The sequence below is a fragment of the Paenibacillus sp. FSL H8-0260 genome (assembly GCF_045040625.1).
Lineage (GTDB): Bacteria > Bacillota > Bacilli > Paenibacillales > Paenibacillaceae > Paenibacillus_AQ > Paenibacillus_AQ odorifer.
The window spans coordinates 5,478,030-5,708,715 of the sequence record NZ_CP150298.1 but is presented as its reverse complement, the minus strand read 5'-3'; the positions used below and the strand labels follow the sequence as shown (position 1 = coordinate 5,708,715).

General features: G+C 44.6%; 184 protein-coding genes, 2 tRNA genes, 3 rRNA genes, 1 pseudogene and 3 other annotated features (2 of these 193 only partly in view). Of the genes and pseudogenes, 154 read left to right on the top strand and 36 right to left on the bottom strand.

Translation table 11 applies throughout. From position 1 onward, the window contains the following. The 7 genes in view from MHI51_RS25350 to MHI51_RS25320 are tightly spaced (at most 33 nt apart) and all read left to right on the top strand, a layout consistent with a single transcriptional unit that may run on beyond the window. On the top strand, positions 1–537 hold the 3' portion of the coding sequence (locus MHI51_RS25350) for a polysaccharide biosynthesis protein (protein WP_036679704.1). It extends 450 nt beyond the left edge of the window; 537 of the gene's 987 nt are visible here — the last part of the coding sequence; its start codon lies beyond the left edge, outside the window; its stop codon occupies positions 535–537. After that, positions 534–1,373, top strand: coding sequence for an SDR family oxidoreductase (locus MHI51_RS25345; RefSeq protein ID WP_076130430.1), 840 nt, complete (start codon positions 534–536; stop codon positions 1,371–1,373). The genes MHI51_RS25350 and MHI51_RS25345 overlap by 4 nt, the downstream gene beginning before the upstream one ends. Continuing rightward, the gene (locus MHI51_RS25340) at positions 1,370–2,341 is read left to right on the top strand and encodes an NAD(P)-dependent oxidoreductase (RefSeq protein WP_076219319.1); all 972 of its coding nucleotides are present in this window, start codon (positions 1,370–1,372) and stop codon (positions 2,339–2,341) included. The genes MHI51_RS25345 and MHI51_RS25340 overlap by 4 nt, the downstream gene beginning before the upstream one ends. After that, positions 2,338–3,054: a glycosyltransferase gene (locus tag MHI51_RS25335; protein ID WP_076134235.1), complete on the top strand. Its 717-nt coding sequence runs from the start codon at positions 2,338–2,340 to the stop codon at positions 3,052–3,054. The genes MHI51_RS25340 and MHI51_RS25335 overlap by 4 nt, the downstream gene beginning before the upstream one ends. Positions 3,055–3,059: 5 nt before the next feature. After that, positions 3,060–3,635: a class I SAM-dependent methyltransferase gene (locus tag MHI51_RS25330; RefSeq protein WP_076277638.1), complete on the top strand. Its 576-nt coding sequence runs from the start codon at positions 3,060–3,062 to the stop codon at positions 3,633–3,635. A 33-nt stretch (positions 3,636–3,668) separates the two neighbouring features. After that, on the top strand, positions 3,669–4,391 hold the full coding sequence (locus MHI51_RS25325) for a glycosyltransferase (protein ID WP_076141520.1): 723 nt from the start codon (positions 3,669–3,671) through the stop codon (positions 4,389–4,391). Beyond that, positions 4,388–5,425 carry a glycosyltransferase family 4 protein gene (locus tag MHI51_RS25320; protein WP_076141521.1) on the top strand — a complete coding sequence of 346 codons (1,038 nt, stop codon included), beginning with the start codon at positions 4,388–4,390 and terminating at the stop codon, positions 5,423–5,425. Before MHI51_RS25325 ends, MHI51_RS25320 begins: the two co-directional genes overlap by 4 nt. A 76-nt stretch (positions 5,426–5,501) precedes the next feature. Here the strand turns inward: MHI51_RS25320 and MHI51_RS25315 are convergent, their stop codons facing one another. Continuing rightward, on the bottom strand, positions 5,502–6,569 hold the full coding sequence (locus MHI51_RS25315) for a glycosyltransferase family 4 protein (RefSeq protein WP_076219322.1): 1,068 nt from the start codon (positions 6,567–6,569) through the stop codon (positions 5,502–5,504). Between the two features lie 201 nt (positions 6,570–6,770). Between MHI51_RS25315 and MHI51_RS25310 the strand changes: the two genes are divergently transcribed. Beyond that, on the top strand, positions 6,771–7,814 hold the full coding sequence (locus MHI51_RS25310) for a YhcN/YlaJ family sporulation lipoprotein (protein WP_341003764.1): 1,044 nt from the start codon (positions 6,771–6,773) through the stop codon (positions 7,812–7,814). An 81-nt stretch (positions 7,815–7,895) separates the two neighbouring features. Here MHI51_RS25310 and nagA read toward each other — a convergent pair whose 3' ends face one another. From nagA to MHI51_RS25270, 8 genes are all read right to left on the bottom strand, one after another. Continuing rightward, positions 7,896–9,080, bottom strand: a complete 1,185-nt coding sequence (gene nagA / locus MHI51_RS25305) for an N-acetylglucosamine-6-phosphate deacetylase (protein ID WP_341003763.1) — start codon at positions 9,078–9,080, stop codon at positions 7,896–7,898. Beyond that, entirely contained in the window at positions 9,068–9,796 is a 729-nt protein-coding gene (gene nagB, locus MHI51_RS25300) for a glucosamine-6-phosphate deaminase (RefSeq protein ID WP_076130421.1), read from the bottom strand. Before nagB ends, nagA begins: the two co-directional genes overlap by 13 nt. Continuing rightward, positions 9,796–10,674 (bottom strand): MurR/RpiR family transcriptional regulator, encoded by an 879-nt coding sequence (locus MHI51_RS25295; RefSeq protein ID WP_076219325.1) that lies wholly within the window; start codon positions 10,672–10,674, stop codon positions 9,796–9,798. The genes nagB and MHI51_RS25295 overlap by 1 nt, the downstream gene beginning before the upstream one ends. A 229-nt stretch (positions 10,675–10,903) precedes the next feature. Continuing rightward, entirely contained in the window at positions 10,904–11,884 is a 981-nt protein-coding gene (locus MHI51_RS25290; protein ID WP_076130419.1) for a LacI family DNA-binding transcriptional regulator, read from the bottom strand. Positions 11,885–12,081: 197 nt separating this feature from the next. Then, complete coding sequence (locus MHI51_RS25285; protein ID WP_341003762.1) at positions 12,082–13,686, bottom strand: FTR1 family protein; 1,605 nt, start codon at positions 13,684–13,686, stop codon at positions 12,082–12,084. 238 nt (positions 13,687–13,924) lie between these two features. After that, entirely contained in the window at positions 13,925–15,262 is a 1,338-nt protein-coding gene (efeB, locus tag MHI51_RS25280) for an iron uptake transporter deferrochelatase/peroxidase subunit (RefSeq protein ID WP_076219326.1), read from the bottom strand. Positions 15,263–15,267: 5 nt separating this feature from the next. Further along, positions 15,268–16,155 carry an iron uptake system protein EfeO gene (efeO, locus tag MHI51_RS25275; protein ID WP_076219327.1) on the bottom strand — a complete coding sequence of 296 codons (888 nt, stop codon included), beginning with the start codon at positions 16,153–16,155 and terminating at the stop codon, positions 15,268–15,270. Positions 16,156–17,095: 940 nt separating this feature from the next. Continuing rightward, positions 17,096–17,263, bottom strand: coding sequence for a hypothetical protein (locus MHI51_RS25270; RefSeq protein ID WP_169744806.1), 168 nt, complete (start codon positions 17,261–17,263; stop codon positions 17,096–17,098). A gap of 215 nt (positions 17,264–17,478) precedes the next feature. On the opposite strand from MHI51_RS25270, the gene MHI51_RS25265 reads away from it, so the two are divergent. The 9 genes from MHI51_RS25265 (at position 17,479) to MHI51_RS25225 (ending at position 28,325) form a co-directional block, all read left to right on the top strand. Next, on the top strand, positions 17,479–17,703 hold the full coding sequence (locus MHI51_RS25265) for a LuxR C-terminal-related transcriptional regulator (RefSeq protein ID WP_019908812.1): 225 nt from the start codon (positions 17,479–17,481) through the stop codon (positions 17,701–17,703). A 166-nt stretch (positions 17,704–17,869) separates the two neighbouring features. Beyond that, positions 17,870–18,631, top strand: a complete 762-nt coding sequence (locus tag MHI51_RS25260) for a SagB/ThcOx family dehydrogenase (protein ID WP_341003757.1) — start codon at positions 17,870–17,872, stop codon at positions 18,629–18,631. Between the two features lie 200 nt (positions 18,632–18,831). Continuing rightward, positions 18,832–19,851, top strand: coding sequence for a helix-turn-helix transcriptional regulator (locus MHI51_RS25255; RefSeq protein ID WP_179086330.1), 1,020 nt, complete (start codon positions 18,832–18,834; stop codon positions 19,849–19,851). 171 nt (positions 19,852–20,022) lie between these two features. Beyond that, positions 20,023–21,804 (top strand): ABC transporter ATP-binding protein, encoded by a 1,782-nt coding sequence (locus MHI51_RS25250; protein WP_341004314.1) that lies wholly within the window; start codon positions 20,023–20,025, stop codon positions 21,802–21,804. Further along, positions 21,801–23,540: an ABC transporter ATP-binding protein gene (locus MHI51_RS25245; protein ID WP_076194572.1), complete on the top strand. Its 1,740-nt coding sequence runs from the start codon at positions 21,801–21,803 to the stop codon at positions 23,538–23,540. Before MHI51_RS25250 ends, MHI51_RS25245 begins: the two co-directional genes overlap by 4 nt. A gap of 32 nt (positions 23,541–23,572) precedes the next feature. Further along, positions 23,573–23,989 carry a hypothetical protein gene (locus MHI51_RS25240; protein WP_081386447.1) on the top strand — a complete coding sequence of 139 codons (417 nt, stop codon included), beginning with the start codon at positions 23,573–23,575 and terminating at the stop codon, positions 23,987–23,989. 623 nt (positions 23,990–24,612) lie between these two features. Next, positions 24,613–25,512 (top strand): hypothetical protein, encoded by a 900-nt coding sequence (locus MHI51_RS25235; protein ID WP_405173342.1) that lies wholly within the window; start codon positions 24,613–24,615, stop codon positions 25,510–25,512. Between the two features lie 92 nt (positions 25,513–25,604). Further along, positions 25,605–26,069: a phage tail protein gene (locus MHI51_RS25230; protein WP_076194578.1), complete on the top strand. Its 465-nt coding sequence runs from the start codon at positions 25,605–25,607 to the stop codon at positions 26,067–26,069. Positions 26,070–26,675: 606 nt separating this feature from the next. After that, positions 26,676–28,325, top strand: coding sequence for an AraC family transcriptional regulator (locus MHI51_RS25225; RefSeq protein ID WP_405173341.1), 1,650 nt, complete (start codon positions 26,676–26,678; stop codon positions 28,323–28,325). Between the two features lie 236 nt (positions 28,326–28,561). Here the strand turns inward: MHI51_RS25225 and MHI51_RS25220 are convergent, their stop codons facing one another. The 4 genes from MHI51_RS25220 to MHI51_RS25205 all read right to left on the bottom strand — a co-directional run bounded on the left by MHI51_RS25220 (position 28,562) and on the right by MHI51_RS25205 (position 32,337). Continuing rightward, the gene (locus tag MHI51_RS25220; protein ID WP_076277624.1) at positions 28,562–29,731 is read right to left on the bottom strand and encodes a DUF4179 domain-containing protein; all 1,170 of its coding nucleotides are present in this window, start codon (positions 29,729–29,731) and stop codon (positions 28,562–28,564) included. Beyond that, positions 29,718–30,251 (bottom strand): RNA polymerase sigma factor, encoded by a 534-nt coding sequence (locus tag MHI51_RS25215; RefSeq protein WP_076279971.1) that lies wholly within the window; start codon positions 30,249–30,251, stop codon positions 29,718–29,720. Before MHI51_RS25215 ends, MHI51_RS25220 begins: the two co-directional genes overlap by 14 nt. A gap of 238 nt (positions 30,252–30,489) precedes the next feature. Then, positions 30,490–31,038 carry a hypothetical protein gene (locus MHI51_RS25210; protein WP_341003749.1) on the bottom strand — a complete coding sequence of 183 codons (549 nt, stop codon included), beginning with the start codon at positions 31,036–31,038 and terminating at the stop codon, positions 30,490–30,492. An 87-nt stretch (positions 31,039–31,125) separates the two neighbouring features. After that, on the bottom strand, positions 31,126–32,337 hold the full coding sequence (locus MHI51_RS25205) for a sugar efflux transporter (protein ID WP_405173340.1): 1,212 nt from the start codon (positions 32,335–32,337) through the stop codon (positions 31,126–31,128). Between the two features lie 248 nt (positions 32,338–32,585). Here MHI51_RS25205 and MHI51_RS25200 point away from each other — a divergent pair, with 248 nt between their 5' ends. Further along, entirely contained in the window at positions 32,586–33,515 is a 930-nt protein-coding gene (locus tag MHI51_RS25200; protein WP_405174075.1) for an aminoglycoside phosphotransferase family protein, read from the top strand. 200 nt (positions 33,516–33,715) lie between these two features. Here MHI51_RS25200 and MHI51_RS25195 read toward each other — a convergent pair whose 3' ends face one another. After that, positions 33,716–33,901, bottom strand: a complete 186-nt coding sequence (locus MHI51_RS25195) for a hypothetical protein (RefSeq protein ID WP_036679656.1) — start codon at positions 33,899–33,901, stop codon at positions 33,716–33,718. Positions 33,902–34,408: 507 nt separating this feature from the next. Here MHI51_RS25195 and MHI51_RS25190 point away from each other — a divergent pair. From MHI51_RS25190 to MHI51_RS25075, 24 genes are all read left to right on the top strand, one after another. Next, on the top strand, positions 34,409–35,320 hold the full coding sequence (locus MHI51_RS25190; RefSeq protein WP_038573110.1) for a dihydrodipicolinate synthase family protein: 912 nt from the start codon (positions 34,409–34,411) through the stop codon (positions 35,318–35,320). Between the two features lie 5 nt (positions 35,321–35,325). Beyond that, positions 35,326–35,967 carry an SGNH/GDSL hydrolase family protein gene (locus MHI51_RS25185; RefSeq protein ID WP_405173339.1) on the top strand — a complete coding sequence of 214 codons (642 nt, stop codon included), beginning with the start codon at positions 35,326–35,328 and terminating at the stop codon, positions 35,965–35,967. Between the two features lie 148 nt (positions 35,968–36,115). Beyond that, positions 36,116–37,522, top strand: a complete 1,407-nt coding sequence (locus MHI51_RS25180) for an ABC transporter substrate-binding protein (RefSeq protein WP_076218768.1) — start codon at positions 36,116–36,118, stop codon at positions 37,520–37,522. Positions 37,523–37,606: 84 nt separating this feature from the next. Then, a complete protein-coding gene (locus MHI51_RS25175; RefSeq protein ID WP_076129168.1) occupies positions 37,607–38,482 on the top strand; it encodes a carbohydrate ABC transporter permease in 876 nt (291 codons plus the stop codon). Between the two features lie 13 nt (positions 38,483–38,495). Continuing rightward, positions 38,496–39,338 (top strand): carbohydrate ABC transporter permease, encoded by an 843-nt coding sequence (locus MHI51_RS25170; RefSeq protein ID WP_081382492.1) that lies wholly within the window; start codon positions 38,496–38,498, stop codon positions 39,336–39,338. A gap of 24 nt (positions 39,339–39,362) precedes the next feature. Beyond that, positions 39,363–40,052: an N-acetylmannosamine-6-phosphate 2-epimerase gene (locus MHI51_RS25165; protein WP_076218767.1), complete on the top strand. Its 690-nt coding sequence runs from the start codon at positions 39,363–39,365 to the stop codon at positions 40,050–40,052. 23 nt (positions 40,053–40,075) lie between these two features. Then, on the top strand, positions 40,076–40,954 hold the full coding sequence (locus MHI51_RS25160; protein WP_405173338.1) for an ROK family protein: 879 nt from the start codon (positions 40,076–40,078) through the stop codon (positions 40,952–40,954). A gap of 23 nt (positions 40,955–40,977) precedes the next feature. Further along, positions 40,978–41,832 (top strand): MurR/RpiR family transcriptional regulator, encoded by an 855-nt coding sequence (locus tag MHI51_RS25155; protein WP_051491079.1) that lies wholly within the window; start codon positions 40,978–40,980, stop codon positions 41,830–41,832. Between the two features lie 30 nt (positions 41,833–41,862). Further along, positions 41,863–42,336, top strand: coding sequence for a YhcH/YjgK/YiaL family protein (locus tag MHI51_RS25150; protein ID WP_076186392.1), 474 nt, complete (start codon positions 41,863–41,865; stop codon positions 42,334–42,336). 236 nt (positions 42,337–42,572) lie between these two features. Next, entirely contained in the window at positions 42,573–43,565 is a 993-nt protein-coding gene (locus tag MHI51_RS25145) for an ABC transporter substrate-binding protein (protein ID WP_405173337.1), read from the top strand. Then, the gene (locus MHI51_RS25140; RefSeq protein ID WP_341003741.1) at positions 43,546–44,322 is read left to right on the top strand and encodes an ABC transporter ATP-binding protein; all 777 of its coding nucleotides are present in this window, start codon (positions 43,546–43,548) and stop codon (positions 44,320–44,322) included. The genes MHI51_RS25145 and MHI51_RS25140 overlap by 20 nt, the downstream gene beginning before the upstream one ends. Further along, positions 44,316–45,068, top strand: a complete 753-nt coding sequence (locus tag MHI51_RS25135; protein WP_081383954.1) for an ABC transporter permease — start codon at positions 44,316–44,318, stop codon at positions 45,066–45,068. Before MHI51_RS25140 ends, MHI51_RS25135 begins: the two co-directional genes overlap by 7 nt. 470 nt (positions 45,069–45,538) lie before the next feature. Beyond that, positions 45,539–48,112, top strand: a complete 2,574-nt coding sequence (locus tag MHI51_RS25130) for an alpha-L-arabinofuranosidase C-terminal domain-containing protein (RefSeq protein ID WP_405173336.1) — start codon at positions 45,539–45,541, stop codon at positions 48,110–48,112. 75 nt (positions 48,113–48,187) lie between these two features. Next, positions 48,188–49,624, top strand: coding sequence for an ABC transporter substrate-binding protein (locus MHI51_RS25125; protein ID WP_405173335.1), 1,437 nt, complete (start codon positions 48,188–48,190; stop codon positions 49,622–49,624). Positions 49,625–49,791: 167 nt separating this feature from the next. Then, positions 49,792–52,722 (top strand): extracellular solute-binding protein, encoded by a 2,931-nt coding sequence (locus MHI51_RS25120; RefSeq protein WP_405173334.1) that lies wholly within the window; start codon positions 49,792–49,794, stop codon positions 52,720–52,722. Beyond that, entirely contained in the window at positions 52,719–53,684 is a 966-nt protein-coding gene (locus MHI51_RS25115; protein ID WP_076129175.1) for a carbohydrate ABC transporter permease, read from the top strand. The genes MHI51_RS25120 and MHI51_RS25115 overlap by 4 nt, the downstream gene beginning before the upstream one ends. A gap of 1 nt (position 53,685) precedes the next feature. Next, positions 53,686–54,546: a carbohydrate ABC transporter permease gene (locus MHI51_RS25110; RefSeq protein ID WP_036679629.1), complete on the top strand. Its 861-nt coding sequence runs from the start codon at positions 53,686–53,688 to the stop codon at positions 54,544–54,546. Positions 54,547–54,554: 8 nt separating this feature from the next. Beyond that, positions 54,555–56,048: a hypothetical protein gene (locus tag MHI51_RS25105; RefSeq protein ID WP_342410111.1), complete on the top strand. Its 1,494-nt coding sequence runs from the start codon at positions 54,555–54,557 to the stop codon at positions 56,046–56,048. Further along, complete coding sequence (locus tag MHI51_RS25100; protein ID WP_076277616.1) at positions 56,045–56,659, top strand: YIP1 family protein; 615 nt, start codon at positions 56,045–56,047, stop codon at positions 56,657–56,659. Before MHI51_RS25105 ends, MHI51_RS25100 begins: the two co-directional genes overlap by 4 nt. Before the next feature lie 18 nt (positions 56,660–56,677). Then, positions 56,678–59,050 carry a DUF5696 domain-containing protein gene (locus tag MHI51_RS25095; protein WP_076277615.1) on the top strand — a complete coding sequence of 791 codons (2,373 nt, stop codon included), beginning with the start codon at positions 56,678–56,680 and terminating at the stop codon, positions 59,048–59,050. Positions 59,051–59,054: 4 nt separating this feature from the next. Further along, positions 59,055–59,930 (top strand): carbohydrate ABC transporter permease, encoded by an 876-nt coding sequence (locus MHI51_RS25090; protein WP_081382489.1) that lies wholly within the window; start codon positions 59,055–59,057, stop codon positions 59,928–59,930. Between the two features lie 3 nt (positions 59,931–59,933). After that, positions 59,934–60,926: a carbohydrate ABC transporter permease gene (locus tag MHI51_RS25085; RefSeq protein ID WP_081387615.1), complete on the top strand. Its 993-nt coding sequence runs from the start codon at positions 59,934–59,936 to the stop codon at positions 60,924–60,926. A gap of 199 nt (positions 60,927–61,125) precedes the next feature. Further along, positions 61,126–62,214, top strand: coding sequence for a low temperature requirement protein A (locus MHI51_RS25080; protein ID WP_076220415.1), 1,089 nt, complete (start codon positions 61,126–61,128; stop codon positions 62,212–62,214). Between the two features lie 131 nt (positions 62,215–62,345). Further along, the gene (locus tag MHI51_RS25075; protein WP_405173333.1) at positions 62,346–63,122 is read left to right on the top strand and encodes a Cof-type HAD-IIB family hydrolase; all 777 of its coding nucleotides are present in this window, start codon (positions 62,346–62,348) and stop codon (positions 63,120–63,122) included. Positions 63,123–63,270: 148 nt separating this feature from the next. On the opposite strand, the gene MHI51_RS25070 is transcribed toward MHI51_RS25075, so the two are convergent. Then, a complete protein-coding gene (locus MHI51_RS25070) occupies positions 63,271–64,266 on the bottom strand; it encodes a serine hydrolase (RefSeq protein WP_081387614.1) in 996 nt (331 codons plus the stop codon). Between the two features lie 113 nt (positions 64,267–64,379). Between MHI51_RS25070 and MHI51_RS25065 the strand changes: the two genes are divergently transcribed. The 6 genes from MHI51_RS25065 to MHI51_RS25040 all read left to right on the top strand — a co-directional run bounded on the left by MHI51_RS25065 (position 64,380) and on the right by MHI51_RS25040 (position 74,651). After that, positions 64,380–66,752 carry a YcdB/YcdC domain-containing protein gene (locus MHI51_RS25065; protein WP_341003736.1) on the top strand — a complete coding sequence of 791 codons (2,373 nt, stop codon included), beginning with the start codon at positions 64,380–64,382 and terminating at the stop codon, positions 66,750–66,752. A gap of 764 nt (positions 66,753–67,516) precedes the next feature. Further along, positions 67,517–69,169 carry an extracellular solute-binding protein gene (locus MHI51_RS25060; protein WP_076194604.1) on the top strand — a complete coding sequence of 551 codons (1,653 nt, stop codon included), beginning with the start codon at positions 67,517–67,519 and terminating at the stop codon, positions 69,167–69,169. Between the two features lie 183 nt (positions 69,170–69,352). Then, on the top strand, positions 69,353–70,258 hold the full coding sequence (locus tag MHI51_RS25055; protein ID WP_036679607.1) for a sugar ABC transporter permease: 906 nt from the start codon (positions 69,353–69,355) through the stop codon (positions 70,256–70,258). Between the two features lie 19 nt (positions 70,259–70,277). Beyond that, entirely contained in the window at positions 70,278–71,165 is an 888-nt protein-coding gene (locus MHI51_RS25050) for a carbohydrate ABC transporter permease (protein WP_038573097.1), read from the top strand. Positions 71,166–71,248: 83 nt separating this feature from the next. After that, the gene (locus tag MHI51_RS25045; protein ID WP_076218886.1) at positions 71,249–73,012 is read left to right on the top strand and encodes a sensor histidine kinase; all 1,764 of its coding nucleotides are present in this window, start codon (positions 71,249–71,251) and stop codon (positions 73,010–73,012) included. Continuing rightward, a complete protein-coding gene (locus MHI51_RS25040; protein WP_076277612.1) occupies positions 72,990–74,651 on the top strand; it encodes a response regulator in 1,662 nt (553 codons plus the stop codon). The genes MHI51_RS25045 and MHI51_RS25040 overlap by 23 nt, the downstream gene beginning before the upstream one ends. 78 nt (positions 74,652–74,729) lie before the next feature. On the opposite strand, the gene MHI51_RS25035 is transcribed toward MHI51_RS25040, so the two are convergent. After that, positions 74,730–75,557, bottom strand: coding sequence for a TerC family protein (locus tag MHI51_RS25035; protein ID WP_036679597.1), 828 nt, complete (start codon positions 75,555–75,557; stop codon positions 74,730–74,732). A 641-nt stretch (positions 75,558–76,198) separates the two neighbouring features. On the opposite strand from MHI51_RS25035, the gene MHI51_RS25030 reads away from it, so the two are divergent. Then, positions 76,199–77,329 carry a homocysteine methyltransferase gene (locus tag MHI51_RS25030; protein ID WP_076277611.1) on the top strand — a complete coding sequence of 377 codons (1,131 nt, stop codon included), beginning with the start codon at positions 76,199–76,201 and terminating at the stop codon, positions 77,327–77,329. 92 nt (positions 77,330–77,421) lie between these two features. Here the strand turns inward: MHI51_RS25030 and MHI51_RS25025 are convergent, their stop codons facing one another. From MHI51_RS25025 to MHI51_RS25015, 3 genes are all read right to left on the bottom strand, one after another. Beyond that, complete coding sequence (locus MHI51_RS25025; protein WP_036679567.1) at positions 77,422–78,312, bottom strand: carbohydrate ABC transporter permease; 891 nt, start codon at positions 78,310–78,312, stop codon at positions 77,422–77,424. A 27-nt stretch (positions 78,313–78,339) separates the two neighbouring features. Next, positions 78,340–79,224, bottom strand: coding sequence for a carbohydrate ABC transporter permease (locus tag MHI51_RS25020; RefSeq protein ID WP_036679565.1), 885 nt, complete (start codon positions 79,222–79,224; stop codon positions 78,340–78,342). Between the two features lie 207 nt (positions 79,225–79,431). Further along, positions 79,432–80,808 carry an ABC transporter substrate-binding protein gene (locus MHI51_RS25015; protein WP_076129193.1) on the bottom strand — a complete coding sequence of 459 codons (1,377 nt, stop codon included), beginning with the start codon at positions 80,806–80,808 and terminating at the stop codon, positions 79,432–79,434. Positions 80,809–81,046: 238 nt separating this feature from the next. Here MHI51_RS25015 and MHI51_RS25010 point away from each other — a divergent pair, with 238 nt between their 5' ends. The 5 genes from MHI51_RS25010 (at position 81,047) to MHI51_RS24990 (ending at position 88,222) form a co-directional block, all read left to right on the top strand. Next, the gene (locus MHI51_RS25010; protein WP_076186346.1) at positions 81,047–82,867 is read left to right on the top strand and encodes a sensor histidine kinase; all 1,821 of its coding nucleotides are present in this window, start codon (positions 81,047–81,049) and stop codon (positions 82,865–82,867) included. After that, positions 82,868–84,523, top strand: a complete 1,656-nt coding sequence (locus tag MHI51_RS25005; protein WP_341003731.1) for a response regulator — start codon at positions 82,868–82,870, stop codon at positions 84,521–84,523. A 71-nt stretch (positions 84,524–84,594) separates the two neighbouring features. Continuing rightward, on the top strand, positions 84,595–86,286 hold the full coding sequence (locus tag MHI51_RS25000) for an alpha-glucosidase (protein WP_076220455.1): 1,692 nt from the start codon (positions 84,595–84,597) through the stop codon (positions 86,284–86,286). Positions 86,287–86,438: 152 nt separating this feature from the next. Then, positions 86,439–87,173: a class I SAM-dependent methyltransferase gene (locus MHI51_RS24995; protein WP_076220454.1), complete on the top strand. Its 735-nt coding sequence runs from the start codon at positions 86,439–86,441 to the stop codon at positions 87,171–87,173. 38 nt (positions 87,174–87,211) lie between these two features. Next, positions 87,212–88,222, top strand: a complete 1,011-nt coding sequence (locus MHI51_RS24990; RefSeq protein WP_076277640.1) for an MBL fold metallo-hydrolase — start codon at positions 87,212–87,214, stop codon at positions 88,220–88,222. A gap of 1,343 nt (positions 88,223–89,565) precedes the next feature. On the opposite strand, the gene MHI51_RS24985 is transcribed toward MHI51_RS24990, so the two are convergent. Beyond that, a complete protein-coding gene (locus MHI51_RS24985; protein ID WP_076129198.1) occupies positions 89,566–90,174 on the bottom strand; it encodes a phosphatidylglycerophosphatase A in 609 nt (202 codons plus the stop codon). Between the two features lie 268 nt (positions 90,175–90,442). Between MHI51_RS24985 and MHI51_RS24980 the strand changes: the two genes are divergently transcribed. From MHI51_RS24980 to MHI51_RS24970, 3 genes are all read left to right on the top strand, one after another. Beyond that, positions 90,443–91,576: a GerMN domain-containing protein gene (locus MHI51_RS24980; protein WP_179087056.1), complete on the top strand. Its 1,134-nt coding sequence runs from the start codon at positions 90,443–90,445 to the stop codon at positions 91,574–91,576. 163 nt (positions 91,577–91,739) lie between these two features. Further along, entirely contained in the window at positions 91,740–92,498 is a 759-nt protein-coding gene (gene rph / locus MHI51_RS24975) for a ribonuclease PH (RefSeq protein ID WP_036686952.1), read from the top strand. Between the two features lies 1 nt (position 92,499). Continuing rightward, on the top strand, positions 92,500–93,156 hold the full coding sequence (locus MHI51_RS24970; RefSeq protein ID WP_076220464.1) for an XTP/dITP diphosphatase: 657 nt from the start codon (positions 92,500–92,502) through the stop codon (positions 93,154–93,156). A 393-nt stretch (positions 93,157–93,549) separates the two neighbouring features. Here the strand turns inward: MHI51_RS24970 and MHI51_RS24965 are convergent, their stop codons facing one another. Both MHI51_RS24965 and MHI51_RS24960 read right to left on the bottom strand, forming a co-directional pair. Beyond that, complete coding sequence (locus tag MHI51_RS24965; protein WP_405173332.1) at positions 93,550–95,994, bottom strand: glycosyl hydrolase family 18 protein; 2,445 nt, start codon at positions 95,992–95,994, stop codon at positions 93,550–93,552. A 60-nt stretch (positions 95,995–96,054) separates the two neighbouring features. Further along, positions 96,055–98,010 carry a glycosyl hydrolase family 18 protein gene (locus MHI51_RS24960; RefSeq protein ID WP_076278018.1) on the bottom strand — a complete coding sequence of 652 codons (1,956 nt, stop codon included), beginning with the start codon at positions 98,008–98,010 and terminating at the stop codon, positions 96,055–96,057. 601 nt (positions 98,011–98,611) lie between these two features. Here MHI51_RS24960 and MHI51_RS24955 point away from each other — a divergent pair. The 4 genes from MHI51_RS24955 to MHI51_RS24940 all read left to right on the top strand — a co-directional run bounded on the left by MHI51_RS24955 (position 98,612) and on the right by MHI51_RS24940 (position 101,531). Continuing rightward, positions 98,612–99,046 carry an NfeD family protein gene (locus MHI51_RS24955; protein ID WP_405173331.1) on the top strand — a complete coding sequence of 145 codons (435 nt, stop codon included), beginning with the start codon at positions 98,612–98,614 and terminating at the stop codon, positions 99,044–99,046. Next, positions 99,046–99,981, top strand: a complete 936-nt coding sequence (locus tag MHI51_RS24950) for an SPFH domain-containing protein (protein ID WP_076129203.1) — start codon at positions 99,046–99,048, stop codon at positions 99,979–99,981. The genes MHI51_RS24955 and MHI51_RS24950 overlap by 1 nt, the downstream gene beginning before the upstream one ends. A 102-nt stretch (positions 99,982–100,083) precedes the next feature. Next, positions 100,084–100,539 (top strand): cupin domain-containing protein, encoded by a 456-nt coding sequence (locus tag MHI51_RS24945; protein ID WP_036686965.1) that lies wholly within the window; start codon positions 100,084–100,086, stop codon positions 100,537–100,539. Positions 100,540–100,694: 155 nt separating this feature from the next. Further along, positions 100,695–101,531 carry an aldo/keto reductase gene (locus MHI51_RS24940; RefSeq protein WP_076146344.1) on the top strand — a complete coding sequence of 279 codons (837 nt, stop codon included), beginning with the start codon at positions 100,695–100,697 and terminating at the stop codon, positions 101,529–101,531. A 113-nt stretch (positions 101,532–101,644) separates the two neighbouring features. Here the strand turns inward: MHI51_RS24940 and asnB are convergent, their stop codons facing one another. Beyond that, positions 101,645–103,489: an asparagine synthase (glutamine-hydrolyzing) gene (asnB, locus tag MHI51_RS24935; protein ID WP_076129204.1), complete on the bottom strand. Its 1,845-nt coding sequence runs from the start codon at positions 103,487–103,489 to the stop codon at positions 101,645–101,647. Positions 103,490–103,633: 144 nt separating this feature from the next. Between asnB and MHI51_RS24930 the strand changes: the two genes are divergently transcribed. Both MHI51_RS24930 and MHI51_RS24925 read left to right on the top strand, forming a co-directional pair. After that, positions 103,634–103,990, top strand: coding sequence for a hypothetical protein (locus MHI51_RS24930; RefSeq protein WP_036686975.1), 357 nt, complete (start codon positions 103,634–103,636; stop codon positions 103,988–103,990). A gap of 209 nt (positions 103,991–104,199) precedes the next feature. Further along, a tRNA-Arg gene (locus tag MHI51_RS24925) sits at positions 104,200–104,273 on the top strand. A gap of 1,977 nt (positions 104,274–106,250) precedes the next feature. Here the strand turns inward: MHI51_RS24925 and MHI51_RS24920 are convergent. Beyond that, on the bottom strand, positions 106,251–107,159 hold the full coding sequence (locus MHI51_RS24920) for a serine hydrolase (protein WP_076278017.1): 909 nt from the start codon (positions 107,157–107,159) through the stop codon (positions 106,251–106,253). 443 nt (positions 107,160–107,602) lie between these two features. On the opposite strand from MHI51_RS24920, the gene MHI51_RS24915 reads away from it, so the two are divergent. The 7 genes from MHI51_RS24915 to MHI51_RS24885 all read left to right on the top strand — a co-directional run bounded on the left by MHI51_RS24915 (position 107,603) and on the right by MHI51_RS24885 (position 118,624). Next, positions 107,603–108,616 (top strand): LacI family DNA-binding transcriptional regulator, encoded by a 1,014-nt coding sequence (locus tag MHI51_RS24915; RefSeq protein ID WP_076142395.1) that lies wholly within the window; start codon positions 107,603–107,605, stop codon positions 108,614–108,616. A gap of 24 nt (positions 108,617–108,640) precedes the next feature. Then, positions 108,641–109,390 carry an alpha/beta hydrolase family protein gene (locus MHI51_RS24910; RefSeq protein ID WP_076278016.1) on the top strand — a complete coding sequence of 250 codons (750 nt, stop codon included), beginning with the start codon at positions 108,641–108,643 and terminating at the stop codon, positions 109,388–109,390. A 62-nt stretch (positions 109,391–109,452) separates the two neighbouring features. Then, positions 109,453–110,376, top strand: a complete 924-nt coding sequence (locus MHI51_RS24905) for a sugar ABC transporter permease (protein ID WP_036687012.1) — start codon at positions 109,453–109,455, stop codon at positions 110,374–110,376. Between the two features lie 17 nt (positions 110,377–110,393). Next, a complete protein-coding gene (locus tag MHI51_RS24900) occupies positions 110,394–111,293 on the top strand; it encodes a carbohydrate ABC transporter permease (protein ID WP_036686985.1) in 900 nt (299 codons plus the stop codon). 57 nt (positions 111,294–111,350) lie between these two features. Further along, complete coding sequence (locus MHI51_RS24895; protein WP_076129208.1) at positions 111,351–112,955, top strand: extracellular solute-binding protein; 1,605 nt, start codon at positions 111,351–111,353, stop codon at positions 112,953–112,955. A gap of 109 nt (positions 112,956–113,064) precedes the next feature. After that, positions 113,065–115,233, top strand: a complete 2,169-nt coding sequence (gene bglX / locus MHI51_RS24890) for a beta-glucosidase BglX (protein WP_076278015.1) — start codon at positions 113,065–113,067, stop codon at positions 115,231–115,233. Between the two features lie 46 nt (positions 115,234–115,279). Then, entirely contained in the window at positions 115,280–118,624 is a 3,345-nt protein-coding gene (locus MHI51_RS24885) for a GH36-type glycosyl hydrolase domain-containing protein (protein ID WP_076278014.1), read from the top strand. Between the two features lie 59 nt (positions 118,625–118,683). On the opposite strand, the gene MHI51_RS24880 is transcribed toward MHI51_RS24885, so the two are convergent. Then, entirely contained in the window at positions 118,684–120,549 is a 1,866-nt protein-coding gene (locus MHI51_RS24880) for an arginine--tRNA ligase (protein WP_342410106.1), read from the bottom strand. 40 nt (positions 120,550–120,589) lie between these two features. Then, positions 120,590–120,808 (bottom strand) — a binding site (T-box leader). 249 nt (positions 120,809–121,057) lie between these two features. On the opposite strand from MHI51_RS24880, the gene MHI51_RS24875 reads away from it, so the two are divergent. The 3 genes from MHI51_RS24875 to MHI51_RS24865 all read left to right on the top strand — a co-directional run bounded on the left by MHI51_RS24875 (position 121,058) and on the right by MHI51_RS24865 (position 125,411). Next, the gene (locus MHI51_RS24875; protein WP_036687001.1) at positions 121,058–121,417 is read left to right on the top strand and encodes a hypothetical protein; all 360 of its coding nucleotides are present in this window, start codon (positions 121,058–121,060) and stop codon (positions 121,415–121,417) included. Positions 121,418–121,462: 45 nt separating this feature from the next. Continuing rightward, positions 121,463–123,409 (top strand): collagen-like protein, encoded by a 1,947-nt coding sequence (locus MHI51_RS24870; RefSeq protein ID WP_405173330.1) that lies wholly within the window; start codon positions 121,463–121,465, stop codon positions 123,407–123,409. A 427-nt stretch (positions 123,410–123,836) separates the two neighbouring features. After that, positions 123,837–125,411 (top strand): exosporium glycoprotein BclB-related protein, encoded by a 1,575-nt coding sequence (locus tag MHI51_RS24865; RefSeq protein WP_405173329.1) that lies wholly within the window; start codon positions 123,837–123,839, stop codon positions 125,409–125,411. A gap of 73 nt (positions 125,412–125,484) precedes the next feature. Here MHI51_RS24865 and MHI51_RS24860 read toward each other — a convergent pair whose 3' ends face one another. The 6 genes from MHI51_RS24860 to MHI51_RS24835 all read right to left on the bottom strand — a co-directional run bounded on the left by MHI51_RS24860 (position 125,485) and on the right by MHI51_RS24835 (position 132,337). Then, complete coding sequence (locus tag MHI51_RS24860; RefSeq protein ID WP_405173328.1) at positions 125,485–128,829, bottom strand: SNF2 helicase associated domain-containing protein; 3,345 nt, start codon at positions 128,827–128,829, stop codon at positions 125,485–125,487. An 81-nt stretch (positions 128,830–128,910) separates the two neighbouring features. After that, positions 128,911–129,600: a TetR/AcrR family transcriptional regulator gene (locus MHI51_RS24855; protein WP_405173327.1), complete on the bottom strand. Its 690-nt coding sequence runs from the start codon at positions 129,598–129,600 to the stop codon at positions 128,911–128,913. A gap of 57 nt (positions 129,601–129,657) precedes the next feature. Next, the gene (locus MHI51_RS24850; protein ID WP_076277516.1) at positions 129,658–130,707 is read right to left on the bottom strand and encodes an ABC transporter permease; all 1,050 of its coding nucleotides are present in this window, start codon (positions 130,705–130,707) and stop codon (positions 129,658–129,660) included. Further along, complete coding sequence (locus MHI51_RS24845) at positions 130,704–131,435, bottom strand: ABC transporter ATP-binding protein (protein WP_076129437.1); 732 nt, start codon at positions 131,433–131,435, stop codon at positions 130,704–130,706. Before MHI51_RS24845 ends, MHI51_RS24850 begins: the two co-directional genes overlap by 4 nt. A gap of 455 nt (positions 131,436–131,890) precedes the next feature. After that, positions 131,891–132,073: a hypothetical protein gene (locus MHI51_RS24840; protein WP_405173326.1), complete on the bottom strand. Its 183-nt coding sequence runs from the start codon at positions 132,071–132,073 to the stop codon at positions 131,891–131,893. A 72-nt stretch (positions 132,074–132,145) separates the two neighbouring features. Then, positions 132,146–132,337 carry a hypothetical protein gene (locus MHI51_RS24835; protein ID WP_405173325.1) on the bottom strand — a complete coding sequence of 64 codons (192 nt, stop codon included), beginning with the start codon at positions 132,335–132,337 and terminating at the stop codon, positions 132,146–132,148. A gap of 378 nt (positions 132,338–132,715) precedes the next feature. Here MHI51_RS24835 and MHI51_RS24830 point away from each other — a divergent pair, with 378 nt between their 5' ends. The 4 genes from MHI51_RS24830 (at position 132,716) to pstA (ending at position 136,975) form a co-directional block, all read left to right on the top strand. After that, on the top strand, positions 132,716–134,152 hold the full coding sequence (locus MHI51_RS24830) for a stalk domain-containing protein (RefSeq protein ID WP_405173324.1): 1,437 nt from the start codon (positions 132,716–132,718) through the stop codon (positions 134,150–134,152). 54 nt (positions 134,153–134,206) lie between these two features. After that, on the top strand, positions 134,207–135,067 hold the full coding sequence (locus tag MHI51_RS24825; protein ID WP_038573065.1) for a phosphate ABC transporter substrate-binding protein: 861 nt from the start codon (positions 134,207–134,209) through the stop codon (positions 135,065–135,067). An 82-nt stretch (positions 135,068–135,149) separates the two neighbouring features. Then, positions 135,150–136,097, top strand: a complete 948-nt coding sequence (pstC, locus tag MHI51_RS24820) for a phosphate ABC transporter permease subunit PstC (RefSeq protein ID WP_076277514.1) — start codon at positions 135,150–135,152, stop codon at positions 136,095–136,097. Next, positions 136,094–136,975 (top strand): phosphate ABC transporter permease PstA, encoded by an 882-nt coding sequence (gene pstA / locus MHI51_RS24815; protein ID WP_076277513.1) that lies wholly within the window; start codon positions 136,094–136,096, stop codon positions 136,973–136,975. Before pstC ends, pstA begins: the two co-directional genes overlap by 4 nt. A gap of 808 nt (positions 136,976–137,783) precedes the next feature. Here pstA and MHI51_RS24810 read toward each other — a convergent pair. Then, positions 137,784–137,857 (bottom strand) — tRNA-Arg (locus MHI51_RS24810). 279 nt (positions 137,858–138,136) lie between these two features. Between MHI51_RS24810 and MHI51_RS24805 the strand changes: the two genes are divergently transcribed. From MHI51_RS24805 to MHI51_RS24650, 32 genes are all read left to right on the top strand, one after another. Beyond that, the gene (locus MHI51_RS24805; protein ID WP_036685042.1) at positions 138,137–138,982 is read left to right on the top strand and encodes a hypothetical protein; all 846 of its coding nucleotides are present in this window, start codon (positions 138,137–138,139) and stop codon (positions 138,980–138,982) included. A 98-nt stretch (positions 138,983–139,080) separates the two neighbouring features. Continuing rightward, positions 139,081–140,415 carry a trigger factor gene (tig, locus tag MHI51_RS24800; protein WP_036685045.1) on the top strand — a complete coding sequence of 445 codons (1,335 nt, stop codon included), beginning with the start codon at positions 139,081–139,083 and terminating at the stop codon, positions 140,413–140,415. Positions 140,416–140,800: 385 nt separating this feature from the next. Continuing rightward, complete coding sequence (clpP, locus tag MHI51_RS24795; protein ID WP_076129430.1) at positions 140,801–141,391, top strand: ATP-dependent Clp endopeptidase proteolytic subunit ClpP; 591 nt, start codon at positions 140,801–140,803, stop codon at positions 141,389–141,391. A gap of 12 nt (positions 141,392–141,403) precedes the next feature. Further along, the gene (clpX, locus tag MHI51_RS24790; protein WP_405173323.1) at positions 141,404–142,660 is read left to right on the top strand and encodes an ATP-dependent protease ATP-binding subunit ClpX; all 1,257 of its coding nucleotides are present in this window, start codon (positions 141,404–141,406) and stop codon (positions 142,658–142,660) included. 112 nt (positions 142,661–142,772) lie between these two features. Beyond that, on the top strand, positions 142,773–143,900 hold the full coding sequence (gene ispG, locus MHI51_RS24785; protein WP_036685055.1) for a flavodoxin-dependent (E)-4-hydroxy-3-methylbut-2-enyl-diphosphate synthase: 1,128 nt from the start codon (positions 142,773–142,775) through the stop codon (positions 143,898–143,900). 201 nt (positions 143,901–144,101) lie between these two features. Beyond that, entirely contained in the window at positions 144,102–144,806 is a 705-nt protein-coding gene (locus tag MHI51_RS24780; protein ID WP_405173322.1) for a hypothetical protein, read from the top strand. 176 nt (positions 144,807–144,982) lie between these two features. Further along, a complete protein-coding gene (gene lonB / locus MHI51_RS24775; protein ID WP_038573063.1) occupies positions 144,983–146,692 on the top strand; it encodes an ATP-dependent protease LonB in 1,710 nt (569 codons plus the stop codon). 234 nt (positions 146,693–146,926) lie between these two features. Continuing rightward, entirely contained in the window at positions 146,927–149,290 is a 2,364-nt protein-coding gene (gene lon, locus MHI51_RS24770) for an endopeptidase La (protein ID WP_076129428.1), read from the top strand. Between the two features lie 12 nt (positions 149,291–149,302). Beyond that, positions 149,303–149,971, top strand: a complete 669-nt coding sequence (gene yihA, locus MHI51_RS24765; RefSeq protein WP_076277511.1) for a ribosome biogenesis GTP-binding protein YihA/YsxC — start codon at positions 149,303–149,305, stop codon at positions 149,969–149,971. Positions 149,972–150,073: 102 nt separating this feature from the next. After that, on the top strand, positions 150,074–150,856 hold the full coding sequence (locus tag MHI51_RS24760) for a CpsB/CapC family capsule biosynthesis tyrosine phosphatase (RefSeq protein ID WP_342410100.1): 783 nt from the start codon (positions 150,074–150,076) through the stop codon (positions 150,854–150,856). A gap of 135 nt (positions 150,857–150,991) precedes the next feature. Next, a complete protein-coding gene (locus tag MHI51_RS24755; protein ID WP_342410099.1) occupies positions 150,992–152,968 on the top strand; it encodes an S-layer homology domain-containing protein in 1,977 nt (658 codons plus the stop codon). Positions 152,969–153,087: 119 nt separating this feature from the next. After that, entirely contained in the window at positions 153,088–153,867 is a 780-nt protein-coding gene (locus MHI51_RS24750; protein ID WP_076277508.1) for a YveK family protein, read from the top strand. Next, positions 153,848–154,534, top strand: a complete 687-nt coding sequence (locus MHI51_RS24745) for a CpsD/CapB family tyrosine-protein kinase (protein WP_076277507.1) — start codon at positions 153,848–153,850, stop codon at positions 154,532–154,534. Before MHI51_RS24750 ends, MHI51_RS24745 begins: the two co-directional genes overlap by 20 nt. 41 nt (positions 154,535–154,575) lie before the next feature. Continuing rightward, on the top strand, positions 154,576–156,408 hold the full coding sequence (locus MHI51_RS24740) for a nucleoside-diphosphate sugar epimerase/dehydratase (protein WP_076277506.1): 1,833 nt from the start codon (positions 154,576–154,578) through the stop codon (positions 156,406–156,408). Positions 156,409–156,431: 23 nt separating this feature from the next. Further along, complete coding sequence (locus MHI51_RS24735) at positions 156,432–157,154, top strand: hypothetical protein (RefSeq protein WP_342410098.1); 723 nt, start codon at positions 156,432–156,434, stop codon at positions 157,152–157,154. Positions 157,155–157,156: 2 nt separating this feature from the next. After that, positions 157,157–158,182, top strand: a complete 1,026-nt coding sequence (locus MHI51_RS24730; RefSeq protein ID WP_342410097.1) for a copper amine oxidase N-terminal domain-containing protein — start codon at positions 157,157–157,159, stop codon at positions 158,180–158,182. An 86-nt stretch (positions 158,183–158,268) separates the two neighbouring features. Beyond that, a complete protein-coding gene (locus tag MHI51_RS24725; protein ID WP_076277503.1) occupies positions 158,269–158,910 on the top strand; it encodes a sugar transferase in 642 nt (213 codons plus the stop codon). Further along, positions 158,907–159,755: an NAD-dependent epimerase/dehydratase family protein gene (locus MHI51_RS24720; RefSeq protein WP_076277502.1), complete on the top strand. Its 849-nt coding sequence runs from the start codon at positions 158,907–158,909 to the stop codon at positions 159,753–159,755. The genes MHI51_RS24725 and MHI51_RS24720 overlap by 4 nt, the downstream gene beginning before the upstream one ends. Position 159,756: 1 nt before the next feature. Then, entirely contained in the window at positions 159,757–160,536 is a 780-nt protein-coding gene (locus MHI51_RS24715) for a glycosyltransferase family 2 protein (protein WP_081387590.1), read from the top strand. Positions 160,537–160,562: 26 nt separating this feature from the next. After that, positions 160,563–161,465: a glycosyltransferase family 2 protein gene (locus tag MHI51_RS24710; RefSeq protein WP_076277501.1), complete on the top strand. Its 903-nt coding sequence runs from the start codon at positions 160,563–160,565 to the stop codon at positions 161,463–161,465. Then, complete coding sequence (locus MHI51_RS24705; protein ID WP_076277500.1) at positions 161,466–162,236, top strand: glycosyltransferase family 2 protein; 771 nt, start codon at positions 161,466–161,468, stop codon at positions 162,234–162,236. It abuts the gene before it with no gap. Continuing rightward, positions 162,214–163,410 carry a glycosyltransferase family 4 protein gene (locus tag MHI51_RS24700; protein WP_342410096.1) on the top strand — a complete coding sequence of 399 codons (1,197 nt, stop codon included), beginning with the start codon at positions 162,214–162,216 and terminating at the stop codon, positions 163,408–163,410. Before MHI51_RS24705 ends, MHI51_RS24700 begins: the two co-directional genes overlap by 23 nt. A gap of 69 nt (positions 163,411–163,479) precedes the next feature. Then, entirely contained in the window at positions 163,480–164,691 is a 1,212-nt protein-coding gene (locus tag MHI51_RS24695) for an O-antigen polymerase (protein WP_256719066.1), read from the top strand. A gap of 70 nt (positions 164,692–164,761) precedes the next feature. Then, entirely contained in the window at positions 164,762–166,180 is a 1,419-nt protein-coding gene (locus tag MHI51_RS24690) for a hypothetical protein (RefSeq protein ID WP_076277497.1), read from the top strand. 196 nt (positions 166,181–166,376) lie between these two features. After that, positions 166,377–167,255, top strand: coding sequence for a glucose-1-phosphate thymidylyltransferase RfbA (gene rfbA, locus MHI51_RS24685; RefSeq protein WP_076220842.1), 879 nt, complete (start codon positions 166,377–166,379; stop codon positions 167,253–167,255). Between the two features lie 20 nt (positions 167,256–167,275). Beyond that, positions 167,276–167,836 carry a dTDP-4-dehydrorhamnose 3,5-epimerase gene (gene rfbC, locus MHI51_RS24680; RefSeq protein WP_076277496.1) on the top strand — a complete coding sequence of 187 codons (561 nt, stop codon included), beginning with the start codon at positions 167,276–167,278 and terminating at the stop codon, positions 167,834–167,836. 33 nt (positions 167,837–167,869) lie between these two features. Further along, the gene (gene rfbB, locus MHI51_RS24675; RefSeq protein ID WP_076277495.1) at positions 167,870–168,865 is read left to right on the top strand and encodes a dTDP-glucose 4,6-dehydratase; all 996 of its coding nucleotides are present in this window, start codon (positions 167,870–167,872) and stop codon (positions 168,863–168,865) included. Positions 168,866–168,868: 3 nt separating this feature from the next. Beyond that, a complete protein-coding gene (locus MHI51_RS24670; protein ID WP_342410095.1) occupies positions 168,869–169,513 on the top strand; it encodes a YdcF family protein in 645 nt (214 codons plus the stop codon). A gap of 484 nt (positions 169,514–169,997) precedes the next feature. Further along, on the top strand, positions 169,998–171,395 hold the full coding sequence (gene hemA, locus MHI51_RS24665; protein WP_076186087.1) for a glutamyl-tRNA reductase: 1,398 nt from the start codon (positions 169,998–170,000) through the stop codon (positions 171,393–171,395). 5 nt (positions 171,396–171,400) lie between these two features. Further along, positions 171,401–172,228: a cytochrome c biogenesis protein CcsA gene (gene ccsA / locus MHI51_RS24660; RefSeq protein WP_076129405.1), complete on the top strand. Its 828-nt coding sequence runs from the start codon at positions 171,401–171,403 to the stop codon at positions 172,226–172,228. A 5-nt stretch (positions 172,229–172,233) separates the two neighbouring features. After that, positions 172,234–172,881: a bifunctional precorrin-2 dehydrogenase/sirohydrochlorin ferrochelatase gene (locus MHI51_RS24655; protein WP_405173321.1), complete on the top strand. Its 648-nt coding sequence runs from the start codon at positions 172,234–172,236 to the stop codon at positions 172,879–172,881. Positions 172,882–173,002: 121 nt separating this feature from the next. Further along, positions 173,003–173,197 (top strand): hypothetical protein, encoded by a 195-nt coding sequence (locus MHI51_RS24650; protein WP_076220853.1) that lies wholly within the window; start codon positions 173,003–173,005, stop codon positions 173,195–173,197. Positions 173,198–173,232: 35 nt separating this feature from the next. Here MHI51_RS24650 and MHI51_RS24645 read toward each other — a convergent pair. After that, a pseudogene (locus MHI51_RS24645) lies at positions 173,233–173,424 on the bottom strand (DUF1720 domain-containing protein); the annotation flags it as partial. A gap of 211 nt (positions 173,425–173,635) precedes the next feature. On the opposite strand from MHI51_RS24645, the gene hemC reads away from it, so the two are divergent. The 13 genes from hemC to MHI51_RS24580 all read left to right on the top strand — a co-directional run bounded on the left by hemC (position 173,636) and on the right by MHI51_RS24580 (position 196,102). Continuing rightward, positions 173,636–174,589 carry a hydroxymethylbilane synthase gene (hemC, locus tag MHI51_RS24640; RefSeq protein ID WP_076129403.1) on the top strand — a complete coding sequence of 318 codons (954 nt, stop codon included), beginning with the start codon at positions 173,636–173,638 and terminating at the stop codon, positions 174,587–174,589. Between the two features lie 5 nt (positions 174,590–174,594). Continuing rightward, entirely contained in the window at positions 174,595–176,142 is a 1,548-nt protein-coding gene (gene cobA, locus MHI51_RS24635; RefSeq protein WP_076219621.1) for a uroporphyrinogen-III C-methyltransferase, read from the top strand. Positions 176,143–177,017: 875 nt separating this feature from the next. Continuing rightward, on the top strand, positions 177,018–178,016 hold the full coding sequence (gene hemB, locus MHI51_RS24630) for a porphobilinogen synthase (protein WP_076129402.1): 999 nt from the start codon (positions 177,018–177,020) through the stop codon (positions 178,014–178,016). Positions 178,017–178,098: 82 nt separating this feature from the next. After that, entirely contained in the window at positions 178,099–179,400 is a 1,302-nt protein-coding gene (hemL, locus tag MHI51_RS24625) for a glutamate-1-semialdehyde 2,1-aminomutase (RefSeq protein ID WP_370511266.1), read from the top strand. Then, entirely contained in the window at positions 179,397–180,332 is a 936-nt protein-coding gene (locus MHI51_RS24620) for an RluA family pseudouridine synthase (protein WP_256717565.1), read from the top strand. Before hemL ends, MHI51_RS24620 begins: the two co-directional genes overlap by 4 nt. A 331-nt stretch (positions 180,333–180,663) precedes the next feature. After that, complete coding sequence (locus tag MHI51_RS24615) at positions 180,664–182,031, top strand: LysM peptidoglycan-binding domain-containing protein (protein WP_405173320.1); 1,368 nt, start codon at positions 180,664–180,666, stop codon at positions 182,029–182,031. A 194-nt stretch (positions 182,032–182,225) separates the two neighbouring features. Continuing rightward, positions 182,226–182,509, top strand: a binding site (T-box leader). 103 nt (positions 182,510–182,612) lie between these two features. Next, positions 182,613–185,312 carry a valine--tRNA ligase gene (locus MHI51_RS24610; RefSeq protein ID WP_076219617.1) on the top strand — a complete coding sequence of 900 codons (2,700 nt, stop codon included), beginning with the start codon at positions 182,613–182,615 and terminating at the stop codon, positions 185,310–185,312. A gap of 5 nt (positions 185,313–185,317) precedes the next feature. Further along, a complete protein-coding gene (locus MHI51_RS24605; protein WP_076219616.1) occupies positions 185,318–186,694 on the top strand; it encodes a folylpolyglutamate synthase/dihydrofolate synthase family protein in 1,377 nt (458 codons plus the stop codon). Between the two features lie 6 nt (positions 186,695–186,700). After that, positions 186,701–188,077: a UDP-N-acetylmuramate--L-alanine ligase gene (gene murC / locus MHI51_RS24600; RefSeq protein WP_036685137.1), complete on the top strand. Its 1,377-nt coding sequence runs from the start codon at positions 186,701–186,703 to the stop codon at positions 188,075–188,077. A 238-nt stretch (positions 188,078–188,315) separates the two neighbouring features. After that, on the top strand, positions 188,316–192,038 hold the full coding sequence (locus tag MHI51_RS24595; protein ID WP_405173319.1) for an immunoglobulin-like domain-containing protein: 3,723 nt from the start codon (positions 188,316–188,318) through the stop codon (positions 192,036–192,038). Positions 192,039–192,220: 182 nt separating this feature from the next. Next, positions 192,221–193,387: a diguanylate cyclase domain-containing protein gene (locus MHI51_RS24590; protein ID WP_405173318.1), complete on the top strand. Its 1,167-nt coding sequence runs from the start codon at positions 192,221–192,223 to the stop codon at positions 193,385–193,387. Between the two features lie 18 nt (positions 193,388–193,405). Beyond that, on the top strand, positions 193,406–194,578 hold the full coding sequence (locus tag MHI51_RS24585; RefSeq protein WP_143761943.1) for a GGDEF domain-containing protein: 1,173 nt from the start codon (positions 193,406–193,408) through the stop codon (positions 194,576–194,578). Between the two features lie 336 nt (positions 194,579–194,914). After that, on the top strand, positions 194,915–196,102 hold the full coding sequence (locus tag MHI51_RS24580) for a glycosyltransferase (protein ID WP_076218581.1): 1,188 nt from the start codon (positions 194,915–194,917) through the stop codon (positions 196,100–196,102). A gap of 92 nt (positions 196,103–196,194) precedes the next feature. Here the strand turns inward: MHI51_RS24580 and MHI51_RS24575 are convergent, their stop codons facing one another. Then, a complete protein-coding gene (locus tag MHI51_RS24575) occupies positions 196,195–197,181 on the bottom strand; it encodes a diaminopimelate dehydrogenase (RefSeq protein ID WP_076218580.1) in 987 nt (328 codons plus the stop codon). 216 nt (positions 197,182–197,397) lie between these two features. Between MHI51_RS24575 and MHI51_RS24570 the strand changes: the two genes are divergently transcribed. The 9 genes from MHI51_RS24570 (at position 197,398) to minD (ending at position 204,511) form a co-directional block, all read left to right on the top strand. Continuing rightward, a complete protein-coding gene (locus MHI51_RS24570; protein WP_076194477.1) occupies positions 197,398–198,636 on the top strand; it encodes an SPOR domain-containing protein in 1,239 nt (412 codons plus the stop codon). Positions 198,637–198,836: 200 nt separating this feature from the next. Further along, on the top strand, positions 198,837–199,082 hold the full coding sequence (locus MHI51_RS24565; RefSeq protein ID WP_036685144.1) for a DUF4321 domain-containing protein: 246 nt from the start codon (positions 198,837–198,839) through the stop codon (positions 199,080–199,082). A gap of 34 nt (positions 199,083–199,116) precedes the next feature. Further along, a complete protein-coding gene (locus tag MHI51_RS24560; protein WP_405173317.1) occupies positions 199,117–199,713 on the top strand; it encodes a Maf family protein in 597 nt (198 codons plus the stop codon). A gap of 25 nt (positions 199,714–199,738) precedes the next feature. Then, the gene (gene radC / locus MHI51_RS24555; RefSeq protein ID WP_036685147.1) at positions 199,739–200,428 is read left to right on the top strand and encodes a DNA repair protein RadC; all 690 of its coding nucleotides are present in this window, start codon (positions 199,739–199,741) and stop codon (positions 200,426–200,428) included. 38 nt (positions 200,429–200,466) lie between these two features. Then, the gene (locus MHI51_RS24550) at positions 200,467–201,501 is read left to right on the top strand and encodes a rod shape-determining protein (RefSeq protein WP_036685150.1); all 1,035 of its coding nucleotides are present in this window, start codon (positions 200,467–200,469) and stop codon (positions 201,499–201,501) included. A gap of 62 nt (positions 201,502–201,563) precedes the next feature. Next, complete coding sequence (gene mreC / locus MHI51_RS24545; protein WP_076218578.1) at positions 201,564–202,442, top strand: rod shape-determining protein MreC; 879 nt, start codon at positions 201,564–201,566, stop codon at positions 202,440–202,442. Continuing rightward, positions 202,442–202,972 carry a rod shape-determining protein MreD gene (mreD, locus tag MHI51_RS24540; RefSeq protein WP_081386380.1) on the top strand — a complete coding sequence of 177 codons (531 nt, stop codon included), beginning with the start codon at positions 202,442–202,444 and terminating at the stop codon, positions 202,970–202,972. The genes mreC and mreD overlap by 1 nt, the downstream gene beginning before the upstream one ends. A 79-nt stretch (positions 202,973–203,051) precedes the next feature. After that, positions 203,052–203,711, top strand: coding sequence for a septum site-determining protein MinC (minC, locus tag MHI51_RS24535; protein ID WP_036685154.1), 660 nt, complete (start codon positions 203,052–203,054; stop codon positions 203,709–203,711). A 5-nt stretch (positions 203,712–203,716) separates the two neighbouring features. Then, complete coding sequence (minD, locus tag MHI51_RS24530) at positions 203,717–204,511, top strand: septum site-determining protein MinD (RefSeq protein ID WP_076218577.1); 795 nt, start codon at positions 203,717–203,719, stop codon at positions 204,509–204,511. 1,011 nt (positions 204,512–205,522) lie between these two features. On the opposite strand, the gene MHI51_RS24525 is transcribed toward minD, so the two are convergent. Both MHI51_RS24525 and MHI51_RS24520 read right to left on the bottom strand, forming a co-directional pair. Further along, a complete protein-coding gene (locus MHI51_RS24525) occupies positions 205,523–206,047 on the bottom strand; it encodes a hypothetical protein (protein ID WP_076218576.1) in 525 nt (174 codons plus the stop codon). 175 nt (positions 206,048–206,222) lie between these two features. Further along, the gene (locus MHI51_RS24520) at positions 206,223–206,576 is read right to left on the bottom strand and encodes a transposase (protein WP_370511606.1); all 354 of its coding nucleotides are present in this window, start codon (positions 206,574–206,576) and stop codon (positions 206,223–206,225) included. Positions 206,577–206,987: 411 nt separating this feature from the next. Between MHI51_RS24520 and MHI51_RS24515 the strand changes: the two genes are divergently transcribed. From MHI51_RS24515 to MHI51_RS24405, 23 genes are all read left to right on the top strand, one after another. Beyond that, complete coding sequence (locus MHI51_RS24515) at positions 206,988–207,884, top strand: M23 family metallopeptidase (protein ID WP_076218574.1); 897 nt, start codon at positions 206,988–206,990, stop codon at positions 207,882–207,884. Then, entirely contained in the window at positions 207,877–208,719 is an 843-nt protein-coding gene (locus tag MHI51_RS24510; RefSeq protein ID WP_036685160.1) for a M50 family metallopeptidase, read from the top strand. The genes MHI51_RS24515 and MHI51_RS24510 overlap by 8 nt, the downstream gene beginning before the upstream one ends. A gap of 54 nt (positions 208,720–208,773) precedes the next feature. Continuing rightward, positions 208,774–210,015 carry an Rne/Rng family ribonuclease gene (locus MHI51_RS24505; protein ID WP_076129388.1) on the top strand — a complete coding sequence of 414 codons (1,242 nt, stop codon included), beginning with the start codon at positions 208,774–208,776 and terminating at the stop codon, positions 210,013–210,015. After that, the gene (locus MHI51_RS24500; RefSeq protein ID WP_155288184.1) at positions 209,996–210,163 is read left to right on the top strand and encodes a hypothetical protein; all 168 of its coding nucleotides are present in this window, start codon (positions 209,996–209,998) and stop codon (positions 210,161–210,163) included. Before MHI51_RS24505 ends, MHI51_RS24500 begins: the two co-directional genes overlap by 20 nt. Continuing rightward, positions 210,078–210,164, top strand: a sequence feature (ribosomal protein L21 leader region). It overlaps the preceding gene by 86 nt. Positions 210,165–210,178: 14 nt before the next feature. After that, positions 210,179–210,490, top strand: a complete 312-nt coding sequence (gene rplU, locus MHI51_RS24495; protein WP_036685166.1) for a 50S ribosomal protein L21 — start codon at positions 210,179–210,181, stop codon at positions 210,488–210,490. A gap of 12 nt (positions 210,491–210,502) precedes the next feature. Then, positions 210,503–210,838, top strand: coding sequence for a ribosomal-processing cysteine protease Prp (locus MHI51_RS24490; RefSeq protein ID WP_036685168.1), 336 nt, complete (start codon positions 210,503–210,505; stop codon positions 210,836–210,838). A gap of 17 nt (positions 210,839–210,855) precedes the next feature. Further along, positions 210,856–211,167 (top strand): 50S ribosomal protein L27, encoded by a 312-nt coding sequence (gene rpmA, locus MHI51_RS24485; RefSeq protein ID WP_036685171.1) that lies wholly within the window; start codon positions 210,856–210,858, stop codon positions 211,165–211,167. 243 nt (positions 211,168–211,410) lie between these two features. Then, positions 211,411–212,151 carry a Spo0B domain-containing protein gene (locus MHI51_RS24480; RefSeq protein WP_076105522.1) on the top strand — a complete coding sequence of 247 codons (741 nt, stop codon included), beginning with the start codon at positions 211,411–211,413 and terminating at the stop codon, positions 212,149–212,151. A gap of 15 nt (positions 212,152–212,166) precedes the next feature. After that, positions 212,167–213,477 (top strand): GTPase ObgE, encoded by a 1,311-nt coding sequence (gene obgE, locus MHI51_RS24475; RefSeq protein ID WP_036685174.1) that lies wholly within the window; start codon positions 212,167–212,169, stop codon positions 213,475–213,477. Positions 213,478–213,686: 209 nt separating this feature from the next. Continuing rightward, positions 213,687–215,009: an SPFH domain-containing protein gene (locus MHI51_RS24470; protein ID WP_036685175.1), complete on the top strand. Its 1,323-nt coding sequence runs from the start codon at positions 213,687–213,689 to the stop codon at positions 215,007–215,009. 10 nt (positions 215,010–215,019) lie between these two features. Continuing rightward, complete coding sequence (locus MHI51_RS24465) at positions 215,020–215,766, top strand: hypothetical protein (RefSeq protein WP_076129386.1); 747 nt, start codon at positions 215,020–215,022, stop codon at positions 215,764–215,766. 14 nt (positions 215,767–215,780) lie between these two features. Continuing rightward, complete coding sequence (locus MHI51_RS24460) at positions 215,781–216,557, top strand: hypothetical protein (protein WP_076218573.1); 777 nt, start codon at positions 215,781–215,783, stop codon at positions 216,555–216,557. A gap of 66 nt (positions 216,558–216,623) precedes the next feature. Beyond that, positions 216,624–217,985, top strand: coding sequence for a hypothetical protein (locus MHI51_RS24455; protein ID WP_405173316.1), 1,362 nt, complete (start codon positions 216,624–216,626; stop codon positions 217,983–217,985). 159 nt (positions 217,986–218,144) lie between these two features. Next, positions 218,145–218,582 carry an ACT domain-containing protein gene (locus MHI51_RS24450; RefSeq protein ID WP_038573029.1) on the top strand — a complete coding sequence of 146 codons (438 nt, stop codon included), beginning with the start codon at positions 218,145–218,147 and terminating at the stop codon, positions 218,580–218,582. A gap of 33 nt (positions 218,583–218,615) precedes the next feature. Continuing rightward, positions 218,616–219,902, top strand: coding sequence for a homoserine dehydrogenase (locus MHI51_RS24445; protein WP_036685184.1), 1,287 nt, complete (start codon positions 218,616–218,618; stop codon positions 219,900–219,902). A gap of 59 nt (positions 219,903–219,961) precedes the next feature. Beyond that, positions 219,962–220,939, top strand: coding sequence for a homoserine kinase (gene thrB / locus MHI51_RS24440; protein ID WP_038573028.1), 978 nt, complete (start codon positions 219,962–219,964; stop codon positions 220,937–220,939). Next, positions 220,936–221,823: a prephenate dehydratase gene (gene pheA, locus MHI51_RS24435; protein ID WP_405173315.1), complete on the top strand. Its 888-nt coding sequence runs from the start codon at positions 220,936–220,938 to the stop codon at positions 221,821–221,823. Before thrB ends, pheA begins: the two co-directional genes overlap by 4 nt. 4 nt (positions 221,824–221,827) lie before the next feature. Then, positions 221,828–222,709, top strand: a complete 882-nt coding sequence (ilvE, locus tag MHI51_RS24430; RefSeq protein ID WP_036685189.1) for a branched-chain-amino-acid transaminase — start codon at positions 221,828–221,830, stop codon at positions 222,707–222,709. A gap of 304 nt (positions 222,710–223,013) precedes the next feature. Next, on the top strand, positions 223,014–224,702 hold the full coding sequence (locus MHI51_RS24425; RefSeq protein ID WP_076277481.1) for a LysM peptidoglycan-binding domain-containing protein: 1,689 nt from the start codon (positions 223,014–223,016) through the stop codon (positions 224,700–224,702). A 453-nt stretch (positions 224,703–225,155) separates the two neighbouring features. After that, positions 225,156–226,713, top strand: a 16S ribosomal RNA gene (locus tag MHI51_RS24420). A 262-nt stretch (positions 226,714–226,975) separates the two neighbouring features. Further along, positions 226,976–229,902 (top strand): 23S ribosomal RNA (locus tag MHI51_RS24415). A gap of 146 nt (positions 229,903–230,048) precedes the next feature. Then, a 5S ribosomal RNA gene (gene rrf, locus MHI51_RS24410) occupies positions 230,049–230,165 on the top strand. Together the 16S, 23S and 5S rRNA genes form the textbook arrangement of a ribosomal RNA operon. 233 nt (positions 230,166–230,398) lie before the next feature. After that, positions 230,399–230,686, top strand: partial view of a hypothetical protein gene (locus MHI51_RS24405; RefSeq protein WP_076278200.1) — the 5' portion only. 6 nt of this gene lie beyond the right edge of the window; only the first 288 of its 294 coding nucleotides appear in the window; the start codon lies at positions 230,399–230,401; its stop codon lies off the right edge, out of view.

The window sequence follows — 230,686 nt, the reverse complement described above, 5'->3', positions numbered from 1 at the left end:
ATTGGCTCAAACACCCGGTTCGTTACTGTACGCGGAGGTAATGTGCTCGGAACGAACGGCAGCGTAGTGCATTTGTTCATGAAGCAGATTAAGGATAAGGGTCAGGTACGCATTACGGATATGAAAATGACCCGTTTCTTTTTTACCCTACGCGATGCTATTACGTTATTATTTAAAGCTTCTGAGGTTAGCTTGGGTGGAGAAATCTTCGTCATGACTATGCCTACCTGCCGAATTATCGATCTTGCTGAGGTGCTGATTGAAGCTTCCGGAGAGTCCAATGTGAGTATTGTCGAGACCGGGATTCGTCCGGGGGAGAAAATCCACGAGATTTTGATGAGCGATTTCGAAAGCTTAACTACCGTTGTCTACGATGAACAGTATCTAGTAATTCTCCCTACGCTGAACATGCCGGAATTAAAGGCACATTATAGCGCTTATCCTCATGTCTCTTTCAATAGCTTCAGTTCAGAGACGAATCTGATGGATCGGGAAGAGATCAAAAGCATCTTGATCCGGGGAGGGTTCCTGCAATGAAGCTGCTTATCCTAGGTGGAAACGGTATGGCGGGGCATATGCTGGCGGATTATTTTCGCCGCCAGGGCAAGCATCACGTCTTCCATACAACCCGGGATAAGAGCGATCTTGGCGGGCTGTATGTAGATGCGAACGATATAGCCGGAGTTGAGAAGCTGGTCGATATCGTTTCCCCTCATTGCATTATCAATGCAATGGGGGTTCTCAATCAATTCGCGGAGCGTGACAAAATTGGGGCTTACCACGTGAATGGCTTTCTCCCTCATCACTTGTGGCGAAAGGCAGAGGATGTTCAGGCAAGGCTCATCCATATCAGTACCGACTGCGTGTTCGAAGGAACACGCGGAGGGTACACCGAAGAGGATGCTCCTGATGGAACCTCTGTATATGCAATTTCGAAAAGTCTCGGTGAGGTGCAAAAACCCGGGCATCTTACGATTCGCACTTCCATTATTGGTCCCGAAATCCGCTCAGGCGGTATTGGTCTGATGGATTGGTTCCTGGCGCAGAGTGGTAAAGTTTCAGGATACCGGCGGGTGATGTGGAACGGGGTCACAACGCTCCAATTAGCCAAAGCAGTGGATGTAATGCTGGATTCCCCCGTATCGGGGCTGATCCATTTAGCGCATCCAGAGCCGGTAAGTAAATATGAGCTGCTTCAGCATATTCAGGCGGCTTTTCATAAAGAAAATGTGGAGATCATCCCTGAGGATGAACATATTCAGGATCGTACACTAGTGAATACAAGAGCGGATGTCCTCTTGCCGCTGCCTTCATATCCTTTAATGCTGCAGGAACTGGCTGACTGGATGAAACAGTCAGAGATGTATTTATGACAGGTCAAAGACTTCTGATTACCGGAGCCGGTGGATTCACCGGGCAACATGCCGTTCGATTATTTTCGGCAGGAGGGGCTGAGGTTATCGCTGTATTGCGGCCGCAATCAACAGCTGCCTCCACTCTTTTTCCAGAAGGAGTAAAGGTTTATGTTTGTGATTTAAGTGACCGGAAAGCAGTAGCTGAGATGATCAAGCAAACTACACCGGACGCTGTCCTTCATTTGGCTGGGAAGAACTCCGTACCCGAGTCATGGCTTAATCCCTTGCTTTATATGGAGACCAATGTGATGGCCACCTTATATTTACTGGAGGCCATGCGAAGCCTGCCGAGCAGTCGGATTCTAGTGGCTGGCTCCAGACTTAAGTACAAACCGGGTGTGGTGGCTGGGCCACCACACCCGTACAGTCTTAGCAAAACAATAGAAGAGCTGGTGTCCCTCGCTTGGGGCACCTTATTTAAACAGCCGGTTCTGCTGGCTGAGCCCTGTAATCTGATTGGTCCCGGTCCTTCCACCGGCTTCTGCTCTTTATTAGCACAGCACATTGTCCGAAGTGAAGGCCAGCCAGAAGAGGAAATACCTCCATTTAAGCTCTCTTCTCGTTATGCGCTGCGTGATTTTTTAGATGTAAGAGATGCCGTTAGAGCTTATGATTACATTTTGCGTAAAGGTACAAATGGAACCATCTATCGCATCGATTCGGGGAAGCAGCGGGAACTCGGGGAGATCGCGGAGCAGCTGCTCAGTCATTCTGTAGGTCCAGTGCCAATGGACTGGGGACCCGCAGATGCTGAACGGGCTATTTCAGAGATCGCAGCCACTGCAGATAAGCAGGTTCGTTCAGAAGCATCAACCCCTGAGGCTGATGTGACTTCACTGGGCTGGCGTCCGGAAATTGGACTTAGCCAATCGTTAATGGATATTTTGAATTATTACCGAGTTAGCGGGGAGGGGAGGTTGTTATGAGACCGAAGGTTTCGGTAGTGATTCCTTTTTATAATTGTCCTTATATTGAGCATGCTCTGCAAAGTGCGTTCTCCCAGTCTTGGGAACCTTACGAAATCATTATTGTCGATGACGGCTCACATGCTCATAGCAATCTAATTACACCGTATCTTTCCCGAATTCATTATTTGGGCAAAGGCAATGGGGGAACCGCCTCCGCACTGAATCACGGCATATTGAATGCAACGGGGGACTATGTGGTCTGGCTTAGCTCGGATGATTTATTTTATCGGGATAAGATCAACAATCAGGTTCTGTTCATGGAGCAGAACCACTTGTTAATCTCCTATACCAACTTTAATTATATTAACGCTCAATCGCAGCTGGTTCAGCTGAATGCTGCGCCATTGTTTCCTAGTCACCTGGATTACTTACGTTGTTTTTTACACGGTAATCCCATTAATGGCTGTACGGTGATGTTTAAACGAGAGGTGTTTGGAGCCATCGGACTTTTTGATGAATCACTTCCTTACACCCATGATTATGACTTATGGTTCCGCGCCATTCTAAACGGATATCCACCGGTGATGTTGAATCAATCCCTCACAGCTTACCGGACGCATGAGGGCATGGGAACGATCAAATATTTTGATGTAATTATGGCAGAGGCAGCTGCGACCAATGCCCGCTACAAAAATTCGCTGCAGCACTTGATTTCTTCTATGGGGGGCTGAAGGTAATGTACCGGGAAATTGAAGTGAATGACTTTCTGCCAGTCTTACTGGAACAGTTGAAATTCTGCCAGAGTATTCTGGATATCGGCAGCGGCACCGGTACCCTGCTTGAACGATATGAAGCCGCAGTAGTGCTTGGATTAGAAATTCACAGGCCGTACCTGCTGCATCGTCAATATAAGTCACCTCATATTATTCCGGTACATGCAGATGCCAGTCATATGGATAAATTATTCCTCCCCAAAACATTTTCAGCGGTTACCTTTATTGATTCAATAGAGCACTTTAATAAAAATGAAGCGAAGACTCTGCTAGGGATGGCCGAAAGAATCGCCAATAACCGAGTAGTTGTATTTACCCCTCGGGGCTTTTTTCCACAGGAGGGTATGGATCATTATCATTTGCAGGGAGAGCATTATCAAAAGCATCGGAGCGGGTGGGAGCCGGAGGATTTTATTGCACTTGGGTACGAGGTAACGGTACTTAAAGGTTTCCATCATGCCCAAAACCCATCGTTTCGTGAAGCATTCGGGGAGGGCCATGCACCAGTAGATGCCCTGCTTGCTTGTAAAACAGTATAAAAGTTGAGCTCCGGGTGAAGGAGGTGAGCGCGTATGAGTGAAGAACCTAAAGTATCGGTGATCATCCCATTTTATAACTGTTCGTATGTGGATCTCGCCATCCAAAGTGTCTTGGATCAAAGCTATCCGAATATAGAACTTATTGTAGTCGATGACGGTTCTACCCTATGGCTGGAGAAGTTGGCCCCCTTCCGTGACAGAATCATTTATATACAAAAGAGTAATGGAGGGACGGCTTCTGCTTTGAACAAAGGGATAGAAGTGGCTACCGGAACGTATTTTGCCTGGCTCAGTGCAGATGATCAATTTCACCCGGATAAAATCAAAAACCAAATAGAAAAGCTCAAAAGTACGGGTACTTTGTTTAACTATACAGCCTATTATTATATAAATGAGCAGGGAGAACGGATCTCAGATACGGTAAGTATGCTTTTTAGCAGCAGAGCCCATTTTATTGAGACTATGATGTTGGGTTGTCCGGTGAATGGGAGTACAGTTCTTCTTCATATGGATATATTTCGTGCTGTAGGAACGTTCGATGAAATGTTGTTATATACTCAAGACTATGATTTATGGCTGCGTATTTTACCGCATTTTAGCTGGTCTTATATTGAGTATCCGCAGCTTGATTATCGAGTGCATCAAGAGATGGGCTCAGTGATTTATAGTGAGGCGCAGAAAAGAGAGATAGAACAGGTACAAGCAAACCATCATGGGGTTCTATCGCATCTGCTGCTAAAGGAGAGAGGGGAATGAAATTAATATTTCCTGTTCTAACTCTATCTAGGGGCGGAGCACAACGGATGCTGGCAGAACTGGCTAATCGTCTGTCAGAGATCGGTCATGAAATTACGATCCTCTTGCCCAGCGATGGTGTCGTTGAATACGAGATAAATTGTGAATTGCGTTATGCGGCAGATGGTGATTTGTCGGCCAGCGATTTTCCAGTGGGGGACGTGATTGTCTCCAACTTTTATACCACAGTCGAGGTATCGCAGCAGGCAAGTAATGAGGGAAAAGGGATTCATATTCGTTTAGCGCTTTGCTACGAGCCCACTTTTTTACCTGACAATAGCCGTTCTTTTGCATCCTATAGTTTAACCAGCAATCTGCTTGTACTATCCCGTTGGCAGCAAGAAATCGTCCAGATGAATCATGGGATTAAGGGGACAATCGTGCCCATTGGTGTGAATCCTGTTTTTAGAAATTTGAACATTCGTGAACCTGAAAATAAGCTTGTAGTTTCCGCGGTTATGCGAAAGCCAGAGGGTGGATTCTCAGGCCATCGTGAACAAGACTATTTGCTTGAACAGTTAAATCGGGTCAGAAGACTTCATCCAGAAGTTGAACTTTATTTGATTATTCCTCCTGGTGAATTTGCTGAGTCGACTACCCTGCAAACTTTATTAGCGGACGAACGATATCATATAAGGACTCCTGCAAATGATACTGAGCTTTGTTACCATTATAGTGAGAGCGATATTTTTGTAAGCTCAAGTACGTATGATACGGGATCGCTACCAGGCATCGAGGCTATGCGTTGTGGAGCAGCACTCGTTACTGTTTACTCCGGTGGGAATATGGAATATGGCAGGCATGGCCATAACTGCTTAATGTCCTACCGGTTTGAGAATCGGCTCGCGGATGATATCATAACCTTAATTAAAGACCCGGATTTACGCCAGCGGCTGGCTCGTAAGGGGGAGCAGGATTCACAGCATTTCACTTGGGAAAAAAGCACACAATTGTTTCAGAATGCACTGTTTGAGATCGTAGCGAGGAACTCTTAATAATATGTCCTTAAAATATAAAAAACCTTCAATACCACGTGAGAAGTGGCTTGAAGGTTTTTTTGCATGATATCGGTTAGAAGATGGCATAGGAATTCATCATTTCACGAAAAGATTGCGCATACTTCTCGGTTCCGAAGCGTGAGACCATATATCCTCTTCCTTGCTGGCGGAGACCCTCTCGCAGAGGAATATTGTTCATAAGCTCCAGTCCTTCGTTGACGGCAGTTGGAATATTGCCAAGCGGGTAAAATTTACCCGTGACATTATGAACAATAAAGGATCTGACACCATCGGAATCTGTACTAAGTACTGGACAAGTGCAGCAAATCGCTTCGGCAACAGCATATCCAAATCCTTCTGTAATGGAGGTAGCTAACAGGAATCCACCCGAATTAGCGATCGAGGAATAATAAATGGGCATTACATGATTAGGAATATTGGTAAAAGTACTTAGACGATCATTCAGCCCTAGGGCGTGTAGCTCCTCCTGAAAGGATTGTTTCTGATCCTCTGCGGCTAAATTAGGATCATGGAACATCCACAAATGAATATCTGGTTTATAAAGGCGAATTTCATGGGCGATTCTCAAATATTCCCGCCAATTTTTATTGCTCTCTAGCCGGCCTACCCAAGCGATAACCGGATTAGCGGGAGGTTCAGCAGGGATATGCTGAAAGGACTGGACATCAACAATATTCGGAATTACATAACGATGCAGCCAGGGACAGATTTCAATAAAAAGCTCCAATAAATGATCGGTTGGCGGGATTAGTACTGCATTACAATAAGAACGTAAATAAGGGACGGCATCTCTGATCAGAGTTTCCGCATGACTGCGTTTTCCAAGGCCTTGAGATTCGTATATCATAATACCGCGGTAACCGAGTTCACGCAGACGTTTCAGTAATAAATAATCAGATGTAACAATAATGGCATCGTAATTATGGGTCTCCAGCAAATTTTTAATTTCTTCATCTGAAGATGAGACAAATACCGGAAAATTGGTCGTATTCTGGCCTGAACCCGGCATTAGATATAAAACATGGCATTCGATCCCACTTCGCTGGAGACTTTCACATCGCAGCTTATTTAATGTCTCCACCCCGCCACTCGGTACATAAAACGTAAATAGAACTTTCATGCACAAGCCTCCTGACTTTTGCGGAGTAATACCGACTTGTTGAGATATGGCTTACTGTTTATAAGATACGCCGATCTGCACTCGCGGGTGACGGTCAAAGCGGCATAGTTCCAAATCCTTTCAGGATAGCTTGTTCTTCAGAAGGTCATCCTAACGATCGTACACTGCACACATACAACATTAGAGATGGAGGATGAATTCATGTTGCGATCCAAGATCAGTATGTCAGTCTCAGCTGCATTGCTTCTCGGCTTGGTGAGTATTACAGGGTGTGGAACCAATACGGCAGAAAAATCGAATGTGCAAACCAATAGTGTCCGGGGAGTAAATGATGGGCGTATTGGTGTGAATTCCGTACGCGGTGGCACGCATAACATCACTAAGATGGAAGTTAGTCAGGAGCTTGCAGACCGGATTGCTGCAATGCCTGAAGTCCGTTCAGCGAATGTAATGCTTGCAGGAAAAAGCGCGTATGTAGCAGTAACTTTAAATGATGCAACTGCTGGCCTGCGTGCCAAAGGGACTCCATCGTATCGGGCAAAATCCTCAACCACTCCTCACAATTACGGACCGACTGGCGTAATGTCTGGTACAGGAAGAGTGAAAATTGGCCGTGATGGAATGAATGATACTGGAGCCGTAACCAATGGTATGAACGGAGCCTTAAAAGGTACTGTAAATACAGTTCCTGGTACAACAAGTACTGGACCGGCAACTAGAAATGGAATCAATGGCATGGGTAATTTGGGAGCGGGTATGTTGGGGACAGGAACAGGAACAGGTACAGGTACAGGAACAGGTACAGGTACGACAAGAAACCATACTTATAATAATGGTCCTCTGCTGAACAGCAATGGCTCGAAACATGATGTAGATATGGGGATAGGAAAAGGTATGGGAACTGGAATGGGAATGGGCATGCGCAGTACCACTCCTAGTACCCATGATACGAATTACAGAAGTAATTCGACGCATATGTATAACACCAATAGCACGAATAACACAAATAACACCATAAATACAAGAGAAACAGAAACAGTTACCAAAGCAATTAAAGATAAAATTGCTGCAGAAGTTAAAAAACATGATGCGAGAATTAAGGATGTATACGTATCAGCAAATCCTGACTTCGTGGAACGCGCCAATGTTTATGCTGAAGAGGCTCGTGCCGGTCATCCGATAAAAGGATTTGTGGATGAATTCCGCACCATGGTTGAACGAATTTTCCCAACTCGTAATTATTAATGATTTTTGTGATCTAAATAAAAAAGCAACAATCTCACCATCTGGAGAGAATTGTTGCTTTTTTGTTTGGAGCTAATTTTATTAAGTGGTGATTGGACGTCCGCCGATCCATACGCCGCGAATATTAAATTCAGCATCAAGGCGTAGGATATCGCCGCGTTTTCCAGCCTCCAAGGAGCCAATGCTTCGTTCCATTCCAATGGACGCCGCTGGCGTAAGGCTTGCAGCGCGGGAGGCCTCTTCCAAGCTGAGTCCTACCTCTTGGATCAGATAACGGAAGCCGCGAATCATCGTTAGTGTGCTTCCAGCTAGAGCAGCAGGATTATCTTTAAGGGTAGCGATGCCATCTTGAACGAGTACAGGTAAATCACCGATTGTATATTCACCATCACTAAGTCCAGTTGCAGACATGGCATCAGTAATCAGTAATAAATTGTTCTCTTTCTTGAGACGGGTCAATATAGAAATGGCTGCGGGATGAACATGAATCCCGTCGGCTATAATCTCTGCGCGAATGCGCTTATCGAACAAAATAGCTCCAGCCGCTCCAGGCTTACGGTGATGTAGGGGTGTCATCGCATTGAACATATGCACGGCTTGGTTAAGTCCAGCATCTGCTGCGGCAATAACCTCTTCAAAGGAGGCATCCGTATGCCCGAGCGCTGCAGTTATACCGTGCTTGCGCAGCCAGAGAATAGCTTCGAGGGCACCTTCACGTTCCGGAGCAAGCGTGACTTGCCGGATCATTCCTGGATAATCGTTCTCCCATTGTGCTAGCCACTCAATATTGGCAGGAACAATATGCTCTGGATTTTGTGCGCCGGACCATTTCGGGCTGATGAAGGGTCCTTCCAAATGCATGCCTGCGATTTGTGTGTAAGGCATTTCAGCAGCGCGATAAGCGCTGACTTCGGAGAATACTTGGTCAATAGCAGACTTGGAAGCGGTCATGGTTGTAGCCAGCATTGTTGTTGTTCCTTGGGAACTATGGAACTTAGTGATGGCATTCAGCGATTCAGTATCACTGTACATAAAGTCGTGGCCAGCTCCACCATGAACATGTACATCTACAAATCCGGGGATCAGAAGTTCCGTTGCTTGACCACTGGCAGGCCAATGCGCGTAACGCTCTGGAAGCCAAGCCGCATCGCCAGCATAGTGGATCTGCTCTCCAGATACAGCAATCACACCGTGCTCAATTAAACCTTGGGGAGTCAGTACCTTACCGAACAGCAACTGTTCTAGTTCTTTATTTATTTCAGCCATTTGCCTGCTCCTTCATCTACGAGAACGATTACATTTGGATGGCTCTGCAGCAAGGATGCAGGGCATTGGGTTGTAATCGGGCCTTCAACAGCATTGCGGATAGCTTCAGCTTTGCCGGCACCACGAACTAATAAGAGGATTTGGCGTGCTTTTAGGATGCCTCCAATGCCCATTGTGATCGCTTGCCGAGGGACCTCATCCAAACTGTCAAAGAATCTAGCATTTGCTTCCCGGGTATCTTCAAGCAGGTCGACGACATGGGTTTTGCTGCTGAGGTTAGCATCGGGTTCGTTGAATCCAATGTGGCCGTTGCTGCCAATACCGAGAATCTGCAAGTCAACGGGTCCGTTTTCTTCCAGCATTTTATCGTATGCAAGGCATTCTGCTTCCATATCCGCTGCGTTTCCGTTAGGGATATGTGTCTGTCCTGGATCAATATCTATATGGTTAAATAATTGCTCGTTCATGAAACTGCGATAGCTTTGTGGATGGTCGACAGGCAAGCCGATATACTCATCCAGATTAAAGGAAGTTGCTTTAGAGAAACTCACAAGTCCTTTTTGGTGCATTTCAACCAATTTGGCATAAACCCCAACTGGGGAGCTTCCGGTCGCAAGACCGAGCACGGCTTTAGGATTGCTTTGCAACAGGCTGGCAATAAGATTCGCACCCGTTTGTACGAAATCTTCATCACTATGGAACTTTAGAATATTCATTAGGATTGTCCTCCTCGTTTGTTTCGGTATTGTTGGACATTGAGATAAGATTGCTCCAGTCTAGGAATAAAATCCCCAAAACGGGTGCTGACCATTCCAGTGAACAAAATATCAATGATGTGAAGCTGAGCTATGCGTGAGGCCATGTCTCCCCGGCGCATGCCTTTCTCCAAAGATGAGGAGAATAGGGGGATATCCGCCAGAGTAGCCAAGGTGCTGCTGCCATAAGAGGTTAGCGCGATAGTGCTTGCTCCGCTAGCCTTCGCACACATCAAGGCATCAATGGTCTCGGGAGTCTCTCCCGAATAGGATACTGCAAATACGACATCACCTTCGGAGAGTGATGAAGCAGAGGTAATCTGCATATGGGAATCAGCAAAAGCAGTACAATTTACGCCTATGCGGATCAGCTTCTGATAGAAATCCTGAGCGACAATGGAAGAGGTCGCCATCCCGTATAGATCAACGCGGCGTGCTTGGCACAATAAATGAACTGCTGCCTGCAATCGCTCCAGATCTAACAGTGAGGTAGTATCCCGGATGGAGGTCAGATGGTTCGTCTGCATCGCTTCCACAATCACGGAGAGTGGGTTGCCGGCTACAATATCTTGATAAGAAGAGCCACCATCCTGCGGCGCGGCATCACTATGAGCAATTTCTGCTGCCAGCTTCACCTTGAAATCCGGAAAGCCTTTAAAATGAAGCACCTTACAGAAACGAGTGATCGTTGCCGGGCTTATTCCGCATTGTTCTGCTAATTCTGTAATGCCCATATGAACGATTTCGCCTGGTGAGGAGAGAATTCGTTCAGCCAGCTTTCGTTCCATTTGAGAGAGCTTGGCCTTTTCATGCTCGAGTGCATGCAGTATTGGGGACATTCATTCATCCACCTCGTTTCAATGGGGTATTGAAATTATTTTTATGATTATTAACTGAATTCAGAAAATTATTTTCATATTTAGGATAAAACAAATTCCATTCGGAAGCAAGGGATAAAAATGAATACTAAAGGGGAATATGCAAAAATAAAAAACGGTCTACTCGCAGAAGGCTGCAAAGTGGACCGTTAAAATGATGTAATTACTGAGATATAAGATAAAAAGGATACTATACTGTATTGCGTTCTATAATACGGTACTCAAGCTTGCGATGAACGGGTTGTCCATCATTTCGCTGGATCTGATCATAGATAATCCGAAAAGCGGATATGCCCATTTCAGTTAACTGATTATCTACAGTGGTCAGACCTAACGTTCGGCCGATAGGCTGATCATCAAATCCAATGACGGCCAAATCTTCAGGAATGCGGATACCCTTTTTCCAAGCTTCGATGATTAAACCAGCCGCTATATGATCGCCTGCTGAAATAATCAGGGCATCAGGACGATTCTTCATCTGCAGCAGTTGGTGAAGTACGCGGGCACCATCCTCTTCGGTCAGACAGTTATAGATCATCCATTCATCATTGTAAGGCTGATCTGTAGCTTCTAGAAAGTCTCTAAAGGCAATTTGGCGGATAGAGCTGCTGCTGCCGTGTGGTCTTCCTTCACAGTAGCCAATATGGCGGTAACCTTTATCATTCAAATATTGAAGGCCACTGCGAAAAGCAGAATAATGCTCAATATATACAGAAGAAAATTGGCGTTCTCCCCTATCCTGACATACCACAATAGGGCCATAAGCTGTATATTCTTCAATAGCTTCTGAGCTCATTGTTGAAGAGACCATAACTACACCGTCAATTTCTTTGTTCCGCAGCATCTCAAGCACCTTAATTTCTTCTTCCGTACGATAATCGGTTTGGCAGAGAACGAGCCGGTATTGAGCCAGCAGTGCTTCTTGAGCCAAGCCTGCAATAATGACTGAGAAATAAAATAAGTTGGTATACGGAATAATAACAGCTATAGCTTGAGTCCGCCCAGTGATCAGATGCACGGCGTTCATATTACGCGTGTAGTTTAATTTCTCAATAGTATTTAGGACTGCGGTTCGTTTGACTTCACTTACATAAGGGTGATTATTGAGCACCCGCGAGACTGTTGTCACGGAAACACCAGCCATACGGGCAATTTCTTTAATATTAGCCATTAGAGTACAACAGCCTCCCTTTTGTGCTTGTGTATAGTCATTTTATTTTATCATATTGTCCGCAAATTACCTTCCAAATAAAAAGCTTGCTATGGAATCCATTTCATAAATTAGACTGTAAATGCAAGAGATTACCGGACTAAACCGGCGTAACCACAAGGGCGTGACGGACCGGTATATCTATTGTATTAATAAAACTAAGCTGTTCGTGAAGCCTTTGGCGATCTGTTCCGAAACAGCTCCCACACAATAAACAACAGGACAAGCAGCTGTGGAAGCAAGGTTTCCCAAGTGGGATACATGCCAAGCCAGTTGATTGAAGGCAAGCCCTCTTGTGCATGTGCAGGAAGTTTGCCGGCAACCTGAAGCGAGTGAATGCTCTCCCCAAGAAAGCGGAATACTAGGTAATAAATTAGAATTGTAGCTGTACGGAAGAAGGCGGCAATCGGTAATTTTGCACTCAAGGCAATAATTGCATAACCTACAATACCAAGAATAATCAGAGCACATCCAATCCCAAGCAGTAATTGAGACAGCTTGATGGATGGAGCCATGCCCACATAAAAAATTGTAGTTTCTGCACCTTCACGTAAAATAGCAAGCGCTGCAACGGAGGACAGTGACCAAAGGTTTCCTTTGGCCAGCGCGCCATCAACTTGCCTACCCACGTAGTTGTTCCAATTTGCAGTGTTTGATTTGCTATGTAACCAGCGTCCGATTGTGAGCATCATAACTACTGCGACAAGACCAGTAATTCCTTCAATCATCTCCCGTGCTCCCCCGGAAGCTGCCCGAGAAATGGTATAAGTGAGCACAACAGCCAATCCGATACTTGCGATGAGGCCGACAGCTGCACCGGACCAGATCCATTTTTGCGCTTTGGCGTTCCCATCACGTTTCAGGTAAGCAAGAAGAGCTGACAAGACGAGAATAGCCTCAAGCCCTTCGCGCAAGAGAATCAAAGCGGCATCCCAAGCATTATAAGTGGTTTCACCAGCCAAAGGCGTTAGTTCGCTAAGCATATTGTTCATGATGGTTAAAGCTTGATCCAGTTTAGGCGGATTTGAGAGCAGGTAACCTGTGACAGCCGCACTCTCATTTTCGATATTGTTGTAGACTGTTGGTGAGGCGATCTGGACTTGCCCTTCGGCAGAAGGCCAGGCTACGATGAATTGCTCCATGATGTTAGCGGCTTCTGTGCTGTTATTGTCTTTGGCAGCGGAGGATGCTTTGTTCAGGTAGCTGATTAGTCCCTCTATAGAAGCTGGTTCACTGGAAGTATCCCCAGCGTCAATGGTTTTGCCTTCACTGTAATCAGCCAGCAGTTGATACAGAGCTTCTGCTTCCGATTTCGCCGATGCCTCGCGAAGCGGTTCAGCCTGCAGCGCAATCCGCAGCAGGCTTATTCGCGTCTCCAGCAGGCTGTAGACGGCGGAATCGTCCGCCCGGATGTTGCGCTCCGCCGGCTTCCATCCGCTGACGATGTCGCGGTACGCTGCCGCTGCCGCGCTCCAGTCGGCGCTGCGCGCCGCATCCCGCGTGCGTTCCGCCGCGGGCAAAAGCTTCGCCGCCGTCTCGCGTCCGGCGGCTCTGGTGTCACCGCCGACCGTGCCGGAGGCGGCGGTGACGTACGCGTCCACGCTTCTCGCGAGCGTGGACAGTGCGGTTTTGGCGGGCTCGCCGCCGCCCGCCGCAAGGGCTTTCGCCGCGTCTGCAAGCGCGGCGTCAACGGCAGCAGCCGGACCAGCGAGTGCCGGGTCCGGCGTGCCTGTGTTCGCGGTGCGCCACAGCGCAGCGAACACTTCTACATCGGCCGCGGCCGCGTCCCAGCGGCTCTGGCCGGCTTCGACGAGTGCGCTGCCGACCGGCGGCAGGAGCTCGTCGACCGTGCCATCGCCCTCCGCCCCCGCGGGGCTGGAGAGCAAAAGCATACACAAAAAGCCAAACAGAATCAGCAAGGCAACCTTTGGCATTTGCCGTTTAGGATGCGTAAGAGATAACATCGGGATAATCCCCCTTCAATAATGGACAGCCATAAATTTAGCTTAGTAGTGTTTCCCCGATAAAGCCGCCTCTGCGGACACCGGGGAAGCAGGCAAATACAGCGCTGCCGGTGTGAGTCATATATTCGTTCAAAAGATCAGTCTTAGAGAGGCGCTGCTGAATGGCAACGAATTGTTTCATTAAATCACGTTGAAAGCTAATGAATAACAAACCTGCATCAAGCTGGCCCGTGGTGACGTCCAAACCGCTGGAAAAAGAATAGGAGCGGCGCAGCATTTTGACTGTACCGTCACCATGCGCCAATGCGGAATGTGAATTCACCGGAATGACAGGTTTCCCGGAAGCGTCCGCAGCTGAAAGATCCAGATCATCGAATTCATCCTTAGCTCCGAGTGGAGCTCCGGTGTGACGATAACGCCCGAAGGTAGCCTCCTGATCACTTAGCGAAGACCGATCCCAGACTTCAATACGCAGACGCACCCGGCGTACCGCCATATAAGTGCCGCCGCTCATCCAAGAGGGACCGTCACTGCTGCTGTTCCAGACCACTTTGTTCATTTCAGCGTTATCGGTAGTATCGGGATTGCCCGTGCCGTCTTTGAAACCCAAAAGATTGCGTGGCGTAGCCCCCTTGGGATCCGCTGCTCCAGTGCGTTGAAAACCTTCCTGTGTCCAGCGCAGTACAGCAGTCCCCCGGGCGATACGCGCCAGATTGCGGATCGCATGGAATGCGACCTGCAGATCATCCGCACAGGCTTGCACACAAATATCCCCGCCACACCATTTCGGATCAAGATTGTCACCCGCAAATGCCGGAAGATCGGCCAATAGGGCTGGGCGTTTCGAAGCTAAGCCGAATCTTTCATCAAAAAAGGAAGGACCAACACCAAAGGTCAGCGTACACCGTGCAGGGTTTAGCCCGTCCGCTTCCCCGGTGTCTGAGGGTGGAAGATTAGGGTTGTCATTTACGTCACCAATAAGCTCGCCAGTAGTAAGAGCGGCAGCGGCAGTGGTCCATGCTTGCATTAGTTTTTTCACATCGGCCAGTTTGGTTGTGGTGAAATCAAAGGCAGCAAAATAAATAAAGTTCTGTGCAGGTGTCAAAATCCCCGCCTGATGGCTCCCATAAAAAGGAATGGAACTGGAATCACCTTCTGCGGCCTTCGTTGGCTCAGCTACAGCATTACGCGCAGCCATAATTCCACCGACACCTCCGCCCCCTAACAAAAGACCAAGGCCAGTGGCGCCAGTAAGCCGCAGCATATCGCGGCGGCTTAATTTTTTACCAAATATAGGCTCATTCTTCGATTGATCATTAAGAGGGGGACTTTCAGGATTACCTGGTACTCCAGTGAACTTGTTATGTTTATTCATGAGGGTCACACTCCTAGAATAGTTCCCATATTGGACAATGGCTCAGCCAAGGCGTCCAAATTCTGACTCAGTTTACGTACTTCATCTTCTTTCAGCTCTTCATAGGAAACATATCCATCTCCAGATTTGAAAGGGGCAAGCTCAGCTTGCAAGGCAGCGAATCGTTCACCAATGGTTTTTTCAAGATCGGCATCTTTTTTAGCTAGTTCTGGTTTTAACAGCTCGTATATCTTTTGCGCACCCTCAACGTTTGCGACGAAATCATACAGGTCTGTGTGCGAGTAACGTTCTTCCTCTCCGGTTACTTTTGAGGAGGAGACCTCATTTAAAAGCTCAACAGCACCAGTTACGAGCAGATTCGCGTTGATCTCAACGGTCTCAACTTTCGCACGCAGCAGCTGTGCATCTTTCAGCAATTGGTCAGCAACTTCTGTCATGTCTTTAGTTGTATTGTCCTGCCAGAGTGCTTTCTCAAGCTTGTGGAAACCGCGCCATTCTGCCGCATCTACATCATTTTCCCGGGCATCGATATTTGGGTCCAAGTCACCAAGTGCTTCTGCAATAGGCTCAATCCGTTCATAATACATGCGGGCAGGAGCGTATAGCGCCTTAGCCTCATCAATCTTGTCCTCTTTTACAGCGTTGGTGAAACTCTCTGTTTGCTTCACAAATTCATCACATTGCTGGATGACGTATGTGCGATATTGATCTATAGCTGACGTGAAGTCAGCGGTGGCAGTCTCTGGTGTGTTGGTAGCTGCAGCAGTCGTCGGTGCGTTGGTGGCTGTAGTGCTGTTGGCAGCAGTATTTGTAGAGTTGTTGTTATTGGCACATCCAGTGAACAGTATGGAGGCCGCAAGTAGACTTGCAGGCACAGCATAAGTAAATTTCATTAAAAAAACACCCCTTTTTTTATATCTAAATGATAATCGTTATCAATTATGCTGGACTTATCATAAGTCCGTATACAATTACTGTCAATATAAAAATGTGATGTATCTCATTGTAATAATGGCACGACAAAAAACTCCCAGGGTTGGGAGTATAGTTTGTAGCAATGTATCCGATTACAATTGAAAAAGCAGAATAGTAACCGCGCCAGCGAACTTTTGCGCATAAGCAGTAACTAAAGGACCCAGATAACGCTAAATGCAGCATTATTCGATATTTGAGCCGCTATCGGACCGCATAGTCGCTATTGGCTTGAAAAGTACCGAATATGAGCCTGTTTCTAAGGAATAGCGTCACTGGAGTCCGAAACTTCGCTCAAAAGGCGATAAATTTGTTAATAACGCCATCTGGGTCCGAAAGCCTCAGTAGGGGCTGATGAATACACTATTGGAGCGGGCAGCCGACCCGTCGAACCAGCGAACCATTGCGCGCACGCAGCAGTAACCGCCCCAGCAAACTTTTGCGCATAAGCAGTAACTAAAGGACCCAGATGACACTACATGCAGCATTATTCGATATTTGAGTCGCTATCGGACCGCATAGTCGCTATTGGCTTGAAAAGTACCGAATATGAGTCTGTTTCTAAGGAATAGCGTCACTGGAGTCCGAAACTTCGCTTAAAAGGCGATAAATTTGCAAATAACGCCATTTGGGTCCGAAAGCCTCAGTTGGGGCTGGTGAATACACTATTGGAGCGGGCAGCCAACAGCCTACAACATAAAGCAGCGATTCCCATTAATGGCGAATCGCTGCTCTAAGTCGTTTACGATGTTTAAATGAAGGGAACCGTCTCATTTATAGTTAATTAAGCTGTTAATGTGACAGTTCCATTCTTTGAAGGTTTGATCTGCTTAAGAATAAGATCAAAGCGTCATCCGCTTTTTATCGTTCATTATGGGATTCATGATCTGCAGAGGGTTGGTTTTCGAACACTTCTGCAGCTTCCTCTGCAGAAAATTCAGGTTCGAATTTACCTACGAGTGGTAATTTGTTTAATTTCGTTGTTTGTACTTCTGCTTTGGTAGGTTGATTGTTTTTTGAATGGCTCATACATACACCTCCTTTAATAAGGAACAACAAACCGTAGTTTGCCCTGAAAAAAGATGTTCTTATTCATGAAAATTTCAGGCTTTTGCATTTGAATGAACTAAGCCCATTTTATAATTGTGACAGCACCATTAACATCAACACTACATAATATGTTTTGACTGTATCCCTTTACCTTGTTATACCAAACAAACCCAGGGCAAGGAGGGGTGACACCATTGAAGGGGAACGAACACCACAGCAAATTTCTGTTGACTCATCGTGAGCGCGAAGTTTTTGAGCTTCTCGTGCAGGACAAAACGACTCGTGATATCGCTGGCTTATTATTTATCAGCGAAAAAACAGTTCGAAACCACATTTCCAATGTAATGCAAAAACTAAACGTTAAAGGCCGTTCACAAGCGGTTGTCGAGCTGATCAAGCTTGGGGAGCTGAAAATATAGCTGGCCATGTCTTCGGAAGTGACGCGTTTAAGCCTTCTTTTGCCCTTCGGGGCAAAGGGAGGTTTTTTGTTTACTCACCAAAACAACTGAAGAGTGAGTTAGATCACCGTATGATTTTTATGGCATGATAAATTAGAGATATTAAGGTAGTTCAGGAGGATCTGTTATGACCAGATATGAACAACAAAGAAATTTTCTGAAATCCAATTTTCATGAATTCAAACATATCAAAACAGATAAGATCAAGGGAATTGCACAACCGCCAATTGTTAAGCTATTTGATTCAGATGCACTAATTATTGATTTGCCCAAGGTCAGCAAAGACGTTGTGAGTAAAGATAATATTTTTGATTGTATAGATCAAAGAAGAAGTACACGGTTCTATTCTGAGGATACTGTGAGTCTGGAGGAGTTATCCTATTTATTATGGGCTACCCAAGGAATTAGCGGCATGAATAAGAACGGACTTACGCTGCGGACTGTACCCTGCAGTGGGGCGACGCACACCTTTGAAACCTATTTAATGATTATGCGTGTAGAGGGCATTGGGCAAGGGATCTACAGATATCTGCCTGTGGAACATAAGCTCTTATTTATGTTTGAATTAGATCAACTTGAACAAAAGATTGATGCTATTACTTTGGATCAGCCCTTTGTCCCTAACTTTGCCAAAAAGGCTTCTGTATTGTTTGCCTGGAGTACCACACCCTACCGCTCCGAATGGAAGTATGATATTTCTGCTCACAAAAAAATCCTCATCGATGTTGGACATGTCTGCCAGAACCTTTATTTAGCCAGCGAATCCATCGGTGCAGGTGCTTGCGCAATTGGAATCTATGATCAAAAGTTGATAGATGAGATTTTAGAATTAGACGGTGATGAAGAGTTTGTTATCTATCTTGGGGCAGTTGGGAAGAAACGAGAGTAGCTATGAAGGCTAGATGCAGCTTCAGAAGTGAGACATATAAGCCTTTTTCACCCTTCGGGGTGGGGAAGGTTTTTTTGATTATAATCCAGTGTATTTGCCCAACTGCTCAGTCTGAACGAAGAGGAAATCGTAATGTTTAATTGATAATCATTCTCATTGCATATATAATTAACCCAAAGTAAGAGGAAGCAGGGATGTGCATGGAGCGAAGCAATGGACTGAAAGAAGCAGAAACGATTGATGCCCATAAGACGCTTACATGTGAAGGGGTAGATTATAATTATCGTTTTGATGGGGCTCATTTTGAGATTAAACCTCCAGTCGAAATAGGGGAAGGCAGTTGCCGCAGCCTGCTTAGCCATGGGTATATCCAGATGACAGATTTTAATCTCTGTTTTAATCGGGATATCGAAGCGAAGGGCAATTTTAGCACTCCGCGTACAGAGCTGGCATTCTGCATGGGGCATGGCATTGAGTGGGGGACCTCGCTGAAATCGGACTATTTTGTTATAGATACAGGAGAAATTGCGCTGTTTCATGGCGGAGTAAGAAGTGAAAACTGCACATACCTGAGTGGAGCGGGGTACCGATTCATCAGCATAGATATGAGCCCTGCACAATTTGAGCGGATGACCAGTGGTCTGACTGAGGATACACGGCTTCGCATCGGAGCTGGTGCGGGTTTGTTTTTTGGAAAAAATAACATCACACCATCCATCCGCTTCATTCTATCGCAGATTGCGGATTGTTCCTATAGCCATGGCATGCGTGAACTTTATCTGGAGGGCAAAATGCTGGAGCTTATGGCGGTCTATCTCAATGAATCTTTATATGAAGCAGACCGGATTCCACGCTCGGTCAAGCTGTCCAGAGAGGATATGGAGAGCCTGCGGCTCGCTAAGGAGATTTTACAGCGTGATTATTTGCACCCGCCGACGCTTGCAGGCCTTTCTCGCATTATATGCCTCAATGAGTTCAAGCTGAAAAAGGGCTTTAAGGAAATGTTTGGTTATACCGTGCATGCCTACGTTATCGAACAACGGATGCAGAGAGCGCAGCAGCTGCTGGAACAAGGGAGTATGACTGTAAGTGAAGCAGCCTCCAGAGTTGGATACGGTAATGTGAGTCATTTCTCGGCAGCCTTCCGCAAAAAGTTCGGTGTGCGTCCAGGAGAATATCTGATCAGCGGCAGGCAGCGTCTCTTCGGTATTAAGTTGTAAGTCCGTATCCTGCACAGATGCTCCTGATTTGGTTAATTATAATCCCTTAAACGGTAGCAATCGTGAACAACGTTCCTATACACTAGTGCACAGAGAATCATTCTCAGTGCACTTTTTTTGCGCGTAATTACCAAGAGTGGGGGAACGGCTGTGAGTAAAACCAAAACCGGCATGCCAAGGCTGCTGGAGATCGCCGGAGAGAAGCGAGGTTTGCTGCTCTTGTCCGGAATATTGTCATCTGTCAGCGCTGTATTGATGCTGATTCCGTTTTTGTCTGTTTATTTCATTTTGGCAGAGCTGCTGCGCCATGCTTCATCGCCTGGACAGGTCGACGGTGCGTATATGATCCGCTGGGGGTGGATTGCACTTGGAGGGTTAATCGGAGGGCTGGTGACTTCGTATTGTGGTATTATGTGCTCGCATATTGCGGCTTTTCGTATTCAATATAATTTGCGTGTGCGAATGACCGAGCATTTGGGCAGATTGCCGCTCGGTTTCCTGAACGGGACTTCAACAGGCGTGGTCAAGAAGACGCTAGAGCAGAATGTCGACAAGGTGGAAAATTTCGTAGCGCATCAGCTTCCCGATTTAGTCAGCGTGCTGGCTTCTACAGTGCTGATGATCGTGGCGATGTTTTGGCTTAGTCCGCCGTTGGCGGTAGCTTGCCTGCTGCCGATAATTATAGGATTAGGTGTGCAGTCAGCGCTTATGATGAGCAGCAGAGGCAAGGCCAGTGTGAAGCAGTATCATGATTCGTTGGAGCAGATCAATACTTCGGCGGTGCAGTATGTACGGGGGATGCCCGCGGTTAAGGTGTTCGGGCAGACGGTGCATTCTTTCAGAAAGTTCTACAGTGATATGACCAGCTACCGCGATTATTGTCTGGAGTATACGGACCGTTATCAAACAGGTTATATCTTATTCAAAACATTGCTTGCGTCACCGTTTACCTTTATTTTGCCGGTGGGCGTCTTCATGCTAAGCGGTCGGCCGGATTCCATGTCCTTTGCGCTGGTGCTGTTGTTCTTTCTGATTATGGCACCCGGCGTTTCATCTCCGCTCTACAAGCTACTTCTGCTGGCTTCAAGCACTCGGGATATTGGCGAAGGCGTGGAGCGGATGGACCGTCTCTTGGCACAGCAGCCTGTACCGGAAATAGCAGAACCGCTATCTCCGCATACTTTTGACGTTGAATTTGTCGATGTAACCTTCTCCTACAGTGAAGATGCAGGGACTGCAGCGGCGCTCAGCGAAGTCTCATTCCGTGCGGAACAAGGGAAGGTTACAGCACTGGTAGGCCCGTCAGGTTCGGGAAAATCGACGGTGGCCAGCTTGGTGCCGCGGTTCTGGGACCCGCAAGTGGGTGCAATCCGCATCGGTGGAGTCGACATTCGCCATATGGCAATCCATGAATTAATGAATACAGTTGCTTTTGTATTTCAGGAAACCTTCCTGTTCTATGACACTTTGTATGAGAATATTGCTGTCGGCAAACCGGGAGCGACTTTGGAGGAAGTCCAGGCTGCAGCCAGAGCGGCACAATGCGACGAGTTCATTACTCGGCTGCCGCAGGGATACGATACGTTAATTGGTGAAGGCGGTGTCTATCTCTCGGGTGGTGAGGAGCAGCGCATTGCAGTAGCTCGGGCTATTCTCAAAAACGCACCAGTGCTCGTGCTCGACGAAGCGACTGCTTTTGCCGACCCGGAAAATGAGTTTCATATGCAGTTAGCACTTACGGAGCTTATGCGCGGCAAGACGGTTATTGTTATTGCTCACCGACTCTCCTCTATACGTGAAGCTGCACAAATTCTGGTGCTGCGGGATGGAGAAATCGTGGAACGTGGAGAGCATGCAGGTTTGATTGAGGCGGAGGGGCTTTACGCAAAAATGTGGCATGCCTACAGTGACGCCGGAGATTGGCATATGGAAAAAGGAGGGGATCAGCTATGAAGGTATTGCATAATATTACTGCCGGTAAACCGCAGCAGTTGCTGAAGCCTGTACTTTTTTCTTTGCTGGCTAATCTAGTTAGTGTGCTGCCGTTCGCGCTTGTAATTGAGGCGGTGCGGTTGATTTTTGCCCCTTATATTACTGTAGGCGCAGAACTTCAGACAGAACGCCTTTGGTGGATCTGCGCAGGACTTGTCGCCGTCATGGTGCTGATGTTCCTGAGTGAGATTCCCGCCTATCGCACCGCTTACCGCGGGGCATACAATGTTGCTGCACAGGGACGTGCGGAATTAGCAGAACATCTGCGGAAGCTTCCGCTGGGTTACCTGACTCGCCGGGACCCAGGTGATTTAGCCAATATGATGATGGGCGATTTCACGCTCGTTGAGACGGGCATTTCACATCTGCTGCCACAGCTTGCGGGAGCTTTTGTCCTGCCGATATTTGCACTTGCTGGTTTACTGTTTCTGGACTGGCGGATGGCGCTTTCTATGTTCGTAGCGCTGCCGGTTGCTCTCCTGATCATGTATATATCGGGCAAGCTGCGGCGGAGACTCGGAGCGGATCATATGAAGGCCAAGCTGAACGCTGCGAACCGCTTGCAAGAATACTTGAACGGTATACGGGTGATGAAGGCCTATAACCTGACGGGAGAACGATTTGTCCGTCTGGATAACTCTTTTAAAACTTTGATGAAGGAAAGTGTGAAGCTGGAAGGGATGTTCGGTCCGGTTATTCTAACCGCTATGGCTCTTCTTCGTGCGGGACTGACCTTAATGGTATACGTAGGTGTTCATCTATTATTAGGGGGGGAGCTCGGTATTTTGCAGTTGGCAGTATTCCTTATTGTCGGCACACGTATCTATGATCCATTGACCACAGCGCTAGCCAATTATGCCGAATTCCGCTATAACGAACAAGCGGGTGAACGTATAGTAGACCTGCTACGCCAGCCGGTAATGACAGGTAATACGAGTCCTCTTCCTAAAAGCAGCACCATTCGGTTTGACAATGTAACCTTCAGCTATGGAGGAGAGCCTGTTCTTAAAAATTTAAGTCTGGAAATGCCGCAAGGTTCACTAACTGCAATTGTGGGCCCGTCAGGCAGCGGCAAGAGTACAGTGCTGCGCCTGATCTCACGTTTCTATGATCCTGAAGAAGGGAGCGTTCTGCTAGGTGGGCGCAACATCAAGGATATTGATCCAGAACATCTGCTAGGATCTGTATCGGTGGTGTTTCAGGATGTGTACCTATTCCAAGATACCATCGGGAACAACATTGCTTTTGGGCGGCCGGGGGCGTCGCAGCGGGATATTCAGCAGGCAGCGCAAATGGCTCACTGCCATGATTTCATCATGAAATTACCGCTTGGTTATGACACGCCGGTAGGCGAAGGCGGCAGTACGCTGTCCGGAGGGGAGAAGCAGCGAATTTCCATTGCCCGTGCGATTCTCAAGAACGCTCCAATTGTGCTGTTGGATGAAGCTACTGCATCGCTTGACCCGCAGAATGAGGCCGAAATCCAGAAAGGAATTGATGCGTTGATTACAGGCAGAACCGTCATTGTTATCGCCCACCGGTTGAAAACCATACGCGGTGCGGACAACATTATCGTACTGGAAGATGGTCGGCTGGTCGAGCAGGGACGACATGAAGCCTTACTGTTGCGCGGCGGACTGTACGACCGGCTCTGGAAGCTGCAACAGCAATCCGTTGGATTCCGCATCACATCTTAGGCAATGCTCGGCACATTTTAGGAGGGAAACGTATGGCTATAACAAAGGATGAATCCGCTTGGCCGATCATAAGCCTTAGTTTGGGGGAGGCGTTTGATCAGGAGACAGTAGAAGAATATATCGCATATTGGGAAGAACTGCTCGCGCGCCGATCTGCCTTCGGCCTGCTGATGGTGCATTCTGCTGAGAAAAACACACGTCCAGAGCGTGCGGTCACACAGCTGTATATGAACTGGTGCAAGATGAACAAGCGGGAAATCGCCCAATATTGTTCAGGCATCGCGGTCGTAATGCAGAATGCAAAGTTGCTTGCTGTCTACAAGCCAGTTACAGCGTTGTCCACTAAAAGAACCTACGGCTGCCCCGGAGGCGCCTTCTCTGGAGAGGCTGAGGCGATAAGGTGGCTGGAGGAGCAATTGACTAAGACACCCTCAGGTACGAAAACCTAATATAGCTGCCCATATTTTGGGGATACACATTTAAGCTTTCTTCACCCATTTGGGTGGGAAGGCTTTTTTTTGTCTAGAAAGATAAGAATCCGCCAACCGCTCACAACCAACGTGTCAGAGTAAGCTTTTTGAAATATAAATGGGGTGTGTTGGATGAAGATAAATAATAATTATTTGAAAGAACAATTAAACCAAGAAGTTTGTAGAGGAATTAGGTTTTTAAACATTAGAGGACGATCTCTAGCCAATGGTTATTTCAAGTGGTCGAAGAGATGATGGAATTCTTTATTATTGACTTGCTGAAGTTACCTGATGACCTACCAATCCTAATAGATTTAGGAATAATGCCTGAATTTATATTACCGTTTATCCCGGAAGAGAGAATGCACTAAGCTGGGCATCAAAACCATAGAAAGAACACCAAACATGAGCGTAGAAGAACAATTTAGGTTAGTTCGTGAACATTTTAAAAATGTAGGGATGACCGAAAGGTATACCTACTCAAAGAAACCATTTCTTTGTCAGGGATGGTTTCTTCATAACTAGAAAAGTACACAGGTATGCCCGTATAATAAATAGGAGCAAGTAATTGGAAGTAGATTGATGATGAGGGGAGAGAAGACATGTTTTTCTTTAAAAAAAATAAAGGCATCACAAAAGAGGAGCTACAGGCCCTGGTTGAAGGCTTGGAGCAGGCTTATATGGATAAGGATGAAGAAGGTTTGAGCAAAAGATTTCATCCAGATAAGAGGGGAATGTCCTTTTTAAATCACTTTCAATTAATGATGACATTTCAAATCTATAATATAAAATCTGAAATTCTCGAATTTGAATTGCTGTCAATGGATGCCACTAAAGCAGTCTTTACATACACTCGGAAGCACATTCATACCTGTATCAACCCCGCCGATGAACGTGAGGAAAAAAGAAATCAAATTATCAGTTATTACGTTGAGGCTGTGAAGGAGAATGGTTCAATTTGGATTACGAGGTACAGCCCTTATAGCACGATTTATGTAGATAAGAAGGGTGATTTCCTTAGTGGTGTGGATGCGGTCATTCCTCCTGGAGAAGAGATCAATTCAGGCATTGCGCGATTCATCCCGTATTTTCAGCTTGATAGCTATGTACCTGCAACCTTCCATATCTACAGTAACAGTCAATTTATCGGATATTATCCGTTAGGAGAATACCATCGGTACGAACCTTCGCATACGTTCACGATTAATTATTTTGATAAGATAGAGGCATCTTCTGTAGAGAAGCATACAGCGGATTATATCTCCCAAGAAACCTTGTTGACTGCTCAAGTACTGCATCAGACTGTTAATAGCTCTATAGTAGAGACACAGTTGATGAACAATAATGTATTAGAGCATGAACTTGTTACCAGCCTGCTTACGAAGGATGGGTTCTATATGATTAGATTTCTGTATGACAAAGGGGAGCCGATCCCGCCAGAGGAGCGAGAAAAGTGGAAGCGTGAGATGGTCACTTTAATAGAAAAAGAGCACAGCAGTTAACACAGAAACTTGCCGTTACAGACAACACGCGAACCGTATCCTAAGTAACGATAAGTTTTTTTGGTAATAATGAGAGAAAAGGAGAGATGAAAATGTCCTATATCGTTGATTTTAAAAATGTGTCTACGGTTGGGTTAGAATCTTCACCTGTAGTAGATGCACTTGCTGGTCTGCGTGCTAATGAGGCCCGTTACTTTATGAACAAATACAAACATGAGTTTACGGTTGTACGAGCCAGCGAAAGTCAGGAGACCCTTGATTATGTGAACCGAATTTTAAAAGAAGAACGCGATATTGAGTTTGCGGCCAAGCCTTTAGAAACGTCGCGTTTTCAAGTGGAAAATATTAAATTCGCTTATGTCTTTTATGAGGATGGTCTTGCGGTGAACGTTATGTATACGGTGGATGACCCTAAGAAGCGGGCTGTTGGTTTTAAGCTTTCTGAGGGGATGGAGATCCCAAAGGAGCTAGAAGAGAAGTTTAAGTTTGCTAGGCAGAAGTCCAAGCTAGCCGGAACAATTCGGGGTTCGTTTTTTGTAATTAAAGGAGAGTATTAAGGTTAGCAAAATTGCAACTTAATCAATGAGAGGGCCATCCTGTAAAAGGATGGCCCTAAATCTTGCCGATATAGATAATTTGCGTAGGTTATCTATGGGAATGGACTCTCATTCAAGAGGCCGAATTTATTATATAGAGCAACGAAAACTGGAGTTGCGAGCGTACTTCATAATTATTTTGCATGAATAGCTGGGACGGTAGAATGTACGGTATAAATCCCGTAGAAAAGAGCTGAAGTGGCTGAAACGGTAGAATGTACGGTATAAATCCCGCAGATAAGAGCTGAGGTAGCTGAAAAGGTGGAATGTACGGGATAAATCCCGTAGAAAAGAGCTGGAGTGGCTGGGACGGTGAAATGTACGGTATAAATCCCGTAGAAAAGAGCTGAGGTAGCTGAAAAGGTGGAATGTACGGGATAAATCCCGTAGATAAGAGCTGGAGTAGCTGAAACGGTAGAATGTACGGTATAAATCCCGTAGAAAAGAGCTGAAGTGGCTGAAACGGTAGAATGTACGGGATAAATCCCGTAGATAAGAGCTGGAGTAGCTGAAACGGCAGAATGTACGGTATAAATCCCGTAGAAAAGAGCTGAAGTGGCTGGAACGGTGAAATGTACGGTTCAACTGGTGGATATTCGCCAACATGTGATACGTAGACAGAGTAAACAGCAACATATACTCCCAGCTAGTTGTTTTATATTTGTCGTGCGGGGGCAAGGTGCGATCTGGTTGGATGGTAATCGGCATTCCTTAGAACGATTCTTTGTCTTACATGCGGGAAAAGGAAGTAACATCAAGTTCGAGGTTGGACATAAGGATGTCACATACTATTACATTTTATATAGAGGTAGTATTTCTACTAAAGCTAGTAAAACAATATTGAAATCCTATCATATAAATAACCCATTTCATCTGCAATATGCATGTAAACCAAATTCTCCGGTTGTTTTATACCGTCATGCGGAATCGATGTATGAGGAATGGAATCGCAGACCGGCTATGGAACGGTTCCAGGCGAAAATCCAGTTTTATCAGTTTGTATATACACTTGTCCAGCAGTTACAGCTTCAAGGAGTTGCCCCCAAAGAAATAGATTTAGTGGAACAGATCATTCAATACATTCACAAACATTATTATGAACCTATTTCACTTGAATCTATGGCAGAAGTATGGAATTATAGCATTCAATACTTATCGAGGCAGTTCAAACGCCGTACAGGGAGAAGTCCCATTGAATATGTAATTCAGACCAGGATGGCTAAAGCGAAGGAGTTACTGATTCAAACCGATGCCACCGTACAGGAGATTGCTGTAAGCGTAGGTTATAGTGATGTCTTTTATTTTACCCGTCTGTTTAAGAAGCAGGTTGGGACAACGCCAGTTCAATACAAAAATAAGGTGAAGTCAGGTTTGATCGTTTCAGATAGTCCATGGCAAGAGTTCTTATCCTCCATGGGCAAATATTCTTCTGCTTGTTATATTGATGATGATAATCATTATCAATTAAAACTTGAAGGGGATAAACAGATGTTAAAGGGGATCGAAACGAAAAAAGGATTAATGCTAATGCTTGTGCTTACACTGTTACTTACAGCTTGCGGAAATGGGAACACTAGCCGTAATAGCAATGCGGGAGCAGAACCAACACAAAGTAAACCTTCCAATCAGGCCATTGAAAATACGGGTTTACGGAAAATAACAACGGTTATGGGGGATGTTAATGTTCCAGCCAATCCCCAACGTGTTGTAGTTGACTGGGATTTGGGACCAGTCTTAGGAGTTGGGGTAGTACCGGTTGGAGCATCAAATACCCAACTGGAGTATTCTCAGTTTCTCAAGCCTTTCTTAGATGAGACGGTACAAGATATAGGGGCAGAAGGAAGTGTTTCTTTTGAAAAAGTATTAGAGCTAGCGCCAGACGTCATCATAACCTGGAATAAAGATGCTTATAGTAACTATTCTAAGATCGCACCGACCGTATTATTTGATACAAGTAAATACGCAACTATTTCTATCGTAGATTATATCACCGTAGAGAAATTTTCAATGGTCATTGGTAATCAGGGTGAGAGAGGCAGCAGAGCTACTTACGATATTTTGGGTCTGAATCCCGCTTCAAAAGTTCAAAGTGAAATCCTTGATAAGGAAATGAGCCGGGTTGAAGTTTCTTGGGAAACGGTAAATGATTATGTAGGTGACTACGTTATTGTCCTTACCGTAAAGGACAAAGAACCGCCTAAGTTGCCAGCAACATAGAAAATGTTGGATGCGGTCAAAAACAATCGAATGATTGAGATTGATATGGAAAAATATTTTGCAGCAGATTCATACTCCTCCTTATTACAAGCCGAAGATATTGCCGACAAATTATCGAAGCTGGCTTCATCAAAATAACCTTATTGGATTGAACCTACCTGAAGCCATCTAAATATAAAGACGAAGCCTATTATGGCTTCGTCTTTTGTAGTTTTGCATACCCTTTTACAAATGAACTATTGGACCGAAAGTACAGTCTCCAGCTCAGGGATATATTCCTTGACCATATTGTTGTCTTCCCACAGTCCTTTAGTCCCAGCTGGGGCTTGACCTTCGGAAACGACTAAGTACGGTTTGATGGTTACGGTATTGGGTATAGTCTTGAAGGGTTCAAAACGAACATTATAAGATTCGCTTAAGGGGTGAGCACCGATGGGCTTCAGTTGAACGCCACGTTCATCCACAATGTCAAATTGAAGAGCGATGACGCCCCCGTTAGCACCCTTATATTTCGAAGGGATAGAAGCGAGCATTTCTTCTATGCTCTGGCCCGGTTTGGTTTTGTACTCAATGGATACCTGCGTTGTGATTGGGGTGATTTCTACCTTACTGATCTGCAAGTTAATGTTATCGTGATGCTTGGTCTCCTCTGAAGTTAGTGCGGTAACAGGTGTTGATTTGGTAACAGGCAGAACGAATTCGAACGGGACATCGTAACCCTTTAACGTTACATTTACAATCAAGTCAAACTGATCAGGGAACTGGACAGTCTGTGTTGTTGTGCTCGGGTCATGATAAGTGTTCAAAACCTGAACCATTATGCTGGAAGCAGTCTCACCATCCATGTGTTCGTAACTCCAGAGCAGAGGTTGACCTTTATAGAGAACCTCAAACTTATCCACCGCCCCTTTATTGGCATCTGAAGGCGGCGAATTGGGCTCCGAAGCCAGACGGTTTCCAGGAGTGGTTAGGTTCATAAGAATTCGGGTTCCGTCAAATAACAACGTTGGGATATTCATGGTCACCTCGCTATGGGTCACGCTTTGGTTTACGTTTGTGATGAAATCCCCGGCTTGTTGAACACCGGGATCTAAGTTTTTTTCGCCCCATAATGAATAGATTTGTCCCAAAACCGGAATTTGCTTGAGTGCACCAGCCATTGCGGGCGATACAAAGCCGGAAGCGAGGACTGTAACTCCAAGAATTGCAGCGGCTGCAGTGGAAATCAACCACTTATTAAAAGTTCTTGATGCATCCATCTTTCTCTGAATGGGGGAAATGGAATTATCGGTCTCCCTGATGATTTGGTAAGTCTCATTCAGTTTGGAGCGGGCAATATCCGATAACTGAGCGGGAAGTAGGCTTTGGCAGTTCTTTAACTGTTCTTCTAACTTAGTGTTTACCATGTCGCAACTCCATTTCTTGATTGAATTGAGATGAATGCTTTAGCTTTTTGCGGGCGCGATGCAGCCGGGTCTTCACGGCAACCGTAGAAATTTCGAGAATGTCGGAAATTTGACGGATCGGCATGTCCTGTAGGTAATGAAGGTGAATGACAATCCGGAGGTTCTCCTCAAGATGTTGAACGGCATCCCATAATTCGATTTTCTCATAATCCTTGGAAGTGGAAGGGATTTCGGGAAGCTCTCCATAAGGGAGGGATCTTGAGTTGTTTTTGAGCATTTTATTGCATTCATTAATCAGAATCCGGAAGATCCACGTTTTGAAAAAAGCGGGCTCTCTGAGTGTATGGATGTTTTTAAAGGCTTTAAGCATCGTCTCCTGCAGGGCATCTGCACAATCTTCTTCTTTGTTGACGATGGACCTTGCAGTTCTGTATAAAGGTAACTCTATCTCCTGCATCAACTGCACGAATGCTTCAGGGTCTCCAGCTTTGGCTTTGACGACAATAGGATCTATATGCAAAGATCTACCTGCTTTCTTGACTAGAAGTCTTAGGATGTTCGTAACGTTACTTAAATATTAGATCGGGTAGGTAGCTAGAAGGTTACCACAAACATGATTCCATTCTCCGCATCTCGCAATGCTAGCAAGGGGAGAAATTGGTTTTTTTTCACAAAAAAATCGCCGTTCAAATTCCCTGTCAGGAATCGGACGACGATTTTCAAAAGCTAGTCAGTCAGTTAGTCAATCAATCAGTCAATCAATCAATGATATAAATGACCCATTCCCCTTGATCGTTTGGCCGAATAGCGTATAGCATTTTTACATTTTCAACGGTCTTTGCGGCCATATCCAAGCGTTGTCCGATTACCGTTATATTCACCTGATGTTCGTTGGGTAACATGGAATCGATGCTTTCGATGTCTGTGAATTTGTACTGATATTGTTCGTCATAATAAGGTTCCATAGCATCTGCTAGTTTTTTGTTTACGAACCCGGATTGGAAAAGTGTGTGGTCATGCTCAACCAAAGCGGTTAGGTTTTTTTCCAGCACTTCAAGTGCGGGGAGATCATACTCTGTCAATTGATCTGAATATGATTTCAGATTTATTGACAATTCTGCTTTAAAGCTGGTTTCATTTGGCTGCTTGGGTTCTGTGTTTTGCGGCTTCTGCGTATTCATCGCTGGACTTTGGGTTGGCGTATTTGCTCCTGTGTTCGGCTCCTCGATGGGTTTAACGTCCCCTGCACATGCTGCCAGAAAGATTAAAGACATCAACATGAGCATTCTTGCAATAGTTTTTAACATCTAACCCCACCTTTTTAAGGATATGTTAGTTAGTCGCGAGAAAATATGGAGAAGTTTCAAGGGCTGAATGAAGCCCGAAAAAGCGGATTAAATCGCTAGTTTTTGTGGATCATCTACAGAGTAACGTCCGCTTACCGCAAGCATGATTGTAGAAATAATGACGAGTATGAAACAGAGCACAAATGAATACCGGTACCCAACAACACTAGCTAATAACCCGCCAACAAGACTGCCAATCAGTCTGCCGATCGTGGATGAATTAGAGTAGAGCGTGGATGCATACCCAGGCATGTTTGGAAGCAGATCCTGAATGTAGCTAATGCCAATCGCTGAAATAACGGCAACAAAAAAGGCAAGCAAAATTTGGGCTGCAAGCATTTGCCACATCGCGCCTGAAGTAATGACAACGAGATAATAAGCTCCTCCGAAAATGGCTCCGCACATCATCAGGATTCGGTTACTGTATTTCGCACTAAGTAGTCCCAGCATGATCATAAAAGGAATTTCCAGCGCAGCACAAATACTGCTGACTAAACCAACATCGCTTGTTGTTCCCCCTAGATTGTTGGTAATAAAGAGGGCAGTATTGATGCTACTCGTCCAGTGGGCTACATACATGAGTATCATAATCAGAAAAGGAAGCAGAACATTACGGTTCTGACCCAACCGGAAACTTTTTACTTTTACTTCTGCAGTACTGCTTTTCACTTCTGTATTTGATTTCAGGAATAGCGAAATAAGTAAGGCCACCAGCAGGAATACTCCGATGGTGCCCGAGAAAATCCCCTTAAACCCAACAGCAGCAATTAGCAGAGTACCGATTAAAGGACCTGTAATAAAGCCGAGAGAGAAAGCAGAACGCAAGGTAGAATTTGCAAACGCAGTATCCGTAAAATCGCTCTTATTCACTGCTTCTCTAGCTATGGCGAACAATTGAGGCATCCCTGGTGCACCGAGGGCGGTGAACACAAGCATGTAGATGAATAAGATCGTAAAATCCCCAATGAGCAAGTATCCGCTATAAGCCAGAGCATTACAGAGCGTGGAGACAAGGTAAATGTTTCTTCGATTTAAGCCGAGGTCAGAGCGTCTTCCGATTAGTGTACTGATCCATATCCCGGCAATTAACGTGGTGGCCAGAAAAACACCAAACAGCCCGACAGATACTCCAAGCTGTTCCGTAAAATAAATGGATAAAAAGGGTGCGCTGAGTGAAATCCCCATCCCCTGCAGTAACATACATAAAAAGAGTAAGCCATAAGAGGGAATCGAAAATAGTGCAGTTAGTCGTTTGAACATGTTGTGAAAGTACTCCTCTATATTTGTTTAGATATTTCATAAAAAAAAGCCGTTGAAATGAATTCCAACGGCTTTTTGTATGCTTGTTTTTTTCAAGACCTTATTCAACATCATAATTGATCAGAAAGAATAAGTCTATACTTTCGGCTGGATTTTATTTACTATTGTGAAGCCGGCAAAACCTAATAAATGGAGTGTTGTTAATGGACGTTACTTGTCATCTCGATAAGGCTGACTTACAGGATTATATTAGTAGGGTTTTTGGCAGCAGTTATTTCGTTACTCGTGTTTCGCGCATGCATGGCGGCGCACAAAAGGTGGTCTACAAGATTGAGTGCAGTAATGGATTTTCCTGCGTTTTGTATGTGTGGGATCTTTCTATGAATTATTTTAAAGAAGAAAAAGCAAATGAAGATTTAAATGAACAATCCTATGGAAGTCATTTATTCGAATTAAATAACAGGTACTTAACACAACATGGAATTCAGACCCCTGCTCTTTATGATCTGAATAAGGCAAGAGATCGTTACTCTTTCGATTATGCTCTGGTTGAATATATAGATGGAAGAATGGCAGAAACCTATTTTCATCATCCCGAGTTACGTGTTCAAGATAAAGTTTTTCAGCGTGTGGGGGAGATACTTACTGCTATGCATACCCACGAGAGGCATGTTTTTGGGAAAGCAAATGCTAACGAGAGCAGCATGGGGCAATGTCATTTATTACAAATGGACAATGCGAAAGTACAGCTAGCCTATGCCTCCCAACATATTGAGAAGATCAGGTCTAATCAAAGCAAACTGCTCGATAAGTTGTACGAGCTTGAATCAAAAATTCAACCCAGACAGCAATATGGGTTTATTCACGGGGAACTGGGTCCTGACCATGTTATGGTTAATGATAAACTGGAGCCCTTTTTGATCGATATCGAAGGGGCAATGTACTATGATATTGAGCATGAACATAGTTTTTTGCAGATGAGATTTGGGGATTTCTACCGGTACTTAAAGAACGATGCTCTGGATCATGATAGGCTGTTATTTTATCAATTCCACCATCATGTCTCCTTAACTTCAGGTGGATTAAAGCTGCTGCATAGAGGATTTCCTGATCAACAATTCGCCCAAGGCCTAGCTGATTATCAATCGGAACGCGCGCTGAGGTTTATCGAAGGATGAACTAAACAAGACGTTTGGATTGAACACCTACTGCATGTCCTCGAAAGTAACCTATTAGCCTTCTTCACCCTTTAGGGTGGAGGAGGTTTTTTCGTTATACAACTACAAGGCATAATAAAAGACCGCATCCACTGAAATTACTTCCAGAACTGGCGGTCTGATGTCTTCGCTATGAATCAATCTTTATCTGAAAGGGTTAATTAATGAAATTTAACGGTCTTGATGCGAGCCTCTTCTTCATAGCTAAGTGGTTTCGGAGATTGCGGAGTGTGCAGATGGCGCTCCACGGAGTACTCCATTTTCCGGTAGTCCTCATTACCTGTATTCAATGTTGGATTCCAGTTTTCTGTCACCCAATTTTTAAGTTCCTTAAGTCCTGCTAGCATTTCCTCCAGCCTCCTTTGGCGAAGAAACAAAATAGATTTTGTTGTTCTTTGTTTACGCTTTCATTATAATCCTAAACTCCATTTTTTAAAAGGTGTGTCCGTCTGAAAAACACAGATTATTCAGTGAACATTGTGTGTTATTTAGGTTTTGTGCTTCATCTGGAGAGAAGTGTCTCCCTGTAGGAGACATTTTTAACGAAGCTGAAAGGATACTCATTAGTACCACTTTTTTAAATTATTTTACATTCGTATATCCAACAAATACTGCCCTGAAGAAATAAATTTAGGGTGGAGAATTTACAGGATTATTTTCTAATGAATATGGAAAAATAAATGATTATTAGCTGCGAGTTGCACTGAAAACCATTATTTTGCTAATTATAAATAAGATTGGTGGAAATAAATTTTATTTTTCTAAAAATAGAGAAAATAATTTACAAAAGCAAAATATAATGATATTTTGTTTATGTAGAAAAGAAACCGCTCACAACTTAAGGGGGATTAACAATGACACTCACAAAGTTCCACGGAATTATACCTGCCTTTTATGCCTGCTATGACGATCAAGGAAATATTTCGGAATCCCGGACGCATGCTTTATGTGATTACTTATTTGAAAAAGGAGTTCAAGGTGTATATGTGGGAGGCAGCTCAGGAGAATGTATTTACCAGAGTCTCGACGAACGCAAAGCGGTACTAAGCTACGTAGCTAGTAACCTGAAAGGTAAAATGACACTGATTGCCCACGTGGGTGCCCCTTCCACTAGAGATAGTATTGAGTTAGCGAAACATGCTGCAACCTTAGGATACGATGCATTATCCGCAATCCCGCCTATATATTTCAAGTTACCTGATAGTGCAGTCTATAAATATTGGAGCGAAATTATGGAGGCAACCCCTCTAAGCTTCATCATCTACAACATTCCTCAGACTACTGGATATACACTGACTCCGTCCCTATTTGAGAAGCTGCTTGCGAACAAAAAGGTGATTGGTGTGAAGAACTCCTCCATGCCGACTATGGATATTGAAAGATTCAAAAGAGTGGGTGGAAAAGATGTAGTGGTATTTAATGGACCGGATGAACAATATGTTGCGGGAAGAATCATGGGAGCGGATGCGGGAATCGGTGGAACCTATGCGGTTATGCCTGAGCTGTTCCTGCAAGCTAATGAATTTGTTAAGGCTGGTAAGTTCGAAGAAGCTGGACAAATTCAAAGCGATATCAACGATATTATAATCGCCCTTTGTTCGCTCAAAGGTGCCATGTATGCCGGAATAAAAGAGATTCTAAAATTAAGAGGCGTAAACATTGGTAGCGTAAGAGCACCGCTTGAGGCAGTAGCCGCTGAAGATGCTGGTCCGATCGCAGACATTATGAAATTGATTGATCAAGCTATTGAAAGATATTGCGGTTAAGACAAATGAAGAAATCCATCGTATGCTTTGGCGATTCTAATACTTGGGGCTACGACGCAGAGACAGACCGCAGATTTAAGGATGATATTCGTTGGACGGGAATTCTTCATACAGAATTGGGTGACGCCTACCGTATGATCGAAGAAGGGCTTCCCGGCAGAACAAGTGTCAGTGAGGACCCTCTATTCGAAGGACTTTCTGGAATTTCCTATATCTATCCCTGCCTGATGTCACATTCGCCATTAGACTTGGTTGTGATCATGCTTGGGACCAATGATACCAAAGAAAGGTTTGGATTAACTTCTTATAACATCGCACAAGGTATTATTAGACTGGCTCTTAAAGCTAAAGGTAGCGGTGCAGGACCTGAGGGGAAGGCTCCAGAGGTTCTAGTAATCGCGCCCCCTCCGATTGGAGCAGAGTATATTCATACCCCTATCGGCAAACCAATGGGTAGCGGATGTAGTGAGAAGTCTATGGAGCTTGCTGAGCATCTTGCAGCTTTGCTAACGGGAACTGGTATCCACTTTGTAGATTCCAGAGACCATGTATCGATGAATGAAATTGATTATATGCATCTTGATCCGCAAGGACATCGCAGCATGGCCGATTTAGTGCAATACCATGCCAAACGGACTTTAAATTAAAGGTTCTATGCTTTCGAAGCGAGTTTTGTACGAAGAGATTCAGAGAAGATAATGCTCACAAAACTTTAAGCGTATGCTTTCGATGCGAGTTTTGTACGTAGCGATTCAGAGAAGATAATGCTCACAAAACTTTTAGGGAGGTTTATAAATGAAGAAAAAACGTTTACTCTCGGCAATGGTTGCGCTAATGGTGATTATTTCTTTAATTTCAGGTTGCTCAGGTAACAATGCTGCGAGTTCTAATACATCCGATAATTCTTCTGCATCTGGGAAGGAAAAAGTGGCGATCAGAGTATGGCTGACTCCACAGTGGAAGGGTGTTGTGGATGCCACGGAGGCAGGCGCGGACTATGATAGCTTCCTAAAGCACGCCGCTGAGAAATTCAAAGCACAATATGATAAATACGATGCAGATATTCAAATAGAGGTCATTGCTGGAGATCAGCGCGATCAATTGCTTAATGTTAACTTAAGCGGAGGAACACCTCCAGATGTGTTCTTTGAGAGTGTATTCCCGATGGGGGATTACGTTCACCGGGGAGCATTGGTTCCTTTGACCGACATCATTGATGAAGACGCGAAAAGCGATATTGCTCAAAACTACTGGGACGCTGTAACGTTCGGAGAAGATATTTATTTCTATCCATTCCAGCACAACCCAGGCACCTTGGTTTACAACGCGGACATGTTTAAAGCAGCAGGCTTGGAAAAGTTTGTGGGTGAAGAATCCGAAATCAAAACTTGGAACTTGGATGAATATCAACAAATTCTTGAGGGTCTCAAAAACAATCTGCCGAAGGATAAGTATTCCAATGCATATCCAATGGCATTATTCGCTGTAAATAATCAGGGCGATACATGGAACCTTGCCTATATGAGAATGTTCGGCAATAAGTTCTTTGATGATCAAGGCAACATTGTCCTGAATGATGAGAACGGAGTTAAAGCTGCAACTTGGCTGAAAAACCTATATGACGGCGGATATACAAATCCAGGCGCAGAATCTGTTTCTTCTAATGATGCCAATGCTATGTTCCAAAATCAGCAATTAGCGATCAGTTTCACTAACCCGATTCTGTTTAATGGTACGAAAGCTAATATGGCGGATGGTACGGCAGCGAAATTTGATATGAGACTTGCTAATATTCCGTCGGAAAGCGGAGATCCTCTATCCTTTACTTATGTAGTAGGCGCTAGTGTATTCAAGTCCAAAGATGCTAAGAAGACTGAAGTAGCTAAGGATTTCGTGAAGTTCTTCTCAAGCGATCCTGAGTTAGTTAAATCCTCTAAGAATGGTATTCCTGTAAGAAGTTCTGTAGCCGAAGCGCTTAAAGCGGAGAATCCACTGTTTGCAGCTTACGATGCCAACTCTAAATATTTGTTCAACTTCACAGGCAACGTTCCAGGATACAGCCAATTAAGAGAGGTCTTATATCCAGAGCTACAAGCACTTTACATGGGAGCTAAGACACCGGAACAGTTTGTGCAAGATTATCAGGCAAGTGGCAACAAGGTGATTGAGACCAATAAAGCTGGCTCTGTAATTTTCCAATAATCTAAGACCAGATAAACAATACACGATTGACAGCCTTTAGGGTCTGAAGAGACTCTAGGGCTGTTAATTAGAAAGGTAAACGATATGAAACTACGTAGTAATTACCTAAAAGAGAATATTACAGGTTATCTGTTTATTTTACCTCAGATGATAGTATTCTTAGCCTTTCTTGTCTATCCGATCTTAGAAGGGATGCGGCTGAGTCTATACCAGATTAATTATGACAGCGAGAAGTTTGTGGGTTTTGCCAATTACACCACATTGTTTAATGATCCGGTATTTTTTAAGGCTACTATCAACACCGTTGTGTTCGTAATATTTATCGTTCTACTTACAGTGGGGTTTGCATTGTTCGTAGCCTCTGCGGTATTTGATAAGAATGCTAAGTACGTTTCCTTTATTAGAGGAAGTTATTATATCCCGGTAATGGTGTCCATGGTGGTTATGAGTATGGTCTGGAGCTTTTTGCTGAATCCGGCTAACGGACTTATCTCTTATCTATATAAAGACATGGGACTAGGGACGATTAATCTGCTGGGAAATCCAAAGACGGTTCTGCCAGTCGTGATATTTGTAACCTTCGCAACTAACGTGGGCCAGGCAATTATTCTGTATATAGCTGCGATGATTGGTGTCTCGAAAGAGCTTTTTGAAGCAGCAGAAATCGATGGTGCTAGCAGATGGCAAGTGATTACAAAGATCCTGATTCCTTCGGTAGGACCTACAACAACTTATATTACGATTATCAATATTATTGCCGTATTAAAAATCTTTGTAGTTATTCAGTTATTGACCGGTGGCGGACCGAACAATTCCTCCGTAACGCTGATGTACTACCTTTATAATAATGCCTTTAAATATAACCAACTCGGTGTAGCTTCTGCGGTAGGGGTTATCATGTTCGTGATTACATTGATATTGTCTGTGCCACAGCTACGAAGCATGATTAAGGTGAAGTGAGGGGGAATACAACATGTCGAAGATTAAAAACAAGAAAAAGAGAGAGAAGTTTGATGTGATATCGAATGTGATCATTATCCTCTTCGCACTCCTTAATCTTTTTCCACTATATTGGTTATTCACAAGTTCACTCAAGAACAGCTCGGATGTTGTGAAGATGCCTCCAGACTGGTGGCCCAAATCGATTACATTCTCCAACTATGTGGATGTATTTCAGAACCAGCCGGCTTTAAGATGGACGTTTAATAGTATTTATGTATCTGGTATTTCTACTATTTTGGTTATTGTTGTAGGCTCTATGGCCGCCTATGCGTTCTCAAAGATTAATTTTAAAGGTAAAAATATAATCTTCATTATCTTTATATCAAGTTTGATGATTCCTAAAGAAATTATGATTGTACCCTTATTCCGGATCACCCAACAATTTGGAATGGTAAATAGTTATAACGGTATGATTTGGCCGAACGTGGCGGGTGCATTTGGAGTGTTCCTATTAAAGGGATTCTTCGATTTAACCCCTAATGCCTTAAGAGAAGCCGGGAGAATAGATGGTGCAAATGAATGGAGAATCTTCACGCGCATCATGTTGCCTATTGTCAAACCTGGTATTGGAGCCTTATTTATTCTGAATTTCGTGCAAGTCTGGAATGATTATTTGTGGCAGCTGGTTATAGGCCAAGAGAACAAAATGAAAACATTAATGGTTGGTACTGCGACCTTAATGCAGGATTTGAATCCTAATTTCGCTTATAAAATGGCCGGAGCTACCATCGCTGCAATTCCGATGTTGCTAGTGTTCATGTTATTCCAACGGTTCTTCACCAATGGGATTACGGCAGGAGCAGTTAAAGAATAAATAAAAATGTGGAGTGGGTTACTGATGAATACTGAAAATAATGTACTTAAAAAAATAAAACATAAACTAGTCGTCTCCAGTCAAGCCTTACCAGAAGAACCGCTGTATAGCCCGTTTATTATGGGGAGAATGGCTTATGCTGCTTACTTAGGCGGAGCTTCTGGAATTCGGGCAAACAGCGTAGCGGATATTCAAGAAATCAAAAAGCAAGTGAATCTGCCGATCATTGGGATAATCAAAAAGGTGTATGAAGGCTCTGAAGTCTTTATTACACCCACTCAAAAGGAAGTCGATGAGCTGTACCGCGAAGGTGTAGATATCATTGCTATGGATGCTACAGACCGGATTCGCCCGGACGGATCTACTATTTCTGAACTTTTTCCACTTTTAAAAGAGAACTATAAAGATCAACTGTTTATGGCGGATTGTTCTACATTTGCGGAAGCTGCGAAGGCTGTTGAGCTGGGATTTGATCTGATAGGAACTACCTTGAGCGGTTATACAGAGGCTACTAAAGGCCGCAACTTGCCGGATTTTGAATTGGTTCAACAAATCGTCAACAACTTCTCTGTTCCCGTTATAGCTGAAGGTGGGGTTTCCACTCCTGAAGAATTAAAGACCATGTTTGATTTAGGTGTGTATTCAGCAGTGGTTGGCTCTGCGATCACGAGACCGATGGAGATTACGAAACGGTTTGTGAACGCTATTCAGTAGAACGCCAGAGAGGGTAGATGGGAATGAGAATTGTAGCCGTAGATATTGGCGGTACCAATACCAAGATGTGTATATGCGATAAACAGGGGAATGTACATGACTTCAAGGAGTATGCAACAGAAAGCTACTTGGGGGGACCCCATGTAATCTCAAGAATGCTGGTAAAGATTGCAGAATACGATCATTTTGATGCCATTGCCATAAGCACCGCGGGCCAAGTTAATGCAGAAGAAGGATTTATTGTCTATGCTAACGAAAATATACCTAGATATACTGGAATGAAAATTAAGGATATTGTCACCCATCATTTTCATAAACCTGTTATGGTAGAGAACGATGTGAATTCAGCAGCATTAGGCGAAGCTTATTATGGAGCTGCTCAGAGCTTTAACAATTTCTTATGTCTAACCTTTGGCACAGGCATTGGCGGTGCGATCGTCATTAATCGCCAAATCTATAAAGGGGCTAATGGGGTAGCGGCTGAATTTGGCCATATCTTTACTCACCCATTGTCGGCCCCATCCGGAGTAGAAGGACTGCCGTATTATGAGAAATACGCTTCAACTACAGCTTTAGTGAAGATGGCTAAGCTGGCAGATCCCGAATGCACGGACGGAAAAGCTTTATTTGATAAAATACAGAGCGGAAATGAGCAGCTTGAACGTATTTTAGATCTATGGATTACTGAAGTGGCTGTGGGTTTAGCCTCTATCACACATATCTTCAATCCATCCGCGATTATTATTGGTGGCGGCGTAATGGAACAAGAAGATTTGGTTCGAAGGGTAGAAGAGCGCACGAAGTCTTTGATTATGGAAAGCTTTGCGGGAGTGAGAATTGTTAAAGCCTCATTAGGGAATAAGGCAGGTCTGCTGGGAGCTTCCTCCTTATTCGTACATTAATTTATTGAAAAGGAGGGGCTTTTTTGCGGACAATCAGTATTTTTTCTTCAATTCATTCTAAATACAATAATTTGACAAATACGGAGAAGAAGGTAGCGGACTACGTACTGGAGAATACGAGAAGTGTAGTCTACATGTCGATTACTGATCTTGCAGATGCATGTGATGTTGGGGAATCAAGTATATTTCGATTTTGCAAATCTTTAAGTTATAAAGGGTATCAAGAGTTCAAGATCGCATTGGCACATAGCATCACTGTGGAGAATGAGATCCCGCAGCTTACCGATCAAATTCTGATGGATGATACAATTGAAGCTGTTGCTTCTAAAGTGCTGACCACGAATGTAAGTGCACTCAACGAGACCTATAATTTAATTGATATACAGAAGATCAGTGAGGCCATTGAGTATTTGATTAATGCAGAACGTGTATTGTTTTTCGGTGTGGGCTCTTCTCTAGTCACAGCTATGGAAGCCAAGATTAAATTTATGCGCATTACGAACAAAACGGAATGTTTAATGGATTCACATCTGCAGATGATGTCGGCAGCGTTGATGTCTAACCGGGATGTCGCTGTTGTGATTTCTTATTCCGGCTCGACCAAGGATAGCATTGAGGTTGCGAGAAAAGCAAAGGAACGAGGAGCCAAAGTAATATCCATTACCAGGTTTGAAAAGTCACCGTTAACCTCGTACTCCGATCTGACCCTGCTATGTGGTGCTAATGAAGGACCGCTGCAAGGGGGTTCATTATCTGCAAAGATATCGCAGCTCTATCTGCTTGATATTTTATATGTAGAATATTTCAAGAAGACTAGTGAGCAATCCATAATCAATAAAGAAACTACAGCTTCAGCAGTCAGTGAGAAACTGGTCTAGTACATTAAGATGTGAGGGGAATGGGAAGTTATGATCTTAGGTTCTTTGTCATCTTGGGAAGAGCATATCAAGTATGAGAATCCTGTCATTGTTGAGGCTATTGAGGAATTGAAAGTAATCTTACAACATGATCCTGATCTTGGGCGAATCGAAATCCGCGGGAACGAAATGTATGCTTCGATTATGGCTTTGGAGGCAAAATCGCTGGAGGAACAAGTCGCAGAGAAGCATGAGACTTATATTGATGTGCATTATCTGATCGAAGGTGAAGAAACGATTGGCTGGGCACCCCTGCAAGAAGGGATCGAGCCCATTAAGCCTTACGATGCCGAAGGAGAATATGCGCTTTATCCCCCATCAGCAGATGAAATATTGTTATCTTTGAAGCCTGGAATGTTCGCGGTCTTTTTCCCTCATGATGTTCACAGACCGGGTATGGGTCAACCGGGGCAGCAGATTAAAAAAGCTGTCATTAAAATCCATACAAATCTACTAACTCCATAACATAGAGATTGAGGCTGGTAGCGGAACCATTCCGCTGTCAGCTTTTTTTGCGTCGCTTCTATTTACTTATATCTAAATTTATAAATATACAAAATATAAAGATTGGTGGTAAACTTAACATGCCTAAAGCTTTTTTTGTAGAGCTTAAGGATTTTTTTGCATGCACATTTATGAGTGAGCAAAGAATATTACAGAGAATTACACTATAGAAAGAATAATGGAGGCAGGAGAGTTAAATGAAGAATAAAGGTCTAAAGAGAATGTTGTTGTTATCTATTATGGTTGTTGTCATCGCTGCACTTGCAGTCGGTTGTGGTTCGAAAAATAATACAAATACAGAATCGTCAGAGGGAGCTGCTCCAGAGGCTGCAAAAGAAGTTACCTCATTGTCGCTCGGTTTATTACCCTCGATTGATGCTATTCCTTTTATCATCGCACATGAACAAGGTTTCGATAAAAACCACGGTGTGGATCTGGACATCCAGACGTTTAAAAGCGCCAAAGATCGGGATGTAGCTTTTCAAGCAGGCAAGCTGGATGGTCTAAGTGCTGACCTGGTTGCGATCTCCATTTACAATGAGGCTGGACTGGATGTGAAGATCACCAGTACAACTTTTGGGGAATTTGATTTACTGACTGGAAATGAATCGATTCAGGATGTGAAGGATTTGAAGGGAAAAACCGTGATTTTGTCCAAAAATACCTCCACACAATATACAGTGGCCATGATGCTGAAACAAGCAGGTCTGATCGAAGCTGATATTACAGTGACAGAGGTTCCACAGATTCCGACCCGTTTAGAATTGCTTAAGAATAATAAGGCGGATGCGGCAATTTTGCCAGAACCTTTTGTAACGATGGGCAAAACCTCAGGCCTGCGTGTACTGAGCTCAACGCTAACTGCGGGAGTAAATCCGTTCGTATTAGCTTTCCCGCAAACTGCAATTGATGCCAAAGCAGAAGCTATCCGCAGTATGTATGCTGCATATGATGAAGCAGTAGCTTATATGAAATCCCATGAGCAATCTGAATATATCGATCTTGTAATCAAAGAAGTAGGATATCCAGAGACATTAAAAGATGAGATCAAAGTACCGGATTATGTACCAGCTTATCAAGTGGATGTGAAGGAAGTAGAGGCTGCATTTGCTTGGGCACGGGAAAAAGGTTTGCTCAGCAAAAATATCTCGGCTGAAGATGTGATTTCTGATGTCCAATTCAAGAAATAAAGGACTCGCCATAAAGGATCTGAAAGTAGAATATAAGAGCGGACAATTAGCCTTAGGTCAGGTGGATTTATCTTTGCCGGAACATGGGATCTACACCATTATCGGACCCTCCGGCAGCGGGAAATCTACTTTATTACGGGCGATTGCGGGCTTGCTGCCTAGTTATCAGGGACAAATTCTTTTTAATGAGAAATCTGTGCACGAAAAAGAAACGTTAATTGGACTGGTGCCGCAGAACTACGGGCTTCTTCCTTGGAAGACTGTACATGATAATATTCAAATCGCAATGAAGATTACGCATACGGCAAGTTCATCCAAGCATGAACGGGAGACGCAGATTAAGCAGTGGCTTTCGTCGATGGGGATCTCTGATTTAGCAGAACGTTATCCCTTATCCCTCAGTGGAGGCCAGCAGCAAAGAGTAGCGATTGCCAGAGCTTTTGCCATTTTGCCTACTATTCTGTTGCTGGACGAGCCATTCTCTGCACTCGATGCGATAACAAGGGAAACGCTGCAGGTCCTCTTTTTAGAGAACTGGATGGCTAACCCGACGACTACATTATTTGTCACTCATGATGTGGAAGAAGCGATTCTGCTGGGGCAAAAGATTATCGTCATGCCGTCCAACAAAGAAACTACACCTGAAATTATTGATAATCATTTGGTGTTTCATATGAAGCATGAGGATAAGCGGGACAGTGTGGATTTCTTTGAGCAGACTAAGCGGATTAGAAAGGTAATGCAGGAGATATGGTAAACAAACGTCGACTTCATCATCTAGTAAGGCTGCTATTTGTATTTGTCTGTATGAATGTAGTCTGGTATATCGCATTTTTACTTATGAACCATTCGATTTTGCCAAGTCCCTTTGCTGTATATAAGGCGATGTTTCAGTTAGGGGCGCAGGATATTGCTATAAATGTAGGGTATAGCTTGTTCAGAATTTTTGCAGGTGTGGTACTGGCGTTAATTATTGGACTGCTTATAGGTCTTCTAATGGGACGTTCATTGACCTGGAACAAACTGCTGGACCCTGTGGTTTACTTGACGTATCCTGTTCCCAAAATTGCCCTGCTTCCAGTAGTGATGCTGTTCTTCGGGCTTGGGGAGACGTCCAAAATCCTAATGATCATGCTGATTTTATTGTTTCAGATCATCATTTCGGTAAGGGATGGGGTTAAGGCTATTCCGGACAATACCTATGATGTCTTAACTAGTATAGGTGCCAGCGCTGTGCAGAAGTTCTGGCATGTGACACTGCCGGGTGCATTGTCAGTAATTCTGAGTACGATTCGTATTTCGCTTGGAACGGCGATATCTGTACTGTTTTTTACGGAGATCTATGGAACAGAGCACGGTATGGGATTTTTCATCATGGATGCGTGGTTAAGATTAGATTATCCGGAGATGTATGCCGGAATTATGTTGTTCAGCTTGGTCGGTTTTATTCTCTTCTTGCTTGTTGATTTTCTTGATTACAAGTTTATGAAGTGGCGGAACTAAATTTAGTTGGAGATTGAACTATAGCTTTCCTTTGCCTGAGTTTAGGCAAGGGGGAGCTTTTTTTATATGATTTTTTGGGGGCAATACAATTAATTTTAGTTTCATTATTATTTGAATGGAAAAATAAAACAGTAAAATAAATGAAGAAAAAAATGAAAATTAAACTTACTTAGGGCTGTAAACCCCCGTTTATTTTAGAAAAATATAAAGATGGTGAGATGAAAAGAGGGAATTTGTTTTAAAAAAACTAATAAATCTCTTAATTTCTTGCAAAAATATTGGAAATTATATTCATAAAAGTATAAAAAGGTTTAGTTTAATTTATTTACAACCAGATTTTAGTATGGTATTTTATCAATGGAAACGGATTCATTTAGGTTTTGTGAAATGATTTTAAGTTATTACGAATGGAAGGATCTGTTCACTTCATAAAAATGAAAACGCTAATAAAAAGTTGGAGGGAATTATCTTTGAATAAATATGGACGGAAGCTATGGCTTACGGTGCTGATTTTCGTGATTGTGATTGGCGGGCTGACGTATTATTGGGCTTCTAAGGGCGAAAACCCAGCAACACTGTCTCAGGAGTCTGCCAAAGAAGCAACGGGTGAAGCGGGAAAGGAAACTCTTCCAACGGCGACAGCAGCTAACACAAGTAGTGGAACCGCATATACGTTGACTGTGGATACGGGGAATCCGGGAGCTAAGATCAGCCCGATGTTGTACGGAGCCTTTTTCGAAGAGATTAATCATGCGGGAGATGGAGGGCTATATGCAGAGCTGATTTCCAATCGTTCCTTTGAGGATAGTTCGGTCACACTGTTCAATTGGTGGATGGATGAAAAAGAAGGGAGTAAAGGGAAGCTTGCTCTGACCAGCAGTAAGCTTTTGAACGATGCTCAGACCCAGGCAATGGCTTTAACAGTATCATCAGCTGCCGAGGGTGGTTCGGTATCTGCTGTGAATAATGGTTACTGGGGGATTGCTTTGACGAAGGATGCCAGTTACAAGTTGTCTTTCTATGCGCGGCCAGAGCCAGGGGACAATATGCCACTGCGTATAACGTTAGAAAGTCCGGATGGCAAAGAGCTATATGCAGAACAGACCGTTGATAAGTTAAAAGAAGGATGGCATCCATATACATACACACTGACTTCTACAGGTACTGTAGCAAACGCACGAATTGTAATCTCTGCTACCAATGTAGGGACTGTTTATCTCGATACGGTGTCTTTGTTTCCTGAGACTTGGAACAACAGGGAGAATGGGCTTCGCATCGATTTGGCTGAAAAGGTAGCTGCGATGAAACCCGCATTCGTTCGTTTTCCGGGGGGATGTTTTGTGGAAGGGAAAACGCCAACTGATGCTTATCAATGGAAAAACACCATTGGTCCGATTGAAACGCGTCCCGGTCATAAGGGATATTGGGATTACCGCTCCTCAGACGGGCTGGGCTTCCACGAATATCTGCAATGGGCCGAAGATCTGAAAGCGGAACCATTATATGTAGCTTATATCGGGATTTCACATAACGGAGATCCTATAGCCAAGCAGAATACCGTTCCAGTCAGTGAAATTCAGCCATGGATACAAGATGCGCTGGACGCCATTGAATATGCAAACGGACCGGTTACTAGCAAATGGGGGGCACAAAGAGCCGCCAATGGTCATCCGGAGCCTTTTAATATGAAATATGTAGAGATTGGTAACGAAAACAATTTCCAGATGAGTGAATATATTAAGCGTTATGGCTTGTTTTATAAAGCAATTAAAGAGAAGTATCCAGAGATTCATCTCATTGCCAATGCGGCAGTTGAAGGTGAGCCTATCGAGATGGTTGATGAGCATTACTATGAAACCTCTGAATGGTTCCTCAGCAACTCGAACAGATACGATACTTATGACCGGAGTGGTCCTGAGATTTATGTTGGTGAGTATGCGGTAACCAAGGGTGCCGGAGAAGGCAATCTGAACGCTGCAATCGGCGAGGCCGCTTTTATGATGGGCATGGAACGGAATTCTGATATCGTAAAAATGTCCTCTTATGCCCCGTTGTTTGTGAATACGAAGGATCGTACTTGGAACCCGGACGCTATTGTGTTTGATTCATCGACTAGCTACGGAACACCTTCTTATCATGTGCAGCAGATGTTCGGAAGCAATAAGGGGGATGTAGTTCTTCCAACCTCACTTGTGGCTCTAGGTCAAGAAGAAACCTCCGGTAAGCAATCCATTCAAGGTGGAATTGGTTTGGGGACTTGGGCCACCCAGGTAGAGTACAGCGATGTACGAGTAGCGAAAGGTGATGACGTTCTTTTTGAAGATCATTTCAAGAAGGATTCCGGAGCTTGGACTCTAAACAATGGGGACTGGGAACAATCCAAGGGTACTTTTAAGCAGACTTCTAATGATATTGATATTCGTGCAGTTGCCGGTGAGGCTTCATGGAGTGATTATACACTTTCTCTTAAGGCGAAAAAGACTGGCGGAGCAGAAGGTATGCTCATTATGTTCGGCTCTAAAGATGAAGGCAACTTCTATTGGTGGAATCTTGGCGGCTGGGGAAATACGCAGAGCGCGATTGAAAAATCAGTAGGTGGAACAAGAGCAGTCATCGGAAGAACGGTTCCTGTAAGGATTGAGACTGGGAAATTGTACGATATCCGCATTGAATTATCAGGTGCTAATATCCGGCTCTATCTCGACGATGAGCTTATACAAGAGGTGAACGATGAAAGCCCAGCAGGGCCGCTGTTCCAAACTGCGAGCCGTGATCTTGCCACAGGTGAGCTGATCGTTAAAGTCGTTAATGCGGGTGACACTGCTCAGCGCACGGATGTTTCTTTTACCGGACTTGCCACATCAAGCCTGGAAGGAACAGCTACCGTACTTCAGTCGGACGATTTAAATGCTGAGAATAGCTTCGCTGAACCTGACAAGGTGGCACCTGTAACTCAAAAGGTAAGTGTAGACAAAGGTAGTCTGGAGTTTGAATTCCCGAAATATTCCGTGACCGTGTTAAGACTAAAGGAAGGGGGGAAATAGCCGGTCACGGAGGGAGGTTCACTCCTTCACTATAAACAAGCATTTATTTGTTCAATTTAAGAGGGAGGTTAGGTTATGATTTCGCAAAGAAAAACGAGCAGTTTAGTCGTATGTATGGTAATGGTTTTTGTGCTTATTCTGTCAGCCTGTAGCAGCGCTGGAAGCTCAACGACGAATAAAAATGCAGCTAACAACGGGAAAACGAACACTGGAAAAACCAATAATGCTAGTGAGCCAACCAATGCAACAGCTACTGAGGGCACGGAAGCAGCAGATCCTGCCAACGACCTGCCAAGCAAAGATATTCAAGGTGAGGTTACCGTTTGGGCCTTTAATGAAAAAGTGTTCGAGGAAGTCGGCGCTGCATTTATGGCTGAATATCCTGGAATCAAGCTGAAGACGGTAGTTATGCCCTTTGGCGACCTGCATGACAAGCTGCAAACGACAATCGCCGCAGGTAGTGGAGCGCCGGATGTAGCTGAAGTAGAAATGTACCAGTTGAACCGTTATATGGCGGGCAATGTGCTGGAGAATCTTTTGGAAGAGCCTTATAACGCTGGAAAATATAAAGATCTGGTTGCTCCATATAACTGGGAACGTTGGATGACACCGGACAGCTCACAGCTGCTTGGTATGCCTTGGGATATGACACCGGGGGTTTATTACTACCGTGCAGACATTTTTGAAGAGCTTGGATTGCCAAGTGATCCTGCTGAGCTTGGTGAATACATGCAAGATGAAGAGAATCTCTTGAACCTGGCTCAAATTTTGAAAGCTAACGGTAAATATTTCATGGAGTGGAGCGATGGCCCGATCGTATGGGCAGGAGATGAAGTCGGCTACTTTGATAAGGATATGAACTGGACACGTAATACGGACAAAATGGTGAAAGTTCTTGATATTACAAAACGTGGACAACAGCTGGGCTGGGCACCTCATATCGGTTATGGCTCAGACGAAGGTAAACAGCTAGTTCTGAAAGGTGATTTAGTTGGTGTCGTATCGGGTTCATTTGGAGCGCGCGGACTTCAGGAAACATTCCCTGAGCTTGCCGGAAAATGGAAGGTAACCCGTTTGCCAATAGGAATTAACGTGGGAATGGGCGGCTCAAGCTTTGTTATCCCTTCGCAAAGCAAAAATAAAGAAGCGGCATGGGCTTACATTCAGTGGAGCATGAGAAGTGAAAATGCTTGGAAAATTTGGGCAAAACATTCCATTCAGCCGGGTTACAAGGATATTTCCAGTCTTGATTGGTACGCAAACACTAAAAATGAATATCTGGGTGGGCAAGAGGAATTTAAACTATATGAGCAATTAAGCAACGATATTCCAGTCAAACACCTTACACCAGTAGATAACAAGGGCTGGGAAATCTTTATAGCGGCGATCGGTGATGCACTGGCTAAGAACACAGATTCCAAGACGGCTATTCAAAAAATTGGTGATGATGTCTTGAAGCAAGCTTCCAAAGAAATTGCTGCCTTTAAAAAGGCAATAGGAATGCAGCCGTAAGGAAATCTAATAACAGGAGGGGCAGCCTGCAATTGCCAGAGCTGCCCTGCTTGTATTCACTTAAGTCCGAGAGGCCCGTAAAGATGGGAGGAGACCGATGCGTGTTACGCATACTGCGAAAATATAAGATTAGTTTGTTGTTACTGGTACTTTTAGGAGTCTCCCTAATGTGGTGGAATCAATCACGAGGGTTTGATAATTCAGCGATGGAGGGCGTCCCCGTTTATGCGGATGTTGATGAAAGCTCTATTTTAGAAAGCGATAGTGTGAATTCAAAACTCGAAGCCTCTTACTTAAGCTATTACGAGGAAAAACAGCAGGATGGAGCAAAGGACTCATCGGATTTTACGCTTGCTATTCCTTCGGAGGATTATACGGCCATTAGTGCTGAAGGTACAGAGGTAATGACGGATCTTGGTGGAAAACCCGGCAAGGTACTAGCGCTTAAAGCAGAGGATAGCTGGGTGGAATATACATTTACGGTTCCGGCAGATGGGTTATATCAGATGGGGATGGAGTATTATGCCCTTCCTGGTAAACGATCCTCGATCATTCGAAGCGTAAAGATTGATGGGGAGTATTTATTCTCTCAAGTAAAAAAAATGGAATTCCAGCGGATGTGGAAAGAAAGTGCAGAGCCATGGCTGGACAATCAAGGGAATGAGTTTAATCCCAAGCGGGAAGAGGTAACAGGCTGGCAATATCGGGAGTTTAGAGATGCTGAGGCCAGAACTGCGGATCCCTTTCGCTTTTATCTGACCAAAGGGGAGCATACGGTGAAGCTGGAAGCCATCCGGGAACCGGCTGCACTTAGTGAACTGAGAATATTTTCTCCAGAACCGCTCCCGACTTATGCGGAAGTGAAGCAGGAGTATGAGAATAAGGGTTACAAGCCTGTTCAGAATCAAGTGATCAAAATTCAGGCAGAAGAATCCTCCCTTCGTTCAGATCCAACGCTGAAGCGGATCGAGGACCGGGAGCCACTCACCGAACCTTTTAACAAAGATGCTATTGTGCTTAATAGTTTTGGGGGTGTCGGGTGGCGTACGGGTGGACAATGGGCGGAATGGGATTTCGAGATTCCTGAGACAGGGCTCTATAATATCGCAATTCGTTACGGCCAGTGGTTCCTAAACGGGATACCGGTGGAACGCCGGATTATGATTGATGGCGAGGTACCGTTCCAAGAGCTGAATGCCTTGAAATTCCCTTACAAAGCGGAATGGCAAGTAAACAAGCTGGGAAATGAGGACGGAGAATACTTCTTTTATCTCGAACAAGGCAAGCATACGTTGCGGATGGAAGTTCAAGTATCGGGTGTAGGCGGAATGATTGAAGCTGTGCTGAACACTACACATAAAATGTCTCTTTTGGGACGTGAAATCACGCAGGTAACGGGAACGAACCCCGATCCAAACGGGGATTGGCAGCTGGAGCAGAACATTCCTAATCTTGTGCCACGTTTACATTTGATGGCGCGGACGTTGGATGATGCTGTGCAGGATATGTATGCTTTTGGCGTTGCGGATGGAAGCTCTGAGCTGAGTACGCTTTATGAAGCACGTGATCGGTTCCTGGAAATGGCGAAGGATACCTCAAGTATTCCAGGTCGTCTTCAGCAATTTACGGATCTGCAGTCATCGCTTGGCTTATGGGTCAACGGATTAATGAAGCAGAGTATTGTAATGGACTATATTGAAGTGAAGTCGGAAGATCAGCCATGGCCTAAAGACGCGGCTCCTTGGTATACCCGTGTAGGGACGATGACGTATGACTTCTTTAGTTCTTTTACAAAGGATTACAGCGGCATAGGGAATACGTACAAAAATGAAAAGGTGCTGGATGTCTGGATCTCTCGTGGACGTGATTGGGCGGAGATCATTAAGCAAATGGTGGATGAGGACTTTACACCAAACACGGGCATCAAGGTGAACGTCAATATTATTCCTACGCTTGCAGCGGATCAGAAGCAGATTCTGTTATTAGCCAATACTGCCGGACTTGCTCCCGATGTGGCACTGGGGGTTGAGGGTGAAGTGCCGATTGACTTCGCGGTGCGGAATTCACTCGTGAATCTGAATGAATTCTCAGATTATCAAGAGGTTGCTGAACGTTTCAGAGCGGGTGCACTGATTCCTTATAAGTATGATAACGGAGACTTCGCATTGCCGGAGAATCAGAACTTCACGATGCTCTTTTACCGGAAAGATATTATGGCACAGCTGGGCATTAGCGAGAAGGATATTCCGAATACGTGGCAAGAGGTTATGGAACTGATTCCTGTGCTGCAACAAAACGGGATGGACTTCTATTATCCACATGCCCCGAACAATCCGAGTCTAGCCATTAATGAGTTTGCGCCGTTCTTATTCCAGTATGGTGGAGATTTCTATAAGAATAATGGGATGTTGTCTGATCTGGATTCACCAGAAGCACTGACAGCTATGAAAATGTGGACGGGACTCTTTACGAACTACAAGCTGCAGAAACAAGCGGATTTCTATAACCGTTTCCGTTCTGGAGAGATGCCAATCGGCGTTGCTGATTATTCCACATACATTCTGTTATCTACTGCCGCACCTGAATTGACAGGCTGGTGGGGCATGAAACCAATGCCGGGTATTGAACAAGCCGATGGACAGATTAACCGTTCTACAGGCGGGCTTGCACAGACAGGAATTATTTTTAAGGATACGGATATGAAAGAAGAGTCTTGGGAGTTCATGAAATGGTGGACCAGTGCGGATGCACAGGAGAACTTCGGCTCAGAGCTTGAGTCTTTGCTGGGTGTTGAAGCTCGTTGGAATACAGCCAATGTTGAAGCACTCAAACGTCTGCCGTGGCAGCAAGAAGATATCGACGCCATTATGGAACAGTGGGAGTGGTTTAAAGAGCGCGAAGTGGTGCTTGGAGGATATTACACGACCCGGCATATCGCCAACATCTGGAATGAAATTGTGCTCAACGGTAAATTCCCGCGGGAGGCGATGGAGCAAGGTGTGCGTGAAATCAATAAAGAGCTTAGTAAGAAACGCGAAGAGTTCGGAATTGAAACTTCCCAGACTTCAAGCGCTAAAGAGGAAGGAGGTCAGAAATGAGTAGTGAAATAATTACACCGGCACAGAACGAAGCCGTACAGATGCAGCCGACGAAAACTCCCGGGAAATGGGCGCAGCTTTGGTTGGATATCAAGAAAAATAAAGTTTCCTATTATTTCTTGGCCCCTTTCCTGATTCTGTTCACCGTTTTTACTATTGTTCCTATTATCATGTCCGTCGTTTTAAGCTTCAGCTATTACAACATTATTGAGACACCGAGATTCATTGGCTTCTCTAACTATAAGCTGTTGTTTGTAGACGATGATATCTTTCTTAAAGCTGTTGGGATTACGCTGAAATTTGCCATTATTACAGGTCCGATAGGTTATATTATGGCCTTCTTGCTGGCCTGGCTGATTAGCCAGATTCCGCAGAAGTTCCGCTTTTTCTATACCCTATGCTACTATGTGCCATCGATTACAAGTGCAGTAGCAATGTCCGTGGTTTGGTTGTATTTGTTCGCCGGCGACCGCAAGGGGTTGCTCAATCACTGGCTCATTCAGCTGGGGATTATCAATGAACCTTATTTATTTCTACAAAATGTAGATTCGATCGTACCGGTGATCATCATAGTTTCCTTATGGATGAGTATGGGGGTAGGTTTCCTTGCTTTTCTGGCCGGACTTCAAAATGTACCGACAGATTTATATGAAGCTGGCTCAATTGATGGGGTCAAGTACCGCTGGCAGGAGCTATGGTACATTACGATTCCATGCGTCAAACCGCAGCTGTTATTCGGTGCGGTGATGCAGGTGGTCGGTTCGCTTACCGTATTTGACGTCAGTATGCGGCTTGTTGGATTTCCGAGTCCCCTTTATGCAGGCCATACGATTATGGCGCATCTGTTCGACTACGCATTTATCCGCTTTGAGATGGGATATGCGTCAGCGATTGCTGTATTACTGTTCGCTTTGATGCTTGGGCTCAACCGTCTCATCTTCAAAGTGCTGGGGAGGGATTAGGATGCACAAAATAAATTTACGGCGTATTGACTATGGCGGCATCTTTTTATATCTGTTCTTAACGGTGTTTGGCCTAATTATGCTGCTGCCACTTGTCTATATGGCAGTGACTGCTTTAAAACCAACAAGCGAACTATTCCTGTTCCCACCGCGGTTTTTCGTAGTGAATCCGACGTTGGTGAACTTTCGTGATTTGCTGTTAATTACCGGAACTTCGGCGGTGCCGTTCTCACGGTTTATTTTCAATAGCGTGGTCGTTACATCGGGGATTGTGGTCGGGGGTGTCTTAATTTCAGCAATGGCGGCTTATCCGCTTGCCAAGCACAATATGCCATTTAAAAGCGCTATCTTTAGTATGATTGTGGCGGCGCTGATGTTTTCACCCTTAGTATTGCAAATACCGCAATATCTGCTGATTAGCCGCAGCGGATTAATGAATTCGTATTTTGCAATGATCTTACCTTATCTGGCTGCACCGATGGGAATGTTTCTTATGACCCAGTTCCTGCGGCAGCTTCCAGACGCTTTATTAGAGGCGGCCCGCATAGACGGGGCTTCAGAATGGAAGGTATTCTGGGTGGTTGTGATGCCAATGCTTAAACCGGCGATTTCGACTTTTGCTTTATTTAGCTTCATTTCTGCTTGGAATGATCCGTATCCTTCAATGGTCTATACGACTGTTCAGGAAATGAAGACATTGCCGCTTGCCATCCAAACCATCAGTGGTGGAGCCGGAGTCGTTGCTAGGGTAGGTACTTTGGCGGCAGCAAGCTTCTTGATGATTCTCCCGACTATTCTTGTCTTTATATTAACGCAGCGGATGGTGCTTCAGACAATGGCCCATTCGGGGCTGAAGGAATAGGGGGAGTCATGATGATAAGACGTAATATGAAAAAAATGCTGCTAACAGGGCTACTGGTGACGCTGACACTGCCAGTGCTGCTGCTTCCAGGGCAGGCGCTAGCTGGCGAAGCCCCGTATGAGGGGTATACGTGGAATCAGTCCGGCAATGAGGTCCGCTCGATTAATGGTTATCTCTACGATTCTTCTATCGATCCAACAGGAACAGATACGGGGTCCTTCAAAAATCCGGAATCTCTCTTTATTAGTGATGACGATTCACTCTACGTAGTAGACACGGGCAATAGCCGTATTGTTCATATGGATAAGGACGGTCGTCTGCTAAATCTGATCGGTGATGCGGAAGGCAGCGGCAAGCTGCAGGAGCCGAAGGGTGTATTCGTGAAAGAGGATGGAACGGTATATGTAGCAGATACAAAAAACGCGCGTATTGCTATTTTTGATAAAAATGGCAAGTTCGTAAAAGAGTTTCTAAAACCGGATAGCCCATTACTGGGTGCTAATTTCTCTTATTCTCCTTCTAAATTAGTTGTAGATAAGCGTGATTATATGTATGTGGTGAGCGATGGTAACACGCAGGGGTTGCTGCAAATTGACTCGGGCGGTAAGTTCAAGGGGTTCTATGGAGCGAACCATGTAGGCTTCTCCTGGACACGACTCTTAATTAAGCTGGTGGCCACCAAAGAGCAGCAGAACCAGCTGGCGACCGTTAAACCTTCTGAGTTCTCCAACGTGGATCTGGATGAAGAAGGATTTATCTACAGCACAACCCTGGGCGAAGAGTATAACCAGATCAAACGGTTATCTCCGGTAGGCGTAGATACGCTGAACATTGGTAAACACTGGTATGGCGATTATTACTCCGAGGGTCCATTCAGTATGGCTTCCTTTATGGGGATCAGTATTGATAAGAACGGATTTATAACCGCGCTGGATTTGCAGTCCAGTAAAGTCTTTCAATATGACAAGCTGGGGAATTTGTTATTCAGCTTCGGCGGGATTGGGGATCAGAATGGACTCTTCGTGACTCCTTCCGCCGTAGATCAAACCGCTGATGGTTTGATCTATGTAGTGGATAAAGGACGGGGCAGAATCGATCGCTTCCGGACCACGCCGTTTGCGGATTTGGTTCATCAGGCATCTTTGCTATATGTAGATGGCAGCTATGACGAAGCGCAATCCTTATGGCAAGAGGTGCTGCGATTGAACGCCAATTATGATATGGCTTATCAGGCTATTGGCAAAGCGCTTTATAAAGCAGAGCAATATAAGGAATCTATGAGCTATTTCAAGCTTTCAAATTCCAAAGCTGACTATTCATCCGCTTTCCGCGAATATCGTAAATTGTATATCCGGGAGCACTTTACTTATTTCTTCGCCGGTGGAATTGGACTGTTCTTAGTACTGTTCTGGAGTGCGCCGAGATTATACCGGAGATTCCATGCCTGGCTGTATAGAGGAAACAAGGCAGTTTTGGACCCGGCAAAGGGGGAGATTGGATGAACACTTTGCGAATGATTCATCAGGTTGTAGTTCATCCTTATCAGTTCTATAACGATATTCAAGGAAAGCAGCGTATCCGCTGGATACAGGGGATTGCCATCGTTCTACTGACCTTTGTGGCACGAATGATCTCGATTCTGATTACAGGGTATGCTTTTCAAACTAGAGAGCCGCATGAAATCTCTATGTTTCATGAGTTTATTTGGCTTATCGTTCCTTGGTTGACCTGGTGTATTTCGAACTGGGGTGTCAGTACGATTATGGATGGTGAGGGGAAATTTAAAGAGATTTTTGTGGGTAGTGCCTTTGCGCTTGTTCCATACATGCTCTTTATCATCCCAGTCACACTGCTAACGTTGGTCCTTTCGCTGGATGAGGCTTCAACCTTCAATCTGCTGCACAAGTTTGTGATTCTATGGGTGGCTTGGTTGATTTTAATGAAGGTGAAGATCCTGCATGATTTTGAGATTCGCAAGGTTATTTTTATCACCATAATCAGTGTAATAGGGATCGCCATTATCTGGTTTGTAGGCATTTTGCTGTTTGGTATTTCCAATCAATTTGTTTCATTTATTGTCGATCTGCTCAAAGAGTTGAGATTGCGCGCGTAAGGAGGGAAAGGTAACACGATGAGAAAAAAAGTTAAAGTGCGGGGCATTCTCTGTATTGTTGTGATGATGCTGTTCGCAGTGATAAATGTTCAACCCCTACACAGTTCCGCCGATCCGTCTACCGCTGCGCAGTCTGTTCAGACTGAAGAAAGCAAAGAGGTTGGGCAAGAGGAAACATCGGTGGTGACTGAACCAGCTGAAGGGCAGGCCACTGCTGTGCAAGAAAAGGAGACCACGGCTCCGGCAGAAGAGCAGGCTCCAGCAGCTGTAGCAGCACTTGTTCAGAAGGTTGAGCTGCAGCCGGTCACGCCTGGAACAAAAGCACTGGAGAACGAACGCTATATTTTATATGTAGATGAGAAATCGGGGAATCTTCGCATCACAGACAAAATCACAAACAAGGAGTGGCTTGGATCTCCACAGCTGGAGCGAACAGCCATGCCAAATATTAAGAAATACACGACCGCGCCGATTTATGCCAGATACACACAGGGGGCTGATATTACACAGGTCTACCCACTTAAAGATGAAGACTCCACGGTTACCGTAACGATTGAGCAAGATGTCGTCCGCGCGGAGTTTGCTTTTATTAGCCTGAAGCTTTCTTTTGCTCTGGAGTACAGACTGACTGCTAATGGATTTGAGGCTTCCATTCCACAGGAGTATTTGAAGGAAGAGGGGAATGCGAAATTCACGAGTCTGGAGGTGCTGCCATTTTTTCATGCGGCTAGAGAAGATGCAGAGGGGGCAATGATGCTTCCAGATGGTTCAGGGGCATTGCTGGAGTTTCGGAAAGATCATCCCGCTTATTTGAAAGGTTATTCTGAATACATTTACGGCGGGGACGAAACCTTCGTGAAACAAAATCATGAAATTACGGATAACTCTTGGCAAAAGGCGGCACCTCTTAAAAAAGCTATCGCTTTGCCAGTGTTTGGAATCTATCAGGGAGACACAGGATATTTAGCAATTGTTACTAAGGGAGATACCGACGCTAAAATCAACGGTGTTCCATCAGGCATTCGCGCTATTTCGCTTTATAGAGCATCAAGTGAATTTACCCTGCGCAAGGATGATGTTATTTTTGTCGGCAATTCCGGCCAAATTCCTTATTATCAGGGTGAGATGATCAAAACCGATCGTAGCGTACGTTATGTTCTGCTCCAAGGTGAGGAAGCCAACTACGTTGGGATGGCGAAGGAATACCGTAATTACTTAATGGAAGAGAAAAAGGTCAAGGAAGTAGTTCTTGAGAACACGCCATTGTATCTTCAAGTGCTCGGTGGGATTTCACGTGATGAAGTCATCGGTTCAACTTTTATAGAAGCAGCTACGTTTAAACAAATCAAGGACATGATTGATCAATATCAGGCAGAGGGTGTTACTCAGCTAGAGATTACGATCGAGGGATGGTCCAAAAATGGTTTATACGGAAACCAGCCAGAACAATTCCCTGTTGAGAAGAAGCTGGGAGGCAAAAAGGGACTTAAAGAGCTTCAGGAATATGCCGCAGGCAAGGGCGTAAATCTTTATTTGAAAGCTAACTACGTGAAACCTTTCCAAGATAGCAACGGCGTGAAGGCAAGCAGAGATGCTGTGCGCGGTATTAATCGTGAAGTCTTGAAGCAGTACGTCTATTATCTCTCTACCCGGTGGAATACGGATGATTATTTCTATTTAATGAAACCTAGTGTTATCGCAAAACGCAGTAATGCTGAGTTAAGCAAGTTTCAGGATCTGGGTGTGAAGGGTGTACAGTTTGAACACTTTGGAAGCTTGCTATACTCCGATGAGGATAATAAATCCAATACGGACCGCCAGCTTACAGAAGATACTTATGTTAATGCATTGGATAACTTCCGTAAGGGTGAGCTTAACACGGCAGTAGATTATGGTTTTGCCTATACATTAGGACATGTGAACCGGATTGATCAGGTGCCGCTCGACTCCAGTCAATTTGTCTATACAGATCGGGCGATTCCTTTTTATCAACTAGTGTTACACGGCTTAGTGCCTTATACAGCAAGCCCGGTTAATCTGTACGATGATTCCCGTAACCAAACCTTACGGGCGCTGGAATATGGAGCCCTTCCAAGTTATGAATTAACCTATGCTCCGACTAGCGATCTTCAGAGAACCATGGCAGACCGGCTGTTCAGCTCTAGTCTTGAGAACTGGCTGGCACCTTCTGTGCAGAATTATCTCGCATTGAAAGAGGTCTATGACAGCATTAGCAACCAGCAAATGACGAATCATGAGCAGCTGCAAAGTAAGGTCTTTCGGACGACTTATGCAAACGGTGTGAGCATTATAGTCAACTATAATGAGCAGTCCGTTGACGTGTCTGGTCAGACCGTCGAGGCATTCAGCTATGCGGTAACAGGAGGATGATGAAGTGAAAAAATCAAAGCTATCGATGCGAGCGCGTTATTTCGTTGAAGGATATTCCTTCATCGGCCTGTGGCTGGTCGGATTTCTGGTGTTTATGGCTGTTCCGCTGGGCCGTTCCTTGTATTATTCCTTTCAGGATCTCCAAGTGAGCAAAGGCGGCTTACTGGCCACTTTTGTTGGGATGGAGCATTATCGCGCCGCTTTTACTACAGATGTTAATTTCTTGCCTCTGCTCAAATCGACGATGGTGTCGACGGTGACTCAGGTTCCGTTAATTCTTATCTTTTCGCTCTTTTGTGCGATTCTGCTAAATCGCGGACTCGTAGGAAAAACCTTTTTCCGTGGCGTATTCTTTTTGCCGGTCATCATTGCTTCAGGGGCGATTCTGGGCAAATTGATGGATCAGGGTGCCGCAAATTTACCAATTTTTTATAATCAGGATTTATATGATAAGCTCCATAACTTTATCCCCGGCGACATTTTGAAGTCATTGCTGAAATATGCAGAATCTTTAACGCTGGTGATGTGGGATTCTGGCGTGCAAATTCTGATTTTTCTAGCGGGGTTACAGACGATTTCTGTTTCACTGTATGAAGCGGCCAAATGTGATGGAGCAACCGCGTGGGAGAGCTTTTGGAAAATCACCTTCCCGATGATTATGCCGATGATGCTCGTAAACACATTGTTTAGTATCGTCAGCTCATTCACGAAGGCAGATAATCAAATCATGAGTCATATTTTGAATGTCGTCTTTAAGAATAATGATTTTGGATATGGCTCAGCGATGGGCTGGATTTATTTTGTATTTATTTTCTTGGTTCTGGGTTTGGTCTTCCTGTTATTCAGCAAGTCGCTCGGTGCCACCGAAGGGAGGAAGTAGAAGATGTTGAAGGAATCCGTAAAGCAGGTTCGGACAACGAACATGGAACATCTGACAACTCGTCTAAAAGCAAGCGGCAGGCTGGACAGGGTCGTGAAACGTTCGCTTCAGGTGCTGAATATCGCTTTTTATTACTTGGTTATTCTCAGCTTAACGTTCGTATTCCTATATCCCTTGTTATACATGGTATCCAAATCCATGATGCAAGTAACAGACGTGGCCGATGCCACAGTGCAATGGCTTCCGAAAAAGATTAGTTTTGGCAACTATTTTCTGGCATGGGATTCGCTTAAATTCTGGGCCGGGTTCGCAAATAGTGCGATTATTTCCTTCGGGAGTGCGGTTCTGCAAATCTTAAGCTGTTCCTTAATCGGTTATGGTTTTGCCAGATACCGTTTTCCAGGCTACGCAGTGTGTTTCGTTCTGCTGCTGTTTACTTTTCTAGTTCCACCGCAGACGATTGTTGTGCCACTGTATTTGTTCTTTAGTGACTTGGGGTGGATTAATACACATTTGCCGTTTGTGGTTCCTTCTATGTTTGGGCACGGGTTGAAGGGGGCATTATTCGTACTGATCTTTATTCAGTTCTATCGCGGCATGCCTAAAGTGTTGGAGGAAGCAGCACGTATCGACGGTGCAGGCGCATTCAGAACGTACTGGAAAATCATGTTTCCTATCGCCAAGCCGGCAATGCTGATCGTATTCTTGTTCTCTGTGGTATGGCACTGGAATGACAGCTTTGAACCGAATACGTATTTAACAACACCGGATTTCTATAATCTGTCGCAGCGATTAGCGATGTTTTATGGTTCCAATAATCAGGCAGCGGAGACGATGTCGCAAATGACTTCGGGTTCTATTGGGATGGCCCCAACTGGACTGAATCAGGTTATGGCAGCGTGTATTCTAACCATTCTGCCAATTCTGATTCTGTATTTGTTCGTACAGCGTCATTTTGTAGAAAGTGTGGAACGCTCCGGTATTGCCGGGGAATAACTTTATTTACTAAAAACCAGCAAGCTCCCTGTGTGGAGGCTTGCTGGTTTTATTTTTAGGTAAAGGGTCTTCAAATTAGTATATCAATTCGGTTAAGATGGATAAGTATTCGATAAACTGTATTAGAAATACACATCCAAACCAAGGGAGTCAGACGATGAATAAACGCACATCGGGATTTGAGCACAGCACAGTATCCATTGCTGAGAAGAAAGTTACTTGGCTGGAGCTATTTTATGATCTGCTTTTTGTAGCAGCAGTTTCAAAAGCGAGCCATGTCCTATTGCATGTAGAGGCGGGTACAATTCCACTTGAATACTTATCCAAATTTATCTTAATATTTATTCCGATCTGGTGGGCTTGGGTAGGGCAATCGCTTTTTGTGAATCGGTTTGGGCAAGATATCTTTTCACATCGGATATTCTTGATTCTACAATTATTTTTTGTATTAATAATGACGGCGAGCTTATCGGTTAACTTTGATCAATATTATATGCCATTCTTAATAGGTTATGTTGGTTTAAGAGCTATGACAGCCATTCAATATCTTACGATAAATAAGAATGAAGCGGCTGATAGAAAGGGCACTGCCCGGTATTTGGGAAGCAGATTTTGGATTGGATTAGTGATCTCTTCTTTATCACTTTTCTTTGACTCTTGGATGCGTTATGTAGTTTTGTATGCGGGAATTACTGTAGACATTCTGCTTCCATTAGTAGGCCGGAAATACTTGGTAAAAAGTCCGATCAATACTCATCATTTATTGGAACGCTTCTCGTTGTTTACACTTATTCTGCTTGGGGAATCAGTGGTCAGTATCCTTGCGGTTTTACAGTCTAGCCACTGGACGTGGCAATCTATTGTATTTGCATTATTAACTTTTCTATTAATTATAGCTATGTGGTGGCAATATTTTGATAATGTTGAAAAGAAAGTGGATAAGACTATAGAGACTGCCGGGCAAACCATAATTTACGGGCATTTATTTATTTATGTATCCTTGAGTATGATTGCAGCTTCGATCCAACTGTTATTTTTAGATCAATTAAATTATATATTTATGGTGTGTTTTGTTTTTGGATCGGTCCTGCTCTACTTCTTTTCTACCTCACTGGTCTTCCATAAATATAGACGTATACAGCAACGGTTAGGGATATTCCATTTGGCGTTGTTATTAGGTTTACTTGGTGTTTTTTTCGCAGTAGATTTGTTGTTCCTTATACCTAATTACCTGATCATTGGTGAAATGATGTTATTTTTTGTGGTATATGCAAAATTAACGACGTAAGCTTGTTGTGCCGAAGCTGAATAAGAAAACAAGAAGGAAGCTGATCCGTGTGATCGGCTTACTTCTTGTTTTAGATCCCATGAAATATAATCTATCTAGTTACGATCGAACGGGGAGGCTTATTTCATAATATGTATAAGATTGTATTTTTTGATGTGGACGGTACTCTAAAGAGTGAAATTGATAGAAGTATCCCACTTAGCACGATAGAAGCAATTGAGAAGTTGATAGAGAGAGGAATTAAAGTCGTAGTTGCAACAGGGAGACCGCATAACTTATGTGAAGAGTTCAAGTCTATGGGCATTGATACCTTTATTTCTGCTAACGGTGCGCTTATCAAATGTAAGGATAACGTTATCTATAAATCAACGCTTTCAACAGAAACCGTGCGGGAACTCTCGGCTTTTGCTGAGTTGAACGGACATGGCATGTCCTATTTCACCGAATTTTTAACTATGAACGGAATAGGTTCCGAGGATGAGCGCGTTATGAAGGCATTAAAGGAGACTTTGAGTCTTACACAATATCCCGAAAAATTGAGCGCTCTGCCAGAGGAGGTTTACTGTATATGCTTGTATGCGGACGAAAATGAAGCGCAAAAATTCCAAGATAGATTTCCTGAATTACGGTTCGAACGTTTTCACGGATACGTTATGAATGTGCTTGAAAAAACAAAAGTTTCTAAATCAACGGCGATTAAACAAGTGCTGGATTATCTGAGTATTAGCAAGTCAGAGGCTATCGCGTTTGGTGACGGTGGGAATGATATCGACATGTTGGAGTATGTGGGGTTGGGAATTGCGATGGGAAACGGAGCGGAACAGTTAAAACAAAAAGCCGATTTTGTTACAAAAAAAGCAAGTGAAGACGGGATAGCCTACGCATTAAAGAAATTTGGTGTCATTTAAGCTTGCAGCAAACGAGTTGAAGAAAAATTAATAGCGATCATTTGTACAAATCTAACAGCGACAGCCCAAGACTTTATCAGTCTATGGCTGCGGCTGCTTTATGGATTGTGTGGTATCCACACATAGAACTGCATGTGATTCCTGGTTCTTACTGCCCTAGAAGAGCCGGCACAATAAATCGGCCGAAAACATTTGCAGGAGAGCCTTTTTTGTACTTATCCGCGGTGATAACGGCAACCAGCTCGTAAGCAGGAACTACAATGATATGCTGCCCTTTAAAGCCGAGTGCAAAATAATAAGGGATCTCGTTGGGCTGTTGCTCTGAACCTGCATTGAATTGGGATACCCACCAATGCCAGCCGTAGAATCCTTTTTGCGGATGATTGGCTTCAACGTAAGGGCGGGTAGATTGCTGAATTGTATCTGAAAAAAGGATCTGCTGATCCTTCCAGCGTCCCTCTTGCAAATAAAGTAAGCCGAATTTCAGCATATCCTCCGGCTTCAGATGAAGTCCGAACCCACCGGTATGTATGCCTTGCGGATCGCTCTCCCAGTGATAGCTTTGAATGCCAAGTGGTTGAAACAGCTGATCTTCGGCAAATTCTGCAACCGCCTGTCCAGCACAATCACGCAGGATTGCGGACAAGAGCTGAGAGGAGCCTGAGTTATAAGTCATCACGGTTCCTGGTGTATGAGCTAATGGCTGTGCAAGCACAAATTTTATCCAGTCTGCGGTTTTAGTCATGGCCGGAAAAGAATTCTGCCCACCAAACTCTGTCCAGTTAAAGCCTCCGGTCATCGTTAATAAGTGTTCGATAGTGATCTCTCTTTTACGTGGGTCACGATCTTCTTTTAATGAAGGAAAAAATAAAGAAATAGGTGTGTCTGGAGGTGGAATCATTTGTTTATCTATGGCTATGCAAACTAAGGCGGAGAGTACGCTTTTGGTGCACGAGTTGATTTTGCCAAGCTCTTCAGCGATTTGTGGATCGCGGTAATGCTCCAGTATGGGTTCTCCATGTTGAATGATCAAACAACTGCGAATGTCTAGGTTAGTAATACCGTCAATAAGCGGCTGAAGGTTCCAGTCAGTAATGTCGGTGACCCCCTTTCTAGATGAATTATAGCTGCAACTGTTTACCATTATAGCTCACATCACAAAAATGTCGTAATTTCCTGTCGTTAAATAATTATGGAAAATACAAGAAAATATCTGTATAATAATATGAATCACGTGTTAGAGGAGGATGAATTCTTTTGAAAAGCAATAGTACTCTTTTTGTTCATCAAACAGCTAAAACGGTATTAATCACTTCCGTTGCACTCGCGTTACTCTTACCCCCTGGCTTAGCCGCAGCCGATTCTATATCTGTTAGCAGCAACACTTCCGTAACGCAGGTTAGTACGCAATCAGCGGCTCCAGCTACGACTACGAAATCTGAGGCTGATCCTGCAAAAGTGAAATTCACGCAGGAGCAAGCCATTGCAAAGTTAAAAGAACTATTCCCATCTCTAAAAGATGCAACTGTAAACAATGTTCAACTGGGATCTAACCAAAGCTACCCAGCTCCAGCAAATCAAATGATCTGGCATATTCAGTGGCAGGTTCAAGAAGGGAATATGGGATATGGTTTTAGCAGTGAGGTAGACGCCATTAATGGTGATATCATCAACACCTATCTCTCATTCTCCCAGGAGAAGAACGAATCCTATTATCCACCGAAAGTATCGCAGACTCAGGCATTGGAGATCGCCAAGACTTTTGTGGCTAAGGCAGCCTCATCGGTTAAGAGCAGTGAGCTGCAATTAAATGAGAATGTTGGTTATAGTTATTTTTCGGAATCATTATTCGGTCCTGTTCAATATGGATATAACTTCAGTATTCTGAAAAATGGTATTCCTTCTGGATCGGACAGCATTAACATAGTTGTGGATGGTAACGGAACTGTAACGCAATTCTCTAAGTCTTCTCAAGGGCTTGAGTACCCGTCTGCACAGCCCAAGATTACCTTGGAGCAAGCACAGAAGCAATTTGCGGAACAGTTTGATGTGGGCCTATTTTACATTCCTATTTATAAGAACGGAAAACCTAACAACTGGATCCTAGGCTGGCGTCCAATAGATCAGTCTCTATATCCTATCGATGCATTAACGGGCAAGCGGATAGATTATGAAGGAAAAGAATCCGTATCCACCTCAGTCGTGTATTCAGAAGTAGCGAAGAGCAAGGATGTTTTTCAGGCAAGAAGTTCTAGTACAGAGCTTTCTGCAAAAGAAGCAGCACAGCTTGTAGAGAAGGTTGCTTATATCCCGGCAGATCGTAAATTGATCTCGCAAACCTTGAGAAATGACTATCAGGATTCAGATCGGAAAATCTGGCAGCTATACTGGGGCAGTAATGGAAATGATCGTTACATTGGTGCTGGCTTTCCAGAACAATCCTCTGCCGAGATCGATGCAAAGACCGGTGAAGTATTGCAGTACCAGGTTCAAGCTTATGGTGCTATTCAGGATAAGAAGAAGGAAGAGCCGGCACCTGCTGGAGGTAAGAAGCTTAGTGAGGCTGAAGCGAAGGTGAAAGCGCTTAGTATAATTAATAGTCTATATCCTCAGGCGAGCCAGAAGCTAAAGCTGGTAGAATACGGGGATAATTCGAGTTTGACTTCAGACGGATCAGGATATGGATACCAGTTTATTAGATATCATCAAGGAATTCCTGTGAGTGACAGCACCATTACGGTAAGCTTGGATCTTTACGGCAGACTGACTTCTTACATGGGGAATCGGATAAGCGGTATCGATGGAATCACATTATCGCCTGATGCAACAATTTCCAAGAAAGAAGCGCTCGAAAGTTATAAACCTAAATATCAGACTAAACTGAAGTATACTCAGGTTGGCGGATACAATACTTATAGTAACTATGTCGCACCGAAGGTGAAGCTGGTATATGATACAACCTTTGATGAATCTAATGGATTGAATCAGGTTTTGGATGCAGCCACTGGAAAATGGGTTGCGGTGTATGATTACCTCGGTCAGCAAGATGCTCAACTATCTGCAACGGATATCAAAGGTCATGCAGCAGAGCGGGAATTATCAGAATTGGTAAACCACCATGTGATTACACCGGATGCCGAAGGCAAAGTGAACCCGGATCAAGAAATAACTGTCGGTGATTGGTTATCCTATCTTGCCAAAGCTTCTAGTCCAAATTTCACCAATTATTATAATAATAATGAACGAAAAACTGTGGCAGGCGTGAAGCCAGAGAATTCATATTATGATGCAGTTATTTTTGCAGCAGATCGTAAATGGATCAATAAGGATGAAAGCCTGCAAGTAGAGAGTAAGTTAACCCGGGAACAGCTTGCTGTTCATCTGGCTAATTTCTTGAAATACAATAAACTCACAGCTTATCTTGATAAAGATGTGACTGTAAGTCAGTTTAGTGATAGCTCAGCTATAAACAATAAAGGGGCCGTGGCTCTTGTTGTGAAATTGGGACTCTTAAAGGATGACAACGGCAAGTTTAATCCGCAGCAGAATGTAACAAAAGCGCTGGCGGCTTCGGTGATCATGAAGCTAGTGGAGCTGCAAGGAAAGACCGATCAGATCATTGGTCAATAAGTGTTAAAAAGACAGCCAGGCAGCGATTCTCCGACGATTGGAGAATCGCTGTTTGGTTTTTTAGTTTGCAGCGCGGCGGATTGACTAAAGCATCTCTATCTGGCAGATGCAGTTTCCAGTATTCTCTCAGCATTTTTTGTGCGCCGATTCTTGCTGGAATCCGCAAAATAACTGCATTCTATACAGCTATTTCTTATGCAAAAGGTGAATGTGTATCTTTAATTGCATTCTCTGCAACTAAAAACTAGAGAATTCACCTACTGGCGAGAAAAGCAAGAATATAAGTGTACGGAATACACTTATATCCTTTGGCCGAGTGATTTGATGCATTATAAGTGTACTAAATACAATTAAACGCGTAATGCCGCGTAATGCCGCGTAATGCCGCGTAATTCAATGCGTAATTCAACGCTTAATTTATCCTCAGGGCAATCCTCCGCGTAATCCTCAGCGTAATCCTCAGCGCAATCCTCAGTCCAATCCGCCTACACTATGCACCGCCGGCTCACTAAATAGGTAATCTTGATGGCTAAGATTCTTAAGGGATAGCATAAGGATCAGCCTCTTTTTTGTGTAATTAATTACCAATACATAGACACTTACAAACTCACAGTATTATGATAATCAGAGTGACCCTAAAGCGGAGCTTTGTTAGGCGAACATGAATAGGTAAAGAAAAGATACCGAATGTAAACGGTTCACACTCGCTGTGTTAACGCTTTCTTCTTACAATTAGGATATAGAAAATAAGGGAGGTTCAATAGATGAAAAGAAAGATTAAAGGCTTGCCTTTAATGGCATCGGCCATTGTTTTATCATTAGTTTTCAGTGGTTGCTCCAGCAATAATAGTGGAAACAGTAGTAGTACCGCAGAGGGAAACACTAGTGCGCAAACGGAAATGGAAGGCGGCCCTTTAACCAAATATGATCCGCCGATCAAACTTCGCTCCACGATGAACGAAACAGGCAAAGAGACGTTGGCGCAGGGCGATACACATTCCAATAACATCTGGACCAGAGGATACGAGGAAGAGCTTGGGATTAAAGTGTCCTATGACTGGATTGTGGCTGATGCCAACTATAACGATAAAATGAACGTTACCTTGGCGAGCGGGGATTTGCCTGATTTGTTAAAGGTGTCCACGGTGCAATTTGAGCAGCTTTATGAAGCTGGCATGTTGGAGGATTTGACCGGGGTATTTGATAAATATGCTTCGGATCTTGTCAAAGAATATTACGCAGAAGAGGACGGAGCAGGGCTAAAGCCGGTTACGAAAGATGGAAAACTGATGGCGATGGTAAGCTTCCCGGGTTCGCTGGATTCCTCTGATATGATATGGATTCGAAAAGACTGGATGGACAAGCTGAATCTGGCAGAGCCAACATCCATGCAGGATATTATTAAGATTGCAGAAGACTTTACATTTAAAGATCCAGACGGAAATGGCAAACAGGATACTTACGGCATTTCGTTGAACAAGGACTTGCCAATCAATGCGTTTCTACTCGGGTACCATGCTTACCTGGAAACTTGGATCAAAAACGCCGATGGCGAGGTTGTGAATGGTACGATTCAACCGGAGGTAAAGGCTGGACTTGCGGAGCTGCAAAGATTGTATAAAGAAGGAGTCATTGATCCAGAGTTTGGGGTAAAAGACTTTGCCAAAGCGATGGAGGATGTGAATGCTGGTAAATCCGGTATGTTATTTTTGCCGCAATGGGCCCCTTTCCAAGTAAAGGACATGATTAAAAAGGATCAAAATGTTAACTGGGTGCCTTATCCAGTACAATCTATTGATGACCAACCTGCCAAAACCCAAAACCATCTTACAATTGGTGGCGTATTCGCGGTCCGTAAGGGCTACGAACATCCGGAGGCATTGATCAAGCTGCTTAACTTCCAAGCAGAGAAAATGTTTGGGGAGTCCGCTAAAACAGAACGGGCAAAATATTTGAACGGGGACACAGGTCTGGGCTTCCAAAACGCGGTTGTATCCAACCTGCCACCGAACAAAAATGTAAAGGCACAGGATGAAGTGGAAAAAGCCCTTGAATCGGGAGATACCTCAAACATGGGCCTTGAAGCTAAATTATTCTATGATGATATTCAAAGCTACCGCGGTGGAGATCTTGATAAATGGCATATGGAACGGATCTTTGGGCCGCTTAGCTCACAATCGGTTATCAAACACTACCGCGACAACGACTTGGTGTTGATGAATGAGTTCATTTATGCCCCAACTAAAACGATGAACAGCAAAGCGGCTACCTTGGATAAACTGCGTGCAGAGACCTTTGTCAAAATCATTTACGGAAGTCTTCCTATCGATGAATTCGACAAATTCGTAGCCAACTGGAAAAAGCTCGGTGGAGATCAAATAACGAAAGAAGTAAATGATATCGTAAAAGCAAACTAGTAAAAACGACGCAGAAGAGGACTGCCCCTAGTCATGATAATGACAAACGGGCAGTTCTTTTTTTGGCTGAACAGCTATTCGGTTCGATAACCAGGTCAACAAAAGATACTTAAAGTCAATACGCTACACTATTAAGGCAATTTGGGGCTGCTCTATAATTGAGATACAAGGAGGAGAAAGCATATGCACTTTAATACTAAGCAATTTCTACGTAATATTCCGCTCCATTTAATGATTTTACCTGCCTTAATAGTGATCATTATTTTTAGTTATATTCCGATGGCTGGCCTTGTAATTGCCTTCCAGAATTTTTCCCCGATCTCAGGGTTTAAGAATATGAACTGGACAGGGCTCGAAAACTTTCGTTATTTGTTTGAGCTTCCCGGTTTTGGTCAGGTCGTATGGAATACTGTATTTATCTCCGTCATGAAAATTATTGCTGGCCTGACCGTGCCAGTTATAGCGGCTTTATTGCTTAATGAGGTTCGTGTAAACGGCTTCAAACGTTCGATTCAGACGATTATTTATATGCCGCACTTTTTCTCATGGGTTATCTTGGGCGGGATTATCGTAGATGTACTGTCTCCGAGCAGCGGGATTGTCAACATGCTTTTAAAAGCACTAGGCATGCAGCCTATTCAATTTCTAGCGGACAATAGCTGGTTCCCATACGTACTAGTGATCACAGATCAATGGAAGGAGTTTGGATTCGGGACGATTATTTATTTGGCGGCTTTAACCAGCATTGACTCCTCCCTTTATGAAGCTGCTGTAATCGATGGTGCCGGAAGATGGAAGCAGACGTGGCATATTACGCTTCCGGGCATTCGCCCGATTATGATCCTGATGCTTACACTCAGCCTTGGCAACGTCCTGAACGGGGGATTTGACCAAGTGTTCAACCTGTACAATCCGCTAGTGTATGAATCAGGTGATATTTTGGACACGATGATTTACCGAATTGGTCTACAGGATGCTCAGTACTCTGTATCGACCGCACTAGGATTGATAAAATCGGTAGTTTCCTTCGTATTTATCGGGCTGGGTTATTATCTGGCGTATCGTTTTGCTAAATATCGGATTTTTTAGAGAGAAAGGAGTGGACTAAATGCACCATACTTCAACTGCTTATCGTTGGTTTCTCCGCTGCAATTATGTATTTCTGACTTTGCTCGCGGTGCTTTGTCTTTTTCCAATCGTGAATATTCTGGCGATCTCCTTCAGCTCCAGCGCAGCTGTTAACGCGGGTAGCGTAACCTTCTGGCCTGTGGATTTCACACTTTCTTCCTATAAATATATCCTTCAGAACAACCAGTTCATTCACTCCTTCGGAACTAGTCTGCTCCGGGTAGTGCTTGGGGTATCCGTTAACTTGTTGTTTACGATTCTAGTAGCTTATCCGCTGTCTAAAGAGGCAAAGTCCTTCCGCTCACGGACCGTGTATGCCTGGATTTTTGTGTTCACGATGCTCTTCAGCGGGGGTCTGATTCCTGGCTATTTAATTGTAAAAGAAATGGGGCTGCTGGATAGCATCTGGTCGCTTGTTATACCGGGCGCGGTGCCGATCTTTAATGTTCTGCTTATGCTCAATTTCTTCAGAGGTTTGCCCAAAGAATTGGAGGAAGCCGCATGGATGGATGGTGCGGGACACTTACGCACGTTATGGAGTGTGTATCTGCCGGTATCTATGCCAAGTATTGCGACCATTACGTTGTTCGCTTTGGTGGGTCACTGGAATGCATGGTTCGATGGTATGATTTATATGAGAAGCCCGGAACATTATCCGCTGGCCACCTATTTACAATCCATACTTCAGCAGGTATCGATCCAGACTGAAAATATTACTTTTGAACAAGCTGCGTTATTAAACCAAATCTCAGACCGTACAACGCAAGCCTCCCAGATCTTCTTGTCTATCATTCCGATCCTGGCGATTTATCCGTTCCTGCAAAGATATTTTGTGCATGGACTAGTCGTGGGTAGTGTAAAGGGTTAAACTGGACTGGACCTAAATATAAGAAGGAGCCTGAACACGGCTCCTTCTTTATTATTATTCGATAGAAGAGGGAGAACATTCCAATGAAATCATTCTCCATCGGGTGGAACCCCGATTCCATTGTGATCAAGCTGATCGGAGCTTTCCTATTGGTCATGCTTCCACTCTGCGCGCTGAGTATATCTATTACCTACTATAGCTCCAACCAAATGCAAGCTGAAGTGGAGAGGGCGAACGAATCGAAGGTTCATTTTTACTACAGCCATCTTGAATTTGAGCTGCAACGGATAACGGGCTTAGTCACGGAGTACTCTCAGGATGAAACGCTGGCTACTTTCAGTACCCGTATTCCAATTATGAGCCGGTACGAAGTGGATTCTAATCTGAACAATATATACACCAAGCTAAAACAAATCAAAGAAACCAGTCCTTATATTAGTGATGTTGTGTATTATGTACCGGAAATTAATAAGCGGGTTAGCGCTGCGGTGGGGGTTAGGGATGTCACCAACGAGGAATGGCAAAGTCTGCTGGCCACTATGGGTAATCTGAAGGGTGCTTTATCTAAATACGAAGACGAGTTATATTTACTGCGCAGTAATCCCTATAATCTGGATCGTAATCTTTCACCTAATTTTTTGCTGGGAGTGAAGCTTTCCTCACCTGAGCTTGAGTTGCGTTTGAAAGAATTTGCGGTATCAGGGGGGAGCGATATTACGTTAGCCTTCGGCAATAACGATTATGTGATATCAACTTCTGACCAGAAGCCTAGGTTGTTCCCCATAGAGAAACCTCTAAATAGTGAAGAGACTGTAAGTGTGCAGCGGTATCGTTTTGATAATTCTTTTTACTATTCGCTCTACGATCACAGCAATAACTTTAGGCTGACCGCAAATATTCCCAATACGGTGCTCATGAAGCCGATTCATGTCTACTCATTGTTGCTATGGTTGTTGTTCGTTGTCTCGATAGTGATCATTATCTTGTTCTCTTTATGGACGTACAGGATGATTCATCGCCCGATGTCTATTCTTATCAGAGGGTTTAAGAAAGCGGAGCAGGGGCAGACGGGGATCTTTATTACTCACTCCCGCAGGGATGAGTTTGGGTATCTATATTCTCGTTTCAATGAGATGCTTAAGCATCTGAATACGTTAATCGATGAGAACTACGTGCAGCGTATCCGGACAGGGGAAGCGGAGCTTAAACATTTACAATCGCAGATCACCCCTCATTTTCTCTACAACAGTCTATTTAGCATAAAACAGATGGCTGAGGTGGAAAATGTAGAGCTGATCAAGGAGTTCTCTGATTATTTAGGGCAATATTTTCGGTACATGACCCGGGATTCCGCCCAGGAGGTTACTTTGCAGCAAGAGCAGGAGCATGCTTTGGTCTATCTGGCTATACAGCGGATTCGTTTTGGAGCGAGAATTAGAGCTGAGGTAGATGAGATTGCAGCGGATTGCCGGGACATCAAAGTCCCACGGGTTCTCCTACAGCCCATTATTGAAAATGTATTCGAGCATGGGCTTAAGCAAAAAAGCAGCAATGGCCTATTAAAAATGAGTTATGAAAAAGTTGAGCATACGCTGACTATTATAATAGAAGATAACGGTGACTCACTTAGTGAGGACAAGTTAAATCTCTTGCAGCGCCAGTTCTCCGAGCAGAATGCCATTCAGGGGGAAATCACGGGTTTATTAAATGTGAATCAGAGATTGAGGATCAAATTTGGTTCCCCTTATGGCTTGATGGCAGAGAGAAGTTGTTTGGGCGGACTTTGTGTAAGAGTCAATTTACCGCTTAAAGGGGACGTGCAGGATGCAACGAATGATGATAGTTGATGATGAGCCTAATATTTTGGATGGGCTGTACGAATTTTTTGTAAAGGCAGATTTTAAAGATTTGGAGATCATAAAGGTTCATTCAGCGGATCATGCCATAGACTGGCTTAATACCGTAAAAATAGATATTGTGCTTAGTGACATCTGTATGCCGGGTATGGATGGAATGGCGTTAATTCAGGAAATTGTCGACCGCTGGCCACGTTGTAAAGTAATTCTGCTGACAGGACATAATGAATTCGATTTTGCCCATCAGGCGATCCGAAATCCATGTGTAGTTGACTATTTATTGAAGACAGAGGGGATGGATAAAATTCGTGCCGCTGTGGAGCTGACTTTGGAGAAAATATCTTCAGAAGAGGATTATTTCTATAAAAGCCAGTGGCTTCGCGACAAGCTCCCGCGCGCGCTGCCCCAGTTACAGCAGCAATTATTACACGATATTCTAAGACGCACCGAACGGATAGACCGGCAGAGCTTGCAGGTTGAATTCGACGCCATTCAGCTCCCGTTCAACGCGGATGGACCCGTCCTGCCTATTATTCTGCGAATGGAGGCTTGGCGAAATTATGAAACGGCTTCTGACCGGAGCTTAATTCGTTATGCGGTAGCCAATATTGCGGAGGAGCTGCTCAGCGACAAGGTTGAAGTTAAGGCTGTGGATCTGGATCCGGGGACGATAGCTTGTTTTGTTCAGCCTAAAAGTGAAAGTGTATCCTCAATCAAGGAAGAAGAGCTCTGGTTAAAAACGCTCCGCTTCGTCCACGGAACAATGGAATCCGTTCAGCAAGCCTGTGGCAAATGTCTGCAACTATCTGTGTCTATTATCGCTAGTGATCAGGAAGTGCATTGGCATGAGCTGAACTATGCCTTGAACCGTTTACGATTAGCCATTTTTGATAGCCCCGGACTTGGGATGGAAAAGCTGCTGAGGATAAATACCAAGGAAGTGAGCCCAAGTCCAGGTTCTATGCATAATCGAAATGCAACAGCGGAACTACTGCTCGACTATTTAAAACAACGGCTGCTTGAAGGTGATCTCGATTGGGGCACATCTTTTCGCAAATGGGTGGAGCTCTCGGGGGAAGGTGGGCCGGAGGATCCTTTTTTGAGATTAAGATTACTGTCTGGGATCAGCAACACCCTGCTGCAGACTTTACAAGAGTTAGGTTTAACGGAAAAAGCACATAGCGGTATGAATTTATCACGCATGTTATATTTTAATATCAATACACACTGGTCGGATGTCATCTCTTTTTATCACACGTTTTTTGAATGGATTATCTCGAACAGAAGCGCTACCTATAAACATGATGAATCGAATATCCTGTCCATGATCCACCAATATATTAAATCCCATCTGGCCGATGATTTATCCTTAACCCGGATTGCGCAGGAAGTCTCACTTAATCCGTCCTATCTGTCACGCTGGTATAAAAGAACGACAGGGAAGGGGATTTCTGATTATATTCTGGAGAAAAAAGTGGAGCTGAGTAAGGAGCTGCTGCTTGGAACTGCTCTAAAAATGCACGAGATCTCCGGCCAGCTCGGGTTTAGTGATCAGCACTATTTTTTTCGATTCTTCAAAAAAACCGTTGGCTGTACGCCGCAGGAATATCGAGAGCAAAAACGAGGATAAATAGCAATACCCCGAAAGACGGACACCTGTTCAGAAGGTGCATCTTTCGGGGTATGGTTTGTGGCTGTATTTTAACGATTACTTACCGAGTTGTTTGTCTACTTCTCGAACCGGATTCTCGCCAACATTCTCTTCAACCTTGTGGCTACTCATAAACCAGCCGATTACAGCGATGAGTACGAGCACAACGTAGAAGGTGGCTTTCCACCAGGTACTATGAGCGAAATCTTCGGACAGAACACCAAGTGAAGGGTGCGCCAATGTAATGACTGAGAGCTTAACACCCACCCAACCTACGATAAAGAAGGCTGCAATTTCAAGTCCTGGACGGGAATGCAGCAACTTAACGAAGAAGGAAGCTGCGAAACGCATAATGACCAGACCGATAAATCCACCGGCAAAGATGACGAGGAATTGTCCGCCATCAAGGCCTCCGATTTTTGGAAGACCACTTGCAGGAAGAGCAACCGCGAGTGCAACTGCGGCTAGGATGGAATCGACCGCGAAGGCGATGTCAGCAACTTCTACCTTCAGAACAGTAAACCAAAAGCTGGATTTCTTTTTATTGACCGCACCGTCAGTGCCGCTTTCAGCAGCTTCATCTGTGACAGGTTTCTTAAACAACAGTTTTCGGAAAATATGATTACCCGCGATAAATAATAAATAAATCGCGCCGATGGCTTGTACTTGCCAGATATCGACCAGATAGGAGATGACAAATAGCGAACCGAATCGGAACACGAAGGCCCCCGCTAATCCGTAAAACAACGCTTTTTTTCTTTCCTCATCAGGAAGGTGCTTAACCATAATTGCCAATACCAATGCGTTATCTGCGGCGAGTAGTCCCTCTAGTGCTACCAGAACAAGCAATACCCAACCGTACTCTAATAATAATCCCCAATCCATTACTGTTGTCCTCCCTTTTTGAATGCAAATATCTACCAAAAGATATCTACCCTACCATTTTAACCAAATTTATATAAAAAAGACCTTTACCAAACAGATTAGCCTTTGGAATAAAGGTCTAACCTGATTGGTAAAGGTCTCGCTAACAATGTGAATTGCCAATAAAGCCGGAGAATATCCTCATATTCTCGTATTGACGACTTTATTTAACAGCTACTCCCCTTTACGGGATATATTAAATTTTTAAGATTATTCAATGTGTTCTTGCCTAAAGAGATCATATACGAGATGAAAGTCATTGTCAATAAAAGTTGCAGAAATAAATGGGATTATATCTATTTATAATCTAGAATTTGGCCTAGAAACATGACATAGTGCTCAGAATTAAGTGTAAATAAACAAAGTGAAAACGGAATTAGAGCTGAACAGGTTATATAACCTTACATAGAAATCTTAATTGTAATGTAAACCTCCGGAATTGCGGGTTGTCTGGCTGCGTTGGAAGCCGTAAAATGGGTTACAAGGGTAGGGACGACTTATGCGGGCGTAATGCATCGCTTCAATTCACTCGACTTCGCCTGTTACAGCGTCCATATTACCCGTAATCCGAATTGCACTTGCTGCGGAGAGGAAGGTAAACCGTGAAAAGTCTCAGGCTATGCGATACGACACTTAGGGATGGTGAACAGGCGGCTGGAGTTTCATTCACGAGGGAAGAAAAGCTGGAAATCGCAAGGTTGCTGTCGGAATGCGGAGTGGAGCAAGCAGAGGTAGGAATTCCTGCCATGGGCAAGCAAGAGCAAGAAGATATTGCGGCTATCGCTGATTTAGGTCTACCTATGAAGATGATGACTTGGAATCGGGCTTTGGAAAGTGATATCGACAAAGCTTGGGCGACGGGTGTGAACTGGAGTCATGTATCGATCCCTGTCTCGGAAATTCAATTACAAGGTAAGCTAGGTTTAACACCTGCCAAAGGTCTGACAAGATTACTGCATGCGACGGAATATGGTCAACGGCTAGGAATGACTGTGTCGGTGGGGATGGAGGACTCTTCAAGGGCAAGTATGGAGTACTTGGTTGAACTGGTAAATACATTATATAGAGAAGGCATTCGTTGGTTCCGTTATGCAGATACGGTATCTGCTCATCATCCGGGTCAAATGGCAGAGCGGGTAAGCACATTACTTAGTGCTGTTCCTGTAGATGTAGAGCTTGAGGTACACTGCCACAATGATTTTGGTCTTGCGGCTGCAAACACACTTAGCGGTATTGCCGCGGGTGCGGTCTGGGCAAGCACTACGGTAGCAGGGATTGGTGAACGTACCGGGAATGCAGCAATGGAAGAAGTAGTGATGGCTTGGCGTTATCTTTATGGCGGGGAGAGCAGCGTACGTCCGGAGTGTTTGAAAGGGCTGGCGGATAGGGTGATCACAGCCTCGGGCCGAAGTGTCGGCGATGCCAAACCAATCGTCGGATCACTCGCCTTCACACATGAATCTGGGATACATGTTGACGGTTTGTTGAAAGAAACAGCCACCTACCAGACCTTTGATCCCACAGAGGTGGGGAGAGCACATCATTTTGTGTTAGGTAAACATTCCGGAAGTGGTGGAATCATACATGTACTGAACGCACATGGTTTAGAGGTTAGTGCTGGAACCGCGGGACGTTTGCTTGAACGGGTGAGAGACTATGCCGAAGTTAATAAAGTGAATGTGCCAGAGCTCCTCTTGGTTGAATGGCTGAGGGAGGATTGGCAACGACCGTAAGAGATATTAGTAAGAATGAATAAAGGCTGACAAGACGGGTATGAAACCTGTCTTGTCAGCCTTTTAATGTTGTTAGGATTAAGTTTATTGTGTTAGCCCTTAACCGCTCCAGCGGTAATTCCCTTGGTCATCTGTTCTGTGAAGAGCAGGTAGATCAGGATGGTTGGGATAGCGATGATCGTCATAACCGCGAACTGTGCACCATAGTTGGATGAATACTCACCAGTGAATTTCATAATGGAGAAGGGAATCGTCTTAAGATCTTCCGAGGTGAGGAAGGTATTCGCCATAATGAATTCATTCCAAGTGCTGATGAAGTTGAGCACACAGATGGTTGCCAGCGCGGGTTTGGTGATGGGCAGGATGATACGGAAGATTAACCCGTAAATGCCACTGCCATCAATAACGGCGGACTCTTCAATAGCCCGTGGGATGGTCTCCAGGAACCCGGTCATAATCAGGACACTCATGGGGATGACAATGGCTGAGTAAGGCAAAATCAATGTATACATATTGTTCAGCATCCCAAGCTTGTTAAACAGAATGAAGTTTGGCAGCAATGTGGCGTGAATCGGGATGATCATGCCTAACATGATTAGAGAGAGGACAATGCCACTTAGCTTCCATTTCATCCGGGTAAACGCATATCCCATCATCAGGGACACCAGCGCAGAGAGCATAACAGTTATCACTGTAATGATAAGACTGTTGGCAAAATAACGTGGCACACGCCCGTAGGTAAAAGCGTTTCGATAGTTCTCCCACTGGGGTGGAGAGGGCCATTTCAGAAATGAGCTTCCGAAGAACTCACCGCTCTTGAGCAGGGAATAATCGATCAACCAAATAAGCGGAAATAACTGAATCAACGCGATGATACACAGGAACACCATCATTAGGATTTTGCCGGTTGTAGGCTTTCTGCGTTCTTGTTTGTGAAGGTTTAGCTTAGGGGGTGAAGCGGCAGGCGATAAGGAATTATTCATAGGATATCCTCCGGTTACAGGGTTTCTTTAAAATTCTCCGATATCTTTCTTTAAAATCTTGTTGAGGATAACGGTTAGGATCAGGCAGAACACAATAAACAGAATCGAAATGGCATTACCATAGCCGTATAGCGATGATGAGAAGGCGGTTTTGTACAGATAGTTCCCTAGGAACTGTGTGCTATTTGCAGGGCCACCGTTGGTCATTAAGAATACGGTTTCCATTTGCTTAAGACAGGTGGTGACGGCAATGATGATGGCAACCCGCATCATCGGCGAAAGCAGCGGAATGATGATACGCGTGTAGAGGGTAAAGTTGTTGGCGCCATCGATTCTTGCGGCTTCGCTTAAATCTTCCGGAATGCCTTGCAGACCTGAATAATACAGCAGCAGTGCATAACCAAAGCCTTGCCACATAACAACAATGATGATGCACCAGATGGCTGTCTTCGGATCACCGAGCCAATCATGCGTAAGTGCGTCCAATCCAACTCCGCTTAGCAGCTTGTTAAGCAGTCCGTAGTTCGGATGGAAAATTCCGGTCCACAGCTTGGCTGTGACGACGACGGAAATTACAGCGGGGATAAAAAAGATCGTCCGGAATATTTTTTCGTATTTGCCGGAATTGGTTAGGAATATCCCCATGAGAATGGCAAAGGGATGTTGTAAAAATACAGTGGCAGCGGTCAGGAGCAGGGCATTGACCAGCGATCTCCAGAACACTTTGTCATGAAATAGAATTTCGCGGTAGTTATCAAAGCCGATGAAATTGTATTTGCCGATTCCGCCCCAATCCGTAGAACCGTAATAAGCGCTCATGAAGATAGGGATGCAGATCATAAAAGCAAATAGGAACAGTCCAGGTGCGATGAGTAAGAATATCGCTTTTTTGTCGCTTAACACTCTGTGCATGGAAATCTCCGTCCTTTTAAAGAGTAATCTATCTATTACCATCGTAACGGGAAGCCAGGCACCGGAACATGCCGTAAATTTCAGATCGGTGTATACATTTTTTCGAAAACAAAACCCCGGCCTCTGGGGGAAGCCGGGGTTTGCGCACTGCCATCTATAAGCTTACTTCAGGAGCGCTAAGGTTCATGTTTTTTGTAGTTCTCTGGTTTATTTACCAGCGAATTTATCGGATGCAGCATCCAGTGCTTTGGCGAATTCTTCAGGGGTAATCGCATCAGATAGCAGGCTTTGATGCGCCTCCATTACCTTTTGCTTGAACTCATCGTCACCCACATCCTGCAGTGGAGTACCGCTGGAAGAGGTCATGGAGCTGAACACTTCAATCAATTCTTTTTGCAGCTGGGTTTCGTTACCCGTTAGGAATTGATCGAATTGCTGCGCAGGTGTACCCGCGCCAGCTTGCCATAGCATTTTAGACCAATGCTCTGGAGCGAAGAAATATTTCAAGAAATCAACAGCGGCTTCAGCATGTTTGGAGTTTTTGCTGACTGCATATCCACCACCATACCAAGCGGCATCATCGGTTGCTTTACCTTTAGCTGAAGCTGGGAATGCGAAAGCACCTACGTTATTGCGGAATTCTTCAGAGAAGTTCTCGTCTGTTGCCAGACCGGACTCCCAAGCGCCCATAAAGAACATGGCAGCTTGCCCTTGTCCGAACAAGTTGCGTGCAGCACCGTAATCGGCAGTCAGCCAGCCATCGGCAAAACCTTTAGCATCGGCGAATTGCTGCATTTCAGTTGCAGCTGCAACCAGACTAGGATCTGTAAAGGATATTTTACGTGCAACAGCTTCATCCATTGTATTGAAATCGCCAGTCTGACGTTGGGCTACAAATTCATACCAGATAGGCAGTGTCCAAGCGTCCATACCATTCATAGCGATCGGGTTAATTTTCTTGGCACGAAGTGTTTTGACGGCGGCAAGCAAATCATCTGTTGTTTTTGGAACCTCGATGCCGTTGTCAGCAAATATTTTTTTGTTATAGTACATCACCATGTAGTCGGCACCACGCGGCAAGCCGTAAAGCTTACCGTCTTTACTGAAGCCGTCCATGGATCCGGACACAAACTGATTACCTTCGAAGTCAGCACTGTTCAGTTCAAGCAGTAGATCGTTATCCAGCAGCGGACTCAGGAAGGAGGGCTGACCCCAGGCTTGAATGATATCGGGAAGCTGATTGCTGGAGGCATACACTTTGATTTTTGATTTGTAAGGCTCATCTTGAAGCGCTTCCACTTCAATCTTGACGTTAGGGTTCTCTTTCATGTAAGCATCGATAATGTCTTGCTCTACCTTACCTGAACCATTGGCCCGATCCGCGAGCGCGGTGAAGAACTTCAGTGTGATTTTTTCGGCGGGTGTGTTTTCCCCTGCACTAGCTGTTGCTTCGGCAGTAGCTTCGGCCTTGTCATTTGTAGGTGCATTGGTAGCTTTCGCATTGTTATTTCCGCCACCGCAGCCTGCCAGCAGAGCTGGTAGCATTAGACTCATAAGTGCTAGCTTTATTCCTTTACCTTTCATCAAAAACCCACCTTTTTTATGAGATATATTTCCACGAGAACGGCTGTCATCAAACGAGGACGACAATGTCGTTTCTTCTTGCATCCCCATCTTAAGAGTTTATGACCAATAGAAACATGGTCCATATTTAAGAACTATGTAGGCATTTTTCAGTGATTGTAAAAAGCTGGTTCAGGGTTTAATGATTTCAGTTATACTTGGTTTACACATTTATTGATTATACATGAAGGTGGTTCTCATGAATCGAAACATCCGCTTATTAAGCCGTTATCGCCATCTTCCGCTCCAGTTTAAGCTGTTATTATGGTTTGTGCCGCTGCTTCTCGTGACTATATTTGCTATGGGGTGGAACTCCTATCAGATCTCTTCGCAGCAGGTGGTGGAGAAAATGAAGCAGTCACAGGATCACCTGACCCGAAAAACAGCAGAGCAGATTGATGAGATGGTGAGGGGAATGATTTCTTTTTCCAATACACTCTTTCTGGATGAAAGTGTGCAGCGGCTCTTAGTGTCATCAGAAGCACAAAAAGAACGTAATTCCGTATTTAAAACGGTCACCAACCTGATGGTCGCTGGCAATTCGATTCAATCCCTGATTCTATACTCTTTGGAAGACCAGAATAACGGGGCGGAGCCTTTTGCTGCGAACCAAGCCGGATTGACGACTGGCATGAAGTTCTCTAACTTTGTCCAAACCTCGTACTACAAGGAAGCCGTTGAAGCCGCAGGCAGTCCAACCTTTGGATTGTCCAGACCCACGGATGGCATATTTGTTGGTGATCATTATCATAAGATTGTACTTTCCAGAATTATCAAGAATGTATATACTTTAAAACCGGCAGGGCTAGCGGTGATCGGGGTCGATGCTGGTAAGATTGGAAGCCAATATCTAGACAACTCTGAAGATGATGTAGATATGTTTGTGGTAGATCGAGACGGGCTCATCATTACGGCTTCTAACCGGAGCTGGATCGGCAAAAGAGACCTTGATCTTCCGTATTTCGCGGACAGCGATCCTAAGTTGAACCTAGAGCAGAGACTGGAGTCTACAGCGGATCACAAACAGTGGATTGTCTCGCATCTGCAGTCAGAAACGACGGGTTGGTATGTAGTGGTGGTGCATTCCAAACGGCAGCTTGTCAAAGAGCTGGGGCAGATTTCACAGGTCACGGTGACGATCGCTTTTCTGTGCTTAGCAGTTAGCTTAATGGTTACCTGGCTCGCCGCTGCCTCAATAACGAAACCGCTGAAAAAGCTTTCCCGCTCCATGCGCAGATTCCAGACAGGGGATTTCACGCAGCGCGTATTTTTTGAAGGAAATGATGAGATTGGTCTCTTGGGCCATGGTTATAATCTAATGGTTCAGCGGATCAAATCGCTCATCAATGATGTATATGCCTCCAAACTGAAGCAGCAGGAAGCAGAATTGAAAACGCTTCAGGCACAGATCAGGCCGCACTTTTTATATAACACGCTGAATACGATTTGTTGGGAAGCTGAGAAGAAGGGCGACAAAGAAATAGCGGATATGGTCTATTCGCTTTCTCAAGTATTCCGGCTGAGCTTAAATGATGGGCGGGATACGTTTACATTGGAACAGGAAGTAGAGCTTGTAAAGAATTATTTGTTCCTGCAAAAAAATCGGTTTAGAGAACGTTTTGAGTTCGAAATTACCTTGGATGAGAGTATCAAGGATTTTACAGTTCCGAAGCTGCTGCTCCAGCCACTGGCGGAAAATGCAGTGATTCATGGGATCGAGCCACTGGCTGGAAGCGGACTAATCTCGATTCGCGCCTTCCGCAAAGATAGGACTATTGTGCTCGAAGTTCAAGATAACGGGGTGGGAATCACGCCGGAAAGACTTCAGGAGCTACATCAGCGTTTAGCGAGAGGAAGCTCTATCTCGGAGGAAGAGGAGAATGCTGGACGTTCGGGGTTTGCGCTCTCGAATGTACAGGAACGTTTAGCTTTGTTTTTTGCCGGAGCCTCATTGCAAGTAGAGAGTGTAGAAGGAGCAGGCACACGTATTATCATTCATATCACTGTGGAGGGTCCCTAAATGATGAAGCTGAAGCTGCTGATTGCTGAAGACGAAGACACCATCCGTGAGGGTATCGTCAATATGATTGACTGGAATTCGCATCAGATTGAGGTAATGGGCGAAGCGGGGAACGGAAGTGAAGCGCTGGCTCTGATGGAGTCTGAACAGCCGGATTTATTGTTAACGGATATCCGCATGCCGCAGATGAATGGTCTGGAGCTAATCGAAGCTGGACGGCGTCGCGGTTACGACTTTCGCTCGATTATTTTATCTGGATACAATGAGTTCTCTTATGCGAAACAAGCGATTGCGCTGGGGGTTGTCGATTATGTGCTGAAGCCGTGCCGGCCGGAGGAAATTCTGAAGACGGTACTCAAGGCTAAGGAGCTAATTGAAAAGCAGCGTTGTCAGGAGAATGAGCAGCTAAAAAGAGATCGTTCCTGGCATAAAAATGCACCGCTTGTCAAAAGCCAAGTGCTGTCCCAATGGATTCATCATCCTCCGGTTCCGCTGGAGCGGCGGCAGGAGCTGATCGGTGAGTTAGCTATGGCTATTAGTCACGAAGGTCCGCAGATTGGGCTGGTCAGCTTTGATTTTGATCCTCCCTCTGCCGGTGGGTCTGGACAGGATTTTGTACTTTTACGTTACGCGGCCCTAAATATTATTAGTGAGACCTTGTCTCCTATCTATAAAGGAAAAATCGAGACCTTCCATGATGGCAATCTCCTGCTCTGGATCGGCAGTGGTTTAGCTGGAACGGATTCCCGCAAGTCTTACCGAACCCCCATCTATTTAAAAGAGCAGATTGGGATGCTGCAAAGCAATCTGGAGAAATACCTCAAGCTGTCAATCAGTATTGCTGTAGGCTCCTGTCGTGCGGATATTTCGGAAGCTCATCTGTCTTATAAAGAAGCGCTTCAGGCCATGGAATCCCGCTTTCTGAACGGGAAAGGCGGCGTTTATTTTTTTACAGAAGGTTCAGGAGTTATTGGGGGTGGCGCACAGGAGATCGGGATTTTAGATGATCCTGAATTAAATGTGCTGGAGGATGAGATGCTTGTGGCAGTCGGTGCAGGAAGTAATGAGCTTGCCCTCGATCTGCTGGAGCAGTGGCTGGAACGTTTTCGCGGAAACCCCGGATGCCTCAAGCAGGAGGTGAATATTCGGGCAACAGCTTTTGTCGTTCGCCTTAAGAGGCTTGCGCAGGAAAAACAAGTAGCTGGATTTGAATGGAAGCAGCATTTGGTCAATTGGATGGAGCAGGCACCACAGATCGAGACGCTGGAGGAATTATCTACGATCCTGAATAAGATCATGCAGAATGTGGTGGAAGCTTTTTCTAAACATCGCCCTCTGCATCGAACAGTAGTTACAGCGCTTGAGATCATCCGTAACAAATATAATACCAATCTGTCTCTGGAATATGTTGCGAAGGAAGCTTATGTATCTAATACTTATTTAAGTTCACTGTTCCGCCAGGAGCTGGGTGTGAATTTTCTCGATTATTTGCATCAGTACCGGGTAGAAGAGGCAAAAAAGCTGCTCCGCCAAAACTTAAAAATGTACGCTGTTGCAAAGTTAGTAGGCTACGGGGAAGAACGCCACTTCAGTGCTACTTTTAAGAAATGGACCGGACTTACGCCCTCACAATATCAAAAGGGACTAGGGAAGTAGGAGTAAATTGTTATCTACTAGGCTTTGTGTGGTTAAACTCTACATATAGCTAAATAGGAGGTAACCGAGAAATGAACCCGAAATGGTGGAAAGAGAGTGTCGTGTACCAAATTTATCCGATTAGCTTCATGGATAGTAACGGAGATGGGATTGGAGACTTGCAAGGAATCATATCCAGACTGGATTATCTGCAGGATTTAGGTGTAGACGTGATTTGGGTCTGCCCTATTTATAAATCACCAAACCATGATAACGGTTATGATATCAGTGATTACTGTGACATTATGAAGGAATTTGGCACGATGGATGATTTTGACCGTTTGCTGAGGGAGATGCACGCACGTGGGATGAAGCTGATGATGGATTTGGTTCTGAACCATACGTCACATGAGCACCCATGGTTTGTTGAATCCAGATCGTCGAAGGACAATCCGAAACGGGACTACTATATTTGGCGAAAAGGAAAAAATGGAGGTCCCCCGAATAACTGGGAGTCTTATTTCAGTGGCTCGGTGTGGGAACATGATCCACGGACCGATGAATATTACCTTCACCTCTATTCCAAATATCAGCCTGATCTGAACTGGGAGAATCCGGTGGTCATTGATAAGCTGCATGAGATGGTGGAATGGTGGCTGAAGAAGGGTGTGGACGGATTCCGCTTTGATGCCATTGCACATATCGTGAAGACGAAAGGTTACCCGGATGCGGATAATCCAGGTGGAACACGTACCGTAAGGGCTTATGGAATGTTCTCCAATCTGGCAGATGTGCATACCCTGCTACAGAATTTATATGATAAAGTGCTTTATTTCTACGATATTATGACGGTAGGAGAGACCTCAGGACTTGGACCGGAGCAGGCGCTAGATTATGTAGGTGATGGTCGCCGGGAGCTGAATATGACTTTTCAATTTGAGCATATGTTTCTGGATGCCGCTTCGGCAGGTAGTGGGAAATGGGATGTCGTCCCGTGGAGTCTACTGGAGCTGAAAAAGATTATGAGTAATTGGCAGACGGTTCTGCATGACAAAGGCTGGAATGCGAATTATCTCTGCAACCATGACCAGCCGCGCGCAGTGTCCCGGTTTGGGAACGACCTTTTTTACCGGATTCCTTCGGCTAAAATGCTGGCGACCTTCATTCACATGCTGGAAGGCACACCTTATATTTATCAAGGCGAAGAAATTGGAATGACGAATGTCTGTTTCGAATCCATTGATGAGTACCGGGATGTAGAGACGCTTAATTATTATGAAGAAAAGCGAAAAAACGGCATTCCAGAAGAGCAGATTATGTCTGCCATTCATTATAAAAGCCGGGATAATGCCCGCACCCCGATGCAGTGGGACGATGGTCACGCAGGTGGTTTTACGACGGGCACTCCTTGGATTGAAGTAAATTCCAACTATATGGAGATCAACGCTGGCAATGCGATTAAAGATCCCGATTCCATCTACAACTACTATAAACAGCTGATTGCCCTGAGAAAAAAACACAAAGTCATCGTTTATGGAGCCTACGGGCTGCTGCTCGCAGAGCATACAGAGATATATGCGTATACTCGGACATTAGAAGATCAGCGGCTGCTGGTTATTCTGAATTTTTATGATGGAGAGCCTGTATTCGAATGGCCAGCGGAGTTCCAACCAGACAATATTGAGCTGTTAATTTCTAATTATTCCGTGGAAAAAGATGAGCAGATCCAACCGCTTAAACTTCGTCCTTATGAAGCACGAGTATATTTGCAGCAGCTTGTGTAAGGGAAGCTACAGGAATGAGTTGTCATGAAGGGGCTGAGCGCTCCACTGTGACAACTCTTCTTTGAGTTTGTGAGTAAAAGACTGTACAATGGCGATACATTAACATACATAGAGTGGAGTTACAGGAAGACGCCTGTGGGAGGAGAGACAACATGACTGAATGGTATGAAAAGAGCTTCGGAGAGGATTATCTGGTCGTATACAAACATCGAGACTTTGGTGGAGCTCGTAAAGAAGTTGAACGAATGATCTCGTGGCTGGGACTACCGCCAGGCTCCAAAGTGCTGGATTTATGTTGTGGGATGGGACGTCATTCACTGGCGCTTGCGGAAGCAGGGTACGAGGTAACTGGAGTAGATTTATCAGAGGTATTGCTGCGTGAGGCAAGATCTCAAAAAGGAGCGGAGCAGGTAACTTGGCTGCGTTCTGACATGCGGGACCTACCGTTAACTGGAGGTTTCGATGCTGTGGTTAATCTGTTCACTTCCTTTGGTTATTTTGAAGAGGATGAGGAGCAGGTAAAGGTTTTGCGTGAAATCTATCGGATGTTGAAGCCGGGTGGCAAGTTTGTTATTGATTATCTGAACCCTGCGTATGTGATTCGTCATCTGGTGCCGCATTCTACCCGTGAGGATGGAAAGAATCTGATTGATGAGTCGCGGCGGATCGAGGATGGGTATGTGAAGAAGGACATCATTTTAACCTCTAAGAATGATTCTACACCTCGTCAATATCATGAACGTGTGAAGCTGTATTCTTTGGAGAAATTCAGCGGAATGATCGAGGAAGCGGGTTTACAGCTCGAAGCTGTGCATGGCAGCTATGAAGATGAGGTTTATAATGCAGAAAGCTCCACGCGGATGATTTTTAGTGGAATTCGATCGTAATGGTATCAGGAAAAAGATTCAAAGGCGGTGATCGCACCATGTCTAAGGCGGATATCACTTCATGGGACGAGAACATTCTTCAGGTCTCGGTGCCCATGGACTCGCCGCTTCGTCAAGTGAACAGTTATATTCTGCCCGATGAGGATGGCAGAATTACTATTATCGATCCCGGTCCGCGTAGCCCGGAGACAGAAAAATGCTGGCGGGCGATCCTGCAGGAACTGGGATTGTCGTGGAAGGACGTGCGGGATATCGTCGTAACGCATCATCATCCCGATCATTATGGATTGGCGGGATGGTTGCAGTCGCAGACCGGATGTAAAGTATGGGTGACTGAACGTGCTTATGCCGAAGCGATGTTGATGTGGGGCAGTAACACGGATATCAATGAAGTTTTGCCGTTATATTTCATCAGACACGGAATGTCGGAGGAATGGTCGAGTGGAATTAAAGCGCATTTGGAGAGCTTTGACGCTCAAGTAGAGCCACAGCCGGTTGTAACTTATCTGAATGAGGTAGAGCCTTTCGGGATGGGTGGCCGTGAATGGAAATTGATTGTTACTGGCGGACATGCACCGGGACATGTGAGTTTCTATCATGCGGGCAGCGGGCAAATGATCTGCGGCGATGCTGTGCTGCCGCAGATTTCGCCCAATGTCAGCCTGCTTCCAGGCAGCGATCCACAGCCGCTGCAGACGTTTCTTCAGGGGCTGCGGGAGCTGGGGAGCTACCCGGTCAGCATGGCGTTCCCGGGTCATCGGGAACCGTTCACGGGCTTCGCGCACCGGGTCAGCAGCCTGCTCGCTCATCATGAGGAGCGGCTGGATGCCGCTGCAGCCTTGCTCGCAAACGGTCCGCTGAGCGGCTTCGCCGTCTGCGAAATTCTGTTTCGCAGCCGGGTAACCACCGTTCACCAGATGCGCTTTGCGATGAGTGAGACACTGGCGCATCTGGCGGAGCTGATGCGCCGGGAGCGGGCAGTGATGATAGAGGCGGACGGTGCTATATTGTTTGCAGCATCTGAAAGTGCTGGTGACCATGTTAGTTAGAGTTTCTAGCGCGATCGAAGAGTGATGAAATGAATGATGAGCGATGATGATGAGTGATGAATGATGAATGATGAAATGAATTTAGATGTGAAGGTTATGATCTAGTAGAGGTATAGAGCAGTCCTGTGTTATTGGGACTGCTCTTTTTTGGGTTTTGGTTTTAGTGACTAGGTAGAGAGTATAATTCGGTGCTATTTATATAAATATTGAGCTCCTTAGTCCGATCGAATACCCAACTAACATTTGATATATACTCATGCGTCACGCTGATCATTTGGACTAAAATTTGATTACTTTGCTTATGTGTCCCGCTGAACATTTGACTAACATTTGATTACTTTACTCGTGCGTCATGCTGATCATTCGGACTAACATTTGATTACTTTGCTTATGCGTCATGCTGATCATTCGGACTAACATTTTGATTACTTTACTCATGTGTTACACAGATCATTCGGACTAACCTATGAGTACTTTACTCATGCGTCACATAGATCATTCGGACTCAGATGCCGCTATTCGTGGGTTTTGGGACTTTTGAGGTGAGTATCGGACCGGAGAGGCGTTATTGCTAGTGTAGAGGGTTGTTATTGGTCACTTTTGAGTGTATAGCGACTCTGGAGTCCGAAAGTGACTAAATCAAGGGTATTTTATGGAGATAGGGTCATCTGAGTCCGATTACATAACCAAACTAACATTTGATTACTTTACTCATGCGTCACACAGATCATTCGGACTCAGATGCCACTATTCGTGGGTTTTAGGACTTTTGAGATTAGTATCGGACCGGAGAGGCGTTATTGCTAGTGTAGAGGGTTGTTATTGGTCACTTTTGAGTGAATAGCGACTCTGGAGTCCGAAAGTGTCCGAATCAGGGGTGTTTTATGGAAATAGGGTCACCTGAGTCCGATTACATAACCAAACTAACATTTGATTACTTTACTTATGCGTCACATAGATCATTCGGACTCAGATGCCGCTATTCGTGGGTAGAAACACATCTTGCCGAGTAACTAAGTGTTGGTATTGACTAATTAGGGAATTTATCCCTTTTTTTTGAGGTTTGTTGAGGTGTAGAGCTGATATTAGGGAATTCCCCCCTAATAATCTACGAATGTAGCTATAAATTAAGGTTTTGGTAGAGTTATTAGGGAAGAATTCCCTAATAACTTAGGTTTTGAACAATTTTCGGTATTTTTTAGGGAGTTTTTCCCTAAAACGGTCCCAACCCAACCCAACCCAACCCAACCCAACCCAACCTTAAAAAAAAGCGATTGCCTCATAACCCGCAAGGGCTACGAAACAATCGCTTTTTAATTCTCAGAGTGTACCCAAAACACCGGTTACTCTGGTTGTTTTTCATGTTCTGCAAGTTTCCTTGCAGCTTCTTCGCGATCCTCAGGCGAATGCGGAAGTTCGAGGTCTATCTCACGCTCCGCTTGCTTACGGTGTGCGATTCGGCTACTAGCTGCAGCGGCTACCGCGCCGACGATATCGTCGAGAAAGGTGTGGATCTGCCCGGTGTTTTTGTCGTTCAACCGTTCAAGAACGCCTGGCTTAAGCTTGTCCACATAACCATAGTTGGTGAAGCCAATGCTGCCATATACATTTACGATAGAGAAAGCCAGAATCTCATCCACTCCGTATAATCCCTCATCATTTTCGATCATATCCTGAAGCGGCGGAAACAACTTCCCCTCCTCCGCGAGCATGTCCAATTGAATGCCCGTAAGTACCGCATTTTGCACTTCTCGTTTGCTGAGTACCATCTCAACGTTATGGACACATTCTTCCATCGTTAAGTTTGGATAATATTTTTTTTGCAGAAACATAACGAGCTCTGCGATTTCCTGCAGGTTCACTCCACGCTTATTCAACCACATTTTGGTCGCATCTGCGACTGCCTTGCTGTTCAGACTGTAAGGTATTTTTGCGATTGGTTCATCAGCCATGATTAGTCACCTCGTAAGTTAAGTCTTTGCATTACAACGTTCGTTAGCATGATGTTAAGCGCTGGTGTTATCTCAGATTGTACGTTTAGAAAAAGTATTTGTCCAGAAAACGGAGTCTATGTGAATTAAAATCTAGATCCAACCTAACCTGAAAATAAAGCGCACAGGCTTTTCCAACAATTTAGGATAAGCAGTTGTTATTTTTTGGACAAAGGTCTCGTATACATAGCAGTACAAATGTATCTAACCTTGAAAGGGGTAATAAATGATGAAAACAATGCAACAAATCCGCGGGATTTCCGCAGTCTGCCTACTCGCAGTTCCGCTGGCACTGTCCGGTTGCGGCTTGTTCGGTTCGGAATCAGCATCGATTGATGCTCCGCCACCTGAGGTTGAAGCCCAGATGTTACAGACAGAGGGAAATAATACTTTGGATTCAGGTGTATTTGGTCCAGTGGCTCAGGATGATGCACAAGCAGTTGTGAAGGACAGCACCAAAACCGCTAAAGCAACGGATAAAGCAACGGCTTCCGGTGACCGGACGACCGTATATTTGGAAGATGGAAATGGCTTACTCGCTCCAGTGTCGCTAAATCTGCCAAAAAGCAAAGACTCCGGCACGCTCAAGAACTCTTTAATGGCATTAGTGAATAAGGGAGAATATGCGTCCTCATTGCCAGAAGGTTTCCAAGGCATTCTACCAGCTGGAACTGAGGTGCAAAGCATTACGGTAGACAAGTCGAATCTGGCAGTTGTTGAGTTCAATTCGGAATTTAACAACTATGATGCTGCGGATGAACGCAAAATCCTTGAAGCGATCACTTGGACACTTACCGGTCAAGATGACATTAAAGGTGTACAGTTCTGGGTAGATGGTAAAAAGCTTACGGAAATGCCGCTTCAAGGTACTCCGCTGGATCGCCCGCTGTCCCGCACAATGGGCATTAACCTGCCAAAACAAGGTCCATCTTTGATGAACTCTAGTGCGGTTACTGTTTATTTTTCCACAACATCTCCTGAGGGTATCCAATATTATGTTCCGGTTACGCGCTTTGTACCCGCAGGGCAAGAACAGCTGACTGCTGCTATCAATGAACTGATTGCGGGACCTGAATCCGGAGACGGTCTGGAAATGGTTATGACACAGGGCACATCACTTGATTCGGTTGAAGCCGGACAAAACGGTGTTGTTACTGTATCCTTGACTGACGATATGTTCGCAGATGGGAAGGAAGTTCCTGCCGAATTGCTGGAATCGGTTGTTCTAACTGTTGCGCAAAATACGGAAGATGCTCTGGTTCAAATTCGTTTGAACGGCAAACAATCGATTACCGACACTGACAATGTGGACTATAGCAAACCTGTTTCTGCACCTGAATTTTTGAACGAGCTCCCGTTATAGAATGACCTTCTAAGGTTTAAAAGATGCTTTTGTGCCTCCTCTTTGGTAGAATAAAAGTTGCTCAAAAAGACGTAACGTCCCGAACGGTGAACTGCCGCAATGAACAACAGGGAAACGGGACTCACACTAAACTATTAGCTATACGATGTAGGAGGCAGAAAAGATGAGATCAAACGGGCGAACGGACGACCAATTACGGCCGCTGACAATAACGACCCAAACGAATAAATATGCTGAGGGCTCCGTGATCATTGAGATGGGAGACACCAAAGTTATTTGTACGGCTACTGTAGAGGAAAAAGTGCCTCCGTTTCTTAAAGGACAAGGAAAAGGCTGGGTAACTGCCGAATATTCGATGCTTCCTCGGGCCACCCAGTCCCGTAATCAACGTGAAGCTGCACGCGGTAAACTTACCGGACGTACAATGGAGATCCAGCGGCTGATCGGCCGTGCGCTTCGCTCTGTGGTGAATTTACAAGCGTTAGGTGAACGTAGTATTACGCTGGATTGTGATGTGATTCAGGCGGATGGGGGAACTCGGACGGCTTCGATAACAGGCGCTTTTGTTGCCATGGCATTTGCTATTAATAAAATTGCACTACAGCACAAGCTGGCTGTTTTTCCTATAACAGACTTTTTGGGAGCTATTAGTGTAGGTGTTGTAGGGGATAAAACATTGCTCGATTTGAATTATGAAGAGGATTCCAAAGCCAAAGTGGATATGAATGTAGTCATGACCGGCGGCGGTGCTTTTGTTGAGGTACAAGGGACTGGCGAAGAAAGACCATTCTCGCGTCAAGAGCTGGACCTATTATTAGGTCTAGGTGAGAAGGGAATTTATGAACTGATTGCGGCGCAAAAAGAAGCGCTCGGAGCGATTGCTCTGAAAATCCCTTCCGGCCAGCCGGGCCAAGAGGTGTAACATGAATTCCAAGGGCAATATTCTCATTGTCGCAACGAAGAATAAGGGGAAGGTGCGCGAATTCGAGCACGCTTTTGCCCCGCTGGGCCTGACAGTTAAGAGTATGTATGACTATCCGCATCTGCCCGATGTGGTGGAAGACGGGGCTACTTTTGCAGAGAATGCGTTTAAAAAATCCAAAGCCGTAGGTGATGCACTTGGAATTCCGGTACTCGCTGATGATTCGGGTCTTTGTGTAGATGCTTTGGATGGCAGACCGGGTGTGTACTCTGCACGTTTTGCCGGTGAAGACGCTACGGATGGGGAAAATAACCTGAAGCTGCTTAGCGAGCTAGAGAGATTGAAACAGGGGGAAGACACAGATCAGCCTTTGCTGAGCACGGCTAGGTTCGTCTGTACTTTATCGCTGTACGATCCAGTTTCCAAGCAGGAGCTAACCGCAGAAGGTGCGGTCGAAGGTTGGATTACTTCAGAACCATCAGGTGCTGGCGGTTTCGGTTACGACCCGCTATTTTATCTGTCGGAACATGAAAAAACTATGGCCGAGCTTACGCTGGAAGAGAAGCAGCAGATTAGCCATCGAGGAACTGCACTGCGACTGCTGACGGCAAAGCTGGAGAAAAAACTGGCAGCCGAAGGCGGCCTATCGCAGGAATAGATTTTTATATAAAAGTGGGGGTGTCCAAAAGCCGCGAAATGGCTGCTGGGCACCCCCGTTTTTTATTCCTTCCCCTTAAACAAAGCATCAAACTTCGTTCGATTCTAGCACATTCAACTGTATGAAGCGGCTACCCGGACACAGCTGACCTTAAACGCAGCTTTATCCGATATTTGAGATTCGAACGGACCCCAAAGTCGCTATGGGCACGAAAAACACCCCGAAAGAAGCATTTTATAGGGAATAGCAGCACTTGAGTCCGATACACAGCTCCAAAGGCTTGAAATTTGTAAATAACGTCAACTGGGTCCGTAACGTAAGCCCCAAAGGATGAGAATGCCTCTGCACTAATAATGGGATGTTCTCCTTGTTGGAATCAAGGAGAGTACCGGATTATATCAGCTTCCAAAGAGCAGGTGTGGAAGCTGGCTCCCACCCCTGAAGTGAAGTGTGAGGCTGCAAGCAGGAATACGTTTTTCCACTGTAGGCGACGACATCACCTACTTTATAAGCAACTCCTGTTACCCAGCTAGACCCTCCCGAAGTAGGAGTAGCAGTCGGTAATGGAGTTTGCGTCGGTGTTACGGTTGCGGTGGGCGTCGGTGCCACCGTAGGCGCTGGAGTAACGGTTGCAGTAGGCGTCGGTGCCACCGTTGGTGTCAAAGTCGGTGTTACTGTTGGAGCTACAGTTGCCGTTGGTGTAGAAGTTGCTGTTCCACACACGCTGATGTATTTCCAGACACCGTCCGGTCCGCTAAGATCGGGACGGTCTCCCTGTGTCCACCACTTGGCTTCATAGAGTGAGCCGCTGTAGGAAACGCGTTGTCCGCCAGTATATGCGGTTGCCGCATTCCAGGTCGCTGCCGAACATTGTCCCGGCGTAGGAGTAGGTGTTGGCGCTACAGTTGGCGTTGGCGTCACGGTTGCCGTCGGAGTCGGTGTTGTTGTAGGTGTTGCCGTTGGTGTTGCTGTTGGTGTAGTCGTCGGAGTCGGTGTTGCTGTCGGTGATGCAGACGGTGTTGGTGTTGGCGTAATGCCTCCGTACAGTTTATCGTATTCCTGTTGGGACGAGTTTCCGTTCAGGGTGATTCGCTGTGGACCACCTGAAAAATTCAGCTTCATCATACCCGGAATTTCAAGTGAAGCTCCATTCGCAATAGTTTGAGTAGCTGTACCTGTAATACGGTAGCGGTTGAAATCCCAGGCCGTGGAGATTTGCTCAACGCTACCGGCTCCCCATGCCGAGGTTAGGGTTGTAGTTGTTGGCAGGTCGAACTCCAGCTTCCAGCCACCGGAAATATCTGTGCCGGTATTGTTCGTTATTTTTAATGAATAGGTATAGTTCGGATGATCATAGGCGCCGCTGAAGCTGAGGTTGAAGTTTTTAGGTTCAGGCAACTGCGGCTTAGGAGCTCCGCCCGGCGGCGAGGCTGTCTTCAGCTGATCATAGGCAAAATCGGTCAGAGAATTGCCATACGTATAAGTGCCATCGCTCTGCTCAGAGTAATCGCCCGTTAGTTCCCAGAACATCATACCTCCCAAGCCTTTTTGCTTGATGTAATCCAGCTTGTAGCCAAGCGATTCCTTATCTTCATACGTAAGAAAAACCTTCTTGTCTGCGTTGAACAAGTACGGTGTTTTGGTAACAGGATCGAAGTAACGTTTATTCGCTGGATCTTTGAGCAGATTTAGCACATGCCAGATCGGATTTGCACCAGCAGGCTGCTCTGGTGCGGGATCATTCCAGATCCCGTATTGGCCATCTGCTCCCCCACCGGTTGTCGGAGCTGTGCCGTAAAGGCCGGTATTGTTGATGCCTCCATTCACATTTTTCCAGCCTCGTGAATAATAAGGAACTCCGATCACGATTTTTTCCGGAGGAAGCGTTCCAAGATAGTATCGGACCGCCCAGTCGGTATTCAGAACCGGAGTACCCAGCGCAGCAGTTTCAGTATCGCGGGAATCCGGGTACAGTGCAGAATGCGGCCCAACATATCCATTCCAAGCCCCATGGAAATCATAGGTCATAAGGTTCGCCCAGTCTAAATACTGATTGGCTTCCCCAAGCTTCATGCCCCCAAGAATCCAGGAAGAGGCGGTGGCCGCAATAGTCAGGTCATATTTCTGATTGTCTTGTGAACCTGCCAGATCGAGCTTTTCGCGGAGTTTTTTCATAAGAAGAACATAGTTGTTGTAATTTACGGTACGCAGCGGTTCTGCCACGGCAAAATCGTTAGGATTACCGGACTGCCCAGTGCCAGAAGGGTACTCCCAATCGATGTCTACTCCGTTGAACTGATAGGTACGCAGAAAATCCACAACACTATTGGCAAAAGCTTCTCGCCCGGCTTCTGAATTCGCCATGTTGAAGAACCCTCCGGAACCCGACCAGCCGCCAACAGAAATCAGGGTGCGGACATCAGGATAGAGCTGTTTGTACTTAACCAGTTGGTTAAAATGCCCCTTAAAAGGCAGGGTGGTCAGCTGACCGGGATAGTCTTTTTCGATTGCAGCTGTACGGTCCATGAGATCAATCTTGTTCGTTTGAGGATTTACCTTGGCGAAGGCGTAGTTAATATGGGTAATTTTATCCCACGGAATCTTGTCTACGGTGTAAAATCCTTTGTTCTCCTGATCGCCCCACTCTGGGAAGTAAGCAACGATTTTGCGAGGGTGATCAGCTGCTGGAGCGGGAGCGGAAGGTGTTGTTTCCGCGGCATGGGCCACTGGTAAGGATGCACCTGTCCCGGTGTAAAGTGGAACCAGAACGATTAGGCTCATTAGCGCAGCAAGGTAACTTATGGATATTTTGCGCTTAGCACGTGCTTTTGCAATCATATTTAATATACCTCCAAAGGGGGATAATGTTATTTCAGGAACGATGCTTCCTGCAAGTCTTTAATTGAGCTTCCATAGCGCAGGTGTGGTGGCTGGCTCCCAGCCCTGAAGTGAAGTGTGGGGCTGCAAGCAGGTATATGTTTTTCCGTTATAAGCGACGACATCACCTGTTTTGTACGCAACGCCTGTTCCCCAGCTAGACCCTTCCGAAGTAGGCGTAGCGGTAGGTAAAGGAGTTTGTGTAGGTGCAACGGTTGCAGTTGGTGTTGGCGCTAAAGTAGGCGTAGGTGCAACGGTTGCGGTAGGCGTTGGTGCTACCGTTGGTGCTACCGTAGGTGTTAAAGTTGGGGCCACAGTTGCAGTTGGTGTTGGTGTCGCTGTTCCGCATACGCTGATGAATTTCCAGACCCCATCAGTTCCGCTAAGATCAGGACGATCCCCTTGCGTCCACCACTTGGCTTCATAGACTGAGCCATTGTAGGAGACACGCTGTCCGCCAGTGTATACGGTTGTTGCACCCCAGGTCGCTGCCGAACATTGTCCCGGTGTAGGCGTTGGGGTTGGCGTCACGGTTGCAGTTGGCGTTGGTGTTGCAGTAGGTGTAGCGGTTGCAGTTGGTGTAGGTGTTGGTGATGTGGATGGTGTCGGTGTCGGCTGCACCACTCCGCCACCAAGATCGGCGTTTAGTTTATTGGTTAGTGTTTTGTTCCGGTCACCACTTGTTTCCCAGAACATAGCACCTGCAAGACCCTTGGACTTCAGGTAGCTGATCTTGTGGCCAAAGGATTCTACGTCGTCATAACTGATAAAGGTTTGATTTGTTGGATTATAGAGATAAGGCACTTTGGATGTATCATTCCAATAGCGGGTATAACCGTTTTTGTTGATATAATTGGCTTCGAGATCATAGAAATCATAGCTGCCTTTTTCCCATGTACCCGTTGGTGAGATGCCAGCGGACACCTGATATTGGCCGTTTCCTGAAGCAGGAGCTCCGCCCCAACCACGACCGTAAAAAGCCATGCCAAGTACAAGCTTGTTCGCAGGTACACCATTCGCAAGATAGGAGGTTACCGCTTTATCGATGTTAAAATTTTGCGGTTCGGTTAAGCCCGAAGCGGAAGCTGCGGGATCATAGTACAACGGAGCATTATGTCCGGTGGTGGTGTTCCAGCTCCCATTAAAGTCATAGGTCATAATATTGATCCAGTCGACAACGGAAGCAATGCCAGCCAGATTATTATTGTTGATGTACGTTGGGCCTGCCCCGGAAGCAATGGTCAGCAGATAGGTTTTTCCATCCGCCGCGCCGGCTGTATTCAGCTTTTCGCGAACTTTTTGCAGCAGCAGTACATAGTTTTCTTTATCTTCAGGACGGTAGCTATTGCCTGCAAGTCCACCACTTACTGGATATTCCCAATCGAGATCCACGCCGTCCATCTTGTATTTTCGAATAAAATCAACCGCGGAATTGGCAAAAACCTCACGGGTCGCAGCTGTCGCAGCTACATCCGAGAAACGGTTCGACCAGGTCCAGCCCCCAACGGAGATTAGGGTCTTCAGGTTCGGGTTCTTTTCCTTCAGCTTCCATAGCTGCTTCAGGTTACCTTTGATGGGATCATCCCATTTGTCATCCCCGAAGCTTTTTCCAGTGTCAATCCACGGGTCACCAAGAACAATCGTACCGTTCGGAACGCTGATGGCTTGGCCTTGCTCATTCTGGCAAGACCAGGTCACCGGATTAGGTCCAGTGGGGTCGGGATTGCCATGGATGCCATTCCAACAAATATCCGCAAAAGCGTAGTTAATGACATTCATTTTGGTAGGATCGATATCAGTTACATTGTAAGCACGCCCGTAAGCGGCCCATGAAGCGTAATAACCAACCAGTTTGTAATCCTGTGCGGCGTTGGCTGTTTTGGGACTGCCGCCCAGGGTGGAAAAGAGTGTCAGAACAAGCGCGGCGATCATCGCAATTGCAAAGGTTTTGCGTGAAGCTTTTTTCGTGAAGATCATTGAATTTCTACCTCCTAGATTCAAAGTGTAGTTCGAAATTCTTTTCGGCAAGATGTCCTGACCTTCACCTCCCGTCGGTTGTAGTGCACCATCACCCTTGGCGTCCCTATCATTCTATTGAAGTTCAATTCGTAGATTCAGCAGCAAAAAAGCAGCGGTCCAAATCAAGCCTACCCAATCAGTAAGCGCTTTCTTTTATGCTTTTTGTGTGCTGCTGTTTCTTGGATTTTAAAAGATGTAACATGCTGTGTATGGTTTGAATGAATAGAGGAGGTTGTTTGGAAGTTGGATAATTAGGATGAATTAGATATAAATGGGTGATGGTAACTCTTATTCTCAAGCATAGCTTGCAATTGCGCTAGGGATAAAATCAGGTGATACAGGGGGAGAATTTTCTAATTTATAGCGACTCTTCAAAAAGTGAACCCTTTTGGATTTGTATACTCGCCTTTTATCAAGAAACTCATGAAGAAACACATAACCACCGATGTAATGAATATAAATCATATACATGCCTGAAATATTTATTTATGGAACTATGCAACGCATCGATGTTTCTTTTCGTTATAGTAGTATCATACGGAAGGTGGTGGGCTCACCGATGGTTGTGTGGGTGTTTTGGCTGATCGCAGCCGGTGTCCTGTTTGTTGTTGAGATGATGACGCTTACTTTTTATTTATTGTGGCTTAGTATTGGTGCTTTGGCCGCAGGTTTGGTGTCGCTGATTGTTCCCGAAGCCATTTTGTTTCAGGTGGTCCTTGGATCACTGGTCGCACTTGGTCTGACTATATTCTCGAAACCACTGGTTTCAAGATTTCGCCATTCACGTGGGTTCAAGGATACAGGTACAGAAATCATTGGTAGGCAAGGAGTAGTTGTTAAGCCGATAGAGCAGGGACGTTACGGGCAAGTGAAGGTAGGCGGAGATACGTGGAGCGCGAGCTCTGATCAGAATCTGGGCAAGGATGAGGTTGTAAGAGTAGTGAAAAGAGGCACGACGATTATCGAAGTAGAACGATGGGGGGAAATGAACTAATGCAATGGGCAATTATCGCAATTATTATTGTAGTGGTCGTAGTTTTTGTGGCATTAACAGTCAAAATCGTACCACAGCAACGGGTAGGCGTAGTGGAAAGGCTCGGTAAATTTAATCGTCTGCTGACACCGGGGTTGAACATTCTGATTCCTGTAATTGATCAGGTGCGCACGTACCATGATTTACGGATTCAACAAGCGAATGTACCTCCACAAACGGTAATTACAAAGGATAACGTGCAGGTGCAGATTGATACGATTATTTTCTACCAGGTGGTTGGACCAGAGGAAGCTACTTATGGTATTTCTGATTATGTGTATGGGGTAAGAAACATTTCGACGGCAACAATGCGGCAAATCATCGGTAAGCTGGAATTGGATGAGACCTTGTCTGGACGGGAAAAGATTTCGACGGACATCCGTCTTGCTCTCGATGAAGCTACTGAGAAGTGGGGCGTACGGATCGAGCGTGTGGAAGTTATCGATATCAAACCGCCATTGGATATTCAGGAAGCGATGGATAAGCAGATGAAAGCAGAGCGGAGCAAACGTGCCATTGTTTTGGAGGCGGAAGCTGCCAAGCAGGATATGATCCTACGCGCTGAAGGGGATAAACAAAGTAAGATTCTAAAAGCAGAAGGCGATAAAGAAGCGCGTATCCGTCAAGCAGAGGGTTCTCGCCAGGCGCAAGAGCTGGAAGCACACGGTGAGGCTAAAGCGATTCAAGCCGTGGCAGAAGCAGAAAAATCACGCATTGAGCTGATTCGTTCGGCAGGTCTGGATGAGCATGTTCTGGCTTATCGTTCCTTCGAGGCTCTGGCTGAGATTGCCAAAGGTCCTGCTAATAAAGTGTTCTTACCAACAAGCGCTGTTGAAACGCTGGGAAGTCTTGGAGCGATTGCAGAAGTCTTCAAAGCGAGCAAGGACAGTAAATAGATTTTACAATTCGAGCTTATTCCGTTAAAGTAAAAAGCAAAAACAACCTTATGCATACGAAGCTATTGTTGTTCATGCTAACTTTGAAGGAGAGAAGCTACTGTGACGCAAAAAGAAATTTCACCGCTAGTTGAACTGCTTGGATTACAGCCTCACGTTGAGGGTGGTTGGTACAAAAGACTTTGGAATTCGGAATTTGAAATTTCGCAGGAAGTGTTAGGCGATAGCTATTCTGGATCACGTCATTCGGCATCTTCAATTTATTTTTTACTTCACGAAGGCGAACAATCTGATTGGCATACTGTATTGTCCGATGAAGTTTGGTTGTGGCATTCCGGTAGTCCAATCGTGCTAAGTCTCGGAGGTAATGGAGATAAGCCTGAGGATGTGCAGGAAGTTATTCTGGGTCTCGATATTGCTGCAGGCCAGCAGCCACAAGTGGTTGTTCCAGCGGGAGTATGGCAGGCCGCGCGCTCGTTAGGCAAAGAGCCGACGCTGGTATCCTGTATTGTTTCTCCTGAATTCCATTTTGATGATTTCAAACTAATTGAGAAATAAAGAAGAGCGGGGGCGCTTACGCCTCCGTTTTTTTGTAAGGATTTGGGGAATGATGAAGCCATCTGCTATACTTTTTATGGTAGCGTTTGCTTCTTAAGTGGATAAATAGGTTAAGTATGTTTAACGAAATAACAATAAGCTTGGAGGGTTAAGCGATGAGTGAATTGAATGCACCGTTCTCGGGTGGTCCTACTTTAAATGACGGGGTGACCATGCCGTGGCTGGGTCTTGGCGTGTATAAGACTAAAGATGGCGAAGAGGTTATTCATGCGGTCAAAACCGCAGTGGAATTAGGATATCGCAGTATTGATACGGCAGCCGGATACAATAACGAAGAAGGCGTAGGACAAGCTATTCGTGATTGTGGAGTGGCCCGGGATGAGTTGTTTATTACAACTAAAGTACGGAATCCTGATCAAGGTTATGAATCTACGCTAAAAGCGTTCGAGGATAGCCGGCGCAAGCTGGGTCTGGACTATCTAGATCTGTATCTCATACACTGGCCGGTGGCAGGGAAATATCGTGAGACATGGAAGGCCTTAATTCATCTGCAAAAAGAAGGCCTCATCAAATCTATCGGTGTGAGCAATTTTCAGGTTCATCATCTGAAAGATATCATCGAGGATACCGGAGTGGTGCCTGTGGTGAATCAGGTGGAATTCCATCCGCTGTTGACTCAGCGCGAGCTGCTGAAATATGCCAATGAACAGGGCATTCAGCTTGAAGCATGGAGTCCATTAATGCAGGGGAATCTTGATCTACCACTCTTAAACGAGTTGGCTGAGAAGTATGGCAAGACCCCTGCTCAAATTGTACTTCGCTGGGATTTGCAGCAAGGTGTCATTACGATTCCTAAATCCGTACATGCGGATCGAATCAAGGAGAATGCGGGATTCTTTGACTTTACGCTTAGTGATGAGGATGTCAAAGCTATCGAGGGCTTGAACAAAGACCATCGATTTGGCCCGGACCCGGACAACTTTAATTTTTAAAGATCGTTCAGACAAGATCGTAGAGTAATTATTGCAAATACAAGCCAAACAGCAAGCCACCGGATACGGGGACTTGCTGTTTGGCTTGTCGGTTACCTCAGTTCTCTACGTGCTTATTGGATGGAGACGTTATATTTACGCAGCCAGAGATCCACTTGGGCGAGGTAAGCAAACAGCTGAGGACCGGACATGAGTTGGCCGAACCAAGGCAGATTGGTTGAGGATTCCGGGGAAGCGGCGATCTCACGGATTTTGGCAGCATCAATTAGCGGAAGTAGGGGGGAAGTGGAGTCATCCAGAATGTTTAATACCTGAGTTCGTACCGCATTTAAATAGGCAGGATTATGAGTTTTGGGGTAAGGGCTTTTTTTGCGGTAGAGCACATCGTCTGGAAGAATGCCTTCAAGAGATTTACGTAAAATCCCTTTTTCACGGCCCCCCAGATTCTTGATTTCCCACGGAATATTAAATACATATTGAACGAGTCGGTGATCACAATAAGGAACACGTACCTCTAGCCCTGCGCCCATGCTCATTCGGTCTTTACGGTCTAGCAGAGTAGGCATGAAGCGGGTGATATTCAGATAGGACATTACGCGCATTTGTGCTTGTTTTCCTGTTTCTCCATCCAACTTCGGAACTTCAGCCACCGCATCACTATATCTGTCACCCAAATATTCCAGTGGACGAATCCACTCGTTAATTTCTGGGGAAAGTAGACTTGCACGCATTTTCGGAGCAACTGACCAAGGAAAAGTGCCTGAGGAGAGCATTTCCTCACGGTGGAACCAAGGGTATCCCCCAAAAATCTCATCCGCCGCTTCACCGGAAATAGCTACTGTCGCGTTCTTTTTAATCTCCCGGCAAAATAAGTACAACGAAGAGTCCACATCGGTCATCCCTGGTAAATCCCTAGTGTACAAAGCATTATCCAGCGCTTCTACAAGCTCCGGTGTATCGAACGAGATGTAGTGGTGGTTTGTATTCAATTCATCGACCATTCGTTTAATCCACGGCCCATCTGCTCCCGGCTGGAAAGTATGACTTTTGAAATGTTTGTCGTTATCTACATAGTCTACGGAATAAGTATCCACTTGTCCCTGACCATTCCGGTTGTAGTAATCCACTGCAAGTGCCGTCAGCGCACTGGAATCCAGCCCTCCCGACAAAAGAGAGCAAACAGGGACGTCCGAGACCAGTTGGCGTTCGAGTGTATCTTGGAGCAGTTCACGCACCTTAGCGGCTGTCTCTGCTTCATTGTCTGTATGCTTTGCGCTCTCCAGCTTCCAATAGGCATAACTGCGCAGACCTTCACGGCTATAGATCATAGCATGACCTGGACGAAGCTCTTGCATATCCTTATAAACACCATGACCCGGTGTACGCGCTGGACCGATGATGAAGATTTCTGCGAGACCTTCAGGACCGACGATTGGTTGTACCTTGGGATGCTGCAGTAACGCTTTAGGTTCTGAGCCAAAAACCAGGACATCATCAACCTTGCTGTAGAACAGGGGTTTCACACCTAAACGGTCACGTGCAAAAAAGACTTGGTCCCGAAGACCGTCCCATACTGCAAAAGCAAAGATTCCATTGAGCTTCTCTGCGCAATCCGGCCCCCATTCGATATAGGAATGCAGCAGCACTTCTGTATCGCACTGGGTGCGGAATTGATGCCCTCGCTGCTTAAGTTCCTGTTTGAGTTCGAGGGCGTTATATAATTCGCCGTTGTAAACAATCGCGTATACCTGTTCCTCATGGCGGGTGATCATGGGCTGGGCACCGTTCTCCGGATCGATAACGCTAAGTCTGCGGTGACCGAAAGCACAGGGGCCTGAGATCCAGGTTCCGGCTGCATCGGGGCCGCGGTTTGCTAAAGTTTCAGTCATTTTGACCAGCAGCTGCGAGTGCTGAGTGAGATCTCCGCGCCACTGGATAAATCCGGTTATTCCGCACATGATGGTTCATCCTCTCTTTTGTGCGATTGTTGTCCTTACTTTTTTGCCAAGTAATACAGATATATGCCGAAGGAAGGCATAAAATGTATGTCCTTATCCGAACACTAGGGGAGAGGGGAATTTGCCAGGAGGGAAGGATGACAGGTGTATTATATTAAAGACGCCAAAATTCGCAGAATGATGGAGTACGATGGTGCGCCTTGTGCAGAAGTGGGTGTTTTGCCGGGTGCTGTTAGTGATCCTGCGCTTTTGGTGTATATCGTTGAGGATCGGCGTGAAGAAGGATATGAGATTGTCCGTATTCTGACTAATGATGCTGATACCTCCACCGATTGGTTTGATAACAATATGCATGACGCTTTTCAAGATGTGACCTCGAGTGCATTTACAGGCAGCAACTTCATGTCGCCAGAAGATGAGCATTCCAAATTTCAACGAGAATTACTCACTTTTGGGGATTTAAAAAAGCAGCTGGAGAAGCGTTTTCGAAAGCTGGAGTAAATATCGAAGGTTTGTAAAATGCACACTGGAATCGCAGAAAAGGACGGCAGAAATGCCGTTTTTTTCATTTCCTGTGGTTACGCTGACGTGTGAAAAAGCTGCACCGGAAACACTTTTATTATTTTTCTAAGTTGTTTTGACTTGAAAAATCCGCTGAATAAGGTATAATAAATATCGTTGCGTCAATACATAGTATTTATTTCTTATATGTCCCGGTAGCTCAGCTGGATAGAGCATGCGCCTTCTAAGCGCACGGTCAGGGGTTCGAATCCCTTCCGGGACGTCAATTAACAGCCTTCCTTCGGGAGGGCTGTTTTTGCGTGCGCAAGTTTTAGTTCGAGGTCACACACGGGGTGCTTTGTCTTCCTTCTTGATCTAAACGTCGAAATTCGATTCACCGTTGAACATCAAACTTCCAGCATCTAGCCCACATTTGTACATACGCAGCAACTATCGGACCCAGATGACCTTAAATGCTGAGAAATGCAGAATTTGCGATGTTATCGGACTTCATCGTCACTATTGATGCCAAACGTGCCCCAAATGAGCTACTTTCTCAGGAATAGCTGCACTGTAGTCCGAAACGTTGCTCAAAAGGCGATAAAAGAGTAAATAACGTCATCTGAGTCCGCAAGCTTCCTCGGTCTGAGTAATGCTGGTTACTTGGTGTTGTACATCTATTGGTGTTGACTGCATGGCATGTTTGGCGGTGGGGACTTACGGTTTGAGTACTTCTTGGTGTGAACGCTTGGGCGTGTTGAGCTACTAACCATCATTGAACATCAAGCTTCCAGCATCTTAGCCCACATTTGTACATACGCAGCAGCTATCGGACCCAGAGGACCTTAAATGCTGAAAAGTGCCACATTTGCGATGTCTTCGGACTCCATCGTCACTATTGATGCCAAACGTGCCCCAAATGAGCTACTTTCTCAGCAATAGCTGCACTGGAGTCCGAAACGTTGTTCAAAAGGCGATAAAAGAGTAAATAACGTCATCTGAGTCCGCGAGCTTCCTCAGTCTCAGGAAATACTGGTTACTTGGTGTGATGAGTTACTTATTTTGTACATACGCAGCAGCTATCGGACCCAGAGGACCTTAAATGCTGAAAAGTGCCACATTTGCGATGTCATCGGACTCCCTCGTCACTATTGATGCCAAACGTGCCCCAAATGAGCTACTTTCTCAGGAATAGCTGCACTGTAGTCCGAAACGTTGCTCAAAAGGCGATAAAAGAGTAAATAACGTCATCTGAGTCCGCGAGCTTCCTCAGCCTCAGGAAATACTGGTTACTTGGTGTGATGAGTTACTTATTTTGTACATACGCAGCAGCTATCGGACCCAGAGGACCTTAAATGCTGAAAAGTGCCACAATTGCGATGTCATCGGACTCCATCGTCACTATTGATGCCAAACGTGCCCCAAATGAGCTACTTTCTCAGCAATAGCTGCACTGGAGTCCGAAACGTTGCTCAAAAGGCGATAAAAGAGTAAATAACGTCATCTGAGTCCGCGAGCTTCCTCAGTCTCAGGAAATACTGGTTACTTGGTGTGATGAGTTACTTATTTTGTACATACGCAGCAACTATCGGACCCAGATGACCTTAAATACTGAAAAGTGATACATTTGTGATGTCATCGAACTCCATCGTCACTATTGATGCCAAACGTGCCCCAAAAGAGCTACTTTCTCAGGAATAGCTGCACTGGAGTCCGAAACGTTGCTCGTAAGGCGATAAAAGAGTAAATAACGTCACCTGAGTCCGCGAGCTTCCTCAGTCTAAGTAATGCTGGTTACTTGGTGTTGTGCATCTATTGGTGTTGACTGCATGGCGTGTTTGGCGTCGCGGGCTTATGGTTTGAGCACTTCTTGGTGTGAACGCTTGGGCGTGTTGAGCTACTAACCATCATTGAACATCAAGCTTCCAGCATCTTAGCCCACATTTGCACCTACGCAGCAGCTATCGGACCCAGATGACCTTAAATACTGAAAAGTGATACATTTGTGATGTCATCGAACTCCATCGTCACTATTGATGCCAAACGTGCCCCAAATGAGCTACTTTCTCAGGAATAGCTGCACTATAGTCCGAAACGTTGCTCGTAAGGCGATAAAAGAGTAAATAACGTCATCATAGTCCGCAAGCTTCCTCAGCCTCAAACAGTGCTGGTTACTTGGCGGTGTTATGTACTAATCGCCGAAGAATGTAAATTACCCATTATGCGCACGCTAACCTCAAGCCATAAACAAAGACCGCTCCTAAAGAAGCGGCCAGATTTCCTCCCAGACGGTATCCAGGATTCCCTGCATGTTATCTTCCATGCTGTTAATTGCAATGACTGCTTGAGCGTCCGGCACCACAAGACAGAATTGTCCATGAGCGCCATCGGCACGGTAAGCGTCGTGGGAGCAGAGCCAGAATTGGCAGCCGTATCCTTCTCCCCAGTCGCCGTTTCCATCATTGTCGATCTGTTTTTGTGTAACAAAATCGATCCATGCTGCGGGAATTAGTTGCTGGCCCTGCCACTTTCCTTGCTGTAAAAGCAGCTGTCCAAACCGGCTTAACTCTTCCGTGCTAATCTGAAGTCCGGCACAGCCAAGGGTTACCCCTTGAGGTGTTGTTTCCCAATCGACATTGTTTATGCCCAGAGGTGCAAACAAACGAGGTACCAGATAATCCTTTACGGTTTGCCCGACGCGGGCTTGCACCATTGCAGAGATCATAATGGTATCTCCGCTGCTGTATGTAAATTTCTCTCCTGGAGCTCTGTCTAAAGTCAGAGCCAAATAATGCTGCACCCAATTTTTATCCTTCAAGGCTAATCTCTCTTCAGCCCAAAATGGAGGGGAGTCGTGCCCTGTACTCATTCGCAGCAAATCGAACAAAGTTATATCTCCGGGCTGCATGGATGGAGGTGTTGGTTTAAGAGGAGAGGCATACTCCGGAAAAACATCTTTAAGCGTTGTTTCCAGTGTCAGCTTCCCTTCATCAATGGCAAGACCTACTGCCATACAAGTAAAAGACTTGCTGACGGAATGCTGCAAGCGCCGAATATCCTCCGTGAGATCCAGTTTTCCCACAAGGTTTCCGTTTTGAAGCACACGAACATTGAAAATATTCAGGTTTCGTTCACGAGCCTTAGCTGCGAATGGAGCCATGTTCAACATAAAAAGAGTCCTTCTTTCTCTTGATATTCCTAGCTAGGATAGCGAAGTGACAAAAAGAAAAACTAGAAAAATGAGTGGAAACGTTTTCTGTTATTGCGATGAAAATCACTAAATTGATGGTATTCCATTCTTATTTTAAAGTCAATAAAACAAGGAAAACTATTGTTTGATATATAAATACCAATTATTACTAATTTGTAGATTGAATAACTATAGACTTATTGTAATTTTAACCAAATAAAAAGTGATGAATCACAATTTTTTTGCCTTTTTAGTTGACTTATAAAAATTACCTGTTCATAATGGACGAAGTAAGCGGAAAAAACGCGCTAAGGACTCAAAATGATGTCGTGGGAAACGTTTCCCATCATTTCATGCGTTTCCACAACCTGATTTTCATCGGGTGAAGGGGGGACTCATCATAGGAGTGGAGCAAGGTAAATATGAATATCAAAGATATTGCAAGGCTATCAGGCGTGGGTATCGCCACAGTCTCCAGAGTAATCAATAATAGCGGTGTTGTAAGCGATACAACTAGAGCTAAAGTGATGGCGGTTGTTAGAGAACATAACTATATTCCAAACGGTAATGCGAGCAACTTGAAAAAAACGCGATCCAATACCATAGCGCTAATGGTAAAAGGGATCTCAAACCCGTTTTTTGCCGACATGATCAAAGAAGTTGAACGCCAGGTGAATCTGCGGGGATGTCCGCTAATGATCCAGCATGTAGAAGATGGAGTAGACGAGATCGATATCGCTCTACAGCTTGTAAAAGAAAAAAATCTATATGGCGTAATTTTTATGGGCGGAACGTATGATCATTCCGAAGATAAATTCAAACAATTAAAAATTCCATTTGTTCTGACTACCATCACGACTACAAAAGAAGTCGATCCTGCTGTTTTTTCAAGCGTGATCATTGATGATCTTCAGGAATCTTATAAAGCTGTCAGCTATTTAATCTCATTAGGACATCGCAATATCTGTTTTTTGGCCAGATTTCCTCTGGTGCAAAATACAACAGGTAACCGGCGGCTTATGGGATATATCAAGGCGCTTGAGGAGCATGGAATTGAGTACGACCCTTCAATGGTAGAGGACTGTGAATATAGTCCAAGCTCTGGCTTTACAGCTACCAAACGTCTGCTCAATAAGAAAAAAGATATCACTGCTGTTTTTGCTGCATCAGATACGATTGCCATTGGGGCGGCTAAGGCGTTATTGTCCTTGGGCTTATCAATTCCAAATGATGTTTCGATTATCGGATTCGACGGGATTGAAATGGCAGAATATTATCATCCATCTCTGGATACGATCAGCCAACCCGGAGTGGATATGGCGAAGGCCAGTGTTGAAATTTTGTTTGACCTGATCACAGGTGATTCGCAAAACAAACATATGGTATTCGAATCTGTACTGGTTAAGCGGGGATCTTGCAAGAAAATAAACAAATGAATAAGAACGAAAAGGAGATAACTCATGGCATTATTAACAGTTGAGACAGGTTCTCCTACCTTGAGAATGACAACGACCATCAGTATTATCTCCCCCGTCGATTCAGGCAACATGTCTGGAGGAACGCTCTACCTGCTGCATGGTGCTGGTGATAACGCCAGTACTTGGCACAGGATGACTACTATTGAGCAGTATGCAAGTCAATATGGTTGTACAGTCATAATGCCCCAAGTAAACAGGAGCTATTATACAGACATGGAGTACGGACTGGATTACTTCCACTATGTGACCCATGAGCTTCCCGAGCTTTGTGGCCGAATGATGAGGTTGGATGATAATCCGCAGAAGACGTATATCGCTGGTCTATCGATGGGCGGGTATGGTGCTCTGAAATGTGGACTTACCTATCCCGAGCGTTACAGCAAAGTGGTTTCGTTATCAGGAGTTACCGATCTCCAGAAACGATTAAACGATCCGCAAATGTCCAAGGACATGGCGAGGGAGATGGCGGGTACTTTTGGAAAACGCTTACAAATTAAGCCGGATCAGGATCTGTACGCTTTAGCTGCTAAATTGGTCGACGATAAACGTAACCTGCCTTCGATTCTGGCTTGCTGTGGTTCGGAAGATCCGTTTGTGGAGATGAATCGGGAATTCGCAGCTTACCTGGAGACGACCCCTTATGAATTTCAGTATGTTGAGACCTCTGGAACTCATGAATGGCGATTCTGGGAGGAACATCTGAAGACAACCTTTGATTTCTTGTACAACTAAAAGACATAAGCAGAGTGAGGAGATGCAAATTGAAATCCGAAGTTGCAATACCGGCTAAAAAAATGAACGACAGCAGATTCCAACTGTTCCTAAGGGAAGTCTGGAAGAACAGAATGGTCTATACTCTGGTGCTTCCTGGACTAGTGTGGCTTTTCCTATTCGCTTATCTGCCGATGGGTGGTCTATCTCTGGCTTTTAAAGATTTTAAAGCGAATTTAGGAATTTGGGGCAGCCCATGGAGCGGATTCGAGAATTTCACCTATGTGTTCCGTGACCCGGCTTTTATTGACGCCGTATGGAGAACGTTAACCATTAACATCGGTAAGCTGATTATTCAGTTCCCTTTTCCAATCATATTGGCATTGCTGCTGAATGAACTGCGCATGAATCGTTACAAAAAAGCTTTACAGACGGTGTTCACATTTCCGAACTTCCTGTCATGGATCGTAGTATCCGGGGTTGTTATCAATGTGCTTTCCTATGATGGTCTGGTTAACAGCCTCATTCAAATGTTTGGCGGGACAGGCATTAACTTCCTGGGTTCTGAAAAAATGTTCGTTCCGATGTTGTATCTTACGGATATCTGGAAATCAGCAGGTTGGGGCGCCATTATCTTTATGGCCGCTATCTCTGGTATTGATACAGACCAATATGAATCCGCACAGATTGATGGTGCTACACGCTTGCAGCAAATGTTCCGCATTACCCTGCCTAACATTCTTCCGACGATTACGATTATGTTTATCCTTTCTGTCGGTGGCCTGATGTCATCTGGATTTGACCAAATCTTTAACTTGAGCAACGCTGCAACGAAAAACGTCTCGGAAGTACTAGATGTGTATATCTACCGGATCACGTTCCAGTCTTCAACAGACTTTTCATTCTCCACTGCAGTCAGTTTGTTCCGTTCACTTGTTAATATGATTCTGCTGATTTTGGCAGACAGAGCTGCCAAACTTATGGGCGGAGACGGTTTATTCCGGTAAGAAAGGAGTGCAAATGTATGAGTAAAAAAAAGCTGACCATTATGCAAGACCATAAAAAAATGACCGCTATGGATTATGTGATTTTCGTAATTCTGAGTGTGGGCGCTTTGGCCATTCTTATTCCATTCTGGAATGTCATTATGATTTCTTTTTCTACGCAAAAAGAATACGCTGATAACCCTATGATGTTATTTCCGAAGAACCCAACACTGGAATCCTATCGGGCACTCTTTGCTGATGGGCGGATCGGGACTGGGTATTGGAATACCTTTAAGATCTTAATCTTAGGACTCCCGCTTAGCTTGTTCTTAACGACAAGTATGGCTTACGGCCTTAGCCGCAATAAATTCCCGGGTAAAAAGCTGATTTTTATGCTTGTCTTGTTCACAATGATTTTTAATGGCGGGATTGTACCTTTGTACCTGGTGATGAAGGATCTGCATCTGACAGGCAACCTTTGGTCAGTTATTCTGGCTGGAAGCTTCAGTGCGTTTAACCTGATTCTGATGTCGAACTATTTTAGCAGTCTGCCTGAGTCCCTGATGGAATCTGCGCGACTTGATGGTGCTGGGGAATGGAGAATCCTGTTCTCTGTAGTCCTGCCATTATCTGCTCCAATCGTAGCTACCATCACATTGTTCTACGGAGTAGCCTTCTGGAATGGATGGTATGACGCCATGATCTTCCTGCGGAAAGCGGATCAGATGCCACTGCAGAACGTGTTGCGATCTATCATTATGGAAGCCCAAGTGAATGCATCGAATGCCACAAGTGTTGACGCAGTGGGTAAACAATCATTCTCCATGGGTATGAAAATGGCGGCAGTATTCGTTACCATGGTTCCTATTATGTGTTTCTTCCCAATGCTCCAAAAGCACTTTGCCAAAGGGGTACTTACAGGGGCTATCAAGACCTAGTGGTTTATGATTTATCCATATAAAAGAGGGTCAGTCACACAATTTAAGGAGGACAAAATGAATATTTTAAAAAGAAAATCTGTAAAGTCAATCCTTGCCGGTGTTTTATGTCTTACTCCAATCATGTTGGCAGCATGCTCAAGCTCAGACAACAATGCTAATAGCGGAAATTCAGGCAATCCAACAGATGGATATAAAGATGAGTTGAAGATTTCGTTAGCCAGTACCATTAAGACAACAGAATCTGATTTTGATAACGTGTATCATAAATATTTTACGGATAAGTTCAATATTAAATGGGATTACAACTATATTGAATGGGATTCATGGGCTGAGAAGCTTCGCCTATGGATTAACTCTGGTGATCTTCCTGACGTAGCAAGCTGGAACTATGTTCACGGTGATGCGCTTAATTACATTGATCAAGGGCTGCTGTACAAGCTGCCAGATGACTGGAAAGAACGCTGGCCGAATGTGGCAGCCGCTTATAAGCTGACAGGACTTGGCGATGAATTGGAGAAAGCGGTAGGTGGCACTTATGTTCTGCCAAGACCGGTATACTTTGAGAACAAGCCGGCAGATCCGCTCATTAACCAAATCGGAGTAATTGCTTTGCGTTCTGACTGGGCTAAAGCTGTTGGTTTTGAATTGAAGGATGCCTACACTACTACAGAACTGATGGAATTTGCTAGATTGCTTAAAGAGAAAGACCCTGGCAAGGTAGGAGATAAACTCATTCCTATTTCTTATGACATCAACGATGCTTTGACTAATATTGTAATGGCTAATAGCGTGCATTCCAGAGTAGAGTCAGCATTCTATAAAGATGCAGATGGCAAATACCAATGGGGTCCAGCCAACGATGAAACGTTAGCGGCACTGAAAGAACTTCAAACTACTTATAAAGAAGGATTACTGCACCCTGAGTTTTATACTTGGAAAAATGGTGAATCTGGCCAAAAGTTCACAGTTAACGGTGTTTCCGGTATTACGAGTCTAGGTGGTTTGGCTTCTTACAGAAAAGACATGGACGTTAAAATGAAAGATAACCTAGGTGTAAATAGTGATGACCTAGTACACACAGCTATTGTACTTGGCGATGACGGTAAATATCGTAACCTCGATCAAGTTAACTTCTGGTCTGCTGTAATCTTCTCGCCAGATATTAGCAAAGAGAAATTTGAACGGATTATGGACTTCATGGAATATACAACAAGTAAAGAAGGTCAATTGACTGTTAACTTGGGCTTTGAAGGAACAGATTGGAAAAAAGGCGAAAATGGCGAATTAATCAGCCTGCTCCCTGAAGGAACAACATTGGATAAGAAATATCCGAACCGTTTTGAAGGACTGTATGTCTTGGCGGATGACTTTAGTGTCGTGAACCCTGCGATCAAAAAAGAATATCGCGATCGTTCTGTAGAACTGTTCAAGGAAAAAGCTGAGCTTGCGTTAAAAGACAAAGCAACGGCTGAATATGACTGGGACTACCAGTTGTATGATTCCAAGGCTAAAAATCAGGCTTCCTTTGACTATGCTACAGAATACACTAACCTGATTTTGAAACCAGGCGATCTAGAGGCGAACTGGAAAGAATGGGTTAAGAGCAAACAATCCCTCGTTCAGCCGGTTCTAGATGAACTAAACAATCTAAAAAAATAGCTTTCGCCCTATGCATGTAGGAATGAACCTACAGGACCCGCGTGCAATTCTTGCACACGGGTTTTTCCATTCATAGGCATCGGCAGAATTGAACAATGGAGGATTTGAAATGAATGAGCAGCAACTGACTACCTTGTTGAACCAGATGACGCTTGAAGAAAAGATTGCACAATTGCAGCAGCTAGCCGCTAATTTCTATGAAGGGGCAGAGGATGGAGGACAAATCACTGGCCCTATGGCATCCATGGGAATTACGGACCACATGATCGAGAGCAGCGGCTCTGTACTTGGTCTATCAGGTGCAGCGCAAGTCATTGCGGTTCAGGAAGCCCATTTACGCAAAAATAGATTGGGCATTCCCTTGCTGATGATGGCGGATATTGTGCATGGCTTCAAGACGATTTTTCCGGTCCCGCTGGCAATTGGCTGCTCTTGGGATATGGATCGCGCAGAGCTGAGCGCCGAGATTGCGGCTAAAGAAGCGGCAGTCTCCGGTGTGCACGTTACTTATGCGCCAATGGCGGATCTTGTACGGGACCCACGTTGGGGAAGAGTAATGGAATCTACAGGAGAAGATCCATATTTGAATGGTAGGTTTGCCCGTGCGTTTGTGCGCGGATTTCAAGGAAGCGACTTGACTGGTGATGTAGATCGTCTGGCGGCTTGTATTAAGCACTTTGCTGCCTATGGTCTATCCGAAGGCGGTCGTGATTATAATACGGTGGATTTATCGGAACGGCAGCTGCGTGAATATTATCTGCCGGCCTATCGTGCAGCACTGGATGAAGGTGCAGAAATGGTTATGACTTCATTTAATACGATTGATGGGATTCCGATAAGCGGCAACGTCAAGCTGCTTCGCCAGCTGCTTCGTGAAGAATGGGGATTTGATGGCGTATTGATTTCGGATTGGGGTGCAGTGAAGGAACTGATCCCACATGGTGTCGCCGAGGATGAGGCTGAGGCAGCACTTAAAGCCATCAAAGCTGGTGTAGACATCGAGATGATGACGGCTTGTTATGTTCATCAGCTTCCGGCGCTTGTTGCAGATGGACAAGTAGATGAGAAGATTATTGATGAAGCTGTGCTTCGTATTTTGAAATTGAAGCAAAGATTGGGATTGTTCGAGCATCCGTTCCGCGGAGCTGACGTCGAGAAAGAGCGTGAGGTAATCTTCTGTGAAGATCATCGAAATGCGGCGCGTGAGTTGGCGGCTAAATCCTGCGTACTGCTCAAGAATGATCAGGTTCTGCCGCTTACTGCAGAGCAACGGATTGCGCTAATTGGACCGTTTGCTACTAGCGGAGATATTCTTGGACCGTGGTCGTGGTTGGGTTCAACGGAAGAGGCAAGCCGTCTTGCACCAGCACTTCAAGCTCGCGCAGGTGCGGGTAAGATTACTGTTGCAGAAGGTTCTGGAGTCGATAGCTTTACAGAGGAACAGTGGCTGGAGGCGGAAGCGGCTGCTAAGCAAGCTGATGTGATTGTACTGGCGCTTGGTGAACATTCAGAGATGAGTGGAGAAGCGGGCAGCCGTTCAGATATCCGTTTGCCGGAAGCGCAGCTTGAGCTTTTACAACGTCTGAAACAGCTGAATAAGCCTATCGTGGTGGTGTTGTTTAATGGACGTCCACTAGACTTGGCCGGTGTGTACGAGCATGCGGATGCTATTTTGGAAGCTTGGTTCCCGGGCAGTGAAGGCGGAGCGGCAATTGCCAGTCTACTTTATGGAGATGAGAATCCTTCAGGAAGATTAACGATGTCTTTCCCGGTATCCGTTGGGCAGATTCCAGTCTATTACAATCATTTCAACACTGGACGCCCACTTCATGCTCCGGGTGCCGACAAACGTTATGTCTCGCAATATCTGGACATTCCTAATGAACCGCTTTTGCCATTTGGTTTTGGACTGAGCTATACGACATTTAGCTATAGTGAACCAATTCTGTCCGGTGAAATTATGACTGAAAATCAGCCTATTGAAATAAAAGTTACGGTGACCAATACTGGAGAAGTAGATGGGGAAGAGGTAGTGCAGCTGTATATCCGAGACATTTCCGGAGAGGTCGTCAGACCAATGAAGGAACTGAAGGATTTTGCCAAAATCAACCTCTCACCAGGGGAAAGTCGTGAAGTGACCTTTACACTTACCGAACAGCAGCTTCGTTACTATCATAGCGATCTAAGCTTTAGCAGCGATCCGGGACGATTTAAATTATTCGTCGGTTCGAACAGCAATGAGGTTAAAGAACGGGATTTTTGCTTAACATTAGCATAAGTAGAATATATACGGCAGTAACGCCGTAATGGAGGAAGTGTATAATATGACTACTAATTTGAATACTAACATCCGTTTAAACGCCGGGGATCTATCCTTCACTTTTACAAACAGCGGGGACTTGTTCCAAGTCCTCTACGAACGGACAATGATCAATCAATTGCTGCCAAGCATTGTGGATGGTTCATTATCCAATCTATATTTGCGAGTGCACAATGATGGAAACATTCAAGCCATTCCTTTGCTGGGCATTCATTCTTCAAGCACTGTACGTAAGGCTGGAAACCGTTTGGTTTGGGAAGGTACTGCGGAAAATATTGAATATCAAGTTATTTTCACCCCTACTGCAGGAGGAGCTTGGTTCTGGGATGTGAAGCTTACTGGACAAAATGCAGAGGTAGATCTCGTGTACGGACAGGATGTAGGGATTGCTGATATCGCCGCTGTCCGCAGTAATGAAGCTTACCTGTCACAGTATATCGATCATGCGGTATTTGAGGATCAATCCAACGGGTACGTTGTTTGCTCTAGACAGAATCAGCCGCAGGGCGGGAAATTCCCATATCTGCAACAGGGTTCACTTACCAAGGCAACAAGCTTCTCAACAGACGGTTTTCAATTCTTTGGACTGTCCTATAAAGAAACCAACCAACCAGAGAGCTTGGGTCTTGAGCAATTAAGTAATGAGATCTATCAATATGAATTCGCATATACTGCGCTGCAATCGGAACGGGTGAAGCTGAGCGGGGAAACACGGTTTGTGTTCTACGGATTGTTTAAGCAAGATCATCCAGAAGCGATCACTGCGCTAGAATTTGCTAATGATATTGCTGCGGCTTGGGATGCTGTTAAAGATTTACCTTTAGAAGCTGAAGCAGCACTTGAACGTTCTTTCTTCTCGAAGGAGCTGGGAGCACCGCTGGCTGCAGATTCGCTGACAGAGAAAGAGATCGGGGTCTTGTTTCCGGTTCGTTATCAGGAGGAGAGAGAAGGAGACACACTACTTTCCTTTTTCACGGAGAATTATGAGCACGTAGTATTAAAAGAGAAAGAAATGCGCGTAGAACGGCCACACGGCCATATCCTGATGAGTGGGGATAACGCTCGACTTAATGATAAGGTCATCACAACAACTTCTTATATGTACGGGATCTTTAACTCCCAAGTGGTAATTGGAAATACCAATTTCAACAAGCTAATGTCCAATCCAAGAAATGCGCTTAACATTCCAAAAGCTTCAGGACAACGCATTTATGTAGAGTGGAACGGTGAATATCGTTTGCTGACCATGCCTTCTCTATTTGAGGTTGGTTTCAACTATGCTCGTTGGTATTACAGAACAGATGGTGAATGCTTCATTATTACGAACTACACCACCGAAGATTCGCCAGAGATATTCCTGAATGTGCGTTCGGAAAGCGGACGAGCTTATCGTTATTTAGTCACTAATCAAATCACTATGAACGTTAATGAATACGAGCTTCCATATCAATCTAAGCAAGAAGGTGGAGCAGTAATCTTCTCCGCTGACAGAAGCGCACTAAGTGCTGGTGAATATCCTGACTTACAGTATAAATTACAGGTACAGGGTGCGGAGTTAACTCTGCAGGATGAAGGTAGACTTGTCTCTCCTGTTCAACCAACTGAAGCGCCGTTAGCAGTTCTGGAGCTGTCTGCCAGCAGTGAATGGACCTTGAATATTCAAGGGCTTCTGGATGGTAAGTCACTTGCTCCAAGAAATCGTTCAGCTGAGGAAGAAATTTCTGCTTATCGCGCGTTTTATGCTGGTGTGATGAATGGCTTCCGCCTGACGCTTGGGGACGGAACAGAAGGTGAACTGTTTAAGGTTAACGCTCTGACTTGGTGGTACACACATAACATGCTGGTTCACTATTCGGTTCCACATGGTTTAGAGCAATATGGTGGCGCTGCTTGGGGAACCCGGGATGTATGTCAGGGACCTGTGGAATATTTCATGGCTACGCAAAAATACGAACAGGTTCGTGAAATTTTGCTGACGCTGTACAGTCATCAATATGAAGATGATGGCAACTGGCCACAGTGGTTCATGTTTGATAAATATACGAAGATACAACAGGAAGAAAGTCATGGAGATATTATTGTATGGCCGCTTAAGGTGCTTGGAGACTACTTGGCAGTAACTCAGGATTACAGCATCTTGGGAGCAACAGTACCGTATACCCGTAAGCACAGCTTTGACTTTACAGAAGAAAAGGCGACGTTGCTGGATCACGCACGGAAGGAAATTGCTTATATTAAGGATCATTTCCTGCATGACACACATCTGTCTTCTTACGGTGATGGAGACTGGGATGATACGCTCCAGCCTGCAAATCCACAGCTGAAGCAGTATATGGTCAGCAGCTGGACAGTGGCACTTACCTATCAGACACTTAATCAGTTCTCAGAGGTGCTTCGTTCAGTTGATCAAGCTGAGGCAGAGGAACTGAAGACGATGGTGGAAGGAATCCGTAAGGATTTCCATACTCATATGCTTCAATCCGAAGTGATTCCTGGCTTCCTGTATATGGAGGACCCTGAGCAGATTAAGCTTATGGTGCACCCAAGTGACACAGAAACAGGTATTCAGTACCGTCTGCTGCCAATGACGCGCAGTATGATCAGTGAGCTGCTTACTCCGGAACAGGCCGAAGCACACTATGATGTCATTCAGGATAAACTATTCTGTCCTGACGGTGTACGTCTGATGAATCGTCCAGCTCAATATGTTGGCGGGGTCAGCACCCATTTCAAACGTGCGGAGCAAGCGGCTAACTTTGGCCGGGAAATTGGACTACAATATGTGCATGCACATATCCGTTATGTAGAGGCTATGGCTAAGCTCGGTAAAACCGATCAGGTCTGGAAGGGTCTGGCAGCGATTAATCCGATCGGAATCCGCGATGTGGTGCCAAACGCTGAACTACGTCAAGCTAACTCCTATTTCAGTAGCTCGGATGGTAAATTTAACACCCGTTATGAGGCACAGGAGAATTTCGATAAACTGCGCAATGGTGACGTAGCTGTTAAAGGTGGCTGGAGAATCTATTCCAGCGGTCCTGGGATCTATATGAACCAGTTAATCTCGAATGCACTGGGGATCCGTACGGAAGGTGGAGACTTAATTGTTGACCCGATTCTGCCGGAATCGCTGGATGGAATGCACTTCAGCTTTGAATATGCAGGCACTAAGGTAGACTTTATCTATCACCTTACAGGTCGTGAGATTAGTCAAATTACTATCAACGGTACGGAAGTGCAAACAGAAGGTACACCTAACCGCTATCGTAGTGGTGGTGTTCGCATCAAACGTGCGGACTTTGATCGTCTCAGCACGGAAGTTGGAAATGTGATAGAGATTTATAAGTAACATTATATATAGAAGGGCAATCTCCGCGTTAAGCGCGGAAATTGCCTTTTTTGTGTTTTTTACATTCGGCTCGGTGTCGGTAACCCAAGCACTTCGAGCACATCTCCCAAGATGTCCTTGAATCTTGAAGTGAGCCAGAGGCGGAATTCGATCGTAGCTGGATCTCCTTTTAGAATCGGACATGCAGAATAGAAGTTGTTGAACAGTGTAGCTAAGGTATGTGCGTAAGTGCAGAGCGTATTTGGCGTTAACTCTATACTTGCTGAATGTAATATCTCCGGCCAGAGACTTAGCTGTCTTAGCAGGGCAAGCTCTGCTTTTTCCAATTCGGAAGGGAACTGAAGCTGTGCGGCAGCTGTAAGGATTGGGATCGTAGCTTTACTCAAAACGCTTGTCGCACGCGCAAAAGTATACATCAGATAAACTCCGGTATTGCCGGATATTTCGGTAGCCTGTTTGAAATCAAACACGATTTCCGTTCCTAAATTAAACCGTAGCAGATAGTAGCGAATCGCAGCAGTGGCAATCAATCGGCTGGAGAGGCCGTCTTTATCGGAACGTGTGTGCTCAATGTTCTGTTCCATAAGCTCCACCAGATCGCTTACCTTAATCCCGATTCCCTGACGTCCGGACATAGCATAAGAAGATTTGCCTTCTGAAATATCTATACCCAGCTCGGCCGCCGAAGCGGGACTAAGAGATACAACACCATAGCTCACATGATGGAGTTTGTCTGCTTGCTCGTTATAACCTAGTGCCCCTAAGGCTTGCTTAACCATCTGTTGTGGATATTCCTGTCTGTAATCGATCACATTGATGACTCTGTCCGCCTGCCCATAAGATTCTTGGGTTCCAGTTAATCCAGTTGTCCATAAACCGGACGAGAATTCGCTATAGGAGAAATCTTTGGTCAAAAGACCAAATTTCCAGAGATGATAGGCAATATCTTTGGCTGTATACGTTAAAATCCCATTCGAACGCACCAGCACCTTATCGAGCTGATGCTCCTCTGAATCCGCTCCAATGTTAGCCTCTGTTCCTTGCTTCAGCACCCAGCAGCCTGCGAGTTTACCTTCAGTCTCTTGTACAAAAACGGCTGTCTGCTTCAGTAGCTCAGCTGCGGCTGCCCAAAATCCCTCTTTTAAAATACTGCTCTCCCATACCAGCAAATCATAATAAATTCCAAAATGTTTCATTTCCTCTACATGCTCTCTAACGATGCGTTCAGCTACAAGGTTGCCCAGCCAGGCTTCGTTACCGCCCCCTTGTTCAAGGGAGTGCAGTATATCTGTGCGCTTATGTGTCATCTCAGAGTTCAGCGCATATTCTTTGTTCACTTTGGCATAAAGATCCCAGCAAAAATCACCGAAACGTTGGTGTTCCCCTTCTAAAGATATATTTAATAATCCAACAACTGTATCCGCCAGCTGATTGCCGAGATCATCAATGTAGTTATGGACCTCTACGTTATACCCAGTTCTTTTCATAATTCTGACTAGAGTATCGCCGATACAGGCGTTTCTTAGATGACCTACGTGGGCGGCTTTGTTGGGGTTGATAGAAGTGTGCTCGATGATGACTTTTTCCCCAGTGCTGGCAGGCAGTTCAAAGGAATGTTCAGCCCAGCTTTGCCAATTCATATACAAATTGATAAATCCGGGAGCAGCGACTTCAACTTTTTGTAAAAGACCGGCGAGGCGCCCTTGGAATTGAAGCTCTGCTTTCACTAATTCTGCTATGACCATTGGGGATTTACGTAGAGTTTTGGCTAGCTGCATAGCGATATTGCATGAATAATCACCATGCTCTAGATTAGCTGGCTGTTCGATCAGAATGGCAATGTCCTCTGGATAGTCAGCTCCTAAGGTATTGAATACACGTTGTACACTGTGCTCGATTCCGTCTTTGATGATTTGATTTAACATGGTATACCCTCCTTTGAAAATACAAAAAAGCCCTCGTCTCAAAAGAGACGAGGGCTTTAGCGCTCGCGGTACCACTCTCGTTGCTGAACAAGTTGTTCAGCCACCTTACGGGATAACGGCCTTCAGCCGGGACTTCCTACTAAGGTTCAGAAGTCCATCTCACGGGTGCGCTTCATTAAAGGGATCTGTACCGGCTTACACTCTCCCGGCTCGCTGAGGACTAGATCTCGTTAATTACTCTCCCGCTCATCGATGCTTAATTAATTTTTACCAGTATACCTAATATTTCATAAAAAGCAATAGTGGTTAGCTTCTTAACAATCTTGGTTGCTCTTTGTTGTTAGATTATCAGATTAGTAGATTATAAATCTGGAAAAAGAAGGCTGTCTTGTTATAGGACTAGCTGTTCCTTTGCACAACAGTCCACACGCTAACTCAAGCCAAGGAATATTACTATACGGAGCCACTAATCTTTCAATTTGTAGTGGAAGGGAGGAGTGAATAAAACATGGCTATCTTTTCTACTGGACCTATAGATAACAGCCCAATCCTAGGGGTCAGACCGTCGCAACTGGTAACCGTAAAAGTAGTTAATCGGGATTCTCTTAATCCTTATAATCTAGTTATTCAAGGTTTCCTTCTTAACGGATCAAGAACGATGTATGTGAATGAAACAGTAAATCTAGCACCTAATCAAGTTTTAACTAAGAACTATTTTGCCGACTTGGACGCATTTGAATTTGTGTTTACAACAGTAGAAGCAGTTGAAGCAGAGGTTGGGATTTCAGTCTGGGGAAAACAGAACTCAGGGGCATTGGTAGATCCTCATCGCATAGTTGCGTGGGAGAAGCAGGCAGTATTAATTTAATAATTATTTTTGTGACACAGTTAACGTTAAAGGAGTGATGAGAAATTGAGTTATTTATCTACCGGACCGATAGACAATAGTATGGTAGGGGGTGTAAGACCTACTCAGCATGTTACTGTCAAAATTGATAACCGAAGTGACATTGATTCATCAATGGCTCTTGTTCAAGGATACTATATGGATGGGACAAGAACTTTATATGTCAGCGAGCTGATAAATGTAGCACCTAATGAAGTTATAACACGTGATTATTATGCCGATTTTGATGCGTTTGAATTTATTTTTACAACTACAAGTCTGGTAGATGATCCGATTCAAATCTCAGTATGGGGAAAAAATAGCGTTGGCCAGATTGTGACTGCCCATCGACTTGTACATGCAGAATTGCTTGGTGTAACGCAAGGGATAACTGGCGCGACCGGTGCGACTGGTGCAACAGGAGCGACCGGAGCCGATGGAGCAACGGGTGCTACCGGAGCAGGAGAGACTGGGGCGACAGGTGTAACAGGGGCAGATGGAGTGACTGGTGCAACCGGGGTGACTGGAGCGGATGGAGCCACTGGAGCGACCGGAGCAGGAGAGACTGGGGCAACAGGTGCCGATGGAGCTACAGGTGCAACGGGTGCAACGGGAGCAGAGGGAGCAACCGGGGCGACCGGAGCAGGAGAGACTGGGGCAACAGGTGCCGATGGAGCTACAGGTGCAACGGGTGCAACGGGAGCAGACGGAGCAACGGGTGCAACAGGAGCGACCGGAGCAGGAGAGACTGGAGCTACAGGAGCAGACGGAGTAACTGGGGCGACTGGTGCAACGGGAGCTGACGGAGCAACAGGTGCTACAGGAGCGACCGGGGCAACAGGTGCAGATGGAGCTACAGGTGCAACAGGAGCAACGGGAGCCGATGGAGCAACGGGTGCCACAGGAGCGACCGGAGCAGGAGAGACAGGGGCAACAGGAGCAGATGGAGCTACAGGTGCAACAGGAGCAACGGGAGCAGATGGAGTGACTGGTGCGACTGGAGTAGGAGAGACAGGTGCAACGGGAGCAACTGGAGCGGATGGAGCAACGGGTGCTACCGGAGCGACCGGAGCAGGAGAGACTGGTGCAACTGGAGCGACCGGAGCAACGGGTGAAACAGGAGTAACCGGAGCGACTGGCGTAGCAGGAGCAACGGGAGCAACAGGAGTAGCTGGTGTAACCGGAGCAACGGGTGAAGCTGGTGTAACGGGAGCAACAGGAGTAGCTGGTGTAACCGGAGCAACGGGTGAAGCTGGTGTAACGGGAGCAACAGGAGTAGCTGGAGCAACGGGAGCAACAGGAGCAACTGGAGCAACAGGAGCAACAGGAGCAACAGGAGTAGCTGGTGTAACCGGAGCAACGGGTGAAACAGGAGTAACCGGAGCGACTGGAGTAGCAGGAGCAACAGGAGCAACAGGAGTAGCTGGTGTAACCGGAGCTACCGGAGTAACTGGAGTAACTGGAGTAACTGGAGCTACAGGTCCGAACATTCAACAAGAAGGGTTTTCTGCTTTCAAACCCTCATTGGCAATTTCCACATCTACACAATTAACTGGCTGGACTGTGACAACACCTTTTTATGATAGCCCGTCTTTCGACGAAGTTGGGGGAAATTATACCATTCCGACAACTGGTAGATATTCGATTGAAGCGACTATCAATTATTCCACAACTGCCTCACTTTCTATCAGTCTTGGTGCTGGAGTTAATCCGGCTTTCGTAGTTCAGAGAACTTCTCCTACTGCAACAAATCTGGTAAGTGGGTTGTTCCCAGTACTTGATGTGAATGTAGCGCTTATATTAGATTTGAGAGCAATTTTGGGAAGTGGTACTGTGACGCTAGCTGGAGAATTTGCATTAACCGCAGGTGATGTGATTGGCTTGTTCTATGTGGCAAATGGTTTGACGGTTCCTTTGAATTTGGGTGGAGCGAACTCAGCAGGTATCGTCTGGTCTGTTCATGAATTAACTTAAGCTTATTTATCTTCAAGTTCAGTGTTTATAACAGGGGTAATTCGGTAGCCGTTAGTGTGGCTCTCGGGTTACCCTCTGTTTTGTTGGCATATGTTATAAGTCGACTGGAACGTTGCTTATTAGATTCTTATTCTATTAAACCATTACAGATTTTTAGCTTATTTTAATAAATCAAATATGTGTAATAGTAGTTTTTAAATGGATGTCCACACCTTAATTCAAAATAAGAATAATACTATAAAGAGCCAAAAAATATGAACTGATTTGTAGGCTCATAGATTATCAACTTAGAGCAGGGGGAGGAATGATTATAGATAAAACCCTAGTTTATACGTAACTCTTGAGGATAGTTTTGTTCAGGTGAGTTGATTTTCGAAATTCAAATAATACGAGTATTATAATTTCATAAAAAATGAGGTGTTGAAAATTGAGTCAACTATCTACTGGTCCCATAGAAAATAATCTGGTAGGCGGTGTAAGACCTACTCAGCTTGTTACTCTTAAAATTGTCAATCAGAGTGATGATACTCCGTCAACGGTTCAAGTCGAAGGCTATTATATGAATGGGACAAGAACTTTATATGTAAGTGAACAGGTTAATTTAGCTCCTAATCAAGTGGTTAATAGGGATTATTATGCAAACTTTGATTCATTTGAATTTCTATTCACAACACCTATTACGATTGATGATCCCATTCAAATTTCAATTTGGGGGAAGAGTAGCACAGGTCAATTAGTGACTGCTCATCGCCTTGTCTACTCTGAATTATATGGAGAAAATATAGGAATTACAGGTGCTACTGGAGCTACAGGAAGCGTTGGTGCAACGGGAGCGACAGGTGCTGGCGTAACCGGAGCCACAGGTGCTGGAGCCACGGGAGCGACAGGAAGTGCAGGGGCAACGGGGGCGACAGGAAGTACTGGCGTAACCGGAGCCACAGGTGCTGGAGCTACTGGAGCGACAGGAAGCGTCGGAGCAACGGGAACGACAGGAAGTACTGGAGCAACGGGAGCAACAGGTGCTGGTGTAACTGGAGCGACAGGAACTGCTGGAGCAACGGGAGCAACAGGAACTGCTGGAGCAACGGGAGCCACAGGTGCTGGCGTAACGGGAGCGACAGGAAGTGTTGGAGCAACGGGAGCGACAGGAACTGCTGGAGCAACGGGAGCGACAGGAAGTGCTGGAGTAACGGGAGCGACGGGTAGCGCTGGAGTAACGGGAGCGACAGGAACTGCTGGAGCAACGGGAGCGACAGGAAGTGCTGGAGTAACGGGAGCGACAGGAAGTGCTGGAGCAACGGGAGCGACAGGAAGTGCTGGAGCAACGGGAGCGACAGGTAGTGCTGGTGTAACTGGAGCGACAGGAAGTGCTGGAGCAACGGGAGCGACAGGAAGTGCTGGAGTAACGGGAGCGACAGGTGCTGGCGTAACTGGAGCAACAGGAACTGCTGGTGTAACTGGAGCAACAGGTGCTACTGGTTCAGGTGCAATTATTCCATATTCTTCTGGTCTTCCAGTAGCAATGACCACTGTATTAGGGGGGCTTTTGAATACTTCAAGTGCAGTTGGTTTTGGTAGCAGTGCAACTAATATCAGTATTACAGGCGGTACTATAGATCTTACCGGAGCGGCTGGAACCTTGCTGAACTTTGCGTTCTCGGTTCCTAGAACTGGAACGATTACGTCTATGGCAGCCTATTTCAGTGCGACAGCTTCCGTTAGTTTAGTGGGGTCTACGGTAACAATCACGGCTCAATTATACAGATCTACTACACCTAACAATACCTTCACAGCAGTACCTGGGGCTTTAGTTACGTTAAGTCCTCCGCTTACAGGATTAATTGCTCTTGGAACTATTAGCAGTGGTAATACCACAGGTTTGAGCATCCCTGTAACTGTGGGAGAACGCTTGTTGTTGGTCTTCACTTCGACGGTCACGGCTGGCATTGACGTTGCAACAACTGTTGCTGGCTATGCTAGTGCAGGAGTTACAATCGCATAATCTGAAGAAAAAGGGATATCCCGATAGCCCTATGGGCTGCAGGATATCCTGATTTTTTCTCCAACGTTGTTATTTAGATCATTAGAATCTCCCGGATGTCTTGCTCTGTGAGGGTAGACAAGCTTTCTTGACCTGGCTGGATGACCTCATCGATCAAGTTCTTTTTCTTCTGCTGCAGCTCATACATCTTGTCCTCTACGGTGCCTTGGGTGACGAGACGAATTACTTGCACTACATTTTTCTGCCCGATACGGTGAGCCCGATCCGCAGCTTGCTGCTCAACGGCAGGGTTCCACCAAAGATCGTAAAGGATTACAGTGTCTGCCCCAGTTAAGTTGAGCCCGGTCCCGCCGGCCTTTAAGGAGATTAAGAAAATATCACGCTCTCCTTCATTAAATTTATTACATAAATCTACTCGTTGAGAAACAGGCGTTTGACCATCTAAATAAAAGTATGGAATGCCCTGATATCCTAGTTCACGTCCAATCAGGCCGAGCATCTCTGTGAATTGTGAGAATACTAACATACGTTTACCCGAACTGCGACATTCTTCTATAATTTCGAGCAGCTGCTCGAATTTAGCAGAGCTTCCTTCATATCCATCGACAAAAAGAGCAGGGTGGCAGCACAACTGGCGCAGACGAGTTAGTCCCGCCAGAACTTTGATCCGATTATTATTGCCGAAGCTATCTTGGGTCAAATGCTTAAGCGCCTCTTTTTTCAAACGGGCGAGATAAGCTACATATAACTTTTTTTGCTCCGGCAGCAGTTCACATGCTTGTACGGATTCGATTTTGTCCGGAAGTTCCTTTAACACATCACTCTTTAAGCGCCGCAGCAAAAAGGGACGCGCCCGCTTCGCAACCGTTTCTCTTGGTAAATCATGAAAAGCTTTTTTGCCTGGAAACAACCCAGGGAACACGGTGCCGAAAATGGACCATAAATCTTCCAACGCATTCTCCACGGGAGTACCCGTAAGTGCAAAACGGTGCCGGGCTTGAAGCGCCATTACAGCTTGGGCTGTCTGTGTAGTATGGTTTTTTATAGTTTGTGCTTCATCGAGAATCAGGGTATGAAAAGACTTTTTAGCATACAGCTGAACATCTCTGCGAAGCAACGGATAAGAAGTGATGATTACATCAGCTTTTGCTGTATTTTTTAAAATCCGCCCGCGCTCAATTAGACTACCGTCTGCAATGACAGCTTTGATCTCTGGCGTGAATTTTTTAAGCTCATTAAGCCAGTTATAAGTGAGAGACGCAGGAGCGACAATTAGGGCAGGCAGTCCATTCTGGCGGATCTCTGGAAGTTCTGACAGGAGAAAAGCGATACTTTGCAGCGTTTTGCCTAACCCCATATCATCCGCCAAAATACCACCAAAACGGTAATGGGCCAACGTCTTCAACCACTGAAATCCATATTGTTGATAATCCCTTAGCACAGGAACCAGACTGTCAGGTATAGGAAAATCAAGATTCTCAGGATTCCGCATGTTCGCAAGTAACCTTTTAAAGGATCTGCCCAGCTTAATGGAGTCACTCTTAGCATCCGTGGAGGTCAAATGTAGCCCGCGAACAACGGGCAGAGAAAATTCCACCCCTTTGATCTCACCTTCCCGGATGCCTATATCATTCATAAAGGTAATGATTTCTTGAAGCTCCTCGCTCTCCAGCGGTAGCAGGGCCCCATCAGGCAAGCGGTAGTATTTGCGTTTTTCCTGCAGGGATTTCAGAACCATAACAATCTCAGCTTCTGGAATCCCGCCCATATCGAATTTAAAATCAAGCCAGTCCGTCTTTTCATTCCAACTAATGCTCACCTTTGGGGGTGTAGTGCTCGTGAACAGTCTTGCTTTGACTGCGGAGGTCGCATAGACCGAAAGCAGCGGTTCCAGCAGCGGAATGGTATGGTACAAAAAATCGTACTCGCCCTCTTCGTCTGTCATAATGTATCCGCCCTCGGTTTTAGCGAAGGATTCGTGCTCCATCAGCTCCAGAATGCGGGCTTCTCCCTCCCCGTCTCGCAAAAGAATCAAATTCGTCCCGCGAACATGGGCTTTTTCATCTAAGGGATTGATCACAATGTCACCATATTGGAACTCTAGTCCGGCGAGCAGCCGATCTCTCACACGGTCCAGATAAAGTCTCGCGATAAGCCTATGTTGGACAATCCGATCCGCGATGGAATCGGCGATATGGACGTTGCCTAGCTTTTTCAGACCAGGAATAACCTTGTCCATAAAAGACTCCATTTGCTCGGGGGCAATATCGATACCATTTCGGCGGGAGGAATCCAGCATTTTTTTCATTTCAGCAAGGCGTATGCATTCTTGAGGGGATAGCTTCAGCAACTTACCTTCCGACAGTACTATCCCGTAATCTTCTAAGACCGAAATCTGCTCAAGTCCTTGAATATCCAGATGATATCCATCCTCTTCTGCCTGTTCAAATTCAAAGCTGAGTGGAGGCGCCTCATTGGACACGTGGATGCCTTCGTACAGCACCTCTTCTTGTTGCAAAAATACCGACGAGACCTCTGAAAGCGCAGGCTGAAGCGACTCCCAGAAAAAAGGAGGGACGGCCAGCAACCGATCTCCCCCAATACTCCCCCCATAAGGTGAGTAAGGAGTGACGTTATCGCGGTACATTTTTTCATTTAATACAATATCAATCAGCTTCTGTAGAACAACATTATCTTCCTTCCGGAAGCTGTAAATGGCAGGATTATAGATAAAATGTTTCGTGAACTCAAAGGATTCTCCGCGGTGTACACTTTCTAGAAATCCCCTTATTTTCTGAACAATATATAGACGTTTTGGACCGACTTTCATTTCTATACCCAGCATGGTGTGGCTGTAACTATAAGTGAACGGCTTGCATGTAAACTCTATATTTAGAGGAAGTCTGTTATCTACAAAAGCCCCCGTACCGCTAGGACGCGGTATATGGTTGCCGAACATCCCCAGTAGGCTGCTCACGAGCTGTTGATCTCTGGACTTTCCCCCGTTGTCTCGCACAGTATCTGTAAAAATACGTGGGGTTAGAATCTCAGTATCTTCTATAGAAGACAGGTGCGAAGCTCCGGTAGGCTCTGAATGATCTCGGCCAGTTTTAAGGGCGTCAACGTTGATCAGCACAGCCGCGATATGTTTACAGAATGGCCCCCCATGGGAGTAGGCTGGACAATTACACTCTGCCTGGACATCCCCATCAATATCAATGACCACCATAGCTTCATAGTCGATCGCCCCCTGAACAATGGCTTCATATCGAGAGCGGGGCAAATCTGGAATGGAGTCATTGTATTCTTCAACTTCAATTATATCGACACTTTCAGTTTGGTAATAAGCTAATCCTTTTTCAAAAATAGACTTGCCGCACAGCAGTTTGATTACCCGTTCTGATACACTAAAGCCCATAACATAATTCCTTCCTCATAACTTGATCTCGAAAAGTCCGAATTTAATATAGTACTTATGATAACAGAACGGGCGTGCGCATCAAATAGGGGGTGTTGTTTTACTTATTCCATGCATGATAAAAGCGATCGTCAGGTTGATTTCTTCCTCGTCGTTCCAGTCCTTATCTGGCTGCAGCAGCAATCGATTCATCAAATAACCTACGACAGACGAGAGTGTGAAGCGTATAAGTGTGGGTGTAGGCACCTCGATGATTTCACCCTTTTCCTTAAAATGTTCAACAATATCAATCACGCGCTCAAGTATTTTGCTAAGAATATTCTCTACAAACTGCGCTCTAACTGTTGGCTGAAAAGGAATCTCCTGAATAAGAATCTTAAGAATTTTAAAATTCTTGCGGGCGAAATCCAGCCGATTGATCATAAATGCCCGCAGGAACTCCTCGAAGCTGTCGTAGGGCATATCAAGCACGCCGTTGAAATTCCGCAGCACAAAAGGCGCAAGCATGCGACTCATGGTAGGACCTACTATGGCAAGCAGCAGATCATTTTTAGTCTTGTAATAGCGAAAAATCGTTCCCTCCGCCACGCCCGCCTTCTGAGAAATTTCACTCGTGGATGTCGCAGAGTATCCTTTTTCGGAAAACACCTCAATCGCCGCTTGTAGAATAGAAATCTGCTTCGATGTCAGTTTCTCGTCTTTGCCAAGGGTCAGCAGCTCTTCTATCCACTGCTCTTCTATATTTTGTTCCGTAGAAACTTCCTCTTTCATTACAATAACCCTCCATGCTTGATTCATTTTGTTTCAATGATAATAGCTTTTGTGAAGTTACATTTTGCGATGCTTGCGCAGTGCCAATACATTCAGCAGCATAAATAGCAGCGAAAATCCTATAAGTACATAGACATCCATTGCAATTGCGCTCCATCCTTTGCCACGGACCATAATGTTCATCAGAGCTTCTGATCCGTAATAGATCGGTGTAGCGAGGCCAACGCGCTGGAGCCACAGTGGGAGGGTATCGAGCGGGAATAATCCACTGAGGAAGATTTGTGGCACTATAATGAGTGGAATGAACTGAATCATCTGCAACTCATTGGCTGCAAAAGCCGACAGCAGTGTGCCCAACGTCAGCGCTGTCATCGATAGGAGTAATGTTATCAGCAACACGTAACCAAAGCTGCCTGTCATCATAATGCCAAGAATCTGTATGGAATACCATGAGATCAATAGCGCCTGAAAAACGGTAAATATGCCGAAACCACATACATACCCGAGCACAATCTCCCATCTTTTTAATGGAGTCGAAAGTAGGCGTTCAAGCGTGCCTGTGGTTCGTTCCCTTAAGAAGGATACACCTGCAATCAAGAATACGAAAAAGAAAACAAATACGCCAATCATAATGGGACCGAAACGGTCGATCGTCTTCATATTCTCAGAACCGTAAAGATAGCTGATCTGCGGCTGTAATTGTTCCTTTGTACTTGGAAGAAGTTTTTGGGAGATTTGTTGCAGCGTCATGATTACTGCCTTATTGGCTGTAGGGTTGCTACCTTCTAACAGCACTTGAGGCGTTACTTGCGAATCTCCGGCGGTTCCGTTCAAAGTGATCAAAGCGTCAATTTTTCCTTCTACTAAAGCGCCTTTTCCCAGCTCTGCGCTGGCATATTCTTTGATGATGGCATTTTGTTCTTTTAACGCAGCTGACATATTTAGAGGTACACCGGACACACCGATTTTGGGTTCATAGGCGTCACCGTTGAAGACCAAGCTCATTAAGCTTAGAACGAGGAGTGGTGCAATGAACATTAATGCCATCGTTCTTTTATCATGAATGAATTGCCGCAAAATCCTTAAGGTGATCGCTCGGATTCTCATGAACGCACACCTCCATAATATAAAAAGGCTTCTTCAATAGAAGCTGAACCGGTGGCTTGCAGCAGTCCGGCAGGCGTGTCGGCAGCAAGCAGCTTGCCATCACGGATCATTCCGAGCCGGTCACATTTTTCAGCCTCATCCATGACATGCGTGGTCAGCACAATGGTGGTGCCTTTCTGGTTCAGCGCTTTTAGTTCCTTCCAGATGGATAGCCGCAGCACCGGGTCTATGCCAACTGTAGGCTCATCAAGAATAAGCAACGGCGGTTCATGCAGCAGCGCGATCGCCAATGATAAGCGGCGTTTCATCCCGCCGGAGTATTGGTCTACTCTTTTTCGCAAATGATCTTGTAAATTAACGATCTCCATTACGGCTGTGATGCGTTTGGAGCGTTGCTCCCCCTTTAGTCCATATAGCGCTGCAAAAAACTCCAGATTCTCCTTCGCGCTAAGCTCCGTGTACAAGGCATCAGACTGGGCCATATACCCAATCTGTTGCAGCATAGTCAGCTTCGGCATCGTCACGCCAAGTATTTTCACCTCGCCGGAGGTTACCTCATCGATACCTGTAAGCAGCTTCACTAATGTTGTTTTTCCTGAGCCCGATGGCCCTAGTATGCCAAAGGTTTCCGCACGTTCCACTTGAAGCGAAATATCCTCGAGCACCTGTTTCTCTCCAAAGGCTTTCCCGACATGGCTCACTGAAATAACTGGAACCTCTGAACCCATGTTTATCTCCTCGATTCTGAATGTTCTGGGATACTTACTTGAGTTGAAGGTGTAGAAGGTGATGGTGATGGTGATGAACTGCATTGCGTTAAACACTCTAATTATATAATGAGTGAGTACTCACTCATTACTGTGCATCAAAAGTTAGGAATTGTAAACCATATATTTTATACAAAGGTATCCCACAGTATTAGCTTAATCCCGATTGAGGTTTGTTAATTCAACATGTCCTTTTACTATGTATATAGAGATGATTTGAATGAAAGGCAAAAGTGCCACTAAATAGTGTCAGTCCGCCTAAACTAGGTAATAGAAAGGCATAAATGCCCTTAAATGGCGTCGATCCACTTAAATCAGCTAAAAGAGAGGCATATATGCCTCAAAATAGCACGGGCTTACCTAAACCAGACTAAAGAAGGGCATAAATGCCACTAAATAGGCATGATTTAGATAAATCAAGCAAAAGAACGGTATAAATCCCGTACAGTGAGCTCATTCTTGCTGAAGTCAGCTAAAGAACGGTATAAATCCCGTACAATGTACCCAATCCCGCTAAATTTAGCAAAAGAACGGTATAAATCCCGTACAGTGAGCTCATTCTTGCTGAAGTCAGCTAAAGAACGGTATAAATCCCGCACAATGTACCCAATCCCGCTAAAGTTAGCAAAAGAACGGTATAAATCCCGTACAATCAGCCGAATCTCCTAACCTTATGCAGAAACCGTCCCAACAGACCAGTTAGTTTTTAAATCGTAAGCAGCAGCCACATAATTGATAGCAGACTCTCGCCAGCAACAAGCTTCCCCCACGCGCCAAGCGAACTCTGCAATATACTCACCGTGCCCAGCGACCTCCTCAACAAGCTTCCCCACGCGCCCAAGCGAACTCCACATATACTCCACGTGCCCAGCGACCTCCTCAACAAGCTTCCCCACGCGCCCAAGCGAACTCCACATATACTCACCGTGCCCATCGACCTCAGCAACAAGCTTCCCCCACCCGCCTGCAATCTCAAACTAGTCCCTGCATCACACTAAATCCCAAACAATTCTCCAACTAAATAAGGTAGCCACACCAAGCACCTTTTTACGAAAAGAGGCTGTTTTTGCTCTTTAGTTCATTTGGTTTAGAGCAAGAAAATTGTTAAATGAGCTAATATACCTGATTTTTTTAAAAAAAGAATACTAGTTAATATTTCCATTACATTCCTCTGCAACAGAATTGACAATTGTAGACGAAAATGACATTAGCAGTTACCTATACGAAAAGGGTGAATCTAATTGAAAAACAGTAAATGGATTAGCGCAACGTTGGCTTCAGCACTTCTTGCAACAGTAGGCGTTGGAAGTGTATCTGCAGCTAGCACCGGCAGTAATGTAAAATCTGTAGCTACCAATCAAGTCGCTGCTGTTACAGCAGTTAAAGAAGGTACAACTACTTGGAATGTAAACGGAACGCCGATTGTGTTTAACACCATTAACAGCAGTGGTTACAAGCTTTACTCGCTGACTCAGGTAGCTGGTGAAATTGGGGCTAAGGTAGTACTGGGAACAAGCGGGTTTGAACTTAACGACAGCAAAGGACTACATAATGTGCAACTCAAAACAGGCTCAAAGAGCTATCAAGTAGATGGTAATTCCGAATCGTTCACAGTGGCTCCAGTGTTTTATAACGGTAAAACCTATGTAGAGCTGACTAAGTTAGTTATTGCATTAGGTGGAGAGCTGGACGCTGATGCTAGCACGATTTTGAGCTTTGCACGTCCGGAAGGATTGTTTGATACTTTGCACTGGACGGCAGCTGGTAACCTGATTGCGAACAAAAGTGATGCTGAAACTACTCAGCTTATCAAATTCAGTACAGAACCAGGTAACTATGAAGTGTTTTCGTCAAATGACAGTGCGGTGGACTTTGCAGTATCGCCGGATCAACAGTGGGGAGCTTTTAATGATGAGAAAGGTTTGCTGAATCTGATTAACTTGTCTAGCGGAGCTGTTAAAACACTAGGCACCGACAATAGCGTGAAGACAGATCTGGTTTGGTCCAAAGATGGGAAAAGCATTTATTTCATCCAAGGAGACAAGCAAGAAAAAATCGCTAAAATCTCAGTAGAGACTGGTGATGTTAAATCCGTATTGGCTGACAAGGTTGAGAATAAATCTGAACTGCGCATTTCTGCTGACGAAAAAAGTGCCGTTTATATTGTTAATTTGACGGGTGTTGCTAAAAATGATGCAGACAGCACAGAAGATTCTCTTACGGTAGACTTCAGCTCGGCAGGAGAGCAGCTTTATAAGCTTGATCTGGCTACAAAAGATGCTAAACCAGCTGCATTAACAACCACAGCAGATAACAAGCTTTATCCAGAGATTTTGGCTGATGGAAATGTGGCATACCTGAGCGCAGATGCAGACGGCAATGAGAAGAATACCCTAAAGCTTGTAAAAGCGGACGCAACCAGCACTAATATTGCACTTGATATCGAAGTGAATTGGTCCACTGGCGTTAGCAATGGTTTGGTAGTGGCAGGTACTACGGCAGACGGAAGCACAGTGATCTATTCTATCGATGGTAGTGGTGCAAAGACCGAACTGTTCCGTACGGCTGAAGATGTATCTGAAGTATCTGTATCTAAAGACGGAAGCAAGCTTGCGATTGTGAGCGGCGACAGCGTATGGGTTATCCAAGGCGGTAAAGGGCTGCAACTGACTAAATAATGATTATCCCAAACATATTTTAACGGCCTAGAGCCGAGAGGAGAAAATAGTACAATGAAAATCTTCAAGAAATTAACAGTAACGGCTTTAACAGCCGTAATCGCGGTAACCGCATCTTTTGCAGGGATTGCAGCAGCAGCAGATTCACTTAGTGGCAAAATCACCGTTAACGGTTCAACCGCACTTCTTCCATTGACCTTGCAAGCGGCAAAAGAATTCCAAAAGCTGCACCCTAAAGTAAAAATCGCAGCATCTGGTAAAGGTTCTGTAACTGGACCACAAGCTGTGAAAAAAGGCATCGCTGATATCGGCGCATGCGACTGGGATGCTAGCATCGACGTACCAGGCTTCAAAGCTTTTGACGGACAGGTAGCGAACAAAGTAGCTGTCATTCCTTTTGCAACGATTGTAAACAAAAATGTGGGTGTAGATAACCTCACAACAGAACAACTTAAAGGCATTTTCGCTGGCAAAATCACCAACTGGAAAGAAGTAGGCGGCGCAGATGCAGATATCGTTGTCATCACTCGCTCTTTCGGTTCTGGTACCCGCGTTAACTATCAAGCTAAAGCCTTGGATGGCGGAGATATCGTTAAAAAAGCTAAGAACTACAAAGAAACAGGTTCATCCGGCGACATGAAAACAGCAGTAGGAACTACTCCTAACTCCATCGGTTATATCGACCTTGTTTATGTAAGTGGCGACGTAAAAGCAGTGAAACACAACGGTATCGCAGCTACTACAGACAACGTAATTAACGGTTCTTATAAGATTTGGGCTTATGGTTACTACATGACTAAAGGTCAACCTACTGGCGCAACTAAAGAATTTATCGAATACGTACAAAGCAAAAAGTTCCAACAAGGATCTCTGAAAAAGCTTAAATTCATTCCGATCGCAGCAATGAAGGGTTAATAACATCTGAAGATCATATTGAACGGTAACAGCGGCCAGCCCCGATTTTGATACGGGGTTGGCCGCTTACAGGAGGGAAAGTATGGGGGCACCAGTCCACAACCTGGCAACTAAGGTTAAGGAGGGCGTTACAGAAGTTAGCGCCAACTCCAAACGTCACAGTAGACATATGTTTAGCAACCGATTATTCCGCTTTTATTTCTTATTCAGCATTCTTGCACTTTGCTTCGTGCTTGGACTTGTAACTCTATTTATCGGCAAAACGGCGCTGCTTCTGTTTGGTCATCTCTCGCCTGCGGACTTTTTCTTTTCTTTTAACTGGACGCCTGAAGAGGACTCCTTTGGGGCTGCTGCCTTCATTGTAAATACACTTTCACTGACGGCTTTGACCCTGCTGATCGCAGTACCTATTTCTGTGGGTATGGCCGTGCTCTGTGCGGAGATTGCTCCGAAGTGGATGAAGACCTTCATTCGCCCGGTGCTCGATTTGCTCGTTGGTATTCCTTCTATAGTATATGGTTATTTAGGCTTAACGGTATTACTTCCATTTCTTCGTAGAGTTAGTGGGGAGAGCTTGGGCGATGGATTACTGGCTGCGGCCCTCGTGCTCGCATTAATGGTCCTGCCAACAATTTGCCGAATCAGTGATGATGCAATTGTCGCTGTTCCTCGCAAATATCGGGATGCTGCGTACGCTCTTGGATCTACCCGTCTGCAAGTTATTATGCGTGTTGTTTTGCCTGCGGCTAGCAGAGGAATTATCTCCGCGGTCATTCTCGGGATGACTCGTGCTGTGGGGGAGACAATGGCTGTAGTTATGGTTATCGGAAACACACCACAGTTGGCAAAAACCTTATTTACACCTGCCTCGGTCTTGACTAGTAACATCGTTATGCAAATCTCGAATGTAGAGTTTGAGTCAACCTGGAATTATGCCCTACATATGATGGCCTTTCTTCTGCTGGTGATTTCCTTTGTACTGATTCTGATCATCCGCGTGCTGGGTAGAAAAAGGAGGGATGCAGCGTGAACGGATTCGCAAGTACAAAGCATACAGCGCGTGCTCAGAGAAGCAATAAGATGGCGACTATAGGGTTTTATACGCTTGGGGCTTTAGTTATGCTGCTAATCTTCTGGCTGCTCTTCACGATTCTTAGTAAAGGTCTGCCAGCACTGCGGCCTGACTTCCTGATTAAACAGCCTGAAGAGATTGACGTAGGTGGCGGGATCGGTCCTGTACTTTTCAACTCTTTTTATATTTTGTTCATCTCGCTGCTTATTTCCGTCCCTATCGGTTTAGGTGCGGGGATTTATATGGCGGAGTATGCTCCGGATAATGCTTTTACAGGCGGCCTGCGTATATGTGTAGAAGCTCTCTCTTCGGTTCCTTCAATTGTATTTGGTATGCTTGGACTTGCGATATTTGCTGAATATTTTGGAATCGGCCTGACGATTCTTGGCGGTGGGGTAAGCTTGGCGCTTTTGAATCTGCCTATGCTTGCACGTGTGACGGAGGAAGCGGTTCGTGCTGTTCCTAGGGAGATGCGTGAAGCTGGATATGCACTGGGCATGACTAAATTCCATGTGATCCGCACAGTAGTTCTACCCGTTGCAATGTCAGCCATTGTTACTGGGATTTGTCTCGTTGCTGGACGCGCCTTCGGGGAGTCTGCGGTTATTATCCTTACCGCTGGCCTCAGTACCTCGGGCGAAATGTGGGACTTTAATCTGTTCTCGCCGGGAGAAACCCTGGCAGTGCATCTATGGTATGTACAATCCGAAGCAATTGTAGAAGATGCGCGGCAAATCGCTGACAAATCAGCGGCAGTACTCGTATTTGTAGTTCTGTTTATTAACTTTGCCTTCCGTTTTCCGCTCTGGCTCGGAAATCGCCGCAAAGGGCGCTGATTCCGCTAATATAGGAAGACATGCATAAAAAACTGTCTCTCGGCGAGAAATCGCCGTGAACAGTTTTTTTATTCCCGATTAAATAAGCAAAGGTACTCTCATCCTTCGATAAAATTGCTAATGCGCGTGTCTTTTGAGTAATTAGATTGGCCACGCTTAGCTTATAGAAAACTGAAAAAATTCCCATATTTAAAAATCAGAAATGGGAATGTGAAGAGTAATAGTCGATGAGTAGTGAGCGATGAGTAATGAGTAGAGAGTGATGAGTGGTGAGTGGTGAGTGGTGAGTGGTGAGTGATGAGTGGTGAGTGGTGAGTGATGAGTGGTGAGTGGTGAGTGATGAGTGGTGAGTGGTGAGTGGTGAGTGGTGAGTGGTGAGTGGTGAGTGGTGAGTGGTGAGTGATGAGTGATGAGTGAGTAATGGTGATAAGAGTGGTTTTTAATTGCACTTTATACACTTATTTTTGATGGGGATAGGTTTGTTTGGGTTTAATTGTACTTTGTGCAGTTAAAAATGGTGAAAAGGCCATTCTAGGCGTAAATCTGAGAATATAAGTGTATGAAATGCAATTAAAGCGAGTTTTGGAGGTAAAAGGGTACTTTTAGTTGCAGAAAATGCAATTAGATAGCATGTAGCGGCGTTTCTCCGGAAAATTAGCCGTAATGTTCTAATGCGGCGAGGGATGATGTGGAACTGACTCATAAAAACTGATCAACGATTGCTAAGCTTCACATAACCCTGAGCTCCACCCAACCCCTCCCCTGAACACAGAAACAGCCTTCCCGAAGGAAGGCTGTTTCTATATGACGTCCCGGAAGGGATTCGAACCCCCGACCGTGCGCTTAGAAGGCGCATGCTCTATCCAGCTGAGCTACCGGGACATGGTTGCTGGCAGAAAAGCAAGCAGGAGTTATCATATCATATGGGGTGTTTTTTTTCAAGCTGTTTTTTAAAAAGAGTACGGGGTATGCTATAATCTACAATTATTAAGTTTCGGAAGAAGCTTAAGGTATTAATAACTTTTATAATGGTTAGGATTCCATTCACATAAGTAGACATAAGGAGGTGCCCTCATTAAACATTCGGATTCCCCCGCCACCAAAGAGAATATCGTCCTTTTCCCCAAGACACTGGACTATTATCAAATCCAGCTGACGGTGATGCTGGAAAGTGAACGCTACGGGGAAGCGATGGAGCTGCTTCGTTTTTTGCTGCAGTGTCAAGGACAGGAAGAGCGAAATTACGAGGAATGGCGGTCCCTGCTGGAATGGCTCGAAACGGCATTTCCTTACGCGTCCCAGAATGGAGATGCGGAGGGAGCTGTTCACCCCGAAGACGAAGATTTAAGGGAAGAGGATATGGCCCGCTTTTTGGCCAAATCTAAAATGAACGAGGATACGGGGTATCCCAAAAAGCTGCTGCAGCGGGTGATGAACGAGCCTCTGTCTGAGGCGACAATACTTGCACTAGAGCAGCTATCCTATCTGGAAGGTGGCGGCGTTGACGAGGAGCTGACCACTTGGCTACAGGGGGATAATGTTCATCCACTGCTGCAATTTCGGACCTTGCAGACGCTTAAGCGGCGTGGGATGCAGGGAACAGTGAAGCTGATTCGCGGACATGAAAAGGTACTTGTAGAGATCGAGAGCGTGCCACTGCAGACGGAGGATTTTCCTCCGCAGGTGAGTCATGTGCTGGAGCGGGTAGCCGGGCAGGCTGAGGTGCATGAGCCTACGCTGTATTATTTTGCACAAGAGCTCTGGGGCCAGTTCATCATGTCGATTTATGGGTCGGATGAATATCGGAAATTGCTGGAAGGCGAAGACGTTTTGCTGGATATTTGGGCAGGAGCGTTGCACCAATTTGTTTCTGAGAGTTTAAACGGCTCCCGACAAGAGGAAGAGACACGTGGAATGTATGGCATCACAGACGGCATGCGCTTTCAATTTGAGGGAGCTTATCGTGCTCTCAAGGGTTTTGTAAAGACTTCTCTACTTGATAAATAAAGTAATGTTGTATATAATATAATGGTTATTCTGTGCGTGGATTGTATCATTATTTGAAGTAAACTTGTGAACCTATATTTTGGAGGGAAAAGTATAATATGAAAGCAACATGGGAAAAAATAGAGAAGAACCTTGGAGTTCTTGAAGTAGAAGTAGACGCAGAACGCGTAACAGCAGCACTTGATAAAGCTTTTAACAAAGTCGTTAAAAAAGCTAACGTACCAGGCTTCCGTAAAGGTAAAGTACCTCGGCCGATCTTTGAATCCCGTTTTGGTGTAGAAAGCTTGTACCAAGATGCAATCGACATTCTTCTTCCTGAAGCTTACGGTGAAGCAGTTGAACAAACTGACATCTTCCCTGTAGACCGTCCTGAAGTTGATATTGAGCAATTTGCTAAAGGCCAATCCTTTATCTTCAAAGCGAAGATCACAGTTAAACCTGAAGTGAAGCTCGGCGATTACAAAGGTCTGGAAGTTCCAGTACAAAAAGCTGAAGTGACTGAAGAAGAGTTGAGTGCTGAACTTGCTCGTCTGCAAGAACGTCATGCTGAGCTTGTAGTAGTTGAAGAAGAAGCAGCAGCTAACGGCGACATCGCTGTAATCGATTTTGACGGATATGTTGATGATGTACCGTTTGAAGGCGGAAAAGCTGAACGTCACTCTCTTGAGCTTGGCAGCAACTCCTTCATTCCAGGATTCGAAGAGCAAGTGGTAGGAATGGCTACTGGAGATTTCAAAGATGTTGAAGTTACTTTCCCTGATGAATACCATGCAGAGAACCTTGCGGGTAAAAAAGCAGTATTCAAAGTGAAGCTGCACGAAATCAAACGCAAACAACTTCCTGCATTGGATGATGAATTCGCTAAAGATGTAAGTGAATTCGAAACTTTGGATGAGTACAAAGCAGATTTGAAGGCTCAGCTCGAATCCCGTAAAGAGGAAGAACTGAAAGGCCTTCGTGAGAATGCAGTTGTTGATAAAGCAGCAGCTAACGCTGAAGTTGAAATCCCTGAAGCTATGATCAACAGTGAAGTTGAGAATATGGTTCGTGACTTCGACACTCGTCTTCGTCAACAAGGTATGAACATGGATATGTTCCTTAGCTTCTCCGGCCAAACTCGTGAAGACTTGCAGAACCAAATGAAAGGCGATGCTGAAAAACGCGTTCGCAACAACCTGGTATTGGAAGTTATCGCAAAACAAGAGAACATTGAAGTTTCCGAAGAAGAAGTTAACGAAGAGTTGGCTACTATGGCTGAAGCTTACAAACGTACTCCAGAAGAAATCCGCAGTATCTTGGCAGCTAACGGTTCACTGGGCAGCTTGAGCGAAGAGCTTTCGTTGCGTAAAACCATTGATTTCCTTGTTAGCAATAGTGTAGAAGTTGAAGCAGTAGAAGAAGCACCAGCTGCTGAAGACACTAAAGCTGAGTAGGATATTTTAAAATTATAAGAAGGTATAAGTTTCACTTTATACTTTATTCTTATAATTCTCGCATAAACGCTTACCGTCCTTAAAAGGACGCCAAAGGCGTTTTAGCTTGACACTACCTAGAACGGCCAGTTACACGGCCTCCATACAGATATGATAAGGCACGTAAGTTTCGTTACGTGCCTTATTTTTATCCTCGGCCGCAAATATATGTGACTACATAGGTATCCGTATGAACGTATGGCAATAAGGTAATAGGGGCGGTAACGTCACAATTCACAAGCAGCGGACTGTTCACTGTGGTGAAAAAATGACATCGCGCCGTGAACGTGTTAAAATATTTCTGAAACGATAAGACTAATCTGTACAGAGAAAAGAGGTTGGTGGCATGAGTCTGGTACCAATGGTTGTGGAATCAACAAGTCGTGGAGAACGTTCGTACGATATCTATTCCAGATTGCTCAAGGATCGCATCATTTTCTTAAGCAGTGCGATTGACGATGATGTCGCCAATCTGGTTATTGCTCAATTGCTGTTTTTGGCAGCAGATGATCCCGAGAAGGACATTCACTTGTACCTCAACTCACCCGGTGGTTCAGTAACAGCCGGCATGGGTATATACGATACGATGCAATATATCAAACCGGATGTTTCAACCATTTGTGTAGGGATGGCAGCAAGCATGGGATCGCTCCTTCTAACAGCTGGGGCGCCGGGCAAAAGATATGCGCTGACCAACAGCGAAGTTATGATTCATCAACCGCTCGGCGGTGTTCAAGGTCAAGCGTCTGATATTTGGATTCACACTGACTGGATCCTCAAGACGAGACAGAAGCTGAATCAAATTTATGTAGATCGCACAGGTCAGCCCCTTGAAAAAATCGAACGGGACACAGACCGCGATAACTTCATGAGCGCGGAAGAAGCCAAGGAATATGGGCTTATTGACCAGGTTCTTTCTTCACCGATGAAATCTTAAAGGGGTGGTTAGATGTTTAAATTTAATGATGAAAAAGGGCAATTGAAATGTTCTTTTTGCGGTAAATCACAAGAGCAGGTTCGTAAGCTTGTAGCAGGACCGGGCGTTTATATATGTGACGAATGTATCGAGCTTTGCACGGAAATTGTGGAAGAAGAGCTCGGTCATGAGGAAGAGCTTGATCTGAAGGACATTCCAAAACCAAAGGAAATTCGCGATATTTTGGATCAATATGTAATCGGTCAAGAGCAAGCGAAGAAATCTCTTTCTGTAGCGGTTTATAACCACTACAAGCGTGTGAACAGCCAAAGCAAGATCGAAGATGTTGAGCTGACGAAGAGTAATATCCTTTTGCTCGGTCCAACAGGTTCTGGTAAAACCTTGTTAGCACAAACGATGGCGAAGATTATCAACGTTCCTTTTGCTATTGCAGACGCTACTTCCTTAACGGAAGCTGGTTATGTCGGCGAGGATGTTGAGAACATTCTGCTCAAACTCATTCAAGCTGCAGATTACGATGTGGAGAAAGCCGAACGCGGCATTATCTATATTGATGAAATTGATAAAGTAGCACGTAAATCCGAGAATCCGTCCATTACTCGTGACGTTTCCGGCGAAGGTGTACAGCAAGCGCTTCTGAAGATTCTGGAAGGAACTGTTGCTTCTGTGCCTCCGCAGGGCGGACGTAAGCATCCTCATCAGGAGTTTATTCAGATCGATACGACGAACATCCTGTTCATCGTTGGCGGTGCCTTTGACGGTCTGGAGCAAATGATTAAACGCCGTATCGGTAAAAAAATCATTGGCTTCAACGCAGCAGTTGAAGGACAAAAGGATCTTAAGTCTGGCGAATATTTGTCGATGGTATTGCCTGAAGATTTGCTCAAATTCGGTCTTATTCCTGAATTTGTAGGCCGTCTGCCAGTCATCTCGACTTTGGAGCCGCTTGATGAGAATACGCTTGTACGTATCCTTTCCGAGCCTAAAAATGCACTCACTAAACAATATATCAAGCTGCTGGAAATGGACAACGTAGCGTTGAAGTTCGAACCATTGGCACTCGAAGCAATTGCCAAGGAAGCGATCAAACGTAATACGGGAGCCCGTGGACTGCGCGCGATTATTGAGAGCATCATGCTCGATGTGATGTATGAAGTTCCTTCACGCGATGATATTAAGGATTGTGTGATCACGGAACAGGTCGTTCAGGAGAAAGCTTTGCCTGAGCTCAACCTTAAGAAAGACAAGAAGAAAGAGGAAAGCGCGTAAGCCGCTTTTCCTTAACAATACATGTCACAGTCTCCACCTTTCTTCCGCTTATCCCGCTTCACATTAGCGGGAGCGAAGGGGTGGAGCTTTGGCGTTATGGGGGAGAAAAATCATGTTCTTGAGACACCAAACCCGTCCTGTCAATGTTGGCGGGCTCATTATTGGGGGAAACAACGAGGTTGCGATTCAAAGCATGTGTACAACCAAAACCGCTGATGTGGAGGCTACTGTAGCTGAAATATTGCGGCTTGAGGAAGCAGGCTGCCAGCTAGTACGCGTAACTGTCAACAATGAAGAGGCGGCTGCCGCAATCAAGGAGATCAAGAAACAGATTCATATCCCACTCGTAGCGGATATTCATTTCAACTATAAGCTAGCGTTGATGGCTATTGAGAACGGCATCGATAAGGTACGGATTAATCCGGGGAACATTGGTCGTCGCGAAAAGGTAGAAGCGGTAGTTAAAGCATGTAAAGAAAAAGGAATTCCGATTCGGATTGGTGTAAACGCCGGTTCTTTGGAGAATCACCTTTTGGAGAAATACGGATACCCAACCCCAGAAGCTATGGTAGAAAGTGCGTTATACCATATTGGGATTCTGGAGGAACTGGATTTCCACGACATTATCGTTTCTCTAAAAGCATCCGATGTGCCAATGGCCATCGAAGCTTACCGTCAGGCTGCGGAAGTCATCCCTTATCCGCTGCACTTGGGCATTACAGAATCTGGCACATTATTTGCTGGTACAGTGAAGAGTTCCGCAGGTATTGGTGCATTGCTCTCTATGGGCATCGGCAGCACACTGCGTATCTCGCTTAGTGCCGATCCGGTTGAAGAGGTTAAGGTGGCGCGTGAGCTGCTGAAGACGTTTGGTCTGATCTCTAACGCGGCGACGCTGATCTCTTGTCCGACTTGCGGACGGCTGGATATCGATCTTTTCTCCATCGCTAATGAGGTGGAAGAATACATTTCGAAGCTTAAGGTGCCTATTAAAGTTTCCGTCCTTGGCTGTGCTGTTAACGGTCCTGGTGAAGCACGTGAAGCAGATATCGGTATTGCTGGCGCTCGTGGGGAAGGTTTGCTTTTCCGCTACGGACAAATGATCCGTAAAGTGCCTGAAGCTGAACTCGTAAACGAGCTGAAGAAGGAAATTGATGCGATTGTGGTGGCTTACGAGGCAACGGGCGAAATCCCGGGCCGCGCCCACGCTAACCTTGCACCTCCGGTGCAGTCGAAGTAACTTGGTCTGAATGGTATTTATAAGAATTTTCAATCTCATAATATTATAAACACTTCTTAGCATCGTATAGTAATTTTGGGCGACGTTAGGTAAGTAGTGATCTAAGTGGCGAAGAACGTCCTGTGCAGTTCCGGTATATCCGGGGCTCATGGGGCGTTTTTTTTGCGTTTATTTCCATTTTGGAGGAAGGGATGAGTAAACATGAACTATGAACAAGCCCATGAAAAATTTATTTCGCATCATCTTGCAAGCAGAACGGGCGAACGTCGGGGGAGGCTGGAGAGAGGTCATGGCCACGCCGAGAAATTATTTTTGCAGAATGTCTGGTGGCCGCTTTGTGGTGAATTCAATGATCTTCATCCGGAGTATGAGGTGCTGGATTTACAAAGACGAGCTTATTTTGCTGATTTTGCTTTTTTGCCGGGGCCGATCAAGCTTTTGTTTGAGATCAAAGGGTATGTAGCTCATGTAAGAGACATGGATAGGCTGAAGTCTTGTAATGAGCTAAATCGTGAAACTTTTCTGTACGGAATGGGTTATCAAGTATTTTCATTTGCCTATGATGATGTTGAACAGCGCCCTGAGTTATGTGTTACACTGCTGCGTTTGGCGCTAAGCTGCTACCAAATTGTAGATGCACCGCGTGGCAGACTGCTAATCGCTGAGAAGGAAATCATGCGTTTAGTGATGCGTCAAGCTGGGGTGATACGCCCTAAAGAAGTCGCTGATTATTTCACGCTAGATCCCAAAGCAGTACGCATGATGCTAAAGAATCTCTGTGAAAAAGGCTGGCTTACTCTTGTGAAGAGGGGAATCGGCGTCAAAAATGTTGAGTATAACTCCTCACTCCTCCTTATTCCTTCCTCTCCAACCTCCTCAACAATCTCCTTTTTAAAATTTACCTAAGCTACATTCGTACTCCCCACACTCATTAATGCCCTTATAGTTAATTACCGGAGTTTATCCTACTGCAACAATTCAACAAATCCTTAAATTCGCGTTTACTAATTACCGAAACGGCTATACTACCTAATAGTAGCCAAGGGTGGAAAGGTAGACTGAACGAAACAGGAGGATGACCTATGGAATTAAGTATAGTTGTGATGATCGTGCAGCTCTTTTTCGCGCTGGTTATCGGCGTATACTTTTGGAATCTGCTGCGGGGTCAGAAGACAAATAAGACAGCGGTAGAACGAGAGTCGCGCAAGGAACTGGACAAGTTACGGAAAATGCGGATGATTACATTAACTAAACCATTGTCGGAGAAAACACGTCCGGCTTCTATTGGAGATATTGTCGGGCAAAAAGATGGGCTGCGCGCCCTGAAAGCCGCACTTTGCAGCGCTAATCCGCAGCATGTGATTATTTATGGTCCGCCGGGAGTGGGCAAGACTGCGGCAGCGCGTGTTGTCATGGAAGAGGCGAAAAAGAATGTGCTTTCTCCTTTTAAAAGTGATGCCAAATTCACAGAGATTGACGCCACTACCGCTCGTTTTGATGAGCGTGGTATTGCTGACCCGTTGATCGGCTCTGTGCATGATCCTATTTATCAAGGTGCAGGGGCCATGGGTGTGGCGGGTGTGCCACAGCCGAAACCGGGCGCGGTCACTAAGGCGCATGGCGGGATTCTTTTTCTGGATGAGATAGGAGAGCTTCACCCTATTCAGATGAATAAGCTGCTTAAAGTGCTTGAAGACCGGAAGGTCCTGCTAGAGAGCGCTTATTATAATTCGGAGGATAATAATACTCCGGCTTATATTCATGATATTTTTCAAAATGGATTGCCTGCTGATTTCCGGCTAGTTGGCGCTACTACGCGCTCTCCGGATGAGATTTCACCTGCGCTGCGTTCGCGCTGCATGGAGATTTATTTCCGCCCGCTGCTGCCGGATGAGATTGCCGTCATCGCGCGTGACGCGATACAGAAAATTGGGCTTAAACCAAGTCCGGAAGCAGTCACTGTGGTGCAACAGTATGCAACCAACGGCCGGGAAGCAGTTAATATGATTCAACTGGCTGCTGGGTTAGCCTTAACAGAGCAGAGAGATACACTAAATGCTGCTGATGTAGAATGGGTAGCAGGTAGTAGCCAGCTTCCGCTGCGTACGGAACGCAAGATTCCTTCGGCACCGCAGATTGGATTAGTCAATGGTCTTGCCGTGTATGGGCCGGGGATGGGGACTCTGCTCGAAATCGAAGTTTCCGCAGCGCCTGCTGTGAACGGCCAAGGCAGACTGAACGTAACCGGTGTGGTGGATGAAGAAGAGATCGGTGGAGGCTCCCGCACGATTCGGCGAAAAAGTATGGCAAAGGGTTCGGTTGAGAATGTATTGACTGTACTACGTACGATGAATCTGGAGCCCGATCGTTATGATCTACATGTGAATTTCCCAGGGGGTACACCGATTGACGGACCTTCTGCTGGAGTTGCGATGGCAGTAGCAATTGTCTCCGCTATTCGTGGACTTCCCGTGGATAACACGGTAGCGATCACAGGTGAGATAGGCATCCATGGTCGAGTTAAGCCAGTGGGCGGTGTAATTGCCAAAGTAGAAGCTGCTTTTCAAGCTGGTGCCACTACAGTGCTTATTCCAAAAGAAAACTGGCAGTCTCTCTTCGCTGACCTCGCGCCATTACGCGTTATTCCAATGGAAACAGTAGAAGAGGTGTTCCGTCATCTGTTTGGTGCCGATACAGCAGATGTAAGGTTGCCTGCAGTTGCTGGAGAGCTGTTCTCCGCTGCACCTTCACTCCTGAAGGCCGATGCGGCTGGTGAATCTGCAAAGGGTTAAACTAAATTGATCCCTAATTCGAAGAATAAGGTGAGATTTGTCGCTGTAAAATAAAGGAGGCTGCAGGCAATTCTGCTGCTTCCTTTTTAAATGCTACAAGAAAGGTTGTCTCTATTTAAGGAAAAGCAAGTCGGTTCTTCTTGAAATCTAAGGACTCTGTTGGTGTTTTGGGGCTGCTTTTGTTAGAATGAATGCATATGAGATTAATTGAGAGCCATGGGAGGTGCGAAAGCGATGATGACAAATAAAACAAAAGGTCGTCGTTTTCCTTTATTGCCGCTAAGAGGGCTTCTTGTGTACCCAAGCATGGTTCTTCACTTGGATGTGGGCCGTGAGAAGTCAGTTCGGGCGTTAGAGAAAGCTATGGTTGAAGATAATTTGATTCTTCTTTGTTCCCAGTCGGAAGTGAATATTGAAGAGCCAGGTCAGGACGATATTTTTCGGGTCGGTACTGTTGCCAATGTGCGGCAAATGCTGAAGCTTCCAAACGGTACGATACGTGTACTGGTTGAAGGTGTAGAACGGGCCGAAATTATTAATTATATCGATAATGATGAGTACTATGAGGTTATGGCGCGTGAGCTGCCGGAAGATGAAGATAGCGATCAAGAATGTGACGCGCTGATGCGTACAGTACTCAATCAGTTCGAACACTATATTACGTTATCCAAAAAAGTGACCCCAGAGACCCTCGCTGCTGTATCCGATATAGAAGAGCCTGGTCGACTTGCGGATGTCATTACGAGTCATTTATCGCTAAAAATTAAGGATAAGCAAGAAATTCTCGAGACAATTGATGTCAGTAAACGGCTGGAGAAGCTTCTTGATATTCTTAATAATGAGCGTGAAGTGCTGGAGCTTGAACGTAAGATCAATCAACGTGTCAAAAAGCAGATGGAAAAGACGCAGAAGGAATATTATTTGCGTGAGCAAATGAAAGCGATCCAGAAAGAACTCGGTGAGAAGGAAGGCCGGGTAGGAGAAGCGGAAGAGCTGCGGACGCTAATGGAAGAGAAAAATGTTCCGGAACGCGTGAAAGAAAAGATGGAGAAAGAAATCGACCGTCTGGAAAAAATGCCAGTCAGCTCTGCGGAAGGCGGCGTTATTCGCAACTATGTAGATTGGCTGCTCAGTCTCCCTTGGAGTGAACAGACAGAGGATGATCTTGACATCAAAAAGGCCGAGCAGGTACTTGATGAGGATCACTACGGTTTGGAAAAACCGAAGGAACGGGTATTGGAATATTTGGCCGTTCAGCAGTTGGTTAAGAAGCTTAAGGGTCCGATTTTATGTCTTGTAGGTCCTCCAGGGGTGGGAAAAACCTCACTGGCTCGTTCCATCGCCCGCTCGCTCAACCGCAAGTTCGTCCGTATCTCGCTAGGCGGTGTACGTGATGAGGCGGAGATTCGAGGTCATCGACGGACTTATGTAGGTGCGATGCCGGGCCGGATTATCCAAGGCATGAAGACGGCGGGTACGATTAATCCGGTTATCCTATTGGATGAAATCGATAAGATGGCTGCGGATTTCCGTGGAGATCCATCTTCAGCGCTGCTTGAGGTGTTGGATCCAGAACAAAACAACACGTTTAGTGATCATTTTGTAGAGCTGCCGTTCGACTTGTCGAACGTAATGTTTGTAACAACAGCCAACGTAGTGCATAATATTCCGCGTCCTTTGCTGGATCGAATGGAAATGTTGTTCATTCCGGGATATACGGAACTGGAGAAACTGCAAATCGGCAGCCGTTATCTATTGCCTAAGCAGAAGAAAAACCACGGTCTTGCAGAAGATCAACTGATTATCGAAGACGATAGTTTATTACGCATTGTCCGCGAATATACCCGTGAATCCGGTGTTCGTAATTTGGAACAGCAGATTGCAGCATTATGCCGCAAAGCTGCGAAACAAATCGTGTCTGAGGAAAAAGAGAAAGTGGTCATTCTTCCTGACGACATCAAGGATTATCTTGGGGCTTCCAAATATCGTTACGGTATGGCCGAGCTTGAAGATCAGATCGGTACGGTCACTGGGCTGGCTTGGACTGAGGTTGGCGGTGATACATTGCTGATCGAAGTTACGGTTGTGCAGGGAACAGGTAAACTAACCCTTACCGGACAGCTTGGCGACGTAATGAAAGAGTCGGCACAGGCCGCATTCAGCTATACTCGTTCGAAGGCGGAGGAGCTGGGCCTCCAGCCCGATTTTTATGAGAAGATTGATATTCATATCCATATTCCGGAAGGTGCAATTCCGAAGGATGGTCCGTCTGCAGGGATTACGATTGCAACCGCATTGATCTCCGCGCTCACGAAACGTTATGTTTCGAAGGATGTGGCGATGACAGGTGAAATCACCTTGCGGGGACGTGTACTGCCAATTGGTGGATTGAAAGAGAAATCCCTTGCGGCTCACCGAGCTGGATATAAAAAGATCCTTCTTCCCAAAGACAATGAACGGGATTTGAAAGATATTCCTGAGAGCGTACGTAATGATGTTGAGTTCGTACCAGTATCTAATATGGATCAGGTCTTGCATCATGCGTTAGTTGAGCATCATAATGAAATTAGCAGTGAGCCACCGAGTAGTGTGCATTAGAAAGGAAGTCCTATGAAAGTTAATATTGCCGAATTTATTATCAGTGCCGTTGGCCCTGATCAGTACCCTGATGATTCCTTGCCAGAGGTTGCTCTGGCAGGGCGTTCCAATGTGGGGAAGTCTTCCCTCATTAACCGAATGATTAACCGTAAGAATCTGGCTCGGACAAGCTCCACGCCTGGTAAGACACAACACATGAACTATTACCGTATCAATGAAGACAGCATGTATTTTGTTGACTTTCCAGGTTACGGGTATGCCAAGGTTTCCAAGACGCAACGCGCGGTATGGGGTAAAATGGTTGAGAAATACCTCTCTGAGCGCGATACGTTGAAGCTTGTTCTGCTTATTGTGGACCTGCGGCATTCACCTACCAGCAATGATAAGATGATGTTCGACTGGTTGAAGCATTACGATCTTCCAATGTGTGTTGTAGCGACCAAAGCGGATAAAATTCCGAAGACGCGCTGGCAAAAGCATATCAAGACCATGAAGCAGGAGCTGGGCGTGCTGCCAGGGGATAATTTTATTCCATTTTCCTCGGAAATTGGTCTCGGCAAAGACGAGCTTTGGGGCTTAATCGATGGGTATATTCGCCCTTCTGAGAATGAATCTCCGGATTCAGAGGATGCTGAAATGATAGCAAATGAATCTCAGCAAGAGGATTCAACCGAAGCGTAAGATAAGAACTCATTTACAATCAAGCAACCATTCCTAGTACGAATGGTTGTATTTTTTTGTTTAAAACTAAAATTTCTATGGAAAAGGACCGATAGATAACATATGATAGATATTCATTGCCACATCTTACCCTTTTTGGATGACGGAGCCTCTGATTGGGAAGCCGCTCTTGCCATGGCGCAAGACGCCCACAGAGAAGGGATTACTTCAGTCATCGCCACGCCACATCACGCCAACGGTCAATATATGAATAACGCCCCCAAGATTAGAGAAGCTGTGGAGCTGATGAACGAAAGACTTCGTCAGGCTGGTAATCCACTGCTTGTTCTTCCAGGTCAAGAGATCCGTATCTACGGTGATCTGCTGAATGATCTGGAGCGGGGGGAATTGCTGAGTCTTGCAGATTCGCGGTATATTTTACTGGAAATGCCTTCTTCACGAGTACCACGTAACATGGAAGAAATCTGCCACGAGCTGATCATTCAAGGTTTCGTTCCGGTCATCGCCCATCCGGAACGCAATGCTGAAATAGCTGCTGATCCTTCTAAACTAGAGAGATTGATAGAGCTAGGATCACTAGGGCAGGTAACCGCACAGAGTCTTGCAGGCGTTTTCGGGAATAAGCTTCAGAAGCTGTCACTGGAGCTATGCCGTAGAAATGCAGTACATGTATTGGCCTCTGATGCACATGACAGTGTTCATCGTCCATTTGGATTAAACACTGCTTATGTGGTTATGGAGAAAGAACTAGGCCCTGAGCTGCGCGACTATGTTTGCGGCAATGCTCAGCAAATTATGACCAATGGCGAGGTTATTCATGGAAAACACGTACAAACAAGGAGAAACCGACAAAAATTGTTTGGATTTTTTTTCCGAAAGGGCTGACTAATCTACCTAATAGTGGTAGAATGGGTTTTATTGGGTGATTTAATGCTAAACGCAATAGTGTAGCATTTGGGCGAATGGTTCTAGGTCTATGGTAGTACAATATTTTATTACATAAGAAGAGGTGGATATTTAGTGACTTTGAAAAAGAAACTAGTAGTATCAACATTAGCAGCAAGTATGGTAGCAGCATCCGTAGCGGGTCTTCCGCTGGGTAGCCTTGGTGCGGTAGGTACAGCATCTGCGGCTACAGTTAGTAGCAGTACCGCAGTTAAGGAAAAAGTTCTTGCTGTTTACAAACAATTGTCCGCAACAGATGCAGTTTATCTCTACAATTTGAAGACTGAGGTTGCAGCGCTGGATGAGGCGACTTTCGAAAAGATTTTTGCTCCAATTCTGGATAAGCTTGCTTTGGAGCCAGAAGAAAAGACAACATCTCTTAAATTGTTCCAAAGCGTTACTAGTGTAGTCTACGACGTCTATGGCAATGACTTCTCTGGAATCCAAGTTATCCGTAACGATGACAAAAACATTGCTTTGGTTAGCAAAATTGCAACTAAAGCGGGTGTGTCTGGACTTACTGTTGATAGTGTTGCTGAATTCTTGAGCAGTATTGAAACAGAACTTCGTACACTGGTAGGCAGCAAGTCATCGGCAGATTTGTTGGCAATTCTTACTTCTGAATCTGGTTACGATACTTTGTTGGATGAAGCTATTGCAAAAGTATTGAGCCACACAACAGGAACAGGAGCACTTACAGTAAGCCAAGCGTTGGACAAGCTTGGAGTTAGTGCTAATGATGTGAAGCAAACACTGAAAAACCTGAACAATACGATTAAATCCGCGAAACCTGCGGCAAAATCACTTGCTGTTGCTTACGTTAAAGCCTATGGATTTAGCGATGGTAACGGTAATGGTAACAGTGGAAGCGGAAATGGAAGTGGAAGTGTTACAACGCCTGTAGCTCCTGTTCAAACTCCAGGAATCTATGATGTATCCAAACTTGTAAGTATTGTTGATGGTAAAGCAACTGTGAAATTGGTTGATGCTGATGTAATTAAAGAATTTGATAAGCTGGTTGCAGCGAACCCTGGTAAAACTGGTCTTACTTTGACCCTGAATCTGGGAACAGTAAACGCTACTACAGTTGAAGTTCCACTTTCCCAAGCTATTATTGAAGCTGCGAAAGCTAGAGGTATTGCAAATATCGCAATTACTTTCAACGGTGTAACTGTAACGATTCCTGTAAGCCAATTCAGCACAGCGATTTCATTGACAGTAACTACTGCTAAACCAGAAGTTGTAACTTCCGTTACCAAGCTGAAATTGGCTTCGGATGTGTATGAATTCGCACTAAGTGTAAACGGTGTAGCACAAAGCACATTCAAACAACCAATAACTATTAAATTGCCACTTAAGAATACTGATGGTCTTGATAAAGAATTGCTTTCCGTTGGTAAACTTGTATACGGCAACCTGCAGTTCCAAGGTGGAGTTCTTGATGGAGATTTCATCGTAGAACCACGTGATACATTCTCTTCTTACGCAGTACTTGAGAATAAAGTCTCCTTTAATGATATTGCTGCTGTACAAGCATGGGCTGGCAGACAAATTCAAGTCGTAGCTGCTAAAGGCGCGATTGAAGGAGTAGGAGCAGGTAAATTTGCACCGAAGAGCAATGTAACTCGTGCTGAGTTCTCTAAAATGCTGATTCGTGCGCTTAACCTGGAAAACAACTCTGCAGTACAAAGCTTTAGCGATGTAAGTTCAACTGCTTGGTATGCACCATATGTAGCAGTTGCAGCAGAAAAAGGGATTATTACTGGACGCAGTGCGGCCAAATTTGATCCTAACGCAACTATTACACGTGCAGAAATGGCAACAATGATCTCCCGTGCGTTGAAATCTATCAATCCTGATGCAAAGACTGATTCTACTGCAATCAGCAAATTCTCCGATGCTGCTAAGATCAGCGCATCCCTAAGAGATGGCGTAGCGTTTGCAGCAAGCCACAACCTGGTTATCGGAAATGCTGGCAAGTTCAACCCGAACGATACAGCTACCCGCGCTGAAGCAGCAGTAATTATCTACCGTACTATTAACTTCAAGTAAATAAAACTTATAGTAGACAGCCTCCTCTCATGTAGGTGAGAGGAGGCGCTTTTTTTGCAAATAGGGAAGATTTGAACAGGCATCGAAATATTTCAGAAATAGCTTGGGGGTAATTTCACTTGTCATCACAAGAATTGGATCTTCGCGATTATTTTCAGATCGTCAGGAAGAGACTATGGCTGATTTTCAGCATAGTTGTATTGGTGTGTGGTATTGCTGGTGTATATAGTCTGTATATTAAAAACCCAGTATATGAGGCATCTACGAAAATTATCGTTAACCAAACACCGACGCAGTCAGCGGCGGGGCAGCTTGACTTAAACCAGATTAATACCAATATTCAATTAATTAATACGTATAAGGAAATTATTAAGACTCCGGCCATCCTTGATATTGTTACAAAGGATTATCCGCAATTCAATATTACTGCGGAAGAGCTATTGAAAAAGGTTAATGTGAGTTCCGTAAATAATACGCAGGTGATGACACTTGTCGTTCGAGATAATTCTTATCAGCGGGCTGCTGAAATCGTGAATGCCATTTCACTTGTGTTCAAGGAAGAAATTCCAAGTCTATTTAATGTGGAAAATGTATCGATTCTGAATGAAGCTAAAGTGAATCCAACTGTTGAGCCAGGGCCGGTAGAACCGAATGTTTTACTGAACATGGCTATTGCTTTTATCGTTTCTTTAATGATTGGATTAGGGATTGCCTTCCTACTGGAATATATGGATGACACCCTAAAGACAGAAGCTGATATTGAAAAGTATCTTGGATTGCCTACCATAGCTATGATTACAAGATTGGGGCAAGACGAAAGCAAACAAGGTGCCGCACAAACACAGAAACAATCATCCAGAAAGGCGGGGGACCTCGAACATGTCACAGCTTCCAAATAAACAACGCCATCTGATCACCGTTACGAACCCACGCTCTCCTGTCTCTGAAGCGTTTCGCGCATTGCGCACGAATATTGATTTTTCTTCCATAGATCAGACTATTCAAGTGATTATGGTCACTTCATCCGGACCGGAAGAAGGTAAATCTACGGTATCTGCTAACCTGGCGGCAGCATATGCACAAGCAGATAAAAGAGTGTTGTTGATTGACGCCGATTTGCGGAAGCCGACGGCACATAAGACTTTTACACTAAGTAACCGTTTTGGTTTATCCTCCCTACTGTCTCAACAAGCAGTTCTCGAGGACACTGTCCAAGAGTCCGGCGTTAATAATCTTTCAATCATGACCTCAGGACCAATCCCGCCAAATCCGGCGGAAATGATGGCATCTAATCGGATGAGCACTCTTTTACAGGACTTGCGTCAGCGGTATGATGTCATTCTTATTGATACTCCACCATTATTAGCGGTTACGGATGCACAAATTGTGGCCTCGAAGAGTGATGGCGTTATTATGGTTGTCAGCTATGGTAAGGTGAAACGCGATATCGCAGTAAAAGCTAAAGCTAATCTAGATCGTGTAGGTGCAAAAATGCTCGGCGTTGTTCTCAATAATGTAAAACGTAAAGCTAGTGAAGGGTACTATTACTACTACTATGGAAATTGATTTATTCATAATTAAAAATGTTATTTTTGGAGGCACTGAAAATGACAGCGAAATCTAGAGTGGTTCTTTTATTCTTCATTGATCTTGCGATCATTTGGTTCAGTATTGTGACATCTTATATGTTCCGATTCTATGATAACTTTCCCCAAGAGTATGTAATTCAAATGTTGCAATTTGGATTGATTTCAACGGTTTCATTTGGGGGGAGTCTGATTTATTTCGGTTTGTACCGGAGAATGTGGCAATATGCCAGTATTGGCGAGATTATTTCCATTCTTAAAGCTAGCATAGTAGGTGGGGGGATTGCTTACGCTCTGGCTTTCTTTATCCTACCTGCACGTGTACCACTTGGGGTGGAGGTGCAAGCCATGGAGGCGACCCTTGTCCTAGTGGGCGGAGTTCGCTTTTTGTGGAGAGTATTTCGTAATGATCGGATCAATTACAAGGACACGCAGACCCAGACGCTTATTGTCGGGGCAGGGGATTGTGGAATATTGATTGCCAGAGAAATGATGGGACCCTCTTTTGCCCATACCAAGTTAGTAGGCTTTATTGATGACAGCATGAACAAATTTCATATGACAATAATGGGTATTCCAGTGTTGGGTAACCGTTACGCAATTCCTGCTATCGTGAAAGAACGCGGAATCCATGAGATTATAATTGCGATGCCTTCCGTTTCACGTACTGAGATTTCTGAGATCATTAATCTTGCGAAGAAGACAGGAGCTAAACTTAAGATTATTCCAGCACTAAATGATCTGATTGCTGGAAAAATATCTGTAAAGAAGCTGCGGGATGTCAGTGTGGAGGATTTACTGGGGCGTGAACCTGTCGTAGCTGATCTAAACGGTATTCTTAGTTATGTGCATAATAGAACTGTATTAGTTACAGGAGCTGGTGGATCTATCGGCTCGGAGTTATGTCGTCAAATCTCACCTTTCGCACCGGAGAAGTTATTGCTTCTTGGACACGGAGAGAACAGTATCTACACGATCGAAATGGAGCTGCGTAAAAAATTCCCTGATTTAAATATAGTTACGGTGATAGCAGATGTGCAAGACCGTAATCGCATGATGGACGTTTTCCGTAGCCATAGACCGCATGTTGTCTTTCACGCAGCAGCACATAAACACGTTCCCTTAATGGAGCGGAATCCTTCGGAAGCCATTAAAAATAATGTTTTTGGTACAAAAAATGTTGCGGATTGTGCAGATAAATACGGAGCTGAAAGATTTGTAATGATCTCTTCAGACAAAGCGGTTAATCCAACTAGTGTAATGGGTGCGACTAAAAGAATTGCTGAGATGTATGTTCAGAGTTTGGATACAACGAGTGAGACTAAGTTCTCAGCGGTGCGTTTTGGAAATGTACTTGGTAGTAGAGGAAGCGTAATACCAGCATTTAAGAAGCAAATTGAAGCTGGTGGACCGGTCACGGTTACCCATCCTGAGATGGTACGTTACTTTATGACAATACCAGAAGCTGTACAGTTAGTAATCCAATCGGGTTCCTTTGCTAAAGGTGGCGAAGTCTTCATATTAGATATGGGAGAACCTGTAAAGATTCTGACACTGGCAGAGGATTTAATTACTTTGTCTGGATATGAGCCATATGCGGACATTGACATTCAGTTCTCAGGCATTCGGGAAGGTGAGAAGTTATATGAAGAATTGCTCACCGATGAAGAGAATCTAGATTCTACACATCACGGTCGGATCTTTATTGGCAGACCTAATGTGATCAGTCAGAATCAGATGGAACTGGAATTTAAACGTTTGGAACGTGTGCTAGCGGAGGATGCGGAAGTAATACGAGAGGTCATTGATCAGATTGTACCCATGCAACCAGTTGCTCAAGCTGCAATTAGCTAATTAATTCAAATGGGGGATACCCAATGTTCAATAAAAGATGGAAGAAGATATTAATTTGGACACTATCAGTCCTTGTTGTACTGGGTGTAGGTGGATTATTCGCTGCTAATTATGCTGTGGATAAGCTGATGAACTCCATGGCGGAGGGATTAGACTTAGAATCGGAAGATACAGTTACCGATGTTCGAGTTGAAGAGGTAGTGGACTCAACACCGACAGCTACTCCTGTTAGTACTTTTAGTGAACCTGTTGAGACTCCAATGCCTGTGGTAGAGCCTCTAAACGGATCTACCGAAGTTGGGGCAACTAATCCTCCTATAGCTAGCCAAAAAAAGGGGAACAACAAAACTCAAGCAACTCCAACTATAACAATACAACCATCTATCGAACCTTCCAAAGAAGTTTCTAACAGTACTGACGAAGGCTATACAGCTCAGATTTCTGCGGATAAGGCGAAGAAAATTCAAGATAATGTCACTGTGAAAGAGAAAGCAGATGTGGCCTCTATTGTATTAGGACAACTAAGTGTAGCAGATATAAAGAGGCTCAAGGAATTGGCATCTGGCGGGTTGACCCTTGATGAGAAACGGGAAGCGCGAAGTATTATTCTCGATAAAGTATCGGAAGAACAGTACAATGAGCTTTCACAGATTGCTAAGAAGTATGGAGTAAGTCAAGGGAAAACACGTGACCAAATCATTGCCGAAGAAGAACAATTAAAAGCGATAGAAAAGGGAAGTGAATAAGCATGTCTAAAGTAACACTACCAGTAGTAGCTTTATCATTAATTGCTTCAATTGGTTTAGCGCCATTAACAGCATCCGCACCTATATCAGTATCGGCAGCTGCGGTGGTGCCAAATGCAACGACTAAGACTGCAACTACTACGATTAAAGTGCAAAGTATGAATGTGAATTTGATTTTTGACGGCGTGAGTATTCAGCCACCCACAGGTCAGTATGTATTCATGTACAACAATACTACTTATATTCCATTACGCTTTATGTCATATGCCTTGCAGAAAAGTGTTGCTTGGGATGCTAAAAACGTTAAAGTTACCGTAGCAGAGCCTAGCAGTTCAGAACTAGTTGTGATTAAAGAATACCTAATGAATGCAACGAACGGGAATAGTACTTCAGTAGCATCGAAGAATATTGTCCTCAATCAAGTTAAGGCAAGTTATGTATTTAACGGTTCAACCAAGGCTTTGCCTGCAGGTCAATCCAGCTTCATCCTGAATGGGTCCTTATATGTGCCCCTTCGTTTTTTATCGGAATCTGTAGGTCATAACATTAGCTGGGATCAGAAGACGAAGACCATTACTGCTGCTTCCAAGGCTTATCAAGAGCAATCCAATAATGGTTCAACAGGTAACAATGGTAAGGATTTATCTCCAGTAGCAACACCAGCACCAACGGATACAACTGACGCAGCGGGTGGGGGTTCTGCGGAAACTGGAAAGGTTTCATATGAAACTATCACCAGTGACACAGAAGCTAAGCTTACGGCGCTTAAAAATCAAAGCCAATCGACATTAATGAATATTGCGTTTGAGTATATAGGAGCAACAGATGAAGCGAGTAAGAAAAGTATTAAAGCTAAAGGGGTACAACAACTAGCCTCATTTACTGCTAGCTTTAATAGTATAGTCACTGATGCTGAACAAAAACTGAACAGTAATGGCTACAGTACAGAAATTATTGGTAAATATAAAAGTGAATTTGAATCGCAGCTGCAGTTGGGGAAAGATCTGGCTGCAGGAATGTCTAAATAATTTAATTTCGAGAGTAAAATATCATCTCTCTGTTTAAGCATAGAGATGATATACATTGAATAAATACCTGAGAAAGGATTTGAATTATGAGTTCATATTTTTATGTGAAGAAAACTATTGATACTTTTTTGGCTCTAATTGGAATTCTCCTGCTATGGCCTTTTTTTTTGATTATAGCAATTATAATAAAATTGAATTCAAAAGGTCCTATTCTATTTAAACAAAAGAGATTGAGTAAGAATAAAAAAGAGTTTTATATTCTTAAGTTTAGGACTATGCGAATTGATACACCCAAAGATATGCCAACTCATCTGTTAGAAGATCCTAATTTTTTTATAACTAAAGTAGGTAAATTTCTTAGAAAAACAAGCTTGGACGAATTGCCTCAAATTATCAATATTCTGAGAGGTGAGATGAGTATTGTTGGGCCAAGACCAGCTTTATGGAATCAATATGATCTTATAGAGGAAAGAGATAAATATGGTGCAAATGATGTACTGCCGGGTCTCACAGGATGGGCACAAATTAATGGGAGAGATGAACTCTCAATCGATATTAAAGCTAAATTGGATGGAGAGTACATTGAAAAAATGGGTATCCGTATGGATAGTAAATGTTTTGTTAGGACGATTACTGGAGTTATTAAAAGTGAAGGTGTTGTAGAGGGTAGGACTGGAAAAATTAATAAAAATGATTCTTTAAGCACTGAGGAGATAATAACAGGATGAAGAAAATACTTGTTACAGGTGCTAATAGTTACGTGGGTACAAGTTTTAAAAAATGGATTGAAAAGTATTCGAATATTTATATCATTGAGTCAATAAATTTAAGAAGTGATTCCTGGAAGGGAAGAGATTTTTCAAAATATGATGTTATATTTCATACTGCTGGTATTGCCCATATTAAGGAAACGAAAAAAAACAAAGAATTATTTTTTAAAGTGAATCGTGATTTAGCATATGAAGTTGCTTACAAAGCAAAAAGGGAGGGAGTTAAGCACTTTATATTTTTGAGTTCTATGAGCGTTTATGGGATTGATAATGGTTTAATTCTTTCAGATTCGACTTTAAATCCTAAGAGTAGTTATGGCCGTTCTAAATTAGAAGCTGAGAAATTGATAAATACGCTAGAAAATGATTCATTTAAAGTTGCGGTCGTTAGACCACCAATGATATATGGTAAAAATTGTAGAGGTAATTATCCGAAATTGGTTAAAATGGCACTTAGGTTCCCCTTTTTTCCTAGTATTGAAAATAAACGAAGTATGATTTATATAGATAATTTTTGTGAATTTGTAAGATTGTTGATTGATGATTGTGCCGAGGGAACGTACTTTCCACAGAATGAAGAATATGTTTGTACTTCTCATCTGGTTAAGCTTGTGGCAAAAGTTCATGGTAAAAAAATAAATATGTTAAATTCATTTAATCCTTTACTTAGGTTTATAAAATCAAGAACACTAAATAAAGTATTTGGTAATTTAGTTTATGATAAAAAACTCTCTGAATATAAGAAAAAATATTGTATTAATGACTTTAATGAATCGATCATTTTATCCGAAACGAGGCTTTGAAATGAGTAAGATAGCACAGGATGAAAAATTAGTCAGTATTATTATGCCTGCTTATAACTGTGAAAAATATATAAGGGATTCTATTAATTCTGTCCTTAATCAGACATATCAATATTGGGAACTTATTATTATCGATGATGGTTCGGTTGATCAAACCGTGAACATTGTTAAAAATTTAACCGAAAATGAAGATCGTGTACATTTGTATGAAAATCACCACAATCAAGGTGTTTCGGCTACAAGAAATAAAGGTATATTCCTGGCAAAAGGTGAGTGGATTGCTTTTTTGGATAGTGATGATATCTGGGATATATCTAAACTTCAAAAACAAATGAATTATCTGAGCCCTACAACTGCTGAGTTTTTATTTACAGGTTCCTCGTATATAAATGAGGAAGGGGTTTCCTATAAAGGGGTTTTTGAAGTACCAGAATTAGTAGATTATAAAAAATTAAGAAAGCATAATGTGATTTCATGTTCTTCTGTTCTTCTAAAAAAGCATTTCTTTAACAACATAAAGATGGAGAAAGACGATATGCATGAAGATTATGCGGTGTGGTTGAAAATCCTGAAAACAGGTATATGTGCATATGGTATTAACGAACCTCTTCTGGTATACAGGATCTCACGAAATTCTAAATCAGGTAATAAATTAAAAACAATTAGAATGACTTATAAAGTATTTAGATTTATAGGTATGAATCCTCTGGGTTCAGCTTATTTTATGTGTAGACATATTATAGGCTCAGTTTTAAAGTATAAGAAAATAATGGAAACTTAAATGAAGCAAATCAAGGTGGGGATTGAATGGAAAAGGGGAAAGTCTCAATAATAATAGTTAATTGGAATGGTGGATTGGTGTTATTTAATTGTATAAAGTCTATTAGAGAGTATTGCACAAATGATAATTATGAAATTATTATTGTTGATAATGATTCTTCCGATGATAGCATTAAGTTAATAGAAATGAATTTTAATAATATAAAAGTAGTGAGGAATAGCTCTAATGAAGGATTTGCGAAAGCAAATAATATAGGCTTATTGTACGCTGATGGTGAATATGTCCTATTATTAAATAGTGATACTATATTTTTAAATGATAATATTACACTAGCCAAAGAATTTATGAATAATCATAGAGAGATCAGTATGTTAGGTATTAAATTGCTAAATAGCGATTTATCATTACAAGAGAATTGCTACAAGTTGCCTACTTTAAAGTCATATTTCTGTGAATACATTTTTCGATACCGATATTCTCAAAAATATAATTATGAAGTAGAGCACCATGTTGAATGTATTAGTGGAGCATATATGTTTATTAGAAGAGAAACTATTGAGAAATTTGGGCTTTTCGATGAGCAATATTATTTTTATCAAGAAGATACTGACTTATGTAAAAGATTTTGGGACAATGGTGAGATTATGTATTATATACCTTATGCTCAAATAATACATATTGGAGGTTCTAGTACTAAAAGTGTTAAAGGGAGAATGTTATATCAGATGCACAAAAATAGATATATTTATATCGAAAAGTATTTTTCATCCCATCAAAAATCCCTATTTAATATGATTACTAAATTAGGGCTGATATCTGATTTTTTAGCATCATCTATAAAGCTTCTTTCTTATAGAATAAATTCGAAAGATTATATTGATAGATTAAGGGTTTATAAAAGAATATTTTTATTAAATAGGAGCAACTAAATGAATAAAATATCTGCAGTGATAATAACAAAAAATGAAGAGAAGAATATAAAAGAGTGTTTAGATACTTTAAATTGGGTAGATGAAATCGTAGTAATTGATTCGTATAGTGATGATAATACTATAGAAGTTGCGAAAAAATACACTAATAAGGTCTATCAAAATGAATGGAAAGGATATTCAAATCAAAGAAATTATGGTGCAAATCTTGCATCAAATAGCTGGATAATAAGTATCGATGCAGATGAAAGAATAAGTAGCGAGTTAGCAAATGAGATACAAAATACATTGAAGGATCCAAAACATGCTGCCTATAATATACCAATGCAGAATTTTGTCTTTAATAGGTGGATGAAGCATTCAGGGCTTGATAATCAATATCATATTAGATTGTATAATAAAAATTTTTGCAAATGGAATTCGGTTATACACGAAGATATAGAAACTAATGGTGGTACTATTACCAAGTTAGAAAATAAGATGTTGCACATTGCATATAAAAATGTTTCACAACTAATTGCGAAAATTGATAGATACACAGATTTAGAATCAGAAAAATTATTTGAATCTGGTAAGAAACCGAATCCAATCTCATTTATAATGTATCCACCAATAATTTTCTTGTATAAATACTTTTTTCAATTAGGTTTTCTCGATGGAATAGCAGGATTTACTTGGGCTACTTCGCTAGCTTTTTACCATCATGTGAAATTTGTGAAATATTACTTGAAAAAGGGTGAAGTGCAAAATGAAAATACAAATATTCACTAGAAACTTTTTGGGGAAAATATCAAATTTTGATGTGGGAAATTTATCTGCTATTGGTGGGGCTGAAGTTTATTTAATGCAATTAATAGAAGCTATTCACCAAAAATATTCGGATGCTGAGATAACTGTATATCAATTAGGTGATGATAATAAAGAGTTTTACACTGAACTATTTACACTTAAACATATTAAGCTAAACAAAATAGAAAAAATATTTTTCCCAATTACTTTATCACTTAAATTCAAAAAAATTATTGAGAAAGATTCACTTAAAATTTTTAACTATCCAAATTATGCTGCATTTGTAGGAGTTCAAAAAAATAGTATAGGTATATTTCATGGAGTTGAATGGGACACGGATTTATTCAGTTATGTGTTTAGAGAAGTGAAATATAGATATAGAAATATTTTTGGAGTACTTACTGCACTTTTAAAATACATATACTTTAGATTAGTAGTACCGACTTTAGTGAAAAAAGGTATTAATAACATTGACTGCCTAGTATCAGTTGACAATAATATATTCAATTATGTTAAAAAAGAGAAACATAAAGGAAAAATAAATGTGATTTACAATTGTGTAGACTTGGATTTTTTTACCGGTAATCCAAAAATCGATAATACTGCTGAATCGACAATAATATTAGTTCCAAGAAATTTGAATGTAGCACGAGGTGTTTTCTTATTACCAGATATAGTAACAAGATTACTAAAAAAAACAGATAAATTTGTTGTGCAAGTTGTTGGTACTGGACCGTTGAAAGGTTATATTGAAAAAAAAATTCAAAGTGAAAATATACAAAATCATATAAAACTATTGGGGCACGTCAATGATAGAGGGAAGATGGTAGAATTATTTCGTTCAGCAAACATTGTACTGATACCAACTGTTTTTTCAGAAGGAACTTCCTTATCAGCATTAGAAGCTATGGCTTGTAATAAACCGGTGATAATGACTAAAATAGGTGGGTTAAGTGAAATTGGAATAGATGGAGTAGATAAGCTCTCCTCTAATGCAAATGCCGAAGAGATTGCTGATAAAATATACTCTTTAATGTGTAACGAAGAATTAATGGATGAATTGAAAGTTAATTCGAGAAAATGCGTTGAAAACCATCACAATTATAAGGACTGGTCAAATAATTGGTTGGAAATTATAAATAAATTCTATATTTAAATTATATATATTTGCAAGGAGAGTGAATTAATCATAATTATTGGATATTTAGTATTTAATGTATTGTTAGTGTTGTTTGGTAATAATATATATAAAAAAAAGATTAACCCTGTGAGCATTTATTGTTATGTGTGGAGTTCTGTTGTTTTTTTGTATGAGCTAAAATTAATAAAGTACTACCCACTAACACTTACTACATGGGGAGTTGTATTTATTATGCAACTTTTATATGTAATGGGATGCTATATAGCAAAAAAAATATATCATGAAGAATTAAAGGCAACTGTCGATTTTGAAATATCATCTACTCATTCAATAAAATCCCAAAAGGTTATTCTTAATATTATAATAATTATCACTTTAATATCGGGTTGCGTCATACTTCTAAATGTATTTCAATTTTTCAGAATGTTTGGTTTTAATTTACTTGGACAAACAAATGAACTTTATTTATTTCGACTTACTGGTAGTGAAGGAATTAAGACAATACCTTATCTAGGGGTTTTGGTATATGTTTCCTTAATTTTTTCAGCGGTATATACAGTACAATACGGTTTTAAAAAAATATTTATCATCCCAATGGCTTTAATAGCCCTAGAAGAACTTACTAGTGGTGGAAGAGCCTCTCTTGTTCTTGCTCCTCTTATGTTTGTGGGAGTATTATTAGCTAGTGATGTGAAAAGTAAGTTTTCGAAAATGCAAGTTGGATTTGTATTAACACTAGTCGGAATACTCTTTATAGTTATTAGTTCGAATAGAACAGCTGGTATCGATAACGTGTATTCGAGTGAATTTCTTTACAATATAACAAATGGAAATCCTACAGTATATAAATTAATTGAATATATTACCTCTCCTTTAGGAACTTTAAATGCATTCTTGAAGGATCCTACCTTTTCTTTTGGGAAAAATACATTTTTAACAATATATAATCTGCTAAATAAAATTGGTTACAATATAAATATATCTTTGTACCAAGATGATTTTTATGTTCCGATGAGAGTGAATGTTGGTACAATGTTGCGTGAATTAATAGAAGATTTTACGATTGGAGGTTGTGCACTAATAATCTTCTTCATTGGCTTCTGTTTTAGTAGTAGTTATCTTAAATTCAGAAATACTCTTTCGTATCTTTATGCAATTTGGGTAGCCGTTTTTTTTCAGATTATTAGTTTCTCATTCTTTGATTGGCGATTAAGATCTTCTGCGGAATGGATAATTTTGGTTTGTGGTTCTGTTATTGGAGTATATTTGGATAGAAAGCTTAGATCATATAAATGAATAATAGGTTTACAGGCCACTAGTAAATTGTCTTCCAAGTTATTACAGTAAAGATGATGAGGGATGAATATTGAATAAAAAATCCATTGCTTTCATGAAAAATTTCTCATATACCTTATCGTCGAATCTGGTATCAATGATCATTTCAACAATTGTTATTTTAGTTGTACCAAAGTTAATAGGTATAGAAGATTATGGATATTGGCAATTATACCTATTTTATTCATCATATGTTGGTTTCTTGCACTTTGGTTGGAATGATGGAATCTATCTTCGATATGGAGGAAAGGAATATAAAGAGCTAGATAAAGATTTGTTCTTCTCACAATTTTGGATGTTATTTATTTTTCAAGTATTAATTGGTGTAGTGATAATTAGTTTTTCAACTATTATATTTGAAAATGTTAGTAGGCTATTTATAATTAATATGACAACATTATGTATGCTTATAATTAATGTAAGACTCATGTTAATCTATATATTACAATGTACTAATAGAATTAAGGAATATGCACAGATAACAATAATGGAAAAAGTTTTGTATTGTTGTATGATTTTAGTGTTATTAATAGCGGGTATTAGAAAATATGAAGTATTAATCATTGCTGATATAATTGGGAAACTTATTACTTTATTTTATTCAGCTTATTGCTGTAGAGAAATAGTATTTAATAAAATCTCAGCTTTTCATTTAAATGTTAGAGAGATCATTCAGAATTTTAGTGTAGGGATAAAACTTATGTTTGCAAACATCGCGAGTATGTTTATCATTGGAATCGTTCGATTTGGTATTGAAAGAACGTGGGATGTTACAACATTTGGTAAAGTTTCGCTCACACTAAGTATTTCTAGTCTAATGATGATATTTATCAATGCTGTCGGTGTAATTATCTTTCCAGTATTAAAAAGGGCAAATAAAGATAAACTAGCATTTATATATTCAACTATACGAACTTTTTTAATGATCCCTATGCTTGGATTACTTGCGGCATACTACCCAATAAAGGTAATCTTATCAGCATGGTTACCACAATATAATGAGAGCGTAATGTTTATGGCGCTTCTCTTCCCAATGTGTGTCTATGAAGGGAAAATGTCATTATTAATTAATACTTATTTAAAAACATTGAGGAAAGAAAAGCTAATGCTTACTATTAATGTGGTATCTGTGTTATTGAGCATCATTATTACAATATTGTTTACTATAGTATTTGAAAATCTCTCGTTAATTATTGTATCGATTGTGGGCCTGCTAGCTTTTCGCTGTGGTTTGGCAGAGATGCTTTTATCAAAGATACTCAATGTTTCTGTATATAAAGATATATTTCTTGAAATGATTATTTCTCTGATCTTCATATTAACTAGTTGGTTTATTGATTCATGGATCGGAGTGGCTTTATATTTAATTACGTATGGAGTGTATTTGTTCTATAAGAGAAAGGATATTAAAGGCGCAATGATAAATCTAAAACAACTAGTAAAAGTATAGTTAAATCTAATTCTAATTTAGATTCTATGCTTCCTTATTTTGTTACAGTATTTCTGAAGTTTTCAGTTTTATTATGACCTTATTGAGGTATTGATGACTTTTATCTTGATTAATAAAGACGTTTAATTCTTAATTCTATTAGTAATAGGAGAATATTAAATAGTATTAATTCTATATTATTTGGGAGAGTGAATTAATGAAAGGCATTATCCTAGCAGGCGGCAGCGGTACGCGCCTATATCCATTAACAATGGTGACAAGTAAGCAGCTTTTACCTATTTACGACAAACCAATGATTTACTATCCGCTATCCACATTAATGTTAGCGGGCATTAAAGAAATTCTTATTATTTCAACTCCAGAGGACACGCCTAGATTTGAAAGCTTATTAGGTGACGGTTCTCAATTTGGTATCTCATTACAATACAAAGTGCAACCAAGTCCTGATGGTTTAGCTCAGGCTTTTATTTTGGGTGAATCTTTTATAGGTGATGATTCTGTTGCCATGATCCTTGGAGATAATATCTACTATGGCAATGGAATGCGGAAGATGTTGCAACGTGCTTCTACTAAACAACAAGGAGCAACGGTGTTCGGATATCATGTGCAAGATCCAGAGCGATTCGGTGTTGTCGAATTTAATGAAGAGGGCAAAGTGTTGAGCGTGGAGGAAAAACCAACTCAGCCAAAATCTAACTATGCAATTACTGGTTTATATTTTTATGATAACAGAGTTATTGAGATTGCTAAGAATGTTGAGGTCTCTTCAAGGGGGGAATTGGAGATTACCTCCATTAATGAAGCTTACTTAAACCTTGGTGAGCTCGATGTGGAACTTCTAGGGCGGGGATTCACGTGGTTAGATACAGGAACTCATCAAAGTCTTGTCGACGCAACTAACTTTGTACGGACTATTGAAGATCATCAGGGTATCAAGATCGCCGCTCCTGAGGAAATTGCATATATTAATGGATGGATTGACAAAAAACATTTGTGGAATTGTGGGGAGAAGTTGAGTAAGACGGGGTATGGTCAGTATTTGATGAAAGTAGCTACAGGTAAAATACAATATTAATAACTGAAAGTGTGGTAACCATGAAAATTAAAGAAACCTTACTGCAAGGTGTATTAGTCGTAGAACCAGCTGTTTTTGGGGACCACCGAGGTTGGTTTATGGAGACGTATAGCGGAGCTAAGTTTAAAGAGCATGGAATTGACATGGATTTTGTACAAGATAACCAATCCTACTCTGCAACTAAAGGAACATTACGTGGTTTGCATTATCAATTGCATCCCAAAGCACAGACGAAGCTGGTTCGGTGTACACGCGGTGCTATTTTTGATGTAGCCGTAGATATCAGAAAAGGCAGTCCTACCTATAGTAAATGGTTCGGCATTGAACTAAGTGCTGAGAATAAGAAGCAACTGCTGATCCCAAAAGGATTCGCTCATGGATTCATGACACTAACAGAAGACGTAGAGGTTCAGTATAAGTGCGATGAGCTTTATGCCCCGGAATGTGATGGGGGTATTTTGTGGAATGATCCTTCTATTGGTATCGAATGGCCTATTCATGTTACACCAGTGCTGTCTGCCAAAGATGAGAAGGCGCCTTTATTAAAAGAGGCAAATTTGAATTTTTTTTATGAAAACTAATATTAAAGATAATAGATCGGGAGTGTGCGTTCATTGAGTAAGCAAAAGATGCTGGTTACGGGTGGTGCCGGATTTATTGGAGGCAACTTCGTACAGTATATGGTAGATAAATATCCGCATTATGATATTGTGAATTTAGATTTGCTAACTTATGCGGGTGATCTAACGAAACATAAGGATATTGAGTCTAAATCGAATTATCGGTTTGTTAAAGCTGATATTGCTGACCGGGAGGCAATATTGTCTCTTTTTGAGTTGGAAAAATTCGATTATGTTGTTCATTTCGCTGCGGAGAGTCATGTGGATCGCTCAATTACTGATCCTGCGATATTTGTTCGTACGAATGTTATGGGTACACAGGTACTACTGGATGCAGCTAAAAAATTCGGCATTACTAAATTCCTCCATGTCTCTACGGATGAAGTGTATGGCGAACTTGATTTTGATCCTACTGTATTTTTTACCGAAGAAACACCTTTGCAGCCTAACAGTCCTTATAGTGCTAGTAAAACAGCGTCTGATTTGCTAGTCCGTGCTTATTATGAGACCTTTGGGTTACCAATGAACATAACACGCTGCTCGAACAATTACGGCCCCTATCATTTTCCTGAAAAACTGATTCCACTAACCATCTCAAGAGTATTAAACGAAGAGAAGGTTCCTGTATACGGGGATGGAAAAAATATTCGCGACTGGCTCCATGTCTGGGATCACTGCGCGGCCATTGACCTTGTCGTGCACCAAGGAGTAAGCGGTGAAGTTTATAATGTAGGTGGTCATAATGAGAGAACTAATCTTGAAGTAGTTAAGACGATTATCAGTACCTTGGGGAAATCTGATGATTTGATTGAATTCGTAACAGATAGATTAGGACATGATAAACGTTACGCCATTGATCCAACGAAACTTGAGAATTTAGGTTGGAAGCCAACTTATACTTTTGAGACAGGTATTGCGCAGACGATCCAATGGTATATTGATAATGCTGAATGGTGGCAACAAATCCTTAGTAACGAATCGCATAAGTGATTTATGCACGACTTAACGGTTAAGAAAAGAAAAGGTAATTTAATTAATAAAAGATGGGTCCTTGTCGTATGTTTACTATTGTTAATTACTAGTTTTTTCATTGCAGGCCGCTTCCTAGCTCTAACTGAATCTCCCAAGCAAGCCGATGTCATCATCGTCCTAAGCGGAGACCAAGGGCGTGTGGAAAAGGCAGCAGAGTTATATAAAGCAGGTTATGCTCCTTATATAATTCTTTCCAATGCCAAAGAGTCAACGAGTAAATCGGGTGACATGGTCCAAACCGCTCTAGCCTTAGGCATACCCCAGGATGTTATTTATACCGAGAACGCGGCGGATAGCACTTATCAGAATGCCGAGTACACCCTTCCTATTATGAAGGAGTACGGTTTTAAATCTGCGATGGTTGTTTCCTCTGACTTTCACATGCGGAGAGTAAAATTTCTTTTTGGTCGTGTATATAAAAAATCGGAGATTGAGCTGACGTATCTGGGTTCTGCATCAGGATATAACGCTAAACGCTGGTGGAGTGACCGAAGGAGTAGAGAAACAACGTTCAACGAGTATGTAAAAATGATCGGCAACACCTTTGGTTACAATGGTCCGGAGGCAAAAAGTACTCTTGATCAGATTAAGAACTGGTTTCGCTAATATTTTCGTCCAACTTCCGAGGTGATCTCATGAGTCAAGACCATTTAGTTTGTAAATCATCTGGGAATACTACATTCGTTAAAGGAGAAATGAGCAACCGATAGGCTAACGTCATGCTTATTGGAAAAACCTTCTGTTTTGGCTGAGAAGTTTTAAGTCACTGAGCAGTGGCTTATTTTTTTGGAGAACGGACTTTTTGACAATTTTAAGAACTAGTAGGCGATAATATTTCATTCTCACTTCCATAACCTTATAAATTAGCTAAAAATAACTCATCCTAACCGTAGCGAACCTACGGTTTTTTATTTATAATAATTATTATCTGGATTTCATAAAGCGTTCAAAAAATCTGTAAAAAGTCTTATTTTCGTGTGATATACTTAACACAGTGTTTTGAGATGTTGTGAAAGTGAACGGTATGTAAGGTATTAATTTATATAATTGGATTTCAGCAACTTATAGAGACTAGGATGGTGAACTATCGATGCACATCGTCGTCGTTGGCCTGAATTATCGTACGGCTCCCGTGGAGGTACGGGAACAGTTTGCTTTTGCGGAAAGTGATCTTCCGGCAGCGCTCCATCAACTGATGAAGACGAAGGGTGTGCTAGAAGGGGTCTTAGTAGCTACCTGCAACCGTACGGAAATTTATGTGGTGATGGACCGCCTTCATATGGCTGGTTATTTCATCCGCGGCTTTATGGAGCAATGGTTTGGTGTGAAAAGCGAGCAATTTGCTCAGCATATGTATATTTATGAAGACGAGCAGGCGATTGCGCATTTGTTCCGCGTGACCTGCGGTCTGGATTCCATGGTGATTGGGGAGACGCAGATCCTGGGACAGGTGCGGAGTTCTTTTCTCACAGCTCAGGCTGAGGGTGTAACTGGAACTTGGTTCAATCGGTTGTTCAAGCAAGCGGTGACGCTCGGCAAAAGAGCACATAGTGAAACGTCAATCGGCGAGAGCGCAGTATCGGTCAGTTATGCGGCTGTGGAGCTGGGCAAGCGGATTTTTGGCATGTTCACTGGGAAAAAAGTGCTGATTCTCGGCGCCGGCAAAATGAGCGAGCTTACCGTGAAGCATCTATACAGTAGTGGTGCGGCAGAAGTGATTGTCGCTAACCGTACGCTGTCGCGTGCGATTGAATTGGCGGAGAAGTTCTCGGGTAAGCCGAGCACGATTGAAGATGCGTTAACAACTCTAAATGAAGTAGATATCGTGATCAGCTCGACAGGAGCAGACGGGTACGTGCTTACGGCTGATAAGGTAGCGCATGCTATGAAACGCCGCCCTTCGCGGCCGCTTTTTATGATAGATATTGCTGTACCACGTGATATTGATCCTGCGGCGGCAAATGTGCCGGATGTTTTTTTGTATGATATTGACGATCTGGAGGGCATTGTGGAGAACAATCTGGAAATGCGCCGAAGTGAAGCTGCGAAGATTGAAGTGATGATCAGTGAGGAAATGGATGAGTTCCAGCTGTGGCTCAAGACGCTTGGTGTAAGACCTGTAATCCGGGCGCTCCAGGATAAATCGAATACGATTCATGAAGAAACGATGGAAAGTCTGTTCAATAAGCTGCCCGAGCTGGACGAGCATCAGCGGAAAGTGATCCGCCGTCTGACTAAAAGTATTGTGAACCAGATGATGCATGATCCGATCAATGTAATTAAAGAGCTGTCCGGCGGTAAGCAGGGAAATGAAGCTCTTGATTATTTTTCCAAAATCTTTGCGTTGCAGGAACAGCTCAAATCCGATTCAGATGATGGAGATATTGCCTCAGTGAAGCAGTCTAGTTCTGGAGAACGTACGGCTGGCAGCGCTGATTTCTCTGTGCCTAAAACGGCGCTTGCTCCGGCAGGCTTGCTGGGTGGGTGAATAATATGCAACTGCTGAACGGAATATATGACGCCGCTCTGCTGGTCTATGCCCTGAGCCTGCTGTTTGTTTTCTCGGATTGCCTTAAAAGGAGTCCGGGTGGGAAGCGGTTAGGCACGGGGCTTCTTGTTGTTGTGGGTCTTTTGCAAGTTGCAGGACTTGGAATTCGTTTCTCTCAGGAGAAAGGCCTGCCTATTTTTACACCTTATGATTTCTTGTTTTGGTTTGCGTTTAGTATTGTGCTGACTTCGCTTGCGGTGGCTTTTACACGTGGTGGCGAGTTTACGATTTTGCTGCTCAGTATGGCCGGGTTTAGTGTTTTTCTGCTTAATCGGGTGTGGCTGACGGCGGGTGGACATACGCTTGAGACTTGGAGTGCGGTGTATGGCTGGCTGACGATGCATGTGATTTTGGCAAATTTGAGTTTTGCAGCACTGACGTTAGGGACGGTTTTTGCAATATTGTACTTGTTCCTGCACACCAGACTCAAAAGCAAGAAATGGAGCGACCGGATCCGTCGTTTGCCGAACCTGGAGACTACAGATAAATACTCTTACACCGCTATTTTGGTGGGCACTCCTTTGCTGGGAATATCGCTGGTGGTGGCGGGTTTATCTATAGTATCTGAGGGACGGACGCTTTTATTGAAGGATTTAAAAGTATTAACGACTCTTATCGGTCTTGGGATTTACATATTTTATATTATCTTTAAGAAGTCCGGGCGGAAAAGTGGAGTAAGTATGGCTCGCTGGGCGATTTTAGGATATGCTTTTATTATCTTAAATTTTCTGTTGAATTCTTGGTCTGATTTTCACGGTTGGAGCGGGGAGTGAAGGGCATGACGCGTTATTTACCCATAATGCTGGATTGTGAAGGGCAGCACTGTGTGGTTATTGGCGGTGGTGTCGTGGCTGAACGTAAGGTGAGCGGGCTGTTGGAAGCTGGAGCGGCGGTTAAGGTGATTAGTCCTTCTTTGACAGATCCGCTTGATTCTCTAGCTGAAAAAGGTCTTCTGATCTGGATGGACCGTACTTATGCTCCCGGAGATCTCCGTGGGGCCTTTCTCGTATATGCAGCCACTAACGATAGGGCGGTTAATGAAGAGGTTGCGCGGGAGTCTAGACGGCTTGGAATTCATGTGAATGTGGCCAGCCATGCGGAAGCGGGAAACTTTATCACGCCCGGAGTGGTTCGGAGGGGACGTTTGACGGTAGCTGTATCTACTTCAGGTGCTGGCCCGCTTGCGGCAACGAAGATCAAAAATGTGCTTGAAAAAGCGCTGGATGCGGCGTATGAGCCATATTTGGATTTTGTGCATGCCATGCGAACCCGGATTAAGGAAAAAGAACCTTCTGCTGAAGTTCGTGGAAGGCTTTTGAGGAAGCTAGGCGCGCTGGATGTGTTGAACGAGATGAGTAAGGGTACCTTCATAGCGTGGAGCCCGGAGGATATGGACGCTTGGATTGCTCAGCAACGGGTGGAGTAAAAGTGCGCGTGGACACTGTAAAGATTAGAAAATTGGGTTAGATTAAGATATGAAGTGGATGAGCGGTTTTGAGTAACTATAATGAATGGCTGAGTTGGCTCGTAGTGGCTGAGATGGTGGAATGTACGGTATAGATACTGTTGAATTGGGCTTAAGTGGCTGGGATGGCGGAATGTACGGTATAAATACTGTTGAATTGGGATGGAATAGCTTAGATGGCGGAATGTACGGTATAAATGCTGTTGAATTGGTTCGTAGTGGCAGGAATGGCGAAATGAGCGGTATAAATACTGTTGAATTGGGCTTAAGTAGCTGAGATGGGGGAATGTACGGTATAAATACTGTTGAATTGGGCTTAAGTAGCTGAGATGGCGGAATGTACGGTATAAATCCCGTTGAATTGGGCTTAAGTAGCTGAGATGGCGGAATGTACGGTATAAATCCCGTTGAATTGGGTTGAAGTAGCTTAGAGGGTGGAATGTACGGTATAAATGCTGTTGAATTGGACTTAAGTAGCTGAGATGGCGGAATGTACGGTAACAATGCCCTTAAAATAAGCAACAGTCGCCGAATGAGCTAAAAGAAAGGCAAAAATGCCTCAAATTCGGCGGGGATTATCCGAAGTAGCGAATTCAAAGGCAATAATGCCTTTTTTAGAGTGAGAGTAGTTAATTGGTTAGTTTGGGTTTGGATTTCTAGTGCAAGGTTCTGCGGTGAAGAGTAAGAGGCGAACGTTACCAGGAGGAATGGACAAATGCGTAAGGTTATAGTGGGGAGTAGACAAAGCGCGCTTGCGTTGACGCAAACGGGACATGTGATTGCTGATCTGGAGCGACTTAGCGAGGAGCATGGTTTTGGTTTTACTTTTGAAGTGAAAAAGATCGTCACCAAAGGTGACCGCATTCTTGACGTTACTTTATCCAAGGTAGGCGGCAAAGGGTTGTTCGTGAAAGAAATCGAGCAAGCGATGCTGGAAAAAGAAATCGACATGGCGGTGCACAGCATGAAGGATATGCCATCCGAGTTACCGGATGGGTTGATCAATGGTGCTGTGCCGAAGCGTGTCGATCCGCGTGATGTTTTGATCTCTAACGGAGGCGTCTCGCTAGACGAGCTGCCTCAGGGTGCACGCGTAGGCACAAGCAGCTTACGCCGATCCAGCCAGCTCGCTGCGCTGCGGCCTGATCTGGTCATTGAGCCCGTGCGCGGCAACATTGACTCGCGGCTGCGCAAGCTGGAGAGCGGCGAATACGACGCAATCCTGCTGGCAGCGGCGGGGCTGTCGCGCATGGGCTGGCAGGATCGCGTGAGCGCCTACCTGCCGCCGGAGGTTTGCCTGCCCGCTGTAGGGCAGGGCGCACTCGGCATCGAGTGCCGCGCAGATGACGCTGACCTGCGGAAGCTGCTGGCATTATACAACGACGCCGATACGGCATTGACGGTAGCGGCGGAGCGCACGTTCCTTGGCGTGCTGAATGGCGGCTGCCAAGTGCCGATTGGTGCTCATGCGGTGCTTGACACAGCCGCCAAAGCTGCTACCGCTGAGCACAAAGTAATCTCGTTAACGGGGATGGTGGGAACACCGGACGGTTCAACGATTTTGAAAGAAACTTGCACGGGGATTGACCCGGTACAGCTCGGCGAAGAAGTCGCTAAAAAGCTGATTGCAAGAGGAGCGGAGAAGATACTGTCAGACGTTAGGGGATGAGTGGATTGACGGGGAAGGTTTATTTGGTAGGTGCAGGTCCCGGGGACGCAAAGCTGATTACTGTGAAAGGCCTCGAGTGTATCCAAAAAAGCGACGTACTGGTGTATGATCGCTTGGCAAGTCCTAGATTGCTGAAATGCATGAAACCCGGCGGGGAGAAGATTTATGTAGGCAAGCTGCCGGATCGCCACACGATGAAGCAGGAAGAGATTAATCAATTGTTAGTTGATTTGGCTTTACAGGGGAAAACAGTGGTGCGGCTTAAGGGTGGGGACCCTACGATTTTTGGCCGGGTGGGTGAAGAAGCGGAGCTGCTGCGCAAAAATGGGATCTATTACGAAATCGTACCGGGCATCACGTCAGCGATCAGTGTACCTGCCTATGCGGGTATACCTGTTACGCACCGCGATCATGCCTCTTCCCTGTCGATTATCACCGGGCATGAGAGTCCGGATAAACTGGATCATTCCATACATTGGGATAAAGTAACGAACGCCACGGGAACGTTAGTGTTTCTGATGGGCGTAGCTAAAATAGGTTATATCAGCGCTCAGCTGATCAAGCACGGACGGCCGCCAGAAACACCAGTGGCACTTGTGCGCTGGGGCACCCGCGCGGATCAGGAGACGCTGACGGGAACCCTCGCCGATATTGAGGCGAAGGTGAAGGCGGCGGATTTTCAGCCGCCGGCAGTCATCGTCGTCGGCGACGTGGTGCTGCAGCGTGAGCAGCTGAAGTGGGTCGAGGCGATGCCGTTATTCGGCAAACGCATCGTGGTGACACGGGCTCGCAGCCAAGCAAGCGAGCTGGTGGATAGAATTGAAGAACTCGGCGGGGAACCCTACGAGTTCCCGGTGATCGAGACGATCATGCCGGAAGGGGCAGAGAAGAAGGCGAAGATTGCTGCGGCGTTTGGCGCGCTGGAATCGTACGACTGGGTATTCTTCACTAGCCCGAACGGCGTGGAGTTTTTTTGGCGCCACTTGGCGGAGCTGGGGGCGGACATTCGCGGGCTACACCGCGCGCGTATTGCAGCGGTGGGGCCAGGCACAGCCGCCGCGCTGGCGCAGCGCGGGGTGATTGCTGAGGAACTTCCGGCGAAGTTTCAGGCGGAAGGTCTGATTGAGACGTTCGGTCCCCAGCTGCTGCCGGGACAGAACGTGCTATTGCCGCGCGGCGATCTGGCGCGGGACTGGCTGCCGGACAAGCTGAGAGAGCTTGGCCTTCAGGTGACAGACGTGGATACTTATGAAACGGTTGTCACGGGTGAGGATGACGTCGAGCTGCTGAAGCTGCTAGAGGAAGGTCGCGTTCACGCGGTAACCTTCACCAGCTCGTCAACCGTGCGTAATTTCTTACACATCCTGAAACGGTTGGGGCTTGAAGATCCGCTCCCGCTGCTTGCAAATGTGAAAATCGCCTGCATCGGTCCGTTAACGGAGCAGACTGCGGTAGACGCGGGACTGACACCGGGTCTCTTGTCTGAAGAGGCAACCATAGATGGTTTGGTGCAGGAGCTCTGCCGCTGGAATGCGGAGACTCAGCTGCAGTAGCGGTCGGATCGAGGATAGAACAAAGCAATAGTTTACTGGTGAGTTTAGCATACTTAGCTTACTTTCTGGTGGGAAGGTAGAAGCTGATTACTCCGCGGGGAGATGTTCTACGGAGAAAGGCAGTGCCTGCTTAGAAATATAGCGCTCAGCTTATATTTAGTTAGATTACAGGCTAGAGTTTGTTCATAGTTACTAAATAGTTCGTGGTTACACGTGAGTTGGTAGTTATTAAATAGTTCGTAGTTACATGTGAGTTCGTGGTTACTAAATAGTTGGGGTTACATGTGAGTTTAGAGTTTGTTCGTAGTTACTAAATAGTTCGTGGTTACACGTGAGTTGGTAGTTATTAATGAGTTCGCGGTTACTTTTACTAACTAACATTTGTTGGTTTACTCGCCGTTATATCTACGCTCAAAAGTGCCACATCGCTACCTTCAAGTAACATATAAATTGAACTCCGAACGTAGTGACTTATGGAGTTCGGAGGATAATATTTGGTTGTAAACTAACAGGTATGTAGAGAATATGCAGTAGGTTAATGTGAGCAGATCTGCTTGAGGTTTAGGTTTAGTTGTACTTCATACAATTAAATTTTCTATATATCAGCTAAAGTCGAGTTTAGTTGTAGTATGTGCAATTAAATATCCGCTAAATGAGGAATCTTCGCACTTTTGTAATAAATAACTGTAGAGAATGCAACTAAAGCTTACAATTAGGACAAAACATCGAGATAGTTGCACAAACTACAACTATACGTAGTTAGCCTGTGGTCGGCGGTTTGGTTGCGGCTAATTTAGACTTGGCTGTGGCTAGTTGTAGTTTGCTGCCAGACACATAATTTGGTTTTATATTTTATTTTTCAGGAGGATGAACAAATGAGCTTTCCAATTACACGTCACCGTCGTTTGCGCGGTTCTGCTGGAATTCGTGGCATGGTTCGGGAGACGATACTGAATGTGCTGGATATGGTACAGCCTATTTTTGTGACTTATGGAACAGGTGTGAAGAATGAGATTAGCTCGATGCCGGGTGTGTATCATTTTTCGCTGGATACGTTAAAAGCAGAAGTGGACGAGATTGCCGCACTAGGCATCCCGGCAGTATTGTTGTTCGGGATTCCTGAGACGAAGGATGCTATCGGTTCTTCCGGTTTTGCAGAGGATGGAATTGTGCAAGAGGCTACTCGCTTGATCAAGCAGTGGTACCCAGAGCTGTTGGTCGTTGCAGATACCTGCCTTTGTGAATTTACGGATCACGGACATTGTGGAATGGTGCATACGCATACGGTGAATGGTGTGGTCCATGGCGATGTTATCAACGATGCCTCGCTGGAGCTTTTGACTCGTACGGCGGTATCCCAAGCAAAAGCTGGAGCAGATATTATCGCCCCTTCCAACATGATGGATGGATTTGTTCACGCAATTCGTGCGGGACTTGATGAGAACGGCTTTGAGCATGTGCCGATTATGTCGTATTCGGTCAAATATGCTTCGGCGTTTTATGGCCCTTTCCGCGAAGCAGCGGATTCAGCACCACAGTTCGGGAATCGCAAAACATATCAAATGGACCCTGCCAATCTGCGCGAAGCACTCCGTGAAGCAGAATCCGATGTGCTGGAAGGCGCGGATATGTTAATGGTGAAGCCAGCTCTGGCTTACCTAGATGTGATTCGTACGATTCGTGATCAGTTTGATCTTCCTTTGGTGGCTTATAATGTGAGTGGAGAATATTCCATGGTAAAAGCAGCGGCACTGCAAGGCTGGATCGACGAGCAAGCCGTTGTGCTGGAAATGCTGACGGGCATGAAACGTGCTGGTGCGGACATTATTATTACTTATTTTGCAAAAGATGCAGCCCGCTGGCTGCGCGGCTAATCTTCATCACACCGACATCGCGGCAGCTAATAAATGTTTGTACAAGCTTGTGTAACCAAGAAGAGAATAGGAGTGAAGATACATGAGTAATGTGCCAATGGCGCGTAAAGAGGAAGCGTCCCGGAAGGCTTTTGATGAAGCAAAACAATATATTCCCGGCGGGGTGAACAGCCCTGTACGGGCGTTTAAATCCGTAGGTCTGACTCCGATTTATGTGGATCATGGGATAGGTTCGCGTATTTTTGATATCGACGGCAACAGCTTTATCGACTATGTGCTCTCATGGGGTCCACTGATTATGGGTCATGCGCATCCTGAGGTTGTGAAGGCATTGCAGGAGACAGCGGTAAAAGGGACAAGCTTTGGCGCTCCAACGCTACTGGAAACGGAAATGGCAAAAACCGTTGTTGAACGAGTGGCATCTGTAGATATCGTACGCATGGTTAACTCTGGAACGGAAGCTACGATGAGCGCGATTCGTTTGGCACGTGGTTACACTGGGCGCAGCAAAATCTTGAAGTTCGAAGGCTCCTACCACGGTCACGCCGATAGTCTGCTTATTAAGGCTGGCTCTGGTGTAGCTACATTGGGCTTGCCGGATAGCCCGGGTGTCCCAGAAGGCGTTGCAATGAATACCATTACGGTTCCTTACAATGATTTGGAGTCCACTCAGATTGCTTTCGAACGTTTTGGCAATGAGATTGCCGCAGTGATCGTAGAGCCGATTGCCGGCAACATGGGCGTGGTTCCACCGCTTCCAGGCTTCCTGGAAGGGCTTCGTAAATTAACTTCTGACAATGGTTCGCTGCTTATTTTTGATGAGGTTATGACAGGCTTCCGTGTTAATCGTGGCTGTGCTCAAGGCTTGTTCGGGATTACTCCGGATATTACTTGTTTTGGCAAAGTTATCGGCGGCGGACTTCCAGTGGGTGCTTATGGCGGCAAAAGAGAGATCATGGAGCAAATCGCTCCTACTGGACCGATTTATCAGGCGGGCACACTTAGTGGTAATCCATTGGCGATGGCAGCCGGATATACTACGCTCAAGCTGTTGACCCCGGAAGTATATGATCGTCTGGAACAATTGGGTGCACGTCTGGAAGCGGGTTTGAAAAAGAATTCAATTGAGACTGGCATTCCGCTCACTATCAACCGGGTGGGATCGATGGTTTGCCCATTCTTTACTGAAGGACCTGTAATCAATTTTGAAACGGCTAAGTCCAGTGACACGGATCTTTTCCGTCGTTATTTTGGTCATATGGTAAACCAAGGCATCAGTGTGCCACCTTCACAGTTTGAGGGGATGTTCATATCGGCTGCACATAGTGAACAAGATATTGATGATACCATTGAGGGCCATTATAATGCCCTGAAGGCCCTTTGAGCATCGGAGCCGGAGAAAGAACCGGTGGTGGCGCTTGGACCCGGCGTGGAGAGTGGCTGGAGGTAACACCCGGCAAAATCATTACTGGAGCCGAGGATACGCAGGCAACGATTGACAAGTGGCTGTTAGAAACTGTAGGCATGCCCGAGAAACTTCATCTGCGGTTACGCCGCGAGGGAGGCATTCAGTGGAAAGGCGACCGGCTTCGGCTGGCGCTTTTTCCCGATCGTGAAGCGGGGCTTGAACCGATATGGGAAGAGCTTGAGGTGCTGTATGAGGATGATTTTTGCCTGGTAGCTCATAAACCAGCTGGGCTGGCGGTACATCCCGATGGCAGTGGAACAGGTGTAACTCTGGATCACCTCGTAGCTGCGCATTATATCACTTCCGGCGAAAATGTGGCTGTGCGCCATATTCACCGCTTGGACAAAGATACAACGGGTCCGGTGATGTATGCGAAAAATGAGTTCGCACAGTTAGTCCTGGACGAGAATATGCGTGAAAAAAGCATCTCGCGGCACTACGCCGCGATCGTTGAAGGCATCGTGCCGCCTGCGCTTAAGGTGATCGATGCCCCGATTGGGCGCGATCGGCATCACGCTGCGCGCAGACGGGTCTCGCCCGGCGGACAATCTGCCGTGACGCGAATCATCGAGCGCGAGGCACTGCATGGCGGAAGCCTGGTGCATGTGCAGCTGGAGACTGGACGGACGCATCAGATTCGCGTTCATCTCAGCCATATGGGTCATCCCTTGTATGGGGATGAACTATATGGCGGTCCGGTTTGGGCTTCCAGCGCTGCCGGCCGCCATGCCCTGCATGGCGAGGCATTGTCCTTCCGCCATCCTTGGAGCGGAGAACAGCTGGAAGTCAGCGATCCGTGGCCGGAGGATATGCTGCAGCTGCGAGAGCTGCTGTCTGAAGCACCCTGACAGATACGTAAGTGGCTAAGGAACAGTAGAATCAGCAAAAGCTGGTTCTGCTGTTCTTTTTCTATTTTTTCAGAAAAAAAACATCTATCCATGTCTTATTAATAAAAGCAGCATATAATACTTTGTTCTTACGAAGTAGTGCATCTATCAGCAGGCTGAAGGTTTGGTGAGCTCTTAAATTCATGAAATTTATTAGCATCCTGTCCGGTTAGTACTACCAAAGTTGTCATGCCTCTCTGTTTGAAGCATATACATGTGGGGAGTAACATTTTGGGCTTATGCTCTGGGCCTGTCTCAGGGTTAGATTATGCCAAGAAGGAGGACATATCCCGTGTTTGATCAGTCCCACGGCTTGCGGTTTGATATTTACGAACGCATTCACCTTTCGGAAGAGCTTCCGGGAATAGCTGAGCTGGAGGAGGTTGAACTACTTCCGGAAATTCAGGTGATTCAGCGGGAGGATCGTGCCGAGTTATATGGTCAGCTGTTGCTTACCGGGCTTTACCGGAGTGAAGATGACCGAACACAACGTCTGGAGCATGCCATTCCCGTGGAAATCACTGTTCCGCTTACACGCGTCAGCTCGATTGAAGATATTGGGGTAGAGATTGAGAATTTTGATATCGATCTGCTCACGATGCGCACTGTGAATATAACAGGCGTATTATCGCTGCGGGGGATCGGTGGTGCGGACCCTCAACCTCAACCAGCCTGGCAGCAAGAGGAGTATACAGTCGCCTATTCTCCTGTGAATGATGACAGGGTAGAAGCTACTACGGAGCTACAAGAACAGGAAAATGATGCACTTTATGAAAATTCTCAGTGGACCTTTGGTGAGGATGCCTCACAGGTTGCTGTAGAAGAACATGAGCATGCCGAAGCGAATGAACAGGAAGCAGAAGAATCATTAGTCTCAAGTGGAGCCGCTCATACGTCCCCTGTAGTCAATTTCTCATCCGGTCAGGAGAAGGACAAGGGAGCTAAAGCACGGACACATAGTCTGGAGTCCCAAGTTGAGGATGCTAAAGCGGGTTTATCCGATTACTGGTTTAAAGCCGAGGCCCAGAACAAAGAGGTTGAGGTGTCTCAGCTGAATCAAGCAAGCTATGTGAGCGAAGAGAACCAACAGTCGGCAGAGGAATATTTTACTCCTAGAGAGACCGCTGTTCCAGCCGTTAGTGCAGATGCAATTCAGGATATCCCTGTGTTCGCTTCTGAAAATGAGGCTAATAATGCGCTTCCTAAGCAAGAAGAGAATACTGCGCCGATTAATGAGAATGCGAACGAAGTTTTTGTTTCACAAGAGAGTGTGGCTTCTCATGAGGAGAAACAAGATCTTAAGATCGCCTTGGGCAGCAAAAAAGAAGCAGAAATTCCGGAAAAAGAACATCTCACCTTCTCCTCTTTACTAAGCTCCAGTCGTGTCCGTAAAGAGCAGGAAGCTCTGCAGTTGGATGCAAACACATCTGCAGCAGTGGACGTTCCAGAGGTTGGCAATAATACGGAATGGAAGAGCAGATTCATTGCCAGCGCGGATGGAGCTAACATGTTCCGCAAAGTTCGGCTGTGTATTGTGCAGCGTGAAGAAACACTGGATACCATAGCAGAGAAGTATCAGCTAAGTGCGCGGGAGCTGGTAATGTATAATCGCTTATCCGGGCAGAGTGTAGAGGAAGGTCAAGTGTTGTACATCCCGTAATCGAATCGTGATGCGTACACACATGAATAGGTGAATCCCGATCAGGTATTAGGATCGGGATTTTTGCTGTTTCTTTGTTGGAAGGGATGCTTCAGAAGAAATAAGTCGAAATTCAGCCTAAAGTCCCGCTGCAAAGGCGTATCCAGGTTGACTAGGGGGGGCTCAAAATGTATTATGGAGTAAGCAATATCTAAGTAAAGACTGGGAACGGGAAGAGTAGGCGGTCAGCCCTTCAGAGAGCGGAATTGCAAGTGCTGTGACATTCCGTAGGAAACAGCCCCCGAAGTCGCCCCGGAGTCGCCCTTCTGAGCTTATCTTCATATTTGTGAAGGATAAGTTAGGTTGTGGCCGGTAGCAGCCGTTATCTGTACGAGTGTCGCGCTAAGCTTCTGAATCCGTAGGGTAAGAAGTGTAGTTTTATTTTTCATTGGCGCGAAACAAAGGTGGTACCGCGAAAGAATGACCTTTCGTCCTTTGAGACGAGGGGTCTTTTTGTTTTTTTCAGAGACCTGTGCGCTCTATACAGCAACTTTATTAACAACTATAAGCAACTACAAGTAAACTAGTGGAGGTATCAGAGAATGGCTGACCAAAACCATCTAACAGCGGCAGATGCTGCCGCTACGAATGAATCTAAAAACGAGATGCCAACAACGTATGATCCGAAGGCAGCAGAACAGAAATGGTATTCCTACTGGACAGAGGGCGGATATTTCCGCGCAGGCCAGCGTCCGGATGCTAAAGCCTATAGTATTGTGATCCCGCCGCCAAACGTAACGGGAATGCTGCACATCGGGCATGCGCTCGATTTCACATTACAGGATATCCTGATTCGTACTAAACGGATGCAGGGCTTCGATACGCTTTGGTTGCCAGGTACGGACCACGCAGGTATTGCAACACAAACGAAGGTAGAGCAGAAGCTGCGCGAGCAGGGGATTTCCAGACATGACCTCGGACGTGAGAAGTTCCTGGAGCAGGTGTGGGATTGGAAAGACAAATACGCGAACACCATTCATGAGCAGTGGGCAAAAATGGGACTTTCCCTTGACTACTCCCGCGAGCGTTTTACCCTCGATGAGGGTTTGTCTAAGGGAGTTCGCGAGGTATTTGTTAAGCTTTATAATAAAGGCTTGATCTATCGCGGTAAACGTATCATCAACTGGGACCCGGCGGCTCGTACGGCGTTGTCGGATATCGAGGTTGAATATAAGGAAGTTAACGGTCATCTGTACCACCTGCGTTACCCCCTTAAAGATGGCAGTGGACATATCACTGTAGCGACCACACGTCCGGAGACGATGTTGGGTGATACGGCAGTTGCTGTTCATCCTGAGGATGATCGTTATAAAGATCTGATTGGTAAAACGCTGATCCTGCCGATTATCGGCCGGGAGATTCCAATTATCGCTGACGAGTATGTAGATAAAGAGTTTGGTAGCGGTGCGGTTAAGATCACGCCAGCTCATGATCCAAATGACTTCGAGGTAGGTCAACGGCACAATTTGCCGCAGATCAACGTAATGGATGAGAGCGGTACGATGAACGAAGAAGCAGGACCTTACAAAGGTCAAGACCGGAGTGAATGCCGTAAGGCCATCACGGCGGATCTGAAGGAGCAAGGCGTTCTGATCTCTATTGAAGATCATGTGCATCAAGTTGGACACAGTGAACGTTCAGGAGCGGTTGTTGAGCCTTACCTGTCCACACAATGGTTCGTGAAGATGCAGCCCCTCGCCGAAGCTGCCATCAATGCACAGAAGGATGGTAATGGGGTTAACTTTGTACCTGAACGGTTCGAGAGAACCTACCTGAACTGGATTGAAAACGTACGCGACTGGTGTATTTCCCGTCAGCTTTGGTGGGGGCATCGTATTCCGGCTTGGTATTCTGAATCTACCGGTGAGCTGGTTGTGGCGAATGACGAGGAAGAAGCGCGCCGGATCAGCGGCTTAACCGACCTGAAACAGGACGAGGATGTTCTGGATACTTGGTTTAGCTCCAACCTCTGGCCGTTTGCAACCCTAGGCTGGCCGAATGAAGACAGTGCAGATTTCAAACGTTACTATCCGAACGATGTGCTCGTAACGGGCTACGATATTATTTATTTCTGGGTAGCGCGGATGATCTTCTCGGCACTGGAATTCACCGGAGAGAAACCATTCTCGGACGTATTGATGCATGGTTTGGTACGGGATGCTGAAGGACAAAAAATGTCCAAATCACTCGGAAACGGTGTAGATCCGCTTGAGGTTATCGAGAAGTATGGCGCAGATGCTATGCGTTATATGATTTCTACCGGCAGCACAGCGGGTCAGGATTTACGCTTCCGCTGGGAAAAGGTAGAGCAGGCGCGTAATTTCGCTAATAAGATCTGGAATGCGTCACGCTTCGCCCTCATGAATCTTGAAGGAGTTAGCTTCGAGAATATTGACATTACTGGTGAGCTAACTACGGCTGACCGTTGGATTTTACACCGCCTGAACGAAACTTCTCGTGAAATTACGCGTCTAATTGACTCGTACGAGTTCGGCGAGACCGGCCGCCAGCTGTACAACTTCATTTGGGACGATTTGTGTGACTGGTATATTGAGTTCGCGAAGCTGTCGCTTTACGGAACGGATGCCGCAGCCAAAGCGAAGACACAGTCCGTACTTGCTTATGTACTCGACCGCACCATGCGCTTGATCCATCCGTTTATGCCGTTTATTTCGGAGGAAATCTGGCAGCATCTGCCGCATGAAGGAGAGACAATTACTTTGGCTGCTTGGCCTGAGTATGATGCTGCTCTGGAGAACCCGCAAGCGGTAGCGGAAATGAACCTGCTGATGGATGTAATCCGGGCAGTTCGTAATATCCGTGCTGAAGTAAATGTACCGATGAGCAAAAAGGTTGATTTGATTATTAAAGCGAGCAATGAGGAAACGCTGAGCATCATTACTCGTAACGACAACTACATCGGACGTTTCTGCAATACCTCTTCTTTCGAAGCTGGCCTGAATCCGGAAACGCCAGACAAGGTAATGTCCGCTGTAGTAACGGGAGCGGAACTGCTTCTGCCTTTGTCGGGGCTGATTGATATTGAACAAGAAATCGCTCGTCTGGAAAAAGAAGTGCAGACGCTGAACAGCGAAGTAGAACGCGTAGAGAAAAAGTTGAGCAATCAGGGCTTCGTGGCCAAAGCTCCCGCAAAAGTTATCGAAGAGGAGCAGGCGAAGCAGGCAGATTATTCTGCCAAACGTGAGAAAGTACTTGCCCGCATAGCAGAGCTGAGAGGATAAGAGACATGGATGACCTAAATCGGGGCGGGAGCACCGCCCCTCTTGCGACATATACCGAAGCGGTTAACTGGATCAAGGGCCTGATTCCTTTTGGAATCCGGCCAGGTTTAGACAGAATTGAGATGTTGATGGACAAGCTGGGAAACCCGCACCGTCGGCTGAAATTTATTCATGTGGCGGGTACCAACGGCAAAGGCTCCACCTGTGCTTTTTTGACAAGCGCACTTTTGCAAAGCGGCTATTCTGTCGGCACCTTCACGTCTCCGTATATTACGAAGTTCACGAACAGGTTCCAATATAATAATACGGACATTCCTGAAGAAACTCTTCTTGAGCTAGTGAATACCCTTCGTCCTTTGGTAGATGAGATTGCAGAAACGGAATTTGGCTCACCAACGATGTTTGAGGTAACTACAGCTGTGGCCATTCTATTTTTTGCGGGTGTTTCTTGTCCGGATGTTGTCGTATGGGAGACTGGGCTTGGGGGAAGGCTGGATGTAACGAACATCGTTACTCCGATCGTGTCGGTGATTACAAATGTCGGCCATGACCATATGGATATTCTGGGAGATACACTTGAGAAGGTTGCAATGGAGAAAGCCGGAATTATCAAACCCGGTGTACCTGTTGTTAGCTGCGTAAATCAACCGGAAGTCGTGGCTGTACTCAAGGAGAAAGCGGCGGCTTGCCGCTCTACTCTTTATCTTGCCGGAGAAGATTTTAGCTATGAAGCTACTGGAATCCATGGGGATGTGCAGACCTTTAACTTTAAGGGTCCCTTCCGTTCGCTTGAACTTGGGATTGTGATGAAAGGCGAACACCAGATTAGCAATGCGGCGGGAGCCATGATGGTTCTTGAAGTTTTGCGCCAGTATATGGCGTTCATGTTAGAGGATGAAGATGTTCTGGAAGGATTGCGTCATGCATTTTGGGCTGGAAGGCTGGAAGAGGTAAGTAAATCTCCGAGGATCGTACTGGATGGAGCACATAATCCGGAAGGCGCGGAGAGCCTTGCCAAAAGCCTGCCACAGCTCTATAAATACGGTAAATTAAATTTACTTATGGGAATGATGGCAAATAAGCATCATGAATCCTACTTTAAGCATATACTGCCTATAGTGGATACGCTCATCCTGACCGAACCGGATTTCCAGAACAAAATGGACGCGGAGAATCTGCAGGTTATCGCAGAAAGTCTGCGGGATAAATATGCCAAGGAAAACTTGGTAATCATAGTAGAACATAATTGGGGAAAAGCGCTGCAACAACTGAAGTCGATTACAGCGGAGGATGACCTTGCCGTCGTATCTGGTACGCTGTATTTGATTTCTGACGTGCGCGGTACACTTTTGCAGCAACCCGATACTGAAAAAGGCTGGTGACGACTGTTGGATACTACTGAACGTGTGCATTTTATAGGGATCGGCGGCTACGGTATGAGCGCGATTGCCCGAGTAATGCTAGAAATGGGATATACGGTTACGGGCTCCGATGTGGCTGCCCAAGAATTGACGGATAAATTGATTGCTAAAGGTGCCAAGATTTATATTGGGCATACAGCAGAACAAGTAAAAGGTGCGGATCTGGTCGTGTACTCAACGGCTTTGTCCAGCGATAATGTGGAATGGGTAGAAGCAGAGCGTCTTAAGATTCCAATTCTGCACCGCTCACAAATGTTAGCCCGTTTATTGAACGAACGTAAAGGGGTAGCCGTTGCCGGAGCGCATGGTAAAACAACTACATCCTCTATGATCGCACTTGTAATGGAAGAGTGTGAAGTTGATCCTACGTATATTATCGGCGGAGAGATTATGAACGTCGGTACGAATGCAAAGGCAGGACAAGGCGATTATGTAGTGGCGGAAGCGGATGAGAGTGATGGCTCTTTCTTGCACTATCACCCTTGGCTTGGAATTGTCACGAATGTGGAAGCAGATCACTTGGAGAATTACGGCGGAGATTTTAACCGTCTCAAGGCTGCTTATGTACAGTTTATGAACCAGACCCGTGAAGACGGCACTGCGATTGTGTGTGCAGATGACGAGAACGTGATTTCTTTATTGCCTGAAGTGTCAGGTAAGGTGATTACTTACGGCATCAAGTCGAAGACTGCAGATTATATTGCCACAGACATCGTTCTTGGCGACCGTCAGGTTTCGTATACGATGAACCATAATGGCGTAGTATTGGGACAAATTGAACTATCCGTGCCAGGCCAGTACAATCTGTATAATTCAATGGCTGCGGTTATCGCTTGTTTGAAGTCAGGAATCTCTTTTGAAAAAATCGCTGAAGCGATCGTGAAATTCCATGGTGCGAAGCGCCGTTTTCAAGTGCTCGGAGAAGTCGATGACATTCTGGTCATCGATGATTATGCGCATCACCCAACTGAAATTCAGGCGACAATCAGTGCTGCTAAGGCAACGGGGAAACGGATTATTGCCGTATTCCAGCCTCAGCGGTATACACGTACGTTCTTCCTGCTAGATGCCTTCAGCCGTGCCTTTAGCGAAGCAGATGAGGTGATCATCACCGACATCTACTCTCCGGCAGGTGAGAAGCAGATTGAGGGGGTTACATCTGCGAAGCTGGTTGAGCTTATTGTGCAGAACAGTAACGCTGGTGCAAGACATCTGCCAACCAAAGAAGATGTGCTTGCTGATCTGAAACCTCGTATTGCCCCAGGTGACCTAGTGATTACGATGGGCGCAGGCGATATCTGGAAGGTTGGATACGCATTGGCGGACGGCTTGAAGAAGCGTTAATACAAACACAGGCCTACACGAGAATATTCATATTCTCTTGACCATAGCACTTCCCCCGAGGTTCCATCAGATAATCTACATGTTTATCTGGATAGGGCTTTTGGGGGGGTGCTTTTTTACTTATATTTATATGTATGAAAAGAATATGTACTTATTTAATATGGTAAAAAAAACCTATAGTATATACCAATAGTCTTGTATAGTAATAGTAATGATATAAGGAAAAGGAGAATACAGAATGATAGCCCCAAAGAAACACAAATATTTTATAGGTATGCTTTGTTTATTACTTATTTTTACGTATTCAATGCCAGCATTAGCAAAAAACACTGTTGAAAGACAACACTGGGCAGCTCAAACCATCGCCACATGGAATGAAAAGGGATTGCTAGATATTAATGAGAATATCTCGATTTCACCTGATCAGCGAGTCACACGTGGAGAATTAATTGCATTGATAAACAATGTTTTTGGTTATGAAGATACAACATCTACTGAATTTGTGGACATCCCTATTAATGCGTGGTATCAAAAGGATGTTGAGAAAGCTGTTAATGCTGGATATTTAAAAGGCATTATGAATTCAAAAGGTCAGTTAGAGGCTGGAGCGGAACAAAAAGTAACACGTCAAGAAGCGATGACATTAATCAGTAAAGCGTTTGATTTTCAGTATAGTGAAGCAGATCAGAATTCGCTTAAAAAATTTGTGGATTATAAAAAAATTGCTCCCTATGCCTATGACAATCTTACATATGCTGTAAATAAAGGATTTCTCTCTGGTTTTCCTGATAAAACCTTAAGACCAGGTGACCAAGTTACCTTTGCAGAGGCACTGACGATATTAAATAATATATCCGGAGAAATAATTACAAAAGAAGGAACTTATAGCACGATGTACAAAAATAACGTAGTGGTGAATACCCCTAACGTTACATTTAGTAATACGACAATTCAGGGTGATCTGTATCTTGTTGAAGGAATTGGTGCAGGTGATGTTACTTTGGATCACGTAACTATTAAAGGGGATATATATGTACGGGGCGGTGGAGAAAACAGCATTAAGCTCAATGATTCTACTGTAGAGGGTAAACTGTCGGTTGCAAAACAAAACGGTAAGGTTAGAGTTTTGACTACAGGGAGTACACATATCCCTAGTGGAGAGCTTTACAGTGGGGCAATTATACAGTCCGATAATGGAAACATTGATAATATCAAGGTTGTAAACAATGCAGCAGATCATTTAATCAAGTTGGCTGGAAATTATAAAAAGGTCGAGCTAGCTTCAGTTAATACGAGAGTGAATTTTACTAACGGAAATATAGATCATTTAGAAGTTATTAATCCCTTAAGCTCTCCTAATAAACTTCCTTATATTCTTATTCTTGATAAAGGTACTACAATTTCGAAGATGCTTATCAAAGCAGGAATTAATTTATCTGGTGAAGGCGAGATAGATTATGCGAAGGTCGAAGTTAATAATGTATCATTTGAGTTTACACCGAAGAAACTGGAATTGCTAGAGGGTATAACCCCAACCCTGAAAAATACGCAACTTAATACTGGCGCTGTAGTGGGCGGAGCCAGTGGTGGTGGTAGCGATAGTGGTAGTGGTAGTGGTAGTGGTAGTGGTAGTGGTAGTGGAGGAGGGTCAGAAAGTATTGTTGATCCAGATGAAGAGGATGTTTTACAAGCTAAATCAGCATTGTTACTTGAAATTGACTCAGAAAATGTCATGAGCAATTTAGTATTACCCTCTAAAGGCTTAAATGAAACTACTATATCGTGGAATTCTTCTAATCCTGAAGTTTTACAAGCTAACGGTACTATCAGTCGTCCTGGGTTAGGAGAACCTGATGTTAGCGTTTTATTAACGGCTACGATAGTCAAAGGGGGATTTTCAGTTAACAAGCAGTTTGAAGTGATTATTAAAGCTAAACAACAAGTAGAAGTGGATGAAGATGATCGTCTTGCCTTACAGGAGGCAAAGCTGGTATTCACCTTAGGAGATACTAGTCAGGTTACGCAGAATTTGATTTTGCCAACTATGACCCAGGATGGTATTAGTATTGTCTGGACCTCTCAAAATCCAGAGATTGTTAGCGAGAGTGGTCATATTTACAGGTTAGAATCAGTGGATAGGGATGTTGTCTTGAACGCGACGCTTACAAAAGGTAACATTCAAGTCACAAAAGATTTTGTGATTATCGTAAAATCCATTCGGTTTGACACTATTTCAAGTGATCTTCTTGCCGCTAAAGAAGCCTTGGATTTAGGAGATACAAGTTCAGTAACCGGAGATGTTTATTTACCTACAAAAGGATTAAATAATACTTTGATTATTTGGCACTCAGATAATACTAATGTGATCTCTGCCAAGGGTAAAGTGACAAGACCAGAGTTTGGAGAACCTGACGCAACGGTTACATTAACCGCTACGATAACCAAAGAAGAGGTTTTGACATCTAAAGTTTTCAACGTCACTGTAAAAGCAAAACTTGAGGGTTCCCTGAAGAGTTTTGTATACAATGGATATAAAGCTTCTATTGACAACTCCAAGGGGCAGGTTAATTTGCTTGTACCAAGGTCAACAAAGCTTGAAGATGGGATTATTAACTTCGTTACTACGAACGGAACCTTAGCTATTGATGGGATACCAATAACTGAAGGTCAAGCAGTTAAACTCCAATCTAAACAGGAGATAACTGTTACTGAAGAAGGAAAAGAAGTAAATAGCTATCTGCTCATTGTGGAAGTATTAGAGTCGGGATTGCCAGCAGTAATTATTACCACGGAGGCTAACCAGGCAATTCTTGATAAAGAAAATAAAATTGACGCAGCTATGAAGATCGTTGATGGAAGCACTCAAACCTATGGAGTAGGATTGTACGATGGCGCTATCACGATTAAGGGCAGAGGAAACAGTTCTTGGAATATGCCTAAAAAATCATATGCAGTTTCTATAACGAATTCAGCTCCCGTCCTAAATATGCCAAAAGATGAAGATTGGGTACTTATTGCTAATTATGCGGATAAGACACTCTTGCGAAATTATACGGCATATAATCTTGGCGAAATGATAGGTATGAAGTATAGCCCAAGAATGAGGTATGTAGATCTATTCCTAAATGGAGAATACCTAGGGAATTATCTCATAGGGGAAAAAATAGATATATCAAAATCACGTTTAAATATTAATAAACTGAGTGCAAATGATACATCTGAAGAGTCGATAACTGGTGGATATTTGATTGAGAAAGACTGGTTAAATAGATTGGATGTAGATGATAACTATTTTCAGACAACACGAATCGCTGGTGAAAATGTTTTTGCCATAAAAAAGCCAAAATCAAATAAGATTAATTCACAACAATTAAGTTATATCAGTACTTATTTTGAGGAAGCTGAAAAAGCATTGTACAGTGATCATTTTACGGATATATCAACGGGATATAATAAGTATTTTGATGTTGATTCTGTCATCGATTGGTACTTAATCAATGAGATTTTTAAGAATGCAGATGCTGCTTTTGGAACTAGTGTTTATTTCTACAAAGACAAAGGCGGAAAACTATCAATGGGGCCGCTCTGGGATTTTGACATTGGTGGGGGAAATATAAACTATGCTGATTGTGACGACCCTGAACAATTTTATATTAAAAATGCAGAGTGGATATCCAGATTTTTCGAAGATCCGAAATTTGTTCAACGTGTAAAAGAACGATGGACAGAGATCAAAGGTAATCAACTACCTGCTATGTTTAGTTTAATTAATCAAACTAGCTCAACACTAGAACTTTCTCAGAGATATAATTTTGAGAAATGGCCAGTTCTGGGAATGGACATATGGCCTAACCCCGATGGTTGGCAAGATCGGATTACGTATGATTCAGAGGTGGATTATTTTATAAATTGGTTAACCAAACGTATTCAATGGTTAGATGACGCATTTTTAAAAATGTAAATTGAAATAGAGATACAAAAGCACTTCCCCCGAGCTCCGTGCAGGGGGAAGTGCTTTTTTGTATACTTAAGCGGTGTATGTACATTCTAAAAAATGAAATAAATAGGGTATTTGCTGAACTAGCCATTGAGTGCTATAGTGCTGTCAGTAGAGGATCAATTTTTCCGTGTAGGTGGTGACTCATGGACTCCCAGCTTGATATCAAAACGTTAGTGTATTTATTTATTTTTGGAAATCTATTTATATTGCTGCTGATAACCAATTACCGGAGGAGCGCTCCTAAAGACAGGGCATCCACCTTATTCATACGCTCAAAGGCTGTGCAGCTGCTCTTCTGGTGTTCATTATTATTATGGGGTCATATCCCCCGCGCTTTATCCATTCCACTTAGCAACGCTTTGATTCTTTTAGGCTGCTGTCTGGAGATTATTGCTTTATTGCTGATGATGGGAATCCTTGGTCAGCGGATAAAGTTGTATTACATAACGCTTTCCATACTTAGTTCGATTACTTTTAGTATTGTAGCGATCTTCTTTCATCATTCCAGCTGGCGCATAGCCTGTACCTCATTATGGTCGATACTGTTTATTGTCTATCCAGCTTACCACCTCACGGCGAACCCCAAAGGCACCCCTCTTCAGAAGATACTCGGAATATTGTTTTACGCTTTTGCAGGGATTATGCTGCTCCGCGCGATTGTTGCATTGATCTGGGAGCCAGAGATGAACGTGTTCACAACTAATCTTTCGCAGTATTTATATTACCTGGGGATGTATTTATTGTTGATTGTGGGAGCCGCAGGCTTTATTCTACTTTCTAACGAGCATTCCTTTGTAAAACTGAAACGAATCGCTAGCTACGATGATCTGACTGGAATCCTTAACCGTGGAGCATTTCTTGAGGAAGCTGAGGTACGGCTTGAGAAGGCAGTTGCTGAGCAAGAGTACTTTTCGTTTATGCTGCTGGATTTGGATCATTTCAAAGAAATCAATGATACATACGGCCATGATACCGGCGATGTGGTTCTGGAAGAATTCGCATTGACGATTAAGGACAACCTCGAAAACAGCGATTTATTCGGCAGGCTTGGCGGCGAGGAATTTGCAGTTATCCTTTGCGGGCTGGATGAAGCTAGCTGTGACCGGAAAGCTGAAGTGTTACGAAAGGCAGTAATGAAGACACCTCCACAAAAACTCTTACAAGGCTATACAGTTAGTATAGGTGTAATTACAATCATGCCGGATCAGGAGATCTGGATAAATAAGTTGTACAAGCTGAGTGATAAAGCGTTATACCAAGCCAAACAAGAAGGAAGAAACCGAGTGGTCAGATACAATTATATTTATTGAGCTTGGAGAATACAGGGGGTGAAATTCACTAACATGCATCTGGATCTCAAGACACTGCTGGTCTGCCTCTTTATGTGGCAATCCTTTACGGTATTGCTTATTGTCGTCTATCGTTTGCGTTACGCGCAGGAACGGACTTCTACCTTCTTTGTCACGGCAAAATATTTGCAGCTGGCAGCTTTAATTCTCCTTTTGCTGAATGATTTCACAGACTCACGACTTCCCATTCCTATCAGTATGCTGCTTGCTCTAGCTGGAGGTACGCTGGAAAGCTTAGCGCTTCTGATGCTTCTCAGAGTTTTTGGGAGTAGGATTGAACGATATTATACGATCCTGTTCGGAGTATCCATTGTCATCATAGTGCTACTGCATTTAATTATGCCAGATGAGCGGTTCGTTATGGCTGCAACTTGTCTATTTGGGATTATGATCATAGCTTTGCCTGCTTACATATTAGCTGTGAAGATTAGAGAAACCTCTCTCCAGCGAACCATAGGATTGTTGTACTTTGTTGTAATTTTAGCGCTGGTTAGCAAGGGACTTGAACCGTTTTATTTGATGTTAGGATGGAATGCTCAGACCTCTCACTGGCTGCAGATATTTTTTTATCTGGGGATTTATTTGCTTATGTTCTTAGGAACTGCAGGCATCATGCTGCTTTATAGGGAGGATTCCTTTACAGAATTGGAACGGGTGGCCACTTATGATGTGTTGACAGGTATTTTGAATCGCAGATCCTTTGTACAGCGCGCCCGGCCTTTAATAGCTGCCTCAGCAATGAAGAAGCTGCCGTATTCTTTTTTACTGCTGGATGTGGATCACTTTAAACGCATAAACGATACCTACGGCCACAATACCGGCGACCACGTTCTAAAGGATCTGGCTCATAAAATAAAACAGCAGCTTGGCAATGGTGATCTGTTCGGAAGATTCGGTGGTGAGGAGTTCACTGTGCTGCTGCATAGAGCCGATGAACAAAACAGTGATATGATTGCAGAGCGGATGCGCACAGCCGTTACAGGGGCGGTCATTCATGGTGTACCCTTGCATTACACGATAAGTGTTGGCATCATCACGGTGGATTCAGGTGAACGATACTCATTGAACACTCTTTACAAACTTAGTGACACTGCATTGTATCAGGCTAAGAAAAAGGGCCGGAACTGTGTAGTTAGAAGCTACGACATCTAAAGTGTCTTCCATTCGACAATAAGCGAGGGAGACGCTTTTTTTGTATGCAAAGAGGCGTAGTACATATTACCTAACGTTTCAAACTCTATAAATTGAGCAATTCATGATTATGTATGCCGTGAAAAAGGGGTTTTGAGTCTATTTTTCAGAAAAGGCGGCGTTTTATAAGGGGAAATCGTGATGGATTTCTGGAAACTCAGAAAAAAACTTAAAAAATTTTAGACTTCTCCTATAAATCGACAAAACTTTTAAGTGAAATGAGTTACTATTGAACTGCATCTAAAGTTTCAGTTAGTAGATGGGGGTTTTTATTACAAAATACAAGGAGCCAGAGTCATGCGAGAAAGAATGCTGTTCCTATCAGCCCAGAATCAAACCGCAGAGGATCTAGAAGGAGAAATGAGAACAGGGAGTATTCTCGAGATTTTGCTTGGGAAATTTGATATAGATTTGCTGACGTACGGTAGTGCCAATCAAACCGTGTCTATAAAGGAGCGGACGGCACTTACGGTTCATAACATTAATGAAGATTATACGACCTGGAGGCCAATGCTGCGCCCCTTACATAAATTGCGGAATTTCTCAAATTTAAGTCATATAGATAAAGATATGAAAAACACTATTTTGGAGCTTTGCCGTTCAAATAATTATAAGCATGTATTTATATCGCATGTCCTACTGGGAAAATGTATTGATATGGTGCGGAACCTGCTTCCAGAAGCCAGTGTGATCACAGATACCTATAGTTTTGCAAACGGAAGCGGAGGATCTGCCGGAGAGACTGGGAAGTTAAGCAGGAATAATCCGTATAATAAACTCAATGCTGCATGGGATCGTAGGAATAAACGGCGATTAATGAATAAAACGGGTCTACTTTTAGCAACCTCGGAATGGGATGCACTAGCGTTCAAATCTCTATCATTTGCTGATGCCCGTAAGGTTCATGTTGTCCCTCACTTCATCAAGATGAATGAGTATGAGACTTTTGCAGAGCCTGTGACTAAAGAAAATTTAATTGTGCTGCACTGGAATATGAATATGAGACTGGGAATAGATGCAGCCCGAGTATTCTTTAAAAAAACCTATCCCATGATTAAGGAGCAAGTGCCCGATATCAAAAGTTATATTATCAGCTCAGAGGTTCACCCGGAGGTCATGACTTTGATTAAGGAAGATGAATCGGTCATAGTCACTGGACCAGTTAATTCCTCCGCTGAATACATACGACGTTCTAAAGCTGTTTTGGTGCCTATCCTTGAAGGCTGCGAAGTTTCTAGAAATATACTGGAATCCTGGGCGCTCAAAACGCCGGTGGTTACTAGCTCTATCATGTGTGAGAAGCTGAATTGTGAGCATAACCGAAATATTTTGTTGGCTAATACCTCGGTTGAGATTGTTGGAAGTGTATTGAATTTACTGAAAAATCCTGAGCTTGGCGCCATTATTGCGGATCGTGCGCATGAGACTTTGTTGAAAAATTACGAAATGAATCATGTTAAGAGTAAGATTCTTAGTCTTGTATAGAGGGTTGTCAGACATGAGGCTTGCTGCTCTGGACAACAAATAACCCGCGAGGACCATTAAAAGTCCTACGCGGGTTATTTGTTGACAGGATTTTAGAGCAAGTTGCGGCGCAGTTCTTCTGGTGATTTTGGAGACAACATCCCAAGTGGAATATCGAAAACAGTACGCGCTCCGTTTTGACCTTCTTGACTCATACGCTGAGCAGCTCTGGCATAAGCCACAAGCACACTAGCTGTAAATTCAGGATTGCTTTCCAGCTTCAGGCCGAATTCAACAATTTGTTTCGTGCCTTCTCCTGTTACCCCACTGCGAATAACAAACCCGCCGTGCGGAATACCGCTATGCTGAGCTGCCAGTTCTTCTTCAGTGATGAAAGTAACCGTAGTATCATAATCTGCAAAATAGTTCGGCATATTCACAATTTCTTCGCAAATGCGCTCTTGATCTGCACCTGCCTCAGCTACTACAAAACACTCTCTAAGATGTTTTTCACGAGTAGTAAGTTCTGGTGTTTCACCCGCACGGATGGCCTCGATAACCTCTTGTACTGGAACAGTATACTGTACGCCGCCTTTAACGCCTTCTACTCTGCGAATGGCATCAGAGTGACCTTGGCTGACGCCTTTACCCCAGAAAGTATATTCTTTACCTTGTGGAAGAATAGCTTCAGCTAGCAGACGGTTCATGGAGAACAGGCCTGGATCCCAGCCCGTAGAAATTACGCTGAGTGTTCCGCCTTGTTTAGCTGCGGCATCAACGGTCGCAAAGAACTCAGGGATTTTGGCATGAGTGTCAAAGCTGTCCACGGTATTAAACATCCGGGCAATAGCTGGTGTCTGTTCTGGCAGATCGGTAGCCGATCCTCCGCACAGAATCATAACATCTACTTTTCCCTTATATTGTTCGACGGCAGAGATATGCTCGAATTTCACACCGGTTTCACCGGCTTCCAGTTGTCCAGGCTCTCTGCGCGTAAAGATCGCAACCAGCTCGATATCTTCACTTTGGTTAATAGCCTTACGTACACCTTTTCCTAAATTACCGTAGCCCACAATTGCTGCTTGAATTTTTTGTTTCAGAAAAAGCCCTCCTAAACTGTAATGAACTAAAATCCTATTTCTAGCTTAACTAGTATAGTGCACACTTTTAGCTCTTTTTATATAGTATATAAAAGTTACATGTAATGTAAACTGAATCCGTATAACTTTCATTATTCATTTGGCTATAAAAATAGCATATCTCTCTATTGTCTATCATATATTTCCATATAGATTAGATGAGGTGAGGTGTTACTGTTGAATAACGGAAGAATGACATTCCGATTTGACGTGAATAAGGACGAGCCTAAGCCAAAACCGCAGGTAGTGGAGCGCTGGTCCAGTGGCGGACTGGGTACAGCTGAAGAATATGCAGAGGAGCTGCGCAAGGAGGTCGGTCCAGCACAGCAGCATACTTGGGTGCAAGAACCTGATCTACGCTCTACGCGTGAGGCACCACCGGAGGATGCTTACGACTATTACTCAGGAACTGTAGATCCACGCCAGCAAGAATGGGACGAACAGGATAGAGATTTCAGAAATACGCAGCAATCGTATCTGCTCTCAGATTTGGTACTGGATGACAGAGATAAATCAGCAGAGGTTTATACGGGAGGTTATGGGGGCTCATATCATACTCGTCGCCCATCGTATTGGTGGAAATTATCCCTGTCTGTGGTGGGGGCCATCGGCACAGGTCTACTGCTTGGGTATGCGGCGCTTTCCTTTTTTTATGGAGGAAACATGGACAGTAGTTCAGGAACCGGGATAACAGATACATTGGCTACTTCAGGGCAGACTTCCGGAGCTAATGATCCAGCAGGTGTAGGAACCTCGGGATTGCCGGTTACGGGCACAGATGATGCCGGCAAAAACAGTATTCCTGTTCAAGTGGCTGCGCAAAGCTACTACCTGCTGCAGTATGGCGTATTCAGTACGCCGGCAGGCGCGGAACAAGCTAGACAAGAGCTGTTGGACGCTGGCTTGGCTGCGGGCTTGGACCCTGCTGACGGAAATCGTGTATATGCCGGAATGTCCTCTGACCGTGAACAAGCTAAGCTGCTCAGCAGTGGACTGAAGAATCAAGGGATTGAGCTTTATGTAAGAGAGGTGGATCTTCCCGGAGTGGAACGATTAGGATTTGCCGGAAATGCGGAGGCTGTGAATAGTTATTTTGCGGTGAGTGGACAGTTGCTCAGTGAACTAAGCAGTCAATCCGCTTCTTTACTCAGTGGCGGACAAACGGATGCGGCAGCTAATACCTCAGCTGTGAGTGATCTTCATCTCCAATGGAGTGAAGCTGTTAAAGCTCTGGAGCAAGGCATAACGCCTGAAGCCAAAAGCATTTGCGCAGCGCTAGAAAAATCTATGAGCCAAGGAATTTCAGCACTGAGTGAATATAACAAGAACAAGGCGCAAGCCCTGCTTTGGGAAGTGCAGGAATCCATGCTGAGCTTCTTGACCAGCCAAAAACAGCTGCTGTCTGCTATGAATTGAATGCTTGGATTTGCGGATTCAAAATAACAGCAAGTCTCCGGGGAGTTGGGGGCTTGTTGTTTTTTTCGGAGAGGGGTATCGTTCCGCAACTTTTAGGGCAAAAGGTGGTAAACATTACCGTAGGGGATTTTACGTTTGTATTGATCACCGTTTCACCGTATAATAATTAGGGTGTCAAAAAATGGCGAGGGAAGACTGAGATGAAGAAGAAAAATGTAGGAACACTGCTGTTATTTCTAATTCTAGGCTGGCTGGCTGGAGCCTGGATCGCCAAGCTGCTGCAGCCCGTAAAGGCTCTGTCTTTTCTAACAACATCGACTGTGCTCAAATGGTCTCCGCGAGCCGATTTAGACATCATAACCTATGACATCACTATTCATTTGAAATTGTGCATGCTTAGTCTCGCCGGTATTATTACAGCTGTATGGCTGTACCGCAGACTGTAACTCTCGTTACTGAGCAAGAAGGGACGTTTACAACGTGGACAACTCACCACTCATTATTCTAGCCTCAGGTTCACCGCGTCGACGTGAGCTGTTATCCTTACTGGGTTTGCCCTTTGAGGTCATTACCAGCGAAGCTGATGAGAGCACACCGCCGGATTGGACGCCGGAGAGAATCGTGCGCAGTCTAGCTTTGCGAAAAGCAGAAGCCGTAGTAGCTACAGCCGGAGAGCGTCACGCAGTCATTATAGGAAGCGACACAATTGTTGTACTAGATAATACTGTGCTAGGCAAACCGGTGGACAAGCTGGACAGCAAAGCGATGCTTACCAGACTTCAGGGCCGAACTCATAAGGTATACACGGGTGTAGCCTGCCTCGGATTCCCGAATGGGAAGACTATAGTGGAGCACCGTGTTACTTCCGTAACGATGAGGGCAATGACTGAAGAGGAAATTGCTGCTTATATAGCTACGGGAGAGCCTGCTGATAAGGCTGGCTCTTATGCGATACAAGGGCTTGGGTCCATTTTGGTGGAACGAATTGAAGGCTGTTATTTCAATGTAGTCGGATTGCCTTTGTCGCTTCTTGGCGAAATGCTATCCGAGTTCGGTATAACTGTATTGAGCCGGTAGGAAGCCTGGGGAAAGAGGGATAGGGATGGAGTCGCAACCAATTATGCTGCGGGACCTCCCCCATGAAGAACGACCTAGAGAGCGCATGATGCATTATGGGGCGGAATCATTAAGTCAAGCGGAGTTGTTAGCCATTCTGCTGCGTACGGGAACACGCCGCGAGTCGGCTATTCATATTGCACAGCAGATGCTGGGGAAGATCGGTGGCCTGCGTGGGCTAGTTGACCTTAGCATCGAAGAACTGACCAAAATCAACGGTATCGGTCCTGCCAAGGCCGTACAACTAAAAGCAGGCATCGAACTGGGAAGGCGCCTTGCGAATTCCAGGTTCAATATGCCGGTCATTATCCGCTGTCCTGGGGACGCTGCTGAGATTCTGACTGAGCAATTGCGTTATTTGCAAAAGGAGCATTTTGTCTGTCTGTTTCTGAACACGAAGAATCATGTGATTGGACAAGAAACATTGTCCATGGGCAGCCTGAATGCTTCGATCGTTCATCCTCGTGAGGTATTCAGAGCAGCTATAAAATGCAGTAGCGCCTCTATTATATGCGCGCACAATCATCCTAGTGGTGATCCAACACCTAGTCCAGAAGATATTTCCCTAACTGCTAGATTGCTTCAGGCAGGTGAGATTATCGGAATAGATGTGCTGGACCATCTAATTATCGGAGATAGCAGTTTCGTAAGCTTGAAAGAAAAAGGACATATGTAATATAAATGTAGATTTACTTAGGAAAAGGAGAAATTAGCATGTTGGGTGGTTTCACAAAAGATTTAGGAATTGACTTGGGGACAGCGAATACGCTTGTCTACGTACGCGGTAAGGGTGTTGTTGTAAGAGAGCCTTCCGTTGTAGCCATTAACACTGATACTAAGACGATTGAAGCTGTGGGTGAATCCGCCAAAAAAATGATCGGTCGTACACCTGGAAATATCCGTGCGATCCGTCCGATGAAAGATGGCGTTATCGCTGATTTTGATACAACGGCTACGATGATTAAATATTTTATTCGTCAAGCACAGAAACAGCGTTCTATGTTCCAGCGTCACCCTAATGTAATGGTCTGCGTGCCATCTGGCATTACTGCTGTAGAGCAACGTGCGGTAGAAGATGCTACCAAACAAGCTGGCGCTCGTGAAGCTTACATTATCGAAGAGCCTTTTGCTGCTGCTATCGGCGCGGATCTGCCAGTATGGGAGCCTACAGGTAGTATGGTTGTAGATATCGGTGGAGGTACAACTGAAGTTGCTGTAATCTCGCTCGGCGGTATTGTTACTAGCCGTTCAGTGCGTGTTGCAGGTGATGAAGCGGATGAGTCCATCATTCAATACATCAAACGTCAATACAATCTGATGATCGGTGAACGTACTTCGGAACAGCTCAAAATGGATGTTGGCTCTGCCCTTCCTCTTGAAAAGGCTGAAACCATGGAAATTCGCGGCCGTGATCTCGTAACAGGTCTGCCAAAAACACTTACAATTACTTCTGATGAAATCTGTGAAGCTTTGTCTGACACAGTGAATGCTATTATTGAAGCTGTTAAAGTAACGTTGGAAAAATGTCCGCCAGAGCTTGCAGCAGATATTATGGATCGTGGAATTGTTTTGACAGGTGGGGGAGCTTTGCTTCGCAACTTGGATAAGCTGCTTGCACGTGAGACGGGAATGCCGGTTATTGTTGCTGAGAATCCACTGGACTGTGTAGCTATTGGAACCGGTAAGGCACTTGAGAACATTCATTTGTTCAAGAGCCGCAGCGGATCCAGTCTTCGTTCGAAGAGATAAGATGATGTTCTACCACTTGTGTAAGTCAACCCCTGTTATGGGAGAAATACTGTTGTTAGAGGGTGTTGAAACTGTTTAAACTCTTAAGCAATAAACGTCTGTTTATTCTGTTGATTACACTGGTGCTGTTCATTGTGGTAATGGGCTTCAGCTTGGCAACAAGGAAAGGCTTGTCCTGGCCGGAGAACTTTCTCAGAGATTCGACTGGTTTCGTGCAAAAAATGTTCTACAAGCCCGCTGGATATGTAGCGGGCTTGTTTGAAGATATTGGAAATCTGAGTGATCTTGCTAAAGAAAATGAACAGCTTAAAATTATGGCTGCCCAGTATGCACGTGATAAAGCCCAGTATAATTTTATTAAAGCACAGAATGAAGACTTGGAAAAAAAATGGCAATTCACTAAAGAACAGAAGAATTTGTATAAGTATGAATATCGTATTGCGCAAGTAATTAGCCAGACTACAGAACCAAGCAACAGCACCATTGTAATTGATTTAGGCTCCAAAGATGGTGTCAGACCTAATATGTCTGTTATTTCAACCGATGGTCTGGTAGGTGTTATCAGTCAAGTTAGCAATTTCACTTCTACTGTGAAACTGATGACCATGATGGACACTAATGATCCTAATTCCCAGCCGCCTATTGCGGCAACTGCCTTTAATAAAGAGGGTAAGTCCTTTGGGATGATTGAGAGTTATAATCCAGAGACGAACAGACTGCTGATGACCAAGATTCCACCGGGTGATCCTATTGCAGTGGAGGATACTATTCTGTCTTCCGGTATTGGAGGCTTGTATCCAAGGGGGTTGACAATAGGCACAGTTGAAAGCGTCGATGTTGGTGAATTTGGATTAACCTCCACAGCAGTGATAAAGCCTTCAGCAGAATTTCAGGACTGGAAGCATTTGATTGTTGTGTTTACGGAGGAGCGTGCTGAATAGTGAATATGCGCAGATCAGTTCTTATTCTGATACTGTTCCTCTTATTTATTGTGGAGGGAACCATCTTACCTTGGCTGATTCCAGATGTGTGGCAGATGCGAATCATTCCGAATTTGGTTTTTGTAGTGTTATTGTTCGTGACTATATATCATCATCGGCATACAGCACTTATATTGGGATTATGTTTTGGAATGCTGCATGATGTCGTTTTTTACGGCAGAATTCTTGGAGCACACTCTTTTGCGATGGGATTGTCGGCTTATTTAATCGGCCTTTTATTTCAGATTCCACGTGCTCCGCTGCCCCTTATGATGACTGTGGTTCTGCTTGGAAGTCTACTTGGGGATAGTATACTATTTGGTATCTATAGTGTATTTAATCTTAATCAAGAACCTTATAGCTGGGCGATTTTGAATCACATGCTGCCGACGATGCTTTTTCATTTTGCCATCGGGCTACTCTTCTACATACCGGTTCGGCGCCAGCTTGAGCTAATCAAGAAAGAAACGAATAAGGAAGAAGCGGCTTAAAGAGCTTCTATTTTCTTTCTATACAAAGCAGGAATTTAAGGGGCCCGGCACGAATGAATGAGGATAGGGGGCCAGGCATATGACAGTAAAATCCAAGCATGTAAGGATTAAGGGCATCAAGGATGGCCTGATATTCCTGCTAGACGACAAATGTCCCTTTGAAGATCTTCTGAGCGAGCTTCGCTATAAGCTGGAGCACAGCCATCAAAATATTTTAACTGGACCGATTGTACATGTGGACATAAAGCTGGGCAATCGTACCGTAACTGAGGAAGACAAGGAAGCTGTGCTGGAGATTCTTAAGGGACAGGGAAATCTGTTGATTCGATCTATAGAGGCGCTTCCAGCGCCCGGCAGTGAGGATAATGACGCATTGTTTCTGATGAGCGGAATTCTACGTTCCGGTCAGGTGCTGCACCATAACGGAAATCTTCTATATCTGGGGGATGTGAACCCTGGGGGGACCATAACCTGTTCAGGCGATATTTATATACTAGGTTCGCTAAGAGGGATGGCGCATGCTGGAGTAGACGGGAATGAGGAAGCAATTATAGCTGCTTCTTTAATGTCTCCAACGCAGCTGCGAATTGCCGATATTATTAGTCGTCCGCCCGATGAATGGGAAACCCGAGAAAGCAGTATGGAATTTGCATATTTAACAAACGGAGCTATGCAGATCGATAAGATTCATAATTTGGTCAAATTACGTCAGGATTTAAATGTGTTTAAAGGGGTGTAGCCTCCATGGGAGAAGCGATAGTCGTAACCTCGGGCAAAGGCGGAGTTGGCAAAACAACCACAACAGCCAACATTGGAACCGCACTTGCACTGCAGGGCAAAAAAGTATGTCTCGTCGATACCGACATTGGACTGCGTAATCTGGATGTAGTTATGGGGCTTGAGAATCGTATTATTTATGATCTTGTGGATGTAGCGGAAGGACGTTGCCGCCTTAATCAAGCGCTCGTTAAAGACAAGCGCTTTGATGAATTGTATATGCTGCCTGCAGCTCAAACAAAGGATAAAACGGCTGTCTCTCCTGAACAAGTAAGAGATATCATTCTTGAACTAAAGAAGGAATATGAGTATGTTCTGATCGATTGTCCGGCAGGAATCGAGCACGGCTTCCGCAATGCGATTGCCGGTGCGGATAAAGCGATTGTGGTTACCACACCAGAGCATGCCGCTGTACGGGATGCCGATCGTATAATCGGACTATTAGAACAGTCGAGTGTGGAATCGCCGAAATTGGTGGTAAACCGTATTCGCCCAGGTCTTGTGAAGTCTGGGGATATGCTTGATATTGAGGATATATTACAGGTGCTGAACATTGATCTTATCGGAATTGTTCCGGATGATGAATTAGTCATTAAAGCCGCAAATAACGGAGAACCTACAGTTATGAATCCCGATTCTTCAGCTGCTATTGCCTATCGCAATATTGCACGCCGAATTCTAGGTGATGCTGTACCCCTGATGCAGCTTGACCGGAAACCGGGAGCATTTAAGAAACTTAAGAAATTTTTCGGCATGTCCTAGTCTTAAGTCTAGCGATTTTACTATAAAAACATAATTGATCCCATCCATAGAGAAATCTACGGATGGGATTTTTTGTATTATAATAAGCAATGATACAATGCAAAGAATTGTGGCTCATGGTACATAAACAAATTCGGATGACCTTCCCTATGGAAAAATGAAAGAAGAAAAGTTACTGTGAACAGATGATAGAGAGTTACTGGGCAGACCCGATATGCTGTCCATGCTGTAAGCACCGAATGTTGCTTGTGGTCATTTGGCACACAGAATATGGACGGATTTATTATTATGACGAGAAGTGAGAATATAAAAATCAAAAGAAATGAGTAATACTAAGGAATGAAAAAAGAGGAAGGTCAAAAGAGGCAATAGGATAAGGAAAGGGAACAGTCCCTATGGAGTCCATAGGAGGAAGATATGAAGCCTGAAGAATGGGTGGATTATGTCTGTGTGGAATGAGGGATGGTAGATCCTGTACCCGAATTTATAGTGACAAAGTGCTCATATGAGCTGGAAGCCGGAGAATTTCTAGAGTTTTTCTGTCCAGCTTGTAACGGAACCTTTGTGAATAAGCTTACTAGCCAGCAGACAATGACCGCTGGCTAGTAAGCTTATTCACCCGTAGGGTGGTTTTGTTCTGTGATTGCGTCAATATCATCACCTATCTTTATCCAGCCTTAATCCTCTTCGAGTTGAAATTTAATTTACCTCAACTGTCGGCCCACCTTAAGCACCATGCCTCACACCTTAACATCCTACACTGGATCAAACAGTACAAGCGTTACCTGCTTCCGCTCCTACAGCGAGTACTGTCAGTAGAAAAATAAAGGGTTAGACTCGATGCTATGTTCCACGCGAGTATCCCAATTGTCATACTTTATAAAATATGTTTTTTACTTCCCCTAGCAAATTAAACAGCGACAGCAAAGGACGAGAAAATAAAGTCCAAGACTGTCGCTGTTTAATTGGATTTCGGTAAATGCCCCAAAATAAAATTATTACATTTAGTGATTATTGGTAGTTTCTAATATATCCTTTTGCTGTATGAGTCTCCGCAAATACGTAAACTTTATATTGCCAACCTAAATTCATGTAGAAAGTAAGTGAGTCTGAGCCTTGGCCTGCATCTAATAAAATAAAACTGGTTCCTGGATCATGAATATTCATCGAGGTCCATACTCCATTACCTGTATTGTAGTAAACATATAATGAAGCTTTTCCAGCTGATTCAAGTGTAATTTTTCCGTACTGGCCAGCTCCATTAATGGGATTTGAGAATTGATAGGTAACAGGAGCTACAACAACACTCGTAGATTCTCCCGCTACAAAAGGTGCAATAGAGTCAATCGAAGAAGGGCTTGTGTTAGCACTAGATTCATTCGCAGGAAACGTAGCTTCCCCCGCTACAAAAGGTGCAATAGAGTCAAACGAAGGTGGGCTTGCGTTAGTACTAGATTCATTCGCAGCAAACGTTGGAACTGCACTTACTAAAGAAATAGCAGCCGTTAAAAGAAATAAACTAGAGATTTTTTTCATAAGATGTTTTTCCTCCAAATATATATTTTTTGTACTTAATTACCATATCAAATACCGATATAGAAGTGAATGGTTAATAAGTAAAATGATCCCTTTTTCCTACAGGATATTTATCCAAAAGAAATAATGTCGATTTTTGTCTTGTTTTTCAATCATGATAGTTCAGTTCGCCACATTATGGGATGGCAGATATTCCGGAATTCCATTTATTCCAGAGCAGGCCAAGCTGAACCTGCCGCTCCAGTGGAAGATTAAACATGCGGAAATACTGCACAGATTCCCAAAAGGTCAGTTGAGTAAAGATAGGCATGTTGGGATGAATTTCATCAAAAATGTATTTCTGGAGCACATAGACGGCAAGGACCACAAATAATTGACTATATACCGCATTTTCTGTCGTTCCAAATAGATAAGGCACATTCAGATGCTGTTTAATCCACCGGAAAAAGACTTCAATTTGCCAGCGTGTCTTATAATTCTTAGCGATAACGTGAGGGGAAGCTTTTCTCACATCGGTCACAACCCGCACGATTTCACTCCGGTTATTTTCAAATTCAACGACCCGATGCCGATGTCGCTTTGCGATCGATTCCGCCACGTTCAGAGGTATAGCTGGTCATGAGACAAGGTGCCATGCAACTTAATGCCCTCTGAATTTTTTGTATGGGGCCCAAGGCACTCGGGAGTTTGCCGCTGTGACCGTAGTCGAGTCAATCAGTAGAAGATCTCTGGGGAGATTCAGATGACGACAGGTTTGACGGTTACATATTTTTCCTTAACAATGTGAGCTTAAGGAACAGTCTTATATTTCTCGCTTAAAAGCTTAGCTCATTCTAGTACTTTCCGGTATTTATATGGCCTACCTTGGAGGGGCTTGTTCTAAAGAGACTTCCGTGCTTCATAAAATGGAAGTAAAACAAGCCCGTCCGGAGGGATAAATATGGATCAGAAATCAGATATCAAGAATCGCCGCAAGGAGCGTATTCGTAGTTTATTGGAGGAACTCCCGGAAGTCTCAGCAGTCTCAGGAGTTTCGGAAGTCCCGGAACTAGAAATAGCGGAGGCTCCCCCTTTATTTATTATGCCGGATAAGAGTACGAGCTTTAAGGAATGGGGAACAGGATTTAAGAATGCCGATCAATCCTCTGTAGAGCCCGATCCAGAGGTGATGTGGAAAAAGAGTCGTGGAGGCTGGGAGGATAACGGCGGTGGAGGCTCAAATTTTACTGCCGGTTTTATTCGGCGCTTTGTTGCTAGTGTTCTTGTGTTTGGAGCAGTGTGGGGGATTTTTGCGGTACATCAGCCATGGTCCTATAAGATGCAAGCTTTTATTAGTGATGCGTTAAGCAATGACATGGATTTCACGGCTGTGAGAGTCTGGTATGAGGAGAACTTTAACGGAGCTCCAGCGTTCATTCCGATATTTGGGGATAAAGATGAGCCTGCTCAAAAAGTGGCCGCTCATCATCAACTCACTGCTCCGATAGCTGGGAGCATTGTCCAGCCTTTTGCATCTACGCTAAAAGGGGTGGAAATTATGCCTCAAATCGATTCAACCTTAAATGTGACGGTGAAAAGTATAGACATGGGACGTATTCTCTCCATCTCTAAAGAGCTGGAAGGGGGCATTCGAATTGCTGTTCAGCATTCAGGCGGTGTCACTGCAGAATACGGACATTTGAGCGGCACCAAGCTGGAGGTTGATGACTGGGTGCAGAGCGGGGATTCACTCGGTTGGATGATGGAGAAGGACGTATCCTCAGCTTCAACACTATTTTTCGCAGTGATGAAAGACAAGACTTATATTGATCCTACAGAAGTGGTATCGTTTGATTAGGATCTTTGGTATCGAACTGTCACTACATCCACTGTTCGTGATCATTATGTTATTCTCCGTGGTCACGGGACAATTTCTAGAGCTGCTCACCTTATTTACGATTGTCTTCATTCATGAAATGGGACATGTCGTTGCGGCTCTTTTGGCTGGTGTTACAGTTAAGTCGGTTCAGCTTCTTCCGTTTGGCGGAGTGGCTGTTATTGAAGATCATGGGCGGCTTACAGCCAGTCGTGAGATCGGAATAGCCCTTGCCGGTCCACTGCAAAATGGAATTATGATCGTTATTGCTTTTGGACTTCAACAAGCCGGTTATGGCAATCAGGAATTTCTGACCTATTTTATTCATGCCAATGCCATTATTGGGCTTTTTAATCTAGTGCCAGTGCTGCCGCTTGACGGAGGTAAAGTGCTTCAGGCCACTATTAGTTTAGTACTTCCTTATTACTACACTTTGTTATGGACTGGACGGGTGAGTGTAGCCGCAAGTGTCCTTGTGATTATATATGCGCTGCTGCCTCTTGGAGCGGGTGGAGGCCTTAGGCTGAATATGGTCATGATCGGAGCTTTTCTGCTGTATTCGAATTTCACCGACCATCGTAATTTACCGTACCGGTTTGTTGCTTTTTTGATGAATCGGGAGGCTGTTTATGAGTATCATTTGCGAACAGGAAGCGTAGCTCGTCCAATAGTTGCATTATCTGCGAAACCTTTAGATGATATATTGCGTCTATTTAAACGTAATCAATATCATTTTATCTATGTGTTAAACGGTAAAGGAAATGTTGTTGCTGTTGTGCCGGAACAGCGCTTAATATCAACCTACTTCGGAATATAGTGTATTTATGCAGAGAATGTGAAGGAATGAACGAACGAAACCAGAGGTGAAGCCATGAAACAGATGATCGTTCACTGCACGCAGCACATTACCCGAATGGCTCTTCTGGAAAACGGAAGGCTGGTGGAGTACGCGGCTGAACGCGATCAGCAGCAAGGGTTGGTCGGCAGTTATTACAAGGGCCGTGTGATTAACGTACTTCCAGGTATGCAGGCTGCTTTTGTTGATATCGGACAGAAGAAGAATGCTTTTTTATATGTTGATGATGTATTGCATCCTAATTTGGATAAACAGCCTGATGTGAAGCCCTCTATCGAGACGCTTTTGCAGCCGGGACAGGATATTGTTGTTCAAGTGCGGAAAGAGCCGAGCGGCGGAAAAGGCGCGCGTGTAACGACTCATTATACGTTGCCCGGGCGCTGGATGGTGTACATGCCCTTTGCAGAATACGTCGGTGTCTCCAAAAAAATAAGCCGGGATGCAGAGCGCAGTCGTCTCAAAGGAATCGGAGAACGTCTGCGAATGAAAGAAGAAGGGCTTATTATGCGGACGGTTTCTCAGGACGAGCCACATGAAGCTGTGGAGGGTGATCTTTCTTTTTTGCGTGCCCAATGGGAGAATATTACACGTAAGGCACAAACGGTAGAGGCTCCCGCTTTACTACATCGTGATCTTAGTATTGTCCAACGCTTTATAAGAGATGCCTTTAATCCGCAACGGGATCAGTTGATTATTGATTCATCTGCCGCAGCTAGAGAAGCAACAGCCTTTCTGGACGACATGGCTCCTGAAGGGTACAAGCCAGTCTGTCTTTATAATGGAGCGGAGTCTATTTTCGCTGCTTATGGTATTCAGGATCAATTGCTCAAGAGCTTCAGCCGCAAAATCACGCTGGAGGGCGGAGCAACAATGATCTGGGATGAGACAGAGGCGTTAACCGTAATTGATGTCAACACCGCTCAATACATTGGCGGAGCATCGCTTGAAGAAACGGTTACTAATACGAATTTGCTCGCAGCTGAGGAGATCGGTCGTTTGATCCGGTTACGCGATACTGGTGGAATCATTATTGTCGATTTTATTGATATGGAACAAGAGCTTCACCGCAAGATGGTCACAGAGCGATTAGAGAAAGTGATCTGCAAGGATCGCACCAAAACACATATTTTGGGGTGGACAAGACTCGGGCTGCTCGAGATGACCAGAAAGAAGGCAAGGCATGATTCAGCCAGCTTTGCGCCTGTGATTTGCCAGTGCTGCGGGGGAACCGGAAAAGTTGGAGAATGGCTGGAATGAGTTGACGATAAGTCATAAGTATGATACTATCTTCAAGTATGTGTTTGATGCAGTTGATCCTGCACATGCTGTAACCGCTCCGATCGGGTACATAAGCGCAGTTCCTACGGGAATTCTGCCACCTAGACTAGGCGAGTCTGAGACATGAGGAGGTGCAAGTAAAATGTATGCAATTATCGAAACTGGTGGTAAACAATACAAAGTCCAAGAGGGCGACGTTTTGTTCATTGAAAAGTTGGAAGCTGAAGACGGCGCAAGTGTAACTTTTGACCGTGTATTGGCTGTTTCTAACGATGGTGGTCTGACTGCAGGAACTCCGCTAGTAAGCGGCGCGTCTGTAACAGCTAAAGTCGAGAAACATGGTAAAGGCGCTAAGGTTGTAGTTTACAAATACAAACCTAAGAAGAACTACCACAAGAAACAAGGTCATCGTCAACCGTACACGAAAGTAACTATCGAGAAGATTCAAGCGTAAGAAGGTGCGTTAATGATTAGCGTGCGGATTACACGATTATCGGATCTAGGAACTATCGTTGGCTTTGAGGTTAAGGGGCATGCGGGTTATGCGAAGCGTGGCGAAGATATCGTATGTGCCGGGGTATCCGCTGTAACAGTTGGAACCGTCAATTCGATTGAGACCTTGACCGGAATCTCCATGGACACGTCCATGAAGAACGGATTCTTAAGTGGAACATTAAGTTCTGTTGAAGATTTCGATACTTCCGCGAAGGTACAATTGCTGCTTGAATCCATGGTCGTGATGCTGAATGATATCGCAGAATCATACGGGAAGTATATTCAAATACAGCAAGTAAATATTTAAAGAAGGAGGTTGACAACATGTTGAAATTGAATCTTCAATTGTTCGCATCGAAAAAAGGTGTAGGTTCCACAAAAAACGGACGGGATTCCCATTCCAAACGTCTTGGCGTGAAACGTGCTGACGGTCAAGCAGTAACCGGCGGTAACATCTTGGTTCGTCAACGCGGAACAAAAATTCACCCAGGAACTAACGTAGGCATCGGTAAAGATGATACTTTGTTCGCAATGGTGGATGGCGTAGTGAAGTTCGAACGTTGGGGCCGCGATCGCAAAAAAGTGAGCGTGTACCCAGTTGATGTCGCTCCGGTAGCAGCGGCACTGGAAGCGTAAGCTTACGGACCATATGAGCAAGTAGAAGCCTCCGGCATGAGTGCCGGAGGCTTTTTTGTAGAATATTCATAATTATTTGTGTTGCAAAGTTGGAATGGTTAGATAGATGTGAAAATCTCGTTATTATCTCTGGTGAACTACAGTGAACGCGTGTGTTATACTAGGAAATGGTAAATGATACTAACAAAACAAATTATCTAAACGAAGTCATGAATTTTGCGAACTGAGGGACGGGGAGAAAGAATGAAATCCTGGAAAAGTGCAATCTGGGCAGTCATGTTATCCGTAATGCTTCCTTTAGGTCTTTTGTATTGGCATACTTCTCTTCTGACGTGTCTATTACTCGGAGTCTGGGTAGTGGCAATCGTTGCTTTCAGTTTTATCTGGAGCCAGCGTCATTATGAACGGGAGCTGCGTATACAAGAGAACACTCTGCAACAGGCGGCGATTCGGACACTGAATCATCATCGACATGATTGGATGAACGATTTGCAGATTCTATACGGATATATTCAGCTTGGAAAGCCTAATAAATCCGTGGAGTGTGTGGAAAGAATAAAGGAACGCATAGCACTTGATAGTCGTATCGCTAAGTTGGGCATTCCTTCATTGGTTTTCTATATCCAATCCTTCCGAACTAACAGGTCTAGTCTGGAATTGGAAGTTCAGGTGGAGGAAGGGTTGCAGCTAGAGGACAAGCTAAATCCAGAAGCAGGAGATGAGCTGACTTCAGTGATTATGCAGACCATACGGGCTTATCAGTACAACGGGCTGGCTCCTCAGGGGGAGACGCGCAAGCTGCGCCTTGGCTTTTTTCAGGATGGAGGAGACATTCTTATCTCCTTCGAAGGCGAGGGGGAGCATGGCAATCCCGAGCTGCTCAAAGGGCAAATTTATAATATAGTACAAGGAAAAATCATGAAAGCAGAGCAGTTTAAGCCTAGCAGGGCTTATGTAGAGCTGCGATTACCGCTTGAAATGTGAGGAAGGTGAACATTTATGTTCGTAGATAAAGCTAAGATTTATGTTAAAGGCGGTGACGGCGGGGATGGTCTCGTTGCGTTTCGCCGGGAGAAATATGTACCGGAGGGTGGTCCTGCCGGTGGTGACGGAGGCCGTGGAGGCGACGTTATTTTCCGTGTAGATGAGGGACTGCGCACGTTGATGGACTTCCGTTATCAGCGCCACTTCAAAGCTGACAAAGGGATTAAAGGACGGAACAAAAGCCAACATGGAGCGAATGCGGATCATATGATCGTTCGTATTCCGCCAGGAACCATTCTGATTGACGATGATACGCAAGAGATCATTGCCGATATGACGCGTCATGGACAACAGGTTGTAGTTGCACGTGGAGGCCGTGGAGGCCGGGGTAACACCCGTTTTGCCACAGCTAATAATACTGCACCAGAGCTTGCGGAGAACGGTGAAGAAGGCCAAGAGCGTTATGTTGTTATGGAACTTAAGGTAATGGCTGATGTAGGGCTTGTAGGCTTCCCGAGTGTGGGTAAATCTACGTTGCTGTCGGTTGTGTCCGCAGCCCAGCCCAAAATCGGAGCTTACCATTTCACAACAATTACACCGAATTTAGGGGTAGTGGATGTTGGGGATGGCCGAAGCTTTGTGATGGCGGATCTGCCTGGATTAATCGAGGGAGCTAGTGAAGGCATAGGTCTGGGTCACGAATTCCTGCGTCACGTTGAACGCACGCGTATCATCATTCATGTAGTTGATATGTCTGGCTCTGAGGGCCGTGATCCCTTCGAGGATTGGGTTCTAATTAATGATGAGCTGAAGCAGTACAATGCTAGTCTAATCGATCGTCCGCAGATTGTGGCGGCGAATAAGATGGATATGCCTGAATCAGAAGAGAATCTTATTTCTTTCCGCGAACGCGTAGCTGAGGTGCGGCCGGATTTAGAAATCATGCCAATTTCATCCCTTACCCGTCAGGGTGTTCAGGAGCTCCTATATCGTGCAACGGATATTCTCGACAGCATTCCGGTTGCGCCGGTGGTTGAGGAAGTTGCTGAAACTACTGAACGTAAGGTGTATAAGCTGGAAGCAGAAGAGGATAATTCCTTTACTATTACACGGGATAACGAGGCGTTTGTGGTCACAAGCCCACGTATCGAACGTATGCTGAAGCGCATGCAGCTTAGCACACATGATGCGATTCTCAAGCTGGCACGGACTTTGCGTCATATGGGTGTAGATGCAGAGCTTCGTAAACGCGGTGCTGTAGAAGGAACGATTGTCCGTATCGCTGATTTCGAATTCGAATTCGTTGAGAACAGCAGCTACTATTAATATTTAGCTGACTATGAAGCGCCAACTATGGTTTTCCTGTAAAGGGATAGCATAGATGGCGCTTTTTTTGTGAGGAGATCAGTAATTTTTTCAATAAAAGAACCCAAAACACGATATATATCGTATACAATAAATATCGAAATACACTAATTCCCATTTGGGAGCGTACACGTTATTTATATATAAGATAATGAAAGAAGGAATAGCAGATGGCAATTATAGAAGTGGTGAAGTATGACGGTCCTCCAGGTATATTTGCATGGAAATATCCTAACCAGGAGCTGGGGACATGGACACAACTAATCGTTAATGAATCCCAGGAAGCGATTCTATTCAAGGGCGGACAAGCGCTTGATTCTTTTACAGCTGGGCGGCACACGCTAAGTACCGCTAATATACCTATTTTATCCAATATCGTTAATCTTCCTTTTGGTGGAAAATCACCATTTACGGCTGAAGTATGGTATGTGAATAAGACGAATTCGATGAATGTCAAATGGGGAACGAGCTCACCTTTACAGCTTCAGGATCCCAAATACAAAATTATGATTTCTGTTCGTTCTTTTGGGCAGTTTGGTGTAAAAATCGATGATCCGCGAAAATTCTTGCTGAAGCTCGTAGGGACGCTCCCGCAGTTTGATCATGAAACGCTTATCAGTTATTTCCGCGGACTGCTGATGTCGAATATAAATGAACTTATTTCTTCTTACCTTGTGCACAAGCAAATCAGCATACTGGAGATTAATGCTTATGTTGCAGAGATTTCCAAACATATTCAGGGCCGACTAGCCTCGGCTTTCTTGGATAATGGCATTGAGCTGAATAATTTCTATATTGATTCGATCAATATTCCAGAGGATGATCCGGCAACGATTCGTTTGAAGGAAGCTTTGGCTAAAAAAGCGGAAATGGATATCATCGGCTTCACCTATCAGCAGGAGCGTGGTTTTGACACGATGGAAGAAGCGGCAGGGAATCCCGGCAATCTTGGAGTGGGCATGATGAACACCGGGATGGGGCTTGGACTTGGAATGGGATTTGCTGGACCCGCTATGGATATGGTGAACCGTATGACTAGAGGGATGAACTTGGATTCAGGGACTACAGTTATACGTCAAGAGCAGCGTTCCTGCTCTAAGTGTGGAGTTATGAATCCAGTAGAGGGACGGTTCTGCAGCGGTTGTGGGCAGGCGCTTGGAGGCAACCCGCAAGGTTCTCCCTCTGCGAACAAGATCAAATGTTTTGAATGCGGGCATGAACTAAATGCGGGAGCTAAGTTCTGTCCAGGTTGCGGGAATCCTTATCGTGCTTGCCCATCCTGTAAAGCAGATAATCCTGAGGGAGCGGCTTCTTGTGTCTCCTGTGGAAAAGAAATGCCTAAAGCTTGCGGTAAATGTGGGACTATGGTAGCGCCAGGGGTGAAATTCTGTCCTCATTGTGGAGACAGCATGGTGATTAAATGCAGCGGCTGTGGACATGAGCTGAAAGCTGGACAAAAATTCTGTGCAGAGTGCGGAACAAAAGCAGGCTAAGGAGGACCTAATGAACAAAAGCAGGAGATATATATACATTATTACCATCATTTATGCGGTAGCTATAGTACTGACAGTGTTCTCGTTTATTGGATTAGGTTTCTCCGACTCACTGTTTCGGTTCATAATTTCTTTATCCGCGGTTCTGTTAGCAGAAAGTGTAATCTATGGCTATTGTATTTTTTGGCTCCGAACTGCAAGTAGCATTCAGCAGACTCCGCCTGTTCTTATCAGCGGCGCAATCATTACGGGAATCTATGCAGCCATCGTATTTGTATCGGCCTTACTCTTCGATTGGCTGCTGGAGTTACCCGCCTTGTGGTACGCAGCCGAACAATTGCTGATTCTTGTGTTAGGAGCGATCACTTTGGCCGCGATAGGGCTTTACGGGTGGAATGCTGGGGCAGGGGAACAGCAAGCCAAAAGGTCTTTACAAAAGTTTCGGCGGTATCAGAACGAATTAACTGAAATGAGTGAGCTGGCTAGTAGCTGGAAGAATTCCGAATCCGAGCAGCTAGTGAACGTGTTAGATATGTTGGAGGAAAAATTTAAGTACAGTGATCCGATATCAGAACCGTCTTTATATGCTACAGAGGATATTCTGCAGCAGCAGATTTCTCTGTTACATGATCACGTGAAGCTACTGCTGGCGACCCAAGAGCCACATGAGGGCTGGCAGGTAGAAGTAAATGAGATGTCAGAGAGTATAAAGTCTACACTTCAGCGGCGTAACCGTGAATTAGCGGCACTTAAATAGGAGGAGTTTACTACATGAACAGTTTGAACCTACAAGAGCCGTCACCGCTCCCGGGAGGAAATGCAGCCGTTCCCCGGCTTAAATACGAACGTACCGGGTTTGATTATGTTATTCTCGCGGCTGCTTATCTGCTGATGCCCGTTGGACTTGTGCTTGCCTTGTTACGTTTGATGACAACGCATTACAAAAATTACCGCAGACCGACTAACCTCAATCTGCTGATGCATGTATTTATTGGTGGGTTTGTTGAACTTTCTATTGCCATGTTTTCTAGTGCGCTCAATGGGGAATTTGGAACTTCTGAATTAGTATCAACGCTTATTTTAATTGCAATCATGTTTTTGACTCCAGCTTTTATACTGGCCAGTGTGACAGCGAAAGCTAAATATACCCTTTCTAAGCTTAACACTTCTTATATAGAGCTGATTCAAAATAAGAATATCCGGCATATTGGCAGTATATCTGAACGAATAGGCCAAAGTGAAAGTGATGTACGGAGAGATGTCCACTATCTGAAGGATAAAGGACTGCTTGATATTGATATCGCATTATCCGAAGGGCGCCAGACGCCAGAACCATCAGCAGCTAATCAAGGTTACCCTGAAAGTACTTCGGGTTTTGGAGGAACGGGGAGAACCCAAGCATCGGGGCAGCAGATACCTGCGCAGCCTCAGTCTCCGCCGCAACTGCCTAAGTCTATCCGTTGTCCGGGGTGCGGAGCCCAGAATACTGTGCTCCCAAGCCAATCTAAAAGCTGTGATTACTGTGGAACGAAGATCCCGTACAATTAATGCCGTCAACCAACAGATTAGCTGCATCGCATATAGGATTACATAAATAAGGGGATTAAAGACAAAATGAGTGCATTGGATATACGCAGACAGCCGCCGGTATCGGGAAAACCCGTGTACAAGCATGAATATGAGCGGACGGCGTTTGATTATACGACTATTGTGTTTGCGTATGTATTTGCTCCGTTTGGCTTTATATTGGCTGCCATTCGGTTATTATCTACACATTCCAAGAGACAGCGCAAAGCAAGCAATATTAACCTGTTTTATCATGCGTGTATGGGTGCCTTTGTAGAATTGGCGATCTATTTCATTATTAGCAAGCTGCTCGGTCAAATCGGTTATGTCGCACTCTTGATCAGGCTGGTGATTATCTACGCATTGTTTAGGATTCCCGCCATCAAATTATCCGTTAGGGCCGTAGGATGGAGAGAGGGATTCACCTATCTTTGCAATGACTATATCGCATTGGTTCTTGTGGACGGCATAAGGCATATCGGCAGCCTATCCGATATCCGCGGATTCAGTGAAGAGAATGTCCGCGAGGTTTTGGAATATTTAAAAGATCAGGGAGTGCTTTCTCCAGATATTGTTTATTATGAAGGACGTGTAGACAATCCATTTGTGAAATTGCCGCCGAAGCTTATTTATTCCAAACGGGCACAAGCACTGGTGCGTGCGCCTGAGAATAACCTTCGCTACCGTAACAAACGAGACCAGACAGTGTTTGATCGAATCATCATGGCGATTGCCTATTTGTTTGCTCCGCTTGGGTTTGTACTTGCGATGCTTCGTTTTGTAAGCACTCATTATAAGAATGAGCGGAAATCATTTAACTACAAATTGCTCTATCATGTATGTATGGGAGCTTTTATGGAACTTGCTGTCCTCTTCGCCGTGGGGACCTACAAAGGGGATTTTAAGTGGTACACTTTATTGATCATTCTGGTGGTCCTCTACGTGATCTTTATAATTCCGGCGGACAGCTTTGCAGGGAGGGCTACCTTCGCAACAGAAGACTTTGATTTTTTGTGCAAGAAGTATCTCATGCTGATCGTAGTGGATGATGTTAGGCATATTGGTAATTTAGCTGATATCACGAAACAAAGTGAAGATGATGTACGTAGAGACCTACGGTATTTGGTGAGATGGGGGTTACTTGCTTCTGATCTTGTCTATTATGAAGGACGTGTTAAGCTCTTAGATAAACAACCGCCCAATCTTGTACATCCTGACCGGGCACAGCCCTCCGCGGCATCAGAGAACCAGCCATCATCTGGGCGGCAGTCATTGCCGGAGAATAGGCCTAAGCCACCTGTCCAACTGCCGAAATCCATCGTTTGTCCGAGTTGCGGTGCTAAGAGTAGAGTACTTCCAGGGCAGGATAAAATCTGTGACTATTGCGGGACGACGATTCCATACAGTTAGTGTACATACGATTGCCTTCTGCCCCCGGGAATCCGGGGGTTTTACTACACCTAACTCCCCAGGCCTTGGAGCATCCAGATAAAGTTATTGCATTTTACAAGCCTTTTCCGATATAATGTCCACTAAGAAAACACAAAAGTCTTTGAGGTGAGGACGTTCGTGAGAGAACGCTATTATTTGGTCCGGGAGGACATATTGCCTGATGCTGTACTTAAGACTATGCAGGTTAAACAATTGCTTGAGGCCGGGGATGCGAAGACCGTAAATGAAGGTGTAGAGCAGGTGGGATTAAGCCGAAGCGCTTTTTATAAATACAAGGATGGAATTCACTTGATCCATCAGCTCGAACGAGAGCGGATCGTTACGATTTCCATGGATTTGGAGCACGAATCTGGAATGCTTTCCAAGGTACTAGGCTCTGTAGCGGGACATGGGGCTAATGTGTTGACGATTCACCAGAGTATTCCGCTGCAAGGGCGGGCGAATGTGGTGATCTCCGTAGAAATTTCACACTTAAATGAGGAACTTGGAGAGATGCTGGATAGTCTGAAAGAGATTCCAGGAGTGAAGCGTGCTTTAATCGTTGGACAGGGATAGGAACTATATTCGTAAACTTTTAGGAGGAGACAGATGAAGCCGGTTAAAGTGGGGTTGCTGGGCCTGGGAACAGTAGGCACAGGTGTAGTTCGTATCGTGGAAGGGAATCAAGAGGATTTAAGCAGCCAGGTAGGCTCTTCAATTGTCATTGAACGTATAGCTGTGAATAATTCTAATAAACCACGCGAAATCGAGGTTGATCCTGCTAAAATAACGACAGATCCATGGGATGTGATTCGTGATCCTGAAATTGATGTCATCGTTGAAGTTATGGGGGGAATCGCGGGAACCAAAGAATATATTCTTGAAGCTTTGGAACGCGGTAAACATGTCGTAACTGCGAACAAGGATTTGATGGCGCTGCACGGCTCGGAGATTCTTGCTAAGGCGCAGGAGAAGCAATGTGATGTCTTTTATGAGGCTAGCGTAGCAGGAGGCATTCCGATTATCCGCACACTTATCGAGGGCTTTTCTTCAGATAAGATTATGAAGATTATAGGTATCGTGAATGGAACGACTAATTACATACTAACCAAAATGAGCCAAGAAGGCGCATCCTATAATGATGTGTTAAAAGAAGCGCAGGATCTGGGATACGCAGAGTCTGATCCAACCTCGGATGTGGAAGGCCTGGACGCTGCCCGCAAAATGGCGATTCTCGGAACCTTAGGTTTCCGTACTAATGTGGAGCTGCATGATGTAAGTGTGAGTGGGATTTCTCAGGTGAGTAAGGCGGATATCGCCTTTGCGAAACGTCTCGGATATGAAATTAAGCTGTTAGGCATCGCTGAACGTCAGGATGAAGAATTCAGCATCAGTGTTCAGCCAACCTTGATTCGGGCTAGTCATCCCTTGGCTTCCGTCAATGGCGTGTTCAACGCAGTTTACGTATACGGGGAAGCAGTGGGAGAGACCATGTTCTACGGTGCGGGTGCGGGCGCAATGCCAACTGCAACCTCAGTGGTAGCCGATTTGGTAGCTGTCATTAAGAACCTTAAACTAGGTGTGAATGGATTGAAGCAAAAAGTACCTTACAAGCAGAAAAAGCTTAAGAGTGATGAAGCTATTTTTTATAAAAACTTTTTGCTTCTGCATGTTGATGATAAAGCAGGGGTATTGGCTAAGATTACTCAAGTGTTTGCCGAATATGATGTAAGTTTGGATTCAGTAGTTCAGCAAGCCAATCCCAATAATCCTGATGCGGAGATCATTATTGTCACTCATAACGCTAGTAAAGCAAGCATGAACAAAGTGCTGCGCCATTTCGAGGAGCTGAAAGTCATCCGCCGGATTAAGAGCCATTATCGTGTGGAAGGTTAACCAAGCCACTGAACTAATACTTTCATATTTCAAAACATAGTAAGGAGATTGTACCTGTTATGAGTATTTACGGAAGAGCTAGGGTTAAAGTGCCTGCTAGTACTGCCAATCTTGGTCCGGGCTTCGATACTCTGGGTATGGCTTTGCCGCTATATGCCTGGATTGAGATGGAGGAAGCAGAGGAGACTGTTTTTCATCTATATGGTGATGAGATGAATGGAGTGGCTCAGGATAAGAGCAATTTACTCTATAAGGTCGCTCAAATGGTATTTGCAGAAGCAGGCGTTACGGTGCCTGAATTATCGATATCCATGTACTCGGAAATTCCGCTTACGCGTGGACTCGGCAGCAGTGCCTCAGCTATTATTGGCGGAATGGCCGCAGCGAACACAATGATTGGCTCTCCGCTGGATAATGCTAAGCTGTTTGATATGGCTACCCAGCTTGAGAAACATCCCGATAATGTGGGTGCCTCCTTGTTTGGCGGCATTATTACTGCCGTGTGGGATGGTGAACATGCGGATTATGTTCGGCTGGAACCACCACAAAATCTTGAGGTGCTGGTGGTTATTCCTGAATTCGAACTGGAAACCACAAAAGCGCGGGGATTGCTTCCAACAGAAATCTCAGTTAGTGATGCTGTGTACAACATTAGCAGAACCTCTCTATTGACGGCTTCGCTGGCATCAGGCCGGCTTGACCTGCTTAGCAGAGCGATGCAGGATCGCCTGCATCAGCCGTATCGTGCACCGCTTATACCGGGCATGGAGAAGCTGCTCGCAGAAGCTCCTGAACACGGTGCTTTAGGGATCGCACTTAGCGGTGCTGGACCGACTCTGCTATGTTTAGTGGATCGCCAAGAGACCCGCAAGAGTGAGCTTGAGGCCTTCTTGAAGAATACGATGCAGGAACATGGCATTTCCGCTCGGACCTGCTGGTTAACACCTTGTGCTTCTGGAGTTACTACAGAGCTGCTCGAAATAAACGAGATGCAAAACGTATCATTTTTGGATATGATAAAAGGAGTACGGTCATGAAATCAATAGCGGTATTGCCGCAGGGCTCGGTATCTCACGAAGCGCTGCTGCATTTGTTTAACGGTGAACCTGTAAAGCTTGTGCATCACAAGTTAATTTCCGATGTATTTCTCTCTACGGAGAATGGTACCACCGATTACAGCGTGATTCCGATTGAAAATACCATTGAAGGCTCAGTTAGTCTTCACATCGATTGGCTCATCAATGAAGTGGATCTGCCAATGCAGACGGAATGGATTTTTCCATCGATACAGAATCTTATCGGTAACCCAAGGGAATTCACAGAGACAGACGGCAACAAGGATTTCACCAAGATGGTGAAAATCCTTTCGCATCCCGTAGCAATGGCACAATGTATGCAATTTGTTCGTAAGCATGCCCCTTGGGCTGAACTGGAGTCGGTCGGAAGTACCTCTGAAGCTGTGGAAATCGTCAAAAACAATCCCGGCAAGGGCTGGGCTGCTATCGGTACCGCTCTTGGCGCCGCTACTCATGGGCTGGAGATTGTAGATCGGCAAATTACAGATCACAACAACAATTACACACGGTTTGTCCTGGTTGGTCCACAGAAGATAGATCTTCCGCGGAGCAGCACAGGAGTAAAGACGAGTGTTCTAGTAACGCTGCCAGAGGATTTTCCAGGTGCCTTGCATCAGGTGCTTGCTGCTTTTTCCTGGCGGAAACTGAATTTATCGCGTATTGAATCACGACCAACGAAGAAGAAGCTGGGTACTTATTATTTTTATATTGATGTGCTGGAACCGATAGAATCTGTTCTGCTGCCAGGGGCTATTGAAGAAATTAGTGCTTTAGGCTGTCAGGTAAGGATTCTGGGCTCGTATCCCACATACACCTATGAGGAAGAGAAAGCGGAGGTGCAGTAAATTCATGGCTGAGCAATGGATCTATTTGGATGGACAACACGTAACGAAGGAAAATGCAAAGGTATCCGTTTTTGATCACGGTTTTTTGTATGGAGACGGTATTTTTGAAGGTATCCGTATCTATAACGGCAATATTTTTAAATGTAAAGAGCATTTGGACAGACTGTATGATTCGGCAAAATCGATCATGCTGGACATTCCGCTAACGTATGATGAGATGCTGGAAGCTATGGCTGAAACGATTCGTCTTAACGACATGCGTAACGGCTATATTCGACTGATCGTCTCCCGGGGACCAGGGAACTTAGGTCTTGATCCACGCCGTTGTCCAAAAGCTAGTGTAATTATTATCGTTGAGCAACTGGCTATTTACCCAGAACAAGCGTATTTGAACGGACTTCGTGCAGTTTCTGTGTCCCAACGCCGTAATATTCCGGATGCACTCAATCCAAAGATCAAATCACTTAATTACCTAAACAATATCCTAGTAAAAATCCAATCCAACTTGGCAGAAGCCGACGAAGCCATCATGATGAACGCTCAAGGTTATGTTACTGAGGGATCGGGCGATAATATTTTCATTATCAAAAATGGTGTAGTTTTCACTCCTCCATGTTACTTGGGAGCCCTTGAAGGAATTACCCGTCTGGCGATCATTGAGCTCTGCGAGAAATTAGGTATTAAACTGAAAGAAGAACCGTTCACAATGCATGATGTTTATATAGCGGACGAGGTGTTCTTCACTGGCACAGCTGCTGAAGTTATTGCTGCACGTGAAATTGACGGCCGGATCATTGGTGAAGGACAAGCGGGTCCAATCACTTTGAAGCTGCTCGAAGAGTTCCGTAATGTGGTTGATAAAGATGGCTATAAGGTTTGGGAATAAAGACTAATCATACAACGTAAATAGCATTGAATACGCATCAGAAGTCCTTTTATGCATACATGCAGAAGAAAACGGGAGTCTCCGGTTAATCTTTTCATGGATCATGAAAGGATTTTTTTTATTTCGGGGATGTCATTCGCCCATGGGCTGCATAAGATGTAGTAACGAAGGAGGCGGCTGTACCGCATATAACTTTGTAAGAGAGCAATGTTCCATGAAAAGGGTGTTTGCTTTCGAAGTCAGTTTTGCTGTGTAGCTGTAAAGAAAGCAATACTCCACAAAACTTTTAGGAGGTTAATGCTACGTGAAAATACACATTGTCAAACAAGGCGATAGTTTGTATGCCTTATCGCAAAAGTACGGAGTGCCGTTACAAAAAATTATTGAAGCAAACCCGCAGATCAGTAATCCGAATGTGTTAGGGATTGGAGACAAAGTAAAAATACCTACGGCCCCTGTATCCGTACCGGAGAACAGTGAAGTTTACTACAAGCACACCGTTAAACAAGGAGATACCTTGTGGAAATTATCTAAAGCCTGGGGAATTCCTTTGAAGGATATGGTTGAGGCCAATCCCCAACTAAAGAATCCAAATGTACTTATGTTAGGGGAAGTAGTTAATATTCCTAAAAAAGTATCCAATACCTCACCGACACAGCCTGGGTATACACCTTCTAACGCCTCAGAGAAAACGCAGGTGGGTGGCAAGGAATATACAGGCCCCAAAGAACAGCCTGCTGCTGAGGTAGTGCCTACACCTAAACCGGAAACTAAACCAGAGACCAAACCAGAAATAAAGCCAGAAGCTAAACCAGCACCTAAACCAGTGACAAATATCTCACCTGAATCTAATTCTGCACCACACCCATCGCTAAATATCGCCCCTATTAATACACAAAACATTGCACCCAATCCTGCGCCTAATATGCAAATGGAAGTTGCTCCTGTGCAAGAAATTGAAATGCAGAGTTTATTTGTTCAGATTACGGTTCCAAATCAAGAGCCGGTTGCTCAACAAGAAGCACCTAAAGCTGAGAAAAAAGCAGACAATGATTGCTCATGGGATAATTCCAACGGATACCCGGGACTGGGAGGAAATCCTTATCTCTATGATTCATATCAAAATAGCCCTAATATGAACATGAACTGGGCACCAAGTTATGTTCAGCCAATGGCTTATGCACCAGAATGTATTTCACCATGTTATTTTTCGGGCAATATGTATTCTAATATGAGCCCAGAACAATGGAATCCAAATGCCGCGCCAAACATAAGCCCAGAACAATGGAATCCCAATGCCGCTCCAAACATAAGCCCGGAACAGTGGAATCCAAATGCCGCGCCAAACATAAGCCCAGAGCAATGGAATCCCAATGCTGCCCCTAATATGAGTCCAGGACAGTGGAATCCGATGGAGGCTAATGTTGCTGGCATGAATGTTGGCGGGGATTTCTCGCCGTATGCTGTTCCTCAATATGGAGGACAGACGCCGAACCTTCCTTGGCCAACTTGTGGGTGCGGAGGCGTGCATATTCAACCAGTGCAAACTTATTCATATGACATGCCTGTATATAACACCTATCCTGAATATGGGAATCCAAACGCTTTTTCCGCATATGGAGCAGGAATGCCTAATCAGGGAATGGTACCTACTTCTACGCTTGGAGCATTTGGTGGACCGGATAACTCTAATATTCCATCCAATCCGCAGTATCCAGGGATAGGTAATTATTCGCAGCATAATCGGGTGCCGGAAATTCAAGAACCTGAAGCGTTCGTGCAGGAATCTCCCGAAACGGCTAGAACAGAGACTGATGAGTCAACTTCTAACGCTTCTCTCAAGAATAAGGGGAATGTAGCAAAGGAAACAGTAACAGGCAAAAAAGCAAAGACCTCAGGTCAACCTAGTAGCAAGAAAAGCAAAACTGCTACGAAATCTCAAGGTTCAGCAGCGAGTACTAAAAAACGTAGAAATCCTTGGATTTCAAACTAATAAATTTATATATTAAGCCGTTGTTTGACTTACGTGTAGATTCTGTATCCTTAGAATCTACACGTTTTTTTATAGGTAAATAGGGATAAAAGATGTTAAATAAAGTGGGGCAAAAGCACTTATTTATAAAATATAAATTTTTAAGTATTGTTTTTATATAGGGATATATGGTACATTATAAATCCAGTCGCAAAGAGGAACTATAAAGCTTTCGGTTGGTGAATGTTAATCTGAATTAGATTGCAAAGAACTTTGAAAAAAAGAGTTGCAATAAATCAGAAAGCATGATATATTATAAGAGTTGCTGCTGAGACATTAAACGGCGCCAACGAGAACTTGATCTTTGAAAACTGAACAACGAGTGAGTAGGAAATCACGTAAGTGAAATCCAAAATTAGAGAATTAATTTTCTCGTCAGATGTTTCAAAATGAGCATATCGCTCTTTTCAATACTAATTGGAGAGTTTGATCCTGGCTCAGGACGAACGCTGGCGGCGTGCCTAATACATGCAAGTCGAGCGGAGTCATTTTGAAAGCTTGCTTTCAAAATGACTTAGCGGCGGACGGGTGAGTAACACGTAGGCAACCTGCCCTTCAGACTGGGATAACTACCGGAAACGGTAGCTAATACCGGATAATTTCTTTTTTCTCCTGAGAGAAGAATGAAAGACGGAGCAATCTGTCACTGAGGGATGGGCCTGCGGCGCATTAGCTAGTTGGTGGGGTAACGGCCCACCAAGGCGACGATGCGTAGCCGACCTGAGAGGGTGAACGGCCACACTGGGACTGAGACACGGCCCAGACTCCTACGGGAGGCAGCAGTAGGGAATCTTCCGCAATGGGCGAAAGCCTGACGGAGCAACGCCGCGTGAGTGATGAAGGTTTTCGGATCGTAAAGCTCTGTTGCCAGGGAAGAACGTCCGGTAGAGTAACTGCTACCGGAGTGACGGTACCTGAGAAGAAAGCCCCGGCTAACTACGTGCCAGCAGCCGCGGTAATACGTAGGGGGCAAGCGTTGTCCGGAATTATTGGGCGTAAAGCGCGCGCAGGCGGCTATTTAAGTCTGGTGTTTAAACCTTGGGCTCAACCTGAGGTCGCACTGGAAACTGGGTGGCTTGAGTACAGAAGAGGAAAGTGGAATTCCACGTGTAGCGGTGAAATGCGTAGATATGTGGAGGAACACCAGTGGCGAAGGCGACTTTCTGGGCTGTAACTGACGCTGAGGCGCGAAAGCGTGGGGAGCAAACAGGATTAGATACCCTGGTAGTCCACGCCGTAAACGATGAGTGCTAGGTGTTAGGGGTTTCGATACCCTTGGTGCCGAAGTTAACACAGTAAGCACTCCGCCTGGGGAGTACGGTCGCAAGACTGAAACTCAAAGGAATTGACGGGGACCCGCACAAGCAGTGGAGTATGTGGTTTAATTCGAAGCAACGCGAAGAACCTTACCAGGTCTTGACATCCCTCTGAATCTGCTAGAGATAGCAGCGGCCTTCGGGACAGAGGAGACAGGTGGTGCATGGTTGTCGTCAGCTCGTGTCGTGAGATGTTGGGTTAAGTCCCGCAACGAGCGCAACCCTTAACTTTAGTTGCCAGCAGGTAATGCTGGGCACTCTAGAGTGACTGCCGGTGACAAACCGGAGGAAGGTGGGGATGACGTCAAATCATCATGCCCCTTATGACCTGGGCTACACACGTACTACAATGGCCGGTACAACGGGAAGCGAAGCCGCGAGGTGGAGCCAATCCCATCAAAGCCGGTCTCAGTTCGGATTGCAGGCTGCAACTCGCCTGCATGAAGTCGGAATTGCTAGTAATCGCGGATCAGCATGCCGCGGTGAATACGTTCCCGGGTCTTGTACACACCGCCCGTCACACCACGAGAGTTTACAACACCCGAAGTCGGTGGGGTAACCCGCAAGGGAGCCAGCCGCCGAAGGTGGGGTAGATGATTGGGGTGAAGTCGTAACAAGGTAGCCGTATCGGAAGGTGCGGCTGGATCACCTCCTTTCTATGGAGAATCGTTCTCTGCAATGAGAACATTCAAATCGGAAGCTATGCTTCCAAAACTCAGGTTTAGGCCTGTTACTCACTCGTTGCTCAGTTTTGAGAGTTTAAGCTCTCAAGTAAGACTTGATCCTTGAAAACTGGATACCGAAACGAATTTGCGTTTTAGAACATCTTTTAGCAACTTGTGCAAACAAGTAAATGTTATTAGTGAGATGATTCCAAAGAGAATGTCATCGTATGATATTTTCCTGCGGAAAAATCAAGGTTAAGCTAATAAGAGCACACGGAGGATGCCTAGGCGCCAGGAGCCGACGAAGGACGTGGCGAACAACGAAACTGCCTCGGGGAGCTGTAAGCAAGCTTTGATCCGGGGGTGTCCGAATGGGGAAACCCAGCTGTGGTAATTCGCAGTTACTCATTTCTGAATACATAGGAAATGTAGAGGCAGACCAGGGGAACTGAAACATCTAAGTACCCTGAGGAAGAGAAAACAATAGTGATTCCGTCAGTAGCGGCGAGCGAACGCGGAACAGCCTAAACCAAGGGGCTTGCCTCTTGGGGTTGTGGGACGTCTCACATGGAGTTACAAAGGAATATGGTAGGTGAAGAGGTCTGGAAAGGCCCGCGATAGAGGTAAAAGCCCTGTAACCTAAACTGTATTCTCTCCGAGACGGATCCCGAGTAGTGCGGGGCACGTGAAACCCCGTATGAATCCAGCAGGACCATCTGCTAAGGCTAAATACTACCTGGCGACCGATAGTGAAACAGTACCGTGAGGGAAAGGTGAAAAGCACCCCGGAAGGGGAGTGAAATAGAACCTGAAACCGTGTGCTTACAAAAAGTCAGAGCCCTATTAATGGGTGATGGCGTGCCTTTTGTAGAATGAACCGGCGAGTTACGTTTAACATGCAAGGTTAAGCCGAGAAGGTGGAGCCGCAGCGAAAGCGAGTCTGAATAGGGCGATTGAGTATGTGGACGTAGACCCGAAACCGTGTGATCTACCCCTGTCCAGGGTGAAGGTGCGGTAACACGCACTGGAGGCCCGAACCCACGTACGTTGAAAAGTGCGGGGATGAGGTGGGGGTAGCGGAGAAATTCCAATCGAACTCGGAGATAGCTGGTTCTCCCCGAAATAGCTTTAGGGCTAGCCTCGGTATAAGAGTAGTGGAGGTAGAGCACTGATTGGGTGCGGGGTCCGCAAGGATTACCAAGCTCAGTCAAACTCCGAATGCCATATACTTATTGCCGGGAGTCAGACAGTGAGTGCTAAGATCCATTGTCAAAAGGGAAACAGCCCAGACCATCAGCTAAGGTCCCCAAGTGTGTGTTAAGTGGGAAAGGATGTGGAGTTGCACAGACAACCAGGATGTTGGCTTAGAAGCAGCCACCATTGAAAGAGTGCGTAATAGCTCACTGGTCGAGTGACTCTGCGCCGAAAATGTAACGGGGCTAAACACACCACCGAAGCTATGGCTAGATACGTATGTATCTGGGGTAGGGGAGCGTTGTGTAGGGGTTGAAGGTGTACTGAAAAGAGCGCTGGACACTACACAAGTGAGAATGCCGGTATGAGTAACGAAAAGATCAGTGAGAATCTGATCCGCCGAAAGCCCAAGGTTTCCTGAGGAAGGCTCGTCCGCTCAGGGTAAGTCGGGACCTAAGGCGAGGCCGAAAGGCGTAGTCGAAGGACAACAGTTTGAAATTACTGTACCACCGTAATCCGCTATGAGCGATGGGGTGACGCAGGAGGGTAGTGACGCGGACTGATGGATGTCCGTCTAAGCAGTGAGGCTGATGTGTAGGCAAATCCGCACATCATTAAGGCTGGGCTGTGATGGGGAGCGAAAATTATAGTAGCGAAGGTCATGATCTCACACTGCCAAGAAAAGCCTCTAGCCAGGAGAAGGTGCCCGTACCGCAAACCGACACAGGTAGGCGAGAAGAGAATTCTAAGGCGCGCGGAAGAACTCTCGTTAAGGAACTCGGCAAAATGACCCCGTAACTTCGGGAGAAGGGGTGCCCCGGTAGTGTGAATAGCACGAGGGGGCCGCAGTGAAAAGGCCCAAGCGACTGTTTAGCAAAAACACAGGTCTGTGCGAAGCCGCAAGGCGAAGTATACGGGCTGACGCCTGCCCGGTGCTGGAAGGTTAAGGGGAGTGGTTAGGGGTAACCCGAAGCTATGAACCGAAGCCCCAGTAAACGGCGGCCGTAACTATAACGGTCCTAAGGTAGCGAAATTCCTTGTCAGGTAAATTCTGACCCGCACGAATGGCGTAACGACTTGGGCGCTGTCTCAACGAGAGATCCGGTGAAATTTTAATACCTGTGAAGATGCAGGTTACCCGCGACAAGACGGAAAGACCCCATGGAGCTTTACTGCAGCTTGATATTGAATTTGGGTACGATCTGTACAGGATAGGTGGGAGCCGTAGAAATCGGAGCGCAAGCTTCGGTGGAGGCGCCGTTGGGATACCACCCTGATCGTATCTAGGTTCTAACCTAGTGCCCTTATCGGGTACGGGGACCGTGTCAGGCGGGCAGTTTGACTGGGGCGGTCGCCTCCTAAAGAGTAACGGAGGCGTTCCAAGGTTCCCTCAGAATGGTTGGAAATCATTCGCAGAGTGCAAAGGCATAAGGGAGCTTGACTGCGAGACCTACAAGTCGAGCAGGGACGAAAGTCGGACTTAGTGATCCGGTGGTACCGCATGGAAGGGCCATCGCTCAACGGATAAAAGCTACCCTGGGGATAACAGGCTTATCTCCCCCAAGAGTCCACATCGACGGGGAGGTTTGGCACCTCGATGTCGGCTCATCGCATCCTGGGGCTGAAGTAGGTCCCAAGGGTTGGGCTGTTCGCCCATTAAAGCGGTACGCGAGCTGGGTTCAGAACGTCGTGAGACAGTTCGGTCCCTATCTGTCGTGGGCGCAGGAAATTTGAGAGGAGCTGTCCTTAGTACGAGAGGACCGGGATGGACGTACCGCTGGTGCACCAGTTGTTCCGCCAGGAGCATGGCTGGGTAGCTACGTACGGACGGGATAAGCGCTGAAAGCATCTAAGCGTGAAGCCCCCCTCAAGATGAGATTTCCCAATTAGTAAGACCCCTTGAAGACGACGAGGTAGATAGGTTGGAGGTGGAAGTGCAGCAATGCATGGAGCTGACCAATACTAATCGGTCGAGGGCTTATCCTATATGTAAAATGCAGATTTGTTTCGGATTCAGTTTTCAGGCATCAATCTCAGATTTATATAGTCCAAGTGACTGTATGATGATGAATTTGTTTTCAGCATTTGGCGATGCTGAGACCTGAATAATGCATTTGTACCGCAAATGCCCGTTTGGTGGCGATAGCGGAGGGGTTCCACGCGTACCCATCCCGAACACGACCGTTAAGCCCTCCAGCGCCGATGGTACTTGGACCGAAGGGTCCTGGGAGAGTAGGACGTTGCCAAGCACGCAAGACCACTGTTGAGTAATCGACAGTGGTCTTTTTGTTGTACGATGTTTAGCAGTTTATTATAAGGATAGGCAATCACTGTGAAGTGGTTTTTGAATGAAAATTAGTTCATGGAGGCAAATGATCATGATTATATGGATCAATGGTGCTTTTGGTTCAGGGAAGACACAAACCGCATATGAAATGTATAGAAGAAAAACATAGCTAGCGAGTATGATGGAATAATTATCGTGCCTATGACCATAATGAATCTAGATAGTGAAATCATCGGCAAGTTCATTGATGGAGGTATAGAGCTTTATCATTTAAGTTTGCGTGGCTCCCGAGAGACCTTGCTTAAGAGATTAAGCGTTAGAGGTGAAGGAAAAGACCCTTGGGCTGCTCAGCAGATCGACAGGTGGATCAGAGGGCTTGATCACGAGGTATTTAAGCAGCATCTAGACACGAATGATAGAACTATAGGTCAAATCGTTGAGATAATATCTCAAAAGCTTCATATCAATCTATTACCTAGGGAA

Coding starts and splice junctions, on each gene's coding strand:
- MHI51_RS25345 (WP_076130430.1), top strand. CDS start 534: ATGAAGCTGCTTATCCTAGGTGGAAACGGTATGGCGGGGCATATGCTG.
- MHI51_RS25340 (WP_076219319.1), top strand. CDS start 1,370: ATGACAGGTCAAAGACTTCTGATTACCGGAGCCGGTGGATTCACCGGG.
- MHI51_RS25335 (WP_076134235.1), top strand. CDS start 2,338: ATGAGACCGAAGGTTTCGGTAGTGATTCCTTTTTATAATTGTCCTTAT.
- MHI51_RS25330 (WP_076277638.1), top strand. CDS start 3,060: ATGTACCGGGAAATTGAAGTGAATGACTTTCTGCCAGTCTTACTGGAA.
- MHI51_RS25325 (WP_076141520.1), top strand. CDS start 3,669: ATGAGTGAAGAACCTAAAGTATCGGTGATCATCCCATTTTATAACTGT.
- MHI51_RS25320 (WP_076141521.1), top strand. CDS start 4,388: ATGAAATTAATATTTCCTGTTCTAACTCTATCTAGGGGCGGAGCACAA.
- MHI51_RS25315 (WP_076219322.1), bottom strand. CDS start 6,569: ATGAAAGTTCTATTTACGTTTTATGTACCGAGTGGCGGGGTGGAGACA.
- MHI51_RS25310 (WP_341003764.1), top strand. CDS start 6,771: ATGTTGCGATCCAAGATCAGTATGTCAGTCTCAGCTGCATTGCTTCTC.
- nagA (WP_341003763.1), bottom strand. CDS start 9,080: ATGGCTGAAATAAATAAAGAACTAGAACAGTTGCTGTTCGGTAAGGTA.
- nagB (WP_076130421.1), bottom strand. CDS start 9,796: ATGAATATTCTAAAGTTCCATAGTGATGAAGATTTCGTACAAACGGGT.
- MHI51_RS25295 (WP_076219325.1), bottom strand. CDS start 10,674: ATGTCCCCAATACTGCATGCACTCGAGCATGAAAAGGCCAAGCTCTCT.
- MHI51_RS25290 (WP_076130419.1), bottom strand. CDS start 11,884: ATGGCTAATATTAAAGAAATTGCCCGTATGGCTGGTGTTTCCGTGACA.
- efeB (WP_076219326.1), bottom strand. CDS start 15,262: ATGAATAAACATAACAAGTTCACTGGAGTACCAGGTAATCCTGAAAGT.
- efeO (WP_076219327.1), bottom strand. CDS start 16,155: ATGAAATTTACTTATGCTGTGCCTGCAAGTCTACTTGCGGCCTCCATA.
- MHI51_RS25270 (WP_169744806.1), bottom strand. CDS start 17,263: ATGAGCCATTCAAAAAACAATCAACCTACCAAAGCAGAAGTACAAACA.
- MHI51_RS25260 (WP_341003757.1), top strand. CDS start 17,870: ATGACCAGATATGAACAACAAAGAAATTTTCTGAAATCCAATTTTCAT.
- MHI51_RS25255 (WP_179086330.1), top strand. CDS start 18,832: ATGGAGCGAAGCAATGGACTGAAAGAAGCAGAAACGATTGATGCCCAT.
- MHI51_RS25250 (WP_341004314.1), top strand. CDS start 20,023: ATGCCAAGGCTGCTGGAGATCGCCGGAGAGAAGCGAGGTTTGCTGCTC.
- MHI51_RS25245 (WP_076194572.1), top strand. CDS start 21,801: ATGAAGGTATTGCATAATATTACTGCCGGTAAACCGCAGCAGTTGCTG.
- MHI51_RS25240 (WP_081386447.1), top strand. CDS start 23,573: ATGGCTATAACAAAGGATGAATCCGCTTGGCCGATCATAAGCCTTAGT.
- MHI51_RS25235 (WP_405173342.1), top strand. CDS start 24,613: ATGTTTTTCTTTAAAAAAAATAAAGGCATCACAAAAGAGGAGCTACAG.
- MHI51_RS25230 (WP_076194578.1), top strand. CDS start 25,605: ATGTCCTATATCGTTGATTTTAAAAATGTGTCTACGGTTGGGTTAGAA.
- MHI51_RS25220 (WP_076277624.1), bottom strand. CDS start 29,731: ATGGTAAACACTAAGTTAGAAGAACAGTTAAAGAACTGCCAAAGCCTA.
- MHI51_RS25210 (WP_341003749.1), bottom strand. CDS start 31,038: ATGTTAAAAACTATTGCAAGAATGCTCATGTTGATGTCTTTAATCTTT.
- MHI51_RS25205 (WP_405173340.1), bottom strand. CDS start 32,337: ATGTTCAAACGACTAACTGCACTATTTTCGATTCCCTCTTATGGCTTA.
- MHI51_RS25195 (WP_036679656.1), bottom strand. CDS start 33,901: ATGCTAGCAGGACTTAAGGAACTTAAAAATTGGGTGACAGAAAACTGG.
- MHI51_RS25190 (WP_038573110.1), top strand. CDS start 34,409: ATGACACTCACAAAGTTCCACGGAATTATACCTGCCTTTTATGCCTGC.
- MHI51_RS25185 (WP_405173339.1), top strand. CDS start 35,326: ATGAAGAAATCCATCGTATGCTTTGGCGATTCTAATACTTGGGGCTAC.
- MHI51_RS25180 (WP_076218768.1), top strand. CDS start 36,116: ATGAAGAAAAAACGTTTACTCTCGGCAATGGTTGCGCTAATGGTGATT.
- MHI51_RS25175 (WP_076129168.1), top strand. CDS start 37,607: ATGAAACTACGTAGTAATTACCTAAAAGAGAATATTACAGGTTATCTG.
- MHI51_RS25170 (WP_081382492.1), top strand. CDS start 38,496: ATGTCGAAGATTAAAAACAAGAAAAAGAGAGAGAAGTTTGATGTGATA.
- MHI51_RS25165 (WP_076218767.1), top strand. CDS start 39,363: ATGAATACTGAAAATAATGTACTTAAAAAAATAAAACATAAACTAGTC.
- MHI51_RS25160 (WP_405173338.1), top strand. CDS start 40,076: ATGAGAATTGTAGCCGTAGATATTGGCGGTACCAATACCAAGATGTGT.
- MHI51_RS25150 (WP_076186392.1), top strand. CDS start 41,863: ATGATCTTAGGTTCTTTGTCATCTTGGGAAGAGCATATCAAGTATGAG.
- MHI51_RS25145 (WP_405173337.1), top strand. CDS start 42,573: ATGAAGAATAAAGGTCTAAAGAGAATGTTGTTGTTATCTATTATGGTT.
- MHI51_RS25140 (WP_341003741.1), top strand. CDS start 43,546: ATGTCCAATTCAAGAAATAAAGGACTCGCCATAAAGGATCTGAAAGTA.
- MHI51_RS25135 (WP_081383954.1), top strand. CDS start 44,316: ATGGTAAACAAACGTCGACTTCATCATCTAGTAAGGCTGCTATTTGTA.
- MHI51_RS25125 (WP_405173335.1), top strand. CDS start 48,188: ATGATTTCGCAAAGAAAAACGAGCAGTTTAGTCGTATGTATGGTAATG.
- MHI51_RS25120 (WP_405173334.1), top strand. CDS start 49,792: ATGTGGTGGAATCAATCACGAGGGTTTGATAATTCAGCGATGGAGGGC.
- MHI51_RS25115 (WP_076129175.1), top strand. CDS start 52,719: ATGAGTAGTGAAATAATTACACCGGCACAGAACGAAGCCGTACAGATG.
- MHI51_RS25110 (WP_036679629.1), top strand. CDS start 53,686: ATGCACAAAATAAATTTACGGCGTATTGACTATGGCGGCATCTTTTTA.
- MHI51_RS25105 (WP_342410111.1), top strand. CDS start 54,555: ATGATGATAAGACGTAATATGAAAAAAATGCTGCTAACAGGGCTACTG.
- MHI51_RS25100 (WP_076277616.1), top strand. CDS start 56,045: ATGAACACTTTGCGAATGATTCATCAGGTTGTAGTTCATCCTTATCAG.
- MHI51_RS25095 (WP_076277615.1), top strand. CDS start 56,678: ATGAGAAAAAAAGTTAAAGTGCGGGGCATTCTCTGTATTGTTGTGATG.
- MHI51_RS25085 (WP_081387615.1), top strand. CDS start 59,934: ATGTTGAAGGAATCCGTAAAGCAGGTTCGGACAACGAACATGGAACAT.
- MHI51_RS25075 (WP_405173333.1), top strand. CDS start 62,346: ATGTATAAGATTGTATTTTTTGATGTGGACGGTACTCTAAAGAGTGAA.
- MHI51_RS25070 (WP_081387614.1), bottom strand. CDS start 64,266: ATGGTAAACAGTTGCAGCTATAATTCATCTAGAAAGGGGGTCACCGAC.
- MHI51_RS25060 (WP_076194604.1), top strand. CDS start 67,517: ATGAAAAGAAAGATTAAAGGCTTGCCTTTAATGGCATCGGCCATTGTT.
- MHI51_RS25055 (WP_036679607.1), top strand. CDS start 69,353: ATGCACTTTAATACTAAGCAATTTCTACGTAATATTCCGCTCCATTTA.
- MHI51_RS25050 (WP_038573097.1), top strand. CDS start 70,278: ATGCACCATACTTCAACTGCTTATCGTTGGTTTCTCCGCTGCAATTAT.
- MHI51_RS25045 (WP_076218886.1), top strand. CDS start 71,249: ATGAAATCATTCTCCATCGGGTGGAACCCCGATTCCATTGTGATCAAG.
- MHI51_RS25040 (WP_076277612.1), top strand. CDS start 72,990: ATGCAACGAATGATGATAGTTGATGATGAGCCTAATATTTTGGATGGG.
- MHI51_RS25035 (WP_036679597.1), bottom strand. CDS start 75,557: ATGGATTGGGGATTATTATTAGAGTACGGTTGGGTATTGCTTGTTCTG.
- MHI51_RS25025 (WP_036679567.1), bottom strand. CDS start 78,312: ATGAATAATTCCTTATCGCCTGCCGCTTCACCCCCTAAGCTAAACCTT.
- MHI51_RS25020 (WP_036679565.1), bottom strand. CDS start 79,224: ATGCACAGAGTGTTAAGCGACAAAAAAGCGATATTCTTACTCATCGCA.
- MHI51_RS25015 (WP_076129193.1), bottom strand. CDS start 80,808: ATGAAAGGTAAAGGAATAAAGCTAGCACTTATGAGTCTAATGCTACCA.
- MHI51_RS25010 (WP_076186346.1), top strand. CDS start 81,047: ATGAATCGAAACATCCGCTTATTAAGCCGTTATCGCCATCTTCCGCTC.
- MHI51_RS25005 (WP_341003731.1), top strand. CDS start 82,868: ATGATGAAGCTGAAGCTGCTGATTGCTGAAGACGAAGACACCATCCGT.
- MHI51_RS25000 (WP_076220455.1), top strand. CDS start 84,595: ATGAACCCGAAATGGTGGAAAGAGAGTGTCGTGTACCAAATTTATCCG.
- MHI51_RS24995 (WP_076220454.1), top strand. CDS start 86,439: ATGACTGAATGGTATGAAAAGAGCTTCGGAGAGGATTATCTGGTCGTA.
- MHI51_RS24990 (WP_076277640.1), top strand. CDS start 87,212: ATGTCTAAGGCGGATATCACTTCATGGGACGAGAACATTCTTCAGGTC.
- MHI51_RS24985 (WP_076129198.1), bottom strand. CDS start 90,174: ATGGCTGATGAACCAATCGCAAAAATACCTTACAGTCTGAACAGCAAG.
- MHI51_RS24980 (WP_179087056.1), top strand. CDS start 90,443: ATGAAAACAATGCAACAAATCCGCGGGATTTCCGCAGTCTGCCTACTC.
- rph (WP_036686952.1), top strand. CDS start 91,740: ATGAGATCAAACGGGCGAACGGACGACCAATTACGGCCGCTGACAATA.
- MHI51_RS24970 (WP_076220464.1), top strand. CDS start 92,500: ATGAATTCCAAGGGCAATATTCTCATTGTCGCAACGAAGAATAAGGGG.
- MHI51_RS24965 (WP_405173332.1), bottom strand. CDS start 95,994: ATGATTGCAAAAGCACGTGCTAAGCGCAAAATATCCATAAGTTACCTT.
- MHI51_RS24960 (WP_076278018.1), bottom strand. CDS start 98,010: ATGATCTTCACGAAAAAAGCTTCACGCAAAACCTTTGCAATTGCGATG.
- MHI51_RS24955 (WP_405173331.1), top strand. CDS start 98,612: ATGGTTGTGTGGGTGTTTTGGCTGATCGCAGCCGGTGTCCTGTTTGTT.
- MHI51_RS24950 (WP_076129203.1), top strand. CDS start 99,046: ATGCAATGGGCAATTATCGCAATTATTATTGTAGTGGTCGTAGTTTTT.
- MHI51_RS24940 (WP_076146344.1), top strand. CDS start 100,695: ATGAGTGAATTGAATGCACCGTTCTCGGGTGGTCCTACTTTAAATGAC.
- asnB (WP_076129204.1), bottom strand. CDS start 103,489: ATGTGCGGAATAACCGGATTTATCCAGTGGCGCGGAGATCTCACTCAG.
- MHI51_RS24920 (WP_076278017.1), bottom strand. CDS start 107,159: ATGTTGAACATGGCTCCATTCGCAGCTAAGGCTCGTGAACGAAACCTG.
- MHI51_RS24915 (WP_076142395.1), top strand. CDS start 107,603: ATGAATATCAAAGATATTGCAAGGCTATCAGGCGTGGGTATCGCCACA.
- MHI51_RS24910 (WP_076278016.1), top strand. CDS start 108,641: ATGGCATTATTAACAGTTGAGACAGGTTCTCCTACCTTGAGAATGACA.
- MHI51_RS24905 (WP_036687012.1), top strand. CDS start 109,453: ATGAACGACAGCAGATTCCAACTGTTCCTAAGGGAAGTCTGGAAGAAC.
- MHI51_RS24900 (WP_036686985.1), top strand. CDS start 110,394: ATGAGTAAAAAAAAGCTGACCATTATGCAAGACCATAAAAAAATGACC.
- MHI51_RS24895 (WP_076129208.1), top strand. CDS start 111,351: ATGAATATTTTAAAAAGAAAATCTGTAAAGTCAATCCTTGCCGGTGTT.
- bglX (WP_076278015.1), top strand. CDS start 113,065: ATGAATGAGCAGCAACTGACTACCTTGTTGAACCAGATGACGCTTGAA.
- MHI51_RS24885 (WP_076278014.1), top strand. CDS start 115,280: ATGACTACTAATTTGAATACTAACATCCGTTTAAACGCCGGGGATCTA.
- MHI51_RS24880 (WP_342410106.1), bottom strand. CDS start 120,549: ATGTTAAATCAAATCATCAAAGACGGAATCGAGCACAGTGTACAACGT.
- MHI51_RS24875 (WP_036687001.1), top strand. CDS start 121,058: ATGGCTATCTTTTCTACTGGACCTATAGATAACAGCCCAATCCTAGGG.
- MHI51_RS24860 (WP_405173328.1), bottom strand. CDS start 128,829: ATGGGCTTTAGTGTATCAGAACGGGTAATCAAACTGCTGTGCGGCAAG.
- MHI51_RS24855 (WP_405173327.1), bottom strand. CDS start 129,600: ATGAAAGAGGAAGTTTCTACGGAACAAAATATAGAAGAGCAGTGGATA.
- MHI51_RS24850 (WP_076277516.1), bottom strand. CDS start 130,707: ATGAGAATCCGAGCGATCACCTTAAGGATTTTGCGGCAATTCATTCAT.
- MHI51_RS24845 (WP_076129437.1), bottom strand. CDS start 131,435: ATGGGTTCAGAGGTTCCAGTTATTTCAGTGAGCCATGTCGGGAAAGCC.
- MHI51_RS24825 (WP_038573065.1), top strand. CDS start 134,207: ATGAAAATCTTCAAGAAATTAACAGTAACGGCTTTAACAGCCGTAATC.
- pstC (WP_076277514.1), top strand. CDS start 135,150: ATGGGGGCACCAGTCCACAACCTGGCAACTAAGGTTAAGGAGGGCGTT.
- MHI51_RS24805 (WP_036685042.1), top strand. CDS start 138,137: ATGCTGGAAAGTGAACGCTACGGGGAAGCGATGGAGCTGCTTCGTTTT.
- tig (WP_036685045.1), top strand. CDS start 139,081: ATGAAAGCAACATGGGAAAAAATAGAGAAGAACCTTGGAGTTCTTGAA.
- clpP (WP_076129430.1), top strand. CDS start 140,801: ATGAGTCTGGTACCAATGGTTGTGGAATCAACAAGTCGTGGAGAACGT.
- clpX (WP_405173323.1), top strand. CDS start 141,404: ATGTTTAAATTTAATGATGAAAAAGGGCAATTGAAATGTTCTTTTTGC.
- ispG (WP_036685055.1), top strand. CDS start 142,773: ATGTTCTTGAGACACCAAACCCGTCCTGTCAATGTTGGCGGGCTCATT.
- MHI51_RS24780 (WP_405173322.1), top strand. CDS start 144,102: ATGAACTATGAACAAGCCCATGAAAAATTTATTTCGCATCATCTTGCA.
- lonB (WP_038573063.1), top strand. CDS start 144,983: ATGGAATTAAGTATAGTTGTGATGATCGTGCAGCTCTTTTTCGCGCTG.
- lon (WP_076129428.1), top strand. CDS start 146,927: ATGATGACAAATAAAACAAAAGGTCGTCGTTTTCCTTTATTGCCGCTA.
- yihA (WP_076277511.1), top strand. CDS start 149,303: ATGAAAGTTAATATTGCCGAATTTATTATCAGTGCCGTTGGCCCTGAT.
- MHI51_RS24760 (WP_342410100.1), top strand. CDS start 150,074: ATGATAGATATTCATTGCCACATCTTACCCTTTTTGGATGACGGAGCC.
- MHI51_RS24745 (WP_076277507.1), top strand. CDS start 153,848: ATGTCACAGCTTCCAAATAAACAACGCCATCTGATCACCGTTACGAAC.
- MHI51_RS24740 (WP_076277506.1), top strand. CDS start 154,576: ATGACAGCGAAATCTAGAGTGGTTCTTTTATTCTTCATTGATCTTGCG.
- MHI51_RS24735 (WP_342410098.1), top strand. CDS start 156,432: ATGTTCAATAAAAGATGGAAGAAGATATTAATTTGGACACTATCAGTC.
- MHI51_RS24730 (WP_342410097.1), top strand. CDS start 157,157: ATGTCTAAAGTAACACTACCAGTAGTAGCTTTATCATTAATTGCTTCA.
- MHI51_RS24725 (WP_076277503.1), top strand. CDS start 158,269: ATGAGTTCATATTTTTATGTGAAGAAAACTATTGATACTTTTTTGGCT.
- MHI51_RS24720 (WP_076277502.1), top strand. CDS start 158,907: ATGAAGAAAATACTTGTTACAGGTGCTAATAGTTACGTGGGTACAAGT.
- MHI51_RS24715 (WP_081387590.1), top strand. CDS start 159,757: ATGAGTAAGATAGCACAGGATGAAAAATTAGTCAGTATTATTATGCCT.
- MHI51_RS24710 (WP_076277501.1), top strand. CDS start 160,563: ATGGAAAAGGGGAAAGTCTCAATAATAATAGTTAATTGGAATGGTGGA.
- MHI51_RS24705 (WP_076277500.1), top strand. CDS start 161,466: ATGAATAAAATATCTGCAGTGATAATAACAAAAAATGAAGAGAAGAAT.
- MHI51_RS24700 (WP_342410096.1), top strand. CDS start 162,214: ATGAAAATACAAATATTCACTAGAAACTTTTTGGGGAAAATATCAAAT.
- rfbA (WP_076220842.1), top strand. CDS start 166,377: ATGAAAGGCATTATCCTAGCAGGCGGCAGCGGTACGCGCCTATATCCA.
- rfbC (WP_076277496.1), top strand. CDS start 167,276: ATGAAAATTAAAGAAACCTTACTGCAAGGTGTATTAGTCGTAGAACCA.
- MHI51_RS24670 (WP_342410095.1), top strand. CDS start 168,869: ATGCACGACTTAACGGTTAAGAAAAGAAAAGGTAATTTAATTAATAAA.
- hemA (WP_076186087.1), top strand. CDS start 169,998: ATGCACATCGTCGTCGTTGGCCTGAATTATCGTACGGCTCCCGTGGAG.
- ccsA (WP_076129405.1), top strand. CDS start 171,401: ATGCAACTGCTGAACGGAATATATGACGCCGCTCTGCTGGTCTATGCC.
- MHI51_RS24655 (WP_405173321.1), top strand. CDS start 172,234: ATGACGCGTTATTTACCCATAATGCTGGATTGTGAAGGGCAGCACTGT.
- MHI51_RS24650 (WP_076220853.1), top strand. CDS start 173,003: ATGTACGGTATAGATACTGTTGAATTGGGCTTAAGTGGCTGGGATGGC.
- hemC (WP_076129403.1), top strand. CDS start 173,636: ATGCGTAAGGTTATAGTGGGGAGTAGACAAAGCGCGCTTGCGTTGACG.
- hemB (WP_076129402.1), top strand. CDS start 177,018: ATGAGCTTTCCAATTACACGTCACCGTCGTTTGCGCGGTTCTGCTGGA.
- hemL (WP_370511266.1), top strand. CDS start 178,099: ATGAGTAATGTGCCAATGGCGCGTAAAGAGGAAGCGTCCCGGAAGGCT.
- MHI51_RS24610 (WP_076219617.1), top strand. CDS start 182,613: ATGGCTGACCAAAACCATCTAACAGCGGCAGATGCTGCCGCTACGAAT.
- MHI51_RS24605 (WP_076219616.1), top strand. CDS start 185,318: ATGGATGACCTAAATCGGGGCGGGAGCACCGCCCCTCTTGCGACATAT.
- MHI51_RS24595 (WP_405173319.1), top strand. CDS start 188,316: ATGATAGCCCCAAAGAAACACAAATATTTTATAGGTATGCTTTGTTTA.
- MHI51_RS24590 (WP_405173318.1), top strand. CDS start 192,221: ATGGACTCCCAGCTTGATATCAAAACGTTAGTGTATTTATTTATTTTT.
- MHI51_RS24580 (WP_076218581.1), top strand. CDS start 194,915: ATGCGAGAAAGAATGCTGTTCCTATCAGCCCAGAATCAAACCGCAGAG.
- MHI51_RS24565 (WP_036685144.1), top strand. CDS start 198,837: ATGAAGAAGAAAAATGTAGGAACACTGCTGTTATTTCTAATTCTAGGC.
- radC (WP_036685147.1), top strand. CDS start 199,739: ATGGAGTCGCAACCAATTATGCTGCGGGACCTCCCCCATGAAGAACGA.
- MHI51_RS24550 (WP_036685150.1), top strand. CDS start 200,467: ATGTTGGGTGGTTTCACAAAAGATTTAGGAATTGACTTGGGGACAGCG.
- minC (WP_036685154.1), top strand. CDS start 203,052: ATGACAGTAAAATCCAAGCATGTAAGGATTAAGGGCATCAAGGATGGC.
- minD (WP_076218577.1), top strand. CDS start 203,717: ATGGGAGAAGCGATAGTCGTAACCTCGGGCAAAGGCGGAGTTGGCAAA.
- MHI51_RS24525 (WP_076218576.1), bottom strand. CDS start 206,047: ATGAAAAAAATCTCTAGTTTATTTCTTTTAACGGCTGCTATTTCTTTA.
- MHI51_RS24515 (WP_076218574.1), top strand. CDS start 206,988: ATGGATCAGAAATCAGATATCAAGAATCGCCGCAAGGAGCGTATTCGT.
- MHI51_RS24505 (WP_076129388.1), top strand. CDS start 208,774: ATGAAACAGATGATCGTTCACTGCACGCAGCACATTACCCGAATGGCT.
- rplU (WP_036685166.1), top strand. CDS start 210,179: ATGTATGCAATTATCGAAACTGGTGGTAAACAATACAAAGTCCAAGAG.
- MHI51_RS24490 (WP_036685168.1), top strand. CDS start 210,503: ATGATTAGCGTGCGGATTACACGATTATCGGATCTAGGAACTATCGTT.
- rpmA (WP_036685171.1), top strand. CDS start 210,856: ATGTTGAAATTGAATCTTCAATTGTTCGCATCGAAAAAAGGTGTAGGT.
- MHI51_RS24480 (WP_076105522.1), top strand. CDS start 211,411: ATGAAATCCTGGAAAAGTGCAATCTGGGCAGTCATGTTATCCGTAATG.
- obgE (WP_036685174.1), top strand. CDS start 212,167: ATGTTCGTAGATAAAGCTAAGATTTATGTTAAAGGCGGTGACGGCGGG.
- MHI51_RS24470 (WP_036685175.1), top strand. CDS start 213,687: ATGGCAATTATAGAAGTGGTGAAGTATGACGGTCCTCCAGGTATATTT.
- MHI51_RS24465 (WP_076129386.1), top strand. CDS start 215,020: ATGAACAAAAGCAGGAGATATATATACATTATTACCATCATTTATGCG.
- MHI51_RS24460 (WP_076218573.1), top strand. CDS start 215,781: ATGAACAGTTTGAACCTACAAGAGCCGTCACCGCTCCCGGGAGGAAAT.
- MHI51_RS24455 (WP_405173316.1), top strand. CDS start 216,624: ATGAGTGCATTGGATATACGCAGACAGCCGCCGGTATCGGGAAAACCC.
- MHI51_RS24445 (WP_036685184.1), top strand. CDS start 218,616: ATGAAGCCGGTTAAAGTGGGGTTGCTGGGCCTGGGAACAGTAGGCACA.
- thrB (WP_038573028.1), top strand. CDS start 219,962: ATGAGTATTTACGGAAGAGCTAGGGTTAAAGTGCCTGCTAGTACTGCC.
- pheA (WP_405173315.1), top strand. CDS start 220,936: ATGAAATCAATAGCGGTATTGCCGCAGGGCTCGGTATCTCACGAAGCG.
- ilvE (WP_036685189.1), top strand. CDS start 221,828: ATGGCTGAGCAATGGATCTATTTGGATGGACAACACGTAACGAAGGAA.